This is a genomic window from Mycetocola sp. CAN_C7, assembly GCF_015752285.1.
Lineage (GTDB): Bacteria > Actinomycetota > Actinomycetes > Actinomycetales > Microbacteriaceae > Mycetocola_A.
Window position 1 is genome coordinate 1 of sequence record NZ_JADOUY010000006.1, and the last position, 181,955, is coordinate 181,955.

General features: G+C 65.6%; 180 protein-coding genes and 2 pseudogenes. 134 read left to right on the top strand and 48 right to left on the bottom strand.

The features are described 5' to 3' along the window. Positions 1-164: 164 nt before the first annotated feature. Positions 165-1,046 carry a vanadium-dependent haloperoxidase gene (locus IWX78_RS13355; RefSeq protein ID WP_196834050.1) on the top strand — a complete coding sequence of 294 codons (882 nt, stop codon included), beginning with the start codon at positions 165-167 and terminating at the stop codon, positions 1,044-1,046. 172 nt (positions 1,047-1,218) lie between these two features. Continuing rightward, complete coding sequence (locus IWX78_RS13360; RefSeq protein ID WP_196834051.1) at positions 1,219-1,833, top strand: class I SAM-dependent methyltransferase; 615 nt, start codon at positions 1,219-1,221, stop codon at positions 1,831-1,833. A gap of 27 nt (positions 1,834-1,860) precedes the next feature. Here IWX78_RS13360 and IWX78_RS13365 read toward each other — a convergent pair whose 3' ends face one another. Beyond that, positions 1,861-2,370: a DUF2231 domain-containing protein gene (locus IWX78_RS13365; RefSeq protein WP_196834052.1), complete on the bottom strand. Its 510-nt coding sequence runs from the start codon at positions 2,368-2,370 to the stop codon at positions 1,861-1,863. 286 nt (positions 2,371-2,656) lie between these two features. Between IWX78_RS13365 and IWX78_RS13370 the strand changes: the two genes are divergently transcribed. Further along, positions 2,657-3,217, top strand: a complete 561-nt coding sequence (locus IWX78_RS13370) for a GAD-like domain-containing protein (protein WP_196834053.1) — start codon at positions 2,657-2,659, stop codon at positions 3,215-3,217. Between the two features lie 67 nt (positions 3,218-3,284). On the opposite strand, the gene IWX78_RS13375 is transcribed toward IWX78_RS13370, so the two are convergent. Next, entirely contained in the window at positions 3,285-3,983 is a 699-nt protein-coding gene (locus IWX78_RS13375; protein ID WP_196834054.1) for a helix-turn-helix transcriptional regulator, read from the bottom strand. A 73-nt stretch (positions 3,984-4,056) separates the two neighbouring features. On the opposite strand from IWX78_RS13375, the gene IWX78_RS13380 reads away from it, so the two are divergent. Continuing rightward, a complete protein-coding gene (locus tag IWX78_RS13380) occupies positions 4,057-4,797 on the top strand; it encodes an alpha/beta fold hydrolase (protein ID WP_196834055.1) in 741 nt (246 codons plus the stop codon). 109 nt (positions 4,798-4,906) lie between these two features. Continuing rightward, positions 4,907-5,134, top strand: coding sequence for an RNA-binding S4 domain-containing protein (locus tag IWX78_RS13385; protein ID WP_196834056.1), 228 nt, complete (start codon positions 4,907-4,909; stop codon positions 5,132-5,134). Between the two features lie 22 nt (positions 5,135-5,156). Here IWX78_RS13385 and IWX78_RS16460 read toward each other — a convergent pair whose 3' ends face one another. Genes IWX78_RS16460 through bla form a run of 3 tightly spaced genes read right to left on the bottom strand, consistent with a single transcriptional unit; the run spans position 5,157 to position 7,595 of the window. After that, positions 5,157-5,699 (bottom strand): bleomycin resistance protein, encoded by a 543-nt coding sequence (locus tag IWX78_RS16460; protein ID WP_442929255.1) that lies wholly within the window; start codon positions 5,697-5,699, stop codon positions 5,157-5,159. 7 nt (positions 5,700-5,706) lie between these two features. Then, complete coding sequence (locus tag IWX78_RS13395; RefSeq protein ID WP_196834058.1) at positions 5,707-6,648, bottom strand: hypothetical protein; 942 nt, start codon at positions 6,646-6,648, stop codon at positions 5,707-5,709. Continuing rightward, positions 6,648-7,595: a class A beta-lactamase gene (bla, locus tag IWX78_RS13400; RefSeq protein ID WP_196834059.1), complete on the bottom strand. Its 948-nt coding sequence runs from the start codon at positions 7,593-7,595 to the stop codon at positions 6,648-6,650. Before bla ends, IWX78_RS13395 begins: the two co-directional genes overlap by 1 nt. Positions 7,596-7,674: 79 nt before the next feature. Between bla and IWX78_RS13405 the strand changes: the two genes are divergently transcribed. Next, positions 7,675-8,559, top strand: a complete 885-nt coding sequence (locus IWX78_RS13405) for a LysR family transcriptional regulator (RefSeq protein ID WP_196834060.1) — start codon at positions 7,675-7,677, stop codon at positions 8,557-8,559. Further along, positions 8,556-9,470 (top strand): serine hydrolase, encoded by a 915-nt coding sequence (locus IWX78_RS13410; RefSeq protein WP_196834061.1) that lies wholly within the window; start codon positions 8,556-8,558, stop codon positions 9,468-9,470. Before IWX78_RS13405 ends, IWX78_RS13410 begins: the two co-directional genes overlap by 4 nt. Before the next feature lie 57 nt (positions 9,471-9,527). Here the strand turns inward: IWX78_RS13410 and IWX78_RS13415 are convergent, their stop codons facing one another. Continuing rightward, positions 9,528-10,802 carry a glycosyltransferase gene (locus IWX78_RS13415; protein WP_196834062.1) on the bottom strand — a complete coding sequence of 425 codons (1,275 nt, stop codon included), beginning with the start codon at positions 10,800-10,802 and terminating at the stop codon, positions 9,528-9,530. A 208-nt stretch (positions 10,803-11,010) separates the two neighbouring features. Continuing rightward, positions 11,011-11,931, bottom strand: a complete 921-nt coding sequence (locus IWX78_RS13420; RefSeq protein WP_334684743.1) for a ketopantoate reductase family protein — start codon at positions 11,929-11,931, stop codon at positions 11,011-11,013. 136 nt (positions 11,932-12,067) lie between these two features. Here IWX78_RS13420 and IWX78_RS13425 point away from each other — a divergent pair, with 136 nt between their 5' ends. From IWX78_RS13425 to IWX78_RS13450, 6 genes are all read left to right on the top strand, one after another. After that, a complete protein-coding gene (locus tag IWX78_RS13425) occupies positions 12,068-12,412 on the top strand; it encodes an ArsR/SmtB family transcription factor (RefSeq protein ID WP_196834063.1) in 345 nt (114 codons plus the stop codon). Continuing rightward, on the top strand, positions 12,409-13,071 hold the full coding sequence (locus IWX78_RS13430) for a cation diffusion facilitator family transporter (protein WP_196834293.1): 663 nt from the start codon (positions 12,409-12,411) through the stop codon (positions 13,069-13,071). The genes IWX78_RS13425 and IWX78_RS13430 overlap by 4 nt, the downstream gene beginning before the upstream one ends. Positions 13,072-13,141: 70 nt before the next feature. After that, entirely contained in the window at positions 13,142-13,591 is a 450-nt protein-coding gene (locus tag IWX78_RS13435) for an SRPBCC family protein (protein ID WP_196834064.1), read from the top strand. A 98-nt stretch (positions 13,592-13,689) separates the two neighbouring features. Then, positions 13,690-14,493, top strand: coding sequence for an alpha/beta fold hydrolase (locus tag IWX78_RS13440; RefSeq protein WP_196834065.1), 804 nt, complete (start codon positions 13,690-13,692; stop codon positions 14,491-14,493). Positions 14,494-14,524: 31 nt separating this feature from the next. Beyond that, a complete protein-coding gene (locus tag IWX78_RS13445; protein WP_196834066.1) occupies positions 14,525-15,196 on the top strand; it encodes a VOC family protein in 672 nt (223 codons plus the stop codon). A 153-nt stretch (positions 15,197-15,349) separates the two neighbouring features. Next, on the top strand, positions 15,350-16,243 hold the full coding sequence (locus IWX78_RS13450; protein ID WP_196834067.1) for an NAD-dependent epimerase/dehydratase family protein: 894 nt from the start codon (positions 15,350-15,352) through the stop codon (positions 16,241-16,243). A gap of 11 nt (positions 16,244-16,254) precedes the next feature. Here IWX78_RS13450 and IWX78_RS13455 read toward each other — a convergent pair whose 3' ends face one another. Further along, positions 16,255-17,352: an SDR family oxidoreductase gene (locus tag IWX78_RS13455; protein ID WP_196834068.1), complete on the bottom strand. Its 1,098-nt coding sequence runs from the start codon at positions 17,350-17,352 to the stop codon at positions 16,255-16,257. A 92-nt stretch (positions 17,353-17,444) separates the two neighbouring features. Between IWX78_RS13455 and IWX78_RS13460 the strand changes: the two genes are divergently transcribed. Beyond that, positions 17,445-17,798 carry a hypothetical protein gene (locus tag IWX78_RS13460; RefSeq protein WP_196834069.1) on the top strand — a complete coding sequence of 118 codons (354 nt, stop codon included), beginning with the start codon at positions 17,445-17,447 and terminating at the stop codon, positions 17,796-17,798. Positions 17,799-17,825: 27 nt separating this feature from the next. Here IWX78_RS13460 and IWX78_RS13465 read toward each other — a convergent pair whose 3' ends face one another. After that, positions 17,826-18,020 (bottom strand): hypothetical protein, encoded by a 195-nt coding sequence (locus IWX78_RS13465; protein WP_196834070.1) that lies wholly within the window; start codon positions 18,018-18,020, stop codon positions 17,826-17,828. Positions 18,021-18,072: 52 nt separating this feature from the next. Here IWX78_RS13465 and IWX78_RS13470 point away from each other — a divergent pair, with 52 nt between their 5' ends. Next, entirely contained in the window at positions 18,073-18,639 is a 567-nt protein-coding gene (locus IWX78_RS13470; protein ID WP_196834071.1) for a GrpB family protein, read from the top strand. A gap of 78 nt (positions 18,640-18,717) precedes the next feature. On the opposite strand, the gene IWX78_RS13475 is transcribed toward IWX78_RS13470, so the two are convergent. From IWX78_RS13475 to IWX78_RS13490, 4 genes are read right to left on the bottom strand one after another with little or no spacing between them, the layout of a single operon-like run. Then, positions 18,718-19,155 carry a VOC family protein gene (locus IWX78_RS13475; RefSeq protein ID WP_196834072.1) on the bottom strand — a complete coding sequence of 146 codons (438 nt, stop codon included), beginning with the start codon at positions 19,153-19,155 and terminating at the stop codon, positions 18,718-18,720. 56 nt (positions 19,156-19,211) lie between these two features. Then, positions 19,212-19,628 carry a pyridoxamine 5'-phosphate oxidase family protein gene (locus IWX78_RS13480; RefSeq protein WP_196834073.1) on the bottom strand — a complete coding sequence of 139 codons (417 nt, stop codon included), beginning with the start codon at positions 19,626-19,628 and terminating at the stop codon, positions 19,212-19,214. Between the two features lie 4 nt (positions 19,629-19,632). Further along, positions 19,633-20,952 carry an MFS transporter gene (locus tag IWX78_RS13485; protein ID WP_196834074.1) on the bottom strand — a complete coding sequence of 440 codons (1,320 nt, stop codon included), beginning with the start codon at positions 20,950-20,952 and terminating at the stop codon, positions 19,633-19,635. A 13-nt stretch (positions 20,953-20,965) separates the two neighbouring features. Further along, positions 20,966-21,553, bottom strand: coding sequence for a helix-turn-helix domain-containing protein (locus IWX78_RS13490; RefSeq protein ID WP_196834075.1), 588 nt, complete (start codon positions 21,551-21,553; stop codon positions 20,966-20,968). Between the two features lie 139 nt (positions 21,554-21,692). On the opposite strand from IWX78_RS13490, the gene IWX78_RS13495 reads away from it, so the two are divergent. Genes IWX78_RS13495 through IWX78_RS13505 form a run of 3 tightly spaced genes read left to right on the top strand, consistent with a single transcriptional unit; the run spans position 21,693 to position 26,160 of the window. After that, positions 21,693-22,169, top strand: coding sequence for a DUF2975 domain-containing protein (locus tag IWX78_RS13495; RefSeq protein ID WP_196834076.1), 477 nt, complete (start codon positions 21,693-21,695; stop codon positions 22,167-22,169). Further along, on the top strand, positions 22,169-22,417 hold the full coding sequence (locus tag IWX78_RS13500) for a helix-turn-helix domain-containing protein (protein ID WP_196834077.1): 249 nt from the start codon (positions 22,169-22,171) through the stop codon (positions 22,415-22,417). The genes IWX78_RS13495 and IWX78_RS13500 overlap by 1 nt, the downstream gene beginning before the upstream one ends. Continuing rightward, positions 22,414-26,160, top strand: a complete 3,747-nt coding sequence (locus IWX78_RS13505; RefSeq protein WP_196834078.1) for an SCO7613 C-terminal domain-containing membrane protein — start codon at positions 22,414-22,416, stop codon at positions 26,158-26,160. The genes IWX78_RS13500 and IWX78_RS13505 overlap by 4 nt, the downstream gene beginning before the upstream one ends. Positions 26,161-26,202: 42 nt before the next feature. Here IWX78_RS13505 and IWX78_RS13510 read toward each other — a convergent pair whose 3' ends face one another. Both IWX78_RS13510 and IWX78_RS13515 read right to left on the bottom strand, forming a co-directional pair. Next, positions 26,203-27,003 (bottom strand): MBL fold metallo-hydrolase, encoded by an 801-nt coding sequence (locus IWX78_RS13510; RefSeq protein ID WP_196834079.1) that lies wholly within the window; start codon positions 27,001-27,003, stop codon positions 26,203-26,205. 300 nt (positions 27,004-27,303) lie between these two features. Further along, the gene (locus IWX78_RS13515) at positions 27,304-28,431 is read right to left on the bottom strand and encodes a hypothetical protein (RefSeq protein WP_196834080.1); all 1,128 of its coding nucleotides are present in this window, start codon (positions 28,429-28,431) and stop codon (positions 27,304-27,306) included. Between the two features lie 198 nt (positions 28,432-28,629). Between IWX78_RS13515 and IWX78_RS13520 the strand changes: the two genes are divergently transcribed. From IWX78_RS13520 to rbfA, 11 genes are all read left to right on the top strand, one after another. Continuing rightward, positions 28,630-29,634, top strand: coding sequence for an AAA family ATPase (locus IWX78_RS13520; RefSeq protein WP_196834295.1), 1,005 nt, complete (start codon positions 28,630-28,632; stop codon positions 29,632-29,634). A gap of 9 nt (positions 29,635-29,643) precedes the next feature. Then, complete coding sequence (locus IWX78_RS13525; protein ID WP_196834081.1) at positions 29,644-30,540, top strand: DUF58 domain-containing protein; 897 nt, start codon at positions 29,644-29,646, stop codon at positions 30,538-30,540. Continuing rightward, the gene (locus tag IWX78_RS13530; protein ID WP_196834082.1) at positions 30,527-31,000 is read left to right on the top strand and encodes a hypothetical protein; all 474 of its coding nucleotides are present in this window, start codon (positions 30,527-30,529) and stop codon (positions 30,998-31,000) included. Before IWX78_RS13525 ends, IWX78_RS13530 begins: the two co-directional genes overlap by 14 nt. Then, positions 30,991-31,986, top strand: a complete 996-nt coding sequence (locus IWX78_RS13535) for a VWA domain-containing protein (protein ID WP_196834083.1) — start codon at positions 30,991-30,993, stop codon at positions 31,984-31,986. The genes IWX78_RS13530 and IWX78_RS13535 overlap by 10 nt, the downstream gene beginning before the upstream one ends. Continuing rightward, complete coding sequence (locus IWX78_RS13540; RefSeq protein WP_196834084.1) at positions 31,983-33,002, top strand: vWA domain-containing protein; 1,020 nt, start codon at positions 31,983-31,985, stop codon at positions 33,000-33,002. Before IWX78_RS13535 ends, IWX78_RS13540 begins: the two co-directional genes overlap by 4 nt. Further along, positions 32,992-33,831: a hypothetical protein gene (locus tag IWX78_RS13545; protein ID WP_196834085.1), complete on the top strand. Its 840-nt coding sequence runs from the start codon at positions 32,992-32,994 to the stop codon at positions 33,829-33,831. Before IWX78_RS13540 ends, IWX78_RS13545 begins: the two co-directional genes overlap by 11 nt. Before the next feature lie 53 nt (positions 33,832-33,884). After that, a complete protein-coding gene (locus IWX78_RS13550; protein ID WP_196834086.1) occupies positions 33,885-35,651 on the top strand; it encodes a proline--tRNA ligase in 1,767 nt (588 codons plus the stop codon). Between the two features lie 106 nt (positions 35,652-35,757). Further along, a complete protein-coding gene (nusA, locus tag IWX78_RS13555; RefSeq protein WP_196834088.1) occupies positions 35,758-36,747 on the top strand; it encodes a transcription termination factor NusA in 990 nt (329 codons plus the stop codon). A 123-nt stretch (positions 36,748-36,870) separates the two neighbouring features. Continuing rightward, complete coding sequence (locus IWX78_RS13560; RefSeq protein ID WP_196834089.1) at positions 36,871-37,131, top strand: YlxR family protein; 261 nt, start codon at positions 36,871-36,873, stop codon at positions 37,129-37,131. Positions 37,132-37,214: 83 nt separating this feature from the next. Next, on the top strand, positions 37,215-40,007 hold the full coding sequence (gene infB / locus IWX78_RS13565; RefSeq protein ID WP_196834091.1) for a translation initiation factor IF-2: 2,793 nt from the start codon (positions 37,215-37,217) through the stop codon (positions 40,005-40,007). A gap of 108 nt (positions 40,008-40,115) precedes the next feature. Next, positions 40,116-40,553 carry a 30S ribosome-binding factor RbfA gene (rbfA, locus tag IWX78_RS13570; RefSeq protein WP_196834093.1) on the top strand — a complete coding sequence of 146 codons (438 nt, stop codon included), beginning with the start codon at positions 40,116-40,118 and terminating at the stop codon, positions 40,551-40,553. A 31-nt stretch (positions 40,554-40,584) separates the two neighbouring features. Here the strand turns inward: rbfA and IWX78_RS13575 are convergent, their stop codons facing one another. Further along, positions 40,585-41,460, bottom strand: coding sequence for an A/G-specific adenine glycosylase (locus IWX78_RS13575; protein ID WP_196834094.1), 876 nt, complete (start codon positions 41,458-41,460; stop codon positions 40,585-40,587). 60 nt (positions 41,461-41,520) lie between these two features. Here IWX78_RS13575 and IWX78_RS13580 point away from each other — a divergent pair, with 60 nt between their 5' ends. Then, on the top strand, positions 41,521-42,195 hold the full coding sequence (locus tag IWX78_RS13580; protein ID WP_196834096.1) for a uridine kinase: 675 nt from the start codon (positions 41,521-41,523) through the stop codon (positions 42,193-42,195). A gap of 205 nt (positions 42,196-42,400) precedes the next feature. Here IWX78_RS13580 and IWX78_RS13585 read toward each other — a convergent pair whose 3' ends face one another. Then, entirely contained in the window at positions 42,401-43,399 is a 999-nt protein-coding gene (locus IWX78_RS13585; RefSeq protein WP_196834097.1) for a ketopantoate reductase family protein, read from the bottom strand. 100 nt (positions 43,400-43,499) lie between these two features. Between IWX78_RS13585 and truB the strand changes: the two genes are divergently transcribed. From truB to IWX78_RS13605, 4 genes are read left to right on the top strand one after another with little or no spacing between them, the layout of a single operon-like run. Further along, entirely contained in the window at positions 43,500-44,453 is a 954-nt protein-coding gene (gene truB / locus IWX78_RS13590; RefSeq protein WP_196834099.1) for a tRNA pseudouridine(55) synthase TruB, read from the top strand. Then, a complete protein-coding gene (locus IWX78_RS13595) occupies positions 44,450-44,818 on the top strand; it encodes a hypothetical protein (RefSeq protein ID WP_196834101.1) in 369 nt (122 codons plus the stop codon). Before truB ends, IWX78_RS13595 begins: the two co-directional genes overlap by 4 nt. A 47-nt stretch (positions 44,819-44,865) precedes the next feature. Beyond that, entirely contained in the window at positions 44,866-45,318 is a 453-nt protein-coding gene (locus IWX78_RS13600; RefSeq protein WP_196834103.1) for a hypothetical protein, read from the top strand. Beyond that, positions 45,315-46,244: a bifunctional riboflavin kinase/FAD synthetase gene (locus IWX78_RS13605; protein WP_196834104.1), complete on the top strand. Its 930-nt coding sequence runs from the start codon at positions 45,315-45,317 to the stop codon at positions 46,242-46,244. The genes IWX78_RS13600 and IWX78_RS13605 overlap by 4 nt, the downstream gene beginning before the upstream one ends. A gap of 9 nt (positions 46,245-46,253) precedes the next feature. Here the strand turns inward: IWX78_RS13605 and IWX78_RS13610 are convergent, their stop codons facing one another. Continuing rightward, complete coding sequence (locus IWX78_RS13610; protein WP_196834106.1) at positions 46,254-46,925, bottom strand: maleylpyruvate isomerase family mycothiol-dependent enzyme; 672 nt, start codon at positions 46,923-46,925, stop codon at positions 46,254-46,256. A 65-nt stretch (positions 46,926-46,990) separates the two neighbouring features. On the opposite strand from IWX78_RS13610, the gene IWX78_RS13615 reads away from it, so the two are divergent. The 5 genes from IWX78_RS13615 to IWX78_RS13635 all read left to right on the top strand — a co-directional run bounded on the left by IWX78_RS13615 (position 46,991) and on the right by IWX78_RS13635 (position 52,700). Next, positions 46,991-48,199, top strand: coding sequence for an MFS transporter (locus tag IWX78_RS13615; RefSeq protein ID WP_196834107.1), 1,209 nt, complete (start codon positions 46,991-46,993; stop codon positions 48,197-48,199). A 119-nt stretch (positions 48,200-48,318) separates the two neighbouring features. Then, on the top strand, positions 48,319-49,281 hold the full coding sequence (locus IWX78_RS13620; protein ID WP_196834108.1) for a sugar-binding transcriptional regulator: 963 nt from the start codon (positions 48,319-48,321) through the stop codon (positions 49,279-49,281). A gap of 25 nt (positions 49,282-49,306) precedes the next feature. Continuing rightward, entirely contained in the window at positions 49,307-50,317 is a 1,011-nt protein-coding gene (gene deoC, locus IWX78_RS13625) for a deoxyribose-phosphate aldolase (protein ID WP_196834109.1), read from the top strand. Positions 50,318-50,325: 8 nt separating this feature from the next. Next, the gene (locus tag IWX78_RS13630) at positions 50,326-51,843 is read left to right on the top strand and encodes an aldehyde dehydrogenase family protein (RefSeq protein ID WP_196834110.1); all 1,518 of its coding nucleotides are present in this window, start codon (positions 50,326-50,328) and stop codon (positions 51,841-51,843) included. Continuing rightward, the gene (locus IWX78_RS13635) at positions 51,840-52,700 is read left to right on the top strand and encodes an aldehyde dehydrogenase family protein (RefSeq protein WP_196834111.1); all 861 of its coding nucleotides are present in this window, start codon (positions 51,840-51,842) and stop codon (positions 52,698-52,700) included. The genes IWX78_RS13630 and IWX78_RS13635 overlap by 4 nt, the downstream gene beginning before the upstream one ends. Before the next feature lie 225 nt (positions 52,701-52,925). On the opposite strand, the gene IWX78_RS13640 is transcribed toward IWX78_RS13635, so the two are convergent. Together IWX78_RS13640 and IWX78_RS13645 are read right to left on the bottom strand one after the other, a co-directional pair. Continuing rightward, a complete protein-coding gene (locus IWX78_RS13640; protein WP_196834112.1) occupies positions 52,926-53,705 on the bottom strand; it encodes an ABC transporter permease in 780 nt (259 codons plus the stop codon). Then, positions 53,702-54,730: an ABC transporter ATP-binding protein gene (locus IWX78_RS13645; RefSeq protein WP_334684744.1), complete on the bottom strand. Its 1,029-nt coding sequence runs from the start codon at positions 54,728-54,730 to the stop codon at positions 53,702-53,704. Before IWX78_RS13645 ends, IWX78_RS13640 begins: the two co-directional genes overlap by 4 nt. Positions 54,731-54,792: 62 nt before the next feature. Between IWX78_RS13645 and IWX78_RS13650 the strand changes: the two genes are divergently transcribed. From IWX78_RS13650 to IWX78_RS13665, 4 genes are all read left to right on the top strand, one after another. After that, complete coding sequence (locus IWX78_RS13650; RefSeq protein WP_196834113.1) at positions 54,793-55,791, top strand: helix-turn-helix transcriptional regulator; 999 nt, start codon at positions 54,793-54,795, stop codon at positions 55,789-55,791. 75 nt (positions 55,792-55,866) lie between these two features. Further along, complete coding sequence (locus IWX78_RS13655; protein WP_196834114.1) at positions 55,867-58,095, top strand: heavy metal translocating P-type ATPase; 2,229 nt, start codon at positions 55,867-55,869, stop codon at positions 58,093-58,095. 185 nt (positions 58,096-58,280) lie between these two features. Continuing rightward, positions 58,281-60,470, top strand: coding sequence for a DEAD/DEAH box helicase (locus IWX78_RS13660; protein ID WP_196834115.1), 2,190 nt, complete (start codon positions 58,281-58,283; stop codon positions 60,468-60,470). 2 nt (positions 60,471-60,472) lie between these two features. Then, positions 60,473-60,832 (top strand): DUF6804 family protein, encoded by a 360-nt coding sequence (locus tag IWX78_RS13665; RefSeq protein ID WP_196834116.1) that lies wholly within the window; start codon positions 60,473-60,475, stop codon positions 60,830-60,832. 14 nt (positions 60,833-60,846) lie between these two features. Here IWX78_RS13665 and IWX78_RS13670 read toward each other — a convergent pair whose 3' ends face one another. Together IWX78_RS13670 and IWX78_RS13675 are read right to left on the bottom strand one after the other, a co-directional pair. After that, positions 60,847-61,065, bottom strand: coding sequence for a hypothetical protein (locus IWX78_RS13670; protein WP_196834117.1), 219 nt, complete (start codon positions 61,063-61,065; stop codon positions 60,847-60,849). A gap of 60 nt (positions 61,066-61,125) precedes the next feature. Next, on the bottom strand, positions 61,126-61,383 hold the full coding sequence (locus IWX78_RS13675; RefSeq protein WP_196834119.1) for a mycoredoxin: 258 nt from the start codon (positions 61,381-61,383) through the stop codon (positions 61,126-61,128). A gap of 143 nt (positions 61,384-61,526) precedes the next feature. Here IWX78_RS13675 and IWX78_RS13680 point away from each other — a divergent pair, with 143 nt between their 5' ends. Next, positions 61,527-62,555, top strand: a complete 1,029-nt coding sequence (locus IWX78_RS13680; RefSeq protein WP_196834121.1) for a 6-phosphofructokinase — start codon at positions 61,527-61,529, stop codon at positions 62,553-62,555. On the opposite strand, the gene IWX78_RS13685 is transcribed toward IWX78_RS13680, so the two are convergent. Continuing rightward, a complete protein-coding gene (locus IWX78_RS13685) occupies positions 62,552-64,663 on the bottom strand; it encodes a S9 family peptidase (protein ID WP_196834123.1) in 2,112 nt (703 codons plus the stop codon). The two genes, IWX78_RS13680 and IWX78_RS13685, sit on opposite strands and share 4 nt — an antisense overlap. Before the next feature lie 30 nt (positions 64,664-64,693). Here IWX78_RS13685 and IWX78_RS13690 point away from each other — a divergent pair, with 30 nt between their 5' ends. The 4 genes from IWX78_RS13690 to IWX78_RS13705 all read left to right on the top strand — a co-directional run bounded on the left by IWX78_RS13690 (position 64,694) and on the right by IWX78_RS13705 (position 69,111). After that, positions 64,694-65,533 (top strand): aldo/keto reductase, encoded by an 840-nt coding sequence (locus IWX78_RS13690; RefSeq protein WP_196834124.1) that lies wholly within the window; start codon positions 64,694-64,696, stop codon positions 65,531-65,533. 20 nt (positions 65,534-65,553) lie between these two features. Next, entirely contained in the window at positions 65,554-67,440 is a 1,887-nt protein-coding gene (locus tag IWX78_RS13695; protein ID WP_196834125.1) for a DUF2207 domain-containing protein, read from the top strand. Between the two features lie 160 nt (positions 67,441-67,600). Beyond that, complete coding sequence (locus IWX78_RS13700) at positions 67,601-68,776, top strand: inorganic phosphate transporter (RefSeq protein ID WP_334684745.1); 1,176 nt, start codon at positions 67,601-67,603, stop codon at positions 68,774-68,776. After that, complete coding sequence (locus IWX78_RS13705) at positions 68,773-69,111, top strand: peptidase (protein WP_334684746.1); 339 nt, start codon at positions 68,773-68,775, stop codon at positions 69,109-69,111. Before IWX78_RS13700 ends, IWX78_RS13705 begins: the two co-directional genes overlap by 4 nt. Positions 69,112-69,187: 76 nt before the next feature. On the opposite strand, the gene IWX78_RS13710 is transcribed toward IWX78_RS13705, so the two are convergent. Continuing rightward, a complete protein-coding gene (locus tag IWX78_RS13710) occupies positions 69,188-70,465 on the bottom strand; it encodes a uracil-xanthine permease family protein (protein ID WP_196834129.1) in 1,278 nt (425 codons plus the stop codon). A 166-nt stretch (positions 70,466-70,631) separates the two neighbouring features. Between IWX78_RS13710 and IWX78_RS13715 the strand changes: the two genes are divergently transcribed. After that, positions 70,632-72,068, top strand: coding sequence for an NCS2 family permease (locus IWX78_RS13715; RefSeq protein WP_196834131.1), 1,437 nt, complete (start codon positions 70,632-70,634; stop codon positions 72,066-72,068). A gap of 33 nt (positions 72,069-72,101) precedes the next feature. Next, positions 72,102-72,998, top strand: coding sequence for a metallophosphoesterase (locus IWX78_RS13720; RefSeq protein WP_196834132.1), 897 nt, complete (start codon positions 72,102-72,104; stop codon positions 72,996-72,998). 238 nt (positions 72,999-73,236) lie between these two features. Here IWX78_RS13720 and IWX78_RS13725 read toward each other — a convergent pair whose 3' ends face one another. After that, the gene (locus IWX78_RS13725) at positions 73,237-73,530 is read right to left on the bottom strand and encodes a hypothetical protein (protein WP_196834134.1); all 294 of its coding nucleotides are present in this window, start codon (positions 73,528-73,530) and stop codon (positions 73,237-73,239) included. A gap of 333 nt (positions 73,531-73,863) precedes the next feature. Here IWX78_RS13725 and IWX78_RS13730 point away from each other — a divergent pair, with 333 nt between their 5' ends. Beyond that, positions 73,864-75,360, top strand: coding sequence for an aspartate ammonia-lyase (locus tag IWX78_RS13730; RefSeq protein ID WP_334684751.1), 1,497 nt, complete (start codon positions 73,864-73,866; stop codon positions 75,358-75,360). A gap of 9 nt (positions 75,361-75,369) precedes the next feature. Here IWX78_RS13730 and IWX78_RS13735 read toward each other — a convergent pair whose 3' ends face one another. Then, a complete protein-coding gene (locus tag IWX78_RS13735; RefSeq protein ID WP_196834136.1) occupies positions 75,370-76,251 on the bottom strand; it encodes a fumarylacetoacetate hydrolase family protein in 882 nt (293 codons plus the stop codon). Positions 76,252-76,322: 71 nt separating this feature from the next. Here IWX78_RS13735 and IWX78_RS13740 point away from each other — a divergent pair, with 71 nt between their 5' ends. From IWX78_RS13740 to IWX78_RS13765, 6 genes are all read left to right on the top strand, one after another. Beyond that, positions 76,323-77,543, top strand: a complete 1,221-nt coding sequence (locus tag IWX78_RS13740) for a PrsW family glutamic-type intramembrane protease (RefSeq protein ID WP_196834138.1) — start codon at positions 76,323-76,325, stop codon at positions 77,541-77,543. Positions 77,544-77,733: 190 nt separating this feature from the next. After that, on the top strand, positions 77,734-78,426 hold the full coding sequence (locus tag IWX78_RS13745) for a GntR family transcriptional regulator (RefSeq protein WP_196834140.1): 693 nt from the start codon (positions 77,734-77,736) through the stop codon (positions 78,424-78,426). 42 nt (positions 78,427-78,468) lie between these two features. Next, complete coding sequence (locus IWX78_RS13750) at positions 78,469-79,467, top strand: tripartite tricarboxylate transporter substrate binding protein (protein WP_196834141.1); 999 nt, start codon at positions 78,469-78,471, stop codon at positions 79,465-79,467. 12 nt (positions 79,468-79,479) lie between these two features. After that, entirely contained in the window at positions 79,480-80,028 is a 549-nt protein-coding gene (locus IWX78_RS13755) for a tripartite tricarboxylate transporter TctB family protein (RefSeq protein ID WP_196834142.1), read from the top strand. Then, positions 80,025-81,536: a tripartite tricarboxylate transporter permease gene (locus IWX78_RS13760; protein ID WP_196834144.1), complete on the top strand. Its 1,512-nt coding sequence runs from the start codon at positions 80,025-80,027 to the stop codon at positions 81,534-81,536. Before IWX78_RS13755 ends, IWX78_RS13760 begins: the two co-directional genes overlap by 4 nt. Before the next feature lie 20 nt (positions 81,537-81,556). Continuing rightward, the gene (locus IWX78_RS13765) at positions 81,557-82,447 is read left to right on the top strand and encodes a dihydrodipicolinate synthase family protein (RefSeq protein WP_196834146.1); all 891 of its coding nucleotides are present in this window, start codon (positions 81,557-81,559) and stop codon (positions 82,445-82,447) included. Positions 82,448-82,596: 149 nt separating this feature from the next. On the opposite strand, the gene IWX78_RS13770 is transcribed toward IWX78_RS13765, so the two are convergent. Next, entirely contained in the window at positions 82,597-83,655 is a 1,059-nt protein-coding gene (locus IWX78_RS13770) for a hypothetical protein (protein ID WP_196834147.1), read from the bottom strand. A gap of 61 nt (positions 83,656-83,716) precedes the next feature. Here IWX78_RS13770 and IWX78_RS13775 point away from each other — a divergent pair, with 61 nt between their 5' ends. Together IWX78_RS13775 and IWX78_RS13780 are read left to right on the top strand one after the other, a co-directional pair. After that, positions 83,717-84,091, top strand: coding sequence for an FKBP-type peptidyl-prolyl cis-trans isomerase (locus IWX78_RS13775; protein WP_196834148.1), 375 nt, complete (start codon positions 83,717-83,719; stop codon positions 84,089-84,091). Between the two features lie 3 nt (positions 84,092-84,094). After that, positions 84,095-84,622: an adenine phosphoribosyltransferase gene (locus IWX78_RS13780; protein ID WP_196834149.1), complete on the top strand. Its 528-nt coding sequence runs from the start codon at positions 84,095-84,097 to the stop codon at positions 84,620-84,622. A gap of 19 nt (positions 84,623-84,641) precedes the next feature. On the opposite strand, the gene IWX78_RS13785 is transcribed toward IWX78_RS13780, so the two are convergent. Together IWX78_RS13785 and IWX78_RS13790 are read right to left on the bottom strand one after the other, a co-directional pair. Beyond that, complete coding sequence (locus IWX78_RS13785) at positions 84,642-85,037, bottom strand: DUF1304 domain-containing protein (protein WP_196834150.1); 396 nt, start codon at positions 85,035-85,037, stop codon at positions 84,642-84,644. A 10-nt stretch (positions 85,038-85,047) separates the two neighbouring features. Continuing rightward, positions 85,048-86,262 carry a trans-sulfuration enzyme family protein gene (locus tag IWX78_RS13790; protein ID WP_196834151.1) on the bottom strand — a complete coding sequence of 405 codons (1,215 nt, stop codon included), beginning with the start codon at positions 86,260-86,262 and terminating at the stop codon, positions 85,048-85,050. Between the two features lie 107 nt (positions 86,263-86,369). On the opposite strand from IWX78_RS13790, the gene IWX78_RS13795 reads away from it, so the two are divergent. The 3 genes from IWX78_RS13795 to IWX78_RS13805 all read left to right on the top strand — a co-directional run bounded on the left by IWX78_RS13795 (position 86,370) and on the right by IWX78_RS13805 (position 89,377). Continuing rightward, positions 86,370-86,849: an Lrp/AsnC family transcriptional regulator gene (locus IWX78_RS13795; protein WP_196834152.1), complete on the top strand. Its 480-nt coding sequence runs from the start codon at positions 86,370-86,372 to the stop codon at positions 86,847-86,849. Positions 86,850-86,911: 62 nt separating this feature from the next. Beyond that, the gene (locus IWX78_RS13800; protein ID WP_196834153.1) at positions 86,912-87,961 is read left to right on the top strand and encodes an LLM class flavin-dependent oxidoreductase; all 1,050 of its coding nucleotides are present in this window, start codon (positions 86,912-86,914) and stop codon (positions 87,959-87,961) included. Between the two features lie 36 nt (positions 87,962-87,997). Then, positions 87,998-89,377 (top strand): MFS transporter, encoded by a 1,380-nt coding sequence (locus IWX78_RS13805; RefSeq protein WP_196834154.1) that lies wholly within the window; start codon positions 87,998-88,000, stop codon positions 89,375-89,377. A 6-nt stretch (positions 89,378-89,383) separates the two neighbouring features. Here the strand turns inward: IWX78_RS13805 and IWX78_RS13810 are convergent, their stop codons facing one another. Continuing rightward, positions 89,384-89,719, bottom strand: a complete 336-nt coding sequence (locus IWX78_RS13810; RefSeq protein ID WP_196834155.1) for a protealysin inhibitor emfourin — start codon at positions 89,717-89,719, stop codon at positions 89,384-89,386. Positions 89,720-89,738: 19 nt separating this feature from the next. Continuing rightward, complete coding sequence (locus tag IWX78_RS13815) at positions 89,739-90,854, bottom strand: M4 family metallopeptidase (protein ID WP_196834156.1); 1,116 nt, start codon at positions 90,852-90,854, stop codon at positions 89,739-89,741. 123 nt (positions 90,855-90,977) lie between these two features. Here IWX78_RS13815 and IWX78_RS13820 point away from each other — a divergent pair, with 123 nt between their 5' ends. Together IWX78_RS13820 and IWX78_RS13825 are read left to right on the top strand one after the other, a co-directional pair. Then, positions 90,978-91,865, top strand: coding sequence for an LLM class flavin-dependent oxidoreductase (locus tag IWX78_RS13820; protein WP_196834157.1), 888 nt, complete (start codon positions 90,978-90,980; stop codon positions 91,863-91,865). Between the two features lie 91 nt (positions 91,866-91,956). Next, the gene (locus IWX78_RS13825) at positions 91,957-92,415 is read left to right on the top strand and encodes a PaaI family thioesterase (protein ID WP_196834158.1); all 459 of its coding nucleotides are present in this window, start codon (positions 91,957-91,959) and stop codon (positions 92,413-92,415) included. 1 nt (position 92,416) lies between these two features. On the opposite strand, the gene IWX78_RS13830 is transcribed toward IWX78_RS13825, so the two are convergent. After that, a complete protein-coding gene (locus IWX78_RS13830; protein ID WP_196834159.1) occupies positions 92,417-93,100 on the bottom strand; it encodes a hypothetical protein in 684 nt (227 codons plus the stop codon). Positions 93,101-93,211: 111 nt separating this feature from the next. After that, on the bottom strand, positions 93,212-93,868 hold the full coding sequence (locus tag IWX78_RS13835; protein WP_196834160.1) for a pyridoxine/pyridoxamine 5'-phosphate oxidase: 657 nt from the start codon (positions 93,866-93,868) through the stop codon (positions 93,212-93,214). Between the two features lie 176 nt (positions 93,869-94,044). Between IWX78_RS13835 and rpsO the strand changes: the two genes are divergently transcribed. Beyond that, positions 94,045-94,314 carry a 30S ribosomal protein S15 gene (rpsO, locus tag IWX78_RS13840; RefSeq protein WP_196834161.1) on the top strand — a complete coding sequence of 90 codons (270 nt, stop codon included), beginning with the start codon at positions 94,045-94,047 and terminating at the stop codon, positions 94,312-94,314. Between the two features lie 70 nt (positions 94,315-94,384). Here the strand turns inward: rpsO and IWX78_RS13845 are convergent, their stop codons facing one another. Further along, positions 94,385-96,076 (bottom strand): glycoside hydrolase family 13 protein, encoded by a 1,692-nt coding sequence (locus tag IWX78_RS13845; protein WP_196834162.1) that lies wholly within the window; start codon positions 96,074-96,076, stop codon positions 94,385-94,387. A gap of 90 nt (positions 96,077-96,166) precedes the next feature. Here IWX78_RS13845 and IWX78_RS13850 point away from each other — a divergent pair, with 90 nt between their 5' ends. Both IWX78_RS13850 and IWX78_RS13855 read left to right on the top strand, forming a co-directional pair. Further along, positions 96,167-97,675 (top strand): amino acid permease, encoded by a 1,509-nt coding sequence (locus IWX78_RS13850; protein ID WP_196834163.1) that lies wholly within the window; start codon positions 96,167-96,169, stop codon positions 97,673-97,675. Positions 97,676-97,679: 4 nt separating this feature from the next. Continuing rightward, a pseudogene (locus IWX78_RS13855) lies at positions 97,680-98,003 on the top strand (VanZ family protein); the annotation flags it as partial. Between the two features lie 142 nt (positions 98,004-98,145). On the opposite strand, the gene IWX78_RS13860 reads toward IWX78_RS13855, so the two are convergent. Then, on the bottom strand, positions 98,146-99,300 hold the full coding sequence (locus IWX78_RS13860) for an acyltransferase family protein (protein ID WP_196834164.1): 1,155 nt from the start codon (positions 99,298-99,300) through the stop codon (positions 98,146-98,148). Between the two features lie 139 nt (positions 99,301-99,439). Here IWX78_RS13860 and IWX78_RS13865 point away from each other — a divergent pair, with 139 nt between their 5' ends. The 5 genes from IWX78_RS13865 to IWX78_RS13885 all read left to right on the top strand — a co-directional run bounded on the left by IWX78_RS13865 (position 99,440) and on the right by IWX78_RS13885 (position 105,300). Next, a complete protein-coding gene (locus IWX78_RS13865; protein ID WP_196834165.1) occupies positions 99,440-100,546 on the top strand; it encodes an LLM class flavin-dependent oxidoreductase in 1,107 nt (368 codons plus the stop codon). Beyond that, entirely contained in the window at positions 100,546-101,166 is a 621-nt protein-coding gene (locus IWX78_RS13870; RefSeq protein WP_196834166.1) for an FMN reductase, read from the top strand. The genes IWX78_RS13865 and IWX78_RS13870 overlap by 1 nt, the downstream gene beginning before the upstream one ends. Before the next feature lie 214 nt (positions 101,167-101,380). Continuing rightward, positions 101,381-101,575, top strand: coding sequence for a hypothetical protein (locus IWX78_RS13875; RefSeq protein ID WP_196834167.1), 195 nt, complete (start codon positions 101,381-101,383; stop codon positions 101,573-101,575). A 68-nt stretch (positions 101,576-101,643) separates the two neighbouring features. Then, positions 101,644-102,702 carry an FUSC family protein gene (locus IWX78_RS13880; RefSeq protein WP_196834168.1) on the top strand — a complete coding sequence of 353 codons (1,059 nt, stop codon included), beginning with the start codon at positions 101,644-101,646 and terminating at the stop codon, positions 102,700-102,702. A 324-nt stretch (positions 102,703-103,026) separates the two neighbouring features. Further along, complete coding sequence (locus IWX78_RS13885) at positions 103,027-105,300, top strand: polyribonucleotide nucleotidyltransferase (RefSeq protein WP_196834169.1); 2,274 nt, start codon at positions 103,027-103,029, stop codon at positions 105,298-105,300. A 183-nt stretch (positions 105,301-105,483) separates the two neighbouring features. Here the strand turns inward: IWX78_RS13885 and IWX78_RS13890 are convergent, their stop codons facing one another. Continuing rightward, on the bottom strand, positions 105,484-105,954 hold the full coding sequence (locus IWX78_RS13890; protein WP_196834170.1) for an Lrp/AsnC family transcriptional regulator: 471 nt from the start codon (positions 105,952-105,954) through the stop codon (positions 105,484-105,486). A 183-nt stretch (positions 105,955-106,137) separates the two neighbouring features. Here IWX78_RS13890 and pdhA point away from each other — a divergent pair, with 183 nt between their 5' ends. From pdhA to IWX78_RS13905, 3 genes are read left to right on the top strand one after another with little or no spacing between them, the layout of a single operon-like run. After that, entirely contained in the window at positions 106,138-107,292 is a 1,155-nt protein-coding gene (gene pdhA / locus IWX78_RS13895) for a pyruvate dehydrogenase (acetyl-transferring) E1 component subunit alpha (protein ID WP_442929256.1), read from the top strand. Beyond that, positions 107,289-108,302, top strand: coding sequence for an alpha-ketoacid dehydrogenase subunit beta (locus tag IWX78_RS13900; RefSeq protein ID WP_196834172.1), 1,014 nt, complete (start codon positions 107,289-107,291; stop codon positions 108,300-108,302). Before pdhA ends, IWX78_RS13900 begins: the two co-directional genes overlap by 4 nt. After that, positions 108,299-109,717, top strand: a complete 1,419-nt coding sequence (locus IWX78_RS13905; protein WP_196834173.1) for a dihydrolipoamide acetyltransferase family protein — start codon at positions 108,299-108,301, stop codon at positions 109,715-109,717. Before IWX78_RS13900 ends, IWX78_RS13905 begins: the two co-directional genes overlap by 4 nt. 91 nt (positions 109,718-109,808) lie before the next feature. Here the strand turns inward: IWX78_RS13905 and IWX78_RS13910 are convergent, their stop codons facing one another. Continuing rightward, a complete protein-coding gene (locus IWX78_RS13910; protein WP_196834174.1) occupies positions 109,809-111,320 on the bottom strand; it encodes an HNH endonuclease signature motif containing protein in 1,512 nt (503 codons plus the stop codon). Between the two features lie 128 nt (positions 111,321-111,448). On the opposite strand from IWX78_RS13910, the pseudogene IWX78_RS13915 reads away from it, so the two are divergent. Both IWX78_RS13915 and IWX78_RS13920 read left to right on the top strand, forming a co-directional pair. Further along, positions 111,449-112,765: pseudogene (locus tag IWX78_RS13915) on the top strand (MFS transporter); the annotation flags it as partial. 280 nt (positions 112,766-113,045) lie between these two features. Continuing rightward, positions 113,046-114,644 carry an ABC-F family ATP-binding cassette domain-containing protein gene (locus tag IWX78_RS13920; protein ID WP_196834176.1) on the top strand — a complete coding sequence of 533 codons (1,599 nt, stop codon included), beginning with the start codon at positions 113,046-113,048 and terminating at the stop codon, positions 114,642-114,644. Positions 114,645-114,647: 3 nt separating this feature from the next. Here IWX78_RS13920 and IWX78_RS13925 read toward each other — a convergent pair whose 3' ends face one another. Both IWX78_RS13925 and IWX78_RS13930 read right to left on the bottom strand, forming a co-directional pair. After that, on the bottom strand, positions 114,648-115,010 hold the full coding sequence (locus IWX78_RS13925; protein ID WP_196834177.1) for a hypothetical protein: 363 nt from the start codon (positions 115,008-115,010) through the stop codon (positions 114,648-114,650). 26 nt (positions 115,011-115,036) lie between these two features. Beyond that, on the bottom strand, positions 115,037-115,663 hold the full coding sequence (locus tag IWX78_RS13930; RefSeq protein ID WP_196834178.1) for an SACE_7040 family transcriptional regulator: 627 nt from the start codon (positions 115,661-115,663) through the stop codon (positions 115,037-115,039). A 117-nt stretch (positions 115,664-115,780) separates the two neighbouring features. On the opposite strand from IWX78_RS13930, the gene IWX78_RS13935 reads away from it, so the two are divergent. The 8 genes from IWX78_RS13935 (at position 115,781) to IWX78_RS13970 (ending at position 125,241) form a co-directional block, all read left to right on the top strand. After that, complete coding sequence (locus IWX78_RS13935) at positions 115,781-117,388, top strand: carboxyl transferase domain-containing protein (RefSeq protein ID WP_196834179.1); 1,608 nt, start codon at positions 115,781-115,783, stop codon at positions 117,386-117,388. Between the two features lie 4 nt (positions 117,389-117,392). After that, on the top strand, positions 117,393-119,441 hold the full coding sequence (locus IWX78_RS13940) for an acetyl/propionyl/methylcrotonyl-CoA carboxylase subunit alpha (protein WP_334684747.1): 2,049 nt from the start codon (positions 117,393-117,395) through the stop codon (positions 119,439-119,441). Further along, positions 119,438-120,604, top strand: coding sequence for an acyl-CoA dehydrogenase family protein (locus IWX78_RS13945; protein ID WP_196834181.1), 1,167 nt, complete (start codon positions 119,438-119,440; stop codon positions 120,602-120,604). The genes IWX78_RS13940 and IWX78_RS13945 overlap by 4 nt, the downstream gene beginning before the upstream one ends. A 29-nt stretch (positions 120,605-120,633) precedes the next feature. Next, on the top strand, positions 120,634-121,137 hold the full coding sequence (locus IWX78_RS13950; protein WP_334684748.1) for a MaoC family dehydratase: 504 nt from the start codon (positions 120,634-120,636) through the stop codon (positions 121,135-121,137). After that, entirely contained in the window at positions 121,134-121,979 is an 846-nt protein-coding gene (locus IWX78_RS13955; protein WP_196834182.1) for an HpcH/HpaI aldolase/citrate lyase family protein, read from the top strand. Before IWX78_RS13950 ends, IWX78_RS13955 begins: the two co-directional genes overlap by 4 nt. Positions 121,980-122,103: 124 nt before the next feature. Next, positions 122,104-123,204 (top strand): aldo/keto reductase, encoded by a 1,101-nt coding sequence (locus IWX78_RS13960; protein WP_334684749.1) that lies wholly within the window; start codon positions 122,104-122,106, stop codon positions 123,202-123,204. Positions 123,205-123,280: 76 nt separating this feature from the next. Further along, complete coding sequence (locus IWX78_RS13965; RefSeq protein WP_196834183.1) at positions 123,281-124,633, top strand: M16 family metallopeptidase; 1,353 nt, start codon at positions 123,281-123,283, stop codon at positions 124,631-124,633. Between the two features lie 5 nt (positions 124,634-124,638). Further along, the gene (locus IWX78_RS13970; protein WP_196834184.1) at positions 124,639-125,241 is read left to right on the top strand and encodes a histidine phosphatase family protein; all 603 of its coding nucleotides are present in this window, start codon (positions 124,639-124,641) and stop codon (positions 125,239-125,241) included. A gap of 118 nt (positions 125,242-125,359) precedes the next feature. Here IWX78_RS13970 and IWX78_RS13975 read toward each other — a convergent pair whose 3' ends face one another. Beyond that, positions 125,360-125,818, bottom strand: a complete 459-nt coding sequence (locus IWX78_RS13975; protein ID WP_196834185.1) for a GNAT family N-acetyltransferase — start codon at positions 125,816-125,818, stop codon at positions 125,360-125,362. Between the two features lie 47 nt (positions 125,819-125,865). Here IWX78_RS13975 and dapB point away from each other — a divergent pair, with 47 nt between their 5' ends. Together dapB and IWX78_RS13985 are read left to right on the top strand one after the other, a co-directional pair. Further along, on the top strand, positions 125,866-126,606 hold the full coding sequence (gene dapB / locus IWX78_RS13980; protein WP_196834186.1) for a 4-hydroxy-tetrahydrodipicolinate reductase: 741 nt from the start codon (positions 125,866-125,868) through the stop codon (positions 126,604-126,606). Next, on the top strand, positions 126,603-127,043 hold the full coding sequence (locus tag IWX78_RS13985; RefSeq protein ID WP_196834187.1) for a hypothetical protein: 441 nt from the start codon (positions 126,603-126,605) through the stop codon (positions 127,041-127,043). The genes dapB and IWX78_RS13985 overlap by 4 nt, the downstream gene beginning before the upstream one ends. Before the next feature lie 311 nt (positions 127,044-127,354). Here the strand turns inward: IWX78_RS13985 and IWX78_RS13990 are convergent, their stop codons facing one another. After that, on the bottom strand, positions 127,355-128,275 hold the full coding sequence (locus tag IWX78_RS13990; RefSeq protein ID WP_196834188.1) for a TIGR01777 family oxidoreductase: 921 nt from the start codon (positions 128,273-128,275) through the stop codon (positions 127,355-127,357). Between the two features lies 1 nt (position 128,276). Beyond that, positions 128,277-128,702 (bottom strand): OsmC family protein, encoded by a 426-nt coding sequence (locus tag IWX78_RS13995; protein ID WP_196834190.1) that lies wholly within the window; start codon positions 128,700-128,702, stop codon positions 128,277-128,279. 190 nt (positions 128,703-128,892) lie between these two features. On the opposite strand from IWX78_RS13995, the gene IWX78_RS14000 reads away from it, so the two are divergent. From IWX78_RS14000 to dapF, 15 genes are all read left to right on the top strand, one after another. Then, complete coding sequence (locus tag IWX78_RS14000; RefSeq protein WP_196834192.1) at positions 128,893-129,702, top strand: thymidylate synthase; 810 nt, start codon at positions 128,893-128,895, stop codon at positions 129,700-129,702. Continuing rightward, positions 129,699-130,217 (top strand): dihydrofolate reductase, encoded by a 519-nt coding sequence (locus tag IWX78_RS14005; protein ID WP_196834194.1) that lies wholly within the window; start codon positions 129,699-129,701, stop codon positions 130,215-130,217. The genes IWX78_RS14000 and IWX78_RS14005 overlap by 4 nt, the downstream gene beginning before the upstream one ends. A gap of 46 nt (positions 130,218-130,263) precedes the next feature. Continuing rightward, a complete protein-coding gene (gene dapA, locus IWX78_RS14010; RefSeq protein ID WP_196834196.1) occupies positions 130,264-131,241 on the top strand; it encodes a 4-hydroxy-tetrahydrodipicolinate synthase in 978 nt (325 codons plus the stop codon). Positions 131,242-131,263: 22 nt separating this feature from the next. After that, positions 131,264-132,940 carry a ribonuclease J gene (locus IWX78_RS14015; RefSeq protein ID WP_196834198.1) on the top strand — a complete coding sequence of 559 codons (1,677 nt, stop codon included), beginning with the start codon at positions 131,264-131,266 and terminating at the stop codon, positions 132,938-132,940. A gap of 105 nt (positions 132,941-133,045) precedes the next feature. Further along, the gene (locus tag IWX78_RS14020) at positions 133,046-133,537 is read left to right on the top strand and encodes a GNAT family N-acetyltransferase (RefSeq protein WP_196834200.1); all 492 of its coding nucleotides are present in this window, start codon (positions 133,046-133,048) and stop codon (positions 133,535-133,537) included. A gap of 75 nt (positions 133,538-133,612) precedes the next feature. Further along, positions 133,613-136,438 carry an FtsK/SpoIIIE family DNA translocase gene (locus IWX78_RS14025; RefSeq protein ID WP_196834202.1) on the top strand — a complete coding sequence of 942 codons (2,826 nt, stop codon included), beginning with the start codon at positions 133,613-133,615 and terminating at the stop codon, positions 136,436-136,438. 4 nt (positions 136,439-136,442) lie between these two features. After that, entirely contained in the window at positions 136,443-137,030 is a 588-nt protein-coding gene (gene pgsA / locus IWX78_RS14030) for a CDP-diacylglycerol--glycerol-3-phosphate 3-phosphatidyltransferase (RefSeq protein ID WP_196834204.1), read from the top strand. Beyond that, positions 137,027-137,548 (top strand): CinA family protein, encoded by a 522-nt coding sequence (locus IWX78_RS14035; RefSeq protein WP_196834206.1) that lies wholly within the window; start codon positions 137,027-137,029, stop codon positions 137,546-137,548. Before pgsA ends, IWX78_RS14035 begins: the two co-directional genes overlap by 4 nt. Positions 137,549-137,726: 178 nt before the next feature. Beyond that, positions 137,727-138,035 (top strand): helix-turn-helix domain-containing protein, encoded by a 309-nt coding sequence (locus tag IWX78_RS14040; protein ID WP_196834208.1) that lies wholly within the window; start codon positions 137,727-137,729, stop codon positions 138,033-138,035. A gap of 84 nt (positions 138,036-138,119) precedes the next feature. After that, positions 138,120-138,344 (top strand): DUF3046 domain-containing protein, encoded by a 225-nt coding sequence (locus tag IWX78_RS14045; RefSeq protein ID WP_196834210.1) that lies wholly within the window; start codon positions 138,120-138,122, stop codon positions 138,342-138,344. Positions 138,345-138,982: 638 nt separating this feature from the next. Then, complete coding sequence (recA, locus tag IWX78_RS14050; protein WP_196834212.1) at positions 138,983-140,056, top strand: recombinase RecA; 1,074 nt, start codon at positions 138,983-138,985, stop codon at positions 140,054-140,056. Between the two features lie 15 nt (positions 140,057-140,071). Further along, positions 140,072-140,737: a regulatory protein RecX gene (locus IWX78_RS14055; RefSeq protein WP_196834214.1), complete on the top strand. Its 666-nt coding sequence runs from the start codon at positions 140,072-140,074 to the stop codon at positions 140,735-140,737. A 94-nt stretch (positions 140,738-140,831) separates the two neighbouring features. Beyond that, positions 140,832-142,445 (top strand): tRNA (N6-isopentenyl adenosine(37)-C2)-methylthiotransferase MiaB, encoded by a 1,614-nt coding sequence (miaB, locus tag IWX78_RS14060; protein ID WP_196834216.1) that lies wholly within the window; start codon positions 140,832-140,834, stop codon positions 142,443-142,445. 20 nt (positions 142,446-142,465) lie between these two features. Further along, positions 142,466-143,389 (top strand): tRNA (adenosine(37)-N6)-dimethylallyltransferase MiaA, encoded by a 924-nt coding sequence (gene miaA / locus IWX78_RS14065; RefSeq protein WP_334684753.1) that lies wholly within the window; start codon positions 142,466-142,468, stop codon positions 143,387-143,389. 9 nt (positions 143,390-143,398) lie between these two features. Beyond that, positions 143,399-144,280 (top strand): diaminopimelate epimerase, encoded by an 882-nt coding sequence (gene dapF, locus IWX78_RS14070; RefSeq protein ID WP_196834218.1) that lies wholly within the window; start codon positions 143,399-143,401, stop codon positions 144,278-144,280. Between the two features lie 2 nt (positions 144,281-144,282). On the opposite strand, the gene IWX78_RS14075 is transcribed toward dapF, so the two are convergent. Then, a complete protein-coding gene (locus IWX78_RS14075) occupies positions 144,283-144,900 on the bottom strand; it encodes a class I SAM-dependent methyltransferase (RefSeq protein WP_196834220.1) in 618 nt (205 codons plus the stop codon). Positions 144,901-144,942: 42 nt separating this feature from the next. Between IWX78_RS14075 and hflX the strand changes: the two genes are divergently transcribed. Beyond that, a complete protein-coding gene (gene hflX, locus IWX78_RS14080; RefSeq protein ID WP_196834222.1) occupies positions 144,943-146,469 on the top strand; it encodes a GTPase HflX in 1,527 nt (508 codons plus the stop codon). Positions 146,470-146,526: 57 nt separating this feature from the next. Here hflX and lexA read toward each other — a convergent pair whose 3' ends face one another. Next, entirely contained in the window at positions 146,527-147,255 is a 729-nt protein-coding gene (gene lexA / locus IWX78_RS14085; RefSeq protein WP_196834224.1) for a transcriptional repressor LexA, read from the bottom strand. A gap of 276 nt (positions 147,256-147,531) precedes the next feature. Here lexA and IWX78_RS14090 point away from each other — a divergent pair, with 276 nt between their 5' ends. The 9 genes from IWX78_RS14090 (at position 147,532) to IWX78_RS14130 (ending at position 154,792) form a co-directional block, all read left to right on the top strand. Beyond that, the gene (locus tag IWX78_RS14090) at positions 147,532-147,969 is read left to right on the top strand and encodes a LysM peptidoglycan-binding domain-containing protein (RefSeq protein ID WP_196834226.1); all 438 of its coding nucleotides are present in this window, start codon (positions 147,532-147,534) and stop codon (positions 147,967-147,969) included. A 125-nt stretch (positions 147,970-148,094) separates the two neighbouring features. Then, positions 148,095-149,177: a histidinol-phosphate transaminase gene (locus IWX78_RS14095; protein WP_196834228.1), complete on the top strand. Its 1,083-nt coding sequence runs from the start codon at positions 148,095-148,097 to the stop codon at positions 149,175-149,177. After that, a complete protein-coding gene (gene hisB / locus IWX78_RS14100; RefSeq protein ID WP_196834230.1) occupies positions 149,174-149,782 on the top strand; it encodes an imidazoleglycerol-phosphate dehydratase HisB in 609 nt (202 codons plus the stop codon). Before IWX78_RS14095 ends, hisB begins: the two co-directional genes overlap by 4 nt. Then, positions 149,779-150,429, top strand: a complete 651-nt coding sequence (gene hisH / locus IWX78_RS14105; RefSeq protein WP_196834232.1) for an imidazole glycerol phosphate synthase subunit HisH — start codon at positions 149,779-149,781, stop codon at positions 150,427-150,429. Before hisB ends, hisH begins: the two co-directional genes overlap by 4 nt. 46 nt (positions 150,430-150,475) lie before the next feature. Then, positions 150,476-151,222 (top strand): bifunctional 1-(5-phosphoribosyl)-5-((5-phosphoribosylamino)methylideneamino)imidazole-4-carboxamide isomerase/phosphoribosylanthranilate isomerase PriA, encoded by a 747-nt coding sequence (priA, locus tag IWX78_RS14110; protein ID WP_196834234.1) that lies wholly within the window; start codon positions 150,476-150,478, stop codon positions 151,220-151,222. Then, positions 151,206-151,973, top strand: coding sequence for an SseB family protein (locus IWX78_RS14115; RefSeq protein WP_196834236.1), 768 nt, complete (start codon positions 151,206-151,208; stop codon positions 151,971-151,973). The genes priA and IWX78_RS14115 overlap by 17 nt, the downstream gene beginning before the upstream one ends. A 71-nt stretch (positions 151,974-152,044) precedes the next feature. Then, entirely contained in the window at positions 152,045-152,551 is a 507-nt protein-coding gene (locus IWX78_RS14120) for an SRPBCC family protein (protein ID WP_196834238.1), read from the top strand. A gap of 127 nt (positions 152,552-152,678) precedes the next feature. Beyond that, positions 152,679-153,137 (top strand): hypothetical protein, encoded by a 459-nt coding sequence (locus tag IWX78_RS14125; RefSeq protein ID WP_196834240.1) that lies wholly within the window; start codon positions 152,679-152,681, stop codon positions 153,135-153,137. Next, positions 153,134-154,792: a DUF5671 domain-containing protein gene (locus IWX78_RS14130; RefSeq protein ID WP_334684750.1), complete on the top strand. Its 1,659-nt coding sequence runs from the start codon at positions 153,134-153,136 to the stop codon at positions 154,790-154,792. The genes IWX78_RS14125 and IWX78_RS14130 overlap by 4 nt, the downstream gene beginning before the upstream one ends. 123 nt (positions 154,793-154,915) lie before the next feature. Here the strand turns inward: IWX78_RS14130 and IWX78_RS14135 are convergent, their stop codons facing one another. Beyond that, complete coding sequence (locus IWX78_RS14135) at positions 154,916-155,281, bottom strand: DUF1844 domain-containing protein (protein WP_196834242.1); 366 nt, start codon at positions 155,279-155,281, stop codon at positions 154,916-154,918. A gap of 268 nt (positions 155,282-155,549) precedes the next feature. On the opposite strand from IWX78_RS14135, the gene infC reads away from it, so the two are divergent. The 10 genes from infC (at position 155,550) to pheT (ending at position 164,774) form a co-directional block, all read left to right on the top strand. Then, positions 155,550-156,134, top strand: a complete 585-nt coding sequence (gene infC / locus IWX78_RS14140; protein ID WP_196834308.1) for a translation initiation factor IF-3 — start codon at positions 155,550-155,552, stop codon at positions 156,132-156,134. Next, positions 156,127-156,321: a 50S ribosomal protein L35 gene (gene rpmI / locus IWX78_RS14145; protein ID WP_196834244.1), complete on the top strand. Its 195-nt coding sequence runs from the start codon at positions 156,127-156,129 to the stop codon at positions 156,319-156,321. Before infC ends, rpmI begins: the two co-directional genes overlap by 8 nt. A gap of 26 nt (positions 156,322-156,347) precedes the next feature. Next, complete coding sequence (gene rplT / locus IWX78_RS14150) at positions 156,348-156,740, top strand: 50S ribosomal protein L20 (protein ID WP_121673378.1); 393 nt, start codon at positions 156,348-156,350, stop codon at positions 156,738-156,740. 107 nt (positions 156,741-156,847) lie between these two features. Then, entirely contained in the window at positions 156,848-157,657 is an 810-nt protein-coding gene (locus IWX78_RS14155; RefSeq protein ID WP_196834246.1) for a TrmH family RNA methyltransferase, read from the top strand. Positions 157,658-157,744: 87 nt separating this feature from the next. Beyond that, on the top strand, positions 157,745-158,572 hold the full coding sequence (locus tag IWX78_RS14160; RefSeq protein ID WP_196834248.1) for an amino acid ABC transporter ATP-binding protein: 828 nt from the start codon (positions 157,745-157,747) through the stop codon (positions 158,570-158,572). A gap of 57 nt (positions 158,573-158,629) precedes the next feature. Continuing rightward, positions 158,630-159,529 (top strand): glutamate ABC transporter substrate-binding protein, encoded by a 900-nt coding sequence (locus IWX78_RS14165; protein ID WP_196834251.1) that lies wholly within the window; start codon positions 158,630-158,632, stop codon positions 159,527-159,529. 86 nt (positions 159,530-159,615) lie between these two features. Beyond that, the gene (locus tag IWX78_RS14170) at positions 159,616-160,263 is read left to right on the top strand and encodes an amino acid ABC transporter permease (protein ID WP_196834253.1); all 648 of its coding nucleotides are present in this window, start codon (positions 159,616-159,618) and stop codon (positions 160,261-160,263) included. Continuing rightward, the gene (locus IWX78_RS14175) at positions 160,260-161,165 is read left to right on the top strand and encodes an amino acid ABC transporter permease (protein ID WP_196834255.1); all 906 of its coding nucleotides are present in this window, start codon (positions 160,260-160,262) and stop codon (positions 161,163-161,165) included. Before IWX78_RS14170 ends, IWX78_RS14175 begins: the two co-directional genes overlap by 4 nt. Before the next feature lie 42 nt (positions 161,166-161,207). Continuing rightward, complete coding sequence (pheS, locus tag IWX78_RS14180) at positions 161,208-162,248, top strand: phenylalanine--tRNA ligase subunit alpha (protein WP_196834257.1); 1,041 nt, start codon at positions 161,208-161,210, stop codon at positions 162,246-162,248. Next, positions 162,249-164,774 carry a phenylalanine--tRNA ligase subunit beta gene (gene pheT, locus IWX78_RS14185; RefSeq protein ID WP_196834259.1) on the top strand — a complete coding sequence of 842 codons (2,526 nt, stop codon included), beginning with the start codon at positions 162,249-162,251 and terminating at the stop codon, positions 164,772-164,774. Between the two features lie 233 nt (positions 164,775-165,007). Here pheT and IWX78_RS14190 read toward each other — a convergent pair whose 3' ends face one another. Beyond that, entirely contained in the window at positions 165,008-166,522 is a 1,515-nt protein-coding gene (locus IWX78_RS14190) for an SDR family NAD(P)-dependent oxidoreductase (protein WP_196834261.1), read from the bottom strand. A 72-nt stretch (positions 166,523-166,594) separates the two neighbouring features. On the opposite strand from IWX78_RS14190, the gene pnuC reads away from it, so the two are divergent. From pnuC to IWX78_RS14245, 11 genes are all read left to right on the top strand, one after another. After that, positions 166,595-167,284 carry a nicotinamide riboside transporter PnuC gene (gene pnuC, locus IWX78_RS14195; protein WP_196834263.1) on the top strand — a complete coding sequence of 230 codons (690 nt, stop codon included), beginning with the start codon at positions 166,595-166,597 and terminating at the stop codon, positions 167,282-167,284. A gap of 135 nt (positions 167,285-167,419) precedes the next feature. Next, positions 167,420-169,945 carry a DEAD/DEAH box helicase gene (locus IWX78_RS14200; RefSeq protein ID WP_196834265.1) on the top strand — a complete coding sequence of 842 codons (2,526 nt, stop codon included), beginning with the start codon at positions 167,420-167,422 and terminating at the stop codon, positions 169,943-169,945. 222 nt (positions 169,946-170,167) lie between these two features. Beyond that, positions 170,168-171,217: an N-acetyl-gamma-glutamyl-phosphate reductase gene (gene argC / locus IWX78_RS14205; protein ID WP_196834267.1), complete on the top strand. Its 1,050-nt coding sequence runs from the start codon at positions 170,168-170,170 to the stop codon at positions 171,215-171,217. Then, complete coding sequence (argJ, locus tag IWX78_RS14210) at positions 171,214-172,365, top strand: bifunctional glutamate N-acetyltransferase/amino-acid acetyltransferase ArgJ (protein WP_196834269.1); 1,152 nt, start codon at positions 171,214-171,216, stop codon at positions 172,363-172,365. Before argC ends, argJ begins: the two co-directional genes overlap by 4 nt. A 3-nt stretch (positions 172,366-172,368) precedes the next feature. Continuing rightward, positions 172,369-173,274, top strand: coding sequence for an acetylglutamate kinase (gene argB / locus IWX78_RS14215; RefSeq protein ID WP_196834271.1), 906 nt, complete (start codon positions 172,369-172,371; stop codon positions 173,272-173,274). Further along, the gene (locus IWX78_RS14220; protein ID WP_196834273.1) at positions 173,271-174,482 is read left to right on the top strand and encodes an acetylornithine transaminase; all 1,212 of its coding nucleotides are present in this window, start codon (positions 173,271-173,273) and stop codon (positions 174,480-174,482) included. The genes argB and IWX78_RS14220 overlap by 4 nt, the downstream gene beginning before the upstream one ends. After that, positions 174,479-175,402 carry an ornithine carbamoyltransferase gene (gene argF / locus IWX78_RS14225; RefSeq protein WP_196834275.1) on the top strand — a complete coding sequence of 308 codons (924 nt, stop codon included), beginning with the start codon at positions 174,479-174,481 and terminating at the stop codon, positions 175,400-175,402. The genes IWX78_RS14220 and argF overlap by 4 nt, the downstream gene beginning before the upstream one ends. Before the next feature lie 62 nt (positions 175,403-175,464). Then, on the top strand, positions 175,465-176,664 hold the full coding sequence (locus tag IWX78_RS14230) for an argininosuccinate synthase (protein WP_196834277.1): 1,200 nt from the start codon (positions 175,465-175,467) through the stop codon (positions 176,662-176,664). A 3-nt stretch (positions 176,665-176,667) separates the two neighbouring features. Further along, positions 176,668-178,098: an argininosuccinate lyase gene (argH, locus tag IWX78_RS14235; RefSeq protein WP_196834279.1), complete on the top strand. Its 1,431-nt coding sequence runs from the start codon at positions 176,668-176,670 to the stop codon at positions 178,096-178,098. 6 nt (positions 178,099-178,104) lie between these two features. Continuing rightward, positions 178,105-178,704, top strand: coding sequence for a DNA-3-methyladenine glycosylase (locus IWX78_RS14240; RefSeq protein ID WP_196834281.1), 600 nt, complete (start codon positions 178,105-178,107; stop codon positions 178,702-178,704). 32 nt (positions 178,705-178,736) lie between these two features. Then, positions 178,737-179,081 carry a VOC family protein gene (locus IWX78_RS14245; RefSeq protein ID WP_196834283.1) on the top strand — a complete coding sequence of 115 codons (345 nt, stop codon included), beginning with the start codon at positions 178,737-178,739 and terminating at the stop codon, positions 179,079-179,081. A gap of 34 nt (positions 179,082-179,115) precedes the next feature. On the opposite strand, the gene IWX78_RS14250 is transcribed toward IWX78_RS14245, so the two are convergent. Further along, positions 179,116-179,724 carry a hypothetical protein gene (locus tag IWX78_RS14250; protein WP_196834285.1) on the bottom strand — a complete coding sequence of 203 codons (609 nt, stop codon included), beginning with the start codon at positions 179,722-179,724 and terminating at the stop codon, positions 179,116-179,118. 23 nt (positions 179,725-179,747) lie between these two features. Next, on the bottom strand, positions 179,748-180,413 hold the full coding sequence (locus tag IWX78_RS14255) for a DNA-binding protein (RefSeq protein ID WP_196834287.1): 666 nt from the start codon (positions 180,411-180,413) through the stop codon (positions 179,748-179,750). Between the two features lie 93 nt (positions 180,414-180,506). Between IWX78_RS14255 and tyrS the strand changes: the two genes are divergently transcribed. Then, a complete protein-coding gene (gene tyrS, locus IWX78_RS14260; RefSeq protein WP_196834289.1) occupies positions 180,507-181,853 on the top strand; it encodes a tyrosine--tRNA ligase in 1,347 nt (448 codons plus the stop codon). The last annotated feature ends 102 nt before the right edge of the window (positions 181,854-181,955 follow it).

Here is a 181,955-nt window from a genome sequence, read left to right on the forward strand (position 1 = left end):
TGCGTCGGGGTAACTCAACGTGCTTTTCGAGTACATCTGACTACTCCCTGAAGAAAGAACCTAGATTCGGTGTCCAACTTTCGGGGACCACTCCAGTACTCCGCTACTACTTCCCTCTCTCGGCACGGGCACTCCGCGCCGATTATCTGAAGACGCTGTCCGGGATGCCGAAGGACAAAGCGCTCGCTCGCGGGATCCTGGCCGGAGCGTCAGCTGCGGCATCCCTCATCCGCTCGCGGCACGAGGACGGGCTCAATGCCCCGGTCACGTTCGATGTCGAACCCGCCGTTGGAGTCTGGCGTCCCACCCCGGATGCCTTCCTTCCTTTCGCGGTTCCCTGGTTGGGCTTCGTGCGCCCGCTGGCGCTCGAGTCGGCAACCCAATTCGAGCTCCCCGAGCCGTACCCGCTCGACAGCGAGGCTTACGCTGCGGATTTCGCCGAGGTGAAAGCATATGGCTCACTGACGGGCTCAGCGCGGAATGACGTGCAGACAGAGATCGCCCGGTTCTTCAGCGCCAACCCGGTACCGCAGTATCACGCGGCCATGCGTGACGCTGTGACACGACGGGGGCTGAACATCGTCGACAGTGCACGAGCGTTTGCACTGCTTGGAACGTCGACCGCCGACGCATTGATCACGTGCTGGCGTGCGAAATTCGACGTTCCCACTTGGCGCCCGATCACCGCTATCCGCGAGGCAGACACCGACGGCAACGATGCAACCGTGGCTGACCCCACTTGGACGCCTATGGTTCAGACTCCGCCCTACTCCGACTATGCAAGTGGGCACGCTTGCGTGACCGGCTCGACATCCAACGTCTTCGGATACCTCTTCGGCGAGGATTCTCTCGACATAGACATTCCGGCCCTTGTGGCTTCGACGACGACGAGGCATTACGACAGCACCGATGCCTGGGACCAGGATGCGATGGACGCACGAGTCTGGCTCGGACTCCACGTTCGTGCCTCGATGGGATTCGCGAACGAAGTCGCGCACAAGGCGTCGGACTGGGTAATTTCGACCCAGTTCCGTCCGGTGGGCTGACAGCAGGGACCGTATCGATCGAACGCCAGAGACCGGGATTGCGGCTGGTCTCGAGGGAAGGCGTCGTGAACCCGGTGCTTGAGAACCACATCAAGCTGCCGGAACGCTGGCGGACCGGCATCCCGCTCGCGTCCGTGCTCGTTGTCGCCGACGCCGCAGATAGGTCGGGTGCATGCTGACGGATGCAGTGCGACTGGCTTACGGGCAAAGAGCTGCGGAGTACACGGAGGCGCTCGGCTCGCTCTCCGCGATGGCGGAAGAAGACCAGAACCTCGTCTCTGGGTGGGCTCGAGATATCGGCGGCCCGACGATGGACGCCGGATGCGGCCCTGGCCACTGGACAAAGTTTCTGCACGACCACGGGGTGGCGGTCGAAGGTGTCGACATGGTGAGTGAGTTCATCGGTGGCGCCCCTGCCCGATTTCCTGAGGTTCCGTTTCGAGTCGCAACCCTCGAAGCGCTACCGGCCGATGATGGCGCACTGGCCGCGATCCTCTCCTGGTACTCGCTCATCCACACCCCGCCGCATGATGTGCCGGCGCTGCTCAACGAGTTCGCCCGCTGCATCCGACCCACGGGAACACTGCTTCTCGGGTTCTTCGAAGGCGACCAAATCGACGCCTTCGACCATGCCGTCGTTACGGCCTACTGCTGGCCGGTCCCGCTGATGCATGATGCTTTGGCCGCTGCAGGCTTCGAGATAGTCGAGACGCATACCCGAGTCGATCCCGGCCAACGCCCACACGCGGCGATCATCGCTCGCCGCCTCAGTGGCCCTTCCCTCTAAGCGTTCTTGTACGTCGTCGCTAACGCATCAGCTTGTGGGCCGGGGGAGTTGTGTTTGTTCACTCTCCGCGAGAGCAGTGGTCCGGCGGGCGGTTCCGCGATTGAGCGCCAGGTGCCCACCCAGAAAGCCGGCTCCTGCCACGATGGCGTTTCCTGCCAGGCTGAGCCCCGTCCCCAGGGTGTAATGGCCGAGCTTCCGCGAGATCAGGGAGCCGAGGAAGAGAAAGATGGCGGCGTCGGCGCCTAGTCCGTGCACCGCACCGATCCGACGCTCGTCGCCTTTTAATTCGGCCCAATCACTGGCTCCTGCGATAGCGGTCGGAACTGCCGCCGCCAGCCCAACTCCAACCAAAAGGGTGGCACCGCGACGTGCCTGAGATCCACCGGCCAGGTCAAGGAGTGAAGCGCTGACCCAGCACCCGAGGGTCAGGTCAGTGAGTAGCGGATGTACAGAGTGGCCAAGGTAGTTGGTCTGGAATACGCTGCGCCGTGCCCAGTCGAGAATCGGCCCGTACACCAGCTCCTGGGCGTCAGCCAACCGCTCTGAGAAGGGGCTATCGCCCACGGCCCGGGCTAGGCGCTGCGGCAGTGACGATCTGTTCATGATCGTTACCGTACGCCGACGCTTGGCGGCTGTATAGGGACAGCCGAGCCGATATCAAGGTCGTAAGGAACAGCGCGGCTCGGGCAATTTTCGACCCGCACCCGCGTACCCCTGAGATCGTCCGCGTCGACGTGATCGACCAGCAGCAGACGATCGCGAGCCAGATTCGCGTTCTTTCCTCCCAGAAGGTGACACCATCGGGGCCGATAGGCTGGCGCTCGTGATCGACATCCCCGATTTCGTGCCGCACGCACCGATGCCTAGAACTTCCATCGACGCCTACCGCGATCGAGTCCCGGGTGAGCTCGTCGACATCTGGGCGGAGCACGGACTCGGGAGCTTCGCGAACGGCTTCCTGCGGGTCATCGACCCGGTCCTGTACGCCGACGCGATCGGCGAACGGATCGGAAAGGTGACCGGCGACGGCGTAGCAGTCCCCATCATGGCGACGGCGCTTGGCGACCTCATCACCTGGGAGGATGACCGAAGCGTCGTCGCGATCCTCTACCGGAGCGCAACGACGACCGGCCTCGGCTCCCGCTTGACGTCGTTTCTGACCCCGGCCATCCGCTTCACCGGCAAGCACTTGTCCAGGACGCTTGCATGGCAGCCGTATCTCGAGGCCGTCGCGCTCCACGGCGAGCTGCCGTACGACGAGTCGTTCATCTTCACCCCGCTGCCCGCGCTCGGCGGCCCCGGCACGGTCGACACGCTGTTGCCCGGCAAGACCATCTCGGCGATCCAGGTCGCAATCGCCCTGCTCGGACCGATCGAGCATTGAGAAGGCTGCAAAAGACCACATCGAGCGCCGCCACTAGCTGTACTGACCGGAAGGTTCATTGAGCGGCTCACTCCTCCCGACCGTGCACTGGTCTGGCGTTCGCTGGGGGTTCTCCGACCTCGTGGACGGTATGGCCGCTGCACGCTGTCTTGGTTACGCTGGCTCGCTCGATGCGCGACACGGAGAACCATCGCATTGCGTCGCGCAGTCGGCACCACCCGACTAGATACCACTGGCCGTTCGTGGAGGCGAACAGCACGGGTTCGACGTCGCGGTTGGTCATGGTCCCATTTCTCGATGTGTAGCGAAGGCGGACTACTCGCTGCTCGGACATCGCTTCCTCCAGCGCCGAGCTGATTGCGCGCGAAGAGGGGGGAATCGAGTTGACCCAGACGCGGCCGGCCAGCTCGTCGGCTCGTGCTCGGGTTCTGGGATCGAGGACGTCCAGTATCTTCTGGATCCCGGCTGCTGCCAGATCGGCGTAGGGGGCATCGGGTGCAGCGGACACAGCCGCCATGAGCGCTACGGCCTGCGCCGGGGACAGGCTGACAGGCGGCAGGGACGCGCCTACCGCCAGTCCGTAACCACCGCCCGGACCTGGGCGCGACCATACGGGCGCGCCGCTGTTCTCGAGCGCAACGAGGTCTCTCTTGACTGTGCGCACGGACACGCCGAACTCTCTCGCCAGCCGCTCCGCGGAGTAACCCCGTGTTCGGTTCCGGCGCAGCATCTCGGACAGTGCATGGAGTCGTTCTGCTCGCTTCACTGTTCAGTCCGCATCAAATTCATGACATAAATAGTGACATACACCTGCCCATAGGGCCTGCGAAGGTATTGACATGACAACTACGACGAGCAGTCCGACCATCATTCTCATCGCCGGCCACTGGCTGGGCGCTTGGGCGTGGGATGAAGTAATTGAACACCTGAAAACCGACCACTCTCGGGCAATCGCGATGACGCTGCCTGGTCTCGATGGGGACGATCCCGAGCGTGCGGCGAAGACTCTCGACGATCAAGCAGCAGCGGTCCTGAACGTTTTCGCTCGGCTCGGGGTCTCCGAGGATGAGCCTGCGATTATCGTCGCTCACAGTGGGGCGAACGCTCCCGTCAGCCTCGTCCTTGACCGGCACCCTGAGCTTGTTCATCGGGTGGTGTGGGTCGACTCCGGCCCGGTGGCGACGGGAAGCGTCTTCGCCCCAGACCTCCCGGAGGATTTGGAGGAGCTTCCGCTGCCACCCTTCGACGTCCTCGCACAGCAGGCGAGCCTCGAAGGCCTGAGCGCAGAGGTCCTCGAGCGTTTCCGGGTCCGGGCCGTCCCTGAGCCCGGGCCCGTGCTTCGTCAGCCCGTCGAGCTCACGAGCGATGCCCGCCGCAAGGTCCCGACCACCTTGGTGTGCTGCTCGCTCCCGAGCGCGCAGGTGCTGGAGCTGGCCCGCGCAGGCCATGCCATGTTTGCCGAAGTCGCGAACATCGAGCACCTCGACGTCATTGACCTCCCGACCGGGCATTGGCCCATGTGGAGCCGTCCCCGCGACCTTGCCCAGGCCATTCAGTCAGCGGCTTCTCGAACCAACTGAGCTGCTGAAGCACCGGTCTGACGGGCACCGCTAAAGCAACCGGCTCCCACTGAACGTTTCCGTTGAGCGATCTGCTTGAGAGCGGCATCCGGTCGACTAACATTCGGGGATGACGAATCCAGCTCCGATCGGCGACGTGGCGATCGGTGGTGAGGCCATTCGCCTCGGGCAGTTCCTGAAATTCGCTGGCCTCCTCGATTCCGGCGGAAACGTGAAAGAGGCCATCATCGACGGCCTTGTGGCCGTGAATGGCGAGGTTGAGCGCCGACGCGGAAAGCAACTGCAGCTCGGCGACATCGTCAGCTTCGATGGACGCAGGGTTCGCGTCTGCCCGTGAGGACGGTCCCGCTCGCGTGAGGCTATCGGACGGTCGCACGTCGTCCGAGAGGCGACTGAAATCGGATCAGATAGCCGTCCGGATCGGAGACGACGAACTGCTGTACACCGGCTTCCTCGTCACCGGTGAGGTACCACTTGCTTTCGAGCTGCATGAACAATTCGACTCCGGCACCTGCAAGCGCATCGGCAATCCTGTCGGCGTCGGGAACGGTGATCTGGAGGTTGATACCTCGGCCGAATGGCGCTTCAAGTTGGGCGGCGACCCAGTTCCTGCCCACGCCGACCTGTTCGAGCATTACGTGCGCTGTGCCGAGCGCGATGTACGCGAACCGCTCTTCCGGTCGGGAGTAGCGGACCTCGAACCCGCAAACGCTGCACCAGAACTCGATGCTTCTATCAACATCGGACACAAGTAGCTCGGGAACCAACGCAGGATCGAGGTCACTAGTCACCGCCTCATCATCGCACCCTGGATCCTCAAGTCGATCAGATGTGGGGCCGCGACGGGATGCGAAAACTGTGGTTTGACCTCGGCGCGTTGCCCCGCGGCCGTGCCGCAGCATTCCCGAGTCACTTCGTTGGGTGCGCGGTGTGGCCGTCTGCTGCTCCTGACCTGAGCGCGCGACGATGAATCGTCACTTGCGCACCGCTGATAATTCCGCCTAGAACCAGGGCGAGAAGCACCGGGAGCGCGCCGATGCTCAAAGCGAGGGGGAAAATCTGGGTCGCTACCTCTTTCATCGCTCGAAGATCGCCGTCAAGGATGCGCATCCCAAGTGCGTTCCAGAGGGACGTGAAGAGTGCGGGCGTGATCCAGAGGGCGGCAAGAGAGATCAGCCAGATCCCTAGCCGATGGAGTGGGCGAACACCGCACCAGCCGAGCGCGGCGCCCACAATGATCGCCGGAAGCCAGCGCGAGATTGACGAGATCTCAAGCGAAGGACCGGCGGGAGCGCTGAGCATCGTAACTGCGTCCACGATCCAGGATGCAAATGGCACGGCGGAAAGGGTCAGGGCAAGGGTGACGGGACCGACGGCCCGCCGGGATGCCAGCCAGAATACGCCCTGCGCTAGCAGCGCGGCAACAACGGTGCCGCTCAGCATTCCGCCGAAGTAGAGCAACGGTCGAGGATCCGACTGCGTTTCGGCTATCCCCAGACCGTCGGCGACGGCAACGAAACTTTGAATGATGGCGATACCGTGGGCGAGGAGGAGGCCGGCAGAAGCCGACCAAGACGGCACTCCCGCCGCCCACCTGACGAAGCGTATGGTCAGGCCGGCGAGGGCTCCGCCGACGACCAGGATCACCGCTATTCGAATCGCGTAGTACTGGTTCACGGGCAGAAGGCTGAATGGCATGTCCTCTGGCAGGACGCTCGTCTGCCAGAGGTTCTGCAGCGGCAGTGTTGCGCCGGTGGCAAGCCATGGCGCGATCGGGAGCGCGGCCGAGACGAAACCTATCGCGAGTCCGACAACAACGGGAATGACACGGGCTGGTTTGTGACCGCCCATCAGAAAAGTTCCTCGATGATCAGCTTTCCGGCACGCGCAACCACCGAGTTGTCGTTGGGCGCGTCGGCATCGTCGGTCCGGGTCATCACCGCGATCGTGAGGGGAGTGTGCCCCTCCTGCCACACGACACCGGCGTCGCTCACGACCCCGAAGCCGCCCGCGGCGGTCTTGTCGGCGAGTTCGGATCCCGGTGGAAGGGCCGCCCCGAGCCGTTTGCCGGCGGTCGCGTTGCGGAGCATCCAGGCACGAAGTCTTGCCTGGCCAAGCGTGCTCAGCGCCTCGCCGAGCAGGACGGTCTCGTACAGTTTCCGGATGTCGGACGGTGTGCTGGTGTCGCGGAGATCACCGGGGATCGCTTCGTTGAGCTCAGGTTCCCAGCGGTCTAGTCTCGTCGATCGCGCACCGAGTGATGTAGCGTATGCCCCGATCTGCAATGGACCGCCGATGAGTTCGAGCAGAAGATTACCGGCCGTGTTATCGCTGAAGCGGAGCGCCGCGTCCGCGAGTTCCTCGACACTCATATTCCGATCCTCGTCAGCATCGCAGATGATGGAATTCTCGACAATCTGATCCTCACGGAACGAAACACGCCGCTTCCAGAACTCATCGTCGTATGCGTGGTCGCGCAGCAGCCGAGCGACCACGAGCGTTTTGAAAAGGGAGCACATCGGGAAGGCATCACCGCCTCGGTAGGTGTATGGGCCGCGTCCATGTTGTCCTGCGGCAACACCGATCGTGACGCCCGTCTCCGATTCGAGGTCGCTGAGCGCCCGGTCGAGGCGCCGGAGGCCCGGCCCCTTTCCGTGCTGCTTTTCCTCTGCCGCCACCGGCCTGCCAGTCGCGATGAGCGTGGTAGCGAGAAGTCCGCTTGCACCGAGCATGAGAACCCCGCGACGGGTCGGGTCGAAGGGCCGGATCTCCGGCTGAGATGAGGAAAATGGTTTCATGGCCCCAGTCTGAGCGGAGACCGTGATGTGCTCAAAGCCAAAAACGACGAGATTGATGTGACAACAGCATAATTAGGGGATGGATGTTCTCAGTGGTGCCCGCTCGTTCGTCGCGGTAGCCCGCCGACAGAGTTTTTCAGCGGCCGCGCATGACGAGCGAACGAACCAGCCCGTGGTGAGTCGACGCGTCGCCGCGCTCGAGACGCGACTCGGCGGAGCGTTGTTTGAGCGGAGCACACGTCAGGTGCGGCTGACGCCTCTCGGCGCTGCCGTTCTCGGGCACGCGCAGGCGCTGCTGAGCGCGGAGCGTTCGTTTCTTGATGCTGCAGAGTCCCATCGTCGCGGCACCGTCCGCCTCCTCGTACCTAAAGACCTGGATCCTGCCTTGTGGGCGGCTCTTCGGTTAAGAGCGCTGGGAGCGGGCACGGACCTGGAGATCGAAGAAGACGACCGGGAGCGACGTTCTTTGCGGTTTCGGCTAGGGGAAGCGGATGCCGCCATTCTTCCCGTCGAGACGGCACGTGCCGATTGGATGGTGCCCTTGGGGCTCGCACAAGCTACCGATCGGTTACGGCCGCTCACACTAACGGCTCTACGACCGACGCGGGCGCTGGGGCCCCGCGCAGCTTCGCGTATTGCCGTGTTGGCGGAGGATGCGTCGACGCCACTCCTTTCCACTGTGAGAGCCGCCGCTGCGGAATCCGGGTTGGCAGCGCACCAGGTTTACGAAAGTGCAGGTGTTGTCCGCGCGCTCACCGGAGCGCTCGCAGGCGACGACTGGCTCCTCTGTACCCGGGAGCAGGCGGCCGCGTGGCGAATGCCATGGTTCGCGGTTCGTGAACTCGGGGTGTCTCGGGCGTACCGGCTCGAGTCACTCACGCCTGACGCCGCGAAGCTGTTCGATACTGCCCTCCGGCAGGACATCGCTGCGGCGCTCGGCGGCGTCAGTGAAGAGCAATCGTGAGCATCCCGATGCAGGACTCCCGCGCGGGGGCGAGAGCCCTACGCCGAGCAGGTCACGTTCTTGAGACGGCGGGACTGTCGGGGTCCCTTTTGGTGCGGCACCTCGGCACGGGACACGAGCTCGCGCTCGACGCTGATCGCCCGTTTCCGCTTGCCTCCGTCGCCAAGTTGCCACTCGCCGCGGCCGCCCTCGACGCCGCACATCGTGGTGAGCTGGATCTGAGCACACCGGTGCGCATCGATGTCGCAAACCGATCCCTGGGCGGTCCGGGCCTTGCCCGCTTCACGCACCCGGCGGCGATCGCCGTCGGAGACCTCATTCGGCTCGCAATCGAACTCAGCGACAACACGGCAGCCGATGCACTTTTCCGCCTCGTCTCCCCGGGCAACGTCACAAGGTGGCTTCAGGCCATCGGGACGAGCGGCATCGTCCTTCGGCATCCGATCGGAGAGCTTTATGCTTCCCTTGCGACCCAAACGCGATCCCTCGACGCTGCCACGGTGCATTCGCTCGTTGTCGCCGCAAGTATCCAGGGGCATCCCTCTCCCTTGCCCCAACTTGATATCGAGCGCGCAAACGCCGGGACGGCTCGCGGGCTCGCCGATCTCCTCCAGATGCTTTGGAACGGAAGCATCGACGACGCAGTGGCAGCACCGCTACGCGACATGCTCGCCGCAAACGTCTTCCGACAACGCCTCGCGCCAGACTTCTCAGCCGACACATCCGCCTGGTACTCGAAAACGGGTTCTTTCGTCCACCTTCGTCACGAAGCGGGCGTGGTCGAACACGGGAGCGGCGAGACCCTCGTTGTCGTTGCGCTCACTCGCAGCTCGGTACCCGCCGTCATCCAACCGTCCGCAGAGCAGGCGATGGGTCACGCTGCGCGCATCCTCCACGATGAACTCGTTTAACTGAATTCTTCGCCCTGCCGGCAGTTGCGCGAGAGGCGTCATTTTTTGTGGCGGGTCTTATGAGTTCGGCGCCAGACGACGAGCAGCGAAGGCCGCCTCGACCTGCTGAAGCACCTCGACCGCGTTACCGGTGCCATCCTCCGCTGCGACTTGCTCGCCGATGGCTGCCGACGCGGTCGCGTACTCCTGCTGTGAGATCAGCTCCACGATTCGTGCCGCGAGGGTGTCAGGAGTCGCGCTGCGCAAGGGTAGCGGGCGTGGCCCTGCGCCGAGGTCGTGGATACGTCGGCCCCAGAACGGTTGGTCGCCCAGAACCGGGCAGATCAGCATGGGCTTCCCGGCACGCAGGGCGGCTGCCGTGGTGCCGGACCCTCCGTGATGGACGACGGCGAGTACTCGGGGGAACAGCCACTCGTGCGGCACATCATCAACGACGAAGACGTCGTCCGTCGATTGCGCGGCAACGGAGCCCCAACCGGTTGCAACCACGGCCCGCACACCGACTTCCTGGAGAGCCTCAAGCACGATTCGGCCGCGCTCTTCAGCTTTCGCACCAAATCCCATGCTCCCGAAACCGACATAGATGACCGGCCGACTGCCCTGGAGAAAGTTCAGGAGATCTCTTGGCGGCTCCCACGTCGAGGCAGTTTCTCTGAACCAGTACCCGGTGACGTGCGCCGTGGCGGGGTAGTCGCCCGGTACCGGGACGACGTGCCGGCTGAACGAATAGAGCACGGCTGCAGGAGCATCGCCTCGCATCGTCAGGTAGTCGCTGACCCGGCTCATGCGCCGCAGGCCGAGATGTTCACGACGAAATTTGTTGATCATTCCGCCGTACGCCAGTGCCGTGAAGCGGTTGAAGTGGTAGGTGAGCCGGTTCAGGCGCCACGGAAGCGGGCGCACGAGGAACGGCACGGGGAAGGCATTCGTGGGCGTGAGGAACGGAAGCGGAATGGAGGCGACGAAAGGGATGCCGAGACGCTCAGCGATGTGGAGGCCACCGAGGGCCTTGGGGTGCGCGACGATCACGGTTGGTCGGACTCGTTCGGCGATGTCCAATTGTTCGTCAAGCGACGTGCGCATCCCCGTCAACATTTGTCGAGCCAGCGTCAGGGCCTGCCCCGGACCGCGCAGTTCGGCCATGCCGCTACGCATGACCCGGTGCATCTCCGTTGCCATCGGTTCGAAGCCGACACGAGAGGAGACCGCATCACGGTACGGCTCGGGAGCCGCAAGCACGGCAACGTGGCCGGACGCACCAAGCCGCTCGGCGAGAGCAGCGAACGGATCAATGTCGCCTCGGGTGCCGAAGGTGAAGATAAGAACTCGCACGGCTCAATCCAATCGACGATTACTCGCCGACCAGGCTTCCCGGCACTCCTAGGCGCAAGACTACAACGTAGTGAGGCCACAGTCACGTGGGGGATTGGTCTGCGAATCGGCCGCAGAGAGTGCTGAGCATCCGGCACACGACCGGGGTGGTCGTAGCGTCACACCGCGTGGGATGCCGACCGAGGTATCTGGTGCCGTCGGATCGAGCTCAGCGGCTCTCCGATAATTCGGAAACGACCTTTTCGATGCCCGGAATGGCGATGCTGTGGCGCGCTGCCTGGCGGACCAGTTCCCCGCCGATCGCGTCGAGTTCGCTCAACCGGCCCGCCGTGAGATCAGCTTGTAGCGAGGAACGCATGCTTTGCGGTAGGCCCGACAGGGTGGCCGCGAGCGATTCGACAGTGTCGGACACGCCGTCGGCGACCTCGCATGCGACGACCTCGGAAAGGACAGCTTGAGTGAGTGCAGGATCCTTCTCGAGGGCTTCGCCCAGAGCGGTTTGCCAGTACGAGGTCAACAGAGCCAGGGGTGCGAGGAAGCGGAACTTGCGCCAGAGCACTTCCGCGTCGGTTCCTCCGACAGTGAACTCAGCAACGGTTTCAGCCAGGGCCCGCACCGACGCAAATTCCTTGGAATGAGAGGGCACCGCGAGACGGATGAACGGGCTCTTGTGCTCAATGGCCCCACCCGGTGACCGGCTCGCCTCGACCGCGATGCTGCCGGCGGAAACCGGGATGCCGTCAAGTCTCTCTGACAGCGTCTCTGCGTGCCCGACTCCGTTCATCAGGGACAGCACATCCCGAGGCGTGCCCGCGGCGATCAGGTTCAGGCTGTCGTCCAGTCCGAATGTTTTGACCGTGAGAATGACGCTCGCCCGTTGGGGAACGGTTTCGCGTGCCGGAACGAATTCGGTTCCACCGCCGAACATTGTGCTGGAGACACGGATGCCGAGGGAGTTGATCGTCTCGACTGATGCCTTCCGGCCGACGACAATGACGTTTTCCCCATGCCGATGAAGAAGCCACGCCAGAAGACCCCCAACTGCTCCTGGTCCGACAACGGCAATCACAGGTTTCTCAGTCACCCCCAACAACCTAGCAGCGGTCGCGGTCCCGACGGGGTCGGTCACTACGGCGGTGGGTCCCCTCCGGAAACGATCTGACAGCCGGTGCACTGCGAAAGTCGATGTCCGCCGAACGGGGGAGGTGAAAGCGTTGCTTATTACAGCGTTCCGTTAATTCACAAAGTTGTGTACTGTTCTGATCATGACGATCGCTGCCACCACCGCGACGGTGACCCACACTGCTGCTCTTGCCCGGCTGGGCCACGCCCTTTCGGACACCACGAGGGTGGGAGTGCTGCTCGCTCTGCGTGAGGCGCCGGCTTATCCTTCGGATCTCGCTGATGCACTCAACGTGTCGCGGCAGGTCATGTCGAACCAGCTCGCCTGTCTTCGCGGTTGCGGCCTCGTGGAGGCCGTACCCGACGGGCGGCGAACCTGGTACCGACTCGCTGATCCACACCTTGCCCCGGCACTCGACGAGTTGCTGCGCGTGGTGCTGTATGTCGAACCTGGCTGCTGTGCCGGAGACCGCTGCACGTGCGCATGACGACCGCCGCGCCTGTCCTCGCTGATGCCCGAAAGCACGTCCTTCAGCGCCGTATTCGGTGGATCGTGGCCGGGACGATTGCGTACAACCTGATTGAGGCCGTCGTTGCGATCAGTGCTGGGACGATTGCTTCGTCCGCTGCGCTGGTCGGATTTGGTCTGGACTCCACTATTGAGGTTCTCTCGGCGGCAGCTGTGGCGTGGCAGTTCACTCGCCGCGACCCGGAACGCTGGGAAAAGGGCACTCTGCGTGTCATCGCTGTCGCGTTCTTCGCGCTCGCCGCCTATGTGACGGTCTCTTCGCTGCTAGCACTCGTCGGTCAGGTCCGTGTCGAGCATTCCACTCTGGGCATCGTCATCACAGCCCTGAGCGTGCTCATCATGCCGTTCCTTTCGTTCGCCGAACGGCGCGCGGGCCGCGAGCTCGGGTCAGCCTCGGCTGTCGCTGACTCGAAACAGACCCTCATCTGCACCTACCTCTCCGCGGCGGTCCTCGTCGGCTTGATCGTGAACAGTCTGTTCGGGTGGTGGTGGGCCGACGCTATCGCGGGCCTCGTCATCGCCGTGTTCGCGATCCGCGAGGGCATCGAGGCGTGGCGAGGTGACGCCTGCGCCACCTCGGTCGGGATGCTTCTCGAAGACGAGCATGACGACCACTGAGCCGTGAAGCGAACATCGGAAGCCCCAGAGAAACAGTGTTGCGACGCGAGCCGCTGGTAGCTTGTGCCCTATGGCGGTCTCGTTCGAATGCAGCACGGAGTCGATGCTGGCCGTTGATCGCCTCTTCGACCTGTCCCGTGACATCACCGCTCACACGGAGTCGATGAGAGCATCCCGGGAGAGGGCCGTCGGCGGAGTTCGATCCGGACTGATCGGTCTCGGCCAGGAGGTCACGTGGCGCGCATGGCACTTCGGCCTGCCGCTTCGCATGACGAGTCGAATCACGGAGATGGATGCGCCGCACAGGTTCACCGACGAGCAGGTCCGCGGGCCGTTCACGTACTTCCGACATGAGCATCTGTTTCATCGGCACGGAGCAGGGACATTGATGATCGACCGGGTTTCGTTCGCGGCACCACTGGGATTTCTCGGCCGGGCAGCGGAGCGACTTGTCCTGGCCAGATACATGCGACGGCTGATCGAGCACCGGAACTCATTCTTGCGAGACGTCGACTGGTAGACAACCCAAAAAGTTGGGTCTCCTGGTAACTGTCGAACCAGATGATCGCAGCCAGAAACACGGATGCTTCGCGCTGTACGGCCGAGTATGGTTCAAACGTGGAGTTCGTCGAAGCAGATGGCGTCCGGATCGCCTACGAGCGGGTCGGGAAGGGACCACCGCTGGTCTTCGTCCACGGTGCGGCAGAGGACAGTCGCATCTGGCAGCCGCAGGTCGTCGAGCTGTCCGACGAATTCACTGTCGTGGCCTGGGACGAGCCTGGGTCCGGTCGATCGTCCGACCTTCCGCAGAGCTTCGGGTTGGCAGGCATAGCGGACCGGCTCGCGATCCTGATCGAAACGCTCGAGCTCGGGCCGGCACACGTCGCAGGCCAGTCTTGGGGCGGCACTGTGGCGCTCGAGCTGTACCGCCGTCATCCCGGGCTCGTCGCAACCCTGATCATGATCGACACCTACGCCGGCTGGAAGGGCTCGCTACCCGCAGCGGAGATACGTGCGCGGGTCGCAGACACCCGTCAGAAGCTCACTTCGCCTCCGGGGGACTTCGACCCGACGTTCTCCGGACTCTTCGCTGGCGATCCGCCGCCCGAGTTCGTGCCCCTGCTCGCCGCCATCGCCGCCGATGTCCGCCCCGCCACCCTCGGGTTCCAACTCGACATCATGGTTGAGGCCGACTTATGCGATCTGCTGCCTCACATATCAGTCCCGGCGCTGCTGGTCTGGGGACAGTTTGATGCTCGTTCACCGCTGAGCGTTGCCCGCCAGTTCGAAGGAGCGATCCCTGACTCGACACTTGTGGTGGTCGAGGGCGCGGGCCACCTGAGCAGTCTCGAGCGGCCCGGAGCGGTGAACAACGCCGTGCGCGAATTCTGCCGTGCGCACCCACCATCACATATGAAGTAGCGCGATACCGACGACTGTCGAAGGAGTTGCCATGGACGAGTCAACCAGCGGGACGGGATGGATCTCAGCGGCCGAGTTCCACCGGGCCGGGGGCATCTCCGATTGGCGCGTCACGGCCACAGGCCCGCAGGCCGTCTTCACCGCGTCCTCCCTCTCCCACGCGGCAAGCCTCATCGGCCCGACCGTCGCTGCCGCCGAGCGATTCGATATACTCCCGGACGTCGACGTGCGCCCCGAGGGAGTTGTCGTGCGCGTCCCGTATCGCAGCACGGATGGCATCCCCGCGGCAGCCGTGGAATTTGCGGCCACCGTGTCCCGGGCCGCCACCGACCTGCTGCTGACCGCCGACCCGTCGCTGGCGCAGTCGATCGGTATCTATGTCGCCCAGCATTCCCAGGCCGACGTGCGGCCGTTCTTCACCGCCGCGCTGGGTTACGAGGCCTTCGGCGACACGGATGCTGTCGACCCATTGCGCTGCGGACCGCAGCTCGCCTTCAACCCGATCACCGGCGACTCTGTGGCGAGAGGCCGGACGCACTTCGACGTCTTCGTGGCGGCGGACCAGGCTCAGGCGCGAGTGGATTCCGCGCTCGCCGCGGGAGGGCGACTTGTCGATGATTCGCATGCTCCAGACTGGTGGTCGCTCGCGTCGCCCGACAATCACGGCGTCGACATCGCATCCTGGACCGACACCGACGAATGACGTTTAGGCGAACTGCGCGTGTCTTTTCCCCGCAAAGGCTGATTCGTGAATCGAGTGTGCAGTTGTGGCCGGTCTTCGAGCCACTACTGCGCTCTCGGCAACGCGAGCGCAGAAATGCGTCGGTTGAGCAGAGGATTGGGCCATAGTCGAAGCATGCGAGTAGCGATCACCGGTGGAACCGGATTCGTGGGCAGTCATCTTGCGAGCCGATTTCCCTCAACCGATGTGGCCATAGTCTCGCGTAGGTCGGGTACGCCCATCGACGACGTGGACGCGCTGGCTCGAGCATTTGAGGGGTGCGACGCAATCGCACACTGTGCAGGCATCAATCGTGAACTGGGTGAGCAGACCTTCGACCGGGTCCATGTTCAGGGCACGGCTGCGGTTCTTGAAGCGGCTCGGCGCGCGGGTGTGCGAAAGATCGTCCTGCTCAGCTTCCTGCGCGCCCGCCCGGGAACGGGCTCGGCCTACCATGAGTCGAAGTGGGCAGCAGAAGAGCTGGTTCGTTCGTCAGGGATGGAGTACACGATCCTCAAGGCCGGAATGATCTACGGCCACGGCGACCACTTGGTCGATCACCTGAGTCGCACCATCCAGACGATTCCGCTCTTCGCGTCAGTCGGGCTCCGGGAAAAGACGATCAGCCCCATCCCGGTCGATGAGCTGGTGGGCGTTGTGGTCGCTGCTCTCGGCACCGGCCTCCGTAACCAGACCGTTGCCGTTCGCGGTGGCGAGACTCTGCTCTTGAGCGAGGCAGCTCGCCGAGTCGCGCGCGTGCTCGACCGGCGCCTCACCATCGTCCCGTTGCCCGTCGCATTCCACTCTGTCCTGGCCCAGTTCACCGAATGGACGATGAAGGTGCCGCTGCTGGCGAAAGCACAGGCGAGGATGCTGGCCGAAGGGGTCACCGATGCTGCGATGCCCGCCGCAGAGCTCCCGGATGAACTGCGCCCACGGCTCCCATTCAACGAGGTCCAGATCCGCGCGGCGCTACCGGAAGCGGGAGGTTTCCACTGGCGAGACCTGCGTATCAGCGGATCACGCTGACGAGATCGTCTTCAGGGAATGAGCCGGTCGGCACGGTAGCGATCGAACAGGTCGGCGAATGCCTGATCTGTCCGACGGAAGCTGAGGAATCCCGCGGCCCGGCTCTTGCCCATATCCGTCACGACTTCCATCTCGCGTCCGAGATCAGCATCGGTGTGCCACCACGATGCGAGCCGTGAGATATCGCTCTCGATCAAGCCATACTCGGCAGCGATAGCCGGCCAGTGCTGAACGTGCTCAGCCATCTGCATTTCCAGCGGCCGCGCTTCGCCTGCGAATCCGACGACCTGGTCTGCGGGCACGCCGAGGAGGTCGGCAAGCCGTGGCCACATCCAACGCCAGCGGAAGACATCTCCGTTGACAATGTTGAATGCCTCATCCCGCCCAGCAGGCTCGGTCGAGGCCCAGACCATCTGCTCAGCGAGGACTCCCGCATCGGTCATGTCAGTGAGGCCGTTCCATTGAGCCGCGCTGCCGGGGAAGACGAACGGCAGACCGAGGTGTTTCGCCAACGTCGCCTGGACGGCGATGGTCAAACCCATGTTCATCGCGTTCCCGACAGCGTGGCCGATGACGGTGTGCGATCGATGCACCGACCAGGTGAACCCCTGGAGTGCGGCGGCGGCGAAAAGTTCGTCCTCCTGCGCGTAGTAGAAGTTCGGGGTGTCGAGCCTGGCGGCTTCCTCCCTGAAGGGGGTATCGGGCATCTTTCCCGCGGCATACGCCTCGAACGGGCCGAGGTAATGCTTGAGTCCGGTGACCAATGCCACGTGCTCGAGAGGTGCATGTGCGAGAGCGGCGAGCAGGTCGCGGACCATCGCACCATTGACCGCGATGTTTTCGACCTCCGTGGCCTGCCGCTGCCAGGCGGTGAAAAACACGTGCGTCGGGTGTTCCGCCGCGAGGGCAGCTCGCAAGCTTGCCCGATCGCGCAGATCAGCGGCGATGCCTCGCACATTCTCGCTAGTCGTGGCGCGACGAGACAGCGCCAGCACCTCCCACCCGTCACGGCTGAGTTGATCGACGAGGGCCGACCCCGTGATGCCGGATGCCCCAACGACGAGGGCGGTCTTCGATCCGTTGGCAGAGTTGTTCGCGTGTGCGGTCATCCTCGCTACAAGATGAGAGCCGAACGATCTATTCCGCCCAGCCGCAGCTTGCCGGCGGGAACCCCTGCCTTCGCGATCGTTACCCTTGGGGCATGGAAGCAGACTGGATAGAACATCGACGCGCGAGCGATGGGGAGCGAGTGGGGTGGATGAAACCCGTCGACGAGGGATTCGTCGCTATCGATCTGCTCGGCCGCAGGAAAACGGACGTCGTGGACTGGATGCACGCGGAGGAAACTCTGGACGAACTTGGACTGGGCTACCTTGCCGACCCACATGAGTTGCGCCTCGACGGCGGAGGCTGGCTTCGGGTGCGTATCGCCGAAGTATCACCCGTCGCGATCCGCGTGAAGAAGGATGACTGGGGCGACATGAACGCGCCCCAGATCTATTACACCGTTTCATTTCCTGTCACTGAGGACCAGCTTCGCCCGCTGTCGCGGTAGCGATTCGGCTCGAGACGCCGGGCGTCGTCACTCGGGATGCTGGCTGTGGTCCTCGACGTCCGGTTCGGCCCGCATGGCGTCGGCGATCTCTTCCTCCGGCCGCGGCGCTATGGTCTCGTCGACCTCAAGCTCCGGGATGGTCCTCCCATCCGGATCGGGAGTGTGCCCCTGTGCGGAGTGCTCGCTGTGGTGAGACACGGGAATCCCTTCGGTCGGTGACATCCACAGCGTATAGCGCCGTGTGGCCATAGCCGTGTCATGCGATCATGTTCGGGTGGATATCCCTGACAGCTCGCGTCGACCAGACGTTACGACGGTCGAGATCGTCGGGGGTGCCGAGGCCCCCAGGATCGGGCTGCACAGCCCCGACCACCGCTGGGTGGACATTTTCACCGAACACCGGGCGCGGATTCGGAAGGCTCTAGCAGGACAGAGAATCGAGATCGAACACATCGGTTCGACGTCCGTACCAGGTTTGGCAGCGAAGCCGATCGTCGACATCGTCGTCGTGGTGGATGACATCACCGCCGAAGAGGATTACCTCGACCCGCTCATCGCCACGGGATACGATCTGCGAGTCCGCGAGCCGGGCCACCGTCTCGTTCGAACGCCGACACGCGACGTCCATGTGCACCTGTACGAGCGAGGTGCTCCTGCCATCGACGCGTACCTGCTCCTCCGCGATCGCCTTCGCACCGATGCAGGCGACCGTGCCCTGTACGAGAGCACCAAGAGGGCGTTGCTCAGTAAGCCATGGGTCGACATGAACGATTACGCGGACGCGAAAACCGACGTGATCGTCGCGATCAAGGAACGGGCGCGAGCAGAACGCAACGAGTGACGTTGCTCGCCACGCCCGCTGGCAGATCCGAGCGCGACGGGCAGGTAGCAGCGATAAACCCTGCACGTGATCCGCCCGTCACTGCTTCTTCAGCTCCTCGGCGAGCATCACGATGATGCCGCTCGGACCGCGGACATAGGTGAGTTTGTAGACATCCTGATAGGTCGCCACCCCGCGGAGCGGACGGCATCCGTGGCTGGCGGCGATCTTGAGGGCTTCGTCGATGTCGTCGACAGAGAACGCGACACGGTGCATGCCGATTTCGTTGGGAAGGGTGGGCTCTGTTTCGATGGCTTCGGGGTGGATGTATTCGAACAGCTCAAGGCGACCGTGGCCGTCTGGCGTTTGAAGCATCGCGATCCTGGCGTGGTTGCCATCGAGCCCGACAGCGGTATCTGTCCACTCACCGCTGACCTCGTCACGGCCGATGACCGTGAGCCCGAGGTCGGTGAAGAAGGCGATTGTCGCGTCGAGGTCGCGAACGGCGATGCCGACGTTCTCCAATGTGATAGCCATGCATTGCACGCTACCAAGCCGATCGCTCCAGCGGCCCAGAAAAGGCAGGCCGTCCGCTAGTCAATCGGCAGGAAGCCGGGGGACACCAGGAAGCGGTCGATCTCAACCCGTAGAGCGACGCGAGAAGGGTTGGGTCGTGGTTCGCGGTAGCGCGTGGAGTAGCAGGCCACGGCGCGCGCGACGGAGGCGTCGTCGGTCAGCACACGGGCCGTCCCTTCGATCGTCGACCAGTGTCGTCCGTCCACCTGACTGGCTGCGACCCTGTCGTCGCCGGCCAGGTGTTTCACCTTGTGCGAGCGGTCGTTGGTGATCACCCAGGCGCACCGCTGTTCGAGGTCGAGAGCGACACCGACCGGGACGAGGTGAGGTCGACCGTCAGCGCGCAGAGTGGCGAGGGCGCAGAGGTGCCGCTCGGCCCAGAAATTCAGGAGGAGCGGGGGAAAGGCCGCCCAGTCGGGTTTCCACGAAGTCACCCATTCATTCTCTCAGCTGGGCTACCGCTCGCGGCGCAGCGACCGGTTCCGGCCGCCGCTCCATCTGTCGCCAGGCGCCCCCGGCCAGGGGGCTCAGCGTGACGAGCGTGTAGAGAACGGCGATGATGCCGAAGGCCCATGCCAGACCGATCGTGTCTGCGGCAATGCCACCGAGCAGCGCCCCGAATGGCATGCCCGCCCAGGCTCCGGCATTGATCAACCCGAACACTCGACCCCGCATGTGCTCGGGCACACGTTCAAGCTCGACGGTGCCCAGAATGGGATTGATCGCTCCAGCCGCCAGGCCTGAAAGCGCGGTCATGGCGACGAGCACGGGCAGGGGTGCACCGACTGCGAAGGCGGCACTCGAGGGCCCACCGGCCAGCGCGAAGCACAGGGCGAATGTCACCCGGCGGGGAACGCGATGCGCGACGAAACCGAACACCACGTTGCCGACCAGTGCGCACCCGCCCATGACGGCGACGAGCAGGCCAAGCGCGGCGGCTCCTCCGAGCCGCTCGTGCGCGTACAAAGGCATCAGTGCAGAGCCACGTGCGGCGTCGAACAGGTTCGTGATGAGCACGAGGCCGACGATCAGCTTCATCAACGGGTCGCGACGAACCCAGCGAAAGCCTTCGGCCAGATCGGCCCAATACGACGCGCGGGCGCGGCTGCCGTTGACCCCGTCTGGCAACATCCCGGCTGACCGCGCACTCTGTGCGACCGGCACGAGCAGCCAGGTCAGGAGCGCCGAGACCGCAAAGGTCGCAGCGTTGACGAAGAGGGATGCCATCGGTCCGATGAGAGCGACCAGCAGCCCGGCGATCGACGCTCCAATGAGTCTGGCGAACCGTTCTGAGCCGTCGAGTAGTCCGACGCTCCGCTCGATCCGTATCCCCGCCCGGGTCGTCAACTCGGGGAGCATCACCCGCCGCGCCGTCTGACCGGGGGTGTCAAGCAGCCCTGCTGTGAACACCAGCGCCAGCAGTGCCCAGAACGGGAGTCCGACGGTCAGCGCAAGCGTAGGTATCGCCAGAACAGCGACTCCGCTGACGAGGTCAGCGATGATCGCAGCGCGCCGGTAGCCGATCCGGTCTACGACGACTCCGCCAAAGGGTCCGCCGATCACCACCGGGGCGATCGCGAAGAAGGCGGCAACACCCACTTCGACGCCGGATCCACCGATCGCGAGCACGTAGAACGGGATGGCAAACGCCGTCACGACGTTGCCCGTCTGCGAGATAGCGTGAGCGGCAAGCAAGGCGGTGAGCGAACCCACCGCCCGGCGGCTGCGCGGTGGCCGGGTTTCGGCTGATTCGGTCATGGCGATTCGTCGGTTACGGGCGGCGGTAGGCCTGATAGACGAGCACGACGGGTTCAGCCCCGTCGCTGGTCGCAGGATCGTGAGTGGCGCTCGCCTGCAGCCACCGTTCGGTCAGCGCCTCCAGTTCGGCCCGCATGGCGGTGAGCTCATCGACAGTGAGGCGCAACGATCGGTCGCTGCTCGCCCCGGCGGCCACCCACTCGCGTGGGAGCGTGGGTGTCGCATCGATGTACTCCGTGAACCGCGCGGCATACGCTTGCGCGATCGACTTTTGCAGACCCGACGACGCCATGAGCGTGTCAGGGTCATCGAGCAGTTCGGCTGGCTCCCAACTCGTCAGGGCCGTTGTGGCCCGCCACCACCGCTCACGGCGGTCGGTACTCGCGACATCTGCCGGTTCGATCAGATCGATCGACGCCAGCTTCGCGAGGTGATAGCTCACCGTTCCCGGAGCCTCGTCGACGACGTCACCCAGCTGCGCAGCGGTCTGTGGTCCCCGCTCGCGCAACAGCCCGAGGAGGCGAAGGCGCGTCGGATGCGCGAGCACTCGCATCGACGTTGCTGATGAAAGTGTGGTGCGCGAGGGGTCGACGGGAGTCATGGTTCCCACAATAGAAGCACAAGAACTATTGCGCAAGGGTTCTTGTGTTTCTGTTGGGACCGCGCCCCGTGCGCCGACCGTCGCGATCATGTGTATATTGTTTATCGATAGATTGACACCGATAATCGATAGGATTCGCATGGACCGCACCGCGATCGTTGCCCTGAAGGCGCTCATCGTCGTCCTAATCGCACTGCTTCTGGTGTGCCAGCTCTTCGTGGTCCCCGGACTCGCGTCACAGATGGTCCAGAGATCTCCTGAGGTGGGTTACCTCGAGACGCCGGGGATCATCATCACCGTGGGGTTCCTGCTGTGCGTGCAGGTCGCACTCGTCTGCGTATGGCGACTGCTGTCGCTCGTGCGGGCATCCAGCATCTTCAGCGTTGACGCGTTCACCTGGGTCGACATCATCCTCGGCGCGGTCGCCGTTGCGACTCTCCTCATCGCCGGATCATTCATCACCCTCGCTGTTGCCGGTGTCGCCTCACCGTCGGTCACCATCCTGTGCGCGCTCGGGATCGTTCTGGGCTCAGGATTCGCCTTGCTGATCGTCGTGATGCGCGGGCTTCTGCGCAAAGCATCCCAGCTCGAACAAGACCTTGCGGAAGTGGTCTGATGCCCATCGTCATCAACCTCGACGTCGAACTCGCGAAGAAGAAGATGTCGGTCGCCGACTTCGCTGCCGCAATCGACATCACCCCGGCCAACGTCTCCGTCCTCAAGAACGGGCGGGCAAAGGCTGTGCGATTCTCGACCCTCGACGCGATCTGTCGCGTGCTCGACTGCCAGCCAGGCGACATCTTCATGTGGGTGCCAGATGATGGCGGCGGCGCGGATGCTGCAGAAACGGTGACGGAGCCATGACCACTTTGCGCGTTCTACGGCCCTGGAGCACGGTCGCGATCTCCCACCTTCTCGACACCACGTCGTGCCCCGTCTGCGAGGTCGACGCGCTGGTCGATCGCCACTGCCGCAATTGCGGTGTGGAGATCACCGACGACCTGGCGGTCGAACTCTGGAACGCATCGAAAGTTGCCGCCGAGGCGCTCATCACGCGGCAGGACGTACTCGAGCGTGTGTACCGTCCTGCCCCAGCGCCCGTCGCGGCCGCCCTGCCGCCGATTCCCCAGCGGATGCCTGCAAGTCCCGGTGTGAACCCCGGCCCGGTCGCCGCTGCACCTCGGTCGAGCGCGACGGTGCAGTCGGTGCTGGCCGTCGCTGGTGCCGGCCTGTTCGCGGTCTCGGCGATCGTGTTCACCTTCTTCAACCCCGACCTCACTGACCGCGCCATGCGAAGCGTAATCGTCGGGCTGATCACGATCCTCTTCCTCGGCGGCGCCTGGCTGCTTGCTCGCCGCAAGCTGCAGTTTTCGGCTGAAGCCGTCGGTGGACTCGGCATGGTGTTCGTTGCCCTCGACGTCGTGGCGTTCTCCGAACTCGCGCCGATCGGCGTGAGCCCCTGGCTGCTCGCCGCCATCGGAACGCTTCTCAGCGGTGCCGTGATGGCCGTCGTGTCGACGCGTGCCCGCATCCGCAGCTGGCTCTGGATCTCACTCACCGGGCTCACCGTCGTTCCCGCGATGCTGGGATACGCCGGCGAAAGCACACTGTCGGCGACCCTCGGGCATCTGGGCGCGGCGTTCGTCGCACTCGCCTTGCTCGGGGCGACCCCCGTTATTGCCTCGAGATTCGACGGGCGAATTGACGCTGAGCGCACCACGCTTGTGACGCTCCAGATCTCCGCGACGGTTCTGGTGCTCGCCCAGATGTGGTCCATCGAAACCCGCACGACGCCCGAGTACTGGCTGACGATCACGGCGGTGCTCACGGGCCTGGCCGTGCTCGCCGCTCTCACCGCACGACAACTCGCCCGGACGTTCTGGAGTGCCCTGGCCGGTGCAACCGCGGCTGCAGCAGCCGTCAGCCTTCCGTTCGCTGCGGATCTCGGCACGCACGACGCGGCCGTCTGGTATCTGGCCGTGACCCCCACGGCGGGAGCAGCAGCGCTCCTCGCTCTGACGGTGCTTGTTCCACGGGTTCGCGCTCTCGGGCGGCACGCGTCCCTGGGCGGTGCGCTCGCCGTTGCGGGCGCGAGCGTGCTCCCGGCGGTTCTCCTCGCCGTACTCATTGGGGCTGTGACGGTTCTCACCTCACTCGGCGGCTCCGACCAGGGTGCGAGCGGGGTGCTTCCTCCCGGAGGCATCCTCGCCGTGGTGCTCGGTCTGGGTGCAATGTCTGCAGGACTCGGAGCATTCTCCGTGCTCGTCAGGCGGGCTGTCGCTACCCAGACGGATGCCACACCATCCGAAACCGCTACTCCGAAGCTGGGTGCAGCGACCGGCTCGATCGCGATCTGGCTCGCCGCCCTCGCGGGGCTGGCCTTCGCCTGCCTGCCCGCGTTTCCCGTGTGGTCTCGCATCGCGATCGCCCTGGGTCTGGCAGTGGTGGTGAGCGTGACGCTCGTCGCTCTTCCGCGAGTTCGGCGTTCCTCCCTGACCATGCGGTTGCCGCTTGTGCTCGGCAGCCACTTCGCGGTGCTGCTGGCCGTCGTTTCCTCCCAGGCCGACGAGACCGTGACCGTCGGCGCTGGCATCGCGATCGTCGCAGCCATCGCCGTTCTCGCGCGCACGGTGCCGAGCCCGGTGCGGTTCCTACACGTCGGCGTCGGGTATGCATTCGCTCTGTTCGTCTTCGCCACGGCTCTCGACCAGCTCGGCGTCGGCACTCTCGCGCTTCTGTGTCTCACGACGTCGCTCGCCTCGATCGGTGCGATCGGTGCGACTTTCTCCCGCTGGGTCGCGCCTCCCGCCTGGTACGCGATCCTGGTCGTGACGTCGGTGCCGTTCCTGATCGGAGTGGTGCAGGTCGTGTTCGAACGCAGCGGATGGACAGCGCTCTCGACATCCCTCATTTTTTTGCTCGCACTCGCCCTCCTCGTCACCCGGCGTCCCGGCCTCGGAATCGTGCTGCGCGCGATCGCCGCCGGTCTCCTCGTGCCGTCACTCGCTGTTGTCGTGGTCTGCCTCGGTGCGCAGGTGCTCCTCGGCAGCGCATCTCCGATGACGCTCCCGGTGATCGCCGCGATCGTTGCTCTCGTGCTGCCCGGCACCGGCCTCATCGGTTCGCTTCTGGTCCGCAGGGGCATCGGAGCCCGGGATGCGACGGCCGCCCGCATCGCGGTCGAAGCGTCCACTTTGCTCACCGGCGCGATCGCGGTCGTGCTTGCGCTCGTGCGCGTCGCCGCCGGGCTGCCGACCACGTTCATCGTCCTGGTCATCGTCGGACTCGGCGCCGCAGCGACATCCGTCTGGGCGAATCGTCGGTACGGCTGGTGGGTCGCAGCCGCCTCGTTCACCGGTGCACTCTGGTGCCTGTGGGCACTCGCAGGGATCGACGTGCTCGAACCGTACCTGCTCCCGCCGAGCCTCGTCGCCGCGACGATCGGCCTGATCCTCACCGCGCGGGGGTCCCACGTCGTGCCTCTTTACGCGACTGGCCTGATCGTCGCCGTCGCACCGATCCTCGTCGTTCTGGCGGTGTTCGGCACCGGGTCGACCGCGCTCGCTCCGTGGCGCGGGTACGGCCTCGTCGCCGCATCCTGGCTCCTGCTCGGCCTCGGCCTGATGCTCGGCCGGGGATCGCCCGCACGCGCTGAATCGCTAAGGGGTTTGCGGGTGCCGACCCTGGCAGTCGCGATCGTTGCGGGGGCGGCCGGTGCGATCCAGGGTGTGAGGTTCGGTCTCGGCTCCGACCGCATCGTGACCGGAGGCGTGCCTCTCATTCTGTTGTGCCTGGGCATCGGGCTCGCTGGGGCTCTGCCTGCTGCCGCTGCCGCGCGTGCCATCCGTTCTAACGCCCCGGACACCTCGGCCCTGGCTCGCTCCCGATGGTTGTTGGCGCCCGCCGCGCTGTACGTCGCGGTCGCCACCTGGACGGCGATCGAGCGCGACTGGTTCACGATCTGGGCGATGTGGTCGCTGATGCTCGCCTATCTGGTGACCGTGGTCGTCATCGCCTGGCGGCTGCGCACCCGGCTGACCAGTCTGCCGCCGGTGTGGTTCATCTTCGCGATCGCGTTCGTCACCGCGATCGTCGCGTGGAGTCCGCGGGATCTCCGAGTCGAGTGGTTCTCGCTGCCGCTCGGTCTCTTCCTGCTCGCTGCAGGCGCCGTCGTCCTGCACGCTGCGCGCCGGCATCCGAACGAGAACCGCGAGCGTGGCGGCACCGTCGACAGCTGGCCGGCCGCTTGGAACGGCTCGTGGTCCCTGCTCGCCCCCGGCATCGTGACGTTGCTGTCGGCATCCGTCACCGCGACCTTCACCGACCCTCAGACCTGGCGGGCCATCCTCGTCATCGTGATTGCGCTCGTCGCCATCCTCGTCGGCTCGAGCCTCAAACTCGCGGCCCCTTTCCTGATCGGCATCGTCGTGCTTCCCATCGAGAACGTGCTCGTCTTCCTGGTGCAGATCGGCCGGGGGATCGAGTCGATGCCCTGGTGGATCACCCTGGCCGTCGTCGGCGCCGTACTGCTCATCATCGCCGTCACCTATGAGCGCCGGGCAGGCGAAGAGAACAGCATCACCGATCGGCTGCGGGATCTGCGCTGAGTGAGAGTCTGGTGTCGGCTGAAACCACCCCAGGCACGACGGTCACGCCTCGGAGATCCGCTGCACCTGCCAGCGATGCACCTCGGGGAGCCACTCGAGCGGGGCCGCCGGGCCAACCCGCGGGTCGTCGAAATCGCCACCGTCTCGCAAATCCAGGACGTACGCGCGATCCTGCGCGATCCGCGGCCGCAGCGAGTCGGCTCCACCAACCGAACCATGCCCGGGGATGACGGCGTCGACGTCGTCGGTCACACTCTCGAACAGATTCAGCGCCGCGAGGTAATCCTCGATCGGATGCTCCGCCTCCAGGTCGAGGAACGGCATCAGGATGTCGGAGAGCATGTCACCGGCGACGAGAACGCGCTCCTTCTCGAGCAGCAGCGCCGCATGACCGGGCGCGTGGGCCTGATGCTCGAGAATGCGCACGGTGGGTCCCTCCCATGGGATCCGCGTCGCTCCGCCGGGCAGCCCGGTGACGAGACCGAGCAGTTCCATCGGAATCTCGTCGGCGTGCTCCGGCGGGAGCGCCTCGGCCACGCGCTCCTTCCAGTCCTCGTGCGACAACAGATCCTGAAGGGACGCAGCACAGCGGGCCGTTCCGTAGCGGGGCGAGGCGCCGAAGCTCGCGTGCCAGAGCACGTGGTCCCAATCGGGATGGGTGGAGAACCCCGCCACGACGCGTTGGCCCAACCGCTGAAGATCGTCTGCGAGGGTCGCCAATTCGCCGGCCGTGATGCCCGGGTCGATGAGCAACACGCCATCTCTCCCCTGAACGACGACAGTGTTGCTCTGGAGGAACTCGCTCTCGGAAACGAGAACACCCTCAGCGACGCGCTTCAGCATGAAATGCCTCCCGCTTGTGGACCGCAAACCCTCTGCTGAGACGGTATTACGCGGCGGCGGCGGGCCACAAGCACCCCTAGACGCTCGCCCGAGAGGGCGACGATGGCTTGTGAATGCGCCTACCCGGTGCTGCGATGCGCAGACCTCGCCGCGGGCCGGCGCCCTCGCGGGCATTGAGTTGCCACGAATCGTCGCTCGCTGGGCGTTCGAGCGACGATTTGTGGCGCGTCAGCTCGGGTGGTCGGGCCCACAGGGTCGTTGCCGTGATCAAAGGGCCGCATGCGCGACGCAGCCTCAGTGTCAGGGGAGAAGGTTGGCGACGACGACCGCCGCCAGAAAACCACCGGCGACCAGGATGCCGATCAGCGCAGCCGGGCCGATCGTGGTGCGGAGGCGCTGACCCTGCTTCGCGACGCCGACGGCAGGGGCAGGGGCAGGGGCGGTCGGCGGGGCGACGCTCACGCCGGCCCCGTCGCCCGGCGCGGACTCGAGACGGTCGTCACGCCAGCGTTCCCATCGGGAGACGGAATGCATCAGAGCGGATGCCGCATCGAAGAGCCCGCGCCAGGCATCCGGGTCGAGAGTGACGACATCACGCGAACTCACCAGAAAGAGCCAGTCGTCGACGATCTCCACATCGAAGCCGTGGACCCGGTCGATGAGCCGCGCCATGACGTCTGGGGTGAAGAGGTACAGCGCGTCACGCTCATAGCCATCGGGACAGTACAGCGTGAAGTGGTCGTCGAAGTCTCCCTCGAGCGACAACGCTTGAGCCCGGGCCGGAATCGCTTGCGCGACGACATCAGGACGGCCGTCCCTGGCCTGCACCAGGATGTGGGGGAGTGCTGCCGACAGTTTCACGGCACAGTACCCACCCACCTGGGTGTTGCGGTTACTGGCGGTGCCCGAAATCAGCTCGAAGTTTGCGATCTCGACGAATCGCGATGATCGACTGCGGAAGATCGTCGACAGCACCAGCACACCACGGTCAGCCCACGGTGTGAGATGCGTTCCTCGAACGGGCCCCGGCTGATAGGTCATCCCGTTTTGGGCAGCGAACCGTGCCAGACGGTACTGGCGTTTCCGGGTGCTGCGTCGCGCTCGCGTACGAAAGAAGTACCAGACCATGACGACCCCGCCGAACAGCATGAGTGCGGCCATCACGGACATCCCGACGAGTTCTCCGGCCATGTCATCGGCCTGCTCGTCGATCTCCTCGCTGATTCCGACCGCCATCGCGAGCAGCCCGATCGCCACGGCGACGCCTCCGACTGCCCAGGTGACCCGTCGTGCGGGTGACCAGAGACTTCTGACCGAAGGATGCTGCCTGGCGAAGGAACGAAAGAAATCACGGACTTCGCGGCGCTTCACCCGATCAGTCAGCGCATCCGTGTGCAGGCCCGTGCTGAGCCCCTCGATCGTCGGCACCTGGCGACTCCTCCGCAATACTCTGACGACCGACCCCCGGCGCCAGATCGAGGCTACGCGATCGGCGCCCGCGCATGCAGGACATCCCTCGCTGATTCCCAGCCCAGCCCGGGATTCGGTCGCATAGACTGACCGGATCGTGGGCGGGCACGGAGGCCCGATCGCCACTCGACTTCTGGGGAGAAGCCTGCTGTGACCCTGACTGCCGAACCGAACACGCCCGTCCAGCCGACGGAGCTGTCGCGAGCCCACGACATCCTCACCACCATCGTGCGTGCGTACGGCACCCGGGTGGTCGGGCAGACCAGTCTGCGCACGAGCCTGCTTGTCGCCCTGATGACCGGTGGGCACGTGTTGCTCGAAAGTGTGCCGGGGCTGGCCAAGACGACGGCGGCCGAAGCGATCGCAGAATCCGTCCAGGCCCGGTTCAAGCGGATCCAGTGCACGCCCGACCTGCTCCCGTCCGACATCATCGGGACGCAGATCTACGACCCGGGCACCGGCCGGTTCGACACCCAGCTCGGGCCAGTCCACGCGAACTTCGTGCTCCTCGACGAGATCAACCGTTCGAGCGCGAAGACCCAGTCGGCCATGCTCGAGGCCATGCAGGAACGCCAGACCTCGATCGGTGGCGTGAACTACCCGCTGCCGAATCCTTTCCTGGTGCTCGCCACGCAGAACCCGATCGAGCAGGAGGGCACGTACCACCTGCCCGAAGCGCAGCTCGACCGGTTCCTGATCAAGGAGATCCTCGCCTACCCGAGCCTCGCCGATGAGGCCGAGATCGTCCGACGGGTCAACGCCGGGGTGTACGACTCGCACGAGTCCGACCTGCCGCACGCGTCGATCGACGACGTGCTGTTCCTCCAGGGCCTCGTCAGGCGGGTCTACCTCGATCCTTCGATCCTCAATTACATCGTCCAGGCGGTCTTCGTCTCACGGAACGCCGACCAGTACCTTCCTCCTGAGCTCGCCTCGTACATCCAGTACGGTGCGAGCCCCCGTGCGTCGATCGCCTTCAGCGGCGTTGCGCGCGCACTCGCGCTGCTCAACGGCCGTGACCACGTCATCCCCGAAGACGTGAAGTTCTTCAGGCACCAGGTGCTCAGGCACCGCCTCATCCTCGGGTTCGAAGCAGCGGCAGACAACATCGACCCCGACAGCATCATCGACGCGATCTTCGCGGCGATCTCTGTTCCCTAGGACCTCGTCGTGGACCAGCTGCTTCACCGGGTCAAGACCAAACTCGCCATTCGGGCACACCGCAAAGTGCGGGGTCTGCTCGACGGCGAATACGTCTCGCTCTTCCATGGCAAAAGTCTCGATTTCGACGACCTTCGCGCATACACGCCGGGAGACGACGTCAAGGACATCGACTGGAAAGCCACTGCCCGCGTGGGGGCGCCGCTGACGAAACGCTACATCGCCGCACGCAAGCATGCGGTGATGCTGGTCGTCGACACCGGGAGGGACTTCGCCGCGTTGTCCGCCAGCGGCGGTCCGAAACGCGATGTCGCTGTGCTCGCTGCCGGGGTGATGGGGTACCTCGCCGTGCGACACGGCGACCATGTCGGACTCGTCGCCGGTGACGCAGACGAAACCGAGCATGTCCCATTCCGCGGCACCGAGTCACACCTCGAGCGCATCCTCGGTGTCATCCACCGTCGCACCTCGCTGACCGCAGGCCCCAGCCGGCTGGCCACCCAGCTGGACTACGTCCGGCGCACGTTCCGGAGACGGATGATCCTGGTCGTCTTCGCCGACGACGGCGCCATCGATCCCGATAACGACGACGAACTGCGATTGCTCCGCCGCCTGCACGCCCAGCACGAGATCCTCTGGATCACCGTCGGAGACGCCGACCCGACACTCGCCGAGTTCGCCGACCACGACATGTTCGACGTCGCCGACGGCCGGGAGCTGCCCGCGTTCCTGCGACGCGACAGCGCCCTCCGCGCTGATTTCGCGGCATCCGTCGCCACCAGAACCGCGGCATCCTCCGGCCTGCTCGAGCGAATCGGGATCTCGAGCCACCGGCTCACCGGAGACGACGACGTCGTGCCCGGACTGTTCCGCCTGCTGGAGGTGCACAACCATGCCCGGCATTGACGGCTACACACCTCCGGCGTCGTACGCGCCGATCTGGACATTTCTCGGCATCGGCATTCTGGTGCTGATCGCAGCCTGGTACCTGTTCATCTGGTGGTGGTCGAGACGGAAACACCGGATGCCTCCGTCGACGCCCACACAGAATGTCCTGCTCGAGGCTGGCCTGCTCAAGAACAAGTACTACGACCTCATCGACGAGGTCGAACAATCCTGGCGGCAGGGTGACCTGTCCACGCGCGCCGCCCACCAGAAGCTCGGTACTCTCGTGCGCTTCTTCGTCTTCGAGTCCAGTGGGCGCAAAGCACAGGTCATGACGCTCGAGGACCTGAACCAGGCCAACCTCCACTCGGTGGCCGACGCGGTCGAACAGTATTACCCGGCCGAGTTCGCGGCCGTCGAGCAGGGTGACCTGCCCTCGTCGGCCGGCATCGCCAGGGAGGTGGTCGGCACGTGGAACTGATCTACTGGTGGCTCCCGCTCGTCTGGGTCCTTCTTCTCGTCGGCGTCGTCGGCCTCGCTCTCTGGATGAGGGCGCGGCGACGCGCCCGATCGGCGGCGGACGCCGTGCCGCTGGCACACTCAGACCGGCTCACCGCTCTACCCGCATACCAGACAGCCGTGCGTCGCTACCGCGCGACGTTGTACAGCGCGATCACAGTGCTCGCCATCGTGCTGGTTGCCGCGGTCGTGATGAGTTCACGGCTCGTCAGCATCAACAGCTACCAGCCCGAGATGCGCAACCGAGACATCGTGCTGTGCCTCGATGTCTCCGGCTCGATGATCGACTACGACGCGGCGCTCGTCCGGACCTTCCGCGACCTGGTCGCCGAGTTCGACGGTGAGCGGATCGGCCTTGTTCTCTTCAACGCGTCTGCGGTGACCTACTTCCCGTTGACCAGCGACTACACGTTCGTTCTCGACCAGCTCGAGTACCTGGAGAACGACCTCTCCTCACCGCTCTCCGATTACGACTTCATCAACGGCACCCTTCTCGGCGACGGATCGTCACTGATCGGCGACGGCCTCGGTTCCTGCGTGATGCGGTTCGACGACATCGAAGACGAACGGTCGCGGTCCGTCGTCCTGGCAACAGACAATTACGTGGCAGGCGACCCGATCCTGACCCTCCCTGAAGCCGGCGCGTTCGCGGAGGAACGCGACGTGCGGGTCTACGGAATCAACCCGGGCGACGTGTCGAGCAAGGACTACATCGCCGAGTTCGCCGACGAGATGGAAAGCGTCGTCCTTGCAACGGACGGCGGCTACTATGCCTTGGCCGATCCGGGGGCGATTCCCTCGATCGTCGACGGAATCGAGAAGCAACAGACCACCCGTCTCACCGGTGAGCCGATGCTCGTGCGCACCGACCAGCCCACCTGGCCGTTCCTCGTCGGACTGGTCGGGACAGCATTCATCATGTACTTCGGCTGGAGGCTCAGGCGATGATCTTCTCACCCCTGCTCCCGGTCGGTGTTCTGGTGGTCGTGCTCGGTTCGATGGCGATCTTCGCGATCGTGCAGTTCGCGCGGGCTCCCCGTCGCGCCGGAGCCTGGCACTGGCTGCTCCGGCTCGGAATGGTTCTGCTGCTGTTCGGGCTCGCACTCCGCCCGGGTCTTCCGACGAATCTGCGACCTCCGACGGCATCCGGAGACGTCGACGTCTACTTCGTGGTCGACACGACCAGTAGCATGGCGGCCGAGGACTTCGGCCCGGCAGGGGATCCCCGGCTGGTCGGTGTGCGCGCGGATCTCGCCGCGATCGCCACCGAACTCGCCGGCTCCCGGTTCTCGCTCATCACCTTCGACGCCGAAACGGTTCAGCGGCTCCCGCTCACCACAGACACCTCGGCCGTGGTGTCGGGAGCGAAAGCGCTGAACCAGGAAGTGACCGTCTACTCCGGCGGCAGCAGCATCTCCGAACCGGTCGCTTTCCTCGAAGACCGGCTCGCCCGTGACGCCGAAACCTATCCGGAGCGCACGCGGATCGTCTTCTACCTCGGCGACGGTGAACAGACGGTGGCCGAGGAACCCGCATCGTTCGAGGCCATCGGCTCCGTGGTCGACGGGGGCGCCGTTCTCGGCTACGGGACCGCAGACGGTGGACGGATGAGGCAGTTCAGCGGTTACACCGATCCAGACAGCGACATGCCATACATCACCTGGTTCAGCGACTCGGGTGAGCAGGAGGCGGTCTCGCGCATCGACGAGAGGGCGCTCGACGGCATCGCCGGGCAGCTCGGCGTCGATTACATCCACCGGGATGCCGGTGAACCGGTCGACGAGGCGGTTGCCGGAATCACGGTCGGCAACATCACAGCAGACGATTCGCCCGTGGTCGACACCCCGGAGTTCTACTGGATCTTCGCGATCGGCTTCGGGATGCTGGCGCTCACCGAGGTCGCCTGGCTCGCAGTCGCCCTGCGCGATCTGCGCCGGCTCGAGGGAGGTCAGCATGCTGCTTGACGTGAAGGCGGCACGCCGACGATCCAGGCGACGGATGATCCTCTACTCACTCCCCGTCGTGTTGCTCGGGCTCTTCGTCGCATGGAAGCTTCTGAGCATGCCGATCCTCGCCGAGCGCGCGATCGACGCATACGACCGGGAACAGTTCGAGCGGAGCGCAGAAACCTCAGACGCCCTGATGTTTCTCAACGTCGCCGAAGACTGGATCCCCTATTTCAACCGCGGCACCGCGTACGCCGCGGGGGAGGCGTACTCGCAGGCAACCGACGACCTCGCAAAGGCGCTCGAGCGGGCGCCGGAAGACCGCCGGTGCGACGTCACCGTCAACCTCGCGCTGGCCTGGGAGTTGCAGGGTGACTCCTATTTCTCCGCCGGTTACTTCGTCGGGGCGGCGAAGCTCTACGAGACCGCGCGGGCGGTGCTCGAGGCCGGAGCTGCGGAGGGCTGCTTCGAGCCGCCACCACCGCCGGAGGAATCGCAGCAGGAAGAAGAGGGCGACACTCCGCCGCCAGACGAGCAGGACGAGCAGGGCGACACTCCGCCGCCCGACCAGCAGGACAAGGGCGCTGGCGACAGTGCCGAAGAAAAGCTCGAACAGGCCGATGAGCGGATCAGGGAGAAGCTCGACCAGTCACTGGAGCAGGGGGAACAGCAGCAGGAGCGGGAGGGCACGGAGGAAACCGCGCCGGGCGACGACGAGCCCGAGGCAGGCAGCAAGGTCGACGAGCTCGGGAACAAGGGCGACCAGGCCGAGGAAGAGAAGCAGAACCAGGACTCGACCAAGCGCGGTCAGGAAAACAATCGGGACTACGTCGAGAAACCGTGGTGATGCATCCATCCCAGCCCGCACGGCACACCCGGCCACGGCGATAGCATGGACGAATGGTTACGCGCCTCACCAACTTCTTTCTCAAGACTCTCCGTGAAGACCCCTCAGACGCCGAGGTGATCAGCCACCGGCTGCTCGTGCGGGCCGGATATATTCGGCGGCAGGCCCCCGGTATCTTCGCCTGGCTGCCGCTCGGGCTCCGGGTCAAGGGGAAGATCGAACGCATCATCCGCGAGGAGATGACGAACGCCGGCGCTCACGAAGTGCACTTCCCTGCGCTGCTTCCGCGCGAACCCTACGAGGTCACCGGCCGGTGGGAAGAATACGGAGACGGACTCTTCCGGCTGCAGGACCGCAAGGGCAGTGACCTGCTCCTCGCACCGACCCACGAAGAGGTCTTCACCCTTCTGGTCAAAGACCTGTATTCGTCATATAAGGACCTGCCCCTCTCGATCTTCCAGATCCAGGACAAGTACCGTGACGAGGCCCGGCCGCGTGCCGGCCTCCTGCGTGGCCGCGAATTCACGATGAAGGACGCCTACTCGTTCGACTACACGGATGCCGGACTCGACGCGAGCTACCAGTCCCAGCGTGACGCGTATGAGCGCATCTTCACGAGGCTCGGCCTTGAGTACGTGATCGTCAACGCCGACGCCGGCGCGATGGGCGGGTCGAAGAGTGAAGAGTTCCTTCACCCCACCGCGGTCGGCGAAGACACGTTCGTCCGGTCAGCAGGCGGATACGCCGCCAACGTCGAAGCCTGGGTGACCGAGGTTCCCGCTGCCCTCGCTCTCGAGGGTCAGCCGGACGCGGTCGTGCACGTCACCCCGAACACCCCGACGATCCAGACGCTCGTCGACCTCGCCAACGCCGAGCACCCGCGGGAGGATGGCGCGCAGTGGACCGCAGCAGACACCCTGAAGAACGTCGTGCTCGCTCTGACCCAGATCGATGGTTCCCGCGAGCTCGTCGTCGTCGGTCTGCCGGGTGACCGTGACGTCGACCTCAAGCGGGTCGAGGTCGCGTTCGCTCCTGCAGAGGTCGAAGCCGCCACAGAGGCGGACTTCGCCAAGAACCCTGGACTCGTCAAGGGCTACATCGGTCCGTGGAGTGCCGACGGCGCTGTTCTCGGCGAGACGTCGACGACAGGCATCCGTTACCTCCTCGACCCTCGTATCGTCGACGGGACCAGCTGGATCACCGGCGCCAACGCAGACGGCAGGCATGTCTTCGGACTCGTCGCCGGTCGGGACTTCGTCGGCGACGGCTGGGTCGAGGCCGCAAACGTGCGCGCAGGAGATCCGGCACCCGACGGTTCCGGTCCCGTCGAACTCGCCCGTGGCATGGAGATCGGGCATGTCTTCCAGCTCGGCCGCAAGTACGCTGAGGCGCTCGGGCTCAAGGTCCTCGACGAGAACGGCAAGCTTGTCACAGTGACCATGGGGTCGTACGGCATCGGTGTCACCCGCATCCTTGCGATCATCGCCGAACTGAACAACGACGACAACGGCCTGATCTGGCCCGAGTCGGTCGCACCGTTCGACGTCTATGTCGTCGCCACCGGGCGAGATGCGGCGGTCTTCGAGGCCGCAGAGACCGTCGCGGCGCAACTCGAAGCTTCCGGCCTCGATGTGCTCTACGACGACCGGCCGAAAGTGTCGCCAGGAGTGAAGTTCGGCGACGCTGAGCTGATCGGCATCCCGAAGATTGTCATCGCCGGTCGCGGGGTCGTCGACGGCAACGTGGAACTGTGGGATCGCCGGACGGGTGAGCGCACCCCGGTGCCGATCGCTGAGGCTGCAGCTGCCCTGCGCGCCTGACCGGGGCGAAGCCCGGTGGTGACGGATGCCCGTCAGGTCGGGTAAGTTAGAAGATCGATCCGCCAGTGCAGAAGTGGCGGTGGCAGCTGAATAGAGGAGTACCCCGGTGGACATCGATCTCAACGTACTGAAGATGATGGAGCGGGAGAAAGAGATCCCATTCGATGAGCTCGTCGAGATCATCGAACAGGCTATTCGCACCGCATACGTGAAGAGCCAGGCCGAACCGGGCGAAGCTGAGCCCGAGGTCCGGGTCGAACTCAACCGCAAGACCGGCCACGTCGCCGTTCTCGTGCCCGAACTCGACGATGAGGGTGTGGTGATCGGCGAAGCCGAGTCCACCCCTGACGACTTCGGCCGCATTGCTGCTTTCGCCGCCAAGCAGGTCATCAACCAGCGACTCCGCGACCTCGCGGATGACGCCATCCTCGGCGAGTTCAAAGGCAGGGAAGGCGACATCGTCGCAGGTGTCGTGCAGCAGGGTCCCAACCCCCGCATGATCCACATCGACCTGGGCACCATCGAAGGCATCATGCCCCCCGAGGAGCAGGTTCCTGGGGAGGAGTACCGCCACGGGGCGCGCATCCGCGTGTACGTCACGAGCGTTTCCAAGGGCATGAAGGGTCCGCAGATCACGCTGTCGCGCACACACCCGTCGCTCGTCCGCAAGCTGTTCGCACTCGAGGTGCCCGAGATCGCTTCGGGAGTCGTCGAAATCGTCTCGCTCGCACGTGAGGCCGGTCACCGCACCAAGATCGCCGTGCGTGCCAACGATCCGAGCGTCAACGCCAAGGGCGCCTGCATCGGTGAGCTCGGACGCCGCGTGCGCGCCGTCACCGAAGAGCTGGGTGAGGAAAAGATCGACATCGTCGACTACTCGCCGAACCTCGCCACGTTCGTCGCCAACGCGCTGTCGCCTGCCAAGGTGACGAGCTCGTTCATCCTCGATGAAGCGACCAAGGCCGTCCGTGCGCTCGTTCCCGACTATCAGCTGTCGCTGGCGATCGGCAAGGAAGGGCAGAACGCCCGTCTCGCCGCCAAGCTCACCGGTGCGAAGATCGACATCCAGCCGGATTCGATCCTGGAAGACAACTAAGCGCCGAGCGGAGTTCCGCGACAGGGCGGCAGCCCTCAAATCAGGCAATCTCGACACCGTCACGCTTCGCGTAGCCATCCACTCACGCGAGCTCACGGCGGACCGAATAGACGGGGTGCTAGGATGGAACCTGTTAGAACGTGCGTCGGATGCCGCACGCGCGCCGACAGATCCTCCCTGCTGAGGGTCGTCGCCTCGGATTCGGAACTCGTGGTGGACCCCACCGCGACGTTGCCCGGTCGAGGGGCGTGGCTGCATCCGCAAATCCAGTGTTACCAACTCGCAGTGAAGCGGCGGGCCTTCGGGCGTGCCCTGCGACACAGCGGGAACCTTGACACGGCAGCACTAGAAAATTCAGTACGAGAGAACAGGCTGAACGGCTAATGGACAACTAATGAGCGGCTCGAAATGAGACCCGTCCGTAACTAACGGTCTGCCCTGTCTGGGTGGACCCAGACAGGAGAATTGTGGCTGGAAAACCACGCGTACACGAGATCGCATCTGAACTCGGTGTCGACAGCAAGGTAGCCCTTGCGAAGCTGAAGGAACTGGGCGAGTTCGTCAAGTCGCCCTCATCAACCATTGAACCCCCGGTGGCACGGAAGCTTCGTGCTGCCCTCGAGGCCGACGGCGCCAAGCCTGCTGCCGACGGTGCAACTGCACCGGCGAAGAAGGCTGCCGCCAAGCCGGGCTCACGCCCGACCCCGGCACCTGCCGCTCCGGCAGCACCCGAACCGGCTGCAGAAGCACCGGCTCCGGCCGCACCTGCTCCCAGAACGCCGGCAGCACCTGCTGCCGAAGCGCCTGCAGCACCTGCCGCTGAAGCGCCTGCAGCGGCTCCGGCCCCGAGCGACGCCCCGGCAGCAGCCCCTGAGTCTGACGCGGCCCCGGCTGCCAAAGCTGCCTCACCCGGTGGCCCCCGTCCAGGCGCGCGCCCGGGCAACAACCCCTTCGCCAGCACCCAGGGCATGGGCCAGCGACCGACAGGCACGCCTCGCCCCGGGAACAACCCGTTCGCCAGCGCGCAGGGTATGGGCCAGAGGCCCGCATCACCCACCCCGAGCAACATCCCGCGCCCGCAGGCACCGCGTCCAGGCGCTCCCCGTCCGGGAGCTCCTCGCCCCGGCGGTCCGGGCCAGGGTCAGCGCCCCGGTGGCTTCCAGCGTCCAGGCGGCGCCGGTCGTCCGGCCGGTGGTGGCTTCCAGCGCCCTGCAGGCGCAGGCGGCGGCTTCCGCCCCGGTGGCGCACCTGCCGGTGCACCCGGATCGAACTTCGGCCCGAACCGCCCCGCAGGTGGCGGCGGTCGTGGCCGTGGGCCCGGCGGTGGAACCGCTGGTGCATTCGGTCGCGGTGGCGGCAAGAGCAAGTCCCGCAAGTCGAAGCGGGCCAAGAGGCAGGAATTCGAGCTCAGGGAAGCTCCGTCGCTCGGCGGCGTGAGTGTTCCCCGCGGTGACGGCACGACCATCGTCCGTCTCCGTCGCGGAGCATCCATCTCGGACTTCGCCGACAAGATCGACGCCAGCCCCGGCAACCTCGTCACCGTTCTGTTCCACCTCGGTGAGATGGCGACGGCGACGGAGTCGCTCGACGAGGCGACCTTCGGCATCCTCGGTGAAGAACTCGGTTACCGGATTCTCATCGTCTCGCCTGAAGAAGAAGACCGCGAGCTTCTCGAAGGCTTCGCGATCGACCTCGACCAGGAGCTCGAAGACGAAACCGACGACGAGCTCGAAGCGCGTCCGCCCGTCGTCACGGTCATGGGTCACGTCGACCACGGTAAGACCCGACTCCTCGACGCGATTCGTAACGCGAATGTCGTCGCAGGCGAAGCCGGTGGCATCACCCAGCACATCGGTGCATACCAGGTTCACGCCGAGCACGAGGGCATCGACCGCGCCGTCACCTTCATCGACACCCCCGGTCACGAGGCATTCACCGCCATGCGTGCCCGTGGTGCGCAGGTCACCGACATCGCGATCCTCGTGGTCGCCGCCGATGACGGCATCATGCCGCAGACGATTGAGGCGCTCAACCACGCCCAGGCCGCCAACGTGCCGATCGTGGTCGCAGTGAACAAGATCGACAAGGACGACGCCAACCCGCAGAAGGTGCGCCAGCAGCTCACCGAATACGGACTGGTTGCTGAAGAGTACGGCGGAGACGTCATGTTCGTCGACGTGTCTGCACGCAACAACATCGGCATCGAGAAGCTCGTCGACGCTGTGCTGCTCACGGCGGATGCCGCGCTCGACATGCGTGCGAACCCGAACAAGGACGCACGTGGTGTCGCCATCGAAGCGAAGCTCGACAAGGGCCGCGGTGCAGTTGCCACCGTGCTCATCCAGTCGGGAACGCTGAAGGTCGGAGACCCCATCGTCGCCGGAACCGCCTACGGCCGCGTGCGTGCCATGGCTGACGAGAACGGCGATCCCGTCGAGTTCGCCACGCCGTCGCGTCCGGTGCAGGTTCAGGGTCTGTCTTCGGTGCCTCGCGCCGGTGACACCTTCCTCGTCACCGACGATGACCGCACCGCCCGTCAGATCGCTGAGAAGCGTGAAGCAGCGGAGCGCAACGCCCAGCTGGCCAAGTCCCGCAAGCGCATCAGCCTTGAAGACTTCACCCGTGCACTCGAAGAGGGCAAGGTCGAATCGCTCAACCTCATCATCAAGGGTGACGTCTCCGGTGCCGTCGAGGCACTCGAGGAGTCGCTGCTCAAGATCGAGGTCGACGATTCGGTTCAGCTGCGGATCATCCACCGCGGAGTCGGCGCTGTCACCGAGTCGGACGTCAACCTGGCGACCATCGACAACGCGATCATCATCGGCTTCAACGTGCGCCCGGACCCGAAGGCTCGGGAACGTGCAGCGCGCGAAGGCGTGGACATCCGGTTCTACTCGGTCATCTACAACGCCATCGACGATGTGGAAGCAAGCCTCACCGGCATGCTCAAGCCCGAGTACGAAGAAGTCCAGTCCGGTGTCGCCGAGATCCGCGAGGTGTTCCGTTCCTCGAAGTTCGGCAACATCGCCGGTGTCATCGTGCGCACAGGAACGATCACTCGCAACGCTCGTGCCCGCGTCATCCGCGACGGTGTCGTGGTCGGCGACAACCTGGCCATCGAGTCGCTGCGTCGTTTCAAGGATGACGTCACCGAGGTTCGTACGGACTTCGAAGCCGGTATCGGCCTCGGCAAGTTCAACGACATCCAGATCGGTGACGAGATCGAAACCACTGAGATGAAAGAGAAGCCGCGCGTCTAAGTCGTCGTCGGCAGCGCAGCCTCCTCGCCCGTCGGACCTCGCGGTTCGGCCAGGTGGGGAGGCTGTCGCCGCCGGTAGCACTGGGCTCACAGGCTGAAGGAGAGAATCATGGGCGAGAACCCACGAGCACGTAAACTGGCGGACCGCATCCAGGAGATCATCGCGAAGCGCATCGAGCGTGGAATGCGTGACCCCCGGCTCGGTTTCGTCACCATCACGGACGTCCGGGTCACGGGCGACCTCCAGCACGCCAGCGTCTTCTACACCGTGTACGGCTCTGATGAGGAACGCGCCGATTCGGCCGCTGCCCTCGAAGCAGCCAAGGGCATGTTCCGCAGCGAAGTGGGCAAGAACATCACGGCGCGGCTGACCCCGAGCCTCGAGTTCATCCACGATGCGCTGCCCGAGAATGCCAAGCACCTGGACGAGCTGCTCGCCCAGGCACGTGAGCGTGACTCGAGCATCGAGGCTCTCAAGTCGACGGCGACGTACGCCGGCGACGAGGACCCGTACGTCAAGCCGCGCGTGATCGCGGACGACGACTAGACCAGCCAGGCCGACAGGGCTGCGCGCCGCCTCAGGGCAGCACGTAGCCCTGTTCCTGTTTCACGGCGAGGCCGTCGGAGATCAGACCGGCCAGCGCGCGTTCTCGCTGCGCGGCATCCGTCCACAGCGACTCGATCTCCGGCGCGGTCACCGGCACGTGCGCCGCGCGGAGTTCGGCCATGATCAGCCCGCGGACGTGCCTGTCGCTTCCTTCGTACTTCTTCTGCACGGCCTTGCGCTTGCCCTCGTACGCCGGGTAGCCGGCGAGGCGCCAGGCGCAGGCATCCGCAATCGGGCAGGCGTCGCACCGCGGGGCGCGTGCCGTGCAGACGATTGCCCCGAGTTCCATGATCCCGGCATTGAAGGCGTGGGCCTCGTCGAGGTCGGCGGGGAGAAGATATTCGAGAGCGGCCAGGTCCCGCTTCGCCGCGGGAGGGCCCGGCTCCCCGTCCCCGGCGATTGCGCGAGCGAGGACGCGCCTCGTGTTGGTGTCGACGACCGGATGCCGGTGGCCGTATGCGAACACGGCGACGGCTCGTGCGGTGTAATCGCCGACACCGGTGAGGGAGAGGAGGTCGTCGATGTTCTGCGGCACGACGCCGCCGTGCCGTTCGGTGATCTCGACGGCCGCGCGGTGCAGCCACAGAGCGCGGCGCGGGTAGCCGAGGTTCGCCCAGGCTCGCACCGCCTCTCCGGGTGGAACGGCGGCAAGGTCTGCCGGCGTCGGCCAACGTTCGAGCCAGTCAGCCAGCCGGGGGATGACGCGGGCGACCGGCGTCTGCTGCAGCATGAACTCCGAAACGAGGGTGCCCCAGGCGGGAAACCCCGGATGGCGCCACGGCAGGTCACGACCGCTCTCGGCGAACCAGTCGATGATGCGGCGGGCGACCTCTGGCGGGGTGTTCATCCCCTCAAGCGTATGCTGCTTCACCTCCGTCCGCTGAGCACCCCGGAGTAGGCTCGGATCATGAGACTTGTCACCACGCCGCGGGTCGAATTGCTGCGCGAACTGCGCGCCGAGATCACCCACAACTACCGGGTCGGGCGCGTGATCGTTGCGGTCGACGGCAGAAGCGGATCAGGGACGGTGGACTTCGCCGACGATCTCGCCGAGGTATTCCGCGAAGACGACCGGGTGGTGTTCCGGGCGTCGATCGACGACTTCCACCGGCCGCGCGAGGATCGGTATGCCCGTGGGCGGGACTCAGCCGAAGGGTACTATCAGGATTCGTTCGACTACTCCCTGCTGAGGCGGGTCCTCATCGAACCGTTCCGGATGGCCGGGAGCACCGGGTTCCAGCTCGTCGGCTTCGACGAGGAACGGAATGTCGGCGAAGAGATGCGCTGGGTCACCGGGCCGAAAGACGCCATCCTTATCGTCGATGGTGTGTTCCTCCACCGTCCGGAACTCCGCGGACTCTGGCACTACTCGATCTGGCTCGACGTGCCGGTCGCGGAGGCGTACCGCCGTCTGCAGGTGGCGATCAACGTCGATCCGAGGCCGGATGCCGCGTCCAATGCCCGCTATATCGGTGGGCAGGCGCTGTACACGGCAGACGCTGGACCACGAAGCCGGGCGTCGGTCGCGATCGACAATGCGGATGAGGCGCACCCGACCCGGTTGTTCCTCGACAGCTGCTGACGGCATCCGTTCTGGTGGTGCGACGACGTGCCTGGGCCCTGGCCGAACTGCAAATTCAGGAGATCTGCCTCGACACGCCGTATGGGAGCGCTCTCGCTCCGGCGTGTCGCGAGTTTCTCCTGAATTTGGAGGACGTTCCTGAATTTGGAGGCAGATCCTGAGTGTGGGCGGGTCAGGATGCCGCAGGCCGGGAAATCGTGCGAACTCACCGGGGCAGACGCGCCAGCACCTCGGCCGGCGTCAGAAACCGCCCGCTCGCCTCGACCTCGTGCACGAGGGCCGTCAGCACCTCATTGACCGGAACACGTTGCCCGGCGAGCCGCGCCTCACGCACAACGGCACCGTTGAGATGGTCGATTTCCGTGCGCTGGCCGCGCTTGAGCGACTGGAGCGTCGACCCGGGGTTGGGAACAGCGCCCATCCGCGCGGCGAACAACAGCGGCAGCAGCTGGCCGACCACGAGCGGCAGCCGGGCGAAGAGCCGCAAACGCCGGTCGCCGAGCCCCTGCAACGCCCCGAACCGGATGCCGCCGGCCACGCCGGTGCGCACCGCCTCGCGCATGCTCCGGGTCATCACGAGGCGCAACCGCCGATCGCCGATGACAGCCTGGGCACTCAGCCCGGTGATGGCCGGCAGGGCATTGATCTGGTTGACGATGAGCTTCGTCCACTGCGCGCCGACGAAGTTTCTGATCGCGACGAGCCTCAGCGCCTCGCCGAGCTCGCGTTCGAGCCGTGCCACGTCGGCATCCGGGTGCCCGGTTCCCCGCCCGATGTACGTTGTCGCCGGAGTCGTGACAGTCACGGAGCCCGGTTCGAGGTAGGAGGCAGCGATGATGGACAGGGCACCAACACACGACGAACCGGGAACCGCTGCCGCCGCGGTCGAGACGCCGTCCAGCCCGTTCTGCACGACAAGGAGAGGCGCACCGTCGAGAGTCGCGCCGTGCTCGGCCAGCGCCCTCGCGGCATCCTGCGCCTTGACGCACAGAAGCGCCAGATCGACGGGCTCGTCGAGCCGGGGCACGGCCACCAGGCGGGCGGTGTGCCAGTCGCCGAAGCCGCCGGAGAGGCGCAAACCGGAGGCGCGGACGGCGTCGAACTGGGCCCCGCGCGCGATGAGACGCACGTCGTGCCCTGCGCGGTCGAGCAGGGCGGCGAAGGTACAGCCGAGTGCCCCGGCTCCGATCACGGCGATTCGCATTCGGCCAGCCTACGATCCCGCCCGGCGCCGTGCGCACCGATCCGCGCGCCGGTCCACTGTGGGAAGATGGTCTGTCGCCGCCAGGCCGTCGTCGCCAGCTATGAGGAGTGCAGTGAGTTCCGGAATCCTGCTCGTGGACAAACCCCAGGGAATCACCAGCCACGACGTCGTCGCTCGCACCCGTCGTCTCGCCGGAACCCGCCGGGTCGGCCACGCCGGCACGCTCGACCCGATGGCCACCGGGCTCCTCATTCTCGGCGTCAACTCGTCCACCCGGCTCCTGACCTTCCTCGTCGGGCAGGATAAGGAGTACGTCGCCACCATCAGGCTCGGTCAGACCACGTCGACGGATGATGCGGAAGGCGACCCGGTCGTCACCGCCGATCCAGACACGGTGGCTGCCGTCGACGACGGCTCGATCGCCAGCGGCATTCAAGCGCTCACGGGCGCGATCAGCCAGGTGCCGTCGAGCGTCAGCGCCATCAAAGTCGACGGCAAGCGGGCGTACGCGCTCGTGCGTGCGGGGGAGGACGTGGTTCTCAAGCCGCGCCCCGTCACGATCTCCACCTTCGAGCTCCTCGCCAGACGAGAGGTCGGAGGCTTCCTCGACCTCGACGTGAGGGTCGAGTGCACCTCAGGGACCTACATCCGCGCTCTCGCCCGCGACCTCGGAGCCTCTCTGGGTGTCGGCGGTCACCTGACAGCTCTCCGCCGCACGCGGATCGGCCCGTTCACTGTCGCGGATGCCCCTGCGCTGGAGAATCTGGACGTCGCCGCCAGCCTGATCGGCCCGGCCGACGCTGCATCCGTTCTTTTTCCGACGCTCACGCTCACCGAACAGGCGGCCACAGACCTCGGCCACGGCAAGCGGATCGACGCGACCGGCCTGGGTACCATCCCCGAGCCGGGTGACGACGGACTCTACGCCGCCGTCGACCCTGCTCGCCGCCTGGTCGGACTGGTGCGGGTCACAGACGGGGTCGCCAAGAGTGCCGTCAACTTCCCGCCGGATGAACCGGAGCAGAACACATCGACGGAAGCGGCCGCCGAATGATCGAGTGGTTCACGAACGCGCAGGTCGCCGTCGCCGTGATCGCCGGGCTGCTCTGCCTGGTGCTCGGCTTTCTCGGTCGCAAACCCAGTGACCTCAGCCTGGGGGCGCTCGCGCTCGTCGAGCTGCTGCTTCTCGTGCAGCTCGTCGTCGCGATCGCCGCGCCTGCGTTCGGAAACGAGCCGGTCGGCAACATGCTCGAGTTCTACACGTACCTGATCTCCGCCGTGATCCTTCCGATCGCTGCAGGCTTCTGGGCGCTCGTCGACCGCAGCAGGTGGAGTACCGTCATCCTCGGTACCGCCGCGCTTGCCATCGCCGTGATGGTCTACCGGATGCAGCAGATCTGGATGACGCCGGTTCTGTGACGACGCAGATCCGACCCCGGCGGAATCGCGAATACACTGGACAGGTCATGACGAAACTCCCCGCGACAACCGATTCCACCGCACCGGCCCCGGCGTCCGGTACTCGGATTTCAGGCATCGGACGACTCCTCGTCGTCGTGTACGGCATCCTTGCCCTCGCCGCCACCGGACGGTCGTTCGTGCAGATCGTCGGACGGTTCGACGAGGCCCCTGTCGCCTATTCGCTGTCTGCCCTCGCCGCCGTCGTGTATGCGGTCGCAACGGTCGCCCTCGTGCGCAGCGGGTCTGGCTGGTACCGGGTCGCCTGGATCACCATCGGGTTCGAGATGGTGGGGGTGCTCGTGGTCGGACTGCTCAGCATCCTCGACCCCGAACTGTTCCCGCATGACACCGTCTGGTCGTACTTCGGCCGCGGATACCTGTTCATCCCGCTCGTCCTCCCGATCCTCGGCCTGTGGTGGCTCGCTCGGCACCGACCGCCGACGGGTGCCGCTGCATGATCACCTTCTCGAGCCCCGCCGACGTTCCCGCAGGCTTCGGCCCGTCCGCGGTGACGATCGGCAAGTTCGACGGTGTCCACGCCGGACACCGTGCCGTGATCACCCGGCTTCGCGAAGCAGCGGGGGAGCAGGACCTGGGTTCCGTCGTCGTGACCTTCGACCGGCATCCGCTCGCTCTCCTCGCGCCGGAGAAGTGCCCGCCGACCCTGGTCGGTCCTGAGCAGAAGCTCGACCTGCTCGCAGGCACCGGCGTCGACGCCGCCCTGATCCTGGCGTTCGACCGCGATCTCTCGCTGCAGAGCCCCGAAGATTTCGTCACCACCATCCTCGTCGACGCGCTGCACGCACGGCTCGTTTTGGTCGGCAGCGACTTCCGATTCGGGCACCGAGGAGCCGGGGATGTCGCCCTGCTGGCCGAGCTCGGCCGCCGGTACGGATTCACCGTGGAGATCGTCGGAGACGTCTCGCCCAGGGACGGTCGGAGGGTGTCGTCGACCTGGATCCGTGAGCTGCTCGCCGAGGGCCGAGTTGCGGACGCGGCCGTGCTGCTCGGCCACTCACCCGCCGTGCGGGGCATGGTGGTGCACGGAGCGAAGCGCGGGCGGGAGCTCGGCTACCCGACCGCCAACCTGTCACCCGAATCCGACGGGCTCATCCCGGCAGATGGTGTGTACGCGGGCTGGCTCAAGGTCGGCCACGCGCGGTACCCCGCGGCGATCTCGGTCGGCAACAACCCCACCTTCGACGGGGTCGCACAGAAACAGGTGGAGGCCTACGTGCTCGACCGGGAGATCGACCTTTACGACCAGGTCGTCGAGGTCCAGTTCGTGGATCGCATCCGGGGAATGGTGGCGTTCACCGGCATCGAGCCGCTCATCGTCCAGATGGGCGACGACGTGGAACGGGTCCGCCAGATCCTGTCCTGACGGCCGACCTCAGGCGAGGCCGGGGGTCGGCGCTGGGGCGAAGATCATCGATCGCGACGGCGGCTGCATCGCCTTGCGGCCGTTCAGGAAGAGGATGATGCCGGCCGCGTCCGCCACGATCTCAGAGCCAGACCCGATCTGCCATCCGGCGTCGGCGGCGACGAAGGTGCGGTGCCGAAGGAGCGCTCGGGTCGATCGTGAAGCCAGTGCGGCGCTGAGGATGGCGACCCGGTGGGTCGTCTCGGCACTGAAACCGAGCCGGATCTCCAGAGGGTGCAGGGCGTCATAGCCGTGAACGACCACCTCGATAAGTTCGCCGGGGTTGCGACGCCCACGACCGGCGGCCTTGTCGCGGGCGACAGCGCGCAGGTGGCGCCTCAGTTCGTCTGTCCCGCCGCTGTCGGCGATCCCTCGAGCGATGTCGTCGAACGATTCCATCGGGTTCAGATGGTGACCGGCGATGGATGCCTGCATCACGTCGACGGCGAGCCGAACGGACGGTGTGCCGACCCGCCAGGCCAGGTGGGCAATCGTGTCCTTCACGCTCCAGCCGTCGCACAGGCTGGGGGCAGCCCATTGCTGTGCGGTCAGGGAGTCGAGCTCATCACAGACGACGTCGATGGCGTCGGCGATCCGGGCACCACGAGCCGCGGATCGTTCCGGAAGCGGCGATTTCGACATGCCCCCCACCATACGCGCGTCGGCTTCGGCCGGTCGAGAGGGCGAAGCCCGCCTAAGCTGGGTCGGTGAACGCTGCCCTCGAACGCCCCCTTCTGGCCGGGCGATTCCTCGCATTCGTCGGCATCATCCTCGTCGCAGCCAACCTCAGGGCAGCGGTCAGCGCCCTCTCGCCGATCCTCGGCCGGGTGTCGGACGAGATTCCACTGAGCCCGCTGGCGATCGGCGTCGTCGGAGCACTCCCGCCGATCTGCTTCGCGGTCTTCGGTATCGTCACCCCGATGCTCGTGCGGCGCGCGCGACTCGAGCCGGTGCTCGTCGTGGCGCTGGTTGCGATTCTTGCCGGGCATCTGCTCCGCAGCGCCGCAGGCAATGTGAGCCTGCTCCTTCTCGGCAGCGCGGTAGCATTCGCCGGGCTCGGGGTCGGCAACGTTCTTCTCCCGCCGCTGGTGAAAAAGTACTTCCCCGACCGGATCGCCCTCGTCACCACTCTCTACGTCACCATGATGTCTGTGAGCGCCTTCATTCCGCCGCTCGTCGTCGTCCCGGTGGCGGATGCCGCCGGCTGGCGGGTCTCGCTCGGCATGTGGGCTGTCGTCAGTTTCGTCGCGATCATCCCCTGGGTCAGCGCTCTCGTGCGGGGCCGGCGGAACGGGGACACTCCACACGTCGAAGAGGCACGGTCCGATGTCGTCAGACGGCTCTGGCGTTCCCCGCTGGCGTGGGCGCTCGCATCCGTTTTCGGTCTGTCATCGATGAGCGCATACGCGATGTTCGCGTGGCTTCCACCGATGCTGCAGGACATCGCCGGGGTGGATGAGGCGACGGCAGGCGCGCTTCTCTCGGTCTTCGCCCTGATGGGTTTCCCGGCCGGGCTCCTCATCCCGATCGTCGCAAGCAGGATGAAGAACGTCGCGTGGCTCGTCTATCTCGCCGTCGCCCTGTTCGTCGGCGGATACGCGGGTCTCCTGCTCATCCCCTCGACGTTCACGATCGTCTGGGTGGCGCTGATCGGGCTGGGCCCGCTGCTCTTCCCGCTCGCCCTCGTGCTCATCAACCTGCGCACCCGCACCCACGACGGGGCGATCGCGCTGAGCGGATTCGTGCAGAGCGTCGGCTACCTCATCGGGGCGCTGGGCCCCCTCACGGTCGGGATCGTGCACGATCTCAGCGGAGGGTGGACGCTCCCGATCGTCATCCTCGCTGTGCTCGCCCTCGCGGTCACCGCAGCGGGCCCGGTCCTCGCGCGATCCGGCAAACTCGAGGACGGTGCCTGACCAACATCGGGGGCGGCGACAGCGCCACTCTTGCTCATATGAGCAGAAAGCCCTACGAGTGTTGATTTGAGCAACATCGCCACCTACGCTGGAATCCGGCCGGAGGAAAGGGAATCGCAGTGACAACGATCGACAACGACGAACTCCTCTCCATTCGCGCAGCCGAGCTGTACTACGACGAGAACAAGACCCAGGACGAAGTCGGTGCCATCCTCAAGCTCACGCGCTGGAAGGTCGGCAGGCTCCTCGCCTCGGCCAAGGACAAGGGTTTCATCCGGATCGAGATCGTTCACCCTCGCGCCCGCCGGCTCACGCTCGAGCGCACCCTGACCGAGCGCTTCGGCCTCGCCGACGCCATCGTCGTTCCGACAGCAGGCACCAACGGCTCCGATGACCTCCGAGCCCGTGCCGCGCAGGGTGCCGCCGACTATCTCGCCAGCCTCCGTCCCGTGCCGCGCACCCTCGGCATCAGCTGGGGCCGCACCCTCCACGACGTGTCCGACCACCTCGCAGACGGCTGGGCGACGGGAGTCAACGTCGTGCAGATCAACGGGGGCGTGAGCGTCAACCAGCGCGCAGGGACGGCAGCATCGACCGCGTTCGAGATCGCACGCAAGGCATCCGGGCAGGCAACCCTGCTTCCCAGCCCCGCGATCCTCGAACGTCTGGAAACCAAGCAGTCGATCGAATCCGATCGCACGGTCGCCGGGGTGCTGAGCATGGCAGCGAACGCCTCCGCCTATCTCTACAGCGCCGGCGTGGCCGGGGCGGATTCCGCCCTCGTCGAGAGCGGCTACCTCACCAGCGCCGATGTCGACGAACTCGTCCGTCGTGGAGCCGTCGGCGACGTCGTCGGCCGTTACATCGACGCCGCCGGAATGATCGTCGACCCGTCACTCGACGAACGCACCGTCGGCCTGGGTCTCGACGCCCTCCGGCAGGCGTCGACCAGCATCGCCGTGATCGCCGGTGACGGCAAACACGCCGTCGCACGCGCGGTCGTCACGAGCGGTCTCTGCACCGTGCTCGTCACCGACGAAGGCACTGCCCTCGATTTGTTGAATCCCGAATTTTCGGCCTGAACCGGCCACCGCACAGGAGGAATCCATGACAGACACCCAGAAGGCCGTCGTTCCACGGCCGACAGCCCTCGAGCTCTTCGACGGCCCCGTCACCGACGCGAGCCTGCGTCGCTACCTCGAGGGGATCCCCGGCGTCGACGCTGTCGGGCTCGAGCAGCGGGCAGCAGGACTCGGTACCCGCTCGATCAAGACCAGTTCCAAGAAATGGGCGCTGGACACGATCATCGAGCTCATCGACCTGACCACGCTCGAGGGTGCAGACACCCCGGGCAAGGTGCGCTCGCTCGTCGCCAAAGCGGTCACCCCTGATGCCTCCGACCCGTCGACCCCCCGTGTCGCTGCGGTGTGCGTCTACGGCGACATGGTTCCGTATGCCGTCGAGGCACTCGGCTCGCACCACTCGGCCGGTACTGACTCCGGCATCAACGTCGCGGCCGTTGCTACGGCGTTCCCCTCCGGCCGTGCATCGCTTGCGATCAAGCTCAGTGACACCGCAGACGCCGTCGACGCCGGTGCGGACGAGATCGACATGGTCATCGACCGAGGGGCCTTCCTCTCCGGCCGCTACGGACAGGTGTATGACGAGATCGTCGCGGTGAAGGAAGCTTGCCGCCGCTCAGACGGTACCTACGCCCACCTCAAGGTCATCCTCGAAACCGGGGAGCTCAACACCTACGACAACGTCCGACGGGCGTCGTGGCTGGCGATCCTCGCCGGAGGCGACTTCATCAAGACCTCGACGGGCAAGGTCGCCCCGGCGGCCACTCTGCCGGTCACACTGCTCATGCTCGAGGTCGTGCGCGACTGGCACCGCCTCACCGGCGAGAAGGTCGGCGTGAAGCCGGCAGGAGGCATCCGCACATCGAAGGATGCCATCAAGTACCTCGTGACCGTTGCCGAGACCGTTGGGGAGGAGTGGCTCCAGCCGCACCTGTTCCGCTTCGGTGCGTCCAGCCTGCTCAACGACGTCCTGCTCCAGAGGCAGAAGATGTCGACTGGGCACTACTCCGGCGCCGACTACGTCACGATCGATTAAGGAACACCATGAGCTTTCTCAACTACGCACCAGCCCCTGAATCGACCGCGATCCTCAACCTGAAGAGCGAGTACGGCCTCTTCATCAACGGTGAATTCGTCGACGGACACGGCACGCCGTTCTCGACGATCTCCCCAGCGAACGAGAAGACGATCACCACGATCGCCTCGGCCAACGATGAGGACGTCGACCGCGCCGTCGCCGCCGCACGCAAGGCATACGACAAGACCTGGTCACGGATGAGCGGTTCCGATCGAGGCAAGTACCTCTTCCGGATCGCCCGCCTCGTGCAGGAGCGCGCCCGTGAGCTCGCCGTGGCCGAGAGCCTCGACAACGGCAAGCCCATCAAGGAGAGCCGCGACGTCGACGTGCCACTGGTCGCCGCGTGGTTCTTCTACTACGCCGGCTGGGCAGACAAGCTCGACTACGCCGGAGCGGGCGCCAACCCGGCGTCCCTCGGAGTCGCCGGGCAGATCATTCCGTGGAACTTCCCGCTGCTCATGCTCGCGTGGAAGATCGCGCCGGCGCTCGCCGCAGGCAACACCGTCGTGCTCAAGCCGGCCGAGACCACGCCGCTCACGGCGCTGCTCTTCGCTGAGATCCTTCAGCAGGCCGACCTGCCTCCCGGCGTCGTCAACATCATCACCGGCGCAGGAGCAACAGGATCAGCCCTCGTCAACCACACCGACGTCAACAAGATCGCGTTCACCGGATCGACGAACGTCGGCAGGGGAATCGCGAAGGCGATCGCAGGCACAGACAAGCGGGTCACCCTCGAACTCGGCGGAAAAGCAGCGAACATCGTCTTCGATGACGCGCCGATCGACCAGGCCATCGAAGGCATCGTCAACGGCATCTTCTTCAACCAGGGCCACGTCTGCTGCGCAGGCTCGCGACTGCTCGTGCAGGAGAACATCCACGACGAGGTCGTCGACCGGCTCAAGGAACGACTCTCGACCCTGCGCCTCGGAGACCCGCTCGACAAGAACACCGACATCGGCGCGATCAACTCCGCGGCCCAGCTCGAGCGGATCAAGACGCTGAGCGACGTCGGCGAGAGCGAAGGCGCCGAACGCTGGAGCCCCGACTGCGAACTCCCCTCCGACGGGTTCTGGTTCGCGCCGACCATCTTCACCAACGTGTCGACCAGCCACCGGATCGCCCGCGAAGAGGTCTTCGGACCGGTGCTCTCCGTGCTCACCTTCCGTACCCCGGCCGAAGCGATCGCCAAGGCGAACAACACACCATACGGGCTGTCTGCCGGCATCTGGAGCGACAAGGGCAGCCGCATCCTCGCGGTCGCGGACAAGCTCCGCGCCGGCGTGATCTGGGCGAACACGTTCAACCGCTTCGACCCGGCCAGCCCGTTCGGCGGATACAAGGAGTCAGGCTACGGACGCGAGGGAGGCCGCCACGGTCTCGCCGCTTACCTCAAGCCGGCCGGTTCGGCCCGCGCCGTCACCGCCGCGCCCTCCGCAGACATCACAGACACCGCTCTCACGACGCAGAAGGGAAGCGACAAATGAGCCGCCTCGCCGTTCCCAAGACCTACAAGCTCTACATCGGCGGAAAGTTTCCCCGCTCGGAGTCCGGTCGCACGTATGAAGTCGTGACGAAGAAGGGCGCGTTCCTCGCGAACGCCGCTCAGGCATCCCGCAAGGATGCCCGAGACGCGGTCGTTTCCGCACGCGGAGCGCTGTCTGGCTGGGCGAACGCCACCGCATACAACCGCGGCCAGGTGCTGTACCGCATCGCCGAACTTCTCGAAGGTCGCCGGGTGCAGTTCATCGACGAGATCGTGCAGTCCGAAGGGGTGTCGGCCGGTGCGGCAACCCGCCAGGTCGACGAGGCCATCGACCGCTGGGTCTGGTACGCCGGCTGGGCAGACAAGTACGTTCAGGTCACCGGCAACGCGAACCCGGTGTCCGGCCCGTATTTCAACCTCTCGGTGCCTGAACCGACCGGAGTCGTCGCCATCGTCGCGCCGCAGGACTCGTCGCTGCTCGGACTCGTCAGCGTCGTCGCACCCGCTCTCGTCGCGGGCAACACCGTCGTCGTGCTCGCCTCTGAGCGACTGCCGCTGTCGGCGATCAGCCTCTCGGAGGTGCTTGCAACGAGCGACGTCCCCGGCGGCGTCGTGAACATCCTCACCGGATCATCAGCCGAAGTCGCGCCGTGGCTTGCATCGCACGCCGACGTCAACGCCATCGACCTCACCGGCGCCGCCGCGCTCGACTGGGTCGACCTGGAGATCGCAGCGGCCGGGACGCTGAAACGCGTGATCCGCCCCGAGGGTGGGACGGATCTTGCGGCACCGAGCCTCGATCGGATCACGGCGTTGACGGAGACGAAGACGGTCTGGCACACGAAGAGCCTGATCTAGGTTTTACCGGGTGGGGCTGATGAGTGTCTGCTCCTCAGCTCAGACACTGAGTGCGTAGCGGGCCCTCCGGCCGCTGGCGGCCTCCGGACCCGCCACGCACTCAAAACTCGACACCCCGCAGACACTCATCAGCCCCACAGCTGGACGATCGTGCTCGTTCGCGCGAGGCAAACCTTCGGGTTGCCACACCGTCGCGCTGGCTCGGCCCTTCTCGTTCGTGCGGGGCTAGCGCGAGCGCCGCATTGCCGTGATGCCGACCGCGAGGCCCACGATCGCGAGGAGGGTTGCTGCGGTGAAACCCGCAAGCACATCCGGTGAGGCGAAGTCCCCGGCGAAGAGGGCTCTCGTCGCCGCCACCACGTGACTGATGGGGTTGAAGGCCGCAGCCACCTGCATCCACTGTGGCCCCTCCTCGATGGGAAGCAGCATCCCGGAGAGGATCATCAGCGGAAAGATCAGCGCCTGCTGGACCGCCCAGAACATCCAGTCCTTTGCACGACTCGCGAGGGCGAGCGCATAGCTCAACGCGCCGAACCCCATGCCGAAGATCGCGAGCAGAACGAGCGCCACCACGAGGCCTGCGACGTTCAGCCGGAAGCCGAATGGAATCGTGACCAACGCGATGACGGTTGCCTGCACGATGATCGGCACCATCTCCTTGAGCGCCCGGCCGATGAGTAACGCCGACCGCGCGATCGGCGCGACGAGGGTCCGTTCGTGCGAACCCGTCTGCATCTCGTACAGCAGGTTCGACCCGGTGGCGCTGGTTCCGAAGAGGGCGACCATGACGAGGATGCCGGGAACGAACCAGGCGAGAACGACGGGTGCCGGTTCGCCGGACGACCCGATCAGAAGCGGACCGAACAATCCGAGGAACACCACAGGCTGAAGCAGGCTGAAAATCAGCGAGAACGGGTCGTGCAGCACGGGCTGGAGCTCCCGGCGAAACACGTTCCACGTGTCGCGACCGACCTGGGGACGGGTGGAAGACAGTGCGATGGTCATGAGGACACCTCTGCATTCTGAAGCGGGGCCACGGGGCCGGGGCTGGCGGCGCTGTCGTCGCGCAGGCTGCGGCCGGTGAGCGCAAGAAAGACATCGTCGAGCGTGGGTTGGCGGAGGGATGCCGTGCGCGCAGGAATCCCGGCGGCGTCGAGATCGCGCAGCAGCCGGGGGAGCAGTCCGTCACCGTGCTCCACGGTGATGTCGATGCTGAGCGGGTCGGCAGCATCCGGGGCTGTCGTCGCGCCGGTGACAAGCGACCGGACGAGCTCCGCCGCGCGGCCCGCCTCGGACGGTGAGCTGAGTCCGAGGGTGATCACGTCCCCGGCGAGTCTGGATTTCAGCGCAGGTGCGGTGTCGTCCGCGATCATGCGACCCGAGTCCATCACCATAACCCGTTCGGCGAACTGGTCGGCCTCTTCGAGGTAGTGCGTCGTCACGAAGATCGTCGTGCCCTGTTCCCGGCGAAGGGTGAGGATGTGCTGCCACAGGTTCGCCCGGCTCTGCGGATCGAGCCCGGTCGACGGCTCGTCGAGAAAGAGGAGTTCGGGGGAGTGGACGAGGCCGAGGGCGATGTCCAGCCGGCGTTTCTGGCCGCCGCTGAGTCCGAGGACCGGTCGTTTTTCCAGTCCGGCGAGACCGAGGGACTCGATCAGCTCGTCGGCTCGCGCGACGGTCGCTGCCCGGGGCATGCCGTAGAACGCGCCCTGGCTGAGCAGTTCGTCCCTGACCCGGTGGTTGTGGCCGGCGCTGTTGCCCTGTCCGATGTATCCGATCCGGGAACGGACGTCTGCGGGTTGGCGCTGGATGTCGAATCCGGCGACGGTTGCCGTTCCTTCGGTCGGCGGCAGCAGGGTGGTGAGCATGCGGAGACTGGTCGACTTTCCCGCTCCGTTCGGACCGAGGAAGGCGACCAGTTCGCCCCGCTGAACGTCGATGGTGAGGTCGGTGACGGCATCCGTCGTGGTCTTTTTGACCCGGAACCGTTTGGTGAGGTTCGTCGTTGAAATCATGGTGTCGTTCGTCATGGGAGCAAGGTTAGAAGCCATACAGGTCGTTTTCTGTCCTCATTGCGAGGAAGAATGAGGTCATGTCTCACACCACCTCGAGAGCCCTCGAACTGCTGACGCTCCTGCAGACCCACCGGCACTGGCCCGGCCCCGAACTGGCCGGGCGGCTGGGCGTGACCGCGCGCACGCTCCGCCGCGACATCGAGCGGCTGCGCGAGCTGGGATACACGGTCACAGCCACCCGCGGATCGATCGGCGGATACCAGCTCGAAGGCGGCGCAGACATGCCTCCCCTTCTCCTCACCGACGATGAAGCGGTCGCCCTCGCCATCGGACTCCGGTCGTATGCGACCGAAGGAATCGACGACGGCGAACTCACCGCGCTCACCGCCCTGGCGAAGCTCGAACAGTTGTTGCCGCCCGAGCTCCGCCGGCGGGTCAATGCGCTCGCCGACGTCCAGCCGATGCGGCGCCCCGATGTGCCCCGTGTGCCCGCAGACCTGCTCGGCCAGCTCGCTCTCGCCTGCCGCGACCGCGACCGCATCCGGTTTCACTACCAGGCTCGCAACGGAGCAGAATCGGAGCGACTGGTCGAACCGCATTCGATCGTGTCGAGCTCGCGGTATTGGTTTCTCGTCGCCTGGGACCTCGATCGCGACGCGTGGCGCACGTTCCGGGTGGACCGGACGAGCCGCTTCTTCAATACGAGGGTTCGCGGGCCGGAACGCACCCTCCCGGCCGAGGACGCGGCCGAGTTCATCCAGGCCGCGGTCTCCTCCCTCGACGAGGTCAGGCAGACCGCGGATGTGGTGATGGAGCTTTCACTCGACGCGATGACCACCCGATTCGGTCCCTGGTCGGAAGGCGCAACGGCCGAGGGTGAAAACGCGACCAGGTGGCCGATCGGCGGAGACTCCTGTGAGGCGATGATCGGGGCTCTGGCATGGGTTGAAGACGGGGTCGAGTACCGCATCGAGGGAAACCCGGAATTCTCTCGGTTCGTCGACGAGGCAGCCAGGCGGATGCTCCGCGCCACGTCGCCCGCGACGGCAGGTACTTCCGGTGCCGCTGTTCCCTGACACACGACGGCGGTTTGAATTTGATACCCCCGGGGGGTATGGTTGAGTCGACGCTCGAAGCGCCGAAAGGACGTCATGCCGGAGAACACCGCAACACTCGACATCGCAGGAATGACCTGCGCCAGCTGCGTGGCCCGGGTTGAGAAGCGTCTCACGCGTCTCGATGGCGTCACAGCTGAGGTCAACCTGGCGACCGAGAAAGCCCGGGTCAGCTACCCGGACGCGATCTCTGCCGACGAGCTGCTTGCCGCCGTTGCATCGGCCGGGTACTCAGCAACGCTCGAACCGGACCCCGCCCGAGCAGGCGAAACGCGTGCTGACGTGCCGCCGGCCGACGGGTCGCCGGGGACCGGGTTGCGGACCCGCCTGCTCGTCAGCGCCATCCTCAGCCTGCCCGTCATCCTTCTGGCCATGGTCCCCGCCTGGCAGTTCGACAACTGGCAGTGGCTCTCGCTCACGCTTGCGGCCCCGGTCGTGGTCTGGGGCGGTTACCCATTCCACCGGTCGACCGTTGTCAATCTGCGCCACGGCACGCTGACCATGGACACCCTCATCACGTTGGGCACCGGCGCCGCCTTCCTCTGGTCGCTCTGGGCACTCTTCTTCGGCACGGCCGGGATGACGGGCATGACCCACGAATTCCGGCTCTTCACGCCGGATGCCGATGCGACAAGCTCCATCTACCTGGAGGTCGCCGCCGGTGTCACCGTCTTTCTGCTTCTCGGGCGTTACATCGAACACCGATCGAAGCGGTCAGCCGGCGACGCGCTTCGAGCGCTGCTCGAGCTCGGAGCGAAGGACGTCACCGTGCTGCGCGACGGATCGGCATCCGAAGTCACCATTCCAATCGGAGACCTCGCAGTCGGCGATCTCTTCGTCGTGCGGCCAGGAGAGACCATCGCAACAGACGGTGTCGTCGAATCGGGTGCAGCCGCCGTCGACCTGAGCATGCTGACGGGGGAGTCGCTGCCCGTCGATGTCGCCGCCGGGGACACCGTCACCGGCGCAACGATCGCCCGAGGGGGCCGACTTCGCGTGCGAGCCACCCGGGTGGGCGGCGAAACACGGCTCGCCCAGATCGCCAGACTCGTCGAGGGCGCCCAGCTGGGCAAGGGGGAGGTACAGCGTCTCGCAGACCGCATCTCAGCGGTGTTTGTTCCTGTCGTTCTCGTGCTTTCCGCGCTCGTACTGCTCGCGTGGGTGCTGACGGGTAATCCGGTGGCGTCCGGCTTCACTGCGGCCGTCGCCGTGCTCATCATCGCCTGCCCGTGTGCCCTCGGACTGGCCACTCCGGTGGCGCTGCTCGTTGGCACGGGTCGCGGCGCGCGATCCGGGATCCTCATCACAGGCCCGGAAGCACTCGAACAATCGCGCGACATCGACACCGTGGTGCTCGACAAGACAGGAACCCTCACGACCGGGCTGATGACCCTGGAATCGGTAACCGCGACAGACGCCGCAGCGCTGCTGCGTGCCGCATCGCTCGAAGCGGCATCCGAGCATCCTCTGGCGAGAGCCATCGTGGCCGGAGCAGACGCGGGAGCGCTGCGTCCCGTCACCGACTTCACTGCAGATGCGGGGCTCGGAGTCACGGGCATCGTCGATGGAGTTTCCGTCGTCGTCGGGCGCCCCCGCTACGCCGCCGAGCACGGCTGCGCATTGCCCGCCGACCTCGCCGCCGTCGTGACGGCTGCCGAAGCCGCGGGGTCGACCGCTGTCGTGGTCGGCTGGGACGGCCAGGTTCGCGGCGTCCTCGAGGTCTCCGACCGCCCGCGACCCGAAGCGCGCGCGGCCGTCGCGCGCCTCCGGGCGATCGGACTGACCCCCGTGCTCCTCACCGGCGACAACGAGCGCGCCGCCAGGAGCGTCGCTGCCGCTGTCGGCATCGACCGCGTGATCGCCGAAGTGCTTCCGGAGCAGAAAGCGCAGGAGATCCGCCGCCTGCAGGCGGCCGGGTCGCGTGTCGCGATGGTCGGAGACGGCGTGAACGACTCGGTCGCTCTGGCGACGGCCGACCTGGGCATCGCGATGGGTGCGGGATCGGATGCCGCCATCTCGGCCGCAGACATCACCCTCGTGCGCAACGACCTCGGCGGCATCGCGGACGCAATCGTGTTGTCACGCCGCACACTCGGCACGATCAGGGGCAACCTGTTCTGGGCGTTCGCCTACAACGTCGCCGCTCTTCCCCTGGCCGCCTTCGGCCTGCTGAACCCGATGGTCGCCGGAGCGGCGATGGCCTTCTCGAGCGTTTTCGTCGTGCTCAACAGCCTTCGCCTGCGCCGTTTCCGGACCGGGTCCTGACCGCGCACCACGCCGGGGACGAGTTCCACAGGAACCGCGGGCTCCGATGCCCTAGAATGGCTGTGCGCCCGCTTTTCCCGGTGCGTCGATCCGCCTGAGTCATTAGCGTTGATCGGCCATCGATCCAGCGCCCGCATGTCTCGGCCACCGGCATCCGCCTGGCCATTCGACTGCTCAGGAGGAGCATGCCGTACACCGGTACACGCCGTTCATCCGGTCGCCAGACCACTCGTGGCTCTTCGGGGTCCCGCAGCTCTCAGTCGCGATCGTCCGGATCGCGCCACGACGACGAAGCCCCCATCATCCCGATCCTCGCGCGCAAGGTGCGTGAGGTCGAGGCGAAGGCCCAGAAGGGCAAGGTCGGTCCGACCAACCGGACCAAGTTCCAGGTCATCGCCTTTCTCGTCCGCGAGGAACGCGCCAAGGTCAAAGCAGACAAAGAGATGAGCGACGCCGTTCGGGTCGAGTTGCTGAAGCGCCTCGACGGTGTCGCCACCATCCTCGCGAAGACGGCGGCACGCGACACGTCTCTGATCACCCTCCTCGAAGCGGATGCCGCCACGACGCCGGTCGCGCAAAAACTGCGCAGGGACTGGTTGCTCGAGTCCGGTGCTGAGCTCAGCCCAGACGAACTCATCATCACGACGAGCAAACCCGCGGTTGAACCGGTCGTTCCGGCCGAACTCGCGGAGAAGCAGGTCATCCCGCAGTCCGTGAAGTCCCGACTGCTCGCCAACCCGTTCCTCGCCCCCGACCTCGACCAACCCCTCCCGCAGGCACCGAGCCGCGGACGGCTCGGCAACTGGGAGCTCATGGGCCCGCTCTACAAGGCCTTCGAGCAGGGTTCAGGAGGCCGTGCGGCCAGCATGGACCTTCCCGAGGCGCCGAAGATCGACCGGTTGTCGCCGAAGAGCCTCGAAATCATGAGGCATCAGGCCCGTTTCGTCGAGTCGGTACGGGATGGGCATCGCACCTTCCTGCTCGCCGACGAGCCCGGGCTCGGCAAGACGGCTCAGTCCGTTCTTGCAGCATCCGTCGCCAACGCCTACCCGCTCCTGGCGGTCGTCCCCAACGTGGTCAAAATGAACTGGGCTCGTGAGGTCGAACGCTGGACTCCGAACCGGCGCGCCACCGTCGTGCACGGGGACGGGCGCGACCTCGACGCCTTCGCCGATGTCGTCATCGTCAACTACGAGGTGCTCGATCGCCACCTGGCCTGGCTCGGAACTCTCGGGTTCAAGGGCATGGTCGTCGACGAAGCCCACTTCATCAAGAACATGCACTCCCAGCGTTCGCAGCATGTGCTGTCGCTCGCCAACCGCATCCGCAAGCAGACGCCTGGCGGCAACCCGCTGCTCATGGCCCTCACCGGAACGCCCCTGATCAACGACGTCGAGGACTTCAACGCCATCTGGCAGTTCCTGGGTTGGACCCAGGGCGACAAGCCAGCACCGGCATTGATGGAGAAGCTCGAGGAGACCGGACTCACTCCGGCCGATCGGGAGTTCTATCCCGAGGCTCGCAGCGCCGTCATCGACATGGGCATCGTTCGGCGACGCAAGGTCGACGTGGCCAAGGACCTGCCGTCGAAGATGATCGCAGACATGCCGGTCGAACTCGACGACGACCTCGGACGCTCCATCCGCGACGCTGAGCGCGAACTCGGTGCCCGGCTGCTGGCCAAATACCGGCGGATCATCGACGCCCGCGGCGAACGTGCGTCGTTCGCCGGTGCACCCGACACCGACATCATGCGCCTTGTCGCGCAGGGAGAGCTCGACGAGGCCAAAGCCTCAGGCGGTGCTGAGAATGTGTTCACCATGGTGCGCAAGATCGGTCAGGCCAAGGCCGTACTCGCATCCGACTACACCGCCCAGCTCGCCCACTCCGTCGGCAAGGTGGTCTTCTTCGCGAAGCACATCGACGTCATGGATACGGCGGAGCAGGTCTTCGCCGGTCGCGGTCTGCGCACCGTCTCGATTCGAGGCGACCAGTCGACCCCTGCGCGCCAGCTCGCCATCGACGCGTTCAACAACGACCCTGAGGTCGCTGTCGCCGTCTGTTCGCTCACCGCAGCGGGCGTCGGCCTCAACCTGCAGGCCGCGTCGAACGTCGTCCTCGCCGAGCTCAGCTGGACTGCAGCCGAGCAGACGCAGGCCATCGACCGGGTCCACCGGATCGGGCAGGAAGAGCCGGTGACCGCCTGGCGGATCATCGCAGCCCACACCATCGACGCGAAGATCGCCGAGCTCATCGACAGCAAGCACGGGCTGGCCGCTCGCGCTCTCGACGGCAGCGATCAGGATGTCACGTCGAGCGATTCGGTGCAGCTCAACGCGCTGATCGGGCTGCTGCGCGACGCTCTGGAGGCGTAGAGGTGGCGAAAGCGGCCGCAGCGAAGCCGGGCTTCACCCGCCCGGCGCTCGCCCCGGGCATCCTCGCTGCGATCGTGCTCTTCGTGGGAGTCGCGCTGATCGACAACACCTGGTTCATCGTCGTTCACTACGTCGTCGCCATCCTTGCCGTCATCGTCGCGTGGTTCGCGATTCAGGCGCGCATGTGGTGGTGGCTTTTCGTTCTCGTGCCCATCGTCGTGCTGTGGAACCCGATCTTCCCGCTCGGGCTGAGCGGCGTGGGCTGGATGTCGGCGCAACTTCTTGCACCGATCATCTTCGTCGCGGCCGGGGTGATGATCCGCGTCCCGACGCCCGAGGCCGAGGTGCGGCGCGCACGCTGACGCGATCGCTGAGGTTACGCGCCGGGTTCTGCCGTCAGTTCCTCTGCCTCTGCGGGGGTGTCTGCTTTCACCGACGGGTCGTCCGCGACCTTGTCAGCGTGCTCGCCGGTGTCATCGGCGACAGTTTCGCCACCAGCCGGGTCGTCAGCGACGATGTCGGCGTCCTGCGGAATCGTGAAGTCCGTGAGCGGATCGTTGCTCGGGGTGTTCTGGCTGTCAGTCTCGTTCGTCATTCTTCGAGGCTACGCCCCGGTGAGGAATACCGCTCCACCCTTGCGCCCGGGGTCGATCGACTAGGCGCCGAGAGCCGCCTTCACTGCGAGAAGTGACGGGTTCGTTGCCGTCGTTCCGTCGGGGTACACGACCGTCGGCACCGTCTGGTTGCCGCCGTTGACGCTCGCCACGTACTCAGCCGTCCCCGGTACCTCTTCGATGTTGACCTCGGTGTAGCCGATGCCGGCCTTGTCGAGCTGCGACTTCAGCCGGTTGCAGTAGCCGCACCACGTGGTCGAGAACATCGTGATCGTGCCGTCGGCGGGGACGAAATTCATAGGGGATGCAACCTTCTTCAGAGTTCGGAAATCGGGCCTGGATCGGTGTGGCCAGCAGAGTGGTCACGTCTCACGCTATTCTCGATGCAGCAACGACGCTGCTCCTTTCATTCCCCCAGGCTCCATTACGAGGAACTCGACCTATGAGAATTGGTGTGCTCACCAGCGGCGGCGACTGCCCCGGACTGAACGCTGTCATCCGTGGTGCCGTGCTGAAAGGTACGAAGATCCACAACCAGGAGTTCGTGGGAATCCGCGACGGGTGGAAGGGCGTCGTCGAAGGTCTGACGATGCCGCTCGACCGGCACAGCGTCCGTGGTCTGGGCAAGCAGGGCGGCACCGTTCTCGGAACCAGCCGCACCAACCCGTTCGAAGGGCCGCACGGCGGGCCGGAGAACATCCAGGCCACCCTCGACCGTCTCGGCATCAACGCCCTCATCGCCATCGGCGGAGAGGGAACCCTCGCCGCAGCGAAGCGGCTGACGGATGCCGGTCTCAAGATCGTCGGCGTTCCCAAGACGATCGACAACGACCTCGACGCCACCGACTACTCGTTCGGTTTCGACACCGCCGTCGAGATCGCCACCGAGGCGATCGACCGACTCCGCACCACCGGTGAGTCACACAAGCGCTGCATGGTCGTCGAAGTGATGGGCCGCCACGTCGGCTGGATCGCACTCCACGCCGGGATGGCTGCGGGAGCGCACGCCATCCTGATCCCCGAGCAGCCGCAGTCCGTCGACCAGATCTGCGCCTGGGCGAAGAGCGTGGGCGATCGTGGCCGCGCACCGGTGATCGTCGTCTCCGAAGGATTCACCCTCGACACGATGGAGTCGGCTCACTCCGAGAAGGGCCTCGACGCCTTCAACCGCCCGCGGCTCGGCGGAATCGCCGATGTTCTCGCGCCGATCATCGAGGAACGCACCGGCATCGAGTCGCGAGCGACCGTGCTCGGCCATCTCCAGCGCGGAGGCGTGCCCAGCGCATACGATCGCGTGCTCGCCACGCGCCTCGGCATGGCTGCGATCGACTCCGTCATGAACGAAGAGTGGGGCACCATGGTCGCTCTCCGAGGAACCGACCTCGTCAACGTGCCGTTCGCGGATGCCCTCGGTGGGTTGAAGACGGTTCCTCAGGATCGGTATGACGAGGCCGCCATACTTTTCGGTTAGGAACCGAGTGTGTCCAGCACCCACGCCAGCTCGTATGCCCGTTCACGCCACGCGTTGTAGCGACCGCTGACGCCGCCATGGCCGGCGCTCATCTCGATCTTGAGCTGCACAGGCGCACCGACCTCTCGTAGCCGTGCCACCCACTTCGCCGGTTCGACATAGAGCACCCGGGTGTCGTTGATGCTCGTCACTGCGAGGATCGGAGGGTATCGGATGCCGTCTCGAACGTTTTCGTACGGCGAGTACGACTTCATGTATGCGTAGACATCCGGGTCGGCGAGCGGGTTGCCCCACTCGTCCCACTCGATCACCGTGAGAGGGAGTTCCGGGTCGAGGATGCTCGTCAGCGGGTCGACGAATGGCACCCCGGCGAGGACGCCCGCGAACAGTTCGGGGGCGAGGTTCACAACCGCGCCCATCAGGAGACCGCCGGCGCTTCCTCCTTCGGCCACGAGGGCATCCGTCGTCGTATACCCGCTATCGACGAGGTGACGGGCGCAGGCGATGAAGTCGGTGAACGTGTTCTTCTTCGTGAGCGTCTTGCCATTCTCGTACCAGGCCCGCCCGAGCTCCCCGCCACCACGCACGTGGGCGATCGCGAAGGTCACGCCACGGTCGAGGAGGCTGAGCCTCGCGATCGACATCGCCGGATCCATGCTGGCCTCATATGACCCGTATCCGTAGAGCAGCAGAGGAGCAGGGCGAGGAGTTCCCCGTTTCCAGACGAGGGAGATCGGAACCCTTGTGCCGTCTTCTGCTGTCGCCCACTCGCGCGACTGTTCGTAGTCGTCGGGGGAGTAGCCGCCGAGAACAGGCTGCTGTTTGAGGACGGAGCGGTGCCCGGTCGCGACGTCGAGGTCGACCACGGTTGCGGGCGTCACCAGGGATCCGAACGAGATGCGCACGCCGGGTTGCGCCCACTCGGGGTTCGATCCCGTGCCGACCGTGTACAACGGTTCGTCGAAGTCGACCTCGCGGACGTCGATGTCCGCGAGGGAGCGGATGCCGTCGAGGCTGGCGATCGCGAGCCTCGACAACCCGTCCCGGCGGTAACCGAAGACGAGGTGACCGGCGAATGCCTCCACATCCTCGAGTCGGACGTCGTCGCTGTGTGCGCGCACGACGGTGGCGTCGTCCGGGCCGGTGCCGACGGCATCCGGTGTGACGGCAACGAGTTCGAAGTTGGGGGCTTCGGCGTTGTGCAGCACGAGCAGTACGTCGTCTCCGTCGATGACCGCGTGTTCGACGGAGTACTCGACTCCGTCGCGGCGGGGCCAGACCATGCGGGGATCGGATTCCGGGGCGGCGGCGTCGATGAGGTGCCATTCACTCGTCACGCTCGACCCGGCGACGATCACGAGGTAGCGGGAGCTCCTGGTCACCCCGACCCCCAGCCAGAATCGCTCGTCCTCCTCGCTGAAGACGACGACATCCTGTTCCCGGCCGGTGCCGATGCGGTGCCGCCACACCGTGTCCGGCCGCCAGGACTCGTCGACCGTCGTGTAGAAGATGAACTCGCCGTCGGGGGAGAACACGGCGCCGTGTGAGGTGTTCTCGATCTCGTCGGCGAGGTTCTCACCGGTGGTGAGGTCCCGAACGCGGAGTGTGTACCGCTCGTCGCCGCGCACATCGATGGCGAACGCCAACCGGCGTCCGTCCCGCGACACGTCATACGACCCGAGGGAGAAGAAGTCGTGGCCATCGGCCTCGGCGTTGGCGTCGAGCAGGACCTGTTCCCCTGGCACGGGCACGCCCGGTTCGAGAACTGGAGGCGCCCAGTCGTCCTCCCGCGAGATCGGGGCGCGGCAGTGCACGCCGTACTCCTGTCCTTCGATGCTCCGGCCGTAGTACCACCAGTCGCCCTCCCGCACCGGCACACTGAGGTCGGTTTCGAGTGTCCTGTCCTTGATCTCGGCGAAGATCGATTCGCGGAGCCCGGCCAGGTGTGCGTTCTGCTGTTCTGTGAAGGCATTCTCTGCCTCGAGGTGAGCGAGAACCTCCTCGCTGTCTTTCTCGCGCAGCCACTCGTAGTCGTCGATGACGGTGTCGCCGTGGTGGATTCGAGTGGTCGGGTGCTTCGCCGCGCGGGGCGGAGTGGGGAGAGCCATGCCCCAACGCTACCGGCGTAGGGTCGAGCTATGAGCACTCTTCCCTCACTCACTCTGAACGACGGTTCCTCCCTGCCTGCCATCGGCTTCGGGACCTACCCGATGACCGGTGCGGAAGCAACGGACGCCGTCACCTCGGCACTCGACGTCGGCTACCGGCTGATCGACACCGCCGTCAACTACGGCAACGAAGACGCCGTCGGCCGCGCGATCGCCGAGAGTGCCGTCCGGCGTGATGAGATCGTTGTCACCACCAAACTGCCCGGCCGCGATCACGGCTACGACGAGACGATGCGGTCGTTCGATGCCTCGTGCGAAGCGCTCGGCCTCGACCGAATCGACCTGTACCTCATCCACTGGCCCAACCCGAGTGTCGGCCGGTATGCCGACTCCTGGAAGGCGATGGTCGAGCTTCAGAAAGACCACCGCGTCCGCTCCATCGGCGTCTCGAACTTCACGCGGGAGTTCCTGCAGCGGCTCGGTGCCGAAACCGGTGTGCTCCCCGCGGTCAACCAGATCGAACTTCACCCGTACTTTCCGCAGGAGGCGCTTCTCGCCTTCCACGCCGAGCACGGAATCGTCACGGAAGCGTGGAGCCCACTCGGCAAGCGGGCCGCCCCGTATGCGGAGCCGGTTGTGGCAGAGATCGCCGCCGCACACGACATCAGCCCCAGCCAGGTCGTGCTCCTGTGGCACCTGCAGCGCGGAGTGGTCCCGATCCCGAAATCCGGCGACCCGGAGCGTCAGCGCTCGAACTTCGATCTCCCTCCCGTCGAGCTGACCGCTGACGAGATCGCGGCCGTCACAGCCCTCGGCCGAGCAGACGGGCGTCTGTTCGGCGGAGACCCGAATACTCACGAAGAGATGTAGCCGTCTCCTAGGCTGGGGGAATGGCGCTCACGCAGAGAACACCTTCCCGCTCGACGACGGCTCGCCTGCGCGGTGCGCTCGTGCTCCTGTTCGGGGTGCTGATCGCCGGGGTCCTCACCGTTCCTGCTGCGGCGCACGCGAGCGGCATCCGGTCTGACGTCTCCGACTTCACCTTCAGCTCCTTCGACGGCCAATACACACTCGGGCAGGATGCCGACGGACACTCCACACTCGTGGCCGTCGAAACGTTCGTGGCCGAATTCCCGGACTTCGATCAGAACAAAGGGATCATCCGTGCCATCCCAGAGGGATATCTCGGGGTCGACCTGCACACCGAGATCGTGTCGGTGACGGATGCCGACGGCAACCCGGTGGAGTACGACGACGATTCGACCGAGGACGGCTACATCCAGCTGGCGCTCGGTACCGACGATTACGTCCGCGGCAGCCAGACGTACCTCATCGAATACACCCAGCGGGATGTCGTCCGGGCGTTCGCAGACACTGACGCTGACGAGTTCTACTGGGATGCGCCTGGCGTCGGCTGGGACCAGCCGTTCGCCGAGGCGACGATGCGGGTGCTCGTGCCCGAGGAGCTGGCCGGCTCGCTCACCGGCGCAGCCGAGTGTTACACCGGTGCGCAGGGGTCCACCGACAGCTGTGAACTCGACGAATCGGAGTCGGGGGGCTTCACTGAATTCAGTTCACCCGCGCTCGCTCTGGAGCCGCGGGAGAACATCAGCCTCGCAATCGCTTTCGAGTCCGGCACATTCGAGACGCCCGAGATCCCGGCCACCTGGCCGATCTTCACCGTCGTGCCTGCCGGTATCGCCGGGGTCGGCGTGCTCGCGCTGATCGCCGCATTCGTCTCGAGGAGCAGGTCCACCCGTGACGCGGAGGGCCGCGGTGTAATCGTGCCGCAGTACACCGTGCCGAAGGGTCTCGACATCTTCGTGGCGGCCGACCTCATCGGAAAGACCGCGCATGCGATGCCTGCGCTTCTGGTCAGTCTCGCTGTCCGACGGAACCTCCGGATCCTCGACGACGGTGAATCGAGCGGGATGTTCTCGTCGAAACGTGAGTACAGGCTGCAGTTCCTCACCGACGCGGGGGCATCCGCTGCCGACCGCTCGGTGCTCATCGATCTGTTCCTGCCGGGACTGCGGCCGGGATCGATCAAAGACCTCAGCGCGACAGACACCGTGCTCGCCAAGGCCGTTCAGGCGAGAGCAGCCGGGGCGCCAGGGGCCTCCATCAGCGCGGGGTACCGGGTGAAGCGGTCGGTCAGCGGAGCCGGCTGGTATCTCGCTCTCGCAGCGACGGTCTTCGTCGTCGTTCTCGCCCTGTTCATCGCCGCTCTGGCTACCTACGGCATGAACGCCTGGGTCGGACTCGGCTTTGCCGCTTCCGTCGTGGCGCTCATCGGAACGGGCATCGCCGTGTGGCCGCGTAATGCGCTCACCGAAAGCGGAGCCGAGATGCGGGACTACCTGCTCGGCCTGCGGAACTACCTCGCGCTCGCCGAGAAGGACCGGATCGCCATGCTGCAGAGTCCGACCGGAGCCGAACGCGTGAGCGTCGACGATGAGGTGAACCCGGGAGACACCCTGCAAATGGTGTCGTTCTACGAGAAACTGTTGCCGTTCGCCGTGCTCTGGGGCATCGACAAGGAGTGGGCGGAAGAACTCGGGCGCTACTACGAACAGACGGGGACGAGCCCGGACTGGTATTCCAGTCCGACCGGTTTCTCCTCCTACGCGTTCGCGTCGTCGATGAGCACCTTCACGACCTCGTCCGGATCGTCGACGCCCTGGTCGGCGAGTGCGACAGCGTCGAGCTCAGGCGGTTCGGGCGGCGGCGGGTTCTCGGGCGGAGGCGGCGGGGGCGGAGGAGGCGGCGGACGCTGAGCGGATCGGCCGCGGGGCCCGGCCCGAGTTGACGCATCAGGCGAGGGGTGTAAGTATCAGTGTGGCCTCCTCAACTGGCAACCCTGCTTCTCTGAACTCCCGGTGAATTTCTCGGGCGATCCGTGTGCGCGGGGGAGTCCCGACTCAGAGAATTATGCCGTTGGATATCACCCTCGTTATCGTGCTCGTCATTGCACTAGCCCTCTTCTTCGACTTCACCAACGGATTCCACGACACCGCGAACGCGATGGCAACACCCATCGCGACCGGTGCCATGAAGCCCAAAGTCGCCGTCGGTGTTGCGGCGATTCTCAATCTCGTCGGCGCTTTCCTGTCGACGGAGGTAGCCAAGACGATCTCAGGCGGCATCATCCGCGAAGGGGACGACGGGGTCCTCATCACTCCCGAACTGATCTTCGCCGGCCTCATCGGCGCAATCGTCTGGAACATGCTGACCTGGCTGCTCGGCCTGCCGTCCAGCTCGTCCCACGCTCTCTTCGGCGGACTGATCGGCGCAGCCCTGGTCGGAGCCGGACTGAACGCGATCGACTTCGGCGTCCTGATGTCGAAGGTCATCCTCCCCGCCGTCCTTGCTCCCCTCACCGCCGGTCTGATCGCGTTCATCGCCACGAAACTCGCGTACAGTGCCACCCGGCGCTACGACAACAAGCCGGATGGCCGCTCCGGGTTCCGGTACGGGCAGATCTTCTCCTCCTCCCTCGTCGCCCTCGCGCACGGCACGAACGACGCGCAGAAGACGATGGGTGTCATCACTCTCGCCCTCATCTCGGTGAACCTTCAGGCCCCGGGTGACGGAGTCCAGTTCTGGGTCGTCGTGGTCTGCGCCCTCGCGATCGCGCTCGGCACCTACGTCGGCGGCTGGCGCATCATCAAGACCCTCGGCACGGGACTCACCGACGTGAAGCCCGCACAGGGGTTCGCAGCGGAGACGAGCACTGCGGCCACCATCCTCGCCTCGAGCCACCTCGGTTTCGCGCTCTCGACCACCCAGGTCGCCTCCGGTTCGGTCATCGGCTCAGGCCTGGGGCGACGCGGATCGACGGTGCGCTGGAAGACCGCAGGCCGTATCGGCATCGGTTGGCTGCTGACCCTTCCTGCCGCCGGGATCGTCGGAGCACTCGCCGCACTCGTCGCCCACCTCGGCACCTGGGGCGTTCTCATCGACGCCGCCGTCGGAATCGGCACGATCCTGTTCATCTTCCTCTGGTCGCGGCGTGACGCCGTCGGTCACCACAACGTCGTCAGCGAGGTGGCGGCATCCGGTGAGGCGGTCGTCATCGCTCCCGAACCCGAGTCCAAGAAGGTGGCCAAGTGATCGACTGGATGGCTTTCGTCATCGTGCTGGTGTCTGCCCTCGTCGGCACCGTCGTCGTCGTCGGCTTCTATTCATTTGGGGTCAGACTGCTCGTTCGGGCCGGGAGGGTCCCGGTCGTGAGCCCGGCCACATTCACGGATGCCATCACGGTGCTCACCCCAGCCGAGATCAGGTCAGCGGAGAAGAAGGCGGCGAAGGCCGCGCGGAAGAATCCGCTCAGCGCTGGGCAGAAGAACGTCGCTCTCGCGGGCGCGTACAGCTGCTTCTCGCTCTGCGCCATCGCCGTGCTCTACGGCATCTACCTCATCGTTCCGGCCCTTCACGGCGGCGGCTGACCGCCAGGACACCCCTGTGATGACGAAACGGCGCAGACCCCTCGGGTCAGCGCCGTTTCGTGTCGAGCCCTGGAGGTCAGTCGGTACCTCGGAGTCGGCCGAGCACGTTCATCACGTGGTAGATCACGATGGCCGCGACCGTGCCGAGGGCGATGCCGTTGAAGATGACGTCGCCGAACTGCCAGGTGTAATTGGCGATGCCGATGATCAGCGCGGTTGCCGCCGTGAACTGGTTCTTCGGCCTGGAGAAGTCGACCTTGTTGTCAAGCCAGATCTTCACGCCGATGATTCCGATGAGCCCGTACAGTGCCGTGGTGATCCCGCCGAGGACTCCGGGCGGAATCGTATTGATCAGCGCGCCGATCTTGGGTGAGAGGCCGAGAAGAATCGCGAAGATCCCGGCGATCCAGTACGCGGCGGTCGAATAGATGCGGGTGGCAGCCATCACGCCGATGTTCTCGCCGTACGTGGTGGTCGCCGACCCGCCGCCGAAGCCCGCGACAACGGTGGCAAGTCCGTCGGCGAAGAGGCCGCGACCGGTGAGTTTATTGATCGACTGGTCGTCGGTCATCTGGGCGACACCGCGGATATGTCCGACGTTCTCGGCGACAAGAACGAGCACCACAGGCAGGAATGCGGGCAGGACGGCCCACAGGGCGGGATTGGTGAAGGGGTTCGCCGGGCTGTTGAACTCGGGCAGGCCCACCCACGCGGCCTCGTGGAACGCGTCGAAGTTCACTTCGCCGAGCAGGACGGCGGCGACGTAGCCGACGATCACGCCGAGCAGGATCGACATCCGACCGAGGATGCCACGGAACAGAACGGATGACAGCACGACGGCTGAGAGGGTGATGGTCGCGGTGAGAGGCGCCTTCTGGAAGTTGTCCCAGGCAGCAGGGCCGAGGTTGAACCCGATCAGGGCAACGATCGCGCCGGCCACGACCGGCGGCATGAGCGCGTTGATCCAGCCGATGCCGGTCAACTGCACGAGCAGACCGACGAGCGCGAGCAGGATGCCGACGACGACGATGCCGAAGAGAGCGCTTCCCATGCCCTGCGCGGTCGTCGCGACGGTGATCGGTGCGATGAAGGCGAACGACGAACCGAGGTAGCTGGGCAGACGATTCCGGGTGATGAGGAGAAACAGGATCGTCCCGATGCCGGAGAAGAGCAGCGTCGTCGACGGGGGGAAGCCGGTGAGGATGGGCACCAGGAAGGTCGCACCGAACATCGCGACGACGTGCTGCGCACCGAGCCCGATCATCCTCGGCCAGGTCAGCCGTTCGGCGGGTCCGACGACCTCGAGGGCGCCGACGGTTTTTCCGTCGCCGTGCAGTGTCCAGGGCAGGGCCATGTGAGCCTCTTTCGTGACGGGGGATCAGACGGGAGTCCTCCGATACCGTACCGACATTCGCGGCGGCGCGCCGACCGGCATCCGGCTGGCAATATGCTGGAAGCTGCGCGCCGCGTGGGTATCCGTTGGCGTCGAATCCCGCACATTCTCTTCGGAAGGTCCCCGAGTGGCATCCACATCTGCGCCGACAGTCAAAAACAGGATCGACGGCTACTTCGAGATCACCAAACGGGGATCCACGTTCAGCGGTGAGGTGCGCGGCGGTGTCGTGACCTTCGTGGCGATGGCGTACATCGTCATCCTCAACCCGATCATCCTGTCTGGCGGCACAGACATCGACGGCAACACCCTGGGCTTCGCTCAGCTCTCGGCCGTCACCGCCCTGACCGCCGGAGTGATGACGATCCTCTTCGGCGTCATCGCCCGCCTGCCGTTCGCGTTCGCAGCCGGACTCGGCATCAACTCGTTCCTCGCGTTCAGCGTCGTCGGCCAGGTGACCTGGCAGGAGGCGATGGGACTCGTCGTCATCAACGGCCTCCTCATCGTGCTGCTCGCAGCCACCGGGCTGCGCCGTCTCATCTTCGAAGCCGTCCCGATCCAGCTCAAGATCGCGATCACGGTCGGCATCGGCCTGTTCATCGCTTTCATCGGTTTCGTCAACGCCGGGCTGGTCACCTCCACCGGGCAGTCGTCCCCTCCTGTCGGGCTCGGAACCGACGGCTCGGTGGCCACACTGCCGACGATCGTCTTCGTCCTCACCCTCCTTCTCACCGGCGTCCTCGTCGCCCGCAAGGTCAAGGGCGCGCTGCTCATCGGCATCCTCGTTGGCACGGTCATCGCGCTCATCGCCGAAGCACTCTTCCCGGTCGGAGCGTCGAACGGCGGCGAGAACCCGGGCGGCTGGAGCCTCTCGGTTCCCGCGCTGCCCAGCCAGATCTTCAGCGTGCCCGACCTCAGCCTCATCGGCCAGTTCAACTTCGGCAGCTTCGAGCGGATCGGTGTGCTCGCCGCACTCATGCTCGTCTTCACCCTCGTCTTCACGAACTTCTTCGACGCCATGGGAACCATGACCGGGCTGAGCAAAGAGGCCGGTGTCGCCGACGAGAAGGGCAACTTCCCCCGCCTGAAGTCAGCTCTCATCGTCGAGGGCGTCGGCGCCGTCGCCGGGGGAGCAGCCTCCGCGTCGTCGAACACCGTCTTCATCGAGTCGGGCGCCGGTATCGGCGAGGGAGCCCGTACCGGTTTCGCCAACCTCATCACCGGCGTGCTGTTCGTGCTGGCCATGTTCCTCACCCCGCTGACGAGCATCGTCCCGAGCGAGGTCGCCTCTGCCGCCCTCGTCATCGTGGGCACGCTGATGATGTCGCAGATCCGCGACATCGAGTGGTCCGAATTCTCGATCGCGCTGCCCGTGTTCCTCACGGTGACGGTCATGCCGCTCACCTATTCGATCGCGAACGGCATCGGTGCGGGGTTCATCGCCTGGGTCGTTCTCCGCTCGCTGAGCGGCAAGGCGCGCGGTATCAGCCCGCTGCTCTGGGTGGTCGCCGTCGGCTTCCTCATCTACTTCGCGCGTGGCCCGATCGAGGCACTGCTCGGCTGATGCGGCATCGGTGGTGCTGGCTAGGCTGGGCGCATGTCTGTTCAGCTTGGTCAGTATCCTCCGGCACGACAGGTGATCGTTCACCTCAGCGACACCCATTTTCTCGCCGGCGGCGCTCTCCTCCACGGCGGCGTCACGACGGAGTCGAACCTGGAACGGGCCCTCATGCAGGTCGAGGCGACCGGCATCCGCCCGTCTGCTCTGGTCTTCACCGGCGACCTCACCGACCTCGGCGAAACGGATGCATACGCGCGGCTCCGCGAGCGCGTCGAGCCGGTCGCTGAGCGACTGGGTGCCGAGCTCATCTGGCTCATGGGCAACCATGACGAACGCGGGCCGATGCGTCGCGAACTGCTGCGGCAGGACGCATCCGATGGCCCCATCGATCAGGTCTGGGATCTCGGAGGCCTGCGGTTCATCGGACTCGATTCGAGCGTGCCTGGGTTCCACCACGGTGAGCTCGACGATGCCCAGCTGGAGTGGCTCGCCACCGAGCTGGCGACCCCGGCGGAGTTCGGAACCATTGTGGGCCTCCACCACCCCCCTGCGCCTGCACCTCAGCCCCTGTTCGATCTGCTCGAGCTCCGTGACCAGTCGCGGCTGGCGTCTGTGCTGGCCGGAACGGACGTTCGGGCCATTCTCGCCGGCCACCTCCACTATGCGATGCACGCGGCGTTCGCCGGCATCCCGGTGTCTGTCGCTGCAGCGACCTGTTACACGATGAACCTGTCGAACCCGTCCCGTGCCACCAACGGCATGAACGGCGGGCAGTCGTACAACCTCGTGCATGTGTACGACGACAGCATCACCCACGCGGTGGTGCCGATCGGGGACTTCCAGACGGCAGACAACTTCACCGCTGAGTTCATCGCCGAGATGGAGGCGCTGAGCCCCGAACAGCGGGTGGAGGCGTTCTCCCGCAAGCGCTGAACCGTCACCCACCGTCGAGTCCGCAGTAGTGGCGCATAAGGCTTGAGTTTTTTCAACTGCTGCTCCGCTCTCGGTGAGCGGAGGACGAGAATCCTGCGCGCTCGGTGATGAACGGACGGCGATCCACGGACAGGTCGTCGCTGGTGACGCGCACCACTCGCCAGCCGTGCTCTTCGAACCGCTCCCGACGGGCGATATCGCTTCGGAACCTGCGCGGGTCCGTGCGGTGGTGTTTTCCCTATTCGAGGAGCACCATGCGCTCCGGGTAGGCGAGGTCCGGGGTTCCGAGCCAGGTACCGGATGCTGAATCGATCGTCCGGTTGACGACCGGGTCTGGCATCACCTGCTCGATCAGGAGGAGCCGCAGGTGGGTCTCCGGTCTCGAACCGACGCCGGTGCAGACGCGGCTTGCCGCCCATTCGAGGTTTCGACGTCCGCGCACGCCCGGTGACGATTCGACGGTGGCTCGGAGGTCGTCTCGGCTCAGCAGTGACGCGAGGTCCCAGGTCTCCACCGGGTCAACGACGGGCACGTCTGCTGCTGCCCACAGTTTTCGGCGGAGCGTGAACCGGTGGCCGGCGACGCCGCGGGCGCGGGGCGGCTGATGGCCGGGAAGGACGGTGACGAGCAGCCGGGCGTGCCAGCGCCTGGCTGGAGGCTACTCCCAGCCGGTAACCCGCATGTCCGCCATACTGGCTCGCCCACCCGAGTCGTCTGCCAGTCTGGCCACTCCCTGACCACCGCGGACGGAGTAAAGTCGGTGGAGTCCCGCCACAAGCAACGACAAGGCAATGGAGCCAGAGTGAGACTCATCACGCCCGCCAACCGCGGACTCGAGGTAGAACCACAGGAACAGGGGTCACACGTGACGTCAGAGGGAAGAACCCGAACGGAGACCGACTCGCTCGGTTCCCTGGAAATCCCGGCAGACGCGTATTGGGGCATCCATACCGCGCGTGCGCTGGAGAACTTCCCGATTTCGAAGCGGCCCATCTCGGTCTACCCGGCCCTCATCGTCGCACTCGCCGGCGTGAAGCAGGCCGCAGCCAGAACCAACGTCGATCTCGGCGTGCTCAGTGGCGAGAAGGGCGCGTACATCGACCAGGCCTGCCAGAAGATCATCGACGGCGAGTTCCACGAGGAGTTCGTCGTCGGCGTGATCCAGGGCGGGGCGGGAACGTCGACCAACATGAACGCGAACGAGGTGATCACCAACATCGCTCTCGAGCTCGCCGGTCGCCCGAAAGGTGACTACGCCTACATCTCGCCGATCGATCACACGAACCGCAGCCAGTCGACGAACGACGTCTACCCGACGGCGATCAAGATCGCACTGTCGTTCTCCTTGCAGACGCTTCTCGATGAACTGGCGCTCCTGCAGGATTCGTTCTCGCGCAAGTCGGCCGAATTCAGGCACGTGCTCAAGGTGGGCAGGACCCAGCTGCAGGATGCCGTACCGATGACGCTCGGCCAGGAATTCCACGGCTTCGCAACCACCCTCGGAGAAGACCATGCGCGCCTCACCGAAACCCGGTGGCTGCTCGCCGAGATCAACCTCGGTGCCACCGCGATCGGCACCGGCATCACGGCGGACCCGCGCTACGCGGCGGCCGTGGTCGCCCACCTCAACCGGATCACCGGACTGACCTGCGAGACCGCGCCCGATCTGATCGAGTCGACGAGCGATGCCGGCGGGTTCATGTCGTTCAGCGGAACGCTCAAGCGGTCGGCGATCAAGCTGTCGAAGATCTGCAACGATCTGCGCCTGCTCTCCAGCGGACCGCAGGCCGGTTTCGGTGAGATCAACCTGCCCCCGGTGCAGGCCGGCTCGAGCATCATGCCCGGAAAGGTGAATCCCGTCATCCCCGAGGTCGTGAACCAGGTGGCGTTCTCCGTCGTCGGGGCGGACATGACCGTCACCATGGCGGCGGAGGCCGGGCAGCTGCAGCTGAACGCCTTCGAGCCGGTGATCGCCCACTCGCTGTTGCAGAGCATCACCTGGATGGCTCAGGCCTGCCACACGCTCCGCATCAACTGCATCGACGGGATCACCGCGAACGAAGAACGCCTCGAAACCATGGTCGGCTCGTCCGTCGGCGTCATCACTGCGCTGACCCCGTTCATCGGCTACTCGGCCGCAGCGGCGCTGGCAAAGACGGCGTTGCTCACCCGGAGGAACATCGCCGACCTCGTCGTCGAGTCCGAGCTGATGACACGGGACGAGGTCACCCGTCAGCTGTCACCGGCCCGGCTGTCCGGGCTGGAGTCGATCACGACAGCCATCCCGATTCTCGACGGAACCGTCGAGGAGAGCCAGGACGGCGAGGTCCATACCAGCGTTGAGGGCAGTGGCCAGCCGTGACCGGTCAGGTCAGGTCATCCGGCAGTGGGTGGTGAGTTCGCCGAGTCCTTCGACGCTCACCGTCACTGTCGACCGGTCGCGCAAGAACACCTGAGGGTCGCGGGAGTACCCGGCCCCGCCCGGGCTCCCGGTCGAGATGAGAGTACCGGGCTGCAGCGTTGCCGAGCGTGAGAGGTACGAAATCAGGGTCGGCACCGACCGGATCATCATCGCTGTCGACGAGTCCTGCATGAGATGACCGTCGAGCACGGTGGTGATGTGCAGGTTCTGCGGATCAGACACTTCATCCCGCGTCACGACAACGGGACCGGTCGGGGTGAAGCCGTCGAAGGACTTGCAGCGTGACCACTGCGCTTCGGAGTACTGGATGTCGCGGGCGGTGATGTCGTTGACGACCGTGTATCCGAAGACGTAGTCGAGAGCATCCTCCACCGAGACGTTCTTCGCTGGCCTGCCGATGATCACGCCCAGCTCAGCCTCGTAGTCGATCGATTCGCTGAGCGACCGCGGCCAGCTCGTCGTCCCGTCGTGCCCGGCAAGCGAGTTCGGCCAGAGGGAGAACACCGTCGGTGCCGAATCGGCCTTGAGGTTCAATTCCGCCGAGTGGGCGGAATAGTTGAGACCGATGGCGATGATCTGCGGCGGACGAAGAACAGCGGATGCGTGCCGCAGGTCCGTGAGCGGGGTGAGGCCGACACCGGATGAGACGGCAGCATGAGCCATGGTCCTGATGCGGGCGAGTTCGTCGTCGCCTCGCTCGATCAGCTGCTGGAGTGTCTCGGGGGCGTCATCGAGGATCTCATCGAGAAAAAGTGCTCCGCTCCCGTCCACGATCGCCAGGCGGACAGGGGAGCCGGGGTTCTCCTCGTCGAGAAGGTGTGCGAATCTCACCCTCCTAGGCTAGCCGACCTCTCGTTTGCAAGCAGACCGCGCGAATGACGGCCAGCCAGTACTCTGATCGGATGTCGTCTTCGCCGCACGGATACCCCTCCCAACCGGTCGATCCCCGGAGCCCGCAGCCGCACGTCTACCCGCAGCCGGTCCACGCTCCGCAGCCCGCACAGCCGGTCTGGTCGGAGCCGGTCCGCCGCACGTCGGCTCCGGCCATCCTCGGGGCGATCGGAGTCGGCATCCTGGGCTTCGTGCTGCTCGCCGTCTTCGGCTACCTGGTGGTGTTCATCGGACCCGGCGCTGTCACCGTCGGTTTCCTGGCGGCCCTTGTCCCGCTCGTCGTCGTGCTCGCCGCGATCGCCTGGATCGACCGGTGGGAGCCGGAGCCCCGACTCGCCTTGCTGTTCGCCTTCCTTTGGGGTGCAGCGGCATCTGTCGCCATCGCCCTGCTCGTCGACCTCGGGGTCCAGGTCGCCGCGCTGGTCGCAACAGGGGAAGGGTCAGGGGTCTTCCTCCAGGCCGTCGTCCAGGCACCGATCGTCGAAGAGACGGCCAAGGCTGCTGGTGTCGTTCTGCTCTACCTGGTGGCACGCAAGCACTTCGACGGACCGGTCGACGGTCTCGTCTACGCGGCGGTGATCGCGGCCGGGTTCGCGTTCACCGAGAACATCCAATACTTCGCCCTGGCACTGGCCGAGGGTGGGCTCGGAGACCTGGGAGCGACCTTCTTCATGCGCGCGATCGTGTCACCGTTCGCCCACGTGACCTTCACCGCTCTGACCGGTCTCGCCCTCGGCCTTGCCGCCAGGCGTCACGTCGGCGTCGGCGCCGTCGGCTACGCCATCGTCGGGCTTCTCGGTGCGATCGTCCTCCACGCGTTGTGGAACGGCGCCTCTTTCTTCGCCAGCACCCTCGAGTCGTTCGCGACCTACTTCCTGATCGTTCAGGTCCCGATCTTTCTCGCACTCATCGTGATCACCGTGCTCGTGCGGCGGCATGAGGTCCGGCTGACCGAGGCGCGCCTGAGCGAATACGCCGCGGCAGGCTGGTTCACGCCTGCCGAGGTGCAGATGCTGGCCTCGTGGCCCGGCCGTCGGCGTGCGCGGGCCTGGGCACGCACGCTCCCAGGAAATCGTGCAGGCGCGATGAAGGCGTTCACTCGGGATGCCACGCGCCTGGCTTTGACGAGGCAGCGCATGATCACCGGCAGGAATGAGCTCGTCCACCGAGCGACGGAGAACGACCTGCTCGCGGCCGTGACGTCGGCGCGGCGACAGGTTCTCGGCCTGTAGGCCGACAGGCGCCAGCAGCCGCACTTCCCGCCTGCGAGCCACCGTGATTTGTGGCCCGGCGCCTCCCCGGCACGCTCTGACGCGACGGCTCGCTGATAACTGTTCGGTCTCGAACATCGGATCCGTCCTTGACAATCGCGGTGTAATCGATTTCACTGTGAACTGTTAACAGTTAACGGAGTGAGACAACGTGGTTTCAGACATTGCACCTGTACGGGCCGAGGCTCTCGGCACGCTCGTCGCGAAGCAGTTGCGCGATCGAATCGTGCGGGGTGAATTCGCCCCGGGCATCCACCTCGCCGAAGACACCCTTGCTGAACAGTTCAACGTCAGCAGGGGACCGGTCCGCGACGCTCTTCAGCGGCTCCAGGCCGAAGGGCTGGTCGAGTCGCGGCGCCGCAAGATCTTCACGCTGGAGCTCAGCCCTGACGACATCCGGGATCAGTATGCGCTGCGCGAGGCGGTCGAAACTCTCGCCGTACGGCTGGCGATCGAGCGAGCGACGCCTGAGCAGTGGGATCAGGGCCGGGTCTTCGTCGAGCGGATGCGGGTCGCCGCGCGCTCCGAAGACCATGATGCCTTCGCCCGCGCGGATACTGCTTTCCACTCCTACACGTTTGCACTGGCCAGGCACCGCAGGCTCGAAGCGGTCTGGCAGCAGTCCGAACCCATTCTCACCGCCCTCCTCGAGTTCACGGTCCAGGTCGACACCGATCTCGAGGCATCCGCTGAGGACCACGCCGAACTTCTCGACCTCATGTCCTCCGGGCACATCGGTCGCTCTGTCGAAGAAGTCAGCGCCCACATCCACCGTTCCTGCGAGCGAATGGTTTCGTCCTATCGCCTCGCCGTCACTCGCCAGCAGAATCCCGCTGCCGGCTAGCACCTGGCAGCATTTCGCTGCCGTCCCAATGAAAGGTAAACCGTGTCCTCCCAACTAGTCCGAAACACCGTCGTTCGACGCACGTTGGCCATTGCAGTGAGCGCCGGCATCGCCGTCGCAGGCCTGTCGGCTTGTTCCTCTCCCGCCGCTCCGACCGATTCCGGCGAGAACGCCAGTGAGACGAGCTTCCCCGAGAAAGACATCAACTTCATCGTCCAGGCTGCGGCCGGTGGCGGCTCCGACCTGTCGTCCCGAGCGCTCGCCGCCGAACTCGAAGAATCCCTCGGCGTCAGCATCGTCGTCGAGAACCGGCCGGGGGCATCCGGCTCGACTGCCATGCAATACGTTGCAGGCGCAAACGCGGACGGGTACACCATCGGGTTCGTGCCGGTCGAGATCTCGATGCTCGAACACCTGGGCTTCGACGTACAGCCGGACGACTACGATTTCCTCGGCCAGATCATGTTCAGTCCCGGCGTGATCGCCGTGCCGGCCGACAGCCCGTATGAGACGCTCGACGACCTGATCGATGCCTCGAAGGACGAGGCCATCACCGTCGCCAACTCGGGCGCAGGCTCGGTCTGGGAAGCAGCCACGCTCGCCCTCGCAGACGACGCCGACGCCGACCTCACGCCCGTGCCGTTCGACGGCGGAGCCCCGGCCGTCGCCGCTGCTCTCGGCTCGCAGGTCGACGCGGTTGTCGCTGGAGCCGGCGAGACCGCTCAGGCACACGCAGACGGAACGCTCCGTGTCCTCGCCCTGTTCAACGACGAAGAGCACCCGATGCTCGAGGACGTCCCGACGGCTGAGAGTGAGGGCTACGACGTGCTCTTCGGCGGGTGGGGCGGCGTCTACGCTCCCGCTGGGCTGCCAGACGACGTGAAGAAGGTGCTGACGGATGCCATCGAAGAGGGCGCCCAGTCTGACAGCTTCGCCGACACCATCACCCCGAGCGGTGCCCTGACCGTGTACAAGACGCCGGACGAGTTCACCGAGTTCGTGAACTCGGAATCCGATCGTTTCAGCACCCTCCTCAAGTAGGCGATGACACCGATGCACGCACGCCGTCGCGCTAAGGCCACCCCGACCGTCGTTCCGGCGGCCGGGGTGGCCGGGGCGCCTTCCGCAGCCGACGTCGAGCCTGAACGTGCCGCGCCGTCCTCGCGCAGGCTCGAGGTCATCACGGCGTCCGTGACGCTCGGTGCGAGTGTGGCAGGATTCGCACTCGCGCAGGCAATCGAACTTCGGACGGAGACCGGGGGAGTAGACCCCCGGTTCTGGCCAACGGTCCTCTCGATTCTCGGCGGAGCGCTGTCCATCGCACTCCTGTTGATTGCCATCGTCCGCCCGCCATTCGATCGTTCCGACCTGGAGACCAGCAACCGGCAGGGCTGGATGCGACTCGGTGCCTCATTGATCAGCGCCGTTCTCTTCGTCGCGCTCTGGCAACTCACCGGGTACCTCGTCGCCACGCCGCTCTTCCTGGCGGCGCTGCTGCTGATCTTCGGAGGTCGCGGCTGGAAGACCCTGGTGCTGTTCCCGGTGATCACCACCGCGCTGACGTACCTGCTGTTCCACTCATTGCTCAAGGTGCCACTATGAATCCCCTCCTTTCCGGCCTCGAAGCGCTCATCGACCCCACCGTCTTCGTCTGCCTCGGTCTTGGCCTCGTGCTCGGAATGCTCGTCGGCGCGTTTCCCGGCATCACAGCGACCATGGCCGTTGCACTCGCCAGCGGGTTCACACTCACGCTCGAACCTGTCCAGGGCCTCGCTGTCCTGCTCACCATCTACGTCGCGGCCAATTTCGGCGACCGGGTGCCGGCCATCCTCGTCAACACACCGGGCACGCCCGCATCGATAGCGACAACGCTTGACGGGTACCCGATGGCGAAGCAGGGTCGAGCGGGACTGGCCCTGGTGATCTCGGCCCTCGGTTCCGCGATCGGCATCCTCGCGAGCATGATCCTCTTCGCGGCGGCCGCCATTCCGATCGCGCGGCTCGCCCTCGAATTCGGGCCCTCCGAGATGTTCGCCCTGGTGCTCTTCGGCCTCACGATCATGATCAGTATCTCGTCGAGGTCGATCATCAAAGGGGTGTTGTCAGGAGTTCTCGGACTCGCACTCGCCACCATCGGGCGAGACCCGATCACCGGTGACCAGCGGTTCACCTTCGGTATCAACGAGCTGTCAGGTGGCGTCGACTTCATCGCTGTGATCATCGGTGTCTTCGGCATCGCCGAACTGTTCGACCAGCTTCTGACTCACCACGCCGCCAAACTGCGGCCGATCTCGTCACTGGGGCGATGGTGGCCGACCAAGTCCGAATATCGTCAGATGGGGCGTCCGCTCGCTGTCGGAGGCACGGTTGGTCTCATCGTGGGTGTCATCCCGGCCGCCGGTGGCGATATCGCCGGCCTCATCGGGTGGGATCGTGCTAAACGCGCATCGAAGCATCCCGAGGAATTCGGTAAGGGATCCATCGAAGGCGTCACGGCATCCGACACCGCATCGAGCGCGACACTCGGTGGGTCACTGACCACCACGATGGCACTGGGAATTCCGGGAGACTCGGTCATGGCGGTCATGATCGGTTCGATGATCATCTGGGGGATCCAGCCGGGGCCGTCCCTGTTCACCAACCGTCCAGACCTCGTCGTGAGCATCACGGCCATCATGGTGATCGCCACCCTTCTGTCACTCGCCATCAGCCTCGTCAGGATGCGCGGGATGGTGAAGCTGCTCGATGTGCCCGTGCATTACCTGTGGGCGACCATTCTCATGTTCTGCATCGTCGGTACGTACGCCACGACCAACAACATCTTCACTGTGGTGGTGATGCTGGTGGCTGGAATCGTCGGCCTCATCATGAAACGGACCGGATTCCCGGCGGGACCGCTCGTGCTCGGTCTGCTGCTCGGACCGCTGGCCGAATCGAACCTGCGCAGGGCGTTGCTCATCGAAGGCCCCATCGGCCTGGTGAACCACCCGATCTCCGCCGTGCTCATCGGCCTGGCGCTCCTGGCCATCATCGCGCCGATCGTCGGTCGCCTTCGGCAACGACGTAAGACACAGGCAACACTGCCCGAAAAAATCGACTCCCTCCCGTGATCTTCGAAAGGACCACACCCATGAGCGAAACCATTCGCCGAGACATCCTCACCGCCGTCCCCGTCGCCTTCACGCACGAGGGGGAGGTCGACCTCGCCGGATCCCGCGAGATCCTCGAGTTCGTCGCAGCATCCGGGGTCTCCGGCGCATTCGTGCTCGGGACCACCGGTGAGTTCGCCGCCCTGTCTCGGGAGGAACGCCGACAGCTCGCTGCCCTGAGCCTTGACGTGCTCGACGGTCTCACCGTGGTCGTTCACGTCGGCGCACCGAGCCTGTTCGAAGTCCGTCAACTCATTGCGGACGCCATCGAACTGGGTGCGACCGATATCGCCGTGCTCACCCCGTATTACCTCCCGGCCAGCGACGAAGCCGTCTTCCGCTTCTACGAGTCGGTGGCTGAGGCGAGCTCAGGGCTCCGCGTGTTCGCGTACCTCTTCGAGGCGCGGACCGGCATCCGGGTGTCTCCCGAACTTCTCGCACGCATCGCCGACCTGCCTACCATCGTTGGAGCGAAACTGAGCGGCGAGAGCCTCGAGTCCGTCAGCGCCTACCGAGCAGCCGTGCCGGCGGACTTCGAACTCTTCACCGGTGCTGACCGTGACCTCGCTCTCGCTGCCGAGCATGGAGCGCAGGGCGTCGTTTCGGGGATATCGTCAGTGTTCCCTCGACCGTTCCTCGATCTCATCGTTGCCCTCGACGGTGGAGACGCGTCACGGATATCCGAGGCGCAGACAGCCGTGAACGATGTCGTCGACACCGTGATCGGCGACCCGGCGCGGATGAAGGCGGGGCTCACACTGCAGGGAGTGAACGCAGGGTACAGCCGGATGGCGCTCGACGAACCGAGCGAGGATGTTCTCTCCGAGCTGCGACGAGCTGTTGCCGCGTACGCCGGGGACCGGTTCGCCTGATCGCATCGGATCCGACGATGGCACGGGCCCTGAACAGACTCATCGCCCTGTGCCGCGGCAGTGCCTGCAGGTCGACGGGGCGATGAGTTGTACTGCGTCCAGCATGCACCGCGATCACCTCGAACGCAAGCAATTTCCGATCGGGAGCTTCAGCTGACGGCCTGCCAGATGTTGAGCCCGAACCAGCCGATGGCGACAACGATCACGAGAACAGCGACGGGACCGAGGCTGCTCTTCATCCGTCTGCCCTGCGGCGCGACGACGTTCAGGCGGGGGTCACCGACGCGATCGTCGGCGTAGCGGTCGGTCTGGCTCAGCGTCTTCGCCCCGACCGTCTCGACGATCCGGTCGAGTCGCTGCCAGACGGCCGGCTGCACCAGGTCGAACGGCTTCGTCGAGTAGACGAACATCCAGTCGTCCACGATCTCGACGTCGAATGCTGACGACTCGTCGATGAGGAGCGCCATGAGGTCAGGGGTGAAGACGTAGAGGGCGTCACGCCCATACTCCGGCGGCGCGTACAACGTGAAGTAATTGTCGAAGTCTCCCTCGAGCGAGAGAGCGGAGTCCGCGCCGAATCGCTGGGGGAGATTGCTGCCGAACAGGTTGTTGCTTGTCGCGTCGAGAACCATGTGCGGCAGTCGGCGATCGAGTCGGAGCGCGATATACCCCCAGCGGTAGACGGTGCTGCTCTTGCCGCGTTTCACCGTGTAACGGTAGTTGGCGATCTCGAGCGGCCGGTTCCCGTCTGCCCGGACGGAGTCGATTGACGATCGGGAGGTGCCGATGTCGAAGATCATTCCCGCGTAGGCGGGCGCGGCGATGTGGCCGGTGTACGTCGCGTTTCGAGCCGCAGCGAATTCGCGCAGCCGCAGCCGCTTCTCCCACGTCGCAGCTGTGCCGCTCCAGCCCCGCCAGGCTGAAACGGCGACTACGGCAGCCGAGGCCCCGAGGACGATGGGAACCACGAACGAGAAGACGCCTCCGGCGCCCACTCCGTTGCCGAGCAGCGACGCGATCGTGGAGAAGGAACTCCCGAAGACCGAAAAGGCGATCACACCGAAGACAACCAGCACGACCAGCTGCATCGACGATACCGGTGCCCTGGTCGTCTTGATCCAGCCCGACGTCTTCGCCCACTGACGGAACTGCGTGACCTCGGCGGCCGAAACAGGACGGGTAAGAGCGGAGTAGGCAGCGAAGGTCACGGGCCCGAGCCTAGTGGCGTCCCGCTTTGACGCGTGGGCGGGGAGGGGGTTGGATGGTCACATGACCGAATCGCAGAACACCAAGCCCGAAATCGACGCACCAGAGGGCCCTGCCCCCACCGAACTCGAGGTCGTCGACCTCATCGTCGGCGACGGTGCGGAGGCCGCGGCCTCCTCGACCGTCAATGTGCACTACCTCGGCGTCTCGTACGACTCCGGCGACGAGTTCGACTCGTCATGGAGCCGCGGCGAGTCGATCAACTTCCCGCTCCGCAACCTCATCGCCGGCTGGCAGGAAGGCATCCCGGGCATGAAGGTCGGTGGACGCCGCAAGCTCACCGTTCCGCCGCAGCTCGCGTACGGTGCAGCTGGTGGAAACCACCCGCTGTCCGGCCAGACCCTGATCTTCGTCATCGACCTGCTCGGAGTGAAGTAGCGCTTGAACGTCTCAGAGCTCGTTCTCGAACTGAGCGACACGATCCCGGACTTTCCGAAGTCCGGGATCGTGTTTCGTGATCTGACGCCGGTATTCGCCGATGCGGATGCTTTCCGCGCGGTCATCGATGACATCGCGACACGGTTCTCCGGCCAATTCGACGCCGTCGCAGGCGTCGAAGCCAGGGGATTCCTCCTCGCAGCAGCCATCGCCTATGCCGCGCACGTCCCGCTCGCCGCGGTGCGCAAGGCCGGCAAACTTCCAGGCGCGGTGATCAGTGAGGAATACGACCTCGAGTACGGCACCGCCGAGTTGGAGATCCGGCCGGGGCAGCTCGCACCAGGTACCCGCGTGCTCATCGTCGACGATGTCATCGCGACCGGGGGCAGCGCTCAGGCTGCTGCCCGTCTTCTCGAACGCGCTGGTTACCTCGTCGCCGGTATCGGCCTCGTCCTCGAACTGGACGGGCTCGGCGGCCGCGAGAAACTCACCGGTTACGACGTCTACTCGATCGTGGCCGAACCGGCGTAGACGCATCCGTGACCTGTCGTCAGTGGTCGGCGATCCAACTCGCGATATAGAGCACGATTGCGACGAGGGGGAAGAACCCCTGCAGGGTCGCGGCCCTGATCCGGCCCCGGCCGCTCGTCACGAGGACCAGCGCGGCTGCGAGCATGCTCGCGACCGAGAAGAGTCCGAGAGCGAAACCGGCATCCTTCGCCCCGACGCCGTAAAGGATGGCACCGATGAGCGCCCCGACGGCGAGAAAGAGGTTGTAGAAGCCCTGGTTGTACGCCAGTACCCGGGTGGTCTCCGCGTCTTCGGCGCTCGGCAGGCCGAACCGCTTCCAGACCGCCGGTCGGGTCCAGGCGATGGACTCCCAGTAGAAGATGAGCACGTGGATCGCGGCCGACAATGTCGCTGCGACGGTGATGAGGATCTCCATGCGGCTGAGCCTATTGGCCTCCTCGACCGTTCGCCAGTATCGCCGTGCCGGATCTGGCCACCCGGGTGCCGAGCGCCCGGGTGAGGTCTGACAGCAGATCGTCGACGTGTTCGAGACCGATCGAGAGGCGCACGATCCCGGCATCCGGTCGTGCCTCGGCCGCGACCGGGCGATGGGTCAGTGACGCGGGATGCTGCACGAGCGAGTCCACCCCACCCAGAGACACGGCGTGGGTGACGAGCCGACAGGCTTCGGTGAACGCACGAGCGGCGGCGAAATCGCCGAGGTCGAGCGCGAGAATCGATCCGGGACCGGCGAGTTGCCGTCCGATCAGGCCGTCAGGATCGTGGCCGGGAAGGCCAGGGTAGAACACCGCCCGCACGGCCGGATGAGACTCCAGCCGCGCTGCGACCAGCGCCGCTGATTGCTGCTGGGCACGTACCCGAATGGGCAGGGTGCGGAGGCCCCGGTGCAACAGGTACGCGGCGAACGGGTGCAGCAGTCCACCGGTAAGGGCACGCACCTGGCGGAGCCTGATCATCCACGCTTCCGGCCCGGCAACCACCCCGCCCATGACGTCCCCGTGGCCGCCGATGAGCTTCGTGGCGCTGTGCAGAACGAGTGTCGCACCATGCCTCAGGGGCTGCTGGAGCACGGGCGAGGCGAAGGTGTTGTCGACGAGAACGGGCACGCGGCCTGCCTGTCGAACGACATCAGCGATGTCGACGAGTTGCAGTGTGGGGTTCGCCGGGGACTCGAGAATGACGAGACCCGTGTCTGAGCTGATTGCGCCGGCCACCTCGTGCGCATCGCACCAGGTCACCGACGTACCGAGGAACCCGGATTCCAGGACGTGATCCGTTCCGCCGTACAGCGGTCGCAACGCAACGACGTGCCCGGCGCCCGCCCGCACGGCCGCGATCAGGACAGCAGAAAGCGCGGCCATCCCTGTGCTGAAGGCGACGGCGGCGTCAGCGTATTCCAGATCGGCGAGCGACTCCTCGAACCGAGCCACTCCCGGCTGCCAGAGCCGCTGGTACACCGCAGAGGCACCGTCCTCGAGCGGATGCCCAGTGGCGAGGTTTTCGTAGGAATCTCCTCCACCGTCGATGTCGGGAAGGGGGAAGGTGGTCGAGAAATCGATCGGAGGGACGTGTGCGCCGCCCAGGTTCGACATCCCGCCGTGGACCGCCCGGGTCTCCAGGTGTGCATCGTCAGTGAGCATGACCGAATTTCAACAGATTCTTCGATCGACTACAAGAGATGTAACAGGTACTATGACTACACCATCAATTGGTCGAAGATGTTGCGTCGAAGCGAAGGATTGCGGTCATGGAAACGAAGAAGCCCCAACTTGACAATACCGACCGAGCGCTCCTGAGGGCACTCTCGACCAACGCCCGGGCATCCGGATCGCAGTTGGCTACCGATCTCGGTCTCGCCGAATCGACCGTTTCGCTCCGCCTGAGACGGCTTCACCAATCCGGCCACATCACGGGCTATCACGCCGACATCGACCTCGCCGTTCTCGGCGCACCGCTCCAGGCGCTCATCGCCGTTCAACTGGCCCAGCACAACCGGGCAGACATCCAGAAGTTCCGCCGTGAAGCGCCGACCTGGCCTGGTGTGCTCTCGATGTTCCACATGGGTGGCAGGGACGATTACCTCATGCACGTGGCCGCTCGCAGCACGGCGGACCTGCGAGAGTTCGTCGTGCAATACCTCACCGGGCATCCTGCTGTGGCACACACCGAGACGAACCTTGTGTTCGAGCACGCTGCAGGGACCGGCTGGCAACAACTGCTCGCCTGAATGTCGCCGATCGGGAATGCACCGGGACTCGTCGAACTTGGACTTCTCGAAAGGTTGTGTGTGTGAAACTCTCTGTTCTTGATCTCGTCCCCGTCCGCTCTGCCCAGTCTTCGGCTGACGCCCTCGCTGCTGCTCTCAGCCTGGCTCGCGTCGCAGACGATGCCGGCTACGAACGGTACTGGGTGGCCGAACACCACAACATGCCGTCGGTGGCTTCGACGAACCCGGCTGTCATCATCGGCATCCTCGCCGCCCACACCGCTCGGATCCGTGTCGGATCCGGCGGCGTCATGCTGCCCAACCATGCCCCTCTCGTCGTGGCCGAGCAATTCGCGTTGTTGGAGGCGGCGACACCGGGCCGGATCGACCTCGGTCTCGGCCGCGCTCCCGGAAGCGACCCGGTCGTCACCGCCGTCCTCAACCGCTCGGGCGCAACGAGCGACGTCAACCAGTTCCCCAACTACGTCAGCGACATCATCACGCTTCTCGGGGACGAGGGCGCGACCGTGCGCCTCACCAGCGGCGACGAGTACCAGTTGCGCGCGACGCCCGCAGCGACCAGCACGCCTGACGTCTGGCTGCTGGGATCGAGCGACTACTCGGCCACCCTCGCTGCGTCCCTCGGCCTTCCTTATGTCTTCGCACACCACTTCGCCGGGGCGGGCGCCGAGCGTGCACTCGAGATCTACCGGAGTCAGTTCCAGCCGTCGTACCTGCTCGACGCCCCCCGCACCTTCGTCACGGCGAACGTGGTCGTCGCGCCGACGGCATCCGAAGCCCGCGCTCTTGCCCTGCCGAACCTTCAGCACATGGCGCGCCTGCGCACGAGCGAGAAACTCGGGCGGCTGGCGACGGTCGAAGAAGCCGCAGCGACGACGATGACCGGGCTGCAGGACGAATTCATTGCGTCGTCGCTTGGCAGCTGGATCATCGACGAGCCCGTTGCTGCCGCTCAGCGTGTCCGCGAGCTGGCGAAGCGCTTCGGGGTCGATGAGGTCATGGTGTCACCAGGGGCTTCGGCTTACGCGGCCGAGCCGCTGAACCGCGCGCTCGGGCGGGAGCAGACGCTTCACCTGCTTGCTGCGGAGTTCGCGGCCGACACGGCAGCGTGATGGGTGGCGACCGGGAGATCACGGCAGAATACTGACATGACCGAACCCGATCGCCCCCGCACCCGGCTGGGCAGGCTCGACGCCCTGCCGTTCACCCGAGAGCATCGCAAGCTGCTGGTCGGCTCGGGTATGGGCTGGGCCCTCGACGCCATGGACGTGGGGCTCATCTCGTTCGTCCTCGCCCAGCTCGCGGTGACCTGGAGCCTCACCGGCACCGAACTGAGCTGGATCGCGTCTGCCGGGTTCATCGGCATGGCCATTGGCGCGAGCCTCGGCGGGCTGCTGGCCGACCGGCTCGGGCGCAGGCAGGTCTTTGCGATCACCCTGCTGATCTTCGGGATCGCGACGGGTGCGTCAGCTCTGGCCTGGTCCGTCGGAGTGCTCATCGCCCTGCGCTTCGTCGTCGGACTCGGGCTCGGAGCCGAGCTGCCCGTCGCATCCACCCTCGTCTCGGAGTTCGCACCGCCGCGCATCCGGGGCCGCATCATCGTGCTGCTCGAAGCGTTCTGGGCGGTCGGCTGGACCCTCGCCGCGGTGATCGGCTTCGTCGTGGTGCCTGCGAGCGCAGACGGCTGGCGGTGGGCGCTCGCGATCGGCGCCGTCCCCGCACTCTATGCGGCATTCATCCGGTTCGGGCTGCCCGAATCGGTGCGCTTCCTCGAGTCCCGCGGTCGATTCGCCGAAGCCGAGGCGACGGTGAGGCGGTTCGAGGCCTCGGCCGGGGTGACACCCCCGACGGATGCCGGTGCTCACGGGGAGCAGCCGGCAGACATCCGGCCGGGACTGAGCGCCGGGCGCCAGATCGGCGCACTCTGGGCCAGGCCCTACCGCCTGCAGACCGCAGCGCTGTGGGTCGTCTGGTTCTGCGTGAATTTCTCCTATTACGGGGCGTTCGTCTGGCTGCCGACGATCCTCGTGGCATCCGGGTTCTCCCTCGTCAGGTCGTTCGGGTACACGCTGATCATCACGCTGGCCCAGCTGCCCGGCTATCTCGTGGCGGCGTGGCTGGTCGAGAGGTGGGGGAGAAACAAGACCCTGGCCGTGTTCCTCACCGGATCCGCCGTCTCCGCCGTTCTCTTCGGGCTGGCCGGTCTGGAGTGGCAGGTGATCGGCGCCGGCATGCTGCTGTCGTTCTTCAATCTCGGTGCCTGGGGTGCCCTCTATGCAGTGACTCCTGAGCTGTACCCAACCGACCTGCGGGCAACCGGCTCAGGTTGGGCGGCCGGTGTCGGTCGTATCGCCTCGATCATCGCCCCGCTGCTCGTGCCGGTGCTGACCGGGTTCGGAGGGAACGTGCTGTTGTTCAGCGTGTTCGCCGTCTTCTTCCTCATCGCTGCGGCAGCGGCACTCACCCTCGCAGACAAACGCGGCAAGTCACTCGACGAGGTCTCACCGCCCGAGGTCGCCCGGGTCTGACCTGGGTCACTCCGCTGGCGGAGAGAACGGATGCGCCGGGCGCAGGTCACGCTTCTGCTCGTCACGTTCGCGCACCCGGTCGACGAGTTCCCGCCACGCCCCGGTGAGATCCTGCTCGGGAATGAGCGCCTCGCGGGGTTCGGGAATGACCGGTTGGTACGGCTCGCAGTTGATCCGGTAGAGGTAGCGGTCCGGTTTCGGTTCATCCTGTGGGATGTCGTCCCACGGCAGACCCTTCAGCAGCACCAGCCAGGCCTGTTCGTCCGGCTCCTTCTCGACGTACACCTGCCAGCGGCGTGAGATGCCGGCGAATCCGCCACTACGCGTCACGGTCACCTTCATGCCCGCGATCGTACTCTTCTCAGCCGGTGACGCCTACCGCCTGCCAGGCTGCGCGCACCGCATCGGCCTCTGCCGAGTCGTCGCCGTGCAACCGCGCGGCTGCCTCGACCGTCGCCCGGGCGAACCCGGCGAAGTCGGTCGTGGCCGTGATGTCACCCGTGAGCGTCTCGTACCAGATCCGGCCGGCGCGCTCCCAGGCGTTGCCGCCGATCGCGGATGCTGCGAGATAGAACGCCCGATTCGGGATGCCGGAGTTCAGGTGCACCCCGCCGTTGTCATCGTCGGTGTCGATGTAGTCCTCCATGTGCCCGGGTTGGGGATCCTTGCCGAGCACATCATCGTCGTATGCCGTGCCCGGTGCTTTCATCGAGCGCAGCGCTGTGCCTTCGACCTCGTCGGTGAAGATTCCCTCGCCGATCAGCCAACTCGCCTCCGCAGCCGACTGGTTGCGGGAGTGCTGCTCGACCAGTGCGCCGAACACGTCAGATACCGACTCGTTGAGGGCGCCGGACTGGCCCGAGTAGACGAGGTTCGCTGTGTACTGGGTCACGCCGTGCGCGAGCTCGTGACCGATCACGCTGAGCGACCGGGTGAAACCGGCGAAGACCTGGCCGTCTCCGTCGCCGAAGACCATGCGGTTGCCGTCCCAGAACGCGTTGTCATACGCGTCGCCGTAGTGGACCGTCGCCTCGAGCGGCATCCCGTTGCCGTCGATCGACGCGCGGGCGAATACCTCCCAGTAGAGCGCGTGGGTGTGGCCGAGGCCGTCGAATGCCTCGTTGACGCTGGCGTCGTCGACGGCAGCGTCGCCTTCGCTGCGGACGAGCCGCCCGGGAAGGGTCTCGGTACCTGCGGCGTCTGAGATCGCGCGCTCGGGGCGTGACGGATCGGCGGGCGGTGTGGCTGCTCGCGTGCGGCTCGGCGGCCGCATCGTCGTCGGCTCACCCGGACGCACGCCGTGAAAGGGGTGGTCGCTGTCGAGCGCCCGCTGCGCGGAATGCCGCGCATGCTCCAGTCGGGGGTCGTCGAGGCCGGCGAGCTGGGCGAGGAGGTACGGCGGAACGATGGTGCACCGAGTTCTACCCCAGTGCAGGGCGGGGGTGCCGGATGCGGTCGGCTGCTGTCTCGATGTCATACCGGAAGTCTGTCACCGCCCTCCGACACGGTGTGGCCTCCCGGCGCGGCGCGGCGCGAGCCGGGGGCGTTGCTCCCGTGGTCGCCACGAGCGCGCTGTCACGCCTGACCGTAGACTCGGCCAATGCGATGCGGAATCACGATCCTCCCGCAGGATCCCTGGCCAGAAGCCCGACGCAAGTGGATGGCGGCAGAAGAGTACGGCTTCGACGCCGCGTGGACGTACGACCACCTGTCGTGGCGGACCCTCGCAGACGAACCGTGGCATGCCACGATCCCCACCCTCACCGCCGCGGCCGTGGTGACGAGCACCATCGGACTCGGCGTCATCGTCTCGTCGCCGAACTTCCGGCATCCGGTGCCGTTCGCGAAGGAGGTGGCCGCCCTCGACGAGATTTCCGGCGGCCGGTTCCGCCTCGGTGTGGGACCGGGAGGAACCGGGTTCGACGCGTACGTGCTCGGCCTGCCCGAGTTGTCGCCCCGTGAGCGCCACGACCGGTTCGCTGAGTTCGTCTCGGGACTCGACCTGTTGTTGCGTCACGAGCTGCCGGGCAGCGGGGGTGTTTCCTTCAGCGGGGACTGGTTCACCGCTGTCAGCGCCCGGATGGTCGGAGCGCCGGCGCAGCATCCTCGGGTTCCGTTCGTCGTTGCCGCGAACGGGCCGAAGGGGATGCGGGTGGCTGCCGAATACGGACAGGGATGGGTGACGACCGGAAAGGACGGTGCAGTCGGTGAGGAGTGGTGGTCATCCGTCAGCGACCTCGCCGGACGATTCGAGGAGGCGGCGTTGTCGGTGGGGGCAGACCCATTGGCCATCGACCGTTCCCTCATGGTCGATTCGGGCGGCGCATATGCTCTCGACAGCATCGACCGGTTCGATGACATGGTCGGGCGCGCCGCCGACCTGGGGTTCACCGACGTGATCACCCACTGGCCGCGTGCAGACGGCTTGTACGCCGGATCGGAAGACATCCTCGCCGACGTCGCAGACCGCCTGCCCGGGTTGCGCTGACCGTGAGACGCGGCGAGTCGTTCGCGGCGGCATCCGACTGAAACGGATGCCTCGGTGCCGGTCGACTCGGTGGTCTCCCTAAGCTGATCGGATGAACCTTCTCGACGATGCATCCACCAGAGGACTCTCCGGCCTCGAGCAACTGCAGGTACTGATCGAGTCCGGCACCCGACCGGCGATCGGGAACGCACTGGACTTCGACCTCATCGAGGTCGGCAAGGGTTTCGCTGCGTTCGAGGGAACACCGGGTCCTTCGGTGATGAACCTCGCCGGCACCGCGCACGGAGGGTTCGCCGCGACCCTGCTCGACTCAGCCTGCGGTGCGGCCGTGCATTCTCGGATCTCGCCGACCCAGGCGTACACGACGCTTGAACTGAAGACGTCGTTCCACCGGCCGGTGACAGCGGAGACCGGTCGGGTGCGCGCCGAGGCGTCGCTCATCTCGTTCGGCAGACGGGCGGCATTCGCGTCGGCCGCGCTGACGGATGCCGATGGCCGCGTTCTCGCGACGGCGACGGCGAGCCTGCTCGTCTTCGAACGTTCGGACTGAGCTATCGGGGGAGACCGAGCCTGCTGAGCAGGCCCTCGAGAGCCGACGCCACGTCGTCAGGGGCGGTCAGCATGTGGAGATGTCCGCCGGGCAGGGTGGTCACCGGCCAGTCGCGCTCCGTCGCTCCGTCGCGTTCGGCCGCGTAGGTGTCCCCGATCGCGAGATAGGCCGACGGGACCTGGTCCCACCCGTCGGCCACCGGCATCCGTCCGGTGAAATACGAGAGCGGAAGCCGCTGCTGCTCGGCTTCGACGAGAGAACGCACTGCCACGCTCGGGAACAGGCCGGTGAGCTCGGACTCGTCCCACCAGTCGGTCCACGCCGGCAGCAGCCCGGTCGAATCGGCGAGGTGCTCGAGGTGGCGAACGAGCTTCGGCGGAGCGAGCGGCACGAACCCGGTCGCCGGCGGCAGCGCTGCGTCGACGAACACCGTGGCCGACACCCGCAGGCGCTCGGTGAGGGCGGGGATGAACAGGCCGGCGTTGCTGTGGGGCACGAGCACGTAGGTCCGGTCGGGCGGAAGTGCCCTCAGCCACGTCGTGAGTACATCGAGCGGGCTGTCGATGCGTCCGAACGGCGGGGGAGAGACCACATCCCAGCCGTTGGCGATCAGCCGTCCGCCGACTGCTGACCAGACTGCCGGCCCCAGCAGCGGGCTCGGCAGAAGCACGAGCGTCAGAGCCATGCGTGCGCCCTCGACGCGCTCAACAGGAAACCGGGTTCGAAAAGTGCTCTTTCCTCCTGTTGAGCGTGCGTCCTCTCCGACGTCTCCTGTCGGTGACGCCAGCGGTACGCTTCATGGCCAGAGCAGCCCCCGCTGCCAGTCGTGTCCATGCAACCGGTACTCCAGCCGCACGTGCGCGCGGTCGGCAGACGCCTGCCAGAACTCGACCCGGTCGGCGGCGAGCGCCCAGGTGTTCCAGGTCCGTGCGACGAGCGTTGGCTTCTCGGCGAGCCGTGCTGTCGCTTCGGAGTATGCGTCGCGGTACATCTCGAGCGATTCGAGCGGCTCGCTCTGGTGGCCGACGAAAGCGGAAGCGCGGGAGCCTTCGGGTCTGGCCAGGAAGTCGGCTTCCCCATCGGCGCGCGGGCGTTTGCGCACCGGACCCGTCACCCGCACCTGTCTGCCGACGGCGGGCCAGAAGAAGGTGAGGGCAGCGAATGGATTCGCGCCGAGGTCGCGGGCCTTGGGGCCGTCGTCGCGGGAGGCGAAGATCCAGCCGTGTTCGTCGATGTCTTTCAGGATGAGGGTCCGCGCCGTCACCACACCGTCCTGGCCGCTCGTCGACAGGGTCATGGCATGTGGTGCAGTCACTCCGGCGTCGATCGCCGCCGTGAACCACTCGGTGAACAGGGCGGTGGGGTCATCAGGGGCGGCATCGACCGCGAATGACGGCAGCTGGTCGGGGAAACTCGGCACCGACCGCAGCAGCGAAGCGAGAGGATGGGTCATGGCGTCCCTTTCGGTCGGCGAGTGCCCGGAACACCGAGCGAACGGCTTCACCCTAGCGCCGACCAGGCAGTCGAAACCTGCTAAACTCTTGAGGTTGCCGTCTAACGGCCGCGGATAAAGAGAGCCTGCACACTCTGTGACGGGCACCGCGCAACGAGAGAAAAGGGGATCAACCTATGGCACTTGAAGGCGAAGCCAAGAAGGCGATCATCGAAGCGTACGCAACTCACCCCGGTGACACCGGATCCCCCGAGGTCCAGGTCGCTGTGATGACCCAGCGGATCAAGGATCTCACCGAGCACCTCAAAGAGCACAAGCATGACCACCACTCACGTCGTGGCCTGCTTCTGCTCGTTGGTCAGCGTCGCCGTCTTCTCGGCTACCTGGCTGATGTCGACATCAACCGTTACCGCTCGCTCATCGAGCGTCTCGGACTGCGTCGCTAAGTCAGTTCTGAAACAAGGAACGGGCCGTTCACCGCGAGGTGAGCGGCCCGTTTTTCGTGAACGGATGCCGTCACAGGCGGTAGAGACGTGCCTCCCACGGTCGAAGCGGCGAGTCGCCGGCGACGCCATAGTTGCCGAGGACGAGTTCAGCCGCGCCGATGTCGACGGGAAGGTCGCCGTCGAACGGCTCATCCGACACGTTGGCGACAACGGCGAGGGTCTCTGTCGCCGACCGACGCGTGAATGCGTAGAGCGTCGGATGTGACGGGTCGAGAAGTTCGAACTCGCCGAGGGCGACGGTGTCGTTCTCGTGGCGGAGAGCGATCAGCCGACGGTAGAAATCGAACATGCTCGAGCCCGAGGCGCGGTCGGCTTCGGCATTGATGTCGCGATAGTTCGGATTCAGGGCGATCCACGGAGTACCGGAGGTGAAGCCGGCGTTCTCGGTGTCGTCCCACTGCATCGGGGTGCGGGCGTTGTCCCTGCCGCGGGCGTGGACGCCGGCGAGAACGCTCGACGGGGCCTGGTCGAACTCCTCGACGGCTTCGCGATAATGGTTGAGTGACTCGATGTCGCGGTAGTGCTCGATCGACTCGAACCGCACATTGGTCATGCCGATCTCTTCACCCTGGTAGATGTACGGCGTTCCGCGGTGAAGGTGCAGGACGAGCGCCCAGAGCGTTGCCGACTCGACCCGGTATTTGCTGTCGTTCCCGAACCGAGACACCAGCCGGGGCTGGTCGTGGTTGTTGAGGTAGAGGCTGTTCCAGCCCCGCTCGGCCAGTCCGGTCTGCCAGCGCGCCAGGTTCGTCTTGAGGGCGACGAAGTCGAGCGGGATGGCGTCGAACTTGTGACTGCCTGAGTCCAGGGAGACATGCTCGAACTGGAAAACCATGTCGACCTCGGCCCGAGCGGGGTCGGTGAAGAGCACGGCGTCGTCGATACTCACCCCGGGCATCTCGCCGACGGTGAGGGAGCGTCCGTCGCGGCCGGCGAAGACCTCGCGGTGCATCTCCTGCAGGAAATCGTGGATCTGCGGGCCCATGGTGAAACCGAGTCCTGACCCTCTGTCTTCTCCGTCGATGAGGTGGACCTGCTTGGCGATCAGGTTGATCACATCCATCCGGAACCCGTCGACTCCGCGGTCGAGCCAGCGCCGCATCATCGCGTAGACAGCCCGACGCACCTCGGGGTTCTCCCAGTTGAGGTCAGGCTGCTGCTTCGCGAAGAGGTGCAGGTAGTACTCGCCCGTGGTCTCATCGAGGGTCCAGGCGGGGCCGGAGAAGGCGCTCGTCCAGCTGTTCGGCGGAGTCCCGTCTGCGAGAGGCTTCCTCCACCAGTACCAGTCCCGCTTCGGGTTGTGCGTCGATGAGCGGGACTCGGCGAACCAGGCATGCTCGTCACTGGTGTGGTTGACGACGAGGTCCATGACGATGCGGATGCCGCGATCGTGCGCGTCCGCCAGCAGCCGATCGAACTCGGCCAGGTCGCCGAAGACCGGATCGATGTCCTCATAGTCCCTGATGTCATACCCGTTGTCGTGCTGCGGCGACGGGTAGACCGGCGAGAGCCAGATCACGTCGACACCGAGCTCGGCCAGATAGTCGAGTTTCGAGCGGATGCCGGCGAGGTCGCCGATGCCGTCGCCGTTCGCGTCGGCGAAGCTCCGCGGGTAGATCTGGTAGACCACGGCGCTGGTCCACCACGGGGCAACTGCTCCTGCGTCGTCGTCGTCGGTCAGGTTCGTCGAGGCATCGGTCATGCACCCGATTCTCGCATCTCGACGCGAGCCGGGTTGTCTGGCATCCTCAGTAGGTGCCCTGTTCGGGCGACACGGTGGAGGAGGAAGACGATGAGTCTCTGGCGTACAAAGAGCATCGAGGATTCCCTCGCAGACTCGCACCTCGAACACCGCAGTCTCAAGCGCACCCTCGGCACCTGGGATCTCATGGTCATGGGCGTCGCCGTCGCCGTCGGAGCCGGAATCTTCTCTGTGGGTGCCCGTGCTGCAGGCGACTACGCCGGACCGTCGGTGAGTCTCGCCTTCGTCCTCGCCGCGATCACCTGTGCGCTCGCGATCATGTGCTACGCGGAGTTCGCGTCGACGATTCCCGTCGCCGGCTCGGCATACACCTTCACATACGCGACGCTCGGTGAACTGCTGGCCTGGATCATCGGCTGGGACCTCATCCTCGAGATGCTGACGGCCGCGGCGGTCATCGCCAAATACTGGGGCATCTATCTGTCTCTTGTTTTCGAACTCTGGGGCTGGAATGTTCCAGACACCCTGAACCTCCTCGGGCTCCAGGTGAGCTGGGGTCCCTTCGTCATCGTCGCTGTCTTCACCACTCTGCTCGTGCTCGGTACTCAGCTTTCAGCGCGGGTCGGTGCGGTCTTCACGATCATCAAGGTCGCCATCGTCCTGTTCGTCATCGTCGTCGGCGCCTTCTTCGTCAAAGCCGAGAACTACAGCCCGTTCATTCCGCCGGCCAGGCCGACGGAGGGCGGGTCGGGCGATGTCTGGACCCAGTCGCTCTTCTCCTTCATGACCGGGGCGGCACCAGCGCAGTACGGCGTCTTCGGGTTGCTCGCAGGGGCATCCCTCGTCTTCTTTGCGTTCATCGGATTCGACGTCGTGGCCACGAGCGCCGAGGAGGTGAAGGACCCGCAGAAGAACCTGCCGCGCGGAATCTTCGGTGGGCTGGCAATCGTCACCGTGCTGTACATCGGCGTCAGCCTCGTTCTGACCGGCATGGTCCCGTACACGACACTGGCCGAGGCCGAGGATCCGTCGCTCGCTACCGCCTTCGTTGCGGTCGGAGCCGACTGGGCCGCCCAGGTGATCTCCGTCGGAATCCTGGCGGGGCTCACGACAGTCATCATGGTTCTCCTCCTCGGCCTGGCCCGCGTGCTCTTCGCGATGAGCCGTGACGGTCTGCTCCCGCGCTCACTCAGCGTGACGAGCGACAAGCGGCGCACCCCGGTACGGATCCAGATCATCACTGGTGTGGCCGTCGCGCTCCTCGCCGGCCTGACGGACGTCGGTGTGCTCGAAGAGATGATCAACATCGGCACGCTCAGCGCCTTCGTGCTCGTGAGCATCGCCGTCGTCGTGCTGCGGAAGAAGCGCCCCGATCTCAAACGGGCGTTCCGGGTGCCCTGGTCGCCGTTCCTGCCGATCCTCTCGGCAGTGCTGTGCCTGTGGCTCATGCTCAACCTGACGACGCTGACCTGGGTTCGCTTCCTCGTCTGGCTGGCACTCGGCCTGATCATCTACTTCGCCTATGGGCGCAGGCACTCCGTGCTGGGGCAACAGAACAGGGCAGACGCGGTCATCGCTCAGAAACCTGCGCCAGAATAGCGGGATGCTTCATCGCCACCCGGTACTCGGCTTCTTCACGCTCGCCTACCTGGCGTTCGTCGGCTGGGTGACGCTCGGCCCGCAGCCGATCGACGAAGACACCAACGGGCTGATATTTCGGGTGCTGAGCGTTCTCGACCGCTATCCGGCCACGGCCTGGGTCGACTACAACAACCTCGAGTTCCTCTCCAACATCGGCATGTTCTTTCCGATCGGCTTGTTCCTCGTTTTGCTGTTCGGGCGTCGCCTGTGGTGGCTGGCCATGGCGCTCGGCTTCGGCCTGACGGTCGCCATCGAGCTGGCACAGGTGTTCATCCCCACGCGCGTGTCCGACCCGCGCGACATCGTCGCAAACACCTGCGGTGCCGTTCTGGGGGTTCTCGTCGGGCTGGCACTCACCGCTCGAAGGCCCGGGCACTCCGGCGGTCGCGGCCGTCAGCGCCACGCCCGGTGGGCGCCACGCGCTGACCTCAGCGGTACGAGGGCGGAGCGGGCGGAATCGGGCGCTCGGCGACAACGCGCACCGAGCCGGTCGGGTCGCGTCGCGAGGGGCCGGCTGGAGCATCCTGATGATCGGCGAAGATCCAGTTCGGCTTCGGTTCGACGAGCGGTCGGAACAGTCTGCGCACCGGGCTGCTCGACAGCACGATCGCGATGACGAGACAGAACACGAGCATCGCGACCAGGTAGAGCTCGGGCCATTCCTCGCCCCGCAGCACGCCGGTCTCGCGTAGTGGATAGAGAACGAAGCTGTGCAGCAGGTAGACGTACATCGTGTACTGCCCCAGCGTGGTCATCCAGGTCTGGCGGCGGGGAAGCAGAACGAAGAAGGCGGCGCTGAGCATCACCGCGAGGGCGATGAGACCCAGCCTGACTCCTCCGGCCCACCATTGGTCACCGCCCAGCCCCGAGTACGACTGGTCGTAGAAGAACCAGTACCGCAGGTCGATCGCCCGCCACAGGTCGATGAAGGCGACGAGCACGGCAATCCAGACGAGCATGAACAGGGCGGCGGCACCTCGGATCAGCCAGGTCTGCTTCTCGACGAGACGCCACTTGTCGATGAGCTTCCAGCGGTGGAGCTGCCAACCCAGAACGAAATACGGAAGGATGCCGAGGGCCCTGGCGAGTGAGAAGGTGCTGTCGACGTTGTCGAGATAGCCGACTCCGACCGAGATGATCAGTGCCCAGGCGAGTGGCCAGCGCAGCAGCGCGAGGTAGGGCAGCACGAGCCGGAAGATCCCGAGGGCGAGGAGGAACCAGAGAGTCCAGCTGGGCTGCGTGGGGTTGAGCTCCTGCTTGCCCTCCACGAGGAACTGCACGAGGGTCCAGATCGATTCCATGATCGCGTACGGGACGAGGATGTCGGTGAGAACCCGCTTCATCTGGCGCACGTTCGGTGGCCCGCTCTTCGTGAAGTAGCCGCTGACGATCGCGAAAGCTGGCATGTGGAAGGCGTAGATGAACAGGTAGACGACGAGCGCGGCATCCGAATCGTAGGTGATCCGTTGGATGCCGTGCCCCATGACGACGAGCACGATGCAGGCGAAGCGGGCGTTGTCCCAGAACGGGACCCGCTGCTTGGGCGCTGTAACGGCCCGGCTGCCCAGTGGTTCAGCGCTCATCCGTCTCCCCTTGCCGTCGGTCGTGCAAAATCCACCCTATTCTGCGAACATTCGTGACGGGAATAGATTCGCGGTACGCCCCGTTACACCCGATATCCATTCATGTGAATGGAAACAGAAACTCTGCTGAAAGGCGATCATGCAGTTCGGAATCTTCAGCGTCGGGGACCTCACCACCGACCCCACCACCGGTCACACCCCTACCGACGCGTCGCGCCTGCAGGACGTTCTCACCATCGCACAGCACGCGGAAGCCGTCGGCCTCGACGTCTTCGCGATGGGCGAGCACCACAACCCACCGTTCTTCCCCTCCAGCCCGGTCGCGATCAACAGCTACCTCGCCGCGAAGACCGACAGGATCATCCTCTCGACGGCCACGACGCTCATCACCACCAACGACCCCGTTCGCATCGCCGAGGAATACGCGATGCTGCAGCACCTCTCGGGTGGTCGGATGGACCTGACTCTCGGGCGCGGAAACACCGGGCCGGTCTACCCGTGGTTCGGCGAGGACATTCGCCAGGGCATTCCGCTCGCTCTCGAGAAGTACGCCCTGCTCCGCCGGCTCTGGCGTGAGGACGTCGTCGACTGGGAAGGCCAGTTCCGGACCCCGCTCCAGGGCTTCACGTCAACCCCGCGCCCGCTCGACGGTGTCGCGCCGTTCGTCTGGCACGGCTCCATCCGTTCCCCCGAGATCGCTGAGCAGGCCGCGTACTACGGCGACGGCTTCTTCTCGAATCACATCTTCTGGCCGGCCTCGCACACCCAGAAGATGGTCGGCTTCTACCGCCAGCGCTTCGAGCACTATGGTCACGGCCGCGCAGACCAGGCCATCGTCGGGCTCGGCGGGCAGGTCTTCATGCGCAAGAATTCTCAGGATGCCGTGCGCGAATTCCGTCCATACTTCGACAACGCTCCCGTGTACGGTCACGGCCCGAGCCTCGAGGAGTTCACCTCGCAGACACCGCTCACGGTCGGAAGCCCGCAGGAAGTCATCGACAAGACGCTCGGTTTCCGGGACTACGTCGGCGATTACCAGCGACAGCTGTTCCTCATGGATCACGCCGGGCTCCCGCTCAAGACGGTCCTCGAGCAGCTCGACCTGCTCGGTGACGAGGTCGTTCCTGTTCTCCGTCGTGAGTTTGCGAAGAACCGCCCGGCCGATGTTCCAGACGCTCCGACCCACCGGTCGCTCAGGGCGGTAGCCGAGTCGGCTCCTGTCCTCGTCGATGCAGAGGTGAAGTAATGACCGTTCGCAAGCTCGCCGTGATCTCGGCAGGTCTGAGCCAGCCGTCATCCACCCGGATGCTGGCTGACCGGCTCGCAGACGCAACCGTCGCCCGGCTGAGGGAGCAGGGTGCCGAGGTCGAGGTGACGACCGTCGAACTCCGCGACGTCGCCAGCGACATCATGAACAACATGCTGACCGGCTTCGCGAGCCCGAAGCTCGAAGCGATCATCGACGCGGTGACGGGCGCGGACGGCCTCATCGCCGTCACCCCGATCTTCACCACGAGCTACAGCGGGCTGTTCAAGTCGTTCTTCGACGTGCTCGACAACCGTTCGCTCACCGACATGCCCGTGCTGATCGGTGCGACCGCCGGGACGGCCAGGCACTCGCTTGCTCTCGACTACGCCATCCGCCCGATGTTCACCTATCTGCACTCGGTCGTCGTGCCGACGAGCGTCTTCGCGGCATCCGAAGACTGGGGGAGCGGAGCAGACACGATCAAGACCCTGCCCGACCGGATCGATCGTGCCGCCGGTGAGCTCGTCCCGCTGGTTCTCGCCTCAGACCGGTCGAGCCAGGTGCGCGACCCGTTCGGGTTCGACGCGTCGCTCAGCCCGGTCGGTGGCGGTTCCTGAGCCTGTCGAAGGGCCGGTCGAGCTGACTGGCCCGCCGGAGGAGAATGAAGCGCATCCCGACCCGCTTCGCTCTCCTCCGCGGGCGAGGGCATCACGTCATGACGAGAGCACCCGGCATACCGGGAGCCCTCGACCGCACCGGATGCCTTCGCCCCGGTATTACGCCGCATCCGCCGTGTCACGACCGAACCTCGACCTGTGCTCAACTTGAGTCATGAAGACTTCCACCAAATCACTCCTCATCGGCATCGTCGTTGTGGTCCTCGCCGTGCTCGTCGCGTCCTGGATCGTCAACATCGCGCTCGCCGCCCTTGCTGCGATTCTCAAGTTCGCGCTCGTGGCCGGTGTCGCCCTGGTTCTCATCGTCATCGTCTGGGTGTGGTGGTCACGGTCCAAGGCTCGCGACTGATCGACTCCGTCGCTGGGCATCATCGCTCACACTCAGAGGCCTGACGCCTGAAAAAACGAGGAGAACCCATGGATGACCGGGGCCTGGGGCGCAGCCTCGTCTCGTTCGCACCGTCAGCCCGCCGGTGGCCGATGGGCGTGCAGGCCGGTCTCGCCATGGCGATACCCGTCATCGTCTTCACCCTCCTCGGCAACACCGGGCTCGGGCTCCAGGCCTCGATGGGCGCGTTCACCGCGTTGTACTGCGCGTCGCTGAGCCGCACCGACCGCATTCGTGTGCTCCCGCTCGTCGGGGGAGGGTTCGTCGCCAGCGCTGCCGTCGGCGCGCTGTCGTCGTCTTCTCCGCTGTCTCTGGCGGTCGGGCTGATCGTCGTCGGGCTCGCCGCCATCATCCTCACCCAGGGTTTCCGGCTCGGCCCGCCCGGACCCATGATGTTCACACTGGTCGCTGGGGCGGCCGGAGTCATCACCGGCCCGCCCGCATTCGGAGGGGCCGGACTCGACGGGGTGACCCTCGTCCTGCTCGTCGCCGGCGGATCCGCCCTCGCCTACCTCCTCGTGATCGCCCCGCTCGCCGTCCCGAGCGTCGCCCGCCGGCATGGCCCGGCCACGCCGTTGCGGACCCTCTTCCCCGGCCTGCGATTCGACACACCGACGAGAGTGGTCATCGGACGGATGTCTGCTGCCCTCGTTCTTTCCGTCGGTGTCGGTGCTCTGCTCGGAGCGCACCACGGGTACTGGATCACGGCGTCAGCACTCGCGATCCTCAGCGTCGGCCACAGCCTCCGTGCACCGGTGATTCGCGGCGTGCACCGTGTCGTCGGCACGCTCGTCGGCTGCCTCGCGTTTCTCCTCCTGGCATTGTGGTCGCCTGCCGGGGTGATTCTCGGCCTCGTTCTCGGACTCATGCAGCTGGTGATCGAAATCGTCGTTCCGCGTCACTACGCCCTGGCCCTCGTGCTCATCACGCCGCTTGCCCTCACCATCGGAACCGCGGCCGCCAACATCGATCCGGTCGACGTGGTGGGGGAACGGATCCTCGACACCCTCCTCGGCGCGGCCATCGCCGCCCTGGTGCTCGTCGCGAGCTGGCTGATCAGACGCCGGGCGACGGATGCCGTCGGCTGACGGCATCCGTTCACGGAATGGACACGCGGACGCCCGGTGTTCACAGGCTCGAAAACAGCCACTCTGCTAGGCTCTAGGGGGTTCGATAGCAATATCGTGTCCACATCATCGGAGCAGGCCGGCAGGAAGCTGGTCCTCGGTGGTGAATCTCTCTCACGTCGGAACCCCGGCGTTCCCCCTCGCGGCGCACACGCCCGGCCGGCCCGAGAGCGGTTTTCTACTGGAGATCAGCCAGACCACACGGTCTGAGTAATCACTGCCTGTTCCTGCTCCTATGCAGAGCGCGCGCCCACACGGGGCGGCGCTAAACGTAAGGAGAGACCTATGGAAGGTCCAGAAATCAAGTTCGCCGAGGCAATCCTCGACAACGGCAAGTTCGGCAAGCGCACCGTCCGGTTCGAAGCCGGCCGCCTCGCACAGCAGGCACAGGGCGCCATCGCCGCGTACCTCGATGAAGAAACCATGCTCCTCTCGGCCACGAGCGCCGGAAAGCACCCCAAAGACAACTTCGACTTCTTCCCCCTCACGGTGGATGTCGAAGAGCGTAGCTACGCTGCAGGCAAGATCCCCGGTTCGTTCTTCCGTCGTGAAGGCCGACCGTCGACCGAGGCCATCCTGGTCTGCCGTCTGATCGACCGCCCGCTGCGCCCGTCATTCGTGACCGGCCTCCGCAACGAGGTCCAGATCGTCATCACCGTCCTGAGCATCGCCCCCGACGAGTTCTACGACGCGCTGGCCATCAACGCGGCGTCGATGTCGACCCAGATCTCGGGACTTCCGTTCTCGGGCCCGATCGCCGGCATCCGTCTCGCCCTCATCAACGGCCAGTGGGTCGCATTCCCGAAGGCCTCGCAGCTCGCTGACGCTGTCTTCGACCTCACGGTCGCCGGCCGCCTCGTCACCGACGAGAACGGCAACGAAGACATCGCCATCATGATGGTCGAGGCTGAAGCCACCGAAGGTGCGTGGAACCTCATCCAGGGCGGCGCCATCAAGCCGAACGAAGACGTTGTCGCCGAAGGCCTCGACGCTGCTAAGCCGTTCCTCCTCCAGCTGGTCAAGGCTCAGTCCGAGCTCGCTTCCCAGTCGGCCAAGGAAGTTCGCGACTACCCGGTCTTCCTTCCGTACACCGACGAGACCTTCGCCGCTGTCTCCGATCTGGCCAGCACCGAGCTTGCCTCGATCTACCAGATCGCCGACAAGATCGAGCGTCAGAACGCCGATGACGAGCTCAAGGACCGCGTCAAGGCGGCCATCGCCGCCAAGGTCGAAGCCGGCGAGCTGCCGGCAGAAGCCAACGCTCAGGTGTCTGCGGCATACAAGTCAGTCACCAAGAAGATCGTGCGCGACCGCATCCTGACCGAGGGCGTCCGTATGGACGGCCGTGGCCTGGCTGACATCCGCCCGCTCGACGCCGAGGTGCAGGTCATTCCTCGCGTGCACGGTTCGGCTATCTTCCAGCGCGGAGAGACCCAGATCCTGGGTGTCACCACGCTGAACATGCTCAAGATGGAGCAGCAGATCGACTCACTGAGCCCGATCACGAAGAAGCGCTACCTGCACCACTACAACTTCCCGCCGTACTCCACCGGTGAGACCGGTCGCGTCGGTTCGCCGAAGCGTCGCGAGATCGGGCACGGCTTCCTGGCCGAGCGCGCCCTCGTTCCTGTGCTTCCGAGCCGCGAAGAGTTCCCTTACGCCATCCGTCAGGTATCCGAGGCTCTCGGTTCCAACGGTTCGACGTCGATGGGTTCCGTCTGCGCCTCGACCCTGTCGCTGCTCAACGCCGGTGTGCCACTGCGCGCCCCGGTCGCAGGCATCGCCATGGGCCTCGTCTCCGACGAGGTCGACGGCCAGACCCGCTACGCCGCGCTGACCGACATCCTCGGTGCTGAAGACGCACTCGGTGACATGGACTTCAAGGTTGCCGGTACGAGCGAGTTCGTCACGGCGATCCAGCTCGACACCAAGCTCTCCGGGCTCCCCGCCTCCGTGCTCAAGGCGGCGCTCACCCAGGCCAAGGAGGCTCGCACCACGATCCTCTCCGTCCTGAACGCTGCGATCGACGCTCCCGATGAAATGGCACCGACCGCGCCTCGCGTGATCAGCGTCAACATCCCCGTCGACAAGATCGGTGAGCTGATCGGCCCCAAGGGCAAGACGATCAACTCCATCCAGGACGAGACCGGCGCAGACATCTCGATCGAAGAAGACGGCACCGTGTACATCGGCGCTGTCGACGGTCCGTCGGCTGAGGCCGCTCGTGCCCAGGTCAACGCCATCGCGAACCCGACCAACCCCGAGATCGGCGAGCAGTTCCTCGGAACTGTCGTGAAGATCGCCACGTTCGGCGCCTTCATTTCGTTGCTCCCGGGCAAGGACGGCCTGCTGCACATCTCTGAGGTGCGCAAGCTCGCCGGTGGCAAGCGTGTCGAGAACGTCGAAGACGTACTGGGCGTCGGCCAGAAGATCCTCGTTCAGATCACGAAGATCGACGACCGCGGCAAGCTGTCGCTCGAGCCGGTCATCGCTGAGACGGCTGAGACCGCAGCTCCTGAGGGAGTGCGCGTTCACGCTGAGGCACCTGCAGAAGGCTAAGCCTTTCTGACTGCCCCGTCGTAACCCGGATGCCCCGCCTCGAGAAATCGAGGCGGGGCATCCGTCGTTAATATGCTCGGCTGTGCCATCGAGTTGCCACGAATCGTCGCTCGTCCGGGGTCGACGCGACATTGTGTGGCAGATCAACGCACGCGATAGGGAGAACGGATGCCGCGTGGGGTCTCAGCCGTCCTGCCCGCGTTCCAGCAATGGCCGCGCCCGGAATGGGATGAGTTCACCCATCGCCAGCGACGTCTCAGCGCGCTCGACCCCGTCGCAGTCAAGGATGAGGCCGGTGATCCGGAAGAGGTCATCGGCATCGGTGCACACCACCCGGACAAGCAGGTCGCTGGTGCCGCTGAGGCCATGGGCTTGCACGATCTCCGGGATGGAGCTCAGTTCATCCACGATGGCCCCGAGTTTGTGCTGCTGCAGGTGAACCGAGATGAAAGCGGTGAGCGGGTAGCCGAGAGCCACCGGATTGATACGCCGGTCGAAGGAGTGGAGCACCGTGGATGCGTCGAGGGCGGTCATCCGCGCCTGCACCGTGTTGCGAGAGAGACCCAACTTCTCGGCGAGGGCGACGATGGTCGAACGCGGGTCCTCGGTCAGTGCGAGGAGGAGGCGCGTGTCGGTGCGATCGAGCTTGTGCATAGTGCCCGACCTTAGCAGGGCAAATTGACCCGGGATAGAGCAGAATGTGCAACCCGCGCGTCGATGGTTGTGCGCATTGGGTATCCGGCGTAGCGTCGCTGTTACTTCTGGCAACGGCGCCAGATGCTGCGAGCTGCTGCGATCCAGGAGCACGCAGTGCACGAGAGAAAGTTGCGTGTAATTGTGTCCACAACCCACGAAGACACTCGAACCGCCTCGCTGACCGACGGATCCGACCCGGATCTCGACCCCGGTCAGCTCGAAGACATCGTCCAGCTGATCCGCCCGGACGGCACTCGCGCCGAGAGCCCCGGCTTCGACCCGTGGGTGGCCGACGTCTCCGACAGTCAGCTCGTCAGCCTCTACGAAGACATGGTCGTCATTCGCCGGATCGACACCGAGGCGACCGCCCTCCAACGTCAGGGTGAGCTTGCGCTGTGGGCACCGCTGTTTGGCCAGGAGGCTGCGCAGATCGGATCAGGTCGCGCACTTCGGAAAGACGATTTCGTCTTCTCGAGCTATCGCGAGAACGGTGTCGCTTACACGCGCGGCGTCGACCTGGGCGACATGCTCAAGGTCTGGCGCGGCGTCGCATCGGCGGGCTGGGACCCATACGAGGTCGGCATGGCCACCCCGGCGGTCATCATCGGGGCGCAGACCCTGCACGCCACCGGGTATGCGCTCGGCTGCAAGCACGACGGCGTCGACTCCGTGTCGATCGCCTATTTCGGCGACGGAGCCACCAGCCAGGGCGACGTGAATGAGGCCATGGTCTTCGCCTCCAGCTTCCAGGCTCCCGTGATCTTCTTCTGCCAGAACAACCAGTGGGCGATCTCCGAGCCCGTCGGGCTCCAGGCCCACCGCCATATTTCCGACCGCGCACCGGGGTTCGGCATCCCGAGCATCCGGGTCGACGGCAACGATGTGCTCGCCGTTCTGGCAGCCACCCGCATCGCGCTCGACCGCGCGCGCAGTGGAGGCGGACCGACGTTCATCGAAGCGGTCACCTACCGGATGGGCCCGCACACGACCTCGGACGACCCCAAGCGGTACCGGCCCGCAGAGGATCTCGAGGTGTGGGGACGCAAAGACCCCATCTCCCGGCTCGGAAGTCTCCTCGAAGACCGCGGCGCGCTGACCGACGAGACCGCCGCCCGGGTGCAGTCGAAGGCGGATGCGGTCGCGCGCGAGATGCGTGCCGCCTGCGTTGCGCTCGATAAGAACCCTGACCCGATGACGGTGTTCGACGAGGTCTACGTCGAGCCGCACTCCGGACTCGAACGTCAGAAGAGCCAGTACGCGGCCTATCTCGCCTCCTTCGAGGGGGGTGCGTCATGACCGTGATGTCTCTCGGGGGCGCCCTCAATCAAGGACTCCGTCGCTCGCTCGCTGCCGATGACAAGGTCGTGCTTCTCGGCGAAGACATCGGCAAGCTCGGCGGTGTTTTCCGGGTCACAGACAAACTCCAGGAGGAATTCGGCCCCCGGCGGGTCATCGACGCCCCGCTCGCCGAGGCCGGCATCGTCGGGACGGCGGTCGGCCTCGCGTTTCGTGGCTACCGACCGGTGGTGGAGATCCAGTTCGACGGGTTCATCTATCCGGGATTCGACCAGATCGTCGCGCAGGTGGCGAAGCTGCACTACCGCACCCGCGGAAAAGTGCGGATGCCGGTCACCATCCGTGTCCCGTTCGGAGGCGGTATCGGCGCGGTCGAACATCACTCCGAGTCGCCGGAGGCGTACTTCGCCCACACGGCAGGGCTTCGGGTGATCTCCTGCTCGAACCCGCAGGACGCCCACACGATGATTCAGCAGGCGATCGCCTGCGACGACCCGGTGCTCTTCTTCGAGCCGAAGCGCCGTTACTGGCTCAAGGGCGACGTGAACGAGCACCCCGGTTCAGACGCGCTCCCGATGGGGAGCGCTCGGGTCGTCCGCGAGGGAACGGATGTCACCCTCGTCGCGTACGGCCCGCTCGTTCCCACTGCACTGGATGCCGCGGCTGCGGCCGCCGACGACGGAATCGCCATCGAGGTGATCGACCTGCGGTCGCTGTCTCCGATCGACTTCGCGACGGTGGAGAAGTCGGTGCGCAAGACCGGCCGGCTGGTCGTCACCCACGAGGCCGCTCAGTCCGGCGGAATCGGGGCAGAGGTATCGGCAGCGGTCACCGAGCGTTGTTTCGACTGGCTGGAGGCTGCCCCGGTCCGGGTCACCGGTTTCGATACGCCATACCCGCCCGCCGCTCTCGAGGAAGCATTCCTGCCCGATCTCGATCGGCTTCTGGACGCCGTCGATCGCGTGCTCGGACGCCGCAACTCTCTCACCGGATGGAAGGCGACGGCATGAGCGCGAAACGGTTTGCCCTGCCTGACCTTGGCGAGGGCCTGACGGAATCGGAGATCGTGGCGTGGAAGGTCGCGGTCGGCGACACCGTCACCCTCAACCAGATCATCGCCGAGGTCGAGACCGCGAAGGCGCTCGTCGAACTCCCGTCGCCGTTCGCCGGGGTGGTGTCACAGCTGTTCGCCGATGAAGGAGCCACCGTTCAGGTGGGGGAGCCGATCGTCGAGTTCGACGTCGACGGTGGCGATGGAGATACCGCTGCGACACCCGCCCCTGTCGTCGCGGCGGATGGCGCAGCAGACAAAGCGCCGGCAGCCCCGGCTCCCGCCGAACGGCAGGCGGTGCTCGTCGGGTACGGACCCAGGATCGAGGGCGGTGCGCGGCCGATCCGTCGGGTGCGCGGCTGGGCGGCTACCGCATCGCGGAACGGGGAATCGGCGGATACGCTCGTTCCCGCCGTCGCGCCCGATCGGTCGATGGCTCAGCAGACGCCAGGGCTGGCGACCGTCGACGACCTGCGGGAACGACCGCGTTCGACTCCGCCGGTGCGCAAGCTTGCGCGCGATCTGGGCATCGACCTCGCCAGGCTCCAGGGCAGCGGCGAGAACGGGCTCATCACACGCGACGACGTGCAGCGCGCGGTGGCGGCTGAGTCGGCGGCATCCGTCGCTGTCGGGAGAGAAGTCAGCGTTGAGCGCCTGATGCCGGGGACGACCCGCGAGGATGTCCGCATCCCGGTGAAGGGCGTGAGGAAAGCGACCGCACAGGCGATGGTGCGGTCAGCGTTCACCGCTCCTCACGTCACCGAGTTCCTGACCGTCGACGTGACAGCAGGGATGGATCTGGTTCGCTCGCTGGCCACGAAAACAGAGTTCGCCGGTAAACGGCTGAGCATCCTCACTCTCGTGGCCAAGGCGGTGCTGCTCGCCGCGGCGCGTACCCCGTCAGTGAACTCGCACTGGGATGACGACGCTCAGGAGATCGTGCAGTACGGGCACGTGAATCTCGGGATCGCTGCGGCGACCGGTCGTGGTCTGATCGTGCCGAATATCAAACGGGCTGACACGTTGACCCTCGCTGAGCTCCGCGACGCCCTCGACACGCTCATCGATGAGGCCAGGGCGGGTTCGACCAGTCCCCGTAGCCTCTCCGGTGGCACGATCACGATCACCAACGTCGGAGTCTTCGGTGTGGATGCTGGCACTCCGATCCTCAATCCGGGCGAAGCTGTGATCCTCGCCATGGGTGCCGTTCGACGGACGCCGTGGGAGTACCGAGGTGAGATCGCGTTGCGTGAGGTGATGACGCTGAGTCTGTCGTTCGACCACCGGCTGGTCGACGGTGAGCAGGGTTCGCGTTTCCTGGTCGACGTGGGGACGATTCTGCGGGATCCGGCGATGGTTCTCACGATGGTGTGATGCGGATGGTCGGCCACCGGGGCCCGGGTGCACAAGCGCAATGCTCGGGAAGTCGACCGTTCCGCGACTGGCTCAGCCGGTGGACTGCTTTCTAGTCAGTGCCGGTTGGCGCGGGGTCCTGCCAGGTGACTCGGAGCGCGGATTTGCTCTCCAGCTTGATGGGTCTTTGTTCGAGGTCGACATTCTTGGGTGGGATCATCCGGTAGGCAGAGCCGTGCCTGGTCACTGTCCATCCGTTGTTGTGGCTGAGCATGTGGTGATGTCGGCAGAACAGGATTCCATCGGCGAGGTCGGTGCCGCCGCCGTCTTTGGCCCATTCGTTGATGTGGTGGGCTTCACAGAAGGACGGGGGTCGGTCGCACCCGGGGAACTCGCAGCCGCCGTCACGGATCGCGAGGGCGACGCGTTGGGTGCTGGTGAACAGGCGTTGATCCCGGCCAACGTCCAATGGGTTCCCGCCGGAGTCGGTGAGGACGGTGCGGGTTCCGGCGTCGCAGGTCTGTTTGCGAATGAGTCTGGCGGGTACGGCTGCCCCGGTTTCTTCGAAGAACCCGGTGCCGTCGGGCTGACCGGTGACGGTCTGGGAGGCGAGTTGGTCGTGGGCGATGACGACGCGGACGCCGGGTTGGCGGGAGCCGAAGATCGTCGATGGGTCGGCCTGTGAACCCGCTCGAAGGGTGTCGATGAGCAGGTCGAACACGAGCTGGTCATTGGTGCGGGGGTCACCCACGAGTTGTTGAGCCCTGGCCACGTCGTCGGGATCGACGAACCTGGGGCCGCCGCGTCGAGGGCTGAGCGCGGAGCTCACGATCGCGTCGATCCAGGCGGCGGATTCGTCATCGAATTGCACCCACGCGGTTCGCATCCCGCTCTCGTTGCGGCTGAACCGCCACGATCGCTGCTCGTAGTGCTCGGTGAATCGCCGGGCGACACCCTCAGGGTCGATCCGGTCGCGGAGCATCCGGGCCCGCCGGCCGAGTTCGTCTGCATTCACCCCGACGGAATCCTGTAGGAGTTCGTCGGCCGCCGCGCGTAATGAGTCGATGCTGCAGGTGTCGGTGGGTTCACCAAGGCCGCGGAGGATCGGGGTGACCGCTTCGGACTTCAACCGGTGCTCAGCCACCGCCCGGGTCAACGGTTCGTACCAGGGCACCACCCGCATCACCGATGAAACCGCACCGTCGGGCTCCGGGACCAGGGACGAATCCGGCGACGCATCAATCGCCCCGTGGGTGGCGGCATCCGCTGCACCCATCGCTTCGCCGAGTTTTACCTGCCGCGCGGCTTCGGTGCGGGTCGACCCGGTCAATGACTGCACCATCGCGACCGGGGTGCGGTGTCCGGTGCGTTGCGCGAGACCGGCGTAGCCGAGCTCCAGTTCGGAACGTTTCGCAACGACCCCGGCACCGGCGGCGATGATCGCATCGAACTCCGACCGGATCGCGGCCGCATCCCGCAGCAACGGCTCCAGATCAGCGTCCTCCACCCGGTCCAGCAACAACGACAAGGACGGGGCGGGGCAGTCGGTGGCGGTTTCGTACCCGGCCAGCCGATCAAACAACCCGAGGGTTGTCTCGCGGATCGGATCGATGATCGAGGCCATGACCCAGTGTACCAAAAATCCCGCGGACATTCGAAGATATATTCGAGTTATCCACAGAGGAAATCTCGACCAATCGACGAGTGAGATACCACTGTCGCGATGTCGGATGTCGCCGCTAACATTCCAGCATGCCGGAGATCGATTCGGATGCCACGCCAGCCCGCTCCATCTCGTGGGCGCGACTGCCACGCGCGCTGAAGCCGTTCCGCCTCGGCCAATACCGCCTGCTCGCTGGGGCTCTGACCCTCTCGCTGCTTGGCGCTGGCATGTGGATCGTCGCTGTGGTGTGGCAGGTGATCGCGCTGGGTGGCGGCCCGGCAGAGCTGTCGCTCGTCGCAACGGGCAACGCGATCGGAATGCTCGTCGCCGTGCTCTTCGGCGGTGTACTCGCCGACCGAGTGCCGCAGCGCAACATCCTGCTCGTGGTCGAGGCGACCAAAACCGCATCCATCGCCACCGCGGCCGTGCTGGCGCTGAGCGGTACCCTCGAGCTCTGGCACCTCGTCGTTATCACATTCGTTCTCGGCGTCGCAGACGGGTTCTTCTATCCGGCATACTCTGCGCTTCTTCCGTCGATCCTGCCAGCAGACGATCTTCTGGCGGCCAACGGCGTCGAGGGAATGCTCCGTCCCACGATCATGCAGGCGGCCGGCCCCGCTCTTGCGAGTGCCGCGATCGCGGCATTCTCGCCTGGCCTCGCCTTCGCCCTCGTTGCAGGAGCACAGCTTCTGGCCGTCGGCGGTCTCGTATTGATCCGCGCGACCCCGGTACGAAGAGAGACCGGCGAGCCTCTGCATCCGCTTCGAGCGCTCACTTCTGACCTTCGCGAGGGCTTCGTCTACATGTGGAAGACGCCGTGGCTGCTCGGAACGCTCCTGTTCGCGTGCCTGCTCGTTCTCGTGATCATGGGCCCCATCGAGGTTCTGCTCCCGTTCGCCGTTCGCGACCAGACGGGAGGTGGGCCTGCGGCCTTCGCCCTGGCACTGGCCGCATTCGGGATCGGTGGCGCGATCGGCTCCCTCGTGGTCGCTTCGATGAAGCTGCCCCGCCGCTATCTCACCATCATGAATCTGCTCTGGGGTGCCGGCTGCATTCCGCTTTTCATCATCGGTTACACGTCGCAATTGTGGGTAATGGTGATCGCGCTTTTCATCGTCGGCTTCACCTTCTCGGCTGCGACGGTGATCTGGGGAACGCTTCTGCAGCGCCGCGTGCCGCCTGCCCTTCTCGGGAGGGTGTCGAGTCTCGACTTCTTCGTCTCCCTGGCGCTCATGCCGATCTCGATGGCCGTTGCCGGTCCGGTCGGTGAGGCCATCGGGCTGGCACCGGCGTTCCTCGCCGCCGGCGTGATCCCCGTCGTGCTGGCCGTGGTCACGATCCTGTTGTTCCGGCTCCCACGTGATGAGATCTTGCACCCGCTCGATCCTGTCGTCGACCCGGCGGTCGACCCAACTGCCGACCCGGTCGAGACGGATGCCGCGGCGGCCGCGCCCGTCGAGGTGCCTGCCGAACCTCTCGACCGGTCCGAGTGAGAAACGACCGCGCTGTCAGCGAGAACACTTGCGAAGCTCCCACTCCTTTGTCATGATTGCTACTTCTGTTCCTGACGATAGGTGACTCCTGTGAAGACCAACGGTTCCGCGCCGCTTTCCGCGCGCTGACGACCGTCGACCCGCCTCATCCGGCTCCGGTATTCAGCGCGACCGCTGAACACTTCGGAGTCATATGTCTTTCCACACCCCTTCGTCCGTCTCCCTGACCGACGTCAGTTTTCGCTGGCCGAACGGCGACGTCGCACTGTCGCGCGTCTCCGGCCACTTCGGTTCAGGTCGCACCGGCCTCGTCGGCACCAACGGTTCCGGCAAGTCGACATTGTTGCGTCTCATCGCCGGCCAGCTCGTCCCGGAGTCCGGCACAATCGTCACGTCCGGTGACGTCGGCTTCCTCCCTCAATCGCTGACATTGCGAGTCGATGCGACAGTCGCTGACCTGCTTGGGATCAGCGAGAAGCTGACGGCGCTGCGCGCGATCGAGTCCGGAGACGTTGCGATGTCGCACTTCGAGGTTCTCGGCGATGAGTGGGACATCGAGACGCGCGCGGTCGAAGCTCTCGACGCAATCGGGCTTCCGTCCGACCTGGGCAGACGCGTCAGTCAGATTTCCGGTGGGGAAGCCATGCTTGTCGCTACGGCCGGTCTCAGGCTGCGCCGCACAGCCATCACACTCCTCGATGAGCCGACGAACAACCTCGATCGGGATGCTCGCAGGCGGCTGGCTCGCCTGGTCGCGATGTGGCCGGGCACCCTCATCGTCGTGAGTCACGATGTTTCGCTTCTCGAGCAGATGGATGAGACGGCGGAGTTGTATGCCGGCGCGCTGTCGGTGTTCGGTGGGCCGTACAGTGCCTGGCGTGCACACCTCGACCAGGAGCAGGCCGCCGCGATCCAGGCGATGCGGACTGCAAGCCAGGCCGTGAAGGTGGAGAAGCGTCAGCGGTTCGAAGCCGAGTCGAAGATCGCCACACGGGTCCAGGCCGGAAAGAAGGCGCGGCAGGAGAACCGCGCCCCGAAGATCGTGATGAACCAGAAAAGGTCGAATGCCGAAGTGGCAGCGGGGAAGATGCGATCGAATCTCGACGGCGACGTCCGCTCGGCCCAGGCCGTGCTCGAGGCGGCCGAGTCACGGGTGCGCGACGACGAGAGCATCCGTCTCGATCTTCCTGACCCCGATGTTTCGCGCGGGCGACGGATTGCGGAGTTGCACGCAACGAACGGCACGATGGTGATTCAGGGGCCTGAACGGGTCGCCATCGTCGGGCCGAACGGTGTCGGAAAGACGACCATTCTCGAGAGTCTCGTGCACGCTCGCGATGCCCCGGCAGACGGCGTTCGAGCCGCCTTGCTCACCGACCGAGTCGGGTATCTCCCGCAGCGGCTCGACGGTCTCGACGAGGAGGCGAGCATGCTCGACAACGTTCAGGCATCCGCGCCGACCGTTCCACCGGGTGTTCTGCGCAATCGACTCGCCCGCTTCCTGCTGCGGGGAGACCATGTGCACCGCGCCGTGAGCACGCTGTCGGGTGGCGAGCGTTTCCGGGTCTCGCTGGCGCGGCTCCTGTTCGCCGACCCGCCTGCCCAGCTCCTCCTTCTCGACGAGCCGACGAACAACCTCGACCTGCAGAGCGTCGATCAGCTCGTCGATGCACTTCGCAGCTACCGGGGCGCGGTGATTGTGGTGAGCCACGACGACGTTTTTCTCGATCGGCTCGACCTCGATGCTGTGTGGGAACTCGACGCAGACGGAGGACTCACCACCGCGGGATGACCCTCAGTCGTTCCTTTCGAAGCTGACGGATGCTCGCCGGGCTCGCTGTTCGTCCCGTTTGATCAGAGCAAGTCCGACGATCCCGACGGCTGCGGCGACGATAAAAAGCCACATCAGTATGCTGCCAAGGTTCGCGAAGAGAACATCGGCGAAAAGCACGAGCGTGAGAACGGCCGCGGCGATCACGAGAAGGATGCCGACCGCGATGTTGACACGATGGCGGCTGATCGATCCGCGGCGGAATGTCGCGGCGGAGACCCGGCTCAGATTGGGAGCGACGACCTCGTATCCGGGATGCGCACGCTCGGTCGGCGGCAGGCTCGACGGCTGTGCCGTCGGCTGGAGCTCATCGTCGTTGCGCGCCATGCACCACAGGCTACGTCACTTCCGGGTCAGCGCAGCGCGGCGAACGCCATCCGCTCGAGGGTGTCGCGAAGCTCGTCATGGGGGAGCTGCTGCACGCTGTGCGGCGTGGAGTTCATCAGCCCGAATGCGGCGTGGGCACGGATCCGCAGGACCGCGGTGGCGATCGCCGGTTGCATGCGCTGCAGGATGTTGACCCACAGTTCGACGTAGCGGCGCTGCAGGGTGCGTACCGTGTGCCTGTCGTCATCGGACAGGCTGTCGAAGTCGCGATCCTGAACCCGGATCACATCCGGATTGGCGAGAGCGAATCGCACGTGGAACTCGACGAGAGCCCGCAGCGCCAGCTCGCCGTCGGGAGCCCTCGTCACCACTTCGGTTCCTCCGTGGAGGAGCTCGCGGCTGACGTCGATGAGAATGGCGGCGAGCAGCGCCTGCTTGCTCTCGAAGTGCCGATACACCGCTGGCCCGCTCATGCCGACGGCTGAGCCGAGGTCTTCGATCGACACCCCGTTGAAGCCGCGCTCAGCGAATTGATGCGCGGCTGCGGCGAGCAGCGCTTCTCGTCGCTGGGCCTTGGCTTCGCTGCGACCGATGCGGAGCTCACCGGAGTCCGTGCTGTCTCTTCGGCGGTCGATCGTGGTGTCGTCGGCCATGGCGCCCTCCGTCGGAAGCGATGCTGGACATTTGAGTTAATTCATACTAACGTCGGGGTCAGTTAACGAAGACTAACCGAGATCTCGGCCGTCCTCAAGTGCATAAGGGAACTGTCCATGCAGACACTGATCTCCTCGGTCTCCGCGTCGAGCGAGTCGTACCTCCGCAACGAGGCCGACCAGCGCGCGCTGGTCGCAGACCTGCGCCGGCGCCTCGCGGCAGCCGCTCGTGGAGGTCCGGAGAAATCCCGAGCCAGGCACATCGAACGCGGCAAACTGCTCCCTCGTGACCGGATCGATGAGCTCCTCGATGAGGGCAGCCCTTTTCTCGAGATCGCACCTCTTGCTGCCACCGATGTCTACGACAACGCGAGCCCGGGCGCCGGCGTCATCGCGGGAATCGGCCTGGTGCACGGTCGCCACGTTCTTGTCATCTCGAACGACGCGACGGTCAAGGGCGGTACCTACTACCCGCTCACGGTGAAGAAGCATCTCCGTGCTCAGGAGATCGCTCTGGAGAACCGGCTCCCATGCATCTACCTCGTCGATTCGGGCGGAGCATTTCTCCCGATGCAGGACGACGTCTTTCCCGACCGCGATCACTTCGGCCGGATCTTCTACAACCAGGCCCAGCTTTCCGCGCGAAAGATCCCACAAATCGCCGCGGTGCTGGGTTCGTGCACCGCCGGCGGCGCCTACGTTCCTGCGATGAGTGACGAAACGGTGATCGTGCGCGAGCAGGGCACCATCTTCCTCGGCGGCCCTCCTCTCGTGAAGGCGGCCATCGGCGAGATCGTCACCGCCGAGGAACTCGGAGGGGGAGACGTGCATGCCCGCGTTTCCGGAGTCACCGACCACCTTGCCGAAGACGATACCCACGCTCTCGCGATCGTGCGCGACATCGTGGCGACCCTGCCCCCGGCATCCGCCCCCGAGTGGTCGATCACGACGAGCCGTGAGCCGCTCGTCCCGATCGACGAGTTGTACGGGGCAGTCCCCACCGACGTGCAGGCACCGTACGACGTGCGCGAGGTCATTGCACGGCTGGTGGATGCAAGTGAGTTCCACGAGTTCAAGAAGGAATACGGCACAACGCTCGTCACCGGCTTCGCCCGACTCCACGGCCACTCGGTCGGCATCGTCGCGAATAACGGCGTGCTCTTTTCCGAGTCGGCGCAGAAGGGCGCGCACTTCATCGAGCTGTGCGACCAGCGGGGCATCCCGCTGATCTTCCTGCAGAACATCTCCGGTTTCATGGTCGGGCGTGACTACGAAGCCGGGGGTATCGCCAAGCACGGCGCGAAGATGGTCACCGCCGTCGCCACCACGCGGGTGCCCAAACTGACCGTCGTGATCGGGGGATCCTTCGGCGCCGGAAACTACTCGATGTGCGGGCGGGCCTACTCGCCGCGCTTTCTCTGGATGTGGCCGGCCTCCCGGATCTCGGTCATGGGCGGTCCTCAGGCAGCAGGCGTTCTCGCCACGGTGAAGAGAGAACAACACGAACGTGCGGGCACCGACTGGTCCGTAGACGACGAAGAGAGCTTCAAGGCTCCGATCCGCGAGCAGTTCGACTCCCAGGGAAGCCCGTACTACTCGACCGCTCGGCTCTGGGATGACGGGGTCATCGACCCCGCAGACACCCGCACGCTTCTCGGCCTCGCCCTCGACGTCTGCGCCAACGCGCCGCTTCCCGAGTCGGCCTTCGGCCTGTTCCGGATGTGACCCGGTGACCGACACGACGACCCCTCCGTTCGGCACCGTCCTGATCGCCAATCGTGGCGAGATCGCCTGCCGCATCATCCGCACCCTGCGTGCCCTCGGCATCCGTTCGGTCGCGGTATACAGCGACCCCGACCGGGATGCGAAACACGTGACGGATGCCGACGCCGCCGTCCGCATCGGACCGGCGCCTGCCGCACAGAGCTATCTCAACATCGCCGCCGTGATCGACGCCGCCAGAGCGAGTGGTGCAGACGCGATCCACCCCGGCTACGGCTTCCTGTCGGAGAACGCCGAGTTCGCGCGCGCCTGTGCCGACGCAGGAATCGTGTTCATCGGACCTGGCGTCGAGGCGCTCGAGGTGATGGGCGACAAGATCCGGTCGAAGAATCACGTGGCGGCCAGCGGGGTCCCGGTCATTCCGGGGGATTCTCGACCCGGCCTGAGCAACAGTGAGCTCGCCGAAGCTGCGACGGCCGTCGGATACCCGCTCCTGATCAAACCATCGGCAGGAGGAGGAGGTAAGGGAATGCACGCCGTGGATGACCCGGCCGACCTCGAGGACGCCCTGGTCACGGCCCGCCGTGTCGCCGCAGCAGCGTTCGGTGACGACACGTTGTTTCTCGAGCGTCTGATCCCCCAGCCCAGGCACATCGAAGTGCAGCTGCTCGCCGACAGCCACGGAGGCGTCATCCACCTGGGTGAACGCGAATGTTCGCTGCAGCGCCGTCACCAGAAGGTGATCGAAGAGGCACCCTCACCGTTGCTCGACTCCGAGACCCGAACACGAATCGGCGAGGCCGCCTGCCGCGTCGCTGAAAGTGTCGGATATGCCGGCGCGGGGACTGTCGAATTCCTCGTCTCCGCCGAACGCCCAGACGAGTTCTTCTTCATGGAGATGAACACCCGGCTCCAGGTGGAACACCCGGTCACCGAGGAAGTCACCGGACTCGATCTCGTCGCCGAGCAGGTGCGCATCGCTGCGGGCGAGTACCTCTCCGTGCGTCAGGACGATGTCACGCTCACCGGTCACGCGATCGAAGCGCGGGTGTACGCCGAGAACCCCGAGCGCGGTTTCCTGCCGGCAACCGGCTCCGTTCTTGAGCTCCACGAGGCAACCGGTGACGGCATCCGCGTCGACAGCTCGCTCCGGCGCGGGCTCGTGATCGGCAGTGACTACGACCCGATGCTCGCCAAGGTCATCGCGCTCGGCGCCGACCGCGCCGAAGCCCTGCGCCGACTCGATCGGGCGCTCGCCGAAACCACGATCCTCGGAGTCCGGACCAACATCGAATACCTCCGCATGCTCCTCGCCGATGACGACGTCCGCGCGGGCAACCTCGACACCTCGCTCATCGACCGGCGGTTGCCCGGCCTCCGGTTCCGGCGTGCAGACGAGACCATCCTTGCCGCCGCAGCTCTCCTGCTGCATGCGGAACGCGAAACGGTCTCGACCGGCTCGCCCTGGTCTCGTCCGAGCGGGTGGAGGCTCGGCGAGCCGAGGCCGACGACCTACACGTTTGCCCTCGACGGCGACGAGACGGCGACTGTGGCCGTCCTCGGCGTTGCTGACGCGGCATCCGTTCGGGTCGGAGACGGCGACGCATGCCCGGCGTCCCTTCGCCGTGTGAACGACCTGACGCACGCACTGACCTGGGGGAGCGGCACACGGACGCTTCGCCTCGCGCACGCAGGAACCTCGGTCTGGATCTCCGACGCAGGTGTCAGCATCGAACTGCCGGTGCTCACCCGGGACGCACTCCTCGCGGCCCGCCTCGCCCGGATCTCACGCGCCGACCACCCGCACAGTCCGGAGGTGCGTTCGCCGATGCCAGGCACGGTCATCAGTGTCGACGCCAGCACAGGCTCGGTGGTCGAGGCAGGGAGCACCCTCGTCGTCGTCGAAGCGATGAAGATGGAGCACAAACTCACGGCGAGTGTCTCCGGTCAGGTCGAGATCCACGTCGTCGCCGGCGATCTCGTCAAGCTCGACCAGCTTGTCGCCACCCTCACCCCCCAACCAGACCTCTCGACTGTCGAAGGAGACACCGAATGAACACCGAGCTCACCGAAGCCCACCAGAAGATCGTCGACGAGGTTCGGGATTTCGCCACCACCGTCGTCGCGCCTGCCGCCTATTCCTACGACACCGAACGCCGGTTGCCGATGGAGATCATCGCGCGGATGGGTGAGATGGGCCTGTTCGGTCTGCCGTTCCCGGCCGAATACGGCGGCCAGGGGCAGGACTACTTCGCCCTCTGCCTCGCGGTCGAAGAACTCGGTCGCGTCGACCAGTCGATCGGGGTCACCCTCGAGGCCGGCGTCGGGCTCGGTGCCATGCCCGTCTTTCGGTTCGGCACGGATGCGCAGCGCGACGAGTTCCTGCCGATGCTCGCGAAAGGTGAAGCGCTCGCCGGTTTCGGACTCACCGAGGCCGAAGCCGGGTCGGATGCCGGTGCCACGAAAACGAATGCCCACCTCGACGACGGAGAGTGGGTGATCAACGGCACCAAACAGTTCATCACCAACTCGGGAACCCCGATCACCCGGCTCGTCACGATCACGGCGGTCACCGGCGAAAGCACTCGGGCGGACGGCAGCATCAAGAAGGAGCTGTCGACGATCCTCGTTCCCACGCCGATCGACGGCTTCACCGTCGGGCCAGCATATGACAAGGTCGGCTGGCACACCTCAGACACCCACCCGCTCACGCTGAACGACGTGCGCGTGCCCGAAGCGAACCTGCTCGGCAAACGGGGCCGCGGATACGCCAACTTTCTCGAGGTGCTCGACGAGGGCCGCATCGCTTTCGCCGCGCTGTGCACCGGTGCAGCGCAGGGCTGCGTCGACGAGGCCGTTCGCTACGCGGCGACCCGCAACGTGTTCGGCCGCAACATCGGTTCACACCAGTACATCGCTTTCAAGATCGCGCGGATGGAGGCTCGGGCGACCGCCGCCAGGATGGCGTATTACCATGCAGCCTCCCTGCTCCTCGCCGGCAAACCGTTCAAGAAGGAGGCATCGATCGCCAAGCTTCTCGGCAGTGAGGCGGCCATGGACAACGCCCGGGATGCCACCCAGATCTGGGGCGGGTACGGCTACCTCAACGAGAACACGGTTGCGCGTCACTACCGTGACTCGAAGATCCTCGAGATCGGTGAGGGAACGAGCGAGGTCCAGCTGATGATCATCGCCAGGGAACTCGGTTTCGAGGCCTAGGCTGTTGCGGAAAACGAACGGAGCGCAGAGTGTCGACAACCCGGGACCCGGCCGACGATCGGCGCGTGATCGAACAGCGTGGCTTGTACTTCGAGGAGTTCGATCTCGATGTCGTCTACCGCCATCGCCCCGGTCGCACGGTCACTGAGGCCGACAACGTGTTCTTCACGACGATGACCATGAACACGCAGTCGCTTCACCTCGATGAGGCGTGGAGCGCGACGCAACCGTTCGGTCAGCGACTCGTGAACTCGATGTTCACGCTGTCCACCGTTGTCGGGGCATCCGTCGCCCAACTCAGCCAGGGCACCATCGTCGCGAACCTCGGATTCGAGGAGGTGCTGTTTCCTGCCCCGTTGTTCCACGGCGATACGCTCTACTCCGAAACGGTCGTCCGCGAGAAGCGACTGTCATCGTCGCGACCGGGCCAGGGGATCGTCACCCTTGAACACACCGGACGAAACCAGGAAGGCGTCGTCGTCGTGACCGCCGTGCGCAACACGCTGTTCTGGTGCCAGGACGCGGCACCATGACCGGATTCGACCTCGGCCCTGCGCTGCTGTTCTGCCCGGCGGATCGGCCAGACCGCTACGCCAAGGCGGCCTCACGCGCGGATGCGGTCATTCTCGACCTCGAAGACGCCATCCTGCCCGCAGAGCGTGCGGCGGCGAGGCGGGCGATCGCGGAGCATCCGCTCGATCCGGACACGACGATCGTGCGGCTCAACCCGGCGGGCACCGACGACTTCACCGCCGACATCGCCGCAGTGACCTCGACCGGGTACCGCATCGTGATGCTCGCGAAAACCGAGAGCGCTGCGCAGCTCGATCTGATCCCTCACGGATTCCGGGTGGTCGCGCTATGCGAGACGGCGCGAGGCATCCTCGCCGCGCCCGAGATCGCCGCCCACCGGTCGGTCGTCGCCCTGATGTGGGGCGCTGAAGACCTCGTCGCATCCCTCGGCGGCACGTCGAGCCGCGGCACCGACGGTGCCTATCGAGCCGTCGCCGTCCATGCCCGATCGCGAGTGCTCCTCGCGGCCAGGGCACACGACCGTGTGGCGATCGACTCCGTGCATCTCGACATCGCCGACCACTCCGGCCTCGCCGACGAAGTGACGGATGCCGCCGCGTCCGGTTTTGCGGCGACCGCCTGCATCCACCCGGGGCAGGTGGAGACGATCCGCTCCGGTTACGCCCCGTCGGACATCGACATCGCCGCAGCGCGAGCGGTTCTGGGCGCGGCGGAAACGGCGTCGGGAGTGTTCCGGTTCGAGGGCAGGATGGTCGACGAACCGGTCCTGCGAAACGCCCGATCGCTGCTCAGACGAGCCGGTATTTCGGGCGGACAATACGGCGATATCAAATCGTTATGAAGTATTTCGCTCGTGGTCGCCTGTGCGGTCGGGGAGTGTCGGTGGGCTGGCATATTCTGGCCACAGGTGCGGGGGCGCTGAGTATCTCGACTCCCGCCGAATAACGGGCGAGGAGCGTGATCACATGTCGAGGATGATGCCTCGCCTGTTCGCCTCCGAACATGCTGAGGCTGGTGGCTCCGAGCCCGGCCAGGCCGATGGCCGGCCCGATCAGCACAAGCGTCCGTCCTCGCGATCGACCCCGGCCGCCGAGCATCCGTCGTCGCCGATCCCGGTCATGGGAGATGGGGCCGGTCTGGGCTCCTCGATCCGCCGCTCGCTCGGTCAGACCGACCTCAGTGTCTTTCCGGTCGCGCTCGGCACGAGTGTCTTCGGCTGGACGGCACCTGTCGACGCCAGCGCGGCGATCCTCAACCGCTATTACGACTTCGGCGGCAACTTCATCGACACCGCAGACAGCTACTCGGCTGGTCGCAGCGAGCACATCATCGGGCAGTGGATGTCGCGACGCAAGAACCGCGACAACATCGTTATCGCCACGAAGATCGGCAACCACCCAGACAACCCGGGTCTGGGTCCGGTGAGCATGGTGCGCGCCGTCGAGGCGAGCCTGGAACGCCTGCAGACCGGTCACATCGACCTGCTCTATTTTCACCTCGACGACCGCTCCGTCCCCCTCGAAGACAGCCTCGGCACAGCCCAGTGGCTCATCGAGTCTGGCAAGGTCCGGTACCTCGCTGCCTCCAATTTCAGCGCCGAACGACTCGTCGAAGCGCGCATTCTCTCCGCTGCGGGCTACCCGCGGTTCGAGGCTCTCGAGACGCACTACAGCCTCATGCACCGTCAGCCGTTCGAGGGTGACCTCGGGTTGGTCAGCCGGGGCCAGGGCCTCGGTGTCATGCCCTACTTCGCACTGGAGAACGGATTCCTCACCGGCAAGTACCGGTCGAAGTCCGACCTCGACGGGTCCGCTCGTGGCGCCAGGGTCGCCAGGCACCTCAACCGGGGTGGCTTGCGCGTGTTGCACGCCCTTGACGACGTCGCCGCAGAACACAACGCCCCCGTGGCATCCATCGCGCTGGCGTGGCTGCAGGCCAAATCCGGAATCGTCGCCCCGGTGGTCAGCGCGTCGCTGCCCGAGCAGGTCGACGCTCTCGTGGCATCCCCGGCGATCCGCCTCACCCGCGGCCAACTCGTCGAACTCGAACGTGCCGCGCGGGTCTGACCCGAGCTCGACTCCGCTGTGACAGCCCCCGGATGGGCGGGCGACAGTGTCAGAGCTCTGCCGTAGGGTTGAGGGAATGAACGGCGCCATTGAACTCCCGCTCGATGTAGCCGAGCTGTCCTTCGCGGCATCCGGTGATGCCCTCGTCCGTCGCACGGTTCTGCCGAGCGGCGTCCGCATCCTCAGCGAGCATGTGCCAGGGAGCCGCAGCGCCACGCTCGGCTACTGGGTTGCCGTCGGTTCGCGTGACGAACTCCCCGCCGGGTACGGGTCGACGCACTTCCTCGAGCACCTCCTGTTCAAGGGCACCCCGACGCGCACAGCACTCGACATCGCGATCGCGTTCGACTCGGTCGGCGGCGAGCACAACGCGCTCACCGCCAAAGAGCACACCTGCTATTACGCCAAGGTGCGTGACCGCGATCTCGCCATGGCCGTCGACGTGATCGCAGACATGCTCACCGGGTCCCTCCTCGACCCGACCGAGTTCGAGACCGAACGCGGAGTCATCCTCGAAGAACTCGCGATGGCCGAAGACGACCCGGCAGACGTCGCCAGTCAGAACCTGTTCGAGGCGGTCCTTGGTGACCACGCACTCGGGCGTCCCATCGGCGGCACACCCGAGGTCATCCGCGAGGTCTCTCGTGACGCGGTCTTCGCCCATTATCGCGAGAACTACCGGCCGCAGGACCTCGTCATCACCGCGGCAGGGGCTGTCGATCACGACGCCCTCGTCGCCGACGTCACCGCAGCGCTGAGCGCCGCCGGCTGGGATCTCACCGCAACGGCCCGTCCGGTCGAACGGCGCGTCCTCGACGAATCCGTCGTCACCAGGCGCTCCCACCTGTCGGTCGAGACCCGGCCGATCGAGCAGGTCCACGTGCTCATCGGCTTCCCGGGCCTCGCTGCGGCAGATGACCGCCGCCTCACCATGGGTGTGCTCAACTCGATCCTCGGCGGAGGCATGTCGTCTCGGCTCTTCCAGGAGGTCCGCGAGAAACGCGGGCTCGCCTACTCCGTGTACTCGTTCGCCGCCTCGTACTCCGATGCCGGCGTCTTCGGGCTGTACGGTGCCTGTTCCCCGGCGAAGGCACGACAGGTTGCCGATCTCATGCTCTCCGAGCTTCAGCGCCTCGCCGAAGATGGCGTCACCGCAGACGAACTCGCGCGCGCCTACGGGCAGTTGTCCGGAGCATCCGCCCTCGCTCTCGAAGACTCAGACACGCGGATGTCGCGACTGGGCCGCGCCGAGATCACGCTCGGTGAGTTCCTCGACCTCGACGAGAGCCTTGAACGGCTTGCCCTCATCACCGCAGACGAGGTCCAGGCTCTCGCCGCCGATCTCGTCTCCCGCCCTCTCTCCCTCGCCGCTGTCGGAGCCGTCGATGATGACGTGTTCGCCGGTTTCGCCGGGAACCACCAGGAGTGACTTTCGTGTCTCAGTACATCTACCTTGTCCGCCACGGTGAGCAGCAGGATGCCCAGCACGGCATGGGTGACGGCCCGCTATCTGCGCGTGGGCGACGGCAGGGGCAACTGCTCGCTGAGCGCATCGGGGGGCTTCCCTTGACGGCGACGTACCACTCGCCTCTGCAGCGTGCGTCCGAGACGGCCCGCATCATCGGTGAACGGATGCCGTCGATCGAGTCCCAGCCCAGCGCTCTGCTGATGGACTGCGTGCCGACGGGCAAGACCACCGAAATGCCATCGGCCTACGCACCGTTCTTCGGCGCCGTCACCGAGGCGGAGGTCGATGCGGGCACCGCCCAGATGGCCGATGCGACCGCCGAGTTTTTGGCGCCGCGCAAAGGTGAGCGCCACGACCTGCTCATCACCCACAATTTCGTGATCGCCTGGTTCGTCCGTGAAGTGCTCGGGGCTCCTGCGTGGAGGTGGATGACGCTCGACCAGGCTCACTGTGGTCTGACGATCATCCAGCGCAAGCCGGGCCGTCCGTGGACCCTGCTGACCCACAACGACCTGGCGCACCTGCCGATGGAACTGCGCACCGGCCTGCCCGACCCGCTGCTCGTCTGAACCGCGGCTGTCGGCCCCTTCCGGGGGTCCGTGCTGCACTTTCTTGCCGATGCTGCAGTTGCAACTGCAGCATCGGCAAGAAAGTGCCGCATGGATCGCCCGACGTCGCGGGCGGACGTCAGCCGGCGAGGTCCTTCCGGTACCAGTTGGTGGCGTTCGGGTTGTCGTTGTACGGCTCGATGCTGGTGTAGCCCATCGACTGATACAGCCCGCCGGCTGCGGTGAGCGTCGCGTTGGTGTCGAGAACCACTTCGGTGGCGCCGAACTCGACCGCGCGGCGTTCCAGATCGGCGAGCAGCTCACGCCCCCAGCCCTTCCCGCGGGTTTCCGGGCGCAGGAACAGGTGCTTCACCTCGTAGCGTTCGGCAGACAAACGACGGATGCCGCCGCACCCCACCGCGCGATCTCCGTCCCGCACGACGACAAAGACTCCGGCGGGCGGATCGAACTGTTCGGCAGCGGGGAAGGTGACCGCGTAGGTTCCTCCGACGAAACTCAGCTCCCTGCTGGAGAAATACTCCGTCAGAAGTTCCTGAGCAATGGTGTCGGTGACGGGAGCAGCGGTGAATTCGGGCACCCGTCCAGCCTAATCCTGCGCCGGCATCCGGCCTGTAGATTGGGGGGATGGGAACGAGCGTTGCAGTGGTCGGGGCAAGCGGCACGATGGGACAGTTGTTTACGCGTTTGATCGACGAGACTTCGGACTTCGAGGTGATCGCTCGCCTGGATTCCTCGAGCGCGCTGGAGGAGATGGACGGCGCAGACATCGTCGTCGACGTCACGGCGCCCGCGGTGTCGCAGAAAGTCGTGTCGCATGCGATCCGTTCGGGTGCCAACGTGCTCGTCGGCACGTCCGGATGGTCGCGTGACCGTCTCGCCACCCTGCGAACCGAGCTGGCCGAGGTCGATACCGGGGTCATCATCATCCCGAACTTCTCGCTGGGATCCGTGCTCGGGACCACCCTGGCGACGATCGCCGGGCGATTCTTCGACTCGATCGAAATTGTCGAAGCCCACCGGGCGACGAAGGTCGATTCGCCGAGCGGAACGGCCGTGCGCACCGCCGAACTGATCGGGGAGGCCCGCGCGGGGCTGGGGCCGGTCGAGGCGCCGCACACCGATCAGCGTGCGCGCGGTCAGCAGGTGTCGAGCATCCCGATCCACAGTCTGCGGCTCGACGGAGTCGTCGCCCGCCAGGAGGTGCTGTTCGGCGGAACGGGGGAGACCCTCTCGATCACCCACAACACCATCGACGCGCGGTCGTATGAGCAGGGCATCCTGCTCGCGCTCGACGCCGCCCGCACGGCGACGGGGCTGACGGTCGGGCTCGAGAACCTGATGGACCTCGGGATCACTCCCGCATGACCACTCGTATCGGTGTGGCCGTGATGGCCGTACTTCTCGTGCTGTACCTGGTGCTGGTCGGCGACCGGGCCGTGAAGTTCCTGCTCACAGGCGAGCCCGTCGCGATAGCGATCGGCGTGGCCCTCATCGTATTGCCGCTGATCGGCGCGTGGGCTCTCGCCCGCGAACTCTTCTTCGGGATGCGAGCCGAGAAGCTCGGCAGGATCCTCGAGTCCGAGAACGCGCTGCCGGCTGAGGAGATCCCGGTGAGCCCGAGTGGGCGGCCCGACCGGGATGCCGTCGACGCCGTCTTCCCGCACTACCGGGCTGCGGTCGAGGCTGCGCCCAATGACTGGAGACCCTGGTATCGACTCGGCCTCGCCTACGACGGTGCGGGGGACCGTCGGCGTGCGCGCCAGGCGATCCGTGAGGCGATTCGGTTGCACGCCGACTCCTGAGGAATCGCTCGCGCGGATCGATGACGTCGCGTCTCGTGGCATCCGTGGTTCATCTGCGGCTTGATGTGCCACGAATCGTCGCGCACCGTGTGAAGTAACGACGAAGGGTGGCAACTCAGCTCCGGCGCTGCATCGCGGGCGCCGAATTCAGGAGACACATCCACATTTCAGGAGAAACTCGCGACACGCCGTCGTGAGAGCGATCCCATACGGCGTGTCGGCATCAATCTCCTGAATTTGCAGCAGAGGGATGCCGCGGCGGCTCGCGGGCACCGACTGCTACCGTCGTCCGCCTGACCGGCAAATCGCGGTCAGCGCCGCTGCCTGAGCGCAGCGTCGACCGCTCTCTGCACCGTCGTGTGCCTGAACTCGAACCCGTCTCCGAGAAGCCGTTCGGGCGCTGGGCGCTGATCGACCAGCAGCAGATCGCGCGCGGCATCACCGAGCACAGCCGCTACCGCGAAAGCCGGCGCAGGCAGGAAGAACGGGCGTTTCATCCGCGAGGCGAGATGCCGCATCAGATCGTTTGCGGTCGCAGGCGTCGGTCCCGTGATGTTCACCGGGCCCGAGAGCCCGCCGTCGATCAGGTGCACGATCGCCCGAACCTCGTCGTCGAGGCTCACCCATGGCCAGTGCTGCCGACCTCCGCCCAACGGGCCGCTGATCCCCGCCCGGGTGAGAATCAGGAGCGGCTTGAGCACACCGTCGGCTGCGACGACGATCCCGCTCCGCGCCAGCACCACCCGGGTGACGTCGCTCGCTCGTAGCGCCGTGCGTTCCCACTCGGCGGTGACATCGCTGAGAAACCCGGTGCCGCGCGCGCTGTCTTCGGTCAGGTCCTCGTTCGGACGGGACCCGTAGAACCCAGCAGCCGATGAGCTGACAAAGACCTCGGGCGCCACCGCAGCAGCACGGATCGCTGTGACGAGAGTGCTCGTCGCAGCGAGCCGCGATGCGAGGATCTCCCGTTTGTATCCGGGCGTCCAGGGCAATCGACCGATGGATGCCCCCGAGAAATTCACGACGGCCGTCGCGCCGTCCACCACAGCGGGGTCGAGCCGCCGGGCTGCCGGGTCCCACAGCACATCACCGGGTGCCGGGTTGCTCCGCACCAAGCGGACGACCTCGTCTCCACGCCCGCGAAGGGCTGCGGTGAGCGCACTCCCGATCAGACCGGACGCACCGGCGATGACGACCCGCTTCACGGCATCCGTCCGTTCGTCGGATGCCACGTCAGGCGAGACTCGCCTCGATGGTGATCGGGACTGCGGCGAGGGCCTGCGAAACCGGGCAGGTGGCCTTGGCCTCGTTCGCGATGCGCTCGAAGTCTTCTTCGCTGATCCCGGGAACGCTCGCGCTCACGAGCAGGTGGCTTCCCGAGATCCCGGTACCGGGCTGGAAGGTCACGGCAGCGGTCGTCTGGATGCTGTCCGGCGCGTGGCCGGCCTCAGTGAGCATGTTCGAGAATTGCATGCTGAAACATGCGGCGTGTGCCGCTCCGAGCAGTTCCTCTGGCGTCGTGACGCTCTCGGATCCCTCTGCGCGGGCCTTCCAGTTCACGGGGAGTTGTGCGGCCTTCGACGAGTCGAGTGAAACAGTTCCCGATCCTTCGAACAGGGTTCCGTTCCATACCGTTGTTGCTTCGCTGGTCACTGCCATGGTGTCCTCCAAGAAATACTCGCACGGCGGTCCCGCCGCATGCCGAGCCTAACCGGAAGCCCCGGCGAGGTCACTCGATCGCGGCAATTCACAGCGGATGCCGAGCCGCGAGTCGGCGCGAAGGCATCCGCCCGACGACACCAGCACCGAACTGCAACTGAAGCCCGCGTCGGTGGGTAACCTTGGAGCCATGGCTGCGACGATTCCGACACCGTACGAGGACCTCCTGCGCGACACCCTCGAGAACGGCACGCGCAAGACCGACCGCACAGGGACCGGCACGACGAGCGTGTTCGGACGTCAGCTGCGATTCGACCTCTCCCAGGGGTTTCCGCTCATCACAACGAAGCGGGTGCACTTCAAGTCGATCGCCTATGAGCTGCTGTGGTTCCTGCGCGGCGAGAGCAACGTGGGCTGGCTGCGCGATAACGGTGTCACCATCTGGGACGAGTGGGCGGATGCCGACGGCGAGCTGGGCCCTGTCTACGGCGTGCAATGGCGCTCCTGGCCGACTCCGGGCGGCGACACCATCGACCAGATCACCGACGTCATCGAGGCGATCAAGGCCACACCGGATTCCCGGCGTCTGATCGTGTCTGCCTGGAACCCCGCAGACATCCCCGACATGGCACTCGCCCCCTGCCACGCTCTCTTCCAGTTCTATGTCGCAGACGGCAAGCTCTCCTGCCAGCTGTACCAACGGAGCGCCGACCTCTTCCTCGGTGTGCCGTTCAACATTGCGAGCTACGCCCTCCTCACCCACCTCGTCGCCGAACAGACCGGCCTCGAGGTCGGCGACTTCGTCTGGACCGGCGGCGACTGCCACATCTACGACAACCACATCGAGCAGGTCACCGAGCAGCTGCGCCGCGATCCGTTCCCGGCGCCGCGCCTCGAGATCACCGCGCACCCGGCCAGCGTCTTCGACTACAGCTTCGACGACCTCGTGATCGCCGACTACCAGCATCACCCGGCGATCAAGGCCCCGGTGGCGGTATGAGCCTCCCGCGCGTCGGACTCGTCTGGGCCGAGGCCGCCAACGGCACGATCGGCAACGCCGGTGTACTGCCCTGGCATCTCCCCGAGGACCTCGCGCACTTCAAGGACGTCACTCTCGGAAGCCCGGTGGTGATGGGCCGCAAGACCTGGGATTCCCTGCCGGAACGGTTCCGTCCGCTCCCCGGACGACGCAACATCGTCGTCACCAGGCAGCCGGACTGGCAGGAAGACGGGGTCGACACCGCAGACTCGATCGCGGCAGCGCTGGCGCTCGCCGCAGACGACATCCCGGCAGACGAGTTCGTCTGGGTGATCGGGGGAGCCGAGATCTTCTCCGCGGTGATCGACACCGCCGATCGGCTCGAGGTGACCATGATTCGCGACGTGATCGACGGGGATGCCGTCGCGCCCGCCATCACCGAACGCTGGCGGCTTGCAGCGACCGACCCGGTCGACGGTTGGCGCACCTCGGCCTCAGGCATCGACTACCGGTTCCTCCGATACGAGTCGAACTGAGCGCGGATGGGATGCGGCATCCGCTGCACCCGGTACCCTGATACCTGTGTCTAACGTCGTGAATCCCTTCGGTCAGGTCCTCGTAGCGCTCGTCACCCCGTTCACCGCAGACGGTGAAGTCGACTGGCCCGGCGTCGAGAAGCACATGGACGACGTGATCAACTCCGGCGCGGACGGCATCGTCGTCACCGGAACGACGGGGGAGACCTCGACCCTCACCGACCCGGAGAAGTTGCGCCTCGTCGAGGTCGGCAAGTCGGTTTCAGCCGGTCGCGCGAAGATCATCACCGGCGGCGGGTCCAACGAGACCGCCCACGCCATCGACCTCTACCGGCAGAGCGAGAAGGCCGGAGCAGACGGCGTCATGATCGTCACGCCGTACTACAACAAGCCGACGCAGGCCGGCATCCTCACCCATTTCCGAATGATCGCGGATGCAACGGACCTTCCGGTCATTCTCTACGACATCCCCGGCCGTACCGGTGTCCCGATCAAGTACGAGACCATCCTTCGCGCCGCCAAGCACCCCAACATCCTCGCCGTCAAGGATGCGAAGGGCGACTTCTCCGAGGTCAGCCGCGTGCTCAACCAGACCGACCTCCTCTACTTCTCCGGCGACGACGCCAACGCCCTGCCGCACCTCTCCATCGGCGCTGCTGGCCTCATCGGCGTCACCGCCAACATCGCCGCGAAGCCGTACCGTCAGATGGTCGACGCAGTCAACGCCGGCGACCTCGCCACAGCGACTCTCGCGCACCAGAAGCTCGAACCGCTCGTCCGTGCCGTCATGACGCACGTGCCTGGCACGGTGGCAGCCAAGTACATCCTGCACGGGCTCGGACGCATCGGCAGCCCGCGCGTCCGACTTCCTCTCGTCGGCCCCGAAGAGTGGGAAGCAGCCCAGATCGAGGACGAGATCGACCTCGTCAAGAACATCCCGGGAGTGGACTTCTCCAACTTCCGTCCAGACCGCAACGCGGCAGCCGGTGGCGCTCTGCCACAGGTGCACGGCACCACGCGCTGACGCACACATCCAAGGAGGGCATATGCCCACAACTATTTACAATCCGCCTGCCCTGAAAAAGGGAACGCTCCGCGTCATCCCCATCGGCGGTCTCGGCGAAATCGGCCGGAACATGACCATGTTCGAGATCGACGGCAAGATCCTCATCGTCGACTGTGGTGTGCTGTTCCCTGAGGAGCACCAGCCGGGGGTCGACCTGATCCTGCCTGACTTCACTCCGATCAAGGATCGTCTCGATGACGTCGTCGGAGTGGTGCTCACGCACGGTCACGAAGACCACATCGGAGCCGTTCCGTACCTGCTCCGCCTCCGCAAGGACATCCCGCTGATCGGATCAGGTCTCACCCTCGCGCTCGTCGAAGCGAAGCTCAAGGAACACCGCATCCAGCCGTACAGCCTCACCGTCGCCGAGGGCCAGAAAGAGCAGCTCGGCCCATTCGACCTCGAGTTCGTGGCCGTGAACCACTCGATTCCGGATGCTCTCGCTGTCGCCATCAAGACGTCGGCGGGCACCGTCCTCGCAACGGGCGACTTCAAGATGGACCAGCTCCCGCTCGACGGCCGGCTCACCGACCTCCGTGAGTTCGCGAGGCTCGGCCAGGAGGGTGTCGACCTCTTCCTCGTCGACTCCACCAACGCCGACGTTCCCGGCTTCACCCCGCTCGAGCGCTCCATCGGCCCCGTGCTCGAGCAGGTCATCTCCAAAGCCCCTCGCCGCGTGATCGTCGCGAGCTTCTCCAGCCACGTGCACCGCGTGCAGCAGGTGCTCGATGCCGCCCACGCCAATGGACGTCGCGTCGCGCTCCTCGGCCGCTCGATGGTGCGCAACATGACCATCGCCGCCGACCTCGGCTACCTCAAGGTGCCCGAGAACGTGCTCATCGATTACAAGAAGGCCAAGGACATCCCGGACGACAAGATCGTCTACATGTCAACGGGCTCGCAGGGCGAACCGATGGCTGTGCTCAGCCGGATGGCCAACATGGATCACGCGATCGAGATCGGCGACGGCGACACCGTCATCCTGGCGTCCAGCCAGATCCCCGGCAACGAGAACGCCATCTACCGGGTCATCGACGGCCTCACCAAGCTCGGCGCCAACGTCGTGCACAAGGGCAACGCCAAGGTGCACGTCTCTGGACACGCCGCCGCAGGCGAGCTGCTCTACTGCTACAACATCATCAAGCCGAAGAACGTCCTCCCTGTGCACGGTGAATACCGTCACCTCGTCGCCAACGCGAAGCTCGCCATCGACACCGGCATTCCCGAGGAGAACACGATCCTCGCCGAAGACGGCACCGTCATCGACCTCAAGGACGGCGAGGCCCGCGTCGTCGGCCAGCTCGACCTCGGGTTCGTGTACGTCGACGGTTCCAGCGTCGGAGAGATCACCGACGCCGACCTCAAGGACCGTCGCATCCTCGGCGAAGAGGGTTTCATCTCCATCATCGTCGTCGTGGAAGCGCAGACCGGGAAGGTCATCGTCGGCCCCGAGATCCACGCCAAGGGTTTTGCCGAAGACGACAGGGTGTTCGACGGCGTCAAGCCGAAGATCGAGCAGGCACTGGCAGACGCCGCTCGCAACGGTGTGCGCGACCCGCACGCGCTGTCGCAGATCGTCCGCCGCACGGTCGGGCGCTGGGTCAACACGTCGTACCGTCGCCGGCCGATGATCGTGCCCCTCGTCATCGAGGCCTAGTCGATCCTCTGTCGTCGCCCGGTTCGCCCAGCCTGCTCCTCGGGCAGGCGAACCGGGCGTTCCGTCGTTAATCGGACGGAAACACGGATGCCGTAACATCCGTCCATGGCCCGGTTCACTCTCCGGGAAGCGCTGGGCAGCGACGCCCGCTTCCTCGGTGACATGCTCGTCGAAGCATCCGAATGGATGCCGTCGCGATCCCGGTCGCGGGTCGACGTTCTCGCCGATCCGAAGACCGCGAAGTACATCGCGGGTTGGAAACGCCCGGGTGATGCGGGGATGCTCGCTGTCGACTCCACAGGGACGCCGATCGGTGCCTGCTGGTACCGGCTTCTCCCTGCTCATGACCCCGGCTACGGCTTCGTGGCTGCCGGGGTGCCGGAGCTCACACTCGGGGTCGTGCCGGTCTGGCGCGCCCAGGGTATCGGCCGCGCCCTGCTCAGTGCAGTTGTCGCCCAGGCTCGGGCGAGCGGGCACACCAGGATCAGCCTCAGCGTCGAGCGGGCGAACCACGCCCAGCGCCTCTACGTCAGCGAGGGTTTTCACACGGTGCTTGCCGGCGAGAACTCCGACACGATGGTCCGCATCCTGCGCTGAGCCGACGTCGTCGGTCACCGGCAACGCTCCGCGTCAATGCCGGGCAAACGACCATCACCGAAGTACCGTGTAAACATGGCCACGACTAGCAAATCGTCCAGCCGCGGTCGGAGCACGTCGGCGCGCGGAGGAGCATCCGCCGCCCGCAAGGCGCCGGCTAAGACAACGACGGCGAAAACGACGACGGCGAAAACGACCAAACTGCCGACGGCATCCACTGTCGCATACCCGACCGAACCCAGCGAGAACGTGTTCGTCAAGATGTGGATGGGACTCGCCCACCTCGCCGGCGGAACGGCCCGCGCGTTCGGGCCTGAGCGCTTCGCCAAGGAAGAACGCCGAGACGGCGTTCCTTTCCTCATCCTTCTGCTCTCCATCGTCGGCATGGTCGTGCAGTGGTTCGGCGTGAACGACGCCGTCGCCCAGAACCTCAACGCATTCACGTTCGGAGGCATCTTCGGTCGCCTCGCGTTCGCCCTTCCCGTCGTGATGCTTCTGCTCGCCATCTGGCTGTTCCGTCACCCGAGTTCCGTGAACGACAACGGTCGCATCGGCATCGGCCTCATCATCGCCCTCGTCGCCGTGGCGGGCCTCGGCCACGCGTTCGGCGGCCAGCCCAACCCGAGCGACGGGATGCCGGCGCTCGCGGTCGCGGGCGGACTCGTCGGTTGGATCGTCGGCGCCCCCCTCGTCGCCCTGATCACGCCGGTCGGCGCAGGGATCGTACTGTCACTTCTCCTGCTTCTCAGCCTTTTCATCATCACGAAGACTCCACCGAACAAGGTCGGGGCACGGCTCGGTCAGCTCTACGCCTGGACCTTCGGAACCGAGGTCAAAACAGACGAGGAGCGCGAGGCCGCGAAACTCGAGCGGACGAAGCAGGTCGAGCTTTCCGGGATCGACGGCCATGACGAGGAGGGCGATGACTCGCTCCCATGGTGGCGTCGGAACAAGAGCCAGCGTGAGGTCGACCCCGCATTCGATTCAGCACTCGAATCCGACGACGTCACCGAACTGCTCGGCGGCGGGCGTGGGAACGGCGAGTTCGACTCGGCGCTCGAGCGTGACGACGTCGACATGTTCGGCAACCCGATCGACGATGAGGCCATGACCGAGGTCATCGGCGACCTGTCGGCTGCTGAAGCCGCACTGGGCACATTCGAGGGGTCAGGCGCACCGACCTCCGGCTTGCACGACGACGGCCCCGACGGCCAGACCGAAGCGCTGCCAGGCATGGAGGGCCTCGGTCTGATGGGCGAGACCAGCCCGCAGAAAATGGCTCGTCCGGCAGCGCCACTGGCGCCGTACCGTCTGCCTGCCGCATCGACGCTCGGTGCAGGAGACCCAGCCAAGACGCGCTCGGCTGCGAACGACGACGTGGTCGCCGCCGTGACGAGCGTGCTCGACCAGTTCAAGGTCGACGCCAAGGTCACCGGGTTCTCGCGGGGCCCCACTGTCACTCAGTACGAGATCGAGGTCGGTCCGGGCGTCAAGGTCGAGCGCATCACCGCACTGACCAACAACATCGCGTACGCCGTGGCATCCAACGAAGTGCGTATCCTCGCCCCCATCCCCGGCAAGAGCGCGATCGGTGTCGAGATCCCGAACACCGACCGCGAGATCGTCACCCTCGGCGACGTCCTGCGATCAGCCAACGCGACGAAGAGCGTTCACCCGATGACCATCGGTGTCGGCAAGGACGTCGGCGGCGGGTTCGTCGTCGCCAACCTGGCCAAGATGCCTCACCTTCTCGTCGCCGGGTCCACCGGCTCCGGAAAGTCGAGCTTCATCAACTCGATGATCACGAGCCTGCTCATGCGGGCGAAGCCGAGTGATGTCCGCATGGTGCTCATCGACCCGAAGCGGGTCGAGCTGACCTCCTACGCCGGCGTGCCGCACCTGATCACTCCCATCATCACCAACCCCAAGAAAGCGGCCGAAGCGCTGCAGTGGGTGGTGAAAGAGATGGACATGCGATACGACGACCTCGCCAGCTTCGGGTTCCGTCACATCGACGACTTCAACACGGCCGTCGTCAACGACGAGATCGTCCTCCCCGCTGGCAGCGAACGGGTGCTCAAGCCATACCCGTACCTGCTCGTCGTCGTCGATGAGCTCGCCGACCTCATGATGGTCGCCCCCCGCGATGTCGAAGACTCGATCGTGCGCATCACGCAGCTTGCCCGGGCATCCGGTATTCACCTCATCCTCGCCACGCAGCGGCCGTCCGTCGATGTCGTCACAGGTCTGATCAAGGCCAACGTGCCGTCGCGCCTCGCGTTCGCGGTGACGAGCGTCACCGACTCCCGCGTCATTCTCGACCAGCCGGGCGCCGACAAGCTCATCGGGCAGGGCGACGGACTGTTCCTGCCGATGGGTACCAACAAGGCCATTCGCGTGCAGGGCGCCTGGGTCTCCGAGGCCGAGATCGAGAAGGTCGTCAAGCACGTCACGCAGCAGGCTCGTCCCGAGTACCGGAAAGACGTCGCTGCGGTCGTCGAGAAGAAGGAAGTCGACGCAGACATCGGCGACGACCTCGACCTCCTGCTCGCGGCAACGGAACTTGTCGTCGGCACCCAGTTCGGTTCGACGTCGATGCTGCAGCGCAAGCTCAGGGTCGGTTTCGCGAAGGCCGGTCGCCTGATGGACCTCATGGAGTCGCGCGAGATCGTCGGCCCATCCGAGGGATCGAAGGCTCGGGACGTGCTCGTCACCGCCGAGCAGTTGCCCGGACTGCTGTCGAAGCTCAAGGGTGAAGACGGGCCGTCGTTCTCTGCGCCGGCTGCGTCAGGCTCTGATGAGCGATACGCGGGCGACCAGGTCGAGGCGCAGTTCGACGGTTACGATGAGGTGGAAGGCGAATCTGACGAGGATGCCTGGAAGCTCACCGGCAAGGACTAGGACAATGACCCTCCCGAACGCCGACCGGTCTCGATCCGCAAACCTCAACGTGCCGAACGCGATCACCGTGGTTCGGATTTTCCTCGCCCCTCTCTTCATCTGGATGCTGCTCGCCGACGACGGTGCAGACGGCTGGCTCCGCTGGGCGGCAGCCGTGCTCTTCATCGTCGCCATCGCCACAGACGGGATCGACGGTGCGATCGCCCGCAAGCACGGCCTGGTCACCGACCTGGGCAAGCTGCTCGACCCGATCGCAGACAAGATCCTCACCGGAGGCGCCCTGGTCGCCCTGTCCATCCTCGGTGAACTGCCGTGGTGGGTGACCATCGTCGTTCTCGTTCGCGAGATCGGCATCACCGTTCACCGGATGATCGTGGCCACCGATCATGTCGTCGCCGCTGCCTGGATGGGCAAGCTGAAGACCGTGGCGCAAGCGGTGGCGATTTCCATCGCTCTTCTCCCGCTCTACCTCGTCGTCGGCGAGTGGATCTTCTGGGTCAACGGCGTCCTCATGACAGCCGCCGTCGCCCTCACGGTCGCGAGCGGGATCGACTACGTCCTCACCGCGGCACGGGCAGCGCGACGGCCATGAACGCGGCAGGCGGACGGCGGGCGGATCGCACAGCCGCGCTGATCCGTCATCTCACCGCGCGCGGACTCACCATCGGTGTTGCCGAGTCCCTTACCGGAGGGTTGCTGGCCGCCGAACTGATCCGGCCGGCAGGAGCATCCGCTGTCGTCACCGGGGGAGTGGTCGCGTACTCCACCGCGATCAAACGGTCGGTGCTCGGCGTCGACGCCGATCTGTTGACCGAGCATGGTGCTGTTCATCCCCTCGTCGCCGAGCAGATGGCATCGGGCGTTCGAAAGGTCCTCACCGTCGACGGCAGGCCAACGGATATCGGGGTGGCGACCACGGGGGTCGCCGGTCCGGACCCGCAGGACGGACGCCAGCCAGGCACGGTGTACCTCGGCATCTCGACCGCATCGGGGTCCCGGTCGATCGGCCTCACCCTGAGCGGGGATCGCGACATGATCCGCCGTGACGCGGTCGCGGCGGCGATCGATTTCCTCACCGCGATCACCGGCGCGGGAACCGCTGATTCCTGAGAGTTGACCCGGCAAGATTTCCGGCGGAATATCGCGTGTTGCGCTCCGGTTACAACTGACGAACTCACAAGAAAAGATCAGTCAGAAACACTAAGGTTTCTGTATGGATGCGTGTAGTAATCTAGCCATCCACAGACTTACCGACGGTGAGGCTGACCGGCAGAGAAGGAGGAGTCAAATGATACTTGTTCGTCAAGAAATCGGCGACGTGCTTCGTGACTTCCGGCTGCAAAAAGGGCGGACTCTTCGCCAGGTTGCCAGCAAAGCGAGCGTAGCCCTCGGCTACCTCAGCGAAGTCGAACGCGGGCAGAAAGAGGCCTCGAGCGAAATTCTCGCTTCGGTCGCAGACGCCCTCGAGACACCGATCTCGGTGATCATGCGCGAGGTCGGTGACCGTCTCGCGGTTCTCGAAGGTATCGAGCCGATCCCCGACACCGTCCCAGACGAATTCGTCGCTGAACTGGATGCCGACCTCGTCACCCGTTGACAGGCATCGTCCACAGACGAGAACCCCGGAGTGCACACGCGCTCCGGGGTTTTCCTGTGTCTGGCGACGGTTACGCTTGAGAGTGTGAAACTCAGCGAGTTCAGAACGGCCATGACCACCGAGTTCGGTGGTCCGTACGGCCGCGTCCTGGCGAGCGACCTCGTGCTCCGCGAACTCGATGGCCGCACCGCGAATGAAGCTCTTGCTGCAGGCCGGTCACCCCGCGATGTGTGGCTGGCGATCTGCCGCGAGACCGACGTTCCGGTCGAGCGGCGCCACGGCGCCGGCGTGCCGCCGCCCCGGGCCTGACCCGAGGCAGCCTTCTCCCGCCGCTGGGTGCCGCCGCTGCGTGCCGCCGCTGCGTGCCGCCGCTGCGTGCCGCCGCTGCGTGCCGCCGCTGCGTGCCGACGCTGCGTGCCGACGCTGCGGTGCCCGACCCTCCGGGCCTGACCCGAGGCATCCGTCGCTGACGACTCCAAATTCAGGAGATCCTTGCGACACGCCGTGAACGGATGCTCCGGGTGCGGCGTGTCGGGAAGATCTCCTGAATTTGAGTACTCAGGACTCAGGACTCAGGACTCAGGACTCAGGACTCAGGACTCAGGACTCAGGACTGAGGACTGAGGACTGAGGACTGAGGGTTGAGGCCTGAACCGGGGAGGTGCTGGTGGTCGCGCCCAGGGTTGCAGAGCGCTCGTGTCCGAATGGAACTTCGACACGCCGCGGAAGGTTTCTCGAACATCTGTTCGGGTTGGGATAGGCTCCATCACAAGAGCTCTTCGGGGTCGATCCGTCCACTGATTTCCTCCCTCCGACGCCAGTGTCGGAGGTGCACAATACAGTCGACATCGTCACCGACAGACGCTCCCAGCCTTGTCGCAGCGCCGAATCCATCGGAGCGCGACAGCCTACAGGCGCACCGATATCGACAGAGAAAGAGGCACGACATGCCATCACCAGCAGACCGCGAGAAGTCACTCGAGACGGCTCTCGCCCAGATCGACCGCCAGTTCGGCAAAGGTTCCGTCATGCGCCTCGGCAGCGATGAGCGTGCCCCTGTCGCCATCATCCCCACCGGCTCGATCGCGCTCGACGTCGCGCTCGGCGTCGGCGGTCTTCCCCGCGGCCGGATCGTCGAGATCTACGGCCCTGAGTCGTCCGGTAAGACCACACTCACCCTCCACGCCATCGCGAACGCCCAGAAAGCGGGCGGAATCGCCGCGTTCATCGACGCAGAGCACGCACTCGACCCCGAGTACGCCAAGAAGCTCGGCGTCGACATCGACGCGCTGCTGGTGTCTCAGCCAGACACTGGTGAGCAGGCGCTCGAGATCGCTGACATGCTCGTGCGCTCGGGTTCCATCGATCTGATCGTCATCGACTCGGTCGCCGCGCTCGTGCCCCGCGCCGAGATCGAGGGCGAGATGGGTGACTCCCACGTCGGCCTCCAGGCCCGGCTGATGTCGCAGGCCCTCCGCAAGCTCACGGGTGGTCTGAGCCAGACCAACACCACCATGATCTTCATCAACCAGTTGCGCGAGAAGATCGGCGTGTTCTTCGGCTCGCCCGAGACCACTGCCGGCGGTAAGGCGCTCAAGTTCTACGCGTCAGTGCGCCTCGACATCCGCCGCATCGAAACGCTCAAAGACGGTACGGATGCCGTCGGTAACCGCACGCGCGTCAAGGTCGTCAAGAACAAGATGGCTCCGCCGTTCAAGCAGGCCGAGTTCGACATTCTCTACGGCACCGGCATCTCGCGTGAAGGCAGCCTCATCGACTTCGGTGTCGAGCACCTGATCGTGAAGAAGTCGGGCTCGTGGTACACCTATGACGGCGAACAGCTGGGCCAGGGCAAGGAAAATGCGCGCAACTTCCTTCTCACCAACCCCGACGTCGCCGACGAGATCGAGCACAAGATCAAGGTGAAGCTCGGAGTCGGCGGGGCGGTCGCCGTCGAAGCGGCAGCAGATCCTGCAGCGACGGGCAAGGCCGACCAGCTCGCCGCCAGGCGCGGCGCGTAGGCGGGGGTCACGGTCGTGGTCAGATTCATCGATCCGCACGAGAACGATTCAGTTACTGTCGGTCGGTTCGGAGGCAGTGATGGAGCAGACGCGGCTGAACCCGACGAGTCGATCGCAGAATCGGTCGCGACCGTGACCTATCTGCCTGGCGTTCGCGCAGAAGACGAGACAACCGAAGATGGCGGGCCAGAACCCGACGACGTCGAGACGGCGTTGATCCGCAAGTTAGCGCGCCGGGCACTCAGTGAGGCCGAGGTGCTCGCCTTCGGAATAGACGAGGGCCTCACGGCTTTCCAGGCGAATTCGGTCCTCGACCGGCTCCGCGATCTCGGCTACGTCGACGACCGGGTTCTCGCCGAACAGCTCAAGCATGCCCTCCACGAGCGCAAGGGGCAGAGCAGGGCCGTTGTTGCCCGCGCGATGTCCGGGCGATCGATCGACCGCGAGATCATCGACGAGATCCTCGACGACATCGACCAGGGCGACGAGTTGAGCGCGGCGACCGAACTCGCCGCCAAACGAGCGTCGCAGCTGACGGGACTCGACAAGCAGACGCTCGAACGTCGACTCGTCGGTTTCCTGGCCAGACGCGGGTACCCCGGCAACATCGTGCGCGAGGCGATCGCTCCGCTTCTGACGGGCCGATCGGCATCCTCAACATCGAACGTGCGGTTCCGTTAGTTCAGAGTCGACCGTCTTGTCGCTCGCGCGAGGTGTTCGTCACAGTGCGAACGCTGCGCGCGGTGAACGGTACCGAACGTAGACTGGAGCGATCATGAGCACGCTGCAGGAAACGCCCACAGTCATCACCCCGTCCCTGGCGGCCGTCGACGCAGCCGGGCAGGCACGAACCTACGAGGTCCGCACCTACGGTTGCCAGATGAATGTGCACGACTCCGAGCGACTCGGCGGCTCCCTCGATGCCGCTGGATACGTGAAAGCGGTCGGGGTAGAACCCGACGTCGTGGTTATCAATACCTGCGCTGTCCGCGAGAACGCCGACAACAAGCTCTACGGCAACCTCGGATACCTCGCCTCCGTGAAGAGACGCCACGCGGGCATGCAAATCGCCGTCGGTGGCTGCCTTGCGCAGAAGGACAAGAACGTCATCCTCGAGAAGGCTCCCTGGGTCGATGTCGTATTCGGCACGCACAACATGGGCGCACTGCCGAGTCTGCTCGAACGCGCCAGACACAACGACGAGGCTCAGATCGAGATCCTCGAATCTCTCGAGACCTTCCCGTCAACGCTCCCGACCAAGCGCGAGTCCACTTACAGCGGCTGGGTCTCGATCTCCGTCGGCTGCAACAACACCTGCACGTTCTGCATCGTGCCCGCCCTGCGCGGCAAGGAGAAAGACAGGCGCCCGGGCGAGATCCTCGCCGAGATCCAGTCGCTCGTCGACGATGGTGCTCTCGAGGTCACGCTCCTCGGCCAGAACGTCAACTCCTACGGTGTCGAGTTCGGCGACCGGCAGGCCTTCAGCAAACTGCTTCGCGCTGCGGGAGCCATCCCCGGGCTCGAACGCATCCGATTCACCAGCCCACACCCGGCCGCCTTCACCGACGACGTCATCGACGCGATGGCCGAGACTCCGAGCGTGATGCCGCAGCTTCACATGCCGCTGCAATCCGGGTCAGACCGCATCCTCAAGGCCATGCGCCGGTCGTACCGCAGCGAGAAGTTCCTCGGAATCCTCGACCGGGTGCACGAACGGATGCCTCACGCCGCGATCTCGACAGACATCATCGTCGGCTTCCCCGGAGAAACGGAAGACGATTTTGAGGAAACCCTGCGGGTCGTGGAGGCGGCACGGTTCGCGACGGCATTCACCTTCCAGTACTCGATCCGGCCTGGGACCCCTGCTGCGACGATGGAGAACCAGATCCCGAAGGCCGTCGTCCAGGAACGTTACGAGCGGCTCACGGCGTTGCAGGATCGCATCAGCCTCGAGGAGAACCAGAAGGTGATTGGGCGTGAGGTCCGGTTGCTCGTCGCTGTGGGCGAGGGCAAAAAGGATTCGAGCACCCACCGGATGTCCGGCCGCGCCGAAGATTCGCGACTGGTGCACTTCGACGTGCCCTCCGGTTCCGACACTCCACGCCCGGGCGATGTGGTCACAGCCACGGTCAGTCAGGCGGCACCGTTCTATCTCATCGCCGACTCCGCTGACGGGCTCCCCCTCCAGGTGCGGCGCACGAGCGCCGGAGACGCGTGGGACCGCGCTCAGGCCGAATCGTGCGGCGTCCCCTCCTCGAGCCCGACATCGTCGGCGCCCGGCCGGGTCTCGCTCGGCCTTCCGTCGCTGCGCGTCGGTCCGCCTGCGACGCCCGCTGCCGTCCCTGGCGCCATGACACCGATCTACGACCAGATGGACGGCCAGCGCTGAACGAGGCAACGCCTCCCGCCCTGATCGCGGTGATCGGACCGACCGGGACGGGCAAGTCCGACCTGTCGCTCGACCTGGCCGAACGCCTGGCCGGCCGGGGTCGCCCCGCCGAGATCGTCAACGCCGACGCCATGCAGCTGTACCGCGGGATGGACATCGGCACGGCCAAACTCTCCGTCGCCGAGCGTCGAGGCATCCCTCATCACCTTCTCGACGTTCTGGATGTGACCACCGAATCGACGGTTGCGCGGTATCAGGACGACGCGCGCGCAGCCGTCGACGCCATCATCGCGCGTGGGGCGACGGCGATCCTCGTCGGGGGGTCCGGTCTTTACGTGTCGAGTGTGCTGTACGACTTCCAGTTCCCAGCGTCGGATCCCGTCATCCGGGCGAGGCTGGAGACGGAACTCGCCGCCGAGGGACCGGGCATGCTCTACCGACGTCTGGCGGCACTCGATCAGGGAGTTGCCGAACGGATCGGCTCCCAGAATGCACGGCGCATCGTCCGGGCTCTCGAGGTTGCGGAGATCACCGGATCGCCGGTTGCAGGGATGCTCCCTGACCAGCCTGTCTACTGGCGCCCGGCGCGAATCGTCGGGCTCCGCGCCCCCCGTGATGAACTCGTCCGCCGGCTCGACGCGCGAGTCGAGCGCATGTGGGCCGACGGTCTGGTCGACGAGGTGAGGTCCCTCGTGCCACTCGGGCTCGAGCGCGGCATCACAGCATCCCGTGCGATCGGTTACGCCCAGGCGCTCGCACATCTCGCGGGGACGGCCACCGAGGCCGAGGCGATCGGTGAGACCCAGCAGCTGACCCGCCGCTACGCACGCCGGCAGGTGAGCTGGTTCAAGCGCTACGCCGACATTCGCTGGCTCGACTACGACGCACCCGGCCTCGCTGACGAGGGACTCGCTTTCGTTCAGGCGACCGGACCCAAACCCTAGACTGGGGCCATGGCACTCACGCTCCCGTTCACCAAGGGTCACGGCACCGGTAACGACTTCGTCCTGTATGCGGACCCCGACGGAACGTCCCCGCTCACAGTGCAGCAGATCACGGCGATCTGCGACCGTCACTTCGGCGTGGGAGCAGACGGAATCATCCGAGCGGTTCGTTCCCGCAATCTCGATGCAGGGGCTGCCGCCCTCGCTGAGGACGAGAACGCCGAGTGGTTCATGGACTATCACAACGCCGACGGCTCGCTTGCGGAGATGTGCGGGAACGGCATCCGGGTGTTCGTGCGGTACCTGCTCGACCAGGGTCTCGCTCAGCTCGAATCCGGAGACACGCTCGCGATCGGCACCCGCGCCGGAGTGCGCGACGTGCAGCGGTCGACGAACGGTTTCCAGGTCGACCTCGGCAGATGGACGCTCGACGGCGGAGAGCCGCTTGTCCGCGCCAGGGAACTCAAGGTCGCCCGCCCTGGCCTCGGTATCAACGTCGGCAACCCTCACGTCGTCGTCGCGCTCGCAGACGAGACGGAGCTCGCCGCTGCCGACTTGAGCTACGTGCCCCGGATCGAACCGGATCCCATCGAGGGCGCGAACGTCGAGTTCGTCGTGCCTCACGATCCTCTGATCACCGACGGCGTCGGCCGGATCAGCATGCGGGTGCACGAGCGTGGCAGCGGCGAGACCCTGTCCTGTGGCACCGGAGTCGCGGCCGCTGCACTGGCCACTCGGCACTGGGCCGGCCCGTCCGCACCGCACCAGTGGCGCGTAGACGTGCCAGGCGGCACACTCGGCGTGCGGATGTTCGCCACCCAGGACGGCGAGCACGTCGGCCTCAGCGGTCCCGCTGAGCTTGTCTACACGGGCACGCTCGAACTCGGCTGACCTCAGTCGGTGGAACGTGCAGCGCGCAGGATGCGGTACCCCTTGCTGAGTGCCTCGCGGGTCACATCGAAGTCGTCTACGAGGCGGTCCTGCAGCCAGCGATGCAGACTGTCCGCTCCCAGGTTCTTCTGGACGACGAGCCAGGCATCCGAACCCGGGGCGAGCCGGGGGAGCCAGTACTCCAGCATCTCGTGGAGGGCCTGTTTGCCGATGCGGATGGGTGGGTTCGACCAGAGGGCATCGAACGCGATGTCTGTCGGCACGTCGTCAGGGAGAGCGGGGCGGACATTCGTGAGCCCGAGCTTCTCGGCGTTGAGCCGGACGAGATCGAGTGACCGCTCGTTGACGTCGACGGCCCACACCGTGGCGTCCGGCGAGGCGTAGGCGATGGTGAAGGCGATCGGGCCCCAGCCGCAACCGAGATCGAGGATATTCCCGGTCGCCGGCGGTTGAGGAGCCTCAGCGAGCAGGATGCTTGTTCCCGGGTCAATGCGAGCGGGGCTGAAAATTCCGTTCGCCGTCGTCAGCTCTCGGTCTTCACCGGCGAGGTGCACGGTCACGTTCCGCAGTTTGAGCTCGGTTTCGGGCACACCCGTGAAATAGTGTTCGCTGCTGGCCATACTCGGAACGTTACTCGACCGCACGCGTTAGGGTTAACTCTGATGACCACTCCCAGCGACACCCCCGACCGTACCGAAGGCGACGACGCCGTTACCCGCGTTCTGAAGAATGCCGAATCGCGAGCGTCAGGGTACTCCCTGTTCGGCGCCGGGCAGGCTGATGCCCTCGGCTCAGACTCCGATCGGGACTCCGGCCACGACGGCGACCAGTTCGATCGTGAAGACCGGCAGGCCCTGCGCCGTGTCGGCGGTCTCTCGACCGAACTTGAAGACGTCACCGAGGTCGAGTACCGGCAACTGCGGATCGAGAACGTGGTGCTCATCGGCATCTATTCGCAAGGTTCGCTGCAGGACGCCGAGAATTCCATCCGCGAACTCGCCGCTCTGGCCGAGACCGCGGGAGCCGTCGTTCTCGACGGCATGCTTCAGCGCCGCCCGAATCCCGACCCCAGCACCTACCTCGGCAAGGGCAAGGCCGAAGAGTTGCGGGGGATCGTTGCCTCGCTCGGTGCCGACACCGTCATCGCCGATACCGAACTGGCACCGTCGCAGCGCCGTGCGCTGGAGGATGTCGTCAAGGTCAAGGTGATCGACCGAACGGCGGTGATCCTCGACATCTTCAGCCAGCACGCCAAGAGCCGGGAGGGCAAGGCGCAGGTCGAACTCGCACAGCTCGAATATCTGCTTCCCCGCCTCCGCGGCTGGGGCGAATCGATGTCACGGCAGGCCGGTGGCCAGGTCGGCGGCACCGGAGCCGGGATGGGTTCCCGTGGTCCGGGTGAGACGAAGATCGAACTCGATCGACGGCGAATTCACACCCGTATGTCGAAGCTCCGCAAGCAGATCAAGGGTTTCACTCCCGCTCGCGAAGCCAAACGCGCCAACCGTCACCGGTTCGACGTGCCGTCCGTGGCGATCGCCGGCTACACGAACGCCGGCAAGTCCAGTCTGCTCAACCGGATCACGAAGGCGGGTGTGCTCGTCGAGAACGCCCTGTTCGCGACGCTGGATGCCACGGTGAGGCGCACGCAGACAGACGACGGTCGGTTGTACACGATTTCAGACACGGTGGGGTTCGTCCGCAATCTGCCGCATCAGCTGGTCGAGGCGTTTCGATCCACTCTCGAAGAGGTTGCGGAAGCGGATGTCATCGTCCACGTCGTCGACGGATCTCATCCCGACCCCGCTGCCCAGCTGATGACCGTTCGCAATGTCATCGGCGATGTCGGTGCGCGTGACATTCCCGAATTGGTCGTGTTCAACAAGAGCGACCTCGTCGATGAGGATGACCGTCTTCTGCTCCGTGGCCTGGAACCGCGGGCGATCTTCGCGTCTGCCCGCACCGGAGAGGGAATCGACGAAATCCTCGCCGCGCTCTCCGACCTGTTGCCGAGCCCGACGGTACAGCTCGACCTGCTCGTTCCGTACGACCGTGGAGACGTGATCTCGATGCTCCACCGGCGCGGCCAGGTCGAACACCTCGACTACCTCGAGGAGGGTACTCACGTGCGTGCCCTCGCCTCCGAGGAGCTCGCCGCACAGGTGGCGGAGTTCGCCCGACCCGTCTAGACGAGCGCCTCGGGTCCGACGGTCGACGCCACCTCGCCCGTCAGGACCGCAGACGGCTCAGACGGCTCGCAGGACCGCGACGATCTTGCCGAGCACGTCGGCCTCGTCGCCGAGGATGGGTTCGAAGCTCGAGTTGCGGGGGAGAAGCCAGGTGTGACCGTCGCGCTGACGGAACACCTTCACGGTGGCTTCGCCGTCGAGCATGGCCGCGACGATGTCACCGTTCTCGGCGGTCTGCTGCTGTCGCACGACAACCCAGTCGCCGTCGCAGATGGCGGCATCGATCATCGACTCACCCTGCACCTTGAGCATGAACAGATCGCCCTTGCCGACCAGTTGGCGGGGGAGCGGGAAGACTTCTTCGACCTGCTGGTCTGCGGTGATCGGCACGCCGGCGGCGATCCGCCCGACGAGTGGCACCATTGCGGCGTCACCGACCGGAGTCGTGTTCTCGAAGTCGACTTCTGATGAGGGGGAGGGCAGGTCGATGAGGATCTCGAGCGCGCGCGGGCGATTCGGGTCACGGCGGAGGTAGCCGCTCAGTTCGAGCTGATTCAACTGGTGAGTGACGCTGGACAGCGACGCCAGGCCGACCGCGTCGCCGATCTCGCGCATGCTCGGCGGGTAGCCCCTGGTCGTGACTGATCGCTGGATGACGTCGAGGATGGCGAGCTGCTTCTCGCTCAGGCTCTTACGCCGACGGGTGGTCGGCTTGTCGGCGAGCACCCGTTTCGGTCGGGCTCCCGCGCCGACCGTACCCGCTGCATCCCTGTTGCTGAGCGTCATGTCACTCCCGTCTGGCGGGCGGGGCCGGCCAATGTCAGTGGTCGCTGATTGAGTGTCGACCAGTAGCGAAACTCTAACCGTCGACAGGGGCTTGAACAAACATTTGTTCGAGTGTGTCGGAGAGAAAACTTCGAAAAGTCCGAATATAAACTTGAATGTTCGAACAATCGAATATATATTCGGAACATAGCTTCGTATCCGGCTCTCCCGGCCGAGGGCCGGATACGAATACTCCGAAGCCCAGCACATCGCAGAATCAGCAGCAGGAGGCACACCATGAGCACAGCAGTCGTCACCCCGATCCGCCCGACGTTCTCACACGCGGCCACACCGGCACACCGACCCGCATCGCCTCGGCCTGCCGTTGAGGCCTCGTCGGAGGCTCCGGCCGCGAAGAGCTCAGGCCGCCTGCGGCTCACTCGTCGCGGGCGTATCGTGTTCACGACGCTCGCAGCCGCACCGCTTCTCGCGGTCGCGGCCTGGTTCGGCGTCAGCGCGATGCCCGCCGTTGCGACCTCGAGTTCCAGCAGTGTGGTCTTCGAGTATGCGACGATCGAAGCCGGTCAGTCCCTGTGGCAGCTGGCCGCCAGCATCGCCCCCGAGTCCGATCCTCGCGACGTCATCGCCGATCTCATGCGGTTGAACCAGCTCGACAGCTCCACGGTGTCCCCTGGGCAGCGGATCGCCATTCCGTCCCAGTACGTCGGCAGCTGAGAGACCGGGCGCTGAGCCCCCGGCCCACCAGGCACTCGGGCCACGGAGCCGCCGGTCACACGGTCCTCACCGTGACTGCCTGCAACACTGGGAGGACGGTCGGGAATCGCCGGTAAACTTGGCGAGTGAGTTCACTCGAGTCCCTGCCCATCCGCGACGACCTCCGCGGAAAAACCCCATACGGCGCACCCCAGAAGCGCGTGCCCGTGGCGCTCAACGTCAACGAGAACACGCATCCCATCCCTGAAGCGGTTGCTCGCGACATCGTCACATCGCTGGCATCCGCCGTACTCGGAGCGAACCGGTACCCGGACCGGGAGTTCACCGCGCTGCGCGACAGCCTGGCCGCCTACCTCGGCCACGGGCTGAGCCGCGAGAATATCTGGGCGGCCAACGGGTCCAACGAGGTTCTCCAGCAGGTGCTTCAAGCGTTCGGCGGCCCCGGGCGTTCCGTTCTCGGCTTTGCGCCCACCTATTCGATGTATGCCCTGCTGGCGTCAGGGACGGGGACGGCTTGGCTCGCCGCCGATCGCGATCCCGAGTACGAACTCACCCCGGCGACAGCAGCAGCCGCCGTCGGCGATGCCAAGCCAGACATCGTCTTCCTGTGCTCACCGAACAATCCGACGGGAACCCCGCTGTCGCTGGAAACCATCGAGGCGGTCTACGACGCCACCGATGGAATCGTCGTCGTCGACGAGGCATATGTCGAGTTCGCACCCCACGACATCCCGAGTGCCCTGACCCTGCTGCCGGGGCGGGACCGACTGCTCGTCTCCCGCACCATGAGCAAAGCGTTCGCTTTCGCCGGTATTCGTGTCGGCTACCTCGCTGCAGATCCCGCGGTGACGGATGCTCTCCGTCTCGTCCGCCTGCCCTACCACCTGTCTGCGCTCACTCAAGCGGCAGCTGTTGCTGCGCTGTCGCACAGCGAGGAGATGCTCGCGATGGTCGATGACATCCGCGAGCAGCGCGACCGGATCGCGACCGGGCTCACCGGGCTCGGGTTCCACGCATACCGGAGCCACAGCAACTTCGTGCTCTTCGGGGGCGTTGACGATCCCCACTCGCTCTTCGAAGCATTGCTGGAGAGAGGGATTCTCATCCGAGACATCGGGCTCCCCGGACAATTGCGAGTGACGGCCGGCACCGAGGCTGAGACCACCGCATTCCTCGATGCCATGGCCGCGATAGGCTCGAAACCATGAGTACCGAGCAACGGACCGCCCGCATCCAGCGCGAGACGAGTGAGTCGAGCATCGACCTGTCGATCAACCTCGACGGCACCGGTGTCAGCGACATCGAGACGTCGGTTCCGTTCTACGACCACCTCCTGACGGCATTCGCCAAGCACTCCCTGACCGACCTCACCGTCCGGGCGAAGGGCGACATCGAGATCGACGTGCACCACACCGTCGAAGACATCGGCATCGCGCTCGGCCAGGCGATCAAGCAGGCGCTCGGCGACAAGTCCGGGATCTCCCGCTTCGGTGACGCGCTTGTTCCTCTCGACGAGGCACTGGTGCAGGCCGTCGTCGACATCTCCGGTCGGCCGTTCCTCGTGCACTCGGGCGAGCCGACCGGTTTCGAATACCACCTCATCGGTGGGCACTTCACCGGATCGATGATCCGCCACGTATTCGAGGCAATCACCTTCAACGCTGCTCTCACCGTTCACGTCACCGTTCTTGGCGGACGTGACCCGCACCACATTGCTGAAGCAGAGTTCAAGGCGTTCGCCCGAGCGTTCCGCCAGGCGAAGGCGCTCGACCCGCTCGTGTCGGGCATCCCGTCGACGAAGGGCGCTCTGTGAGCGCCGATTCCCGACCAACTGTCGTCGTCCTCGACTACGGCAGCGGCAACGTGCACTCCGCAGTGAAGGCTCTGGAAGCGGCAGGCGCCTCGGTGGAACTTACCGGCGACCACACGCGTGCATTCGAGGCAGACGGTCTTGTGGTGCCCGGCGTCGGTGCGTTCAGCGCCGTGATGCAGCAACTCGTGAACTCGCGCAGCGCCGAAGTGATCGACCGGAGGCTGGCCGGCGGCCGCAAGGTTCTCGGGATATGCGTCGGCATGCAGATCCTCTTCGAGCACGGGGTCGAACGCGGCGTCGACACCGAAGGCCTCGGCGAATGGCCTGGCGCTGTCACCGAGCTCGATTCGCCCGTTCTCCCGCACATGGGCTGGAACACCATCGATGCTCCAACGGACTCGGTGCTGTTCCGCGGTCTGCACGACGAACGCTTCTACTTCGTTCACTCGTTCGCAGCCCAGCACTGGACCCTCGACGTGATGCCTCCGTTCCCTCAGCCGCAGGTGACCTGGTCGGAACACGGAGCCCGTTTCGTTGCTGCCGTCGAGAACGGTCCTCTCTCCGCCACCCAGTTCCACCCCGAGAAGTCAGGGGAGGCCGGCATCCGTCTGCTGTCGAACTGGACCGAGAGCCTTTCCACCGACTGACACTGCGGCATTCGTTTTTCCGCACCCGATCAACCAAGGACTATTCATGAGTGAGTTCAACACGACCCCGAAGCTCGTCCTGCTTCCGGCCGTCGATGTCGCCGACGGGAAGGCCGTGCGGCTGACCCAGGGCGAAGCCGGAACCGAGACGAACTACGGCGACCCCGTCGACGCGGCCGCCGACTGGGCGAGCCAGGGCGCCGAGTGGATCCACCTCGTCGACCTTGACGCGGCATTCGGCCGGGGGAACAACTCCGGTGTCATCCGCAAAGTGATCAAGCAGGTGCGTGGGGTGAACGTCGAACTGTCGGGAGGCATCCGTGATGACGCGTCCCTGGAAGCGGCACTCGCGACGGGTGCGAAGCGCATCAACCTCGGCACGGCTGCCCTCGAAAACCCGGAGTGGGCGGCGAACGTCATCGGGCAATACGGCGAGGCTGTCGCTGTCGGCCTCGACGTGCGCGGAACGACTCTCGCCGCTCGCGGCTGGACCAGGGACGGCGGTGACCTCTGGACTGTCATCGACCGCCTCGAACAGGCCGGGTGCGCCCGGTACGTGCTCACCGACGTCACCAAGGACGGCACACTGCAGGGTCCCAATCTGGACCTCCTCCGGCAGGTGATGGAGCGCACCAACCGCCCGGTCATCGCTTCGGGCGGAGTATCGAGCCTCCACGACCTCGTCGCTCTGCGCTCTCTCGTTCCACTCGGGCTCGAGGGCGCGATCGTCGGAAAGGCTCTCTACGCCGGCGCGTTCACGCTGGCTGAGGCGCTGGATGTCGCATCCGACTAATTCCGCGGACTCCGCAGGTCAGCCGTGGGAAGGCCGATCGTTCGACGACAACGCTTTTTCCTCGGACGACGGATCGGCTCCGCCGCACCTGATCGATGCGCTCACGCGATTCCGCAGCGGTAGCACCGGCGAGTCGGAGGTTGTGGATGCGTTCCGCACAGCCCGCCTGCTCATCCCGCTCGTGGCGCACGCCGGCGACGTGGGAGTGGGCCCGAACGGTCAGATCGTCGACAAAACGCAGGAACTCTCGATCGTCACCGTCGCTGGCCCCGATGGGAGGAACGTTCTCCCCGTGTTTTCCTCCGTCATGGCCATGTCCGTCTGGAACCCGATCGCTCGACCGGTTCCGGCCGACGGGGTCAGGGTGGCACTCGCAGCTGCCAGTGAGCAGACCGACCTGGTCGTCCTCGACCCGACGAGCGAGACCGAGTTCGCGCTCCGCCGACCGGCGCTGTGGGCGGTCGCGCAGTCACAGCCCTGGCAGCCCGGATACCTCGACCCCGACGTTCTGGGCGCGTTTCTGACGAGCGTGAGGACGGAACTCGCCGTCCTCGATGTCCGGCTCGACGCCGGAGATCGGTCTGCCAGGCTCAGTGGGCCCGAGGTGGTGGTTCGCCTCGAACTCATCGATGGTCTGACCCGCGCTGAGCTCGACGCGACCCTGAATCGGCTTGCGCAGCGGTGGGCAGCCGACGACACGATTGCCACGCGGGTCGACTCCCTCCGTGTGACCCTCGCGGCGTCGAGTTGACAGCCGGTTTGACCCCGTCGGTGGTGCCGTCGCATGCCTCGGGTGCATAGTGGAATCCGGAAGGGATCACGATGCCAGAAGCCACAGGACATGTGACGGCGGTCGACGCGGGAACATTCGACCTCATCCTCACCCGTACCTTCGAGACACCGGCCGCCGACCTGTGGGCGAGTCTCACCGACCCGAGCCGAACAGCCGCCTGGCTGGGGCCGTGGCGGGGTGAGCCGCGCGTCGGGGAGACGATCGAACTGCAGATGGCGTTCGAGGAGGGCGACGCCTGGAGCTCAGTCCGCATCGATCACTGCGACGCGCCGAAACGGATCGCAGTGACCGTCCTTAATGAGTCAGGAGACTGGGCTCTGGGAGCACGGCTCGACGAGGGCGACGGCGGCACACGGCTCACCTTCATTCACCACCTCGACGACCCGGCACTCGCCGAGTATTCGGGACCCGGCTGGGAGTATTACCTCGACAACCTGGTCGCGGTCAGGGCAGGGACGCCGCTTCCGGACTTCGCCGACTACTACCCGGCACAAGCCGACTACTTTCTCGGGGAGATCCGCCGCGCGCAGGAATAGCAGCGACGCCAGCCAGCAGTTCGAGGACAGAGCTCCAACGCGTGTACACGCACCACACGAACTGCGCGGCCGGAATCGCGGGTGGCGCAATATGTACGGGCTCGACCGATTGCGCCATACTGACCACATGACCACGGCTCAACCCCCGGCGCGGCGGACCCTTCTCGTGCTCCTGAGCGTGCTCGCCGTACTGGTGATCATCGCTTTCGTCGCGGTTTTCACCCGCGGCGAGCCGGCGCTCCTCGACGAGTCCACTCCCGAAGGCGTGGTCCAGCGTTACTCCGCCGCCGTTCTCGACGGCGATGAGGACGCCGCGATCGAGTACCTGGCGGACGACGTGCAGGACGAATGCGGCACGGTCGAGAACTTCGCGTCAGACGACATCCGGATGACGCTGGTATCGACGAGTCTGCGTGACGATTCGGCCGATGTCGATGTTCTCATCACGACAGGCGGCGGGGGCCCGTTCGGTTCGGAATACAGCTATGAGGAGAGCTTCCGCCTGGTGAAGGCGGGGGAGGGCTGGCGGGTGGAGACCGCCCCGTGGGAGCTGGCCGTGTGCCAGATGGACGGGGTCGTCGAGTGACCACGTCACCGGCCACCTACCGCGAACAGCGACCGGCGTCGACGGCAGGGCAGACCGTGCGTCGCGTTATCGTCTTCACGTTGCTCTTCACCCTCGTCGTCATCACGGCCACCGGGATCCAGTCGCTGGTCGCGCTTCTCCTCGAGAGCGGCACCACCATCGTCGGGACCGAGACGTCGACGGTCGCCCAGGCTCTGGCGTTCACCCTTGTCGGCGGTCCGATCGCCGCGGCGCTGTGGTGGTTCGTCTGGAGACGCGCGGCCGAACCCGGTGAACGCGGAGCCGTCGCATGGGGACTGTACCTCGCGGCCGTGCTGATCGTTTCCCTGATTGCATTCACCACGGCGCTCCTGGGCACCGCCGCCGCGCTCGTCGGGGGCGACTGGGAAGCATCGAGTTTCTCAACCGGGATCGTCTGGGCTGCCGTCTGGGTCTGGCACCGCTGGATGTGGAGACATCCGTTCAGGGGTTCGATCCGTCTCGCCACGGTTCCGTCGGTCCTCGGCGCGGCATTCGGACTCATCGTCGGGGTCAGCGGCACGCTCGGCGCACTTTCCGGTCTCTTCGACGCAGCCATCAGCGGGTTCACGGCGGCGTCCACGATCGGTGGACCGTGGTGGGAAGGTCCGCTTGGGTCCCTGGTGTGGGCGATCGGCGGAGGCGCCGTCTGGGTGTGGCACTGGTTCATGGAGCGCGCGGGCGCCACCGTCACCGGTTTGTCCAACGTGGCCCTCGTCGCACTCGGAATCCTTGGAGGCACCCTCATCACCCTCGGCGGAATCGCAACCGCCCTCTTCGTGGCCCTCCGGTTGCTGTTCGATTCGGCTGATCCCATCCGTGAACTGCTGGCTCCGCTCCCGCTGGCGATCGCCGCAGCTGCGATCGGTGCCATCGTCTGGGTCTATCACCGCGGAGTCGCCGATCTCAGAAGCCCGTCCACCAGACAGGCCGGCGTCCTGGCAACGAGTGGAGTTGCTCTCGTCGCGGCCGCGTCGGGGATCGGGGTCATCGTGAACTCGGCTCTCGGCATCCTCGTCGAACCACTCGCCGGAGGCGACACGCGCACCCTGTTGCTGGGTGGCCTGAGTGTTCTTCTCGTGGGTGGACCGGTCTGGTGGCTGACCTGGCGTCCGCTTTCTCCGGCGGATGCCGCTGAGTCGTCGACCGGTCGGCGCATCTACCTGATCGCCGTCTTCGGTCTCAGCGCCGTCGTTGCGCTCATCACCCTGCTTGTGATCGGATTCCGGCTGTTCGAGGTCTTTCTCGATGGAGGATCCGACCTCGTGGACCAGATCCGTGCTCCACTGGGCCTGCTGACGGCAACAGTGCTGGTCGCCGGCTATCACTTCACGGTCTGGAGGCATGATCGGGCCGACGCGATCGCGTCAGCGCCGACCGTTCGCCCGCGGACGATCGGCGACGTGATTCTCGTCACGGCCGCAGACCCCGCGCCGCTCGCGGAGGCGATCGAATCAACATCCGGTGCGGCAGTCACGGTGTGGCGTCGGGCGACGCAGGGGACGCAGGGGACATCGGTCGAGTCGGCCCCGGATCCCGACGTTCTCGCGCGGGCACTCGAGGGAGTGTCGGGCAACCGGGTCCTGGTCGTCCTCGGCCCGGGCGACCGCCTCGACGTGATCCCGCTGGCCGACTGACCGCAGCCTCCCAGCCGCTCGTCAGCTGAACCGAGCGAGGCGGGGCGACCGCATATTAGGCCCAGGGCGTGGACGGGCGTCCACGGGCGGGGACGCCGCACACGCCGCGGAGCGGTGAAAGTGCTAGTTGACTGGCCCCGTCCATTTTTCGCCCGGCCCTTTACCGATCGCATCCGGGATGACGGATGCCTCGCGGAACGCCAGCTGCAGGGACCTCAGCCCGTCACGGAGGCTCCGGGCGTGCATGTCACTGATCTCGGGTGCTCCTGCGGTGATGAGTCCGGCGAGGGCATTGATGAGTTTGCGTGCTTCGTCGAGGTCGATCTGGCTGTCAGGGTCGTCTGCGAGACCACATTTGACGGCGGCTGCGCTCATGAGGTGGACGGCAGTGGTGGTGATCACCTCGACGGCTCCGACGTCGGCGATGTCGCGCGTGGCATCCGCTGCCGCGTCTTCGACGTTGTCGTAAGGGGATTCGTTAGTGCTCAATGCCAACCTCTGCTAGACTCTAAGACGGCTCCGGGACAATGTTCCGGTACGAAAGAGGATTTTTCCCACCCGCGCTTGACCGCTTCACTAAGGTTACCGGGTTGTTGTGCTCCGCCAGACGCGTGGTCTCCACGCTGAGGTAGTCAGGGTACGAGCCGCTGTGATGGTTTCGACCGTCGTGGCTGCGTGTGTGATTTCTCCTCTCTCGCCCGATGACGGCATCCGTCGTCATCGGTGGTAAACGAGATTTGAGTTAGAGGAGTTACGCATTAGCGATCCCCGTACAAACGACCGTATCCGCGTCCCCGAGGTCCGCCTCGTCGGTCCCGCCGGAGAACAGGTCGGCGTCGTCAAAATTGAGGTGGCGTTGAGCCTGGCGCAGGATGCCGACCTCGATCTCGTCGAGGTCGCTCCGAACTCCAAGCCACCGGTCGCAAAGATCATGGATTACGGCAAGTTCAAGTACGAGGCTGCGCAGAAGGCCAAGGAGGCCAGGCGCAACCAGGCGAACACGATCCTCAAAGAGGTCCGTTTCCGTCTCAAGATCGACACGCACGACTACGAGACAAAGCGCAAGCGCGCCGAGGGCTTCCTCAAGGCAGGCGACAAGGTCAAGGCAATGATCCTGTTCCGCGGCCGTGAGCAGTCCCGCCCCGACCAGGGTGTGCGCTTGCTCCAAAAATTTGCCGAAGATGTGGCGGAGTTGGGCACTGTTGAGTCCTCTCCGACCATCGACGGTCGAAACATGGTCATGGTGATCGGGCCTCTGAAGAACAAGTCAGAGGCCAAAGCCGAGGCCAACGCACATCGTGCTGCCACTAAGGCAGCGAAGCAGGAGGAAAACAATGCCTAAGCAGAAGACCCACTCTGGGGCCAAGAAGCGCTTCAAGCTCACCGGTTCCGGCAAGATCAAGAAGCAGCAGTCGGGCATGCGTCACAACCTCGAGGTGAAGTCCGGCCAGCGCAAGCGTCGCCTGAACACCGACCAGCTTGTTTCGAAGGCCGACACCAAGAACATCAAGAAGCTTCTCGGTCGCTAGACCAGACCCGTTAGGAATATAGACAAATGGCAAGAGTAAAAAGGGCGGTAAACGCTCACAAGAAGCGTCGTAAGATCCTTGAGCGCGCCGAGGGTTACCGCGGTCAGCGTTCACGCCTGTACCGCAAGGCCAAGGAGCAGGTCACCCACTCCATGGTTTACGCGTACCGTGACCGCCGCCAGAAGAAGGGTGACTTCCGTCGCCTCTGGATCCAGCGGATCAACGCGGCATCGCGTGCCAACGGCCTTACGTACAACCGCCTCATCCAGGGTCTCGGCCTTGCCGGCATCGAGGTCGACCGTCGCATCCTCGCTGAACTCGCCGTTCACGAGCCCGCGACCTTCGCCGCCCTCGTCGAGAGCGCCAAGAAGGCTCTCCCCGCCGACACGTCGGCTCCGAAGGCTGACGCTGCAGCGTAGTCCACTGCCTCTTGCGAGAAGGGCGCCCCGCCTCGGCTGGGCGCCCTTTTCTGTTGCCTGGCGGCGGGCCTCCGGGTCGCTGAGGCACCCGCCCCTAGACTGGGGGCGTGCTCGATAACCCCCGTTCTCCGCGCGTCCGATCGGTCGCCAAGCTCGCCAAACGACCCGCCCGCGCCGAGACCGGCCTGTTTCTCCTCGAGGGTCCTCAGGCGGTCTCCGAGGCTCTGACCTTCCGGCCCCAGGTGCTCGTCGAGCTGTACGCGACGCCGACCGCCCTGGAGCGGTACACCGAGATCGCACAGGCTGCCGTTGATGCCGGCGTCGACGTCGAGTTCGTCACCGAAGAGGTGCTCAACGTGATGAGCGACACGGTGACGCCGCAGGGCTTCATCGCGGTCGCCCACCAGTTCCCGACATCGATGAAAGATATCTTCGCCGCCGGCCCCCGACTCATCGCCATTCTCGAAGAGGTGCGTGATCCGGGCAATCTCGGCACCATCATCCGGGCCGCTGACAGCGCAGGGGCGGATGCCGTCATCCTGACCGGACGTACCGTCGACCTCTATAACCCCAAGGTTGTCCGGTCGACAACCGGTTCGCTCTTCCACCTGCCGATCGCAGTCGGAGTCGAGCTTCCGGCCGTCATCGAGCGGGCCCGCGCCGCCGGCCTTCGCGTCCTCGCCGCCGACGTGAAGGGGGAGAGCCTCCTCGACGCGCGCACCTCAGGTGAACTCGTGCAGCCGACAGCGTGGCTGTTCGGCAACGAAGCGCACGGCCTCAGTGACGAGCAGCTTCCGCTGGCGGATGCCGCGATCATGGTGCCTATTTATGGTCACGCGGAGTCGATGAATCTCGCGACGGCAGCATCCGTTTGCCTGTACGAATCCGCGTTCGCACAGCGCGCCGAGACGGTCTGAGTTCGTTCCCGGTGTCTTGGTTACAACTGAGTAACGGGGACAGGTCCGTCATGCGCCGGAAACACTGAGTCCCCTACGTTAGATTCCATGCAGTCGAACGAGCACGATGAACCGTCGGCCCCTGAGCGAAGCCGCCCTCGGTACGAGACGACAAGCAATCCGATCGTCGCCGCCCAGGGCGAGCCTCTCGTCGTCGTGGAGAATGTAGAAAAGTTCTTCGGCGATTTTCAGGCGCTGAAAGACATCAACCTCACCGTGACCAAGGGCGAGGTCGTCGTTGTCATCGGACCATCCGGGTCGGGTAAATCAACGCTCTGCCGCACGATCAACCGGCTGGAAACCATCAGCAAGGGTGAGATCCGGATCGATGGCAAGAAGCTTCCTGAAGAGGGAAAGCAACTGGCCGAGCTTCGGGCCGACGTCGGAATGGTCTTCCAGTCGTTCAATCTGTTCGCTCACAAAACGATCCTTCAGAACGTCACACTCGGACCCATCAAGGTTCGCGGGCAGAGCAAGGCCGATGCCGAGAAGGCAGCGATGGTGCTGCTGGAGCGGGTCGGCGTTGCACAGCAGGCCAACAAGATGCCCGCTCAACTCTCTGGAGGCCAGCAGCAGCGCGTCGCAATCGCTCGCGCACTTGCGATGAAGCCCAAGGTCATGCTTTTCGACGAGCCGACCAGCGCACTGGACCCGGAGATGATCAACGAGGTTCTCGACGTGATGGTTCAGCTCGCTGCCGAGGGAATGACGATGGTCGTGGTGACTCACGAGATGGGCTTCGCGCGAAAAGCCGCCGACCGCGTCGTGTTCATGGCCGACGGCGAGATCGTCGAAGAGGCGACTCCCGAAGAGTTCTTCAAGACGCCCAAGAGCGACCGTGCGAAAGACTTCCTGTCGAAGTTGCTCTCGCACTAAAGACTGCACCAGCAGATCGAGGTCCGGTCCGCCGGCCTCACGGAGAAAGGAAATCACATGAAGAAGAGATTGACGCTTCTCGCCGCCACAGCAGCCGCGGCGCTCGTTCTGACCGGGTGTGCCGGGGGCACGGAAGAACCAGGATCACCCGCTCCGGAAGAGGGCGAATCGAGCGGCGAGCTCTTCGAGGTAGCGACGGATGTCGACCTCGAAGGCAGCCCGACGTTTGATGCCATGACGGAACGCGGTTCGGTCAAGATCGGCGTGAAGGAAGACCAGCCAGGGCTGGGCTACCTCGACGCCGCAACCGGTGAGCGCACCGGATTCGACATCGACATCGCACGGTGGATTGCTGCATCGCTCGGCTTCGCCGAAGACGACATCGAGTTCGTAGCCATTCCGAGCGCTAACCGCGAGGCATCGATCGTAAATGGTGACATCGACTACTACGTCGGCACCTACTCGATCACTGACGAACGCAAAGATCAGATCGACTTCGCCGGACCGTACTTCATCACGGGCCAGGGAATCCTCGTCGCTGCCGACAACGAAGACATCACGAGCGAAGACGACCTCGCTGGCACGACGGTCTGTTCCGCGACCGGCTCGACGCCGATCCAGAACATCAAGGACAACTTCCCCGACACCGACACCGAGGAATTCGACACGTACTCACAGTGCGTCGAAGCCCTCAACGACGGCTCGGTGGATGCTGTCACCACAGACGCAGCCATTCTCATCGGCTACGCCGCACAGGACCCGGACAACCTGAAGGTTGTCGGCGAGCCCTTCACCGAAGAGCGTTACGGTGTTGGCCTGCCCCTCGGCGATGACGCGCTCCGCGCGTTCATCAACGACATGTTCACCGAAGGTGGAGACACCTGGCAGGGCATCTACGACGCCACGCTGGGCCTGTCAGGTACCGAGGTCGAACAGCCCGAGGTCGACGCCTACTAAACCCGCAACCTGAGGGCGGGGAGGACTCCCCGCCCTCAGGCCTGCACTCCGAATCACACTAGACACAGGGAAGAAGGTGAACTCAGGTGGATACCCTGATCAACAACATCGACCTCTTCATCTCGGGATTTCGCAACACGCTGATCCTGTTCTTCTTCTCCTCGATCTTCGCCCTGTTGATCGGCACGGTGGTGGGCGCGATGCGTGTCGCCCCCGTGCCGATCATGCGGGGCGTCGGTACCGTGTACGTCAACCTCATCCGCAATACCCCGCTGACGCTGCTGATGTTCTTCTTCGCGTTCGGCTACCCCAAGCTTGACCTTCCCAACCCGGGATACACGAACCTGGCGATCATCGCCCTGAGTATTTACACGGCAACTTACGTCGCCGAGGTGCTGCGTTCCGGCTTCAACACCGTTCCGGTGGGCCAGGCAGAGGCTGCCCGCGCCATCGGTCTTCCATTCGGACCGACCATGTCGCTTGTGATCATGCCCCAGGCGTTCCGTGCAGTCATTCCGCCGATGATGAGCGTGTTCATCGCCCTCCTGAAGAACACCACCGTCGCTGCCGGGTTCTCTGTGGCTGAGGCGGGGACCATCCGGGCGAACCTGTCCGAACGGGGAGAACCCGCCATCGTGGTGCTGCTCTGGGTCGCTCTGATCTTTGTTCTTCTCGTCGGGCTCCTGTCCTGGCTCCAGCGCTACCTCGAACGTCGATGGAGGGTCCTCCGATGAGCAGCGTTCTGTATGACGCCCCCGGCCCGCGGGCCATCCGCCGACACCGGATTCTCGGAGTCCTCACCATCCTGGTCATTGCGATCGGGCTCGGGTTCGTGGTCTACCAGCTCGCGCAGACCGGTCAGTTCTCCGCTGCGAAGTGGCGACTCTTCACGTTCCCGCTGGTGCAGCAGAAGGTGCTCGAAGCGCTGATAGCGACGCTGACGGCATTCGGTCTCGCCGCTGTGCTGAGCCTGGTGCTCGGCTTCGTTCTTGCCGTCGGCCGACTTTCGGAGCACGCCTGGATCCGAATCCCGGCAACCTGGTTCATCGAGCTGTTCCGTGCCATCCCGGTTCTGATTCTGATGATGATCATGTACTACGGGCTCCCGCCGCTGGGAGTGACGTTCGTCACGCCGCTCGTCGCCGTCGTCACCGGCCTCACGCTGTACAACGGTTCCGTCCTGGCCGAGATCTTCCGCGCCGGTGTCGAGTCATTGCCGAGTGGCCAGAAAGAGGCGGGCTACGCGCTCGGTCTGCGCAAGAGCGGTGTGATGTCGCTGATCCTCTTCCCTCAGGCGATCCGGGCAATGATGCCTGTGATCATCTCGCAGCTGGTCGTGGTTCTCAAGGACACGGCACTCGGTTTCATCGTCACCTTCCAGGAACTCCTGTACCTCGCGAAGTTCTATGGAGCTCAGGTCACGTACGGCTCGCCCATCATCCCCGCCACAATTCTCTTCGGCACGATCTACATCCTGCTGTGTCTCATCCTGGCCGCCGTCGCGAAATGGGTCGAGATCCGGACCCGTCGCAGCCCGCGGATTGCTAAGCCCACAGGTGGCGACGATGAGAACCTCGAATCGGGGAAGGCACCGTTCATCGGCCAGCAGATGGGCGGAGCGGCACCGATTCAGTAGCGCTGCAGAAGGGCACCGCGCCACTCGGTAGACTTGGGGACCGTGTCTGACTCTCCCCACATTTCCGAAGCCACCGTGAACGCTGCGGTGGAGGCGGCGCTCGAGGCCATCGTCTCTGCAGCCGACTCCTCCGCCCTCAAACAGGTCCGCACCGAGCACACCGGGGAGTCGTCGCCCCTGGCAAAGCTCAACGGCACGCTCCGCGCTGTCGCGCCCGACCAGAAGGCCGCACTCGGCAAACTCGTCGGCCAGGCGCGCGGCCGTGTGAACGCCGCCTTCGCTGCTCGGGAGCAGGAGATCCTCGACGCCGAGAACGCTGCACAACTCGAGGCAGAAGCCGTCGACGTCACCGCACTGCCCAGCCGTTACCGGGCCGGCGCACGGCATCCGCTCACTCTTCTGCAAGACCGGGTGTGCGATGTCTTCACCGGCATGGGTTGGGAGATCGCCGAGGGGCCGGAGGTTGAGAGCGAATGGTTCAACTTCGACGCACTCAACTTCGACGCAGACCACCCCGCTCGGGCGATGCAGGACACCTTCTTTGTCGACCCGCCCGAGTCGCACCTCGTGCTGCGTACGCACACGTCGCCGGTGCAGGTCCGCTCGATGCTGGACCGCGAGTTGCCGGTATATGTTCTGGCTCCCGGTCGGGTCTACCGAACCGACGAATTCGACGCGACGCACCTGCCCGTGTTCATGCAGTTCGAGGGCCTCGCCGTCGATAAGGGCCTGACCATGGCGCACCTCAAGGGCACGCTCGACCACTTCGTGAAGTCGATCTTCGGCGATGAGGCGAAGATCCGCCTGCGTCCGAGCTACTTCCCGTTCACCGAGCCGAGCGCCGAACTCGACTTCTGGCACCCGACGTTCAAACACGGTCCACGGTGGATCGAATGGGGCGGCTGCGGCATGGTCAACCCCAATGTGCTCCGCGCAGCGGGAATCGACCCCGAGGTCTACTCCGGATTCGCGTTCGGCATGGGCATCGAGCGCGGCCTGATGCTCCGCAACGACGTGCAGGACATGCGAGAAATGGTCGAGGGCGACGTCCGCTTCTCGCAGCAGTTTGGAATGGTGGTTTAAATGCGGGTCCCGCTCAGCTGGCTGGCCGAATACGTCGACCTTGCGCCTGGAACGACGACCGAGAACGTTCATGCAGCGCTCGTCTCCGTGGGTCTGGAAGAAGAAGACGTACACACCTTCGACGTCACCGGTCCTGTCGTCGTCGGTGAGGTCCTCGAATTTGTCGAGGAACCGCAGAAGAACGGCAAGACGATCCGCTGGTGCCAGGTCCGCGTCGCTCCCGACGGCGAGACCGCTGCCGACGGCGGACCCTCCGTTCACGGCATCGTCTGTGGAGCAGACAACTTCTACGTCGGTGACAAGGTCGTCGTGACGCTGCCGGGCGCTGTACTGCCCGGCCCGTTCCCGATCGCCGCCCGCAAGACGTACGGCCACGTTTCCGACGGCATGATCGCCTCCACCCGCGAACTCGGACTCGGTGATGAGCACGACGGCATCCTGCGCCTGTCGACGCTCGGCGTCGACGCCGAAGTGGGAACGGATGCCATCGCGCTGCTCGGTCTCGACGACGCCGCCGTCGAGATCAACGTCACCCCCGATCGGGGCTACGCGTTCTCCATCCGCGGAGTGGCACGCGAGTACTCCCACGCCACCGGTGCCGCGTTCCGTGACCCGGCAACCCGACCCGAGCTCGACACTCCGATCGGTGACGGCTTCCCCGTCGCCTTCGACGACCGCGACCCGATCCGGGGCCAGCAGGGCGTCCGGCTGTTCTCGACCCGCATCGTGCGCGGGGTCGACGCCTCCCGTCCGACCCCACCGTGGATGGTGTCGCGGCTGAAGCTCGCCGGCATCCGCTCGATTTCGCTGCTCGTCGACATCACCAACTACGTGATGCTCGAACTCGGACAGCCGATGCACGGCTATGACCTCGACAAACTCACCGGTGGGATCGTCGTTCGCCGTGCGGTACCGACCGAGACCATCGAGACCCTCGACGGCCAGACGCGCACCCTCGATCGTGAGGACCTGCTCATCACCGACGGCTCAGGCGCCATCGGCATCGGCGGCGTCATGGGCGGTGCTCTCACCGAGATGAGCGAGACAACGACGAACGTGCTGATCGAGGCAGCCAACTTCGACCCGGTGTCGATCGCGCGCACCGCCCGCAGACACAAACTGCCGAGCGAGGCGTCTCGTCGGTTCGAGCGCGGTGTCGACCCGGTGATTGCCACAGCGGCGACCGCCCGCGTCGCCGAGCTGCTGGTCTCACTGGCCGGTGGCACAGCGGATGCCGTCGCCGGACTGGTCGGAGACCCGGCGACGCCGGAACCGATCGAGCTTCCGACGGGATATGTGTCCACCCTCATCGGCGTGGATTACACCGACGACGAGATCCGGAACTCACTGCAGGAGATCGGTGCATCGACGGCCGACGCCGACGGCGGGCTGCTGGTCACCCCTCCGACCTGGCGTCCCGACATCACCGACAAGTCCGATCTCGCCGAAGAAGTAGCGCGCATCGTCGGCTACGATCGCATCCCGTCCGTGCTGCCTGTTGCACCTGCCGGACGCGGGCTCACCCGCGAACAGCGGATCCGCCGCACGGTTGCTGACTCACTCGCCGCCGCCGGGTCGACCGAGATCGTGGCGTTCCCGTTCCTGCCCGCAGCAGCCAACGACCTGTACGGGTCGCCGGTCGATGGCCCTGTTGCCGCTGTGAAGGTCGCGAACGCGCTGGATGCCAGTGCCCCGTTCCTCCGCACCACACTGCTGCCCGGCCTCATCGAGGCCGCAAGGCGCAACCTGTCACGTGGCCTCGTCGACCTGTCGCTGTTCGAGATCGGTCTCGTCTTCACGCCGGAGGCCGGTGTGGCCTACGGGTCCGCAGAGCTGCCTTCGGGTGTCGAGCGCCCGAGCGCCGAACAGCTCGCCGTGCTCAACGCGGGCATTCCGCCACAGCCGCGGCACGCCGCAGTCCTGTTCCTCGGCAACACCATTGCCAAGCAGCCCGGCCAGCCGGTCGTGGCTTCGGGGATCGCCGATGCGCTTGACGCCGTGAAGCGGATCGCCTGGGCGACCGGTGCCGAGATCGACGTCGTGCAGGGCAGTCACAAGGCGCTGCACCCCGGCCGCACAGCCGAGCTGCGAATCGGAGGAACCGTCATCGGCTACGCCGGCGAGTTGTTGCCGACCGTTGCCGCCGAGGCCGATCTGCCCCGCGTTGTCGCCGTCGCCGAACTCGACCTCGACGCGCTCATCGCTGCGACGGCGGCCGAGCTGCAGGCGCGTCCCATCCGTGCGCTGCCTGCGGCCACCCAGGACCTGTCGATCGTTGTGCCCCGCACGACGCCGGCGGCGGCCGTGCTCACTGCCGTGCGCGAAGGAGCAGGAGACTTGCTCGAAGACATCCGTCTGGTGGATGACTACCGGGGGCAGGGGATCGACGCTGAGGCGAAAAGCCTCACGTTTGCGTTGCGGTTCCGTGCCGACGACCGGACACTGACCGCGGCCGAAGCGTCAGACGCGAAGCTCGCCGGGTACGCGCTTGCTGCCGAACGGTTCGGGGCGGTCATCCGCGACTGACCCCCAGCGAGCCGCCCGACGGCATCCGCCCGCCCGGTCGAGCAAGCGCTGCCCGAGCAACCCGTGCTGCAAATTCAGGAGACTGCTGCAAATTCAGGAGACTGCTCCAAATTCAGGAGACTGCTCCAAATTCAGGAGTTCGTGTGCGACGCGCCGTACGGGAGCGCTCTCACCACGGCGTGTCGGCAGAATCTCCTGAATTTGAAGCGGCAGCAACTCCCGGGCGCGGAGGGCTACCAGGCGCCGGGCTGATAGTCCTTGAGGAAGCAGCCGTAGAGGTCCTCGCCGGCCTCGCCTCGCACAATCGGGTCGTAGACCCGAGCAGCGCCGTCGACGAGGTCGAGCGGGGCGTGGAAGCCCTCCTCGGCCAGCCGCACCTTCGTCGGGTGCGGGCGCTCGTCGGTGATCCAGCCGGTGTCGACAGCGGTCATGAGGATGCCGTCCTTCTCGAGCATCTCACCGGCACTCGTGCGTGTCAGCATGTTGAGCGCGGCCTTGGCCATGTTCGTGTGCGGATGCCCCGGCCCCTTGTATCGACGCGAGAACTGCCCCTCCATGGCTGAGACGTTCACCACGTACTTGCGGTGCGCTGACGACGCAGCCATGGACGGGCGCAGACGACTGATCAGCAGGAACGGCGCCGTCGTGTTGCAGAGCTGCACTTCGAGCATCTCGAGCGGGTCGACGTGCTCGACGTTCTGCACCCAGCTGTTGGTCGTCTGCAGGTCGGGCACGAGTCCGCCGGCGTCGATCGCTGAACCGTCCGCGTGCTTCGCGAGAGACGACGAGCCCGGCGCCATTGCCAGGTTCGCCAGGTCTGCCGCTGTCAGAGCGGGCGACCCGGCTTCGGCCACAGTCCCGGCGAGGGAGGCGACCGAGAGCAGCGGATGCGCCGCCACAGATGCCGCGAGAGCTTCAGGATGCTGGTCGGCGGTGTGCCCGAAGGTCTCCATCTCGGGGAGCGGGCCGTCGGGCAGCGGCTGCAGTTCGGCATCCGCCAGCAGCGAGTACGAGCCGGGGGAGCGGCGCACCGTCTGGGCGGCGTTGTTGATGAGGATGTCGAGGGGCCCCTGCGCAGCGACCGAATCGGCGAGCCCGATCACCTGGGCAGGGTCACGCAGGTCGATACCCACCACACGCAGACGGTGCAGCCAGTCCCCGGAGTCGGGCAGCGACGCGAACCGGCGAACGGCATCCCGCGGGAACCGCGTCGTGATGGTCGTGTGCGCGCCGTCGCGCAGCAGTCGCAGGGCGATATACATGCCGATCTTTGCCCGGCCACCGGTGAGCAGTGCACGCTTGCCGGTGAGATCCGTGCGGGCGTCACGCTTGCTGTGGCTGAATCGAGCACAATCCGGGCAGAGCTGGTGGTAGAACGCGTCGACCTGGGTGTACGGCTGCTTGCAGATGTAGCAGTTGCGTGGCTTGAGCAACTCGCCTGCGGTCGGAGCCTCAGTCGTCGTCGCGAGCGGTATGCCGCGCGTCTCGTCATCGATCCGATCGGATGCCCCGGTGGCCGTCGCAGCGATGACCGCCTTGTCTGCGTTGGCGATCGTGTCGCGCAGTTCGCGCCTGCGGGTGCGCTTCACCGCCTTGAACATGGCGGCGGTCGCGCGGCGCACGGTGACGTAGTCCGGGTGTTCCTCGTCGATGGCGTTCATCGCGGCGAGGACACGCAGCGTGGTCTCGAGGTCGGTGGGGTCGATCCCGTCGCCGGGGGAAGCGGGTTCTGAAGTGGCGGCGGTCATTTGGGCGATTCTACCGGAGCATCCATGCGAAGTCGCCGCGCACCGGAGAGGGCGGAGTGGAAGGATGTTCCCATGAATCCGATCGAGTGGTTGTTCGACGCGCAACTGGTGATCGGCACGCAGACGATCCTCTGGCGCGAGATCGTCGGGAACGTCTTCGGCATCCTCAGCGCCGTCGGCGGGATGCGCCGCAAGGTGTGGGCGTGGCCGGTCGGGATCGTCGGCAACGTGCTGCTCTTCACCGTGTTCCTCGGCGCTGTCTTCGGCACACCCAACCCGGTCAACCTGCTCGGTCAGGCCGGCCGGCAGGTGATGTTCATCATCGTGTCCATCTACGGTTGGGTGCAGTGGTCTCAAGCGAAGAAATCGACCACCAACACCGCGGTCACCCCGCACTGGGCGTCCAACAGGGTGCGCGTGCTGCTCGGGCTCGGTCTCGTCGTCGGAACACTCGCTCTCACACCACTGTTCCGCGCCCTCGGCTCGTTCGAACCGGTGTGGGCAGACGCGTGGATCTTCATGGGTTCGCTCCTCGCCACCTACGGCATGGCGAAGGGCTGGGTGGAATTCTGGCTGATCTGGATCGCCGTCGATATCGTCGGGGTGCCGCTGCTGATCAGCGCGGGCTACTACGCCTCTGCCGTGCTCTACCTCTTCTACGGTGGCTTCACCCTCGTCGGGTTCATCATCTGGATGCGCGTGCAGAAGAAGAACTCATTGACGATCGAGACGACATTCCCCGACCCGACGGTGAAGCGCTGACCCTGCCTGGCGTCGCGAGGGCATCCGCTCCTGACAAGGGCTCCAGGCACGCCGGGTGCTTTCGACCGGAACGGATGCTTTCGGCCTCGGCACGCGCAATGGGCACGCAGCCCAGTAGGGCATGATCGAAGGACCATGACACTCACGCCGACGCTGGACCCGCACGCCCTCCGCGCTACCCTCGGCGACAGCGTCGAACCGGATGCCGTCTACGAAGCGTTCAGCGAGTGGGTCACGTCCACAGGCATCCGGATGTACCCGGCACAGGACGAAGCGCTCATCGAGATCGTCTCGGGGCAAAACCTGATCCTCAGTACCCCGACGGGCACCGGCAAGTCTCTTGTTGCCGTCGGCGCGCACTACTCAGCCCTTGTCGCCGGCAAACGCAGCTTTTACACAGCGCCGATCAAGGCCCTCGTGAGCGAGAAGTTCTTCGCGCTCGTCGACATCTTCGGTGCAGCGAACGTCGGAATGATGACCGGGGACTCCTCGGTGAACGCCGACGCCCCGATCATCTGCTGCACAGCCGAGATCCTCGCCAACCTCGCGCTCCGCAACGGGGACGATACTGAAGTCGATCAGGTGGTGATGGACGAGTTCCACTTCTACGCGGACCCCGAGCGCGGTTGGGCCTGGCAGGTCCCGTTGCTCAGCCTGCCGCGTGTGCAGTTCGTGCTCATGTCGGCGACCCTCGGCGACGTGACGGCGCTCGCCGAAGACCTCTCGAGGCGTACCGGTCGGGAGACCGCGCTGGTCACCGGGGTCGAACGCCCGGTGCCGCTGCACTTCTACTACGAGACCACGCCGATTCACGAGACCGTCGATGAGCTGCTCACCACTGGCCAGGCCCCGGTCTACATCGTGCATTTCTCGCAGGCCGCCGCGATGGAGCGCGCTCAGTCGATGTCGAGCATGAAGGTAGCGACCCGCGAGCAACGGGATGCCATTGCCGAACTGATCGGCGAATTCCGGTTCACGACGAGCTTCGGCAAGACCCTCTCCCGGCTGATCCGCGCCGGGATCGGCGTGCACCACGCCGGCATGTTGCCGAAGTACCGGCGCCTCGTCGAGCAACTCGCCCAGCGCGGCTACCTGCGCGTCATCTGCGGCACAGACACGCTCGGTGTCGGAATCAACGTTCCGATCCGCACCGTGCTGTTCACCGCGCTGACCAAGTACGACGGAACGAAGATGCGCCAGCTCAAGGCGCGGGAGTTCCACCAGATCGCTGGACGTGCCGGTCGCGCAGGCTTCGACACCGCAGGCACCGTCGTCGTGCAGGCGCCTGAGCACGAGACCGAGAACCTCAACGCCATCAAGAAGGCGGGGGACGACCCCAAGAAGAAACGCAAGATCATCCGCAGGAAGGCACCGGATGGCTTTGTCTCGTGGGGCGAACCGTCATTCCAGCGCATCGTCGCCGCTGAACCCGAGACGCTGACGTCGAGCATGCAGATCACCTCGGCGATGCTCATCAACGTGATCGGCCGTGGGGGAGACGTCTACCGGCACGTACACGACCTCGTCTTCGACAACCACGAACCGTTCACACGCCAGCTCGAGCTCGCTCGCCGCGCCCTTGGCATCTACCGCACCCTGCGCGAGTCGGGGATCGTCGAGCAGTCGGCAGACGGAACCATCCGGCTCACCGTCGACCTGCAGCCGAACTTCGCCCTCAACCAGCCGCTCTCGCCGTTCGCTCTCGCCGCATTCGATCTGCTCGACCCCGAAGATCCGAGCTACTCGCTCGACATGGTCTCCATCGTCGAGGCCACGCTCGATGACCCGCGTGCCGTGCTCAGCCAGCAGCAGTTCCTCGCCCGAGGAGAAGCCGTTGCCGCAATGAAGTCCGAGGGGATCGAATACGACCAGCGGATGGAACTCCTCGAGCAGGTCACCCACCCGAAACCGCTCGACGAACTCCTCACTGTGACCTTCGAGACCTACAGCGCCGCCCAGCCGTGGATCCGCGACTTCGACCTCAACCCCAAGTCCGTCGTGCGTGACATGTACGAGCGCGCCATGTCGTTCGGCGAGTTCATCGCCTTCTACAAGCTCGCCCGCTCCGAGGGCGTCGTGCTCCGTTACCTGTCCGACGCCTATCGGGCTGCGCGGCAGACCATTCCGGACGACGCGAAGACCGAGGACCTCCTTGACCTCATCGAGTGGCTTGGTGAACTGGTTCGGCAGGTGGACTCGAGCCTTCTCGACGAGTGGGAGGAGCTCAGCCACCCCGATGCGCAGAAGCACGCCGAACACGCACACGACATCGTGCCGCCGGCACCGAAGCGGCTCAGCGGCAATGTGCGCGCTTTCCGCATCCTCGTCCGCAATGAACTCTTCCGGCGCGTGCAACTCGCCGCCCTCGAGGATTACGACGCCCTCGGTGAGCTCGACGCGGCATCCGGACTCGATGCCGATCGTTGGGCGGACTCTCTCGACCCCTACTTCGGGCAGCACGACCAGATCCTCACCGGCCCGGACGCGCGCAGTTCAGCTCTGCTGATCCTCGACGAGAGCGGCCCGATATGGACAGCGCGCCAGATCTTCGACGATCCGGCCGGTGATCACGACTGGGGATTCAGCGCCGAAATCGACCTGGCAGAATCCGATGAGCAGGGTGTCGCCGTCGTCACCGTCACCGGGGTCAACGCGCTCTAGCGTCCTGGCCCGATTCGCGGATGCCGCCGGCAACCCGCTACAGTCGGGGAATGGCTACCTCGAACATCAGTGTTTCCGCACAGGGCATCGCCCCGTGCGCACTGCGTCGACGCCGTAACACCTCAGAGCGACGATAGGCGACGCTGGGCGAACTGTGCAGGGCACGGTTCCGAGAAGCGCCGCCAACCTCTCCCCGATCGTCATTCTCATTAAGGTAGAGCCATGTCTTTCTCTGTAGCCGTAGCCGGAGCATCCGGTTATGCGGGGGGCGAGCTGCTGCGACTGCTCGCAGCGCACCCCGACTTCGACATCCGCACGGTCACCGCGCACTCCAACGCCGGGCAACCACTGGCATCCGTCCAGCCACACCTGCGCTCCCTCGCGCACCTCACCCTCACCGAGACCACACCCGAGAACCTCGCCGGTCACGACGTCGTCTTTCTGGCGCTGCCGCACGGCAAATCCGGTGAGGTCACCGCTGGCCTGGACCCGGCGACCCTCGTCGTCGACTGCGGGGCAGACCACAGGCTCACAAGCGAAGAGGCCTGGGCCGCCTTCTACGGCGGCGACTACTTCGGGTACTGGCCGTACGGCGTGCCCGAACTGATCGTCGGACCGGGTGGTGCCCGACAGCGCGACAACCTCGTCGGCGCAAAACGGATCGCTGCCCCCGGCTGCAACGCAAGCACCGTTGCCCTGTCACTCGCTCCCGGCATCGCCGCCGGCGTCATCGAGGCGACAGACATCGTGTCCGTTCTCGCTGTCGGGCCTTCCGGTGCAGGCAAGGCGCTCAAGACCAACCTGCTTGCCGCAGAAATCCTCGGCTCGGCGAATCCGTATGCCGTCGGGGGCACCCACAGGCACATCCCCGAGATCGTCCAGGGGCTGCGCGGCGCGGGGGCGACAGAAGTGAGCATTTCGTTCACCCCGGTGCTCGTGCCGATGTCGCGCGGGATTCTCGCCACCTCGACCGCGCGTATCGTTCCTGGGACCAGCGCGGATGCCGTCCGTGCCGCCTGGTACGACGCCTACGACCGCGAAACCTTCGTCCAACTGCTCCCGGCCGGTGAGTTCCCACGCACCGCCGACGTGCTCGGAGCAAACACCATGCTCATGGGACTCGCCGTCGACGAGGCCGCCGGCCGCGTCGTGATCGTCACCGCGGTCGACAACCTCGCCAAGGGCACCGCCGGTGCCGCCATCCAGTCCGCCAACATCGCCCTCGGTCTCGAGGAGTCAACCGGCCTTCCGGTGAACGGAGTCGCACCATGACCGTGACAGCAGCACAGGGATTCGAAGCAGCGGGCATCGCCGTCGGTCTCAAGGCGTCAGGCGGCAAGGACCTCGCCCTCGTCGTCAACCGTGGACCGCGCGCTGCCGCTGCCGCCGTCTTCACGAGCAACCGCGCTCTCGCCAACCCCATCATCTGGTCGAAGCAGGTCATCGCCGACGGAACGGTGTCGGCGATCGTTCTCAACTCGGGGGGAGCCAACTGCTTCACCGGCTCCGAAGGTTTCCAGACCACCCACGCGACAGCAGAGGCCGTCGCAGAGGTGCTCGGTGTTTCAGCGGGCGATGTGCTCGTGTGCTCCACAGGACTCATCGGAGAACAGCTCGACCGCGAGAAGCTGCTGCCGGGCGTCTCCACCGTCGCCGCCCAGCTCAGCGCTGACGGCGGTGCGGATGCCGCCGACGCGATCCTCACCACAGACAGCCACCCGAAAACCGCCGTCTTCGAGGGCGACGGCTGGGTGATCGGCGGAATGGCCAAGGGCGCGGGAATGCTCGCACCAGGGCTCGCCACCATGCTTGTCGTGCTGACCACGGACGCCAACCTCGCCTCGGACCAGCTTGACCGTGCTCTGCGCTCCGCCACCCGGGTCAGCTTCGACCGCCTCGACTCGGACGGCTGCATGTCGACCAATGACCAGGTCACGGTTCTCGCCTCTGGCGCATCCGGCGTCGAGCCGCATGCCGACGCGTTCGCTGCCGGACTTCGGGAGATCTGCCTCGATCTGGCGCGCCAGCTGCAGGCGGATGCCGAAGGCGCCTCACACGACATCACCATCGAGGTCGTCGGAGCAGTGACCGAGGACGACGCGGTCGAAGTCGGTCGCTCCGTCGCCCGCAACAACCTGTTCAAAGCCGCCGTTTTCGGCAACGATCCCAACTGGGGCCGCGTTCTCGCGGCGATCGGCACGACGTCTGCGCCGTTCGACCCGTACGCGGTCGACGTGTCGATGAACGGCATCCGGGTCTGCCACGCCGGCGCTCCCGATCAGTCCCGCGACCTCGTCGACCTCACCGGACGGGCGGTCCACGTGCTCATCGACCTGCACGAAGGCCAGCAGTCCGCCACCATCCTGACCAACGACCTCACGCACGACTACGTGCATGAGAACAGCGCGTACTCGAGTTAGATCATGCCAACAGTCATCCCCGCATCCACTGCCGACGCGATAGCGAAGGCCTCCGTGCTCATCGAGGCGTTGCCCTGGCTCAAGCGCTACCACGGCGCCATCGTCGTCGTGAAGTTCGGCGGAAACGCCATGGTCAGCCCCGAATTGACCAGCGCGTTCGCCGAAGACATGGTTTTCCTCCGCCACGCGGGTCTGAAACCGGTTGTCGTGCACGGCGGCGGACCGCAGATCTCCGCCCGGCTCACCGAGCTCGGCATCGCCAGCGAGTTCCGAGGCGGCTACCGGGTGACCACTCCCGAAGCCATGACCGTCGTCCGCGACGTGCTCCGTGGAGAAGTGAATCAGCACCTGGTCGCCCTCATCAACGAGCACGGCGACTTCGCCATCGGTTTCAGCGGTGAGGACTCCGGCCTGTTCACCGGCCAGCGCCGCGGCGTCGAGGTCGACGGAGAAACCGTCGACCTCGGACTCGTCGGTGACGTCGTCTCCGTCGATCCGCACGCCATCCACGCGGCCATCGACGCGGGCCGTATCCCGGTGATCTCGTCTATCGCCCCCGACGGTGACGCACCCGGTCAGGTGCTCAACGTGAACGCAGACGCAGCGGCATCCGCCCTTGCCGTCGCCCTCGATGCCGACAAGTTCCTCATCCTCACCGACGTGGCCGGGCTGTACAGCGACTGGCCGAATCGCGAGTCGCTCGTCTCGGTCATCACGACGACCGAGCTGCGCGACCTGCTGCCGTCTCTCGAATCCGGGATGATCCCCAAGATGACGGCCTGCCTCGAAGCCGTCGACGGAGGCGTGCTCAACGCGGCCATCATCGACGGTCGGCTCGAACATTCGATCCTGCTCGAGGTCTTCACCCAGCGAGGCATCGGAACCCAGGTTGTGGAGGACGCAGCATGACCGAATGGCACACGCAGTCATCCGCAGACATGATGCGCGTCTTCGGTGAACCACAAGCGCTCCTCGTGCGGGGTGCGGGCTGCAGCGTCTGGGACGCCGACGGTGTGGAATACCTCGACTTCCTCGGCGGCATCGCCGTCAACGCGCTCGGGCACGCTCACCCGGCGATGGTCGCAGCGATCTCGAAGCAGGCTGCTGAACTCATCCACATCTCGAACTACTTTGTCAGCCCTCCGCAGCTCGAACTCGCGGCCAGGCTGAAGCGCCTCAGCGGTGCAGGGACGAGCGGGCGGGTGTACTTCGCCAACTCGGGTGCCGAAGCCAACGAGGCAGCGTTCAAACTTGCGCGGCTGAACAACGGTGGGGGGCGTCGTACGCGGATCCTCGCCCTTCACAACTCGTTCCACGGACGTACCATGGGGGCGCTTGCCCTCACCGGCAAACCGTCGATCCAGGAGGACTTCGCTCCGCTCCCAGCTGGTGTCGAGCACATCGACAGCACGATCGAAGCCCTCGAGGCAGCGATGGACGATACCGTGGCCGCCGTGATCGTGGAGCCGATCAAGGGCGAGGCCGGGGTGATCGAGCTCCCGGACGGTTACCTCACCCGGGCGCGAGACCTCGCCACCCGGCACGGCGCCCTTCTCATCCTCGACGAGATCCAGACCGGCACCGGTCGGACCGGGTACTGGTTCGCCTACCAGCGCGAGGGTATCGTTCCGGATGCCATCACTCTCGCGAAGGGCATGGGCGGCGGTTTCCCGATCGGTGCTCTCGTGACCTTTGGCGCGGCATCCGATCTCTTCACGCCGGGGAAGCACGGCAGTACGTTCAGTGGCAATCCGCTCGCGACGGCGACAGCCAATGCTGTGCTCGCGGAGATCGAGGATGCCGGTCTCGTCGACAATGCGCGCGTGCGCGGTGAGCAGCTCCGCGAGCTCGTGCTCGGGATCGGCTCGCCGCTTATCACCGAGGTGAGAGGCCGGGGTCTCCTCCTCGGCATCGGCCTGAGCAGGCCGGTGGCAAACGACCTTGTGCGCGCCGCGCTCGACGTCGGACTCATCATCAACGCGCCCAACCCGCACACCATCAGGCTCGCGCCGCCGCTCATCGTCGGAGACGACGAGCTGCAGCTCTTCGAGCAGCGCTTCCGTGCCGCCCTCGCCGCTCTCGCGCCGGGCGGCTCCCCGAACGAAGGAATCCAGTGACCAGACACTTTCTGCGCGACGACGACCTCAGCCCTACCGAGCAGTCCGAGATCCTCGACCTCGCTCTCGAGCTGAAGAAGGACCGTTTCTCGCGGCGCCCCCTCGAGGGCCCGCAGACTGTCGCGGTCATCTTCGACAAGTCATCGACCCGTACCCGGGTGTCGTTCGCCGTCGGCATTGCCGACCTCGGCGGTGTTCCTCTCATCATCTCCACGGCCTCGAGCCAGCTCGGCGGCAAAGAAACGGCAGCAGACACCGCGCGCGTTCTCGAGCGCCAGGTCGCTGCGATCGTCTGGCGCACCTACGGTCAGGCCGGCCTGGAAGAGATGGCACAGGGCACGACGATTCCCGTCGTCAATGCACTGTCTGACGAATTTCACCCGTGTCAGCTGCTCGCGGACCTCCTCACCATCCGTGAGCACAAGGGCGACCTGGCCGGCCTTACGCTCACCTTCGTCGGAGACGGCGCCTGCAACATGGCCCAGTCCTACCTGCTGGCAGGCACTACCGCCGGCATGCACGTGCGAATCGCGTCGCCCGAAGGCTTCACACCGAACCCCACCGTCGTCGCGGATGCCACCGCGATCGCGGCGACCACCGGTGGGTCCGTCGCCCTGTTCGCCGATGCCCGCGAGGCAGCGCGGGGGTGCGACATCCTCGTCACCGATACCTGGGTGTCGATGGGCAAAGAAGAAGAGAAGGCCGCTCGTGTCGCCGTTCTCGGCCCATACAGGGTCGATGCCACAATGATGGGGCTGGCTCAGCCGGATGCCCTCTTCATGCACTGCCTCCCGGCTGACCGCGGCTTCGAGGTCACGGCAGACGTCATCGACGGACCGCAGTCCATCGTCTGGGACGAGGCAGAGAACCGCCTCCACGCCCAGAAGGCGCTGCTCGTCTGGTTGCTCGAACGCGCCTGACATCCGCCCCCGCGGCACATCACTACACTTAAAAATCACTGCAAATCAAGGAGAAGATCTTCATGGCGGAACGCGTCGTACTCGCATACTCGGGCGGCCTCGACACCTCGGTGGGAATCGGCTGGTTGAAGGATGCCACAGGCAAGGAGGTCGTCGCGCTCGCGATCGACGTCGGCCAGGAGGGCGAAGACATGGAGGTCATCCGCCAGCGCGCACTCGACTGCGGTGCAGTGGAGTCCGTCGTCGTCGACGCCCGTGAGGAGTTCGCCAGCGACTACCTCATGCCGGCACTCAAGGCGAACGCCCTGTACCAGAAGCGCTACCCGCTCGTGTCTGCTCTGAGCCGTCCGCTCATCGCCAAGTACCTGGCGTCGACGGCAAAGGAGCTCGGCGCCAACAGCGTCGCCCACGGCTGCACCGGCAAGGGCAACGACCAGGTCCGGTTCGAGGCGGCCGTCGCTGCGCTCGCTCCCGACCTCACGAGCATCGCTCCTGTACGCGACCTTGCGCTCACCCGCGACAAGGCGATCATCTACGCGGAGCAGCACAACCTGCCGATCGCCCAGTCGAAAAAGAGCCCGTACTCCATCGACCAGAATGTCTGGGGCCGCGCGGTCGAGACCGGATTCCTCGAAGACCCGTGGAACGCCCCGGTCGAGGACCTCTACACCTACACGAAGAACCCCGCGGATGCCGGTGCGCCGACCGAGGTCGTCATCACATTCGACCAGGGCATCCCCGTCGCATACGACGGCACATCGATCACGCCGCTGCAGGCCGTCGAGCTCATGAACCGGATCGCCGGCGACCAGGGTGTCGGGCGCATCGACATCGTCGAGGACCGCCTCGTTGGAATCAAGAGCCGTGAGGTGTACGAATCCCCGGCCGGCATCGCCCTGATCACCGCTCATGAAGAACTCGAGAACATGACGATCGAGCGCGACCTCGCGCGCTACAAGCGCACCGTCGAATCGAAGTGGGCAGAGCTGGTCTACGACGGTCTCTGGTTCTCCGGTCTGAAGAAGGCCCTCGATGTGTTCATCGACGAGACGCAGAAGCACGTCTCCGGTGACATCCGCCTCAAGCTGCACGCCGGAAGCGCTGTCGTCACCGGCCGGCGCAGTGACTCGAGCCTCTACGACTTCAACCTCGCCACCTACGACACCGGTGACACCTTCGACCAGTCGCTGGCCAAGGGGTTCATCGAGCTGTGGTCGCTGCCGAGCAAGATCTCGGCCCGCCGCGACGCCGGTCAGGAGTAGAGCATGTCGGGTGACGCGAATCGGGCGAAAGAAGCCGGCGCACTCTGGGGCGGCCGCTTTGCGACGGGTCCGTCACCCGAGCTCTCTCGGCTGAGCAAGTCGACCCAGTTCGACTGGCAGCTGGCGGCGTATGACATCGCCGGTTCGAGGGCGCACGCGAAAGCGCTCGCGGCTGCCGGCTACCTTGCCGAACCCGAGCTCGTCGCGATGCTGGATGCGCTCGACCGCCTCGACGCCGACGTGGCATCTGGGGAGTTCACTGCGGCGGAGTCCGATGAAGACGTGCACTCCGCACTCGAGCGCGGGCTCATCGAACGCGCCGGTGTCGATCTCGGTGGCAAGCTCCGCGCCGGCCGCAGCCGCAACGACCAGATCGCGACGCTGGTGCGGCTGTACCTGCTGGATCACTCCCGGCTCATCGGTCATCTCGTCGTGCAGCTCATCGACGCGATCGCCTCGCAGGCCGAGGCGCACGGCGACGCTCCGATGCCAGGGCGCACCCACCTGCAGCACGCCCAGCCGGTGTTGCTCGCGCACCACCTGCTCGCTCATGCCTGGCCGCTCGTCCGTGACCTGGAACGTCTCGCCGACTGGACGAAGCGGGCATCCGTGTCACCGTACGGCTCAGGCGCTCTCGCCGGGAGCTCGCTCGGTCTCGATCCCCAGCTCGTGGCATCCGAACTCGGGCTCGATCGCCCGACCGAGAACTCGATCGATGCGACCGCCAGCCGCGATGTCGTCGCCGAGTTCGCGTTCGTCACGGCGATGATGGGGATCAACCTGTCGCGCTTCGCCGAGGAGATCATTCTCTGGAACACGCGTGAGTTCGACTTCGTCACGCTCGACGACGGCTATTCGACAGGTTCGAGCATCATGCCGCAAAAGAAGAACCCGGACATTGCTGAGCTGGCTCGCGGTAAAGCGGGGCGGCTCATCGGCAATCTCACCGGCCTGCTTGCGACGCTCAAAGGGCTGCCGCTCGCCTACAACCGTGACCTGCAGGAAGACAAGGAGCCGGTCTTCGACACCGTCGAGCAGCTCGAAGTTCTGCTACCCGCGTTCACCGGGATGGTCGCCACCCTGCGTTTCAACACCGAGCGGATGGCTGAGCTGGCCCCTCAGGGATTCTCCCTCGCCACCGATGTGGCCGAGTGGCTGGTCAAGCAGGGCGTCTCGTTCCGTGACGCTCATGAGATCTCCGGTGAACTCGTTCGCCACTGTGAAGAGCGCGACCTCGAGCTTCACGAGCCATCCGATGCCGACCTGGCCGCCCTGTCGCCTCACCTGGCACCGGCGGTGCGAGAGGTCCTCACCGTCGCCGGTTCGATCGGGTCGCGCACAGGCGCAGGCGGCACAGCGCCCGAACGTGTCGCCGAACAGCGGATCGCGCTCACCACGCGGGTCCGCCACCTGTCTCAGGCGCTTGCGGGCTGAGCCGCGGTGACCGGCCGCATCGACCGGGCGTTCCTCGAGCGTCCGTCGCTCGAGGTCGCGCCGACGTTGCTCGGCGCGGTGCTCAGCCACACGACGGATGCCGGAACCGTCGCGGTGCGCATCACCGAGGTCGAGGCTTACGTAGGGCAGGGCGTTGATCCGGGTTCGCACGCGTTCCGCGGAAAGACCGCGCGCAACGCGAGCATGTTCGGCGAGCCAGGACATCTGTACTGTTACTTCACCTATGGGATGCACGTCTGCGCGAACGTCGTCTGCTCGCCAGATGGCGAAGCATCCGGGTGCCTGATCCGGGCCGGTGACGTGGTTGAAGGGATCGACCTCGCGCGGAGCCGCCGCGTCACCTCGAAGAGCGACCGTGATCTCGCGCAGGGGCCCGCCCGACTCGTCGTCGCCCTCGGTATCAGCCTCACCGATGACGGAAGCGACCTGTTCGCTGCGCCGTTCTCCCTCGAGGGTACGACCACGTCCGTCGAGCACGCGACCGGGCCGCGAACCGGCCTCGCCGGGGGAGCGGAGTTGCCGTGGCGATTCTGGATTCCGGGAGAGCCGAGTGTCTCGCCGTACAAGAAGCATCCAAAGGCTTGACCGGAACCGATCGGGCGCGGTTGGCTGAGAGCATGGCTATCGTAGAGCATTTCGAGATCCCCGCTGATGACATGGACCGAGCGAAGGCGTTCTACGGAATGATCTTCGGCTGGTCGATGACCGACTGGGATGCTGAGAACACGATGATCGACAAACCGGATGCCGGCGGCATCGGTGGCGACATCCACAAACGAAACGTGGTGCCACATCCCACCGTGGTGATCAGCGTGGACGACATCGATGCGACGCTGGCTCTCGTCGAGGCTCACGGCGGCAAGCGGATCGGTGAGATCCAAACGCTTACCGACACCGACCGTTACGCGTACTTCTCCGATAGCGAGGGCAACATCGTGGGGTTGTTCGACTCGACCGAGTGATCGCGCTCGGGCCGGAGTGGTGCTGCGGCGTTGCTCAGCTCAACGCGAAATGGAACAGCGCAGCGCTCGACCCCGCCCAGACCAGGCTGGCGAATGTGCCGATGATGAAGCGCTCACGCGCTTCGGGAGCTTCGAGCTCGGTGAAGCGACCGACGCCTTTGATCGCGATGATGACGGCGATGGCTTCGGGAAAGCCGGCCATCAGCGTGCTGGCGACAGCGAACCGTTCCAGGTAACCGATTGTCCGCCCGCCGCGGAGCACCTCGTGCTGTTCTCCGGCGGTTGCCCGGACGGCGCCCTTCGCTGTGCGGCTCGGTTCGGTCACGATGATGCCGCCGAACAGACCGGGGCGCACGAGACCGCGCGTCGCGAGTTTGAGTACGTAACTCGTCGCGATCCCGCCGCCGAGTACGGCGATCGCGAGCGAGAGCAGACCGACGACGAGAGTGACGCCGAGCGGCGATGCGGGAGACGGAATCGAGACAAGTACGAGATCCACGGCGAGGAGCCCGGCGGCGATCGTGATGATCCGGTGGCGACGACGCCAGTGCGCGATGCCGATCGTCGCCAGGCAGCCGACGGCCAGAAGGATCACGGCCACCCAGTAGAGCGTGATCGGCAGTGCGCCGGTGATCGGGCTCACAGTTTTCTCCTTGCCGCGTCGCGTCAGTCGGTCGGTGTTGTCTCGGCGGTACCGGTGAAAGCCGAATCCGCCGAGCGGTTGATCGTGTCGAGAAGCCTAACAAGGGCCTCAGACGATGCCCGCTCGACACGGATGCCGGCCGCGCGGGCGCGCAAACTGGCAGCGCCTGCCGTGATTCCGAGTCGCTCGGCCGATTCCGACTGGGTGAGTCCCGAGCTGAGCAGGTCGTACAGTTCCCAGCCCCCGGCCGTTCGCCGTTCGCGGAGGACGAGCAGCAGGGAGATGAGCGCCTCGACGTCCGATCCGCGGATGCCGTTGCCGCTCTCGGCATCCCCGTCGTCGCCCGCGCGGGTCAGCGCGAACCGCGTCGGTGCCTTCTTCGCGCGAGTGACGGCATCCCGGGCCGCGAAGAACGCCTCACCGGTGGCCTCCCTCGTGGCGCGGGGGAGTGGGAGCTTCGCCTGGCCGACCCCGACACCGATGCTCCAGGACTCCTCGCGCGAGAGTTCGAGCAGTACCCGGAGCGTGTCCTCGGCTGTGTCTGGCAGCATCTGGATCTCGTCACCCGCGGTCCGATCGGCGGGGAGCGCGAGAGACGGCCCCTCTCGCGCGTTCAGCCGATCCAGGGTCGACGCGACCCGGTCGGCCTGATTCCTGCTGTCGATCTGGTCGGCGGTGATGACGAACATGGCTTCCTCTCGGTTTAGGCTGTAGACCCAACTCAATCAATATTAGGTAAAAACCTAAAGTAGGTCAAGAGTGAGGGCAGGGGCTCACATTCGATGAACCGCACGTCTCTCAAGGGGCAGGCACGCGCTGATACTGTTGCTCTCGTGTTCCAGCCCACGCTTCAAGCCCAGTCCAATGACCCGTCGTTCGAGGACATCTGGGAGGAGATCGTGTGGCGGGGGCTCGTCCACGTCTCGACCGATGCCGCTGAACTCAAGACACTGCTGGCGGGCCCGCCGATCACCTACTACTGCGGGTTCGATCCGACCGCACCCAGCTTGCACCTCGGCAACCTCGTGCAGATCCTCGTACTTCGTCGACTTCAGCTCGCCGGCCACAAGCCGCTTGGACTCGTCGGGGGATCGACCGGATTGATCGGTGACCCGCGGCCCACCGCCGAGCGCACACTGAACACCCCGGAGACCGTGGCCGAATGGGTCGGTTACCTCCAGGGTCAGGTCTCCCGGTTTCTCAGCTTCGAGGGCGACAACGCCGCGCGCATGGTCAACAACCTGGACTGGACAGGGCAGCTTTCTGCGATCGACTTCCTCCGGGATGTCGGCAAGTACTTCCGCGTCGGCACCATGCTCAAAAAGGATGCCGTCAGCGCGCGCCTCAACTCGGACGCAGGTATCAGCTACACCGAATTCAGCTACCAAGTGCTCCAGGGCATGGACTTCCTCGAGCTGTACCGCAGCTACGACTGTGTGCTGCAGACCGGTGGCAGTGACCAGTGGGGCAACCTGACCAGCGGCACCGATCTGATCCACAAGGCCGAGGGCACAAGTGCGCACGCCATCGGTACCCCGCTCATCACGAATGCCGACGGCACCAAGTTCGGCAAGAGCGAGGGCAACGCTGTCTGGCTCAACCCTGAGATGACGAGCCCGTACGCCTTCTACCAGTTCTGGCTCAACTCCGACGACGCCGACGTGATCGCTCGGCTGAAGGTCTTCACCTTCCTCACACGTGCCGAGATCGGTGAGCTCGAAGACGCGGTCGCGCGTGAACCCTTCCGTCGTGAGGCACAGAAGCGGTTGGCCTGGGAAGTCACCTCGCTCGTGCACGGCGCCGAAGCAACGGATGCCGCGATCGCCGCGTCCGCTGCCCTGTTCGGGCAAGGGGAGCTGGAGAGCCTCGACGCCGACACCCTCGTCGCCGCGCTCCGGGAACTGCCGCACACGACCGCGCCGTCGGGGACACTCATCACGCAGCTTCTCGTCGACACCGGGCTCACGTCGAGTGTCGGAGAAGCCAGGCGGGCGATCGCCCAGGGCGGCGTCTACCTGAACAACGCCAAAGTCGATGGTGAATCCGCCGTGCTCGACGTCACGCTCGCCGGGGGAGTGGCGGTCCTCAGGCGCGGTAAGAAGACCCTCGCCGGCGTGTTTCCCGCCTGAGATCGGGCGACACGCCCGGCGTGCGACCGCAATTTGCGGGGCATCCGGGATGTGCGTAAAGTAATCACTCGTCACCCCAAAGGTGCGGCAGAGCGGAACAGC

What these genes read in the sequence shown, in the direction of transcription:
- IWX78_RS13825 (WP_196834158.1), top strand. Translation starts at nt 91,957, where the DNA reads ATGAACCTTCTCGACGATGCATCCACCAGAGGACTCTCCGGCCTCGAG.
- IWX78_RS13815 (WP_196834156.1), bottom strand. Translation starts at nt 90,854, where the DNA reads ATGACATCGAGACAGCAGCCGACCGCATCCGGCACCCCCGCCCTGCAC.
- IWX78_RS14005 (WP_196834194.1), top strand. Translation starts at nt 129,699, where the DNA reads ATGAGCCTCCCGCGCGTCGGACTCGTCTGGGCCGAGGCCGCCAACGGC.
- IWX78_RS13445 (WP_196834066.1), top strand. Translation starts at nt 14,525, where the DNA reads ATGGACGAGTCAACCAGCGGGACGGGATGGATCTCAGCGGCCGAGTTC.
- IWX78_RS13560 (WP_196834089.1), top strand. Translation starts at nt 36,871, where the DNA reads ATGGAACCTGTTAGAACGTGCGTCGGATGCCGCACGCGCGCCGACAGA.
- deoC (WP_196834109.1), top strand. Translation starts at nt 49,307, where the DNA reads ATGACAGACACCCAGAAGGCCGTCGTTCCACGGCCGACAGCCCTCGAG.
- IWX78_RS13720 (WP_196834132.1), top strand. Translation starts at nt 72,102, where the DNA reads ATGTCTGTTCAGCTTGGTCAGTATCCTCCGGCACGACAGGTGATCGTT.
- IWX78_RS13660 (WP_196834115.1), top strand. Translation starts at nt 58,281, where the DNA reads ATGCCGTACACCGGTACACGCCGTTCATCCGGTCGCCAGACCACTCGT.
- IWX78_RS13380 (WP_196834055.1), top strand. Translation starts at nt 4,057, where the DNA reads ATGACAACTACGACGAGCAGTCCGACCATCATTCTCATCGCCGGCCAC.
- IWX78_RS13485 (WP_196834074.1), bottom strand. Translation starts at nt 20,952, where the DNA reads ATGACCGAATCAGCCGAAACCCGGCCACCGCGCAGCCGCCGGGCGGTG.
- IWX78_RS14115 (WP_196834236.1), top strand. Translation starts at nt 151,206, where the DNA reads ATGTCGCATCCGACTAATTCCGCGGACTCCGCAGGTCAGCCGTGGGAA.
- IWX78_RS13820 (WP_196834157.1), top strand. Translation starts at nt 90,978, where the DNA reads ATGCGATGCGGAATCACGATCCTCCCGCAGGATCCCTGGCCAGAAGCC.
- IWX78_RS13710 (WP_196834129.1), bottom strand. Translation starts at nt 70,465, where the DNA reads ATGGCCCTGCCCTGGACACTGCACGGCGACGGAAAAACCGTCGGCGCC.
- IWX78_RS13450 (WP_196834067.1), top strand. Translation starts at nt 15,350, where the DNA reads ATGCGAGTAGCGATCACCGGTGGAACCGGATTCGTGGGCAGTCATCTT.
- IWX78_RS13360 (WP_196834051.1), top strand. Translation starts at nt 1,219, where the DNA reads ATGCTGACGGATGCAGTGCGACTGGCTTACGGGCAAAGAGCTGCGGAG.
- IWX78_RS13600 (WP_196834103.1), top strand. Translation starts at nt 44,866, where the DNA reads ATGACGAAACTCCCCGCGACAACCGATTCCACCGCACCGGCCCCGGCG.
- IWX78_RS13465 (WP_196834070.1), bottom strand. Translation starts at nt 18,020, where the DNA reads ATGTCACCGACCGAAGGGATTCCCGTGTCTCACCACAGCGAGCACTCC.
- IWX78_RS13610 (WP_196834106.1), bottom strand. Translation starts at nt 46,925, where the DNA reads ATGTCGAAATCGCCGCTTCCGGAACGATCCGCGGCTCGTGGTGCCCGG.
- IWX78_RS13670 (WP_196834117.1), bottom strand. Translation starts at nt 61,065, where the DNA reads ATGACGAACGAGACTGACAGCCAGAACACCCCGAGCAACGATCCGCTC.
- IWX78_RS13460 (WP_196834069.1), top strand. Translation starts at nt 17,445, where the DNA reads ATGGAAGCAGACTGGATAGAACATCGACGCGCGAGCGATGGGGAGCGA.
- IWX78_RS13500 (WP_196834077.1), top strand. Translation starts at nt 22,169, where the DNA reads ATGCCCATCGTCATCAACCTCGACGTCGAACTCGCGAAGAAGAAGATG.
- IWX78_RS13870 (WP_196834166.1), top strand. Translation starts at nt 100,546, where the DNA reads ATGACCGTTCGCAAGCTCGCCGTGATCTCGGCAGGTCTGAGCCAGCCG.
- IWX78_RS13585 (WP_196834097.1), bottom strand. Translation starts at nt 43,399, where the DNA reads ATGCGAATCGCCGTGATCGGAGCCGGGGCACTCGGCTGTACCTTCGCC.
- IWX78_RS13850 (WP_196834163.1), top strand. Translation starts at nt 96,167, where the DNA reads ATGAGTCTCTGGCGTACAAAGAGCATCGAGGATTCCCTCGCAGACTCG.
- IWX78_RS13405 (WP_196834060.1), top strand. Translation starts at nt 7,675, where the DNA reads ATGGATGTTCTCAGTGGTGCCCGCTCGTTCGTCGCGGTAGCCCGCCGA.
- IWX78_RS14075 (WP_196834220.1), bottom strand. Translation starts at nt 144,900, where the DNA reads ATGGCCAGCAGCGAACACTATTTCACGGGTGTGCCCGAAACCGAGCTC.
- IWX78_RS14000 (WP_196834192.1), top strand. Translation starts at nt 128,893, where the DNA reads ATGGCTGCGACGATTCCGACACCGTACGAGGACCTCCTGCGCGACACC.
- IWX78_RS13435 (WP_196834064.1), top strand. Translation starts at nt 13,142, where the DNA reads ATGGCGGTCTCGTTCGAATGCAGCACGGAGTCGATGCTGGCCGTTGAT.
- argJ (WP_196834269.1), top strand. Translation starts at nt 171,214, where the DNA reads ATGACCGTGACAGCAGCACAGGGATTCGAAGCAGCGGGCATCGCCGTC.
- miaB (WP_196834216.1), top strand. Translation starts at nt 140,832, where the DNA reads ATGAGCACGCTGCAGGAAACGCCCACAGTCATCACCCCGTCCCTGGCG.
- IWX78_RS14220 (WP_196834273.1), top strand. Translation starts at nt 173,271, where the DNA reads ATGACCGAATGGCACACGCAGTCATCCGCAGACATGATGCGCGTCTTC.
- IWX78_RS13685 (WP_196834123.1), bottom strand. Translation starts at nt 64,663, where the DNA reads ATGGCTCTCCCCACTCCGCCCCGCGCGGCGAAGCACCCGACCACTCGA.
- IWX78_RS14015 (WP_196834198.1), top strand. Translation starts at nt 131,264, where the DNA reads ATGCCCACAACTATTTACAATCCGCCTGCCCTGAAAAAGGGAACGCTC.
- argH (WP_196834279.1), top strand. Translation starts at nt 176,668, where the DNA reads ATGTCGGGTGACGCGAATCGGGCGAAAGAAGCCGGCGCACTCTGGGGC.
- IWX78_RS13495 (WP_196834076.1), top strand. Translation starts at nt 21,693, where the DNA reads ATGGACCGCACCGCGATCGTTGCCCTGAAGGCGCTCATCGTCGTCCTA.
- IWX78_RS13785 (WP_196834150.1), bottom strand. Translation starts at nt 85,037, where the DNA reads ATGGAGATCCTCATCACCGTCGCAGCGACATTGTCGGCCGCGATCCAC.
- IWX78_RS13865 (WP_196834165.1), top strand. Translation starts at nt 99,440, where the DNA reads ATGCAGTTCGGAATCTTCAGCGTCGGGGACCTCACCACCGACCCCACC.
- priA (WP_196834234.1), top strand. Translation starts at nt 150,476, where the DNA reads ATGAGTGAGTTCAACACGACCCCGAAGCTCGTCCTGCTTCCGGCCGTC.
- IWX78_RS14175 (WP_196834255.1), top strand. Translation starts at nt 160,260, where the DNA reads ATGAGCAGCGTTCTGTATGACGCCCCCGGCCCGCGGGCCATCCGCCGA.
- IWX78_RS13580 (WP_196834096.1), top strand. Translation starts at nt 41,521, where the DNA reads ATGAGACTTGTCACCACGCCGCGGGTCGAATTGCTGCGCGAACTGCGC.
- IWX78_RS14160 (WP_196834248.1), top strand. Translation starts at nt 157,745, where the DNA reads ATGCAGTCGAACGAGCACGATGAACCGTCGGCCCCTGAGCGAAGCCGC.
- IWX78_RS13385 (WP_196834056.1), top strand. Translation starts at nt 4,907, where the DNA reads ATGACGAATCCAGCTCCGATCGGCGACGTGGCGATCGGTGGTGAGGCC.
- IWX78_RS13630 (WP_196834110.1), top strand. Translation starts at nt 50,326, where the DNA reads ATGAGCTTTCTCAACTACGCACCAGCCCCTGAATCGACCGCGATCCTC.
- rplT (WP_121673378.1), top strand. Translation starts at nt 156,348, where the DNA reads ATGGCAAGAGTAAAAAGGGCGGTAAACGCTCACAAGAAGCGTCGTAAG.
- IWX78_RS13655 (WP_196834114.1), top strand. Translation starts at nt 55,867, where the DNA reads ATGCCGGAGAACACCGCAACACTCGACATCGCAGGAATGACCTGCGCC.
- IWX78_RS13690 (WP_196834124.1), top strand. Translation starts at nt 64,694, where the DNA reads ATGAGCACTCTTCCCTCACTCACTCTGAACGACGGTTCCTCCCTGCCT.
- IWX78_RS13920 (WP_196834176.1), top strand. Translation starts at nt 113,046, where the DNA reads ATGTCTTTCCACACCCCTTCGTCCGTCTCCCTGACCGACGTCAGTTTT.
- hisB (WP_196834230.1), top strand. Translation starts at nt 149,174, where the DNA reads ATGAGTACCGAGCAACGGACCGCCCGCATCCAGCGCGAGACGAGTGAG.
- IWX78_RS13910 (WP_196834174.1), bottom strand. Translation starts at nt 111,320, where the DNA reads ATGGCCTCGATCATCGATCCGATCCGCGAGACAACCCTCGGGTTGTTT.
- pheT (WP_196834259.1), top strand. Translation starts at nt 162,249, where the DNA reads ATGCGGGTCCCGCTCAGCTGGCTGGCCGAATACGTCGACCTTGCGCCT.
- IWX78_RS13830 (WP_196834159.1), bottom strand. Translation starts at nt 93,100, where the DNA reads ATGGCTCTGACGCTCGTGCTTCTGCCGAGCCCGCTGCTGGGGCCGGCA.
- IWX78_RS13805 (WP_196834154.1), top strand. Translation starts at nt 87,998, where the DNA reads ATGACCGAACCCGATCGCCCCCGCACCCGGCTGGGCAGGCTCGACGCC.
- IWX78_RS13540 (WP_196834084.1), top strand. Translation starts at nt 31,983, where the DNA reads ATGATCTTCTCACCCCTGCTCCCGGTCGGTGTTCTGGTGGTCGTGCTC.
- IWX78_RS13575 (WP_196834094.1), bottom strand. Translation starts at nt 41,460, where the DNA reads ATGAACACCCCGCCAGAGGTCGCCCGCCGCATCATCGACTGGTTCGCC.
- IWX78_RS14125 (WP_196834240.1), top strand. Translation starts at nt 152,679, where the DNA reads ATGACCACGGCTCAACCCCCGGCGCGGCGGACCCTTCTCGTGCTCCTG.
- IWX78_RS13510 (WP_196834079.1), bottom strand. Translation starts at nt 27,003, where the DNA reads ATGCTGAAGCGCGTCGCTGAGGGTGTTCTCGTTTCCGAGAGCGAGTTC.
- IWX78_RS13530 (WP_196834082.1), top strand. Translation starts at nt 30,527, where the DNA reads ATGCCCGGCATTGACGGCTACACACCTCCGGCGTCGTACGCGCCGATC.
- IWX78_RS13860 (WP_196834164.1), bottom strand. Translation starts at nt 99,300, where the DNA reads ATGAGCGCTGAACCACTGGGCAGCCGGGCCGTTACAGCGCCCAAGCAG.
- IWX78_RS13880 (WP_196834168.1), top strand. Translation starts at nt 101,644, where the DNA reads ATGGATGACCGGGGCCTGGGGCGCAGCCTCGTCTCGTTCGCACCGTCA.
- IWX78_RS14120 (WP_196834238.1), top strand. Translation starts at nt 152,045, where the DNA reads ATGCCAGAAGCCACAGGACATGTGACGGCGGTCGACGCGGGAACATTC.
- IWX78_RS13835 (WP_196834160.1), bottom strand. Translation starts at nt 93,868, where the DNA reads ATGACCCATCCTCTCGCTTCGCTGCTGCGGTCGGTGCCGAGTTTCCCC.
- IWX78_RS14255 (WP_196834287.1), bottom strand. Translation starts at nt 180,413, where the DNA reads ATGTTCGTCATCACCGCCGACCAGATCGACAGCAGGAATCAGGCCGAC.
- IWX78_RS14230 (WP_196834277.1), top strand. Translation starts at nt 175,465, where the DNA reads ATGGCGGAACGCGTCGTACTCGCATACTCGGGCGGCCTCGACACCTCG.
- dapB (WP_196834186.1), top strand. Translation starts at nt 125,866, where the DNA reads ATGGGAACGAGCGTTGCAGTGGTCGGGGCAAGCGGCACGATGGGACAG.
- IWX78_RS13605 (WP_196834104.1), top strand. Translation starts at nt 45,315, where the DNA reads ATGATCACCTTCTCGAGCCCCGCCGACGTTCCCGCAGGCTTCGGCCCG.
- IWX78_RS13995 (WP_196834190.1), bottom strand. Translation starts at nt 128,702, where the DNA reads ATGGCAGTGACCAGCGAAGCAACAACGGTATGGAACGGAACCCTGTTC.
- IWX78_RS16460 (WP_442929255.1), bottom strand. Translation starts at nt 5,699, where the DNA reads ATGCTGCGGCACGGCCGCGGGGCAACGCGCCGAGGTCAAACCACAGTT.
- IWX78_RS13395 (WP_196834058.1), bottom strand. Translation starts at nt 6,648, where the DNA reads ATGGGCGGTCACAAACCAGCCCGTGTCATTCCCGTTGTTGTCGGACTC.
- IWX78_RS13965 (WP_196834183.1), top strand. Translation starts at nt 123,281, where the DNA reads ATGAACGGCGCCATTGAACTCCCGCTCGATGTAGCCGAGCTGTCCTTC.
- IWX78_RS13635 (WP_196834111.1), top strand. Translation starts at nt 51,840, where the DNA reads ATGAGCCGCCTCGCCGTTCCCAAGACCTACAAGCTCTACATCGGCGGA.
- tyrS (WP_196834289.1), top strand. Translation starts at nt 180,507, where the DNA reads ATGAACCGCACGTCTCTCAAGGGGCAGGCACGCGCTGATACTGTTGCT.
- bla (WP_196834059.1), bottom strand. Translation starts at nt 7,595, where the DNA reads ATGAAACCATTTTCCTCATCTCAGCCGGAGATCCGGCCCTTCGACCCG.
- IWX78_RS13755 (WP_196834142.1), top strand. Translation starts at nt 79,480, where the DNA reads ATGCACGCACGCCGTCGCGCTAAGGCCACCCCGACCGTCGTTCCGGCG.
- pnuC (WP_196834263.1), top strand. Translation starts at nt 166,595, where the DNA reads ATGAATCCGATCGAGTGGTTGTTCGACGCGCAACTGGTGATCGGCACG.
- IWX78_RS13355 (WP_196834050.1), top strand. Translation starts at nt 165, where the DNA reads ATGCCGAAGGACAAAGCGCTCGCTCGCGGGATCCTGGCCGGAGCGTCA.
- IWX78_RS14020 (WP_196834200.1), top strand. Translation starts at nt 133,046, where the DNA reads ATGGCCCGGTTCACTCTCCGGGAAGCGCTGGGCAGCGACGCCCGCTTC.
- IWX78_RS13645 (WP_334684744.1), bottom strand. Translation starts at nt 54,730, where the DNA reads ATGACGAACGACACCATGATTTCAACGACGAACCTCACCAAACGGTTC.
- IWX78_RS13960 (WP_334684749.1), top strand. Translation starts at nt 122,104, where the DNA reads ATGTCGAGGATGATGCCTCGCCTGTTCGCCTCCGAACATGCTGAGGCT.
- IWX78_RS13875 (WP_196834167.1), top strand. Translation starts at nt 101,381, where the DNA reads ATGAAGACTTCCACCAAATCACTCCTCATCGGCATCGTCGTTGTGGTC.
- IWX78_RS13810 (WP_196834155.1), bottom strand. Translation starts at nt 89,719, where the DNA reads ATGAAGGTGACCGTGACGCGTAGTGGCGGATTCGCCGGCATCTCACGC.
- IWX78_RS13680 (WP_196834121.1), top strand. Translation starts at nt 61,527, where the DNA reads ATGAGAATTGGTGTGCTCACCAGCGGCGGCGACTGCCCCGGACTGAAC.
- IWX78_RS13490 (WP_196834075.1), bottom strand. Translation starts at nt 21,553, where the DNA reads ATGACTCCCGTCGACCCCTCGCGCACCACACTTTCATCAGCAACGTCG.
- IWX78_RS13905 (WP_196834173.1), top strand. Translation starts at nt 108,299, where the DNA reads ATGAGCGCGAAACGGTTTGCCCTGCCTGACCTTGGCGAGGGCCTGACG.
- IWX78_RS14035 (WP_196834206.1), top strand. Translation starts at nt 137,027, where the DNA reads ATGAACGCGGCAGGCGGACGGCGGGCGGATCGCACAGCCGCGCTGATC.
- IWX78_RS13935 (WP_196834179.1), top strand. Translation starts at nt 115,781, where the DNA reads ATGCAGACACTGATCTCCTCGGTCTCCGCGTCGAGCGAGTCGTACCTC.
- IWX78_RS13775 (WP_196834148.1), top strand. Translation starts at nt 83,717, where the DNA reads ATGACCGAATCGCAGAACACCAAGCCCGAAATCGACGCACCAGAGGGC.
- IWX78_RS14190 (WP_196834261.1), bottom strand. Translation starts at nt 166,522, where the DNA reads ATGACCGCCGCCACTTCAGAACCCGCTTCCCCCGGCGACGGGATCGAC.
- IWX78_RS13925 (WP_196834177.1), bottom strand. Translation starts at nt 115,010, where the DNA reads ATGGCGCGCAACGACGATGAGCTCCAGCCGACGGCACAGCCGTCGAGC.
- IWX78_RS13985 (WP_196834187.1), top strand. Translation starts at nt 126,603, where the DNA reads ATGACCACTCGTATCGGTGTGGCCGTGATGGCCGTACTTCTCGTGCTG.
- rpsO (WP_196834161.1), top strand. Translation starts at nt 94,045, where the DNA reads ATGGCACTTGAAGGCGAAGCCAAGAAGGCGATCATCGAAGCGTACGCA.
- IWX78_RS13545 (WP_196834085.1), top strand. Translation starts at nt 32,992, where the DNA reads ATGCTGCTTGACGTGAAGGCGGCACGCCGACGATCCAGGCGACGGATG.
- IWX78_RS13930 (WP_196834178.1), bottom strand. Translation starts at nt 115,663, where the DNA reads ATGGCCGACGACACCACGATCGACCGCCGAAGAGACAGCACGGACTCC.
- IWX78_RS13845 (WP_196834162.1), bottom strand. Translation starts at nt 96,076, where the DNA reads ATGACCGATGCCTCGACGAACCTGACCGACGACGACGACGCAGGAGCA.
- pgsA (WP_196834204.1), top strand. Translation starts at nt 136,443, where the DNA reads ATGACCCTCCCGAACGCCGACCGGTCTCGATCCGCAAACCTCAACGTG.
- IWX78_RS14200 (WP_196834265.1), top strand. Translation starts at nt 167,420, where the DNA reads ATGACACTCACGCCGACGCTGGACCCGCACGCCCTCCGCGCTACCCTC.
- IWX78_RS13760 (WP_196834144.1), top strand. Translation starts at nt 80,025, where the DNA reads ATGAATCCCCTCCTTTCCGGCCTCGAAGCGCTCATCGACCCCACCGTC.
- IWX78_RS13695 (WP_196834125.1), top strand. Translation starts at nt 65,554, where the DNA reads ATGGCGCTCACGCAGAGAACACCTTCCCGCTCGACGACGGCTCGCCTG.
- IWX78_RS13890 (WP_196834170.1), bottom strand. Translation starts at nt 105,954, where the DNA reads ATGCACAAGCTCGATCGCACCGACACGCGCCTCCTCCTCGCACTGACC.
- hflX (WP_196834222.1), top strand. Translation starts at nt 144,943, where the DNA reads ATGACCACTCCCAGCGACACCCCCGACCGTACCGAAGGCGACGACGCC.
- IWX78_RS13945 (WP_196834181.1), top strand. Translation starts at nt 119,438, where the DNA reads ATGAACACCGAGCTCACCGAAGCCCACCAGAAGATCGTCGACGAGGTT.
- rpmI (WP_196834244.1), top strand. Translation starts at nt 156,127, where the DNA reads ATGCCTAAGCAGAAGACCCACTCTGGGGCCAAGAAGCGCTTCAAGCTC.
- IWX78_RS13885 (WP_196834169.1), top strand. Translation starts at nt 103,027, where the DNA reads ATGGAAGGTCCAGAAATCAAGTTCGCCGAGGCAATCCTCGACAACGGC.
- IWX78_RS13595 (WP_196834101.1), top strand. Translation starts at nt 44,450, where the DNA reads ATGATCGAGTGGTTCACGAACGCGCAGGTCGCCGTCGCCGTGATCGCC.
- IWX78_RS13900 (WP_196834172.1), top strand. Translation starts at nt 107,289, where the DNA reads ATGACCGTGATGTCTCTCGGGGGCGCCCTCAATCAAGGACTCCGTCGC.
- argB (WP_196834271.1), top strand. Translation starts at nt 172,369, where the DNA reads ATGCCAACAGTCATCCCCGCATCCACTGCCGACGCGATAGCGAAGGCC.
- IWX78_RS14245 (WP_196834283.1), top strand. Translation starts at nt 178,737, where the DNA reads ATGGCTATCGTAGAGCATTTCGAGATCCCCGCTGATGACATGGACCGA.
- recA (WP_196834212.1), top strand. Translation starts at nt 138,983, where the DNA reads ATGCCATCACCAGCAGACCGCGAGAAGTCACTCGAGACGGCTCTCGCC.
- IWX78_RS13550 (WP_196834086.1), top strand. Translation starts at nt 33,885, where the DNA reads ATGGTTACGCGCCTCACCAACTTCTTTCTCAAGACTCTCCGTGAAGAC.
- IWX78_RS13740 (WP_196834138.1), top strand. Translation starts at nt 76,323, where the DNA reads ATGTCGTCTTCGCCGCACGGATACCCCTCCCAACCGGTCGATCCCCGG.
- IWX78_RS14025 (WP_196834202.1), top strand. Translation starts at nt 133,613, where the DNA reads ATGGCCACGACTAGCAAATCGTCCAGCCGCGGTCGGAGCACGTCGGCG.
- dapF (WP_196834218.1), top strand. Translation starts at nt 143,399, where the DNA reads ATGGCACTCACGCTCCCGTTCACCAAGGGTCACGGCACCGGTAACGAC.
- IWX78_RS13790 (WP_196834151.1), bottom strand. Translation starts at nt 86,262, where the DNA reads ATGCTCACTGACGATGCACACCTGGAGACCCGGGCGGTCCACGGCGGG.
- IWX78_RS14090 (WP_196834226.1), top strand. Translation starts at nt 147,532, where the DNA reads ATGAGCACAGCAGTCGTCACCCCGATCCGCCCGACGTTCTCACACGCG.
- truB (WP_196834099.1), top strand. Translation starts at nt 43,500, where the DNA reads ATGAGGAGTGCAGTGAGTTCCGGAATCCTGCTCGTGGACAAACCCCAG.
- IWX78_RS13505 (WP_196834078.1), top strand. Translation starts at nt 22,414, where the DNA reads ATGACCACTTTGCGCGTTCTACGGCCCTGGAGCACGGTCGCGATCTCC.
- IWX78_RS13675 (WP_196834119.1), bottom strand. Translation starts at nt 61,383, where the DNA reads ATGAATTTCGTCCCCGCCGACGGCACGATCACGATGTTCTCGACCACG.
- rbfA (WP_196834093.1), top strand. Translation starts at nt 40,116, where the DNA reads ATGGGCGAGAACCCACGAGCACGTAAACTGGCGGACCGCATCCAGGAG.
- IWX78_RS13765 (WP_196834146.1), top strand. Translation starts at nt 81,557, where the DNA reads ATGAGCGAAACCATTCGCCGAGACATCCTCACCGCCGTCCCCGTCGCC.
- lexA (WP_196834224.1), bottom strand. Translation starts at nt 147,255, where the DNA reads ATGACGCTCAGCAACAGGGATGCAGCGGGTACGGTCGGCGCGGGAGCC.
- argC (WP_196834267.1), top strand. Translation starts at nt 170,168, where the DNA reads ATGTCTTTCTCTGTAGCCGTAGCCGGAGCATCCGGTTATGCGGGGGGC.
- IWX78_RS13955 (WP_196834182.1), top strand. Translation starts at nt 121,134, where the DNA reads ATGACCGGATTCGACCTCGGCCCTGCGCTGCTGTTCTGCCCGGCGGAT.
- IWX78_RS14040 (WP_196834208.1), top strand. Translation starts at nt 137,727, where the DNA reads ATGATACTTGTTCGTCAAGAAATCGGCGACGTGCTTCGTGACTTCCGG.
- IWX78_RS13640 (WP_196834112.1), bottom strand. Translation starts at nt 53,705, where the DNA reads ATGACCATCGCACTGTCTTCCACCCGTCCCCAGGTCGGTCGCGACACG.
- IWX78_RS13795 (WP_196834152.1), top strand. Translation starts at nt 86,370, where the DNA reads ATGGAAACGAAGAAGCCCCAACTTGACAATACCGACCGAGCGCTCCTG.
- IWX78_RS14165 (WP_196834251.1), top strand. Translation starts at nt 158,630, where the DNA reads ATGAAGAAGAGATTGACGCTTCTCGCCGCCACAGCAGCCGCGGCGCTC.
- IWX78_RS13430 (WP_196834293.1), top strand. Translation starts at nt 12,409, where the DNA reads ATGACGACCGCCGCGCCTGTCCTCGCTGATGCCCGAAAGCACGTCCTT.
- IWX78_RS13455 (WP_196834068.1), bottom strand. Translation starts at nt 17,352, where the DNA reads ATGACCGCACACGCGAACAACTCTGCCAACGGATCGAAGACCGCCCTC.
- IWX78_RS13650 (WP_196834113.1), top strand. Translation starts at nt 54,793, where the DNA reads ATGTCTCACACCACCTCGAGAGCCCTCGAACTGCTGACGCTCCTGCAG.
- IWX78_RS13475 (WP_196834072.1), bottom strand. Translation starts at nt 19,155, where the DNA reads ATGGCTATCACATTGGAGAACGTCGGCATCGCCGTTCGCGACCTCGAC.
- IWX78_RS13425 (WP_196834063.1), top strand. Translation starts at nt 12,068, where the DNA reads ATGACGATCGCTGCCACCACCGCGACGGTGACCCACACTGCTGCTCTT.